We start from the raw sequence: 228700 nt of genomic DNA on the forward strand, positions 1-228700 counted from the left end.
CGCATTCATTTCACTTCGGACAATCGGCCGCATTTCTTATGCGGTGCTCGCCTTCATCTCCGCAAGCTTTGCTCTGACGCTTGCACCTGCGGCCTTTGCCCAATCGGCCCTGCCGAACGGTGCATCCAGCCTGCAGGAGACGTATCAGGACTGGCATGTTGCGTGCAATCAGCGCGATAAGGCACCTTCTTGTGCGCTCTCGCAAGATCAAACTCAGCAGAACGGTCAAAGATTGCTCGCCGTCGAGATGCAGATGCGTCCCGATGGCAGTGCGCTTGCGACGCTGCTGTTGCCGTTCGGAATTGTCCTCGACTCGGGTGTCACGCCGAATATCGACGATCAGCCTCCCTTGAAGCCGGTGCGCTTTCGCACCTGCCTGCCGAACGGCTGCATAGCCTTGCTTCCGATCGACGCTCCGACACTTGCCAAATTGCGAACCGGCTCCCGCTTGAACCTCAAGGTTGTTGCCGATGGCGGCAATGCTTTGGGCTTCCAAGTGTCTCTGCAAGGCTTCTCAGCGGCTGCGGATCGCGTTGTTGCATTGGCCAGCCGGTAAAGTAAATCTCCTGGCAGCGACTTGTTTACTGGAGCTTACTGCGGAAGAAATCGATCAATTGCGCATTCATCAGGCGATGGAATTCCACGCGATCGAAACCGTTCGGGTCGGTACATATGATCGGGGCGAGTTTGGCAAGCGCGGCGCTGCAGGGTGCAAGAAAGTCATAATGCTCTGCACCCGCCACGACGTGCAGTTCAGGCGGAAGAGGTAATGCTATGCCAACATTTTAATTTGAAAGCCATTCGCCTTCATGAGTTCCAAAAGACCGTTGTTCCCGAGTAAGACGGCCAATGGGAGAAGAAGGAAATTCTGCGTCGCCTCAATCTTCAAGACCTGCTTCAGTAGCAGCGCTTTGAATTGTGGTCCCGCAAGAGAGCCGAGCGGATTGACCACGCCCTCCTTGAGGATTTCTTCTCGCAATTGGGTGATTTCGGATACACGCCGCTGCTCGTAAAGTGTTTCCATGTATCCCCCAATAGGTCCCAGTTGGCGACGTTTCTCGAGAAGATAACTGATTTGATGGGCGCCGACCGCTTCCAGCGTGAAGCTATCAGGTGGCGACCATATGGACATCAAGTCCGTATCGCTTATTAACGGCGATATCTGTTTTCCACTGGAACGCACGTGATCCATGATCACACCCTCGACACTTGGCGTCCATGGGTGTTGCCCTTCCCCCATCAACAGAAGGCTTACCACGTATCCAGGAAGTCGATCGACCGGAGCGCCCGCGGCAGCCGACACAATGCGGCGCAGATATTCAGCGTCAGCCGGTGGCAAATATGGAAGAACCGGTGGTATTTGTTTTATGTTCGTCGAATACTTAAGATGTGGAGCATTCGGCCCGATGTCGGTATAAACAGAAATCGCCTGTTCTGATATCCGCTCCCCATCCCGAACGATGTCAGACACGAGTGCGGCATTGACGCGTTCATAACCGAAAATATTGATCGATCGATCGGCCAGGTTCGCTTGCCAAAATACGGCCTTCTCTTCACTTGCCGCAGCACTTTGACCTGCCCGGAGCGTCAAAGCGCAAGCCATAATGGCAAACTGCCTGCGTGTTAGATGCATTATGGTTCTCCATTGAACCGTCTCAGGCAAATCCGAGGCGCGGGTTAATCGGGGCTGTTCCGGATAGTGTCATTGAGAACGCCCTGTTGCCGGACGTCCGCTCCAGGCAACAGTCACGTTGCCGCCAAGCCTTGGGTTGATGAAAGGCCGACGCTGAGCGATCAGGGCCATCAGTTGTGGATCATGAAAGCGAGCCTGATATGGCTCCATCCAGGCGAGGTCGCCGGCAAACGTCCAGGGGAAAAAATGTTGCGGCGTCGAACTGTAGGCTGAGAAACTGCTTGGATCGAGCACCGCCTCGATCACCAGATTGGCCAGACGCCGAATGGCGCCGTTATTTTCGGCATAAAGATCAACATGGCGTGCTTGCGCCAGCTCCGCGGTGAAGACCAGCGGGATGAGCGCAAAATTGTGATAGTGAAGTGCTCGATCGCCACGGTTCAGCTCGCGCTCCAACGTGCCGTTCGGCTGAATATCGTTGATGCCTTCGCGTGCACGGGCAATGCCCGCATCAACCAGGTCGGGCTGCTTCGTCAGCGTTCCTATGGCCGTGAGGTCGAGGCTCGCCCAGTAAACCAGATTGTTGTGCAGATGGTTGATGGCATCCGCATCCCGCGTAGACGTTGCAATCTCGATAAGCCATTTCGAGATTGCCGGTGAAACAGCAGGCGCGGCACTCTTCGATTGGGGAAATAACCTGAGCAGAGCCAAAGCGAAATCTGTGCCTGCCCATGAACGCTCAAAATATCCCTGATAACCGTTGATCGGCCCCATCAAGGCATTTGCACGAGCCCAAGTGTCCAGAAGTGCGACCACGCATGCTTTGTCGCCAATGTCGGCCGCCTTATTCACCTGTTCGATGAAGGCATGCAAAGGCTTTATCGCCCTGCTATAGCCATCCGGATCATCGTAGAATCCGGGTGGATCGAAAGCGGACATTGGCGGCGGGACCTTGCAGGCTTCCGCGCGTGTGGTGATTGGCAGCATACAGGCAATGAACATGGCGAGGAGCATCGCTGAATATACACGCTTCCGGCCCACCGGCATTTCGACTGATGCAACCATTTTCGCTCTCCGTCATCGAGCCACAGTCTGCCTCGATCTCAACCAGCCTTCAGGGCTCTCGCCAGATCTTACGCTGTTTGAACGGACAAGTGAGCTGAACCCGTCGCTCGACTTCTAAGAATTCTTCGCTGCCCAAGGACGAGCCTGGCTCGATCATGCCGGCGCATTCCCGGCGACGTCGTGATTTGAAGCCCGCTTTGGGGGAAGGCGGGTCGTTATTTTCGGGAAAACGCTTATCGCCACGACCTCGTAAGCGTTGACTGGAGGCGACGATCCGGAACTTGCACGAATAATCGGTGTTCAGCGAGATGGCGATGCCCCGATGAAACTTAATGCCAACGATAAGGCCGCCCGATCGTCAATTCAGTTTGGCAAGCGAGCTTCCCTCGTCGTCGAAGATGAGGCTGGCCGCGCCGATCAAGCCGGCATGGCGCCCGAGCTGTGCGGCAACGATCGGCACGTCGCGATAGGCAGGCATGGCGCGCTCGCGAACTGTCATCACCATTTGATCGTGCAGAAGATCGAAGCCATGCGAAATTCCTCCGCCCATAACAAGCACGTCGGGCGAATAGAGGTGAAGCAGGTTCGTAAAGCCGATCCCCAGCAAGCGCGCCTCGTCAGTCAGCAGCGCCAATGCATCAGCGTCGCCCTCTCGCGCGGCTTCAACGACGTGTCGTCCGGTTACATCGGCATCGGCGGCGAGCTTGCGCAGCATCGATCCGTCTGACGGCCTGGTGCGGCCCGTTGCCCGCCTGCCGAGTGCCGTGCCGGAGGCGACGGCTTCGAAGCAGCCGATTGCGCCACAAAAGCAACGCTCGCCCTCGTTCGTGATCGTCATGTGGCCGATCTCGGCAGCCAGACCGCGCCTGCCATGCAGGATACGGCCATCGGCAATCACGCCGCCGCCGATACCGGTCGATACCGTGACGAACACCATAGACGCCGCCCCGCGGCCGGCGCCATATCGCCATTCGCCGAGCGCTGCCGCGTTTGCATCGTTTTCAAGCCGCACAGGCAGCCGGAAGTGGCCGTGGAGAATGTCCGCCAACGGAACCTCATGCCATCCGACGAGCGTCGGCGCGGCAATGACGACACCGGCGTCCGGATCGAGCGGGCCGGGCGCACCGATCCCAATCCCGATCGGCGAAAGACCAGGCGTTTGCGCCAGCACCGTTTCGGCCAGCTGTTCGATCTGGCGGATGACGGCGGCGGGGCCGCCGGCCGCATCCGTCGACAGCGACGAGAACGACAGAAGGCGTCCCGCATCATCGATAAGCGCGGCGCGAAGCTCCGTTCCACCGAGATCGAATGCAAGAGCGACCTTTTTCACGAAACCCGGCTCTCCAGTCCATGCAGCCAGGCGATCCGGTCGCCAAGGTTCTTGTCGCCGAATGCCAGCGATCCGAGAACGACCGTCTGCGCTCCCGCTTGGCGTAACAGCGGCACCGTCTGCTCGCGAATGCCGCCGTCGGCTGCGAGTATGATCTGATCCTCGCGGCCGGCTTTTCTCAGGAGGGAGCGGGCTTCGATCAGCCGGTCGCAGGCTTTTTCGGAAAGGCTTTGTCCCTTGACGCCAATCGAGGTTCCGAGCAGCGTCACGAAGGCGACATGATCGATGAAGGGGTCGATCGCCGATACGGGCGTTTCCAGCCGCAGCACTACGCCGGCTTCGGCATCCAACTCCTTGGCAAGCGCAATTGCGCGCAAGCCTGCATCACCGTTTTCAGCATGGACGCTGATCAAATCCGCGCCCGCTTCTATGAACTGCCGCGTCTGCTCCTCGACGATTTCAGCCTCGACCATGAGATGGACGTGGATCGGCTTGGCGGTCGACTTGGCGATGCGCGCGACAAAATCCGGAAAGAACAGGAAGCCCGGCGTAAAGCGCGCATCGGCGACATCGATGTGATGCAGGTCGACATAAGGCTCTATGCGCTTGAGATCGGTTTCCATATTGGCAAGATCGGCCGACCAGAGCGAGAATTCACCGAGAAGCCTGTTGCGGGGAAGCGCTGCGATGGCCGCCGGGCCGGAAAGGGGTCTGGACGTCATGATGGAATGAAACTCCGGGGTGTTTGGGCTGCTAGAAAATGCGCGATGGCGTCTTGGACCTCAGCAAAATGCCTGTCTTTGTCGATGGCCTTGGCGGTAACTTCGACAAAGCTTGCGCCGGGAATGACGTTGGCGAGCGTCTGCGCGCAGGAGAGCGGATGGATCGCGTCGTGCCGGCTGCCGATGACGAGGGTGGGCACGGCGAGGGCGGCTGCCGCTGCCTGTGGCACATCCGGTCCGTCTGCGGCGATGTCAGCCAGAACGGAGGCAAAGGCGAGAGCATCCGGTCGGTCGAAATAGCCAAGCAGGGAGGAGAAGTTGTCCGGTGCCTCCGAGGCGATCCGTCGTCCGGTCTCAGAGGCGACAAAACGGTTTTTGGCTTCCTCGATCGGGTGCGAACGGATCAGGGCGGCAACGGCCCGGATCGGCGCGAGATTGTCGGGCGATGCCTCGAAGGTCCAGGCGGGACGCACGAGAACGAGGCCGGCGACCCGATTGGCGTGATGATGGGCAAGATGCAGCGCAATGGCCGCGCCCATCGAAATGCCGCCGACGATGAAGCGGTCGAACCCGTATTCGGTGGTTGCGGCCAGAACATCCTTGGCAAACATATGGATCGAAAAGGGTCGCGCATTGCCCAGCGAGGATGCACCATGTCCGCGGCATTCCAGCGTTAGTCGGTGAATGCCTGCCGAAGCGGGGACATTCTGCGCGACCTGCGCCTCATCGCCGCCAAGTCCGTGTTGGAAGATGACCGGAAGCCCCTGTCCATCCTCATAGATGGCCAGTTCCGCATCGCCGCGCTTGAACGATTTCTGTCCCATCAGATCAGCGCCTTGAGAAAGCCGGCGACGCCGGCCGCTTCGGAAGCCGAAAGGCCATGTGTCACGAGCGGTCCGTCGAAATTCACCGAACGCAGCCGCGCGATGAAATCGGCAAAATCCACCACGCCTTGTCCGGCGATCGCGAAACGGCCGTCGCCGTGGCGATCCTTAGCGTGCGCCAGGGCGATATGACCGGCGGAGATTCCGACCGCCTCTGCGACGATCGCTCGCGCTTGCGCCGGCGTTGCTTCTTCGAAGAGATTGGCGGGATCGAGCACGATGCGCAGCCGCCGCGATCCCATCTCGTCGATCAGCCGCCGGGCGTCGCGTGCCGAGGTGACGATATTGGCCTGCTCCGGCTCGATGCCAAGATCGACGCCATGCCGTTCCGCCAGCTCCAGGGCTTTCGATATTTCAGCGGCCATGTCGGCCCAGGCGGAGGGATCGCCGTTGTCGGGATGATGTGCCCATTGGTCGTTCGGGTCGCGCGTTCCGGTGCAAAGCGTCACCAGCGGAATAGAGAGTGCGGCCGCCGTTTCGATGATGACGGCGAGCTGGGCGAGGCCCGATCGGCGAACGGCAATATCGGGGTGAGCCATGTTGTAGGTGCCCGATAGAGCAGCGAGCGAGATACCCGTCGCCTCGACGGCTGCCCGGATCGCAGCGATCGTTTCTTTCGAAACGGTATCGGGCATAGACGGGAGACCGCAGCAGGCGAGATTGAACTGCGCGCATGTGTAACCGCTATCCCGCACGGCCGAGAGAACGCCGAGCGGCTCCGTTCCGGGAAAGGTCTTGGCGAATATGCCGATTTGCATCAGACCGCTCCCGAAACCGATGCGAGTTCGACGCGCTCGCCTCGTTCCACCGATCGGGCGATCGCCACCATCGCGCGGATGGAGGCGAGGCCGTCCTCGACATTCGCGCCGCGCATCGGCGCGCCGTTCAGCGCAGTGTCGGCGAGCCCCTCCAACTGCCGGCGGAAGAAATGGCCGTCGGCGCCCAGCGGCTTCCGGCTTGTCGCATCCTTCTCGTGAAAGATTTCCACTTCGCTCGAGCGGAAATACCAGGGATTGAAGGTCTTTGCGAGAACAGAGCCGTTTTCGCCGTAAAGCTGGAAGCCTTCATGCCAGTCCATGCGCACGGCAACCGTCAGGTCCAGATGACCGAGGGCACCGTTGGCAAATTCGGTTTCCACGAACCAGCAATAGGCACTGGCGCGTTCCAGAAGCCGGGCGCGAACAGCGACGATTTCACCGCAGAAGAAACGGGCGGTATCGACCAGATGCGAGCCATGCGCCAGCATGAAGTATTGCCTGAGATCGGCCTTGGGGTTGCCTGATGGTTTGCGCGCAAGCTTGCTGGTGACGGGCAGGGGCTGCACCGCATCCGTATTGGTATAGCGGTGAGTGGAATCGCAATACCAGGCCTTCATCGCAAAGATCTGGCCTATATCGTCGCGCACGAAATCGCGCGCCGCCTCGAGCGCCGGATCGAAGCGTTTCATATGCCCGACCTGCAGGATCTTTCCGGACCGGCGCACGGCCTCGGCAAGCTGCTGCCCTTCCTCGACCGACACGCCGATCGGCTTTTCGCAGAGCACATGCTTTCCGGCTTCCTGCGCCTTGATCGACATCGGCACGTGATAGGCGTCGGACGTTGCGACGATTACCGCCTCCAGCTCGGGATCGGCCAGCATGGCATCATAATCGTCGTACATCTTCTGCGGCTCATAGGTCGCGCCCATGCGGGCCAGAAGATCGGGGGCCGCATCGCAGATCGCGTAAAGATCGGCATTCCTCGCCTTGACGCAGGATTCCAGATGCGCGAATTGCGCGATCGGCCCGCAGCCGAGGACTCCCACGCGAAGACGGCGACTTTCCTTTTCGATCATGGTCTTCTTCCTTATGCGCCGTAGCCGCGCATGGTTTGGCGATTGGCTTTGACCGCAGCTGCAGGATCGGCGCTGGCCGTCTCGGATTCCTCCTCCAGCACCAGCCAGCCGTTAAAGTGCGGAGCTGCCGAGACGAGGTCGATCACGGCGGGCGTATCGAGGACGCCCTTGCCGAGCATCGCCCATCGGCCGTGCGCATCGACATCTTTCAGATGCAGGTAGCGGATACGGTCCTGATAGGTACGCATCGTATCAAGCATGTCGGCATGCCCCCGCAGGATATGACCGGTATCCGGCACCCAGCCGACCAGATTGGGGTCGAGCAGTGCGAAGATGCGGTCGTAATCGGCACGGTCGAACAGCAGCGTATTGTGATGCGAGCTCGGATGTACGGCGACCTCGACGCCGGCGGCCTTGCCCAGCTCTCCGGCGCGATTGTAGAACTCGCCGGCAATGGTGAACTTGTCGTCTCGCGGACCGTCGGAAACGACGGTCGCCGAGCCGATGGAAACGAGTGCGCCGGGAAAATGCGCTGCATAGTCGATCCAGCGCTTGGCCGTCGCCAGATCATCCTTCATCGCGTCGGCCACCGTAAAGCCGCTCTTCGAGCCGAAGGCGAAGGAGACGAGCGTCAAGCCGCAATCTCGCAACGCATTTGCGAAAGCATGCGGGTCCGCGCCATAGCGGCCGATCATCGTGTCGGTAATTTCGATACCGTAGTAACCGCCTGCGGAAATCGCCGACAGCAGGTCGTCAGCCGTTCCTGTCCAGGCATTGCCGAGCATTTCCCATGTAAACGTCTGGCAGCCGACTTTTATGTCCTTGCGCATTCCCGCTATTCCTTGATTCCGCCTTGGGTCAGGCCTTCGATGATGTGTCGTTGGAAGAAGAGCACCAAAATGATGAGCGGTATGGTGACGACGGCCGATGCGGCTGCGATGTCTCCCCAAGGCACATAATATTGGTTGGTGAAATTGGCGATGCCGACCGGAATCGTCTGGCTGTCGCTGTCCGAGGTGAAGGCCAGCGCGAACAGGAACTCGTTCCAAGCGGTGATGAAGGCAAGCAGGCCGGTCGTGACAAGGCTCGGCAACGACATCGGTAGGATGATATGCCAGAGCAGGCCGAGAGGGCCGACGCCGTCTATGCGGGCTGCCTCGTCGATTTCGCGCGGAAGCGTTTCGAAATAGCCGAACAGTACCCAGGTCACCAGCGGCAATCCGAGCGCAAGATAGGTGATGATTAGCGCGGTATAGGTGTCGAGCAGCCCGAGATCGGAGGCGATGAGATAAAGCGGCCCGACCAGCGCGATCTGCGGAAACATCGATACCGAAAGGATGACCGTCAGGATGCCGAAGCGTCCCTTCACATCGAGGCGCGATAGCGAAAAGGCAGCCAGCGAACCGACGATCAGACAAAGGGCGGTGGTCGCCAGCGAAACGACGAGCGAATTCAGCACATAGTGATGCAGGCCTTTTTCGACGAAGGCGTTGTAGTAGTGCTCCAGAGTGAACGGGTTCGGTATGAGCGAGGGCGTCCCCTCGGTCAGTGCCTTGTCGAGCTGGAGCGATGTCGAAAATTGCCAGATGAACGGGCCTGCGGACCAGATGAGGATGAACAGGGCGCCGAGATAGATGAGGATGTTCTGGAAGACTGAGCGCTCTCCGTTCATGTCGTCCTCCTGATCTGGCGCACGAGGAAGACGCAGAAGCCGATAGCGATCAGCCCCTCGGTGATGAACATGGCGGTCGAGACCGCCGAGCCATAGCCGAACTGAAGCGTCGAAAAGAGCACTTTATAGGACAGCGTCGAAAGGGTCTCGGTGGAATCAGCCGGACCGCCGCCCGTCAGCACGTAGACGAGATCGAAGACGCGGAAGGCATCGAGCGCGCGGAAAAGGCCGGCGATCAGCAGCGTCGGCATCAGGAGCGGTAGGCGGATATGCCAGAAGATCGTCCAGGCTCCGGCACCATCGATGCGTGCCGCCTCGATCAGCGATTTCGGAACCGTTTGCAGCCCGGTCAGCAACAGGAGCGCCATGAATGGCGTGGTCTTCCAAACATCGGCAAGAATGATCGTCGTCAGCGCCGTGTCGGGCGAGCCGTACCAATTGACGTTCTGGTTGATGAGTCCGGCATGCAGGAGGATGAAATTGATGATGCCGTGCTGACCGTCGAAGAGCCAGCCGAACATTTTCGACGTCACCACGGTCGGCATGGCCCAGGGCACGAGCATGGCGGCGCGAACCATGCCCCGGCCGGCGAAGGTCTCGCAAAGGATCAGCGCCATCGCCAGGCCGATGAAGGTCTCGAGCAAGGTCGAAACCAACGTAAACCAGATCGTGTGCCACCAGGCATTCCAGAATGGCGGATCGGCCAGCAGCTGCACATAATTGGCGATACCGACGAAATCATCGTCCTGGGTAATCAGCGAGCGGTTGGTGAAGGATAGATAGACGCCATTGACGATCGGATAGAAGGATACCGATGCGAGCGAGAGAAATGCCGGCAGCAGCAACAGCCAGGGCCAGAGGGCGCTTGAGAGCGCCCCCGACTTGCCCGATGTTTGCCCGGAAACGGCAGCCGTCATCGTTACTGCCATGTCAGCTGACGATCTTAGTGATCTGGGCTGCGGCTGCCTGCAGTTCCGCCTTGACGTTGCCGCTGACCAGTGCCTTGGAGATGCTGGACTGCAGTGCCAGCGTCACCTTGGCATATTGCGGCGTGATCGGCCGCGGCGTGGCTCCGGTGAAGACGTTCTGAAGGCTCGCCATGAACGGCTGCTCTGCCTTCAGCTTCGCATCCTGGAAGATGGCAGGCCGGGACGGCGCAAGACCGAAATTAAGGGCAAGTCGGGTCTGGGTTTCGGGTGAAGACATCCAGGTCAGGAATTCGATCGCCGCTTCCCGCTTCTTGGAGTTGGCATTGACGCCGAGCTGGTAGCCGCCGAGGCATGCCGAGCTCTTGCCGCCGGCAAAATGCGGCAACGGCGCGACGGCGACCTTGTCGACCACATGCGAGGCTTTCGGGTCCTGCGCAATCGGATAGACATAGGACCAGTTGCGCATGAACATCGCCTCACCCGAGGTGAACGGCTGGCGAGATGGCTCCTCGTCCCAGGAGAGCACGTTCTGAGGGCTGATCTTCGTCTTGTTGATGGTGTCATACAGGAACTGGATCGCGGCAACGGCGTCATCGTCGCCGATGACGGAGGATTTTCCGTCGGCGGAAAGGATGGAGCCGCCATTGGATGCAATGATTTCCACCGCATCGCAGACCAGAACCTCGGCCTGCTTGCCCTGCCAGAGATAACCGAATTTGGCATCGCCGGCCTTTTGCGCCTCTGCCGCCATCGTCGCCATGTCGGCCCAGGTTTCCGGCACCTTGCCGCCGTGCTTTTCCACCAGGTCCTTGCGATAGTAGAACATGCCGGAATCGACGAACCATGGCAGTGCGGTCAGCTTGCCGCCGTAGGTGCAGGCAGCCACCGTGCCGGGGAAATAATCGGCGCGCTTGTCCTTCGGGAAATATTCGTCAAGCGGCAGCGCCCAGCCGGCAGACGCAAAACCGGCGATCCAGATGACGTCCTGGCTGAAGACGTCGGGCGTTCCGTTGCGGCGGGCGAGTTGCTGAACGAGGCCCTGATAGACTTCCGTCGACGAACTCGGCGGCGGCAGTTCGATGAACTTGACGGTGATGCGGCTTTGCGACTCGTTGAAAGCCTTGACGAGATCGCCAAGACCTTCCTTGCCGAAGAAGCTGGCGCTGGCAAAGCTGATTTCCGTCCGATCGGCCGCGCGTGCCGGGCGGATGCCCAGGCCTGAGGCAACACCAAGCATTGCCGTACCGATGGCGGTGCCGGCGGCACCCAGCACTAGCTGACGACGATCAAGCATTATCGACTGTCCGGCACTCTTGGCGTGAGCCGGCGTCTTCTTGATATCTGTCATGTTTCCCTCCCAGGAAGACCGGCGACCTCCAAATCTCCGCGCCAGTATTCGCATATGTTTTATAAAAATTTGTCGCGCGTCAAGAAATAAGATGCTTTAAATCGATCCGGGAGTCATCGTCGGATGCGTCGAAACGCAGCGAATAGATGTGGTAGATCAGGGAGGATTGGGTAATATGGCTGGCAATTCAAAAGCTAAACTCGGCATCGGCGTTATCGGCTGCGGTAACATCTCGATGACGTATCTGCGCAATGCGGCGCTGTTTGCCGGCGTCGAATTGCGGGCTTGTGCCGACATATCCGCCGACGCCGCGGCCTTGCGTGCCCGCGAATATGGCACTCGCGCCTCGAGCGTCGACCAATTGCTGGCCGATCCCGAAGTCGATCTCGTGCTGAACCTTACTGTTCCAGCCGTCCATTTCGACGTGACAATGTCGGCCCTGTCGGCTGACAAGCACGTCTTCACCGAAAAGCCGCTTGCGACGTCGGCGGCCGACGGCCGCATTCTTGTGGCGGAAGCGAAGCGGCGCGGACTGCGGCTGGGATCTGCACCCGATACGTTCCTCGGCGCGGCAGGCCGCCGGGCGCGGCGCCTGATGGATGAGGGCGCGATCGGTCGTCCGGTCAGCGGCACCGCCTTCATGATGGGACGCGGCATGGAGCACTGGCACCCCAATCCGCAATTCTACTACCAGCCGGGCGGCGGTCCGGTCTTCGATATGGGGCCTTATTATCTGACGATGATGGTGAACCTGCTTGGTCCGGTCGTGCGGGTCATGGCAATGGCGACGAAAGGCCAGGAAGAGCGCCTGATCACCGCCGACGGCCCGTTCAAGAACACGCGCTTCAAGGTCGGCACGCCTACAAACATTCTATCACTTCTGGAATTCCAATCTGGCGCGACGGTGAATTTCGGTGCCTCCTGGGACGTCTTTCGTCACTCCAATCATCCAATCGAGCTGCACGGCAGCGAAGGTTCACTGCGTTTGCCCGACCCGGACACATTCGGCGGAACGGTGTCACTGTCCGAGCATGGCGCGAACTGGCGCGATTTCGAAAGCGACGGCGAACTTTACGGCGCGAAAAACTGGCCTTTTGACTCTCCGGACCGGGCAAATTACCGCATGCTCGGCGTCGCAGACCTCGCGCGAGGACTTCAGGAGGGCCGGCCATCGCGCGCATCCGGAGAGCTGGCCCTTCATGTCCTTGAGATCATGGAGGCTATCCTACGGTCGGGTGAAAGCCGACAGTCGGTCAGGATCAATACGCAATTCACGCCGCCCCCGCGTCTTGACGAAGACGAAGCACGCAGTTTTCTCGCCTGATCGCTGCAGAGGAGGGATAATCAATGGAGAAGCTGGATGAAAGCGCCCGGCGCGTGCTCGCCATGACCAGCGGATCGAACGATCGGCCGTTTGAAACGGGTACACCTCAAGAGGCTCGTATCGACTACGATGTCGCTTGCCCGATGCTCCAAGGTGCAAAGGAGGCCGTCGCTTCGGTCGAGGATCGCCAGATCACCGGTCCCAATGGTCCGATCGCCTTACGCATCTATCGCGGTATCGGCGCAGCTTTGAAGGATGGTCCGGGCCTCATCTATTTTCACGGCGGCGGCTGGGTAATCGGTAATCTCGAATCGCACGACGAAATTTGCCGATGGTTCGCCAATATTGGCAAGTGTACCGTGATCTGCCCCGACTACCGGCTGGCGCCGGAACACAAATTCCCCGTCGGCGTGAAGGATTGCGCCGCGGCATTGGCATTCGCAGCTCAATTTGCTGCAGATCTCGGTATCGATCCCACGCGGATCGCCGTCGCCGGCGATAGCGCCGGCGGCAATCTGGCCGCCGTTCTGGCATTGATGTCGCGCCGCGGCGAAGCCGCGCCGATAGCGGCCCAGCTGCTCATCTATCCCAACACCGACGCCACCCAGGTGGCTGATAGCTACTATCGCTATGCCGAGGGCTTCGGCTTGACTGCCGCTACGATGAGATGGTTTCGCGATCACTATGTCCGCACCACAGCCGATATCACCAATTGGAGGGTATCGCCGCTACGGGCTGAAACCCTCCTCGCCGGGGTGGCGCCGGCCTTCGTCGCAACAGCCGGGCACGACATTCTGGTTGACGAAGGCATGGCCTATGCCAAGCGGCTGCGGGAAGAAGGCGTGCCTATGGTGCATCGTCATTGGCCGGGACAGATCCATGGCTTCGTGTCGATGGGAAGGTACGTGGCGGAGGCTCGGCGGGCCGTGGAGGCGGCCGTAGCAGCCTGGCACAGCTTCGAGGCTAGCTCTCGGTAGGATGAACAGCAGGCGCGGCTTCAGGCCGACTGCCGCATGACAAGCGTTCCATTCAGGCTGAGCTTGTGCGGGATCGTCTGAACCGGCGCACTCGCGTCTCCGAGCAATGTCAGCAGCGTATTGACGCCGCTTGCCGTCATCGCGGCGAAGTCCTGCGCCATCGTCGTCAGCGGCGGGCAGGTGTATCGGCTCAAGGGATGGTCATCATGCGCTGCTATGCGCAGATGATCACCCTTTTTACGCCCTACTTTGAGCCCATGCGCGAATGCGGCTGACATCACGCCGAAGGCGAGGCGATCATTCGCGCAGAGGATGGTTTTGCGGGGAAGAGACTTTGCCCGGAGCAGGCTATCCATCTGTTCGTAACCGATTCGCTCGAACTCCCAAGTGTAGTCGGCATTGGTGCTGATCACCAGCGGCTCGCCGCCTGCGGCTTCCATGGTGGCGATATAGCTTGCCAGCCTTTCGGGTGAATTGTGATTGACGTGCGGTATATCGAGATAGGCCGGCGCTTCCCCGGACCGGCAGAGATATTCGACGATCGTTGCGACGCTCTGGTAGTTGTCATTGCCGATGAACGGCGTGCTCCCTTCGATATAGGTGTCGAAGTAGACGATCGGCAGGTTCTGCGCGAGTTTTTCAAAGGTGCGCGGGTCGGATTTCTGTCCCAATGGTGCGACAAGCGCACCGGCCACCTTCAACGACAACATCGTATTGACGGCTTCTGCTTCCAGTTCGGGTAATCCGTGCGATGAGAACACGATCGGCCAATAACCCTCGTTGCGTAGCCGCAATTCCAGGCGATTGACCATTTCGGCATAAAAGGGGTCAGTAAGGGCTGGAACCAGGATGCCGATATTGCGGGTTCTTTTGCGATTGAGGTTTCGCGCATACAGATTGGGTTGGTAATCCGACGAACGAAGTGCCGCCTCGATCAGCGCTCGGGTCGCCGGTTTCACGCTGGTCGGATCGTCAAAATACTTGGAAAGGGTAGGGCGGGAGACGCCGCAGGACTTCGCGAAGTCCTCCATCGTCTTGTGCGTCAGTTTTTCCATCGAACCTCGGCCATTCTCCCTGTTACCCATGTCAGACGCCTTATGCGTCTGCAGGGAGGAGAGCGCAACCGGAAACGTAAGATCCAGGCAAGTTCTTTTGCGTTTCGCGCCGTCATAAAAGGTAACGCGCGTAAATTTTATTATTTGGTGTGCTAAATTTAGGCCGAAGACGAAGAAACGAAACTGCAGCGAGCTGCCGGGCGTCTGTGGATTTTACGGCACTATGTCCGGCAAAAGGAAAAAGAGCGTTGCGTGTTCAACGCCGCTCAAGCAGCCCATGCAGGACGAGATCGATATGTGCCTTCACATAGCTTGCCTTGTCCAGGGTTCGCCGCTCGTCGAAAAGCAGCTTGAAGAATAGAAAGGCAATGGCCGGTGCCACGACCGCGTCGCAGAACGCCGCCGGTGCCTGGCGGAACTCGCCAAGCTTTACCCCTTCGTCGATAAGGGACTGCATCTGCCGTTCGAGCGGATCGATAAATATGTCGTGGTGCCTGTCGACGATCTGCGGAAACCGCGAACCTTCGGCGATGACGAACCTCATCAGCTCCCGCAATTTGCGATCCCTGATGATAAGATCGTAGATGAGGTCGATATTTTGCTGAAGCCGCTCCGTGGCGGTCCCTTTCAGTTCATTCGCGCTTGACAAGAGGTTTTCGAGAGGCCCGGAAATGTGCCGGATCATCGCCTCGAAAAGCTGTTCCTTGTTTTCGAAGTAGACATAGACGGTCCCCTTCGTAACGCCGACCCTACTGGCGATATCTTCAACGCGTGTTGCGACATAGCCGCGTTCCACGAACTCCTCAAACGCGGCATCCAGGATTTGTACGGGGCGTCGGGCCTTCTGCTCCGCGCGCGTCAGCTTCTTTAGATCGGTCATGGCCGCACCTTGAGCGTGATTGACGGTTTGGCGTCAAGATAAATTCTATTGACTAATGGGTCAGTCAATAATATTCCTCCCGCCGACGGATGCAAGAGGTCAGATCATGAAAACTATCCTTGTCATCGCATGGCTGGGTGCGAGCGCGGTCGCGCTCTCCTCATGCGAAAAGCAGGCTGAAAGTGAAACAAAGCCGAAGAACGTGGAAACCGTCGTCGCCAAGCTCACGCCGGTCGTGGAAAACAGCGCCATCACCGGCGAAATCAGCGCACGCGTGGAAAGCGACCTTTCCTTCAGGGTCAGCGGGCGCATTGTCGAGCGCTTCGTCGATGTCGGCTCGTCAGTGAAGGCCGGACAGGTGCTTGCACGGATGGACGCCGAGGAGCAGAAGGCCGACCTGGATGTTGCCACCGCCAACCTGCAATCGACGCTAGCCCAGCAAACGCAGGCTCAGCTTGCCTTCGACCGGCAGCAAAACCTCTTCAGGACGCAGGTTACGACCCGTGCCGCCCTTGATCAGGCCCAGGAAACGCTGCTGACCGCCCAGGGAAGCGTGAAATCGGCACAAGCGCAGCTCGACACGGCTCAGGATGCGCTTTCCTATACGGAATTGCGTGCGGATGCCGATGGCGTCATCACCGCCAGGAATGCCGAAGTCGGGCAGGTGGCGCAAGCCGCACAGCTGATCTTTACGCTCGCTCATGACGGTCCCCGCGACGCGGTCTTCAACGTTTTCGAGTCCCTTTATCTGGGCCGCAATCTGGAAAACAAGGTCGCCGTCAGCCTCCTTTCGGCGCCATCGCATAAGGTTGAGGCTTCCGTACGCGAAATCTCCCCCACGATCGATGCGTCGACCGGAACGATCAGGGTCAAGGTGGGGCTCGAAGGGGCGCCTGATATGCAGCTTGGCGCTCCGGTAATCGGCTTGTTCCGGTCAACCGCTCGGGACGCAATCGAATTGCCATGGTCGGCAATGGCCTCCAAAAGCGGAAAACCGGCCGTCTGGGTCGTCGATCCCTCTTCGTCAAGCGTGTCGCTGCGCCAGATCGATGTTTCCAGCTACGAAACCGGCCGTTTCGCAGTACGGACAGGCGTGTCGCCGGGCGAGATCGTCGTCGCCGATGGCGCGAAATTCCTGCGACCGGGCCAGACCGTTGCGTATGACAAGGGAGCCGCAAAATGAACATCCGAGCCACAAGCGGCCTTGCGATCCTCGCGTTGCTGCTCCTGACGTCCTGCCAGAAGCAGGATGAAGCCCATTACGAGCCGCCGCGCCCCGTACTTTCCGTCGTCGCCCAGTCCACCGCTGCCTCCGCCCTGACCCTTCCGGGGACGGTCGAGGCCAGGATCGAGACCCAGCTTGCATTTCGAGTCCTGGGACGGGTCATCGCACGCAAGGTCAGCGTCGGCGATATCGTCAGGAAGGGCGACATCGTTGCCGCCATCGATCCGCTTTCGCTGGAACTTGCCGTCAAGAGTTCGCAGTCCGAGCTTTCGAATGCTCAGGCGCAGTTGGTCAATGCTGCATCCACCGAGGAGCGCCAGCGATCCCTGCTCGAGAGCAGATCGGGAAGTGAAGCGGCGTTTGAAGAAGCGCAGCTTGGGCGCAAGAGTGCGAGTGCTTCCGTTGCCAAGGCGCAGGCCAATCTGGACAAGGCGGAGGAACAGCTGGGCTATGCGCAGCTTCGTGCGGAATTCGATGGCGTCGTGACCGCGACTTCGGCCGAAGTGGGGCAGGTCGTCTCCGCAGGCCAAAGCATCGTCACCGTCGCCCGTCCCGACCAGCGCGATGTCATCATCGACATACCCGTGGCAAGCTTCGATGGCCTTAAGGTGGGATCGCCCTTTGAGATCGCTCTCCAGCTCGATCCGACCATTCGCGCAAGCGGCACCGTGAGAGAGATCGCCCCGGAAGCCGAGGCGACGACCCGCACGCGGCGCACGAAAATCACGCTCATCGATCCGCCGGCGACGTTTCGTCTCGGCTCCGTCGTCACTGCAACCGCTACTGTTGTTGCAGATCCAATGATCCTGCTGCCGTCGTCCTCCGTTCTGATGAAGGATGGAACGCCGAACGTCTGGGTGGTCGATACCGCAGCTCGCAAGGTCTCCATTCGGCCGATCAAGATCGACGGCGATCTCGTCGAGGGCGGCTCCGTGAAGATCACCGAAGGCATCAACCCCGGCGAACGCATCGTTACTGCCGGCGTTCACAAGCTTGCCGACGGCCAGGCCGTCAGGGTAGATTAAGGAAAATTCCCGTGAAGAAATTCAACCTGTCCGACTGGGCGCTCGAACATCGTTCGCTCGTCTGGTATTTCATGATTGTCTTCATTCTGGCCGGCGCGTTTTCCTATGTTGGGCTCGGCCGCGAAGAAGACCCTGACTTTACCATCAAGACGATGATCATTCAGGCGCAATGGCCTGGTGCGTCGGCCGAGGAGGTGACCAAACAGGTCACCGACCGTATTGAAAAGAAGCTCGAGGAGCTGGATTCCCTCGATTATACCAGGAGCGAGACGGTTGCCGGCAAGACGACCATTTTCGTCGAGCTTTTGCCCACGACCAAAGCCAGGGATGTCAATGCCATCTGGATGCGGGTCCGCAACATGATCGGCGACATCAAGGGGGATTTTCCGAGCGGTGTCGTCGGACCGTTTTTCAACGACACTTTCGGCGACGTCTATGGCAATATCTACGCTTTTACCAGCGACGGACTGACGCAGCGACAGCTTCGTGATCTCGTCGAGACTGCGCGCGCAAAGGTGCTGACGGTCGCAAATGTCGGCAAGGTCGACATTATCGGTGCGCAGGACGAGGCCATCTATCTCGAATTTTCTACACGGAAAATCGCAGCCCTCGGTCTTAACCAGCAGTCCGTCATCGACACGCTGCAGGCGCAGAATGCCGTCACCCAGTCAGGTTTCGTCGATGCCGGTCCCGAGCGCATCGCCTTGCGGGTCAGCGGCCAGTTCACGTCGGAGGAAAGCCTTAGATCGATCAATCTTCGCGTCAACGACCGCTTCTTCCCGTTGACCGACGTCGCGACGATCAAACGCGGCTACGTCGATCCTCCCTCGGCGCTGTTCAGATATAACGGCCAGCCGGCGATCGGACTTGCCATCGGCATGAAGACTGGGGCGAATCTCCTTGAATTCGGCAAGGCGCTCGATAAGGAGATCGAGCAGGTCACGGCAGATCTTCCCATCGGCGTGGACGTCCAGCGCGTTTCCGATCAGCCCGCCGTCGTCGACGAGGCCGTGTCGGGCTTCACGCGCGCGCTGTTCGAGGCGATCGTCATCGTGCTTGCGATCAGCTTCATCAGCCTCGGCGTCCGGGCAGGGCTCGTGGTGGCCATCTCCATTCCGCTCGTCCTCGCGATCACCTTCCTCGTGATGGCCTATTGCGATATTTCCATGCAGCGTATTTCGCTCGGCGCGCTGATCATCGCCCTTGGCCTTCTCGTCGATGACGCCATGATCGCGGTGGAAATGATGGTTGCCCGACTGGAAGTGGGCGACGACCTGAGAAAAGCGGCGACATACGTCTATACCTCGACCGCCTTCCCGATGCTGACCGGTACGCTCGTGACCGTCGCAGGCTTCATCCCGGTCGGCCTCAATACCAGCGCCGCCGGTGAATTCACCTTCACCCTCTTCGTGGTCATTGCCGTTTCGCTCCTGGTTTCATGGATCGTTGCAGTCCTGTTCACGCCGTTGCTCGGCGTTTCGATCCTTCCGAAAACCATGAAATCCCATCATGAACAGAAAGGCCGTTTTACCCGTGCCTTTGCATGGCTCTTGCGTGCCGCCCTGCGTTGGCGCTGGGTTACGATCGCCGCAACGGTTGCAGCCTTCGCTCTTTCCATCGGCGGGATGAGCCTTGTGCAGCAGCAGTTTTTCCCGTCCTCCGACAGACCGGAACTGATCGTCGACTGGAACCTGCCGCAGAACAGCTCGATTTCGGAGACGAACAAGCAGATGGCCAGGTTCGAACGCGAGATGCTGGCCGACAACAAGGATATCGATCACTGGACGAGTTATGTCGGCCAAGGCGCTCCCCGTTTCATCCTGTCCTTTGACGTGCAGACTCCCGATGTCTCGTTCGGTCAGACCGTGATCGTCACCAAGGGGCTCGACGTTCGTGACAAGGTCAAAGCCGAACTGCAGGATTATCTGACGAAGACCTTCCCCGGAACCGATGCATTCGTGAAGCTGCTCGACATCGGCCCCCCGGTCGGCAAGCCGGTGCAGTACCGGGTGAGCGGGCCGGATATCCAGAAGGTCAGGGATATTTCCCAGAAATTTGCCGGTATCGTCGGTCAGCATCCTCTATTGTCCAACATGACCTTCGACTGGAACGAACCGTCGCGCGTGGTCAAGGTCGATGTCCTTCAGGACAAGGCACGGCAGCTGGGGGTCTCCTCGCAGGATATTGCAACGGCACTGAACAGCATTGTCGAGGGATCGTCGGCCACGCAGATCCGGGATGATATCTATCTCATCGATGTAATCGGCCGCGCCCAGACCTCCGAGCGAGGTTCGATCGAGACGCTGCAGAACCTCCAGCTTGGCGGTTCCAATGGCAAATCCGTACCGTTGTCCGCAGTTGCGAATTTCCACTACGAGCTGGAGCAGCCGACGATTTGGCGGCGTACCCGCATACCGACCATCACCATCAAGGCTGCCGTGGTCGGACCGACGCAGCCGGCGACGATCGTCAACGAATTGCAGCTGAAGGTCGACGAGTTCCGCAAGACACTCCCAAGCGGCTACCGCATCGTCGATGGCGGCTCGGTCGAGGAGAGCGCCAAAGCGCAGGGGCCGATCGTGGCGGTAGCGCCGCTGATGCTGTTCATCATGGCGACGATCCTGATGATCCAGCTGCAAAGCTTCAGCAGGCTGTTTCTGGTGTTTGCTGTTGCTCCCACAGCGCTTATCGGTGTGGTTGCCGCACTTCTCTTCAGCAATGCGCCCATGGGATTCGTCGCAATCCTTGGCGTACTTGCTCTCATAGGTATCTTGATCCGCAACTCAGTGATCCTTGTCGTACAGATCGAGCACCTTCGAAGCGAGGGTGTGCCGGCCTGGCAAGCGGTCATCGAGGCGACCGAGCATCGAATGCGGCCCATCATGCTGACGGCGGCTGCCGCAACGCTCGCGCTGATCCCGATCTCCAGGGAGATATTCTGGGGCCCCATGGCCTATGCGATGATGGGCGGCATCGTCGTCGGTACGGTTCTGACGCTGCTCTTCCTTCCGGCACTCTATGTTGCCTGGTTCCGAATTCCTCGCGACGACGCGCAACACTGAAGGGGCGTCCGATGCAGAAGGTTGGACGAAGGGACCTCGCCGGCAGCACCCGTTATGCTGCCTGCGCACAGCGCAGCTTGACCTCATTTGCTCTCAAGCGGTCTGGTCTTTCCGTTCTGATCTCCCTGTCGGTCCTGGCAGGCTGCGCGGGGCGGCTGGAGAATGTTCTCCAGCCGGTCGCAACGGCGGGACCAGGCACCAGCACCGTGGACATGATGGTGGCCACGACACGCCAGCCGACCGACAAAGCAGGCGAGCTTTATTCCGGCGAACGTGGAACGGCGATTTCTCTCAACGATATCGTCGTTTCCATTCCTCCCGATCGAAATCGCAAGATCGGCGAAGTGCAATGGCCATCGCATGTACCGGCCAATCCCGAGAAAGAGTTTGCAGTCCTGAAGGTCGGAAAGGTGGCATCCGAGCGCAATATTTTCGAATGGTTCGGCAAGAATCGCAATGCCAAGCGGCAGGTTGTCATCTTCGTGCACGGCTTCAACAATACCTATGCCGACGCCGTCTTCCGCTTCGCGCAGATCATGCATGATTCCGGAACGGATGCCGCGCCGATCCTCTTCACCTGGCCCTCGCGCGGCAACGTTTTCGACTATCTCTACGACAAGGAAAGCACGAATTTCTCGCGACGAGCGCTCGAAGATATGATCCTGCAGGCTGCCAAAAGTCCCGATGTCGGTGAGGTGACGATCCTTGCCCACTCCATGGGATCATGGTTGACGGCGGAGGCGTTGCGCGGCGTTGCCATGCGCAACAAGACAATTCCGTCAAAGGTGAAGAATGTCATCCTTGCATCGCCTGACATCGATATCGACGTATTCCGCCGGCAGATGATCGAGATGGGCGTGCAACGACCGCACTTTACGATTTTTTCCTCCACCAAGGACAAGGCGCTACAGGTTTCGCGGTGGCTCTCCGGTGGCGTCAATCGGGTCGGCGGCTTCGATTCAACACCCTATGCGGCAGACTTGACCAAGCTCGGGATCACGGTCGTCGATACGAGTTCCGTAAAACCGGACGACGCGCTGGGCCACAATACCTTTGCGGACAATCGCGACATGGTCCAACTGCTCGGACGGCGGCTGGCAGGGCAGTCATTGGACGCTGGCCAGGTCTCGCTTGCGGATAGGGTAGGCATTGCGGCCGTGCGAACCGCGGATCTGGCGGGCTCGGCGGCAAAGGTCGCAGTCGCAGCTCCGATGTCGATCATCAGCGACGATGCGAGGCAGGTGTTGAAACAACAGCTTTCCTCGGGATCGTCGCCAATCGTAGATGGGCGAATTTCCTACTGAACGGGCAAGGCCTTTAAACGCCAGGCAACGACGCGAATCGCACTGCGTTCGCAAGAGGTTCGGCCCGGCTGGGCAAGCGAGCTTTTTCCGTCTTTTCCTGATGGAGGAATACCAGCTTGTTCTCGTCGAAGATCCGGAAGAATTCGTACCAGGCGATTTCCTTCAGGTTTTTCTCCGGCGCTCCGAAATCGATCCACAAAAGGCCGCCAGCGCCCCCGGCGTTCTTCACGCGGGATGGGTGTCCGCCTCTTGATTCCACCCATTGGCGGATCAGCTTGTGATCCGTCGTTGTTTTTGATGCAGACATCGCGTCACTCCTTCGATAGTCGCCGGTTCAGCTCTGCGAATGGGCTCCTCCGGGCCTCGATATTTCGGCGAGTGCAGCGCCGGCGGATCCGTCCTCGAAGCAATATTTGACCTCCGCCGACATCACGTCGCCGATCCTGGTTTCCGGTCCTTTTCCTTGCGCGACTGCGCGTACCGCGATGTCGCGGTCCGTGATCATGCCCACGAGCCTGTCATGCTCGCCGACGGGGATAATGCCGGCATCGAGATCGGCCATCATGGTCGCAGCTTCGCGAATGGAATGGTTGGGATTTGCGACGCGCACGTCGCGTGTCATTGCTGCGTTCACTTACATGTCTCTATCCTTCTTGAAGGAAAGACCCCAACTCATGTCGGCACCCAGAGTTCCTTCATTGGAACAATAAGCGGCTGAGAAAATGCGCTGCCGGCCGCTGGGGAGAGCTACCTGCAGGACAAAGAAATTCATTTGCCCATTCAAGGGAAGGCGGCGGAACCTATTCTTTTAATCTACGAAATTTATAGATAATATCTTGGCCATCGGGAAAGCGTGCCAAGCGCACGGCCGTGTCATGAGCGGAAGAAGGTAGGGCGACATTGGATATCTCCCGGCAAGACATCGTCGCATGTTGGATCGAAATCCATCCGCCCTAAATCAGACGAAAGGAATTTATTGGCAATTCCCGCAGCGCCCGAAAGTGAAGAAGGCAAGCCATGATCTATGATGCCGTTGTCGTGGGTTCCGGCTTTTCCGCCATCTCCACCGTCTGCAACCTCGTGGAACTGCTTCCCGAAACCGCATCCATCGCCATCGTCGGAGACGATCCCGGATTTGGCCGCGGAACCGCCTATCGCACCGAGCTCTATCTGCATCGCTTGAACGTGCCCGCCGGCCGTATGAGCCTCTTCCCAGACCGGCCGAATGCATTCGTCGAATGGCTGCGGGAGCATAAGCGACCGTTGGATGCGGGGGATTTCGCCTCCAGGCAGGACTATGGCCTGTATATTCGAGACAGTTTGGCTGCTCTGCTGCGCAACAGGAAACGGCGTTGCCGGGTTGATTTCATCAAGGCCAAGGCGACCGGATGCGTTGAACGCTACGGTTCCGCGCTCGGTTTTATTTTGGACAACGGCAATGAGATCGCCGGGCGAAGCGTCGTGCTTTGTCTGGGAGTGGGGAATGCCCAACTGCCCTTCGATTTGACCGGATTGCCTGCCGGCCTGCGCTCCCACATCATCGAAAATCCATGGCGACTGTCATGGCTGAGGCGCGTCAGTAAGACTGATACTGTCTGTATCCTGGGTTCGGGATTGACGATGATCGATCAGGTTTTGGCACTGTCTGCTCACGGTTTCACCGGCAAGATAATCGTGTTGTCGCGGCGCGGTCGGGTTCCGCAGGATCACGTCAGTCATCCGAAGCCGGCGGTCGAGATCGACGTCGGAGCCTTGCCCACGAGAATGAGTGAACTCCTGCATATTCTCCGTCGCGAAAGCAAAGATGCGGGGGACTGGCGCAGAGTCATGGATGGGTTGCGCCCGAAAACGCAAGCTCTCTGGTCGAGATTGCCGGAGGCCGAGCGCCGCCGCTTTTTGCGCCATGCGTTACCCTGGTGGAACATCCATCGTCATCGGGTTGCCCCGGATGTGTTCCGGAGGTTTGAGAGGATGCTGCAGAACGGCCAGGTTTCGGTCCGCGCCGGCTACCTGCAGAATGTCGAGAAAACCAAGGCTTTGACCGTTCATTACCGGCCTCGCGGCGAGCGCTTTACCGTATCGATTAAGGCGGATTGGATCGTGAATTGCACCGGCATGGAACGGGCAGGCATCGCCCATTCTCCATTGCTGCAGGAGATGCAGCGCCAAGGCCTGATCGAGGCAGACCCGCTTCGTCTTGGACTGGTGGTCGATGCTCGCTCGCGCATCCCTGGTTCGAGCGGCAGCGAAGCGGTCATCTATGCCGTTGGCGCGCTGACTGCGGGCCAATTCTGGGAAATTACCGCCGTGCCGGATATTCGCGTGCAGGCAAGAAAGGTCGCCGAGGCCATTGCGGAGAGATTGCGGTGAAGGGCCGATATGCGCCGACTGACGGCTGGCGGTCAGCTCTGTGCGACACGCACGACCAGTTTACCGCTCCTGGAACTGGCTGATGCAGCAAGATCGAATGCTCGAATAGGCGTAAGGCGAGGTTTATAGTCGCGAACGAGAACTTATTCGATCGCCGGCATTATTCGTGTAGATTTCTCCCGAATTTGAGGCAATATTCCCTCATATAGCTTTAGCATTGATAGTATAGTTAGAGACGAACGGACAGGTCGAAGAGGGCGCGTGCAGATGAAGGCCGCATTATCGACTGAGACGGATCAGGCTTCGCCTGCGTCCCCCAAGAGAATCCTCTATATCCAGCCGGGAACGAGTTCGTTTGCCGGTATCGAGAGAGTTGTCGATACGATATGCTCAGCCCTCTCCGATAAATATCCCGCCGATTTCGATATCGATGTTCTCTACACGTCCGAGCATAAAAATCGGCCGCACGGAACACAGAGCTACAACATAATCGACAGGATCGTGCACAACAGACGCGAGCTCATGTCGGTCTTGCGCGATGTCATCGGCGCAAAAGACTATGACTTGGTCGTTGTTCCGCAGATCGAGCCGACAGTGATCTGCATGATTGCCTGTATCGGCATCCGGCGGAACTTTGCCATGCACCTGCATGGCAACCCGCGGTTGGAGCCGAGCCATCTGAAAGCGAAGATCCTGTTCTTCCTGATGAGGATCTATTTCATTAAGCGGCTGACCTATGTGTTCGGCACGTCGCCAAGGCAGCTTGAATCGTTCAAAGCGATGTTCAGAAGCAACATCCGGCAATATTGGCTGCCCAATCCCGTCAGACGCTTCGATGCCCTTCAAAAGCCCGAGGGAGAAGAGGGGCACGTCACGTTTGTAAATGTTGGTCGCTTCTCCTTCCAGAAGGGGCAGGACATTCTCCTCACGGCATTTGCCGAAGCCTACAAGCTTCGTCCTAATATCAGGCTGAAGGTCGTGGGTTATGGAGACGGCGAGGCTGAACTGCGTAACCAGATACGGGATTTGGGGCTCGCAGCCGTAGTAAGCGTCGAACACCATCCCGACAATCCCTCACCGGCACTGGCGGCGAGTGATGTCTATGTGTCGACATCACGCTGGGAAGGGTGGTCGTTGGCAATATGTGAGGCGTTGCGATTTGGGCTGCCGGTCATCTCGACCGATTGTGAATTTGGCCCGAGCGACATATTGGTCGATAGACGCCTCGGCCTTCTCGTGCCGGTTTCCGGAGGCGAGGAGCTTGTCAGGGCGATGCTTTACTATTGCGACCATATCGAGGAAGAGCGTGCGCATGCCGAATTTCGGCAAAACTTCATTGATATTTACGACACAGAACGCGTCGTGGATGTTCATGCAGATGCCTTGCGGATAGCCGCCATGGGACCTGCACCGCTCATTGCCTGAAAGATGACGGCATCATGAAACCCGGCGCTCGCCGGGTCTTAGGGATATCATGCATAGACCCGCATGTAGTCGACACGCATGTGGGTTTGGCGATCCTGCGGCTGCAAGGGATCGGGGAAGGGGACATCTGAGCGCAGAGCAAGCGTCAGGAGCGGCCAAAAGACATCGTTCTGCGCGTCCATCTCTGCCGCGCGTCCGAGCGTCCACTCGATGAGCCCGCCGGTCTTCGGATCGGCGATTTGCTTGCGTTCGAAATAGAAGCGGCAGCGTGCACCTTCGATGAGCAGGCCATAGCGGAAATAGCCGGTTGTAATATCGACGTCGGTGGGAACGCCCACTCCTTCGTGATGCTCGCCAGGCTTGCCCCATTCATGCAGATAGGCGCCGTATAAATTGCGCTCCCAGCCCTTCTGCTCGACTATGTCGAGTTCGTTGCTCGTTGCTGGGAACAGAATGCTTCTGCCATTCATCAGCCAGAAAGCCGGAAAGCTCAAGGGATGGGCAGGAAACCACATCCGCGCCTCGAAATAGCCTTGTCGCCAACCCCTCAGGATCGTGCCGTCAGGCCTCGCCGTCTGGATATTGCCCGATATCCATTGATATTCGGGAAGATTGTTGCCGTAATAGTTCGGCACCTGCATGGGGCGCCCAATATATTGAGCCGAGATCTGCAGTGCCTTGCCGTTGCTGGCGGATGGATCGTCGACGATCGCATAAGGATCGAACCCTTCCTCACCACCGAAGCGGCTGAAGGCCGATCTGCCATAAAAGCCGCTGTCAAAGGTGGTCGCCTTGGCCCCGGCATGCCAGGTCGTCTGATCAAGCGCTGTAAAGTTTTCATCGAAGATGACGGTACGGCCTGCGGTCGGATCCTGCTGTACCTGCGCCGCCGGATGACGGTTTGCAAGCAGTAGGCCGCCGGCCGCTGCCAACGATGCCGTGCCTATCAGCACGTTGCGCCGGGATGTCAGGCTTGGCATTGCTGCTTCTCCTCGATCGATTGCATCGTCCCTGACGGTTCAAGTCCTACGCGGCGACGGCTGCGTTCTTCGAGCCGGCTGCAAGGGCGCTGCCATAGATATCAAGCGTCTCATGGGCGACGCGACTGATCGTCAGGCGGTCGAGATGAACTTGGCTCTTATCCTTCCACTCCTGCATTCGGGCAGGTTCTCCAAGGAGTTCGCTGAGCACGGCGGCCAAAGCGGGCGGATCGTGCGGCGGCACCAGTATTCCCGCCGCCCCATATTCCAGGAGCTGCGGGATCCCGTCCACATTGCTGCCGATAACCGCGCACCCTGCCTCGCGGGCTTCGGAGAGAACCAGCGGTGCCGGATCGGCATGTGACGGCAGCACAAAAATATCCGCCGCCGCCATCCAGGGGAATGGATCCTCTTTCGCTCCCAGAAAAGCGACAGCCGAAGCGCACTCCATCTTTGCCACCATTTCCATGTAGTTGGTCTGGAAGGGCCCTTCTCCGACGATAACAAGTCTGGCCTCGGGATGCTGTTCGTGCGCCAGGCGAAAGGCCTCAAAGAGATCGGGCAGGCCTTTCCTCGGATGTAGGCCGCCGACGAAAAGGATGCTCGGAGATGGCAGATCGACCGGCGTTCTGCTGCGGCCTTCGGAGCGGACCGAGCCGATCGTCCCGTTAAGGACCACACAAAGCTTCGATGACGGTATCCCCCGCCTGAGCATGGAAGCGCGCACGGCCTCGCTGACTGCGATGACGCGGTTTCCAAGGCCCATCAAGATCGCGCTCTTTTCGAATTCATTGTGAACGGTGGTGACGAGCGGAGTGCCCGACAACCTGCAAATCGGCCACGCCAGAACTGCACTTGTCATCATATGGGCATGGACAATATCGGGCTGCCATGCATGGACGTGCTTGCGCAAGGCGAAGGATGATTTCAAAAGATTGACCGGCTTTCGTTGGTGGTCAACCATTACCGTTGCGACATTATTCTTGTGTAGCAGCGGGTCGAAATCACCGCCGCCGCTTGCAATACATACGTCATGTCCCAATTGGGCCTGTGCACATGCCAGATCGACTGCTGCATGGACATGTCCATTCAGCCTGTTCGTGTGATTCAGTATATGCAAGATCCGCATGAATGCACCTTATATAAGTGTGATAAATATAAACACGATATATCGAGGATGCTGACGTAGTATGCTTTAGCTGTCCTGGCATGGCAATGATAAAGCATCGCGTTTATATTAAAGAATTCGCTGCTATCTCGAATGGTATTTCCAATTATACAGGAGTGCTGTTGTCAATGCCTATGGTATTGGCCTTTGCAGTGCTGCTTCTGCTTCCACTGTTGAAGCCCGTGCTGTTGGCTGATAGTTGAAACCACCCTGGCGGCCTAAGGATTCGAGACCGAACGCAAGGAGTTGTTGCATTGCTTGGGCAGCATGGCCAGCAGCACCCTTGCTATAGATGGGATATGCTTCTGCGAGCATGTCGCTGCCTTCCAATTTGAGATCACCCTCAAAAAGGGCGTTGGCGTGAACATGATCCCTGAAGTCGCTCTCGGCGCGTTCTATCGAGCAGCCAATCTGGTTGCCGATGACCTCGACTGTGAAATATTCGCGATCATCGACCCGACCGTAGAAATCGGAGTACATCGTCAGGCGCTTCCACGCGCCTTGATGCGAGAAATTATAGATGATCGGTTGCGAAAAGCCGCGATTGCCGGAAAAGCTGAAATAGAGCGAGATGAGGGTGATCGTCTCAAGCTTCCGGCCGGAATCGAGGCCACACAGTTTTTCGGCCATATGAATGGGTATGGTCGAGATAACGCGATGTGAAGCCACGACCCTGTCTTGCAGTTGCAGGTGGAGCTGATCGTGAACCTTGCGGATCGTCTGCATGTCCGCTGCCAAATCAAATTCCGCGCCACGCTGCTCCAACCGTTCGACTGCAGCCCGGTAGAGGAATTGAAAACCTTCCTTCGGGCGAGCCATCTGCCGGTTTTTCGGTCCTTTGTGACTGCGTCTGAATGCCCGCGCGATCTGATTTTTCAAGGAGGCATGCTCGCTGATCCAGAGCATCCGCTTGCGAGCGAGATCGATGTCTATGCTTTCGACGGCAGCTCCATAGAAACGCTTCATGTAGGATTCCAGGCCGGAGCGATGCAGCAGGCGGCTCCCGATCCAATAGCGGGCAAATTCTTTCGCGTTGCGCATCTTTCGCTGAAAGAGCCGCGCGAAAATGACCGAGGAGAAAATTCGGACTACTTCAGCGACGCCGGCGCTGAAAATGTCATCGCGTACCGAAATCGGATAGGCAGTGATCATTCCCTGAGGGTTCAAGCGCGCCCATGTCGGTTCGATCGGAACATAGAGCGGCAGCAATTCCGGAAAATGGGCAAGCAACGGGGAGTCGTCCTGAAAGATCAGGCTGCCGATATCGAATGTATATCCTCCATGCGACCAGTCGATGTGATTGCCCCCGACATGGCCGTAGGTGTCGACGATCAGGATGCGCTGATAGCCCTGCTTTTGGAGGACCGAGGCGGAGACCAGCCCAGAGATGCCTGCCCCTAGTACTATGGCATCAAATCTCTCTACTTCGGCGATAACATCGTTGGCGGCATAATGACCCGCATCGTTCATGGAAGCGTCCCCTGCTGCGGCTTTTCATGCACTAGATTAAATTTTGCTTATTGAAAGTTTAAGTCGAAAAGTGCTCGGAACTCACTTCATTAATGGTGTATCACAAATCTGTGTAAGTTCTATATGGAACAAAAATTCGAGTGAATACTCAATATATATTGCAATTTTACTTGATATATCCGTATTTGTGTAGTTAGATCATCGGCGGGTCGGCTCGTCTTCTGATGAGCCGCCAGATTTGATTGCGAATAAATTACGACTGTGTCGATTATTACTATTCCGGTGAACGCCGAGGGAGTTATCTCGTGCTGCGGCCAAGCCTCGACGATGTCTACAAGAATCTTGGCGAAATCGACCTGATTTCCACCGATGTATTCGACACACTGATGTTGCGCCGCGGAACGTCGCAGCGTTCGCGCATTGCCGCCGGCGAAACCCGGTTTGCCCGCCTCCTGAAAGAAAAGGGACTGTTTGTCGAGAAGGCTGAACTGGTCAGGTGTCGTCTTCTCGCGCAGAAGTTCGCCTATCGCGCGCTCAACATGGGCGGAGGGGTTGGCGAAGTGCAACTGAGCGACATTATCCGCAGGCAGCTCCAATTGCTTGGCTTGCCGGACGATCTTGTCGGAGAGCGCATCGCCATAGAGCTTTCGGTCGAGAAGACGGCTCTTCGCGCAAACGCCTGGCTTGCTGCCCTGCTGCGGCAGTTTCGCCAGGCGGGAACCCGTATCGTCGCCGTCAGCGATACAGCGCTTTCTGCTGCAGAGCTTACGGTGCTGATCAATCATTTTCATGGCCCAGGCCTGATCGATCGCGTCTATTCGAGCGCTGACGCCCAGGCAAGCAAGCGCTATGGCGCATTGTTCTCCGTCATGCTCGAGAACGAGTCCGTTGCTCCATCTCGCGTCTTGCACATAGGCGATGACGATATCGCCGATTTTCGAATGCCGGACTCGATGGGATTGCGTACACTTCACCTGCCCAAGAGCCGATTGGAACGCTACGCCTCGCGCGTGGACGGAGCAAAAACCGAGGCGATCAGTCGATTGGGGAAGCAGCCTTGGCGGCACGTCCCTGCGCCACCCACGCTAAGCGACAAAGTCTTGTTTGGCCGAGATGTCTTCGGGCCGATCGTTGCAGAATTTTGTCTCTATATCTGGCTCTATGCTGCGCAGGCCAGACTTGGGCATGACACCGCGCTGCTCTTCTGCGCGCGTGGCGGCATCGGCATCCGCGAGGCGTTCGAACGCCTCGTGCAGAAGCTGGGGCTTCCACTCGATCTCAAGCGTGACAATATCCAGATTTCAAGGCTCGTGGCCGCGCGCTCGGCGGTCGTGCTTCGAAGCCCCGCGGTCCTGGATGAGCTTGGACGCGAATTCCAGGGTGGAAGCTTTGCAGATGTCGCTCGCGCCCTGGGCGGGCGTGCCTATGAATTGCCTGATACCTGGCGCCATATATTCGATCCCGCGCGGTTCTTTGCCCTTCTGGATACGGATGCTGGGCGAGACGTTCTTGATGACATTCGCAAACAGAACGCTCTCTTTGCTCGCCACCTGGAACAGATCTCTGCCGGAGCGCAGCGCATCATACTTTGCGATACCGGCTTTTACGGCAGCACGCAGCGCCTGCTGTCTGCGGGGTTTCCTCAACGGCGCTTCGAGACGATCCAGTTTGCCCGGTGCAACTACAAGGGTCTGAGTGAGGATCATTTTCCCAGGGTCGCCGGCCTTGTCGTCGAGCAGAATCTTTATAACCCTTTCAAGCCGGAAACCGTCATTCTACGGTACTGGCAGATCATCGAAAGCCTGTTCGAGCCGGCACTCTCTTCCGTTCGTCATTTCAGTGAGACAGCTGAGGGTGCCGTCGTCTCCAATGCCGGGGATATCCGGTTCGGCGCGGTGGATCCGTCGGCCGGAAATCCGCTTCTGACTGGCGCGCTGCAATATATCGAACAGGTCGAGACGGGAGGTCAGGTCCTGCGGGATGCCGGGAGTGCATGGCTTCGTCTGAAGCAGGCGATCATCAATCCAAGTCCGAGTGATGTGATCGCGCTCGACGTCGGCGCCCGCTCCGTGGATTTCGGCCGGTCCGATCATGTTCAAGTGCTCAATCATTCGCAGAAAGTCGCCCTGGCCGCGAAGCTGATGTCGGTGAAATCCCATCTTTGGCGTGAGGGCGCCATCGCTCGAGATTTCCCCCGCTTCAAGCCGCCGCTGCTTGCAGCGCTGGAAATGGCGCATGTGCTGCGAGGGGTCTCGGCCCGGCTGTATCGCTGAACAACGGAGGCTGCCAAGGATATGTACATGAGTGATATGGCGCATAACGGTTTCTCTAGGAGAGCGACGGATCCCGGATGGGGCACGGGGATCGTTCCGACTCGCAAAGCCTTGGAGCGGTCGTCAGCGATGAGCTGCTTTCGACATCAGGTCTTTGCGTTGCGCCGTCGCAGCCGCGGGCCGGGTCCCAGACAGACGGAGCGCTAGGGTCGCATGCTTGCGTTCAAAGCCTTCAAGGGAGCCGGTTGGCTCGTCGTTTCACGCTTTATCGGCCGCCTCGTCGATTTCTGCACGCTTCTGCTCTTCGCTCGTATCCTGACACCCGCCGATTTCGGTTTGGCGGCGCTGGCGATGTCGCTTGTCGTGGTGGTCGATACGGTGTTGGAAGTGCCCGTCACGCAGGCGATGGTTCGGCTCGATATGGTCGACAAGAGCCACCTCGATACGGGCTTTACGCTGAGTGTGGTAAGAAGCGGCCTGATTGCGCTCATCGTCCTGGCCGCCGCGTGGCCCTTCTCGTGGATCAATCACAATCCGCAACTCACTCCGCTGATTGCCGTTCTGGCGATCGGGCCGATTGCCAGGGGTTTCTGCAGTCCAGCGATGGTACATTTCGTCCGGGAGCTCGGCTTTCGTCAAACCTTTCTTCTGGAGTTCAGCGGGAAACTATGTGCCTTTGTCATTGCGATGATCACGGTCTTTTCGGGAGGCAGCTATTGGGCAATCGCCGCGAATTTCGTCACCAATTCAGTGGCGGCTGTGGTGGTTTCCTATCTTCTTGCACCATATCGGCCGGCGTTTTCGCTGCGGCGTCTCTCGGATTTCGCCGGATTCGTTGGATGGTTTAGTTCCGCACAATTGATTTCAGCGCTCAACTGGCAGTTCGATCGCTTTCTTATCGGCGCGACGACCGATAGCACGACGCTTGGACGCTATGCAATTGCCAGCGATGTCTCGGTCGTTCCAACACAGTCTCTCATCGGTCCCGCATTGCAGCCGGTCATGGCTGCATTCTCGCTCATAACTTCTGATCGGCAGCGAATGCGTCTGGCCTTTCTAAAGGCGGCTCGGTTTGCGATGCTTATTTCGATCCCCGCTTGCATCGGAATATTTCTGACGGCAGACCTCGTCACGGATCTGCTTCTAGGTGAGAAATGGAAAGACGCCGCTCCTTTGCTTAGCCTTCTATCCCTGTCCGTGATCCCAATACCTTATTTTCAGACGCTGTATTCGGTCAGCCTTGCGCTTGATCGCCCGCATGTGCTTTTCAGGTTGAATAGCATCGATTTGTGCCTGCGGGTCATACTGATATCGATCGGCTTCTATCTTTTCTCGATCACGGGCGTCAGTGCTGCAAGGGTGCTTCTTTCGACCATCATGTTCGCGTTCTATCTGGATGAGGTGCGGCGGCAACTGGGGCTTGGAATATGGGCACAGTTGAAGAATCTCTGGAAAATCGGATTTGCTGCCATTGTCATGGTCTTATGGGTCGTAATACTGCGCGACGAATTGTCAGGTCGTGCCTTGAACCATGTTCTCGAGCTTGTCTTCGTGGCTGGAACCGGTGCAGCGGCCTATGTCGGCACGCTGCTGGCGCTTGGCATGCGCTTGATCGCCGGCCAAGGACGGTTTGAATTGGCCGATCGTCGGTGATGCTTCGATTGTGCCACGCGTGAAGGATGCCTTTGTTACATCAACGCCTGTAGGAGTCCGACGGTCGAACGGTTGCCGCCGTTCAGCCGGTAGGCGAGGCCGCGGCGGGCGTTCCGGTTCGGCAATATCATCGTGAGCAGGCAAAATGCCGCAATCGTCCCCTTGGTCTTCAACGGGTATTGCTGGTGTTGGAGTTTTCGCAGCAGAGAAAGGAAGCACTTGATCGGGGGGCGCCTGCCTTCCGCGATCGCCAGATAGAAATTGCGCTCGATATAATAATAGGCCTCTTCCGGTCGAACGAGCGCGTCTGCGCGTCCGGTTCTCTCCAGAATTCGGCGCAAGTGCTCCATCCTCATAACAAATCGGCGCAGCTCTTGGCGCAACGGGGCTGGATCGACTGCGCGTCCTAGTCCGGAAAAATTTTTGCCGTGGATGCGGTAGCGCCCAAGCCTTTGGGGCAGGCTGACGATATCGCCCATGAAAGGGGCGACGAAGAGCGGCAATCCATCGATCGCTGGATCGTAATCCATTTCTCTCAAATATTCGCAGACGTCGCGTCTGAAGACGTTTCCCGATGTCGGAGGGGTAGTATAAACACCCGTATGCAGCACGCTGTCTGCAATCACGTGGCGATCTCGAAATCCTTCGAGGGTCGTGCCGGCGCCGAGAGTGTCTCCGCGATGATCGATCCGTGTCAGAGAGAATTGAAGTTTGGCAACGTCGTCGTCCAATTCCGAGAGGATCGTCGCAAGGGAGCCCGGCGCCAGCTCGTCATCCGCATCCAGAAACAGCACGAAGGGCGCCTGCGTGCGCTCCAGGCCATAAAGGCCGGCCGCCCTCTGACCGCTGTTTTCAATGCGATAGGCTGTAACGCCTTCGCGTTGGATGACATCCCATGATGTATCGGTGGAACCGTCGTCGATGACGATAAGTTCACATTCATCGCAATCCTGCGATACGACGCTGCGGATCGCATTCGCCACATAGGCTTCATAATTCCAGCAGGTAATGATGACGGCAATTCTTGGCGGTTTCATGGGAATTTATCTTATTGAATGGCAGGTGCCTTGAAGCAAGTACTACCGATTTGATTTGACGTGCATCATGCCTTTGCCAGATCGATGACCGTGCCTATGACATTGGCGCCGGCGCGTCGCAGTTGTAGCAAGGTATCGTTGACCTGGTCGGTCGTTGTCCTGCCGGCGCTGGCAATCACCACCACGGCATCGGCGTGGACTGACAATGCGACCGCATCCGACGAGCTGCCGACGGGAGGTAACGCCAGGAGGACGTCGCCTCTGGCCCTTGCGGTCTCCACGATCCGTCCTGCCCTTCTGTCGCGGAAATCGACATAGAGATTTGTCAGTGCATTGGTGGAATGGATCGGAAAACGGGCGATGCCTTGTCCGTCATTGCGTCCGTTGGAGAGCAGTATCTGCTCGGGCCGCATATCGTCGACGAGGGCATCTGCCAGCGATGTCATCAGCAGATCATCCGACTCGCGATTGCTGTGATTGTGCTGGCCCGCCTCATCATAAAAGAGGGTGACATGCCGGCCGCTTCGACTGAGGAATTGCGCCAGACTGACGCCCATCTTCGAGATGCCTTGACCCGGCTCCCATCCGGTAATCGCGATGATCAGTCCTCGCTCGTTTCGAATGGTCGAGCATGCGATCTCGATGGATGTCCTGAGATTGTGAATGGCCATGGCGTACGCGCTGCCTGGCTGATTGATGGCAACCGAGGACTTTCTGCTGTAGGTCCCACGCAAGGTGCTCGCCCGGCCAGCCGGATCCGGAAGGCTTCCGAGACATGGTACCCCCGTATCCCGCGCCAGATCTTTCGCATTGCGAACCTTGCGATCGAAGGCGAGATTGAGAACGATGATCGAGAAGCCGAAGAGCACGCCGAGAATACCTCCCAAAACGGTAATCAAGGTGGCGCGTGGCCCCGATGGACTGAGCGGTACGAGTGCCGCGCCGATAATTCGTGCATCGCCGTCGGGCGTCGGTACGGCAGGCAAGGCTCCCAGCTTCATGGCATCGGTCGCGGCAGCAACCTGGGCTGCCAGCGCGTCGAGGCGCCACTGAAGAACCTCGGTTCCCGCCCGGGCCATTTCGTCCTTGAAGCTCACGGCCTGTAGGATGTAGGCGGAAACGGTAGCGTTCGCGATGCGTGCCGCAAGCGTCGGATTGGACGAGGAATAGCTGATCTCGATAACATAGGATTGACCGACACGGCGCGCGTCCAGATGCTGTGTGAAATTCGAGAAGGCTGCTTGGTACGCATCGCCAGCCGAGCTATTTGCCGGTGTGCCCGACGTGGTATCGGAACGAGGGGCTTTCCCCGTGTTGGGGCTGCTTATGGCAGACCACACGTAGTTTATTGCACCCGTTATGTTGCCGATGACAAACGCACTTATGCTTGGCGGCTGCGGGCCAAGCTCCGGGTTGTTGCCAAGATTAAGGCTGCTGAATACGGCCGAGAGCAGACGCTCGGAACGGATGATTTGAAGCTCGCCGTCGGCCCTGTTGAGGTCGAAATTCTGGGCGTCCTGGCTTGAAGTCAGAGAGAGGTGGCGAGGTTCGAGCAGGACAGTGGCCGTCGCCGTGTAGGTGCGCGGCAATGAATGGGCATAGGCTGCTGCCAGGCCGACGCCAACTGCCGTGCAAAGAATAAGCTTCGTCTTGTGTCGCAGGGCGAGCATGCACAACGATCGCAGGAGCGCGACCGGCCCTTCGCTGGTCTTGTCCGCGGGCAGTTCGTCCAACCGCCAAAGCCGTGACGACCGTTCCAGTAGAGACGGAGCGTTTTGCGTCATCTAGTCCTCACCTCTGACTTGAGTTGTTCTGCCTTGCTTCGCGTCGGCAATTTTGCCGCCCGTTCGGGTTCAAGGCGCCCATAAAGGAGATCCTTGATTGCAATGAGATTGCCTTTTGCGCGCCCCCATCTGTCGACGAAAGGTTCCGGCCAGACGGCGCGCGAGAAGTTCATGGCCATGTTGCAGAAGATGTGATTGGCGACCATCGGGCCCGTCATTGTCCCCTTGCGCAGCATATAGATGGGGTTGATCACCTGCGAATAGCCAAAGCGGTCCCCGCTGACGCGGCCGCTTTTGACACCCATATGCACTCCGAACGCTTCCGCGCATTTAACGAAGCGACCCCCTTGCTTGCCGAGAGCTGCGGCAAAGTCGCGATCCTCCAGCCAGCCATAAAGAACCAGACGTTCGTCGAAGCGTGTTTCACCGATAGCCTCCGCCCGGAAGGCCATGTTGCATCCGTACGGGCTATAGGGCTCTACCCAGGTCCCGTCGCTCGCCGGCGCGGTCTCGACAAGGCGCAATGCTTCCTCAAGGCCGATTCCCGGACCGCCGACGCCATCGGCCAGCACACGGCCGGTGAAGCCCACGATCTGATTATCATCGCGAAACGCCCTTGCCGCCGCCGCAAGCCAGTTCCCGTCTGCCAGGAAATCATCGTCAAAAAAGGCGACGATCTCGCATTCCTCGGGGATGTTCAACAGCGCGGTATTTCGTTGCTTCGTCAACCCCCCGGGGCCTGTTACGACTGTCACGTCGGGATGACCGATGAGATTACCGGCATCGGCGGCATCGATACAGGAGACGATGACCGTTTTGGGTTTTAGCGTCTGTGTGGCCAGCAGGTGGCGCACGGTCGCGTTTACGGTCGCCGGCCGTCCTCGCGTCGCGACGATCACCGCGATATGGGGAGTTCCGATTCCGGAAGGCTTATAGGTTTTTGGCCGCGCGATGGGCTGCGCCAGCAGCTCCATATAGCCGGCAGCCGTTTGCGACCAGGAGAAATTCTTGATCTGGTCGTATCCTCGTCCCATCAGATCGATGCGCAATCCCGGAGATTCCTTCAGCGTTCTGATTTGTCGAACCCATGCCGCCGGGTCGGTCGGCGAGGCAAGCAGAGCAGCGTCGCCGCAGACTTCCGGTATGCTTGCACAGTAAGAGGCAACGACAGGGCAGCCACGCGCCATCGCCTCCACGATCGGCAGACCGAAGCCTTCCGTTAGGGATGGAAAGGCAAGGCAAAGCGCTCTTTCGAGCAGGTAAGCCAAGTCGTGATCCGAAACACGTCCTATCATATGGACGTTCGGCCGTTCCTTGAGTGCGCCCGGGACGAAAATTCCTGCATCGCCACCGGCAATGACGATATCGATACCTATCTCGTCGAGCCCCGGTGCGGCGTCGACGAGTAGTGCAAGGTTCTTGTGTCGCGCCTTGGATCCGAGTGCCAGGATGAACTGACGATCGCATCGCTCGAAAGTTTCGGCGACGAAGCTCGGCGCAATCTGCGCAAGCGCCGGATCCCAGCCAAAGGCATGTTCGTGACCGTTGGGAAGAACGGCGATGTCTTCGATCCGGATCGGCAGATGCCTAGTGATCTGGCGCGCCGCCGCATGCGACACGGTCACGATGCGAGCCGAGCGCTTTACGAGAAGCGGTTGAAGCGTCTGATAGACGATCCGGAAAGCCCGGCTATAGCTATCCGGCGTGGTGAAGACATTGGCGTCGTGGATGCATACGATCTGATCCGCCTTGGTCGCCGGCGCCGTGTTACAGAGATTGAGAAGGCGGCCATGCCATTGTGCCGGCAAGGTGATCTGTTCCCACGGATGGCCGGAAAGCGCTCCGGATTGCATTAGCGGCATATGACTGAACCCCGGATCCGTTGTCCCGGAAGGGGCAATGATCGCCGCCCGTTCATCGGCGGCGGCAAGCGCCGTGTTGAGCGCGCGCACCACATTCGATGCGTAACGCTGTACGCCCGTTGGATTCTGACCGAGGAAGCGGCCGTTGACCGCAAAAAGGGCGCCAGCGCTCATATGGTGACTACTCCTATAGGGCGACCGGTGCGTGTATGTTGTCTGCTGCGTTCCGGTAGGGCCGACGCCAGTCCGGCAAGCATGCAGAAGAATAGGCCCTGATCGATGACGGGGCTGACGAGCATATCGCCGACAAGGAGGCCGAAGCAGCCGTTGCAGGCCGCCAGCCGCGCATCCGCGGTAAGGCTGCCCGGGGTTCCACGCTTCCTGATCAATGCTCCGAAGGCGAAAAGCAGATAGAAAACCGTACCGGCGATGCCGACATTTGCAAGAAGGGCAAGGGCAAAGCTGGAGGTGCGAGCAGTGCCGAGACCGACGCCTACGCCCATGGTGTCGACGACATTCTGGATTGCGGCCATGTTCCAGGAGCCCCGCTCAACGGCGGAGTCGGACGTGGATTTGCCGAGTGCGATGATGTCGATGTAATTATATACCGTCTTCGACACCTCAGGATCTATCGCGATCAGTAGCGCCGCCGCGGTCGCAATCGTCGGTATGAATACGATCGCCAGGGTACTGAAGCGGCGGGCATTCTTATGCCCTCCGACGGCAATTGCCGTCAGGTAAAGGATCAAACCCATCACGGGTGCGCCGACAAGGCCGGTTGAAGATGTCGACATCACAACCAGGATAAGCGACGTTACGGCGACAAAACCAGTGAGATAAGGACGGCGGCCACAGAGCCAGAGCGTGCCGGTGAAGGCAAAGACACCGAGGGTTGAGCGTGCAAAGGAAGAGGCTTCTGTAAATGATCCAACGATGCGTTTGACGCCGGCAATCTGATCGTCGGTATGGAGAACATACTGGGCATTTCGTATGAAGGCGAGCATGCCTTGTGTGCCCGTGGAATAGGTGGCGACGTCAAGAAATGCAAAGGCAGTGTTGGCAACGGCATAGGCAAGAAGCCCGGTCAAGACCGCATTAAAGCCGCGCCAATTGGAGGCAATCGCAACCGTCAACGCGTAGCAAAGAAGATTGCCAACCATGTAGACGCTTTGCGTAAGATTGCTCGAAACAGGAACAAGTGGAACTGTCGATCGGCTATCGTCAAATATTGTCGTGCCGAGGGGTACGATCTGGGTGACGCCCGACAGAATCCGCGGCGAAAAGTATGCGCTCAGCACGCCATAAAAGACAAGGAGGGCAAACCAGAAGCCAGGTTCGCCGAATTTCAACGCGTGGAGAAATTCGCGTGTTGCACGTTCCCGCGTCATGACACCCAATAGCAGGAAGCCGAGCATAACATGGCCGGGCTGAATATTGGCGGCTCCGACGAACATTGCCGCTGCCGATCCGAATACAGCCGCCACCCCCAGGGCTATGACGGTTGCACTATCGCCGAGGAAGAGGCAGAAGAGCCCGCATAGAATGGCAGCGATACCGATCGGCTCGATACTCATGGCAGAGCCTCGCGGCGACGAGATCGACGCTGGACAGCGTTGCGGTTCGGGGCGCCCCCCGAGGCGGAGACGTCGGGGCGAAGCTGCAAATCTGCCCCATCGCAGGCGCCGGCATGGGTTTGCGCTGATGCCATGGATGACTACTCTGCAAGAACGAGGAGAGAGTAGCCGCCAAGGATTCGCACTGCCAAATCCGGATGAATCGAATAAAGCAGCCTGCGCGGCAGCCGCATCAATGTACTGCTGAAAGCCTGATTGGGTAATTCCAGGCGGCTTGCAGTATACGCATAGTCGATAACGGAGTAGCCGCAGCCCCGCAGGGTAGCAAGCGCCGTATCCTTGAAGAAATAATGTAGATGCCCGACATTATCGCGCAAATTCGCGATCGGCCAAGCACGCAGGACCGACTGCACGGAAAGGTCGAGCGGGATATGGAAGATCTTGTAGCGACCGCAAGAGCGCAGTCCCTTGATGAAGGAAATATAGTCTTCGACATGCTCGATCACGTCGGCAATGACGACGACGTCAAAAGTACTATCCTTCTCTTCAAGTATATCGCCCAGTTGAAAGGAAACGCGGCTGGTTTCCTTCGTCTTTGCTCTTTGATAGGCGTGGGGGGAAATCTCATAGCCGGTAAAATGTGCCTTTGGAAAGGAGCGCGACAGATTTAGGAGGATTTCACCCGTACCGCAGCCGACTTCGCAAAGTGTATCGAAGTTCAGCCGATTTTTGCGAATAATCGCTTCGATCTGATGTGCTTTCCACGGGGAATCCTCCTCGTGCCACGTTGGGTTCAGTTCGGCATATTGGTCGGTGAGATAAATATCGTGCAAAGCTAACCCTTCCCTGCCAGGAGTTTATACCTCCTGTCGACTGCCGCGGAGGTTCTGGAAATCTATACTGGGTCGTTTGGTAGCTGCAGCTTACGAAAATGGAAGCTTACGCAGCTCGTATGCAATCGCATGTAATATGCATCCGAGGCAGCCTGATCAGTAGCTGCCCCGAGACGACAAGACGGCCGGAATGGTCTTGACCATGATCACGACGTCGCCCCATAGGCTCTGTTCAGCAATATAGCGCACATCAAGTGCGATGCGCGTATCATAGCTGGTGTCGCTACGGCCGCTGACCTGCCAAAGGCCTGTCAGGCCGGGCCTGACACGGATATAGTCGGCAAAATGTGCCCCATACAACTCGGCTTCACTTGCGACGATCGGCCGTGGCCCGACAAGGCTCATTTCTCCCCGTATCACGTTGAAAAGCTGGGGAATTTCATCGATGCTGTTTTTGCGCAGCAGCCTGCCGAATTGCGTGACGCGCGGGTCGTCCTTGAGCTTGCGCGTCGCGTTCCACTCGGCCCTGAGGGCAGGATTGGCATCAAGATGCTGGGCTAAAACTTCCTCGCCATTTTTGACCATCGTTCTGAATTTGAGGCAGGGAAACAGGACCCCATTTTTGCCAACGCGTCGATGCGAATGGAAGATCGGTCGCCCCTGCGTTACCAAAAGAATAGCCACGACCATGACAATCATTGGCGCCAATACAACCAATGCTATCCCGGCCAGGGTGGCATCAACGCAACGCTTGGTCGTGCTGGAGGTTGGAGTTCTGTTGTTTGCCCGACGAATGGACGTGCCGCTGCTGCGACGCGTTCCCAGATCGCCCAGTGTATCGAGCTCACGTCTAACGTTAATTTCCCTCATCAGCTTGCCCCGCATTCGGAAGAAACAAAGAAATGTCGTCAGCAATGTTTAGAAAGGCGCTGTCCCGCGCCGAGATCGAATGTAGTTTGAGATTAACAAATAATAAATAATTTGACAATGTCTTTGTTGCTCTGCAATATATGTGCGTTATTTCCGATAAATTCGAGTTATTACACAACTTATTTTTGTATATCTTAATATATGCGGCGGTTATCGTCTCTATATATATTTGGTTGTGTGAATGGTGACCGGAACATAAGTTCGAGTTATTTAATGAGTACTTGTTGGCAGGGAGCTTAGCGATGGCAAATGCGACCGGACGGCCCACAGAGCCCTTGGTTTTGAGTAAGGAAGAGCGAGATTATCTGGAGCTGCAAGTGCATCGGCGTCGGGCGGCAGCGCGCTCTATGGCCGAACGATGCCAGATCATCCTTTACTGCGCAGATGGCATGACCAGCAAGGCCGTGGCGGCGAAGCTTGGAATCCATGAAAACACCGTCGGCAAGTGGCGGCGGCGCTTCTTGAAAAATCGTACAGACGGGCTTCTCGATCAGGAGCGGCCGGGTCGGCCGCGCACGATCGATGACGAACAGATTGCGGCCATTATTGAGCGCACTCTTCAATCCACGCCCGACGCTACCCATTGGTCGATCCGTTCGATGGCGGCGGCGACCGGATTTTCGCATACGACAATTCGGCGCATATGGGCGGCTTTCGGTCTTCAGCCTCATCGCATGCAGACATTCAAGCTCTCAACTGATCCGCTTTTCATCGATAAGGTCATTGATATTCTTGGACTTTACATGTCTCCGCCCAATCGCGCGCTGGTGTTGGGTGTCAACGAGCGCGGCCTTCTTCAGAAGCTTGACGACGAGCGATCCGTGGGGTCGTCAAACCGCTCGGGGGGCGAAGGTCAGGCCCATCCCGCACCTTGGCAAGGGACCGTCTCGCTGGTCGGCGCCCTCGATATTGTTTGCGGTTTTGTAATCGATAGATATCACAAGCAGCATGGCGCCGGCGAGTTTCTGGAATTTCTCAAACAGATTGATGCGGGCGCCCGGCCCGAGATCGATATTCACATCATTTTGGACAATAGCGAGGTGCATAAAAACTCATTGGTTCAGTCCTGGCTGATGCATCGCCCCCGCTATCACCTGCATTTCACACCTACACCGGTTTTCTGGTTGCGTCAGGTCGAGAGCTGGTTCGGGGAAATGAGCCGCAGGCGGTCACCGCCTGGCGCTCAGACATCAGCGAGCCAGTTGGAAGCTGATATGCGGGCTTTCATCGAGCGTCATAGTGAAAGCATAAGCCCGTATAAATGGCTGAATTCCGATACGGCTCAGCCTTCCCGGCACACGCTACGGCAGAAAAGTGCAACGGATGTCAAAGCGCGAAGCCTGAATATGTCGGAGCGGCTGAATAAATCAGTATAACTCCAGACTATACATTGAATATAGTTTAACTGTTCGGTTCATGGGGTACTTCATGCGTGTCGCAATCATACATTACTGGTTGGTTGGAATGCGTGGGGGGGAAAAGGTTCTGGAGGCCCTCTGCCGGATGTACCCCGGTGCCGATATCTTTACGCATGTCTACGATCCCTCGGTCATCTCCGACGTCATCAAGAAACATCGTGTATATACGACCTTCATAGATCGGCTTCCCTATGCGAAGCGGATGTACAAGAGATATCTCCCGTTGATGCCCATGGCGCTCGAGCAGGTGAATCTGAATGAATATGATCTTGTTATCAGCAGCGAATCCGGGCCGGCCAAGGGAATAATACCCAATTCGACGGCTCTGCATGTGTGTTATTGCCATTCACCGATGAGGTATATCTGGAACATGTATAATAGCTATTATGATAGTTCCGGCCTCATGACCCGCCTGATGATGCCGCCGCTCGCGCATTATCTAAGAACATGGGACGTGGCGACCGCCAATCGCGTCGATGATTTTGCTGCAAATTCGCTCACCGTTGCGCGGCGTATCAAGAGCTACTACCGGCGAGATGCCGAAATCATTCACCCGCCGGTCGATACCTCTGCATTTCATCCTGTGCCCCGGTCGGAAGTCGGCGATCATTATCTAATGGTCGGCGAACTCGTCAGCTATAAGCGACCCGACCTTGCCGTAGAGGCATTCAACCGAATGAAGGCGAAGCTTGTCGTCATCGGCGGCGGCGAAATGCTGGAACGATTGCAGAAAATGGCGGGGCCCACGGTAACGATGATGGGGCCGCAGCCGTTTCGGGTTCTGCAAGAGCAATATGCGCGCTGCAGGGCGTTGGTTTTCCCGGGTGAAGAGGATTTTGGGATCGTGCCGGTCGAAGCAATGGCGAGCGGTCGGCCGGTTATTGCGTTCAATCGCGGAGGGGCAACCGAAACGGTCGTTGCCGGAAAGACGGGGATCTTTTTCGAGACCCAGACCGTCGATGCATTGATCGAGGCAGTCGAGCATCTCGAGCGTATGGATCTTCGTCCGGGTGACGCCGTCGCGCGTGCCGCGGAATTCAGAACGGAAATCTTCATGAGAAGATTTGCGTCCTTCGTCAACAGATCGACCGGCGGGCAGCCTAAGGTCGTTCATGGCTAAGTATTGTCGGAGGGCGGCACCAATGAGGCGCCTTCACCCTCGAATAGGAGTGGAAGCCATGGAGCTGAATAAGTCGGTGGCCGGGGAAATTAATCGGCGTTTTGTGTATCGGTTGCCTATTCTGGCTGCGGTCGGCATGGCTTTCGTGCTGGGGATGTCGAGCGCTCGTGCGGATGACTATATTCTCGGCCCGCAGGACAAGTTGCGCATACGCGTATATGAATGGCGCCCGATGGCCGGCTCCGCTGTCGAATGGGAGCCGCTGACCGGCGAATTTGTCATATCGGCATCGGGTAACCTGTCGCTGCCTATCATCGGGACCGTACCGGCAGCCGGCATGACTTCCGAGCAGGTCGCCGAGAGCATCGGCGAGCGGTTGAAGACGCAGGTCGGCATGCAAAAGCGTCCCAACGCCTCGGTGGAGGTGGCGCAATACCGGCCATTCTTCCTGACCGGTCTGGTGGCCAAGCCCGGGCGTTATGATTACAGTCCCGGCCTTACGGTCATTCAAGCCCTCAGCATGGCCGGAGGGACATTCGGTGTCACTGACCCGACGCTTGTCGGTCTGCAGCGAGACGCCGTGGTCGCCCGGGGTGATCTGCGCTCTTTGGATGTCGAGCGGCTCAGCCTTCTGGCGCGGCAGGCGCGTCTGGACGCCGTCATCGACAACAAGCCCTCGATCAGCTTTCCCCCGGAGTTGATGCAGCGTGCAGACGATCCGCTTATCGCCCGCATGATGGACGAAGAGCAGGATTTGTTCGATACGCGACAGCGCTCCTTGCGCACCGAGACCGATGCGCTGAACCAGGCAAAGCTTCTCGCCAGCAATCAGATCGAAGCTCTCACCTCGAAGGCCGCTTCGCTTGCAAAGCAGATAGAACTCGCCAACAAGGATGTCGGAACGGTCAACAAGCTGATCTCCCAGGGGTTGACCGTGTCATCGCGCGAGCTTAACGCCAATCAGAACCTGGCCCAGCTCGAAAGCCAGAATCTTGACGTGGCACTTGCCAATCTCAAGGCACGGCAGGACATCGCGAAGGCGGATGGCGATATTGCCGATGTCAGCAATCGCTATCGTACGCAGGCATTGACCGAGGCGGCAGATGTGCGCGATCGCCTCGCAGCCAACAGGGAGAAGTCAGCAACGACCCAAGCTCTTCTCGACAATATTCAAGCGCGTGCCCCCGCGGCTGCGGCAAGTCTGGCAAGCGAGGATCCGCGGCGCACGCTCAAGACCACGATAGATCGTATCGTCGACGGCAGCTTACATAGCATGCCTGCGAGCGACAATGACCCGGTCGCGCCCGGCGATGTCATTCGCGTCGAAGATGAAAAGCCGCAGGCGCTGACTCAAACGACAGACAATGGGTTAGGCCCGGCATTGTCTCCGTGATGACAAGACGGTTCCGTAGATTCGGGCAAATCCAAAAGGCCTGCAAGCAGAGGATGCTTTTAGAGCGGCTTTCGCATTTTGCGCGTATCGATCGCAGCCAATAATCATCTCAGAGTAGTAATTTCACCCTCATCGTCAGTCTTTCTCTGAAAATTGGGCGTATAACCGCATAAGCTGGAAATATTCGACTTGTCCCAGAGGCACAGATCACGGATACTATGAACAGGTATTATTTTTGATCGAAGATGAACTACTCGGAGCTGGACGTTTGATGGCTTGGGGTCTCATTGTCTCTTTCGTAGTCGGGGCTTTATGTGCCCTAAGAGTACCAATTCTGCTTTTTACGATCATCGTGCTCATTGTGATGGTCGGCTACGCACTTTCCAATATCGGCTCTGGTAGCTCTGCACTCGACATCTTAGCATGGTCTTTCATTCTGGCTGCCGTGCTCGAGGCTGGGTATATTTTCCCGCGGATGTTACTTTACGTCATCTATGTAAAAGTGCTCGGACGAGATATCGGCAGGTCGAACTCGAGGAACGGGTCGGACCTCTTCACCAACAATCTCTTTCAAGCCCATTCGGATGCAAGGCTTTCTGCGAAAGCTGAGCGCGGAGGTGTCGACAAAGCTCGCCCCGGGATGCCGGACTGAAAGAAAAGCCGTGCGATGGTCTGTGCCTTTGTTTTGCAAGGAAGGCCGTGCGTCGCTCAGGATTCAGGCGCTATAATTTGGGGCGTTTCTCCGCTTCTGAGTGTCCGCGAAACATACCAGCCGTCCCATTGCGAGAACTGCGGAAATACGCGCCTGTATCCCTTGCCCTCAAGGAGCATCTGGATCGCCGTTTCGGTCTTGGGATTATTCTCCACGGAAATAAGCTGAAATTCACGGCTGAAACTATAGGCAGAAAGTATGTCCAGCTCACTGCCTTCCGTATCTATCGAAAAGTAGTCGATGACGGTCGGCGCATTGTAGGTATCAAGCAGGTCGTCCAGCGATATGGTCTCTACCTCGATCTGTCTCCCCTGACTGCGAACGCCGGAAAAATGATCTCCCTGAGAAAAATCTGCAATGGAGCTCAATTCCGGGTCAGTTTCATCCGTAACGATGAACTTGACTGTTGCGCCGGAACTCGATGATACGCATCGATGCTCGATGGAGGCGGATCTGTTGGCCGCCAGATCGGAATGCCAGATCGGGTTCGGCTCGGCGAGGATCCCATTCCAGCCGAACTTCTTTTCAAGGAGCCAGCTGTTGCTATTCTTCAAGCCATTGGTCGAGCCGAATTCCACGAAAAATCCGTTTCTTTTCTCTGCCAGCTCGAAACAGACCCAGAGATCCTGCATGATCTGCGCGTGCGACCAGCTTCGCCTGGCCATGCAATAGCTGAGGAACCTGGCATTGTCGTCCAGTATGATGTCGGCTACTTCCGCTCTGTTCAGGCGAATGGCGTTGAAAATAGCTTTTTGCAGAGTTTTATTCTTATGAAACCTGCCAACAGCAGATGATAATCCAGACAACATGAATTTCTTGGCGTCAAACATCTTGGCAATCCAAATATTCTGCAAGGCTAAGTTAGCGCATTATCCGCTCTTAACCAATCGATATTCCTAGTCTTGGGTCCGGTTGTATCGTTTGCCAGGCGATCCGAAGCGGAAGGCGATCATGCATAGACATCATCGGGAGGCAATGCGCATGCTCATCGAGGCCTCGCGTCGAGCTCCGCGACGGTGCATTTCAGCTTCAGATGGCCGGGATCCGTCACGTCGAGTTTGTCCCATGGCACGATGTGACCGCTCTTCAAACCCAAAGGGGCGCGAATAGCCAGGGGAATCATTCGGCTCTGTCGAGCAGGCGAGATTTGGCAAATGTTATCTCGAATGGCGGCCGTGTAGCGAATACAGCGCACCACCCTCACGGAAGAACGAACGGCGCTTCCGTTGCGGTCTCTCGGCAATAAAATGAGAAAATATAGGAGGCGCGCCTCAGTCAGCGAGCGGCGCGGTCGGATCGTCTGCCCAGCAGGGAGGCTCGAATGAGTTCTGCTTTGTTGACTACCGGCGGCGGAGGCGGCTCTTCGCGCTGAGCTGCCGCCTTGGCGTGTGTTTGACGCAGCGCGATCAGGCGCTGCTGCGCGGCAAGCCTGTCCTCTGCCGAAAGCGGCTCGACGGGATTGCCGGCGAGATCGTGCCGCATGGAGTCCAATTGAGCGCAGGCATGATAGTATCGCTTGGAATGCAGAAACGCGCTGGTGGCGCGACGAAGCGACATGACTGGCACATCGGGCTTCAAAAGCGGACGGAATTCATTCCAGAGACCCAGCGCAAAGGGACGAATTGGATCACCGGCCTTGACGGGCAGAATGCCAATGGGGTGAAGCAGGAGCGTGTTGATCGCAGCCGCCTTCTTGATGTCGAGCTCCGTCGCCACGATCGGCTCGCGATTGGTCGTCCAGGGTTCTTCCATCAAATCGTTCCTCTGCGTGCAATTCCATTACGGTTTGATTGTGAAATGATTTTGACGGGACGGCAACGAAATCCGCCGCCGCTTGTTCGCCCTCACGCCAAGCCGACGTCCATATATGAGGTGCGTTGTTCTGCAGCAAGTTTGGTTAACGAGATTTTCATAGTTGGCTGGCTAGTTTTTGCGGCGCCGCGATAGGTAGCGCGTACGCGGCGCATCCTCTCTCAATCTCGAATTCGTAACAAGCGGTCCCGCGAAAATGTCGCAGACTCTGAGCCTGGGGTGACTCTTGCCGCATAGGCGGCGAAGAGGGTCAATCTTTGCAGGCTCGTCTCTGCAAGGTTCAATCCTGGCTTGCAGCGGAATGCAGGGCGCTAAGCTGACGAAAACGGCTTCGATCAGTTTCTTTATCCGCAGGCGGTTGCACCATCAAAATAATTTTCTTCCGCTTGTCGGAATCGCCTTCTGTCGGTCGTCCTTGGAGCATCAACCGCTTCAATCTGGAGGAATATCGTGGAAAATGCTCAATCAATTTGGCAGATTGCCGCCATTCTCGCCGCTCGCCTGATCTTCGCTGTCGTCTTCTTGATGGCTGTCTCGTTCAAATTCATGGATATGGGCGCGACCGCCGGCTATATCGCCGCCGCCGGTTTCCCGTTTCCATTGTTCCTGGCGTGGTGTGCTGCGATCCTTGAAGTGCTGCTCGTCATTGCCTTCTTGACCGGTGCCTTGTTTACCCCGGCGGCACTCGTTGCAGCCGTTTATGTCATCTTCCTCGGATTCTCGTTCCACGGTCCGGCACGCTGGGCCGGCAACCAAGCCGAATTCGGCTTCTTCGTGGACCATTTCGTTTTCCTGGCAGGGCTGCTCTTTGCGGCCGTGCACGGACCAGGGAGCGTTCTCACAATAAAGTGGGCACTCTGGCCGGCCAAATATGACGCAGCTTCATCATAATTTGAAGGCTGCAGGACTATTTGCCCTTTTGACCATAGATCGTGATGCGTCGGCGCCGGAAGAGGTGGTCCGTGAAGACCGCAGCTTGCGGTGCCACTGAATACGTACGAAGCCGAGTCTCGATTTTTGTGAAGGCTCGCAAGCGCCGTTGATTTACCTGGCATGCCCCTTTACTTCTCTCGCTGAAAGAAGAGGTCAGTCAGCCATGGATCATGAAACAAGCCTCCGAAACGAGCGCAAGCGCGGCTCTGGCGTGAAGGTTGTCTACGATATCTTGCGCGACGAGATTCTGGATCTGGAGCTGCTGCCGGGCAGCCCCATCGACGAGGTGCAGCTTTCCGAACGTTTCGGCATGTCGCGCACGCCGATCCGTGAAGCCTTGGTGCGGCTGGCGGGCGAGGGGCTGATCGATACGCTGCCCAATCGCTCGACCATGGTGTCGCAGATCGACTTCCTCAACATGCACAGCTATTTCGATGCGCTGGTGCTGATGTATCGGGTCACGACGCAGCTCGCGGCGAAATATCACCGTCCGGAGGATCTGGAAGCCGTGAGGGCTCTCCAGATTGAATTCGCCAATGCCGTCGAAGCGCAGGATGCGCTTGCCATGATCTCGACCAATGCCGCGCTGCATCTTGCGATCGCAGAGGCCGGCCGCAATCCCTATTTCACCAGCCTCTTCTTGCGTTTGCTGAACGAGGGTCGGCGCCTCCTGCGCCTCTATTATCAATCTTATAATGATCAGCTGCCGCGCCGTTTCGTCGAGGAGCACGATGAAATCATAGCCGCGATCGAGGCGCGGAATACCGAACTTGCCGAGCGTCTGGCGCGCGAACATGCCGAACAGATCGTCAGCCAGATCCAGAAACTGCTGATGCGCGAGGAGCGTCTCGACGTCAGTCTTTAGCCTGCATATTTCTTGTCGACAAATTAAATACAAGGCTGTATGAATGCTGCACAGACGGTGAGGCGTGGCGGCGAATGCGGCTGGGTGCCGATCCACTCGAGCCGAAGCCACAAGAGGATAGACAGATGACCGCAAGCATTTTCTCCGGCGTAATCCCTGCCTTGATGACCCCGTGCAAGGCCGATCGCAGCCCCGATTTCGATGCGCTCGTGCGCAAGGGTAAGCAGCTCATTGCCGAGGGCATGTCGGCTGTTGTCTATTGCGGCTCCATGGGCGATTGGCCGCTGCTGACCGATGCGCAGCGCATGGAAGGGGTAGAACGGCTGGCCCAGGCAGGCGTACCTGTCGTCGTCGGCACCGGTGCCGTGAATACCGCTTCAGCCGTTGCCCATGCTGCGCACGCTCAGAAGGTCGGCGCCAAGGGCCTGATGGTGATCCCTCGCGTGCTGTCGCGCGGCTCGGTGATCGCCGCCCAGAAGGCACATTTCAAGGCGATTCTCTCGGCGGCCCCCGATCTCCCGGCTGTGATCTATAACAGCCCCTATTATGGCTTTGCCACGCGTGCCGATCTGTTCTTTGCGCTACGTGCCGAGCATCCGAACCTCGTGGGCTTCAAGGAATTCGGCGGCCCGGCCGATATGCGCTATGCCGCCGAGAACATTACCAGCCGCGACGATGACGTATCGCTCATGATCGGCGTCGATACGGCGGTCTTCCACGGCTTCGTCAATTGCGGCGCGACCGGCGCAATCACCGGCATCGGCAACGTGCTGCCCAAGGAAGTCATCCATCTCTGCAACCTTGCCCAGGCCGCCGCCAAGGGTGACGTCGACGCACGCCAGCGCGCGCTCGAGCTGGAGCAGGCGCTTGCCGTCCTGTCTTCTTTCGACGAAGGACCGGATCTGGTTCTCTTTTTCAAGTACATGATGGTGCTGAAGGGCGACAAGGAATACGAGCTTCATTTCAATGAAAGCGATGTCTTGAACGAGAGCCAGCGCGGCTATGTCGAGACGCAGTTCAAGCTGTTCAACAGCTGGTACGCCGAGTGGAGCAGTCTTCCCGGCGCCGTGGAAAAGTATAAGGCCTAAGCTGTTACGGTCAGCTTAGGCTCGATATGCGAGAGGCCCCGAGGGGCCTCTTTCTTACTTTGGCCTTCACATGCATTTCAACGTCGCTCAGATCACAGCATCGAGGCCAAGCTCCTCTAGCCGATCGAGCTGGCGCAATTCCTCTGATGTCAGCGGGATACCATCCTTTTCCGCACGAGCGCGAGCGGCGAAACGACGCTGCGAGGGTAGGCGCGCGCCTTGGCCGACGATCGCTTCGAACAGCATTTCGGCACGGGCGAGCGGATTTCCTGGTCGGCCCGCCGCGAAGGCTTCTGGCGAGAAGGCGACGATGAGTTCGCCGTGACGTGGCGCAAACGCGGTCGAGCCGAGATAATCGAGTGCCTCGCGGCTGGTGAAATCGCCGATCATGATGCCAGCCAGAAGTTCGATCATGGTGCCGATCGCCGAACCCTTGTGACCGCCAAACGGCAGCATGGCGCCGGCGAGCGCCGCTTCCGGATCGGTCGTCGGCTGACCATCGGTATCTATCGCCCAACCCTCAGGCAAAGGCTTGCCGGCGCGCCGATGCAATTCGATCTCGCCACGCGCCGCAACCGAAGTCGCGAAGTCGAAGACGTAAGGCGGATTGTCGAGGCGCGGCCAGCCGAAGGCGAACGGGTTGGTTCCAAGCAGCGGCGCAGTACCGCCGGCGGGCGCGACGGTGGAATAGCTCGGGCACATGGCAAAGGCGGCAAGGCCGCGCTCCGTCAGCGCTTCCACCTCCGGCCAGAGTGCTGCGAAATGCGTGCAGTCGTTGATGGCAAGCGCAGCAATACCGAAACGGCGAGCCTGTTCGGCGAGTACAGGTACGCCGAGCTCGAAGGCGGCATTGGAAAAGCCGCTCCTGGCATCGACGCGAACGATGGCCGAGTCGGCCCGGTGCTCCAATTCGGGCACTGCATCCGGGCGAACCTTGCCCGCCTTGACCGTGCGCAGCACGCCTTCGATGCGGTAGATGCCATGCGATTTACAGGCGTCCCGTTCGCCCGCGACGATCGTCCGTGCGATCGCAGCTCCCTGTGGTGCATTGAAGCCGGCTTTGGAAAGGATCAATTCGACGCGGCTTTGCAGTGCAGCGGATGTCAGGGTGGTCACATCGGTCAATTTCGGTTCTCCCTTATTATGCTTGCTTGCATCATAAACATGGAAATTATAAATACAAAAAGAATACAAGAAATCGACAGGTGGATTCGCTGTTTCGTCGCGCATTTCGGTTTGCCATAACGCTTGACGATAATTGCTTAACCTATCGATATCCGCGCTTGATCCCATACCGGGAGGAGGGATGCCCATGATCAGCCTGAGACCTGGAACAGCGTTTGCCCGCGGAGCGACGCAGATTGCGGAAATACAGAGATGAGCAGACCGGATGTTATCGTCATCGGGGCCGGCGTGATTGGTCTTTCCACTGCGATCGCGGCTCAGAAGCGCGGCTTGCAGGTTGTGGTCCTCGATCGCGAAGGACCGGCCGCAGGCGCATCGGCGGGGAATGCCGGCGCTTTCGCCTTCACCGATATCCTGCCGCTTGCCTCCCCGGGTATCCTGAAGAAGGCGCCAAAGTGGCTCCTCGATCCGCTTGGACCGCTCTCCGTTCCTCCCGCCTATGCGCTGCAGATCACGCCCTGGATGTTCCGGTTCTGGCGCGCCTGCCAGCCGTCACGCGTCGCCCATTCCATCGCGGCCCAGACAAGCCTCATGGATCTGTCCAAGGCGGAACTGGAGCCTTTTCTGGCTGCCACCGACACGCTCTCGATGCTGCGCAAGGAGGGCAATCTCCAGGTCTATGAAAGCGAGGCGGAATTCCGTGCTTCGCTGCCCGGTTGGGATGCGCGCCGCAATCACGGCATTGAATTCCAGCACCTGAAAGCCGACGAGATGGCAGCGATTCAGCCGGGGCTGGCGTCACGCTTCACACTCGGCACCTTCACGCCCGGCTGGTATTCCATTGCCGACCCGAAGCTTTATACGCTGGCGCTGGCTGAGCATTTTCGCAGCCACGGCGGTGTCATCGAGGCGGCTGATATCTCCGCGCTCCGTGCGATCCCCGCGGGTGTCGAGGTGGCGGCGGCAGATGGAAAACTGCGCCAGAGCGGCAAGGTCGTCCTGGCTGCTGGTGCCTTCTCGCATCGGATCGCCAAAACGCTGGGTGAGCGCATCCCGCTTGAGACAGAGCGCGGCTATAACACGACGCTTCCATCCGAAGCCTTCGACCTGCGCACCCAGATAACGTTTGGCGGCCATGGCTTCGTCGTCAGCAAGCTTTCCACCGGCATCCGCGTCGGCGGTACGGTGGAGCTGGGCGGATTGGAGTTGCCCGCGAATTTTCGCCGCTCTGAGGCCCTGCTTCAGAAGGCCCGCTCTTTCTTGACCGGTCTCAAACCGGAGGGCGGCGTGCAGTGGATGGGCTTCCGGCCATCGCTGCCGGACAGCCTCCCGGCTATCGGCCAGGCCAGGGTTACGCCGGATGTGATCTATGCCTTCGGCCATGGTCATCTCGGACTGACACAGTCGGTGGGCACGGCGCGTCTGGTCGCCGATCTCCTCACAGGACAGAGATCAGCCATCGATCTGGCACCCTTTTCGCCGCAACGCTTCTGATAGTACCGCAATATCATCGTATTGACCTATTATGGCGGACGGGGAAGCGATCCTTCATTTGCCGGCCGCCGAGGGCTTTGCAGCAAACCGGTCGATGCTACCGAGGCTTAGCCCCGGCATGTGCGCCCGCCTCCCTTGCAAGCAGCCTCAGCCAGGGGCCGCAATGAAACAGGCTCATAAGCAGATACATCGGGACCATCCCGCCGAGCATCGAACCGCCTTGCGCCGAGCAGATCATATCGCCGGCCGCACCGTAGGCAGACAGCCCGGTCATGAGGGCGAAGCTCGGCGCTGCCGCCAGTGCCAGCCATCGGCTGGCGGTAAGGGGCAGGTTGGGGGCGGCGAGATGCACGCCGGCCCCTTCATTGCTTTCGGATAGGCGCAACATCAGTTTGCTCCGTACCGATCGTGATGTTTCCACCACACGCCGGTCTCGTTGCGGCCGAGCGGAGCGCGGTCTAGCCACTGATACATGCCCCAGAGCCCGTCCAGCCCGCGGGCATAGGAGGAATAGGTATGATAGACATCTCCGTCCTGCATGGCGAAGGCGCTTACACCAGGCCGGTCACGCGTGTAAGTCGCGATATCCGTCCCCGTCATTGACGCCATCAGTTCAACCGGGCCTTCGCTGCCGCGCAGCTCCCATTGCTGTATCGTCTTGCCCGCCTGAGCATCGAGCATTGGCGGCTCGCGGCGATAATTATATTCGATTTTGCCGCCGCTCTGTTCTTCCGGTGTGAACCAGACATTGAAATCATGGTTGAAATCACTGTTTGCCGAAGAGGCCCAGTCGAAAGTCCAGCCCATGCGCCGCTTGAACTCCTGCAGCTTTTCGAGCGGTGCCCGGGAAATGGCCGAGAAGGCGACGTCGTGATTTTCAAGATGCACGGCGATGCCGTTGAAGCCGTCCGCGATCGACGAGCAGGACGGGCAACCGGCCGTATAATCCGGCCCGAACATGAAATGATAGACGAGAAGCTGCGAGCGCCCCTTGAAGAGGCCCGAGAGCGGGACGACACCCTGCTCGGTCTCGAGACGATAGTCCTTTTCCACCTTCACCCAGGGCAATTCCCGGCGGCGGGCGGCGATCTCGTCGCTGCGCCGCGTCAGCTCCTTTTCCTGCTCCAGCAGGGAAAGTCGTGCCGCAAGCCACTCTTTGCGTGTTCCAGTCGCATGCATCGTCATGGTTGATCTCCTCTTGTCAGCGACATATGTCCTCGTCGGCGCCGCGTCTTGCCTGCCGATGTGCGATACCTTACGGCTGGAGTGCGAAGGGGTGGGAGTTACAAGTGTGACGGGATTTCGATGGACTCACTGATCGTCGCGGCCGCCCAGGCGCTCGCTGCCGGAGATGTGCTGGGGGCGTTGAAGCGCGTTGCACTGCGCGACGATGCTCCGGCGCTGGCGCTTCGCGGCATCGCCATGGCCCAGCTCGGCGATCTCGCCCGCGCCAAGGCGCTCCTGAAGAGCGCGGCGCGCGCCTTCGGTCCGCGCGAGGCCATCGCCCGCGCCCGTTGCGTCGTTGCCGAGGCGGAGATCGCCCTTGTCTCACGCGACCTGGGCTGGCCGGAAAAGGCGCTGGAGACGGCGCGGGCCGCTCTCGAAAAACATGGCGACCGCATCAACGCCGCTCATGCCCGCAATCTGCAGATACGCCGCCTTCTGCTCATCGGTCATCTGGACGCGGCGGAGCGCTTGCTGGCGAAGCTCGACCCATCGCCGTTGCCTCCCGCCGCAAGGGCAAGCCACGAACTGGCGGTTGCCGGCATTGCCATCCGCCGCCTGCGTATCGAGCCGGCACGTGCCGCCCTGATACGCGCGGCGGAAGCGGCACAGAGGGCAGGAATCTCAGCACTCATCGCCGAGGTGCAGGATGCGGCGCGCATACTCGACGAGCCAGCCGCGCGCCTGGTGGCTAAAGAAGGCGAAAGACCCTTGTCGCTGGATGAGGTCGAGGCGCTTCTGGCGTCCGATGCCTTGGTCGTGGACGCCTGTCGCAACGTCGTGCGCCGCGCCGGAGACATCATATCGCTTGCGAGTCGGCCCGTGCTTTTTGCCCTTGCGCGCCTGCTCGCTGAAGCGGCTCCTGCCGACGCGCCGCGGGCGCTTTTGCTTTCCCGCGCATTCGGCGCCCGCCATGCCGACGAATCCCACAGGGCGCGGCTGCGTGTCGAGGTCGGCAGGCTACGCGCGGCCCTGGAGCCGCTCGCAGAGATCAGGGCGACGGCGGAAGGTTTCGTGCTGACGCCTCGGCTGCCAGGTGATGTCGTCGTGCTGGCACCACCGGTCGAGGTCGAGCATGCCTCCGTGCTTGCCCTGCTTTCGGATGGCGAGGCTTGGTCGAGTTCGGCACTGTCGATTGCCCTGTCGACAAGTCCGCGTACCGTGCAGCGTGCGCTCGACGCGCTTGCGGCGGCAGGGATGGTGCAAAGCGTTGGCAACGGACGGGCCTGTCGCTGGATGATGCCGCCCGTCGTCGGCTTCCCGACAACATTGTTACTCCCCGGACCGCTGCCGAGCGATTAGGCTTCTTATTATCGACACTCAACCGATCCCGACGGGAGGAGGAAGCATGAAAAAGTCCCAAGCGGAAATCATTCGCGAATACGGCCCCTTCGACAACGCGCCGCGCGTAAACGGCGTCACCTTCGACGGCCAGCACGTCTGGTTCGCCTCCGGCGAGAAGCTGCACGCGCTGAACCCCGAAAGCGGCGAGCAAGTGCGCACGATCGACGTTGCCTCGCACGCCGGCACCGCCTTCGATGGCCGCTACCTCTACCAGATCGCCGAAGACCAGATTCATAAGGTCGACCCGAAAACCGGCAAGATACTCTCCACGATACCGGCGCCCGGCCATGGCGGCGATTCAGGCCTTGCCTGGAGCGAGGGCAGCCTGTGGGTCGGGCAGCATCGCGGCCGCAAGATCTATGAAATCGATCCCGAAACGGGCGCCATCCGGCGCACCATCGAATCCAACCGCATCGTTACGGGCGTGACATGGGTGGATGGCGAGTTATGGCACGGCACCTGGGAGGGCGACGAAAGCGACGTCCGCCGTGTTGATCCGGTGACCGGCGAGGTTTTGGAGCTGCTGGAAATGCCCGAGGGTACCGGCGTTTCCGGCCTGGAATCCGATGGCAAGGGCCGCTTCTACGCCGGTGGTGGCGGCAGCGGCAAACTGCGGGCGATCCGCCGTCCGCGTTGAGCGGTTTGCAGTGGAGATATCTTGTGTCCGGGGCCGGACGATCGGCCCCGGACATGTCGTTTTAGGAAGAGCAGACTTACGCCTCTGGCTCAAACGATTGCATCCGGACCACGCTGGATAGCGCAGCTTTAAAACTCATTGAGCATAGGCAGGGCTTCAGGCTGGGTCCTGCGAGCGCCGATATCCCATCTCATGTATGGTGAACCAACAGCAATGCCATGCGTTTCCAACATGGAAGCCATGCCTTGCTGCTTCGCGCGCTCATCGCCATATTTCTCACTTACCAATCGCATTCCAATCATTTCCACGTTGTGAGCCGCGCCGATACCGACCGATGCCGTGGGCAATCGTGCGCGCCAAGGAGAAGCCATGAATGAGATCGCGAAAAGTCTTGGTGAAATGAACCTGCAGGAGCGGGCCGATCTTATGGCAGCCGTTGCGGATGTACTGCAAGCCACTGCCGAAGAGGCCGAGGAGGACGGCGATACGCTTGCCGTCACCAATTCCCTGTTTCTGGCTTGCAATCTTCGCGGCTGTTCGTCCGATCTCGGCCCGAATGATCTGAAAGCAGCCGAACTGCTGCTGGAGCAGGGGATTACTTTCATTCACCTGCTGAGCGGACGCAAGAAAAGCCGCGGGCTGGTGCACTGACGGTTGCGACCGTCGAAGGTCCGTGGACTGCTAAAAGCCTTAGGCGTAACATCACGGATGTCCCGCCCTTCCTGTCTGGTTGTGCTTGTGTCGGCAGAAATCTTTTCGCCGCGCCTGCTATCTCAATCTTCCTGGATGGCGCTGTCTCGGGCCGTATCCCGCATGAAGAGATAGACGATCAGCGAAATGCCGATCATCGCCGTCACGTACCAGTAGAAACCCTGTTCCCAGCCACTGCTCTTGAATTTCAGCGCCACAAATTCGGCTGTGCCGCCGAAGAGCGTATTGGCGAGGGCATAGGGCAACGCGACGCCGAGAGCTCGGATATGGGCAGGAAACAGCTCCGCCTTCACGACCGCATTGATCGATGTGTAACCGGTGACGATGACCAATGCGCCCATGACCAGCAGGCCGGCAATGAGAGGATCTTTCGTGGTTTCGAGCGCCGAGAAGATCGGATAGGTAAACAGCACGCCGCAAAGGCCGAAGCCGATCATCAGCGGCTTGCGGCCGATCTTGTCGGAGAGCCCGCCCGCAATCGGCTGCAGCAGCATGAAGATGAACAGCGTGATTGCGTTGATCTCGCTCGACGTTTCCCGGCTGAACCCGGAGGTGTTGACCAGGAATTTCTGCATGTAGATCGAATAGGCGTAGAAGGCGAGCGTGCCGCCGGCCGTCAGCAGCATGACCAGCGCGGTTTCCTTGGGGTGGCGGGTGATGAGCATCCAGAAGCCGGATTTCTGTGTATCGCTCGCGCGCACATTTTTGAAGCTTTCGGTTTCGGCTAGGCCGCGCCGCAGCCAGAAAACCACGACTGCAAGCGCTGCTCCCATGAAGAAGGGAATGCGCCATCCCCAGGCGTTCAACGCTTCGGTCGTCATCACGGCCTGCAACAGGATCAAGAGCGCGATTGCAAGAAGCTGGCCGGATATCAGCGTGACGTACTGAAAGGATGAGAAGAAGCCGCGGCGCTGGCGGCCGGCCATTTCGGAAAGATAGGTTGCCGAAGCGCCGTACTCGCCACCGACGGAGAGGCCCTGCATCAGGCGAGCGAGGACCAGAAGTGCCGGTGCCACAACGCCGATGGTTTCATATCCCGGCGTTAGCGCGATAATCAGCGACCCCGCGCACATCAGCGTCACCGAAAGGGCGAGGCCGGCTTTGCGGCCTTTGCGGTCGGCATACAGCCCCATGATCCAGGCGCCGATCGGCCGCATGACGAAACCCACTGCAAAAACCGCTGCCGAATTCAACAACTGCGCGGTCTGGTCGCCGGCGGGGAAGAAATGCGGTGCGAAATAGAGCGCGAAGGCCGCATAGACATACCAGTCGAACCATTCGACGAGATTGCCGGTGGAGCCGCCGATGATCGATTTCAGACGTTGACGCCGCGCGGCTGCTTCCGTCGCTGCCGTCGTCGTGATGGGATCCAGTGTATTCAGCATTGTTCCTCTCCTCCCGTTCTTGCTTCGGATCGTCGTTACGCAGCGATGGCTCTGCACACGACGGGTTCGCCAGGGAAGGCCTCGCGCATTCGGGTTGCTGGCGGCCGCTATCAAGGCGGTATCCGCAATGCCATTATCTGGCCAACAGCCGACTGTTGTGCGTATTGAAGGACCACTCTCCCAGTGGCGCTATTGATATGTGAGGAAAGCGCGGCGCACGAGGTTTGAAGCCCACTCAGGATATTCTATTGATATATTTCATTTTTCTCAGAATGAGATCGTCGCTCTTGGAAAAATTCGCGCAAGATTCTGCATGGCTATTTCGCGGTTTGTGCAATATTCTGCACAAATGAACGGAGCAGGTCTGAAGCGAATTGTGCTGCTGGTGGTGGCCGGTTTAGCCGCTGCCGCGGGCATTTGGTACGCGGCGCTTTCACTTTCCCGTCAGGACGCTCTCAGGCGGCTGGATGCGGAGGCGAGCGGCCTTACGGTCCAGCATATCCGCCTGCTCGACAGTGAGCTGGCGCGCTTCCGGCTTCTTCCAATCGTGCTCGGCGAATATCGCGATCTTGGTGAGGCGCTCGCGAGCCCCACAACGGATGCCGCCCGCCGACTTGACGACAAGCTTGGCTTTCTGGCGCGGGAAACTGGCGCCTATATCATCTATCTCGTCGATCAGAAGGGGCTTGTCATTTCCGCGTCGAATGCGGGGACCGAAGACAGTTTTGTCGGCAAGAACTTCAGCTTCCGTCCCTATTTTTCCGAGGCGCTGAAAGACGGCACGGCGGAATATTACGGCGCTGGAGCCATCAGCGGCCGGCCGGGCTTGTTTCTTGCCCGCAGGGTCGGCGATGCCGCCGCTCCGGCGGGAGTCGTCGTGGTCAAATTCGAGTTCGACGCGGTGTCGCGGATCTGGGCGAACGATCGCGGAAAAACGTTTGTCGTCGACGAACATCAGATCATCCTTGCCGCATCCGACCCGTCACAGGTGCTGACGACCCTTGCACCTCTGTCGCCTGAAGTCCGGGCCAGCATCGCCGCAAGCGGCCAATATCGCGACGCCGCCCTTGCGCAGGGGAATTATCACGCCGAGGAGGCCGGTCGCATACGCGATCCGCGAGGCCGGATCATGATCGCTGCGGAGCAGCCGGTGGCCGGGACGCATCTGCGTCTCCTGCATCTTCTCGACACCCGCGCGGCGCTACAGGAGGCGCAGGCGCAGGCCTGGCTGCTGGCTTTGCCCGTCATTGTCGGTTTGGCAGTCATCGTCGCCGCGATCTGGTGGCGGATGACCCGAGCGGCCAGGGCAGCGGACGATCGGCGAGCACTTGAGGAGGCCGTCGCCGCACGCACGGTCGAGCTGCACGACGAGATGGCTGAACGTGCGCGCGCCGAGGATCGATATCGCGATGCCCGTGAGGAACTTGCCCAAGCGAACCGGCTTGCTTCCGTCGGTTCGATCACGGCGGGGTTGATGCATGAGATCAACCAACCTGTCGCGACCATCCGCACTCTCGCCGAGAATGCGCGCCACCATCTCGCGGCCAATCGCCTCGATCGCGTCGGCGCCAATCTGGATGCCGCGGTCGAAGTGACGGCGCGCATCGGCACGATCACGCAGGAGATGCGGCGTTTTTCACGCAGGGGGCGGCGTGCAGCCGGAGCGGAACCGCTCGATGCCATCATCGCCGGTGCCTTACTGCTGGTGGGGAATCGGTTTCGCAAAGCCGGCGTGCGGCTGGAGCTGCCGGGGCAGGGCCAGCCCCATGTGCTTGCCGAGCGGGTGCGGCTGGAGCAAGTCATCGTCAATCTGCTGCAGAACGCTATCGATGCGGTTGCCGGTATCGAGGATCCGCATGTTGCTCTGCTCGTCGACGCTGCCGGAAAGGATATGGTGAAACTGACCGTCGCCGATAATGGTCCCGGTATCGATCCGGCACTGGCAAAGGAAATATTCCGTCCGTTCGTTACCGGCAAGCCCGATGGACTTGGTCTCGGGCTCGGGATTGCCCAGGATATTATGAATGATCTCGGCGGATCATTGACCATCGGCCCTTCGCCGCTCGGTGGCGCGGCTTTCGTAATGACGGTGAGGCGAGCATGACCCTGGAAGCGTCGCAGAAAGTTCTTCTGGTCGAGGATGACGGCCCGTTCAATGCCGCACTTACGGATTCCTTCGCCATAGCGGGCTTCGACGTGGAGACGCATGGTGACGGGCAATCGGCGCTGGCAAGCCTTGCAACCGCACTGCCCGGCGTGATCGTCAGCGATATCCGTCTGCCGCGCATCGATGGGCACGATCTGCTGGAAGCCGTGCTGGCGCGCGATCCGGACTTGCCCGTTATCCTGATGACTGGCCACGGTGATATCGCCATGGCTGTCGGGGCGCTGAAACAGGGCGCTTATGATTTCATTGCCAAGCCCTTTGCTACCGATCATCTGATCGCATCGGTGCGCCGGGCGCTGGAAACGCGCCGCCTGGTGCTGGAAAACCGGCGTTTGCGGCAGGCGGCTGCCGAGGCGGAGGATGCATCGCCGCTTCTCGGCCAGACGACGGTTATGGCACGGTTGCGCGAAACGATCCGCCAGGTCGCAAACGCCGATGTGGATGTTCTGATCGAAGGCGAAACCGGGACCGGCAAGGAGCTCGTGGCCCGGCTCATTCACCGCTGGAGCAGGCGGCGTGCCCGCAGTTTCGTCGCGGTGGATTGTGCCGCCTTGCCGGACGCGATCGCCGACGAGGCTCTGTTCGGAAACCGCGTTCGGCGCGGACGCATTGCCGAGGCAGATCGCGGCACGCTGTTTCTCGACGAGATCGACAGCATGTCGCCCATGCTGCAGGGACGGCTTCTGCGTGTCGCCGAGGAACGCGAGCTGCCTTCGGCAAGCGGCGAGCCGACCCCTGTCGATCTCCGCATTGTCGCTGCCACCAAAAGCGATCTGCACGCTGCAGTCGCCGATGGCCTTTTTCGCGCCGATCTGCTCTATCGGCTGGAAACCGTGAGAATCCGCATTCCGCCGCTGCGGGAGCGCCGCGCCGATATCGGCCTATTGTTCAGCGCCTTCCTCGACGAGGCCGCCCGCCTGCACGGCGTGCCGCGTCCGCCCATCGATGCCGCGATGGAGACACGGTTTCTGACACACGATTGGCCGGGCAATGTCCGGGAGCTGCGTAACTATGCGACCCAAGCGGCGCTAGGCCTCTCCTCCGTTCGCAGTCAGCCCGCGCCGGAGCTTGGCCTCTCCGAGCAGATGGATCACTTCGAGGCAAACATTCTACGGGCCACGCTGGAACGCTTCGAAGGGGATATTGCCGAAGTCGCGCAGGCGCTCAGACTGCCGCGCCGCAGTCTCTATGCACGCCTGCAGCGCCACGGCATCAATCCGTCCGCCTATCGCAAGTAAGTTAGCTTGCGCACCGATGGTTGCCGGCAGTTTCCAGGCCGTTCAAGGCGCTATGGTGAAACTATAGTTCCCGTTGGTCTTGTGGCCATCCGTAGAGAGCACATGCCATTCGACCGTGTACTTCCCTGGCGCAAGCTTGTCGGCTACCGGCACCATGAGCGTGGTGCCGCTATTCATCAGCATGGCCTCACCGGTCTTGATGGTTGCCTTGTCAGGCCCGGTTATCTTAATGCCGCTGAATTTCACATTGAGACCTTCCGAGAAGGTCAGGTCGAGCTCCGACGGGGCGCTCTTGACCAAGCCGTCGGCCGCCGGAACGGCGGATTTCAGATGGGCATGGGCCATAGCCTGGCCGGCAAGGGCGATACTGATTGCAGTTGCAGCGAGAAGCAGTTTCTTGATAGGGGGCATTTGATTTCCTTATCATGTTGGTGATCCGGGGAAAGCCCGCGGATCGTGTGATGGCGATCGGTCGATCACCGATATCCGTTGCCGCAAGGGCCGACGGAATTCCCATTCCCGGAGCCGATTACGCACCCCGGAATTAATTCTGTTGCAGCAGATTTCGGATCTTCTGCAGGGCGACATCGGTATTTTCCTGGTAGGCGATCGTACCCCTGAGATTGCCGTCGGCATCGACGAGCAGTACGGACGCCGTGTGGTCCATGGTGTATCCGCCGTCCGGGCTGGGCACCTTTTTGGCATAGATGCGCCAGCCTTTGATCGCCTTCTGCATTTCACCGGGATCGCCCGTGATGCCGATAATCCGGTCGGTGAAATTGCCGGTGTAGCTATGCATGATCTCCGGCGTATCGCGCTCTGGATCGAGGGTGAAGAAATAGGCCTTCAACCCGTCGGCTTGAGGTCCGAGCGTCTTGAACCAGCCCGCCATATCGTAGAGCGTCGTCGGGCAGACGTCGGGGCAATGCGTATAGCCGAAATAGACAAGCGAGGGATGACCCGACAGGGCTTTTTCGGTGATGGGTTCACCGCGATCGTCCGTCAGCGTGAAGGCTGCACCGAAGCTGCCGGCCGCCCGGACCTTGGGCGTCATGAGGAAGGTTGCGTAGCCGATGGCACCAGCGCCGACGATAAGCGCCAGGGCGACGGCCGTTGCCGCAAAGCGTCGTCTATTTGACATGGGATGCCTCCTTGTTTGCCGCGATCGATCCGACGCGAAAATCGATTTCGGCCGTACCGGCTTTTTCGAATTTGAGCGATGTCCTCACCGTCTGGCCCTGAAGGAAGGGCGTGGCGACCTTCATGAACATGAGGTGGTAGCCGCCGGGTTTGAGCTCGATGGTCTTGCCGGCCGGTATTGCTAGGCCGCCGGCAAGCTCGCGCATGATCATCACGTCATTGTCCATCTTCATCTCGTGAATCTGGACCGTTGCGGCGCGCGGTGAACTCGCTGCCATCAGCCGGTCGTCGGTGCCTCCCGTATTCGTGATGGTCATATAACCGCCGCCGACGGGAGCTCCCGGCACCATGGCGCGAACATAGGGTGCGGAAATGGTGAGGTTGCCGATTTTGACATCGTCGGCGGAAGCGAGAGAGGAAGACAGGAATGCCAGCCCGAAAGCAGCGAGGGCAGAGATGGGTTTCTGCATGATCGATATCCTTGATCCGGAGAAGAGCAGGCGGGCGAAGCCTCTGGCTCCGCCTCACCTCGTCAGGAGAAGAAGCGCCGGAGAGGCGGCACGAAGCGAACCAGGAGCTGGTCGAGGAGAAGCATCGCGACGATGGCGGCGCCCGTCAGCGGGAAAGCCATGCCGAAGACGATGGCAATGAACCAGAGGCCGACATAGACGGACTTCTGCGGCGGCATCGGCGGTACGCCAAGACGGCCCGATGGCCGGCGCTTCCACCACATGGTCGCAGCCGTCACGCAGCAAAGAATGATGGCCAGACAAGCGGCCAGCATCAGAAGCTGGTTGAAGAGCCCCCATTCCTGTCCCTGATGGACGTTGATGCCCCATTCGATCGCCTTGCCGAGTGCCGGATACTGATCGTAGGAAATATCGACGAGCGGCTTGCCGGAATATTGGTCGATATGGACGGTGCGTTCTTTGCCAAGGTCGCCGAAATAATGGCTGGCGGTATAGACGCCGGTCCCATCTGATGGGATCGCAAGATCCGAGCCGGCGACCATGCCCAGCCCATGCATGACGTCGACGGCCTTATCGAGACCGATCGGCTCGGCCGATTGCGCCGCGATATCGGAGAGCGGAACGGGCGCGTTTTCGACGACCCAGCCGGCGCGGCTGACGATATCCTGCGTGACCTTTGTCGATTTCGGAACGTCGTCCCAGACTGCCGCCGGTGTTCCGAAATTGTGAGCGGTCAGCCAGGCATTGACGTTGGCGCCCCAGTAGCCGGACCACGGCATGCCGCTGAAGGCGAGAAAGAAGATCAGGATGCCGGCAAGCGCTCCCGTCACGGCATGTAGGTCGCGCCAGAAGACGCGGCGTGATGGGGTGCCGCGAACGGTGAGCACGCCGCCCGTCTGCTGGCGCGGCCACCACAGATAGATGCCCGTCACCACGAGGACGAGAGCAAAGCCCGCGACGATCTCGATGAGGCGATTGGTCCATTTGCCGAAATATTCTAGGCTGTGGATGCGCTTGACGACCCAGCCGAACTCCTGTTTCGACCCTACTGATCCTAGAATGCTGCCATCGTAAGGATTGACGTAGACGATGGTCGATTGTCCATCCTTGGACAGCGTTATCCAGGCCGAGCGGTTCGGCGCCGACGCTTCGTGATAGGAGGTTGCGCGCGCGCCCGGAAAGGCCGAAAGCGCCGCGTCGGCGATCTGCTGCGGCCGCAGCATGGTGCCGGCTTCGGTGACGAGATAGCGATGCGAATAGAAGGTATCGGCAATCTGGTCCTTGAATAGATACAACGAACCGGTGATCGCCAGATTGAGCATAAAAGGGATGACGAGCAGGCCGGCGAAAAAATGCCAGCGCCAGATCGCGCGATAGAGCGAGATATTGTGGGTTGCTGCGGCTGCAGGCTCTGCAGCGGTAAAGGCAGACATGAAATCCTCCGAAGATCGGCAGGCTGCCGCAAGGGGCGATCTGAGGAGGGGGCGGCGAGATGGTTCGCCGTTTGGCGTGAGCCTGCTTTCCCTGAGCAGCCGACCAATCGGCCTGCTTCGTTCGGCAAGATGCAGCTGTGAACACCAATCCTCAGATGTCGCGACGTGATGGTCGCGCAAGCGGCAGCGTTGACGGCGGGCATCGCGACGAAAGCCGCAATGCCGGTTCAGCCAACGATGTCGGGGAGGGGTGGTGCTCTCGGGCCTGTATTCGGCGGATAAAGCTGGCGGTGGAACGCCTCCGATCGTGCGACGACCGTCTCTCCACGCGGGGAGGCAAGGCGCTCACAAATGTCGGTAGGAGGCGCAGGCAGCATCGCGGCGGACGCAATCCGGCATGCCTCGCATCCGGGTGCGTAGGCTTTCCCGTGCACCTTGCCGTCGGCATCCTTGTAGGTGATGCAAAGAACGGGCAGGGAGCCATCCGGAAGCCGGTACTGGGCAAGCTCGATCGGGGATATTTCGTCCGCGGTTGCGACGATCGGTTGATGGGCGAAGCCGACGAGCAACAGCGCAACGGCGCAAAGAATGCGCGCGCTCCACTGAAATGTTCGCGAAATCGTCTTCCGCATGCTTGTCCCCACCACCGCATTCGCGGATAAGGTTTCAGTCATAGGGCAGGCGCATCACAAGCGCAATGCGTCAATTCGTGCCGCGATGCCGCCGCACTGCCGATCGATGAGAGGCATATAAACTATTTTTAGAGATCGCATGGTATCTCATAAGGACTTCGACCATGCCGCCGCAGCTCATCTATCGCGGCGCGTTGCGAAGACTGGGAATCGCCATGGAAGTCGAAACACATCTGATCTCGCTAATACGTGTCCTCGGCCAGGTGGCGATTATTGTCTATGCCTATTCCTGGGTCATCCGTATCGTCGAGCGCGGCGCTTTGAAATCCGTGGCCGTCGGGCTGTTGTTCGGGCTGGTCGGCATCCTGTCCATGGGCGATCCCATCCAATGGATGCCAGGTGTGATCCAGGATGGCCGGTCGATCCTCCTTGTCCTTACGCCAATCTATGGCGGCCTTTTGGGAACCATTGTCGCTGCGGCGATGATGGCGCTGTTTCGGTACATGGTGGGCGGCATGGGCGCGGTGGTCGGCGTAGCCGGCATCGTAATCGTTGCAATCGCGGGCTATGTACTCACTCTGCTGCCGCGGCAATGGACCGGCACGGGATGGCGGCGATCGGCTCTGTTCGGTCTGGCGACCTGTTCATCCATTGTGGTTGTTTTCCTTTTTCCGTGGACGGTTGCGCGCGCCCTTCTTATCTCGGCGACACTTCCGGTGACGATCGTCAATATCCTCGGCGTCATGCTGTTGTCGGATCTCTTGCAGCGGGAGCAATATCGCATTGGCATCCAGCGCGCGCTGGAGAACGAAGCGAGCCTCGATCCGCTGACAAGGCTTCCCAACCGCCGGGTGCTGCAGCGCGAAGGCGATCGATGCAGCAAGGAAGCGGGTATGCGGCGTATCCCCTTCTCGATCATCATGCTCGATATCGATCACTTCAAGAAGATCAACGATAGCTGGGGCCATTCCTTCGGTGACACCGTTCTGGCGCGGTTGGCCGATGTCATCAGGCAAACCGTCCGCAAGACTGATATTGCCGCCCGTTATGGCGGCGAGGAGATCGTCGTGCTGCTGCCCAACACCGATACGCGAGCCGCCGCTGCCGTCGCGGAGAAAATTCGCAAGGACATCGAGGACACGACCTTGATGTTCGAGCAGGAGGCCGTCCATGTCACGGTCAGCATCGGCATCGCCTGCTCCCTCGAACCGACGACAGATTTCAAACATGTGCTCGAGGCCGCCGACAAGGCGCTCTATCGGGCGAAGGCGGGCGGGAGAAATCGTGTGGAACTGGCAGAGGCCGCATAGGCCCGCCGCCTTTCCTTCCCATGGGCATGGCGTGCTCTGTCTCATTTCTATCCAAGCGTCCTTGACGGAACGAGGCAGTCCGTAATAACTGGACGTGACGGTTCCCCAAGGAAGACTCCGCGGGGATTAATAGGGAACACGGTGAGGATGACCCAAGCGGGACCTAGACCGTGGCTGCCCCCGCAACTGTAAGCGGATTGCCGATCATCCGGGAATGACCAGCCTGCTGGTTCCTTCCTGAGGCTTTGAGCCGCGCCACTGCAAGCATGCTTGCGGGAAGGCCGATGATAGTCAGATATCCGCAAGCCAGGAGACCTGCCGTCGATCACGATCCAATCAGCCGGGCGGGGATGCTCGGAAAGGACAGAGAATGATTGACCTGCGCCTTCGACATTATCCGACACCTATCGGCCTTGATTGGGATCTCCGCAGCCGGCGGCCGTCTTTCTCAGCGCGATCGCGCTGACGCCGCCCCGTTTCCTTAATCCTATCGAGACCTTTCATGCGCCATTTTTTGACGACCATTGCATTTGCACTTGGGCTGACCGGTTTTGCCGGCGCCGGTTTTGCCGCCACCCAATATCCTCTCACCATCGATAATTGCGGTCAGAAGGTCACTTTTGAAAAGGCTCCGGCCAAGATCGTTTCGATCGGCCAGGGCATGAGTGAAATCCTCTTTTCGCTCGGCCTTGCCGACAAGATTGCCGGAACGGCGGTCTGGGTCGGCCCGGTTCTGCCGCAATATGGCGAAGTCAACGGCAAGATCCCGCGGCTCGCCGATAACGATCCGAGCTTCGAATCCGTCGTTGGCAAGGCTCCGGATCTCGTCGCTGCCGAATTCGAATGGCATGTCGGCGCGCAGGGTTCCGTCGGCACACGCCAGCAATTTTCGGAACTCGGGATCAATACCTATGTTGCTCCGACCGATTGTGTCGCCAAGGTCAATACCGATGGCGGCGATGGTGTGCGCAAGGAGCTTTTCACGATGGATCTGGTCTATCAGGAAATCGCCGAGCTCTCGCAGATCTTCGACGTTAGGGATCGCGGCGATGCCCTGATCGCGGATCTGAAAAAGCGCGAGGCGGATGCAGTCGCTTCGATTGCCGCTGCCAAGGCCAAGGATCTTCCGATCGTGTTCTGGTTCTCCAGCAAGGAGGTCAATGGCGATGCCTATATCGCCGGCAAGAACAGCGCGCCGGCCTATATCCTGAAGACGCTCGGCGCCAGAAACGTGGTGACGACGGAAGAAGAATGGCCGATGGTCGGTTGGGAAACCATTTCGCAGGCCAACCCGGCCGTGATCGTCATAGCCACCATGGACCGCCGCCGCTATGCGGCCGACGATCCGAAGGTCAAAGTCGATTTCCTCGAAAAAGATCCAGTCACCAGCCAGCTCGACGCCGTTAAGAACAAGCGTTTCGTCATGATGGATGCGCAGTCGATGAACCCGACCATCCGCACCATCGACGGCATTGAAGTATTGGCCAAGGGCATCAAGTCCTTCGGCCTGGCGCAGTAAGATATGGGTCTCGCCGCAAAACGCAGGACATGGTGGGCGCTCTTGGCGCTCGCCATGGCTGCCGTCATTCTTCTGACCTTCATGATCAGCCTCGCCGTATCGATCGGCGAGATTTCGATCCCGCTGTCGACCACAGTAAAGGCCGTTTCGAACCGGTTGTTCGGAACGAGCTTCGAACTCAGCCGGATCCATCAGGGGATCGTCTGGGACTATCGCCTGAGCCGCGCGCTCGTTGCTGCAAGCACCGGTGCGTCGCTTGCCTTGAGCGGGGTGGTCTTGCAGGCGTTGCTGCGCAATCCGCTCGCCGAACCCTTTGTGCTCGGGATTTCCGCCGGCGCCTCCACCGGAGCGGTCTGCATCATGATCCTCGGTCTTGGCTACGGCATTTTAGGCCTTTCCGGCGGCGCTTTCCTCGGCGCGGTTGCAGCCTTTCTTTTCGTCGGCCTGCTTGCCGCCGGAGTCGGCGGCACGAGCGAGCGCATCATTCTATGCGGCGTCGCCGGTTCGCAGCTTTTCAACGCGCTCACCTCCTATATCGTCACCACCTCGGCCAATGCGGAGCAGGCGAGGGGCGTCATGTTCTGGCTGCTCGGCTCCATGAGCGGCGTGCGCTGGCCGGACGTTTATCTTTCCGGGCCGGTCGCCATCATCGGCTTCGCCGTCTGCATGGCACATGTCCGCGTGCTTGATGCCTTCATCTTCGGCACGGATGCTGCCGCATCGCTTGGCATTGCGGTCAAGCGCGCCCAAGTCGTTCTGCTTGGCGTGACGGCTTTCATGACGGCAGCGGTCGTCAGCATCGTCGGGTCGATTGGTTTCGTCGGGCTCGTCATTCCGCATGCGGCCCGCTTCGTTGTCGGGCCAAGCCATGACCGGCTGCTGCCGGCAGCAGCTTTGGCCGGCGCCATCTTTATGGTCGCCGCCGATATCATCTCGCGGGTCATCATTCCCCAGCAGATTCTGCCGATCGGCGTCGTCACGGCCTTGTTCGGGGCTCCGGCCTTCGCCCTCATTCTCTATCGCACCCGGAGGACGGCATGAGCATTGCTGTGGACACGGTAACCTTTGCAGCCGGCAATAGCCTCATCGTCAACGGCGTCAGCCTGACGGTGGAAAAAGGCAAGGTGCTCGGGCTCCTTGGGCCGAACGGCTCGGGAAAATCCAGCCTGCTCAGGCTGATCTGCCGGCTGCGGAAGGTCAAAAGCGGGGTCATCCGGCTCGGCGGTAGCGATATTGCCTCGATCTCGCGGAGCGATATTGCCCGCCGCATCGCGCTGGTCGAGCAGCAGGCGACGACCGATACGCAGGTCACAGTGATGGACGTCGTCCGTCTCGGCCGTACGCCGCATCGCGGTCCCCTATCGGCCTGGAGCGCTCACGACGATGCGGCGGTTTCCGATGCGCTTGCCCGTGTCGGTATGCAAGGCCGCGCCGGTCAGCCGTGGCAAACTTTATCGGGCGGTGAACGACAGCGCGTCCATATTGCGAGGGCGCTTGCCCAGACTCCAAGCGAACTTCTGCTTGACGAGCCGACGAACCATCTCGATATCCAACATCAGCTCGATATTCTCGGCCTGGTCTCCAAGCTCGATGTCACCTCCATCGTGGCGCTGCACGATCTCAATCTCGCGGCCATGTTTTGCGACAGCCTTGCTGTTTTGCAAAATGGCGAGGTCGTTGCGGCAGGCTCGCCTGAAGAGGTGCTGACGCAGGAGTTAATCGAGCGCGTTTTCAGCGTGCGCGCGCATGTGCAGAAATCTTCAGTGCACGGCCGCTGCAACATTCAATACATGGCGGGTTGAGTGGCATCTGTCGCGATCGCGAAATAAAATGGATCGCCCCGGTCTGAGCAATTCCGACCGGGGCGCATCGTATTACTGGATCGTGCAAGTTCGCCTCAGCCTTCGAAGCCGAACCGCTCGACGTCGAAATCGTCGCCATCATAGCTGATGGCTCCGGCTTGGGCCTCCGCCATGTCGTCGTGCATCGGAATGGGCGCGCTGACGAGGCCTGGCAGCGTCATGTCGACGGCCATGCCTGGCGGACGCAAAGCCCAGGCGACGATCGCCCCCGTCGACATGTCTCCAACACCGGCTGAGACATCTTGCGCGGCCGCCGAGGGAAGGGCAGCGATCGGCTGCATCTTTGCCATGGCGCTCTCGGTCGTATTCTCCACATTGTCAGACACGACGAGCTTTCCAGCGTTGCTGCGTCCCACGACCAGGCTGGCGAGCACGGCAGTGGGAGCCGGTCTTTCCGGCGCGGTCGTGGGGATGACGACGGTGCTGCTGGTCGGCCGCCACGCCGGCAGCGGAACGGCATAGGCCGCGAGGTCGGCAAGGGGTTGGGTCTTGCTTTCCTCAGCCACCCGCTTGCCAAGCTGAGCTTCCAGCCCATCCATGGCCCGGCTTCTGGGGGTGGGCAACATGCTGGTCAAAAGGCTGCGGTCGGGTTCGACGTTGCGAGACGCTGTGAATGATCCGGCATCGTCGCTATCGTCATCAACGGCCGTGATTTTGCTCGCCATCGGGGAAGGGCGCTTTTTGGATTGTGCGACCGCTACGTCGTAACCCGGCAGTGGCCTGCCATCTGCCGGCACGTGAAGCGTCTGTCCATTGGGGAAAAGCCGCGCAAGCTCCTGGCGCGACATTCTCGGCCATGCGCGCACTCCGCCAACATCCAGATGCACGAAGGGCGAGCCGGAATTGGGATAGAAGCCCACGCCGCCGATCTGCATCTGCATGGCGATTGCGCGCAAGCTCGCGAGCTTTACGCCGGGAATGTAAAAATCCATTGCCTTGCCGAGCGTGTGCTGGCTGTGCTTGGCAACGCCGGAGCTGCGCGAGCGGTTGCGCAGCATGCTGTTGGTCGACGGAGAGCGGTAGGCCGAAACCACGTGAATGGCCTCTTTGGCGCCGCTGCGGCGGTAAACCTCCCAGACGAGATCGAGCAATTCCGGATCGATCCTGGTCGGCTCGTTCTTTCGCCAGTCGCGCAAGAAGCGGTTGATTTGAGCAAGGCCGCGCGGGTCATATTTGCCGTTACGCTTGAAGACGATGGTCGACCTTTCCCCCGTATGCGTGAAGAAGAGCTTGAGTGCCCTGTCCTCGGCCGCCGCCGAACCGGCAAAGGCGCCGAGCATCAGCATCGCGATCAGCGCCACCCGGAAAGCGATGAACGAGAAAGTCGTGGCGAAAAATGCCGCCGGAATGGAAAAGATCACGTGATGCACGGATACGACTTTCGCCCTTGCTAAGAGAAACAGAAATCAGAGGCGCCGCGCCTGCGGCATCGCTATACCCTCCAATTATGGTCAACAAATCCCTAACGGACCGTTTAAAGGCAGAAACGGAAAAATTTCATTGGTCCGAGCATATTCATGGGCAGTTGGGGTCGTTTTCTCCCTTGGCATGCCTTATTTCTGAAAGCTTCAACTTTGCCGTTGCAATTTTGTCAGCGATCAACCCTTGCCTGTAAGGCGGTTTCTTCCAAAAGATAGGTAAAACCGGCTTTGCAAACGTTTTCGCGTGGGTTGCAAACTGTCTGCCAAGACATCATCATCCCGCCCCATGAGTGGACAGAATCGATTTGCTCCCCCGTCGAGCGGGCAGCAAACAATCAAACGTAGCGACCTATTGCGGCAGCTCCGGCGCGCCGGGCTGCGCCGTTTGACGACCATTGTCGCACCTGCCGGCTACGGCAAGACCTCGCTTGCCGTCCAATGGTACGAGCTGCTGAAGGCGGATGGGGTCAAGCTCTGCTGGGTGTCGCTCGATTCCGAACACACCAATCAGGAAGCCTTTCTGCTTGCATTGATCGATGCCTTGCAGACGCTGCTTCATGAAGATGGTGCCGACGCCGGCAACCTTCCGGCTGCAGCATTGCTTTCGGTGCTGGCGACCCGCCTGCGCAAGATCGAAGGACCGCTCGTCGTCTTTCTCGACGATTATCATTTCGCGCAGACGGATGCGACCGAGGCGCTGATGGCGAAGATCCTCGCCGACCTCTCGCTCGAACATGTCAAGCTGGTGCTGGTCAGCCGCAGCCCACCACGCTTTCCGCTCTCGGCCTTGCGGCTGCGTGGTGAGTTCAAGCAGTTCGGCGTTGCCGAGCTTGGCTTCAGCGATGCCGAAGCTGGAGAGCTTTTTGCCGGGAAGGGCACTCATCTGACGGAGGAGCAGATCGGTTCTTTCAATCGCCGGACCGAAGGCTGGGCGGTCGCACTGCAGATGGTGAGCCTGCTCGTATCGGAATCGGATGAAAGCGACAGCATCCTTGCCTCTTTCGATGGCGGCGATACGGATATGGGCTCTTATCTATCGGAGCAGGTGTTCGAGCATCTACCCGAGGATATACGCCAGTTTCTCATCGACACGGCCGCCCTTCCTGCTTTCAATCATTCTCTGCTCGAAGCGGTGCTGGACAGCAGAGAGCGTGCCGACCTCTGCGAAAGCCTGGCCGAATACGCGCTTCCGGTGACCTTGCTTGCCGGCCCCGGCAACTGGATGCGGTTTCACCCCGTCTTCAACGAGTTCCTCAAGAAAACCGCCAGTCGCAGAGGTGTAGATGCCAATCGCGCTCTTAATCGTGCGGCACACTGGTTCGAAGCACGGGGCGACATAGACCGAGCGGTTCATCATGCGCTTTCCGCAGGCGATGCCAATCTTGCGGCGCGCATTGTCGAAACCGCCGGCGGATGGCGGCGCGTCTATGCCACCACCCGCGGCGGCGCAACATTGTTTCAGGCCTTGAGCGGACATGCCTCGGAAATCGATCTGGCCCGTTTTCCACTTGCGACCCTCGGCCTTTCGATCTTCAACGCCAAGGCGGCGCAGCTTGCGGCGGCCAATCATTATCTCGCCATCGCCGATCGGGTGGCCGTCGGCGATCCGATCCTGGCAAAGGATGTGCGGGTGGTACGCATCCTCCTGGCGCTTTATACCGACCATTGGGCGAGTGCGGCCGACCTTTCCGCTCTTGAGAACGATCTGCGGCAGCCGGATGGAATGGAGCTCATTCATCGGGCGCTTGCGCTCAACATGCTCTCCTACAATTTTCTGATCCGCAGCGAGCTTGACCGGGCTCTGCATTACGGGCATCTGGCCATTCGCGCCTTTCGCGACGGCGGCGCCGATTTCGGCGCGATGCATCTCTATACCCATATCGGCCAGGCCTTCTTTCTATCCGGCGATTGTGCGAGCGCTCTGTCGGCCTATGAGGAACTGATCTGCGAAGCCCAGACCAATATTGGTCCAGGCAGCGATCTCGATGCCGTCGGCCAGGTATTGAAGGCCGAGGTTCTGTCGATGCGCGGTGAGGCGGAAACCGCGGCGGAGATGCTTGAATGGGCGCTGCCGCATCTCGAGCTTCACGATACCTGGTTCGATCTTCTGGCTGCCGGCTTCATGGCCGAACAGCGGGTCCTGCGCATGCGTGGGGATCTGCTCGCCGCGCATGCAGCCATGGACCGCATCCGCGCTACTGCGAGACGCCGTAGTTTCGAACGGCTCACGCGGCTGATCGATGGGGAGCGCGCCATGCTGCTCATGGCCTCCGGCGATCTCGATCATGCAATCCGCCATGCCGAGGCCAATGGTTTTGGCATGCAGGCAGTCGCTTCGGATCGCGCCAATGCGCTGGCCATTCATTTGCGCGGAGCCACGCCGGCTATCTTCTGGACCCGCACCCATCTGGCCCTTGGCGACAAGGTCAAGGCGCGCGAGATCTTCGATCAATTCATGATGCGCCAGACGCAGCGCCCGCATGTTCCGCGTGCGATCGAGCTTGCGCTCATCGAAATCGAAGTTCTCCTGGCGGAGGGTCAAAGCGAACCTGCCGCCGCCCGCCTATCCGATCTCGTATTGACGACGCCGCTTGCCGATTATCGCAGCCTGCTTCGTTTTGGCCACCCGGCAGCGCTTTCAGAGCTTCGTGCGCTTGTCAAACATCCGACCGTCGCAGCGATTACCCGCCAGCGCCTTCAATCGCTATTTACGGATGCGGACTTATCGGAAGAGCCGGCCGTCGGCAGTGAAGATGGTTCTGTTTTCACAGGCCGGGAGCGCACGGTGCTGGAATTGCTGAGCTCGGGGCTTTCCAACAAGGAAATCGGCCGGATGCTCGCCTTGTCCGACAATACGATCAAGTTTCATCTGCGCAATATCTTTGCGAAGCTCAACGTCTCGACTCGGACCGCGGCCGTGACGGCGGCACGTCAAAAAGGCGTGCTTGATCGATAACCTACCCGTTCGGGTGGGTTTTGGCACCTCCGCCCACCCATCGGAGAGGCTATCGATAGACGAAAAAACACCTAATCTGCACTCGTGCGAATATAGTGATGAGAGGTAGATTCGTGATCGTCGTCGATCCGGTGACACAGGAGATTATCGAGGGCAAGCTGGCAGCCACCGTCGACGAGATGGGCGTGGTCATGGCCAGAACCTCGATGAGCCCTGTGATCTACGAGGTGCTTGATTTTGCCTGTGGTCTTCTCACCCGTGACGGTGAGCTGGTGGCGCAGATGAACGGCATCACCCTCTTTACCGGCACGTTCGGCACGCAGGTCAAATCGCTGATCGCACTTTACGGCGATGATCTCCAGGATGGCGATATTCTGCTTACGAACGATCCTTATTCCGGCGGCACGCATGCCTGCGATTTTGCCATCGTCAAGCCGATCTTCTTCGATGGCCGGATTCTGGCCTATGCCATAAATGTTGCGCACTATCTCGATGTCGGTGGCTCGGTTCCGGGCTCGCTAGCGCCCAATGCGACCTCCGTCTTCCAAGAGGGGTTGAGGTTGCCGGGCGTGAAAGTCATGCGTAGCGATCGCTTTTCGGGCGAGGTCCTGCGCATCATCCGCGAGAATGTCCGTCTGCCCGAAGTCGCGATAGGCGATCTCACGGCGCAGGTTGCGACCGTCCGCGTTGCCGCCAGACGCATGGCCGAGCTTGCGCGCAAATATGGCACCGATGTCGTCGAAGCCGCGTTCGATCACCTTCTGTCGGTGAGCGAGAAGCAGGCGCGCGCCGCCATTGCGACATTGCCGGACGGGACCTATGAGGCGGAAGATATCATCGACGGCGATGGCGTCACCACCGATCCTATTTCGGTCAAGGTTGCCGTCACGATTTCCGGCGATCGCTTGACGGCGGATTTCACCGGTTGCCCGCCCGCGGTCGCGGGCCCGATCAATTGCGCGGCCGGTGCGCTGCAATCGGCGGTGCGTACCATTTTCAAGGCGCTGGTCGCGCCGCAAGCGCCCTCCAATGAGGGCTGGTTCCGGCCGCTCTCCGTTATTGCGCCGACAGGTTCGGTTTTCACTGCCGAGAAGCCTTCTCCGACGGGCTGGTATTACGAGGGCTCGGTGCATGCTTCAGAACTCGTCTGGAAGGCTCTTGCCAAGCTGATGCCCGAGCGGTTCTCCGCCGGTTCCTATACGAGCCTCTGCGTCGTCTATGTTTCCGGCAAGGACGAGGCGGGGCAGCCGTTCATCCATATCGAGCCGCAGCATGGCGGCTGGGGAGCGAGCAGGGACGGCGACGGCGCCAATGCGCTGATCGCGCTCACCGACGGCGATACCTACAATTACTCCGTCGAGGTCATCGAAGCGCGCTTTCCCTTGCTGGTGCGTCGCTATGGGCTCAACGTCGAAGGTGGATCAGGGGCCGGGCGCCGTCGCGGCGGTTTCGGCGTCATTCGCGATTATGAAATCCTCGGAGACGGCGCTTCCGCCTATTGCAGCTTTGGGCGAACCGACACGCCTCCCTGGGGAATAGAAGGCGGCAAGTCCGGCAGCATCAATCTTCTGCAGGTGGAGGAGAACAGCGGGAAAGTCCACAATTTCGGCCGCGAGCCGCATATCGAGCTGAAGCGCGGCGATCTCGTGCGGATCATCACCGGCGGCGGCGGTGGTTGGGGCGATCCGCGTGCTCGCGAACGGGAGCAGGTCCGCCGCGATGTCGAGGACGGCTATATCACCAGCGAGATGGCGCGCAGCCTGTATGGATATGAAGAGGGCATGGCGTCATGATCAGACTGGCGACGGATGTAGGCGGTACCTTTACCGACCTCGTCGGTTATGATGAACGCACGGGCGAAATCTTCACCGCCAAGAGCCTGACGACCCTTCACGATCAGTCCGAAGGCGTCCTTGAGGCGATTGCACTTGCCGAGAAGAAGGATGGGCTTTCGGCGCGCGATGTGATCTTTTTCGCCCATGGCGGAACGACCGTCATCAATGCGATCACGGAACGCAAGGGCGTGAAGACGGCGCTGGTGACGACCGCGGGATTTCGTGATGTGCTGGAAATCGGCCGCGGCAATCGTCCCGATCTCTACAATCTACAGTTTAAGAGCCCGGAAGCCTTCGTGCCGCGCAGCCTGCGCTTCGAGGTGCGCGAGCGTATAGATGCCAAGGGGCGGGTGCTGACACCCATCGAGCTTGGGGATATCGAGCCGATCGTTCGCGAATGCCGCGCTCGCAATGTGGAGGCAGTTGCCGTCGTTTTCCTCCATAGCTATGCCAATCCCGAACATGAGATCGCCTGCGTCAAGGCGATCGCCGAGGCGCTGCCGGATGTCACGGTTTGCGGCAGCCACGAGGTTTCCCGCCAATGGCGGGAATATGAGCGTTCCAATACGGCCGTGCTTAACGCCTATGTGCAGCCGATCATCAAGCGCTATTTTGCGCGGCTCGAAAGCGCGTTGACTGAGCGCGATCTCACCTGCCCCTACTATGCCATGCAGTCGAACGGCGGCATCTCCACCTTCGATCAGGCGCAGATGAGCCCGCTGACGCTGGTGGAATCCGGCCCGGCCGGCGGTGTGGCGGGTGCTGCGCGCATCGGCACGGTGCTTGGCGAATCCGAAGTCCTGTCGCTCGATGTCGGTGGCACGACGGCAAAATGCTCGCTGATCCATGACAGCCGCCCGACGCTCGACAGCGAATACAAGCTCGAACATACCCGCATCGCGCCCGGTTATCCGGTTCAGGTGCCGGTGGTCGATATCGTCGAAATCGGCGCCGGCGGCGGCTCGATCGCCCGCATCGACGAGCGTGGCGCGCTCTGTGTCGGCCCGCAAAGTGCTGGATCGACACCGGGGCCGGCCTGCTATGGCCGGGGCGGCGAGAAGCCTACGCTTTCCGATGCCCTGCTGACGCTCGGCATTTTCGATCCGGCAAGCTTCGCCGGCGGCCAGATGCAGCTCGACAAGTCCAAGGCAGCCGCGGCAATTGCGACGGTTGCTAAGCCGATGGGGTTATCGGTCGAGGATGCGGCGCTCGCAATCGTCGAAATCGCGCATGCGTCGATGATCAATGCGCTGAAGCTGGTGACGGTCCAGCGTGGGCATGATCCGCGCGATGCCGCTTTCGTCATTTCCGGGGGCGCGGGACCTGCGCTTGCTGCGCGTCTCGGGCGCGATCTTGGCGTGAAGATGACTGTCGTGCCGCCGCATCCCGGCATCTTTTCGGCCTGGGGAATGCTGGCGGCCGAACCGCGCGCCGATTTCCGCAGCACGTGGTTCGCTCCCCTTAGTCCGGAAGCCGTCAGCAATCTCAAGCGCCGGTTTGACGAATTGAAGCGTGAGGCGGTCAAATATTTCTCCAAAGGTGATGCGGCGGAAGTACGTTATGTCTGCCGCGTCGAAGCCCGCTATCGCGGGCAAGAGCACGGCGTCTTCGCTTTCTTCGTAATGGAGGATGATGCCGAAAGCTTTGCGGAACGCTTTCATGCCGCGCATGAGCGTGCATACACCTTCTGTCTGCCCGCTTCGCCGGTCGAGATAACGATGATCCATCTCGAAGCGGTGCTCCACGGCCCGGTCATCGCCATCCCGAAACTCGATCGTGTCGGCCGATCGCTGGATGCAGCCTTCAAGGGGCACCGCGAAGTCTATTTCGGCGGCACGACCGGTTGGCTGTCCTGCCCCGTCTACGAGCGCACACGACTGCCGTCTTCCGAGAGGATTGCCGGCCCTCTCATCATCGAAGAGGCAACCGCGACGTCGCTGGTTGTTGTCGGACAGGAACTGGAAGTGAGCGAGGAGGGCTTGCTGCTCATCCGCGAAAGCGATGGGGGAAGCGTCTGATATGGCGATAGCGATCGGTCTCGACCATATCGTCAGAAATTACGGGCCGACGCGTGCCGTCGACGACGTGACGCTCGACATCCGAGCCGGGGAGTTCTTTACATTGCTCGGCTCGTCCGGTTGCGGCAAAAGCTCTTTGCTGAAGTTGATCGGCGGCTTCGACAGGCCGACCTCGGGACGTGTGCTTTTCGACGGAAAGGACATGGCTGATGTTCCTGCCAATCTCCGGCCGGTCAATACCGTTTTCCAGTCGCTCGGGCTCTTCCCGCATATGAATGTCGCTCAGAACGTCGGCTACGGCCTGAAGTTGCGCGGGTTGTCCGGTGCTGCCTTGAAAACGAAGGTCGATGGCGCGTTGGACCTGATCGAACTTTCGGGTTTTGCAGATCGCGACGTCAATCTTCTCTCAGGTGGCCAGCGCCAGCGCGTCGCGCTGGCGCGCGCTCTCGTCATGGAACCGGGTATCTTGCTGCTTGACGAACCTCTGACCGGGCTGGACGAACGGCTGCGCCAGCAAATGCGTGATGAGTTCGGACGGCTTCATAAACGGACCGGCGCGACCTTCATTCTCGTCACCCACAATCAGGACGAGGCACTCAGTCTTTCGGATCGCATGGCGGTCATGCACAAGGGGCGGATCGAGCAGACCGACGTGCCGTCGCGCTTCTTCGAGGCGCCGGCCAATGCCTTCGTTGCCCGTTTCGTCGGTATCGATACGCTCCTCAAGCCCGAAAGCATCTCGATTTCAGGCAGCACGGCTCTCGTTACGATTGCCGGACAGCGCATCAGTGCCAGCTTCTCCGGAGCGGTGCCCCCAGCCGATGCGCTCGTCGCAATCCGCCCGGACCGGGTTGAACTTATCTCAGCTGGCGAGGAAGTGGCCGAAATAATTGAACTTAAGGTTGTCGAAAGCATCTATCGCGGACTCAGCCATGACGTTACGCTCGCTTTCGCCGACGGCCAGCGTGTGGTTTTAACGACCAGCGCGGACGCAATTCCGCCCTCTCCGGGGGAAAGCGTGCGCGTTTGTTTGAAGCCGGGTGCTGCGCTCCTGATCGATCATTCCGGAAGAACGGCCTTGGCTGGAGGCGATGAGTAGAACCCGAATAGCTGAACTAAGCAAAAAATGAGGGAAGGGAATGACACGATGAATAAAAGCAATGATTTCGCCTCCTCCGCCTTGATGAGCAATATGCAGCGCCGTGACATGCTCAAACTGATGGGGGCCGGCGCGGCTGCGCTCTCCTTTGGTGGATTGGCCACAACACCGGCCATGGCCGATGACGCAACGGTAGCATTCTGGGGCACCGCCACGCTTGATATCGGCGACAAGTGGCAGGAATTTACCCGGCAGAGCGGCGTTTCGCCGGAGTTTACCGACAACGGCAATGATGTCGGCCCGGTGGTCGCACGCCTTGCCGCCGGCAATGCCAACGATCTCTTTGATGTCGGCGGCTTCCAGGGTGGCGCCGAACGGGAACTTGCCAAGCAGGGCCTGATTGCTCCTTGGGACGTCTCCAAGATCCCGAATTTCGCGGGCATCTGGCAATGGGCGAAGGATATTCCGACCCTGACCTATGAGGGCAAACAGTACGGCATCCCGACGGTCGTCAACGCCGACTCCATCATCTATCGCCCCGACAAGCTCGGCAAGGTCGATAGCTATGGCGTCATCTTCGATCCGAAGCTCAAGAGCCGGGTCGCGATGGAAGACGCGTGGATCAACAGCGCCATCTTTACGGCCATCTACCTCAAGGAAGCCGAAAACAAGCCGATCAAGGAGCCGGGCAACCTGACGGAATCCGAGCTTGGCCTCGTCATGGAGTTCCTGATCAAGCACAAGAAGGATGGCCAGTTCCGTACCTTCTGGAACGGCTGGGAACAGGGCGTGCAGTTGGTGGCGAACGAGGAAGTCGACGCCATGACCGGCTGGGAGCCGATCGTCTATGAAGGCCGTAAGCGCGGACTTCAGGTGGAGTATGCAGCTCCCGTCGAAGGCTATGAAGGCTGGGGCAACAATACGGTGCTGCTCAAGGGTGCCACGGAACGCGGCAAGGCCGACGTTGCGCACAAGTTTGTCGATGGCTTGCTTGCCGGTCTCTATGGCTGCGAACTCGGCAAGGCGCGTGGCTACCTAGTGCCGACCGACAACAACGTCGCCTACGCCAAGGCCCATCCGGATGAATACAAGGCCGATGACGTCGCCAAGCTTGCCGACCATGTGAAGGCCAAGTTCTCCGGAAAGGTCTACTGGCAGAATTGCCGGCCGGACAATTTCCAACTTTACGAAGAGTGGTGGCAGAAGCTGCGCAACGCCTGATTTAACACGATGGATCGGGGCTGGCACATCTGTCGAGGGACAGGCCGGCCCCGAGCCGATGGGATCAACGCCGAGAGAAGGAGGATTAGACCATGAAGACATCCGTTCTATTGCTGACCGCTCCGCTCGCGGCGATTATCGCGCTTGGCCTTGCGCCACTCGTTCTTGTCGTGGTCTGGAGCTTCTGTGCCTGGGATTCCGCCACCTACTGGATCAAGCCGGAGTTCAGCCTCGCCGCCTATGGCGCCATTCTGGAAGCCGGGCGCTGGAGCGTGTTCCTGTCCACGCTCGGCAAGGCGTTCCTGACGTCAGCTATTTGCCTCGTCATTGCCTATCCCACCGCCTACGCGATGTATTTTTTGGCCGGGCGTACCCTGTCTGTCGTGCTTGCGGCCCTGCTTACGATCCCGTTTTTCACGTCCTATCTCATTCGTTCCTTCTCCTGGCGGCTGCTGCTCGGTCGCACCGGTGTCATCAACACGCTTCTGCAGCAGGTCGGCATCACTGACGAGCCGCTCGACTGGCTGCTGTTCAGCGATTTTGCGGTCATCGTCGGGCTTGTCGCCTCCTACCTGCCGTTCGCAACCTTCCCCATCCTGCTCTCGATGCGCCGTGTCGATCCGATCGCACTGGCGGCATCGCGCGATCTCGGTGCCGATTTCTGGACGATGGTCCGTACCGTGCTGCTGCCGCTGACCTATTCCGGCGTCTTCGCCGGCTTCCTCTTCGTCTTCGTCATGGTTGCCGGCTCCTCGACGGAGGTGCAGATGCTCGGCGGTGCCGGCGCATCGATCGTCTCGGTGATGATCAACGACGTCATGCGCGTCGCCAATTTTCCGCTCGCCTTTGCGATTTCGACGCTGATGCTCGTCATCGTCTTTGGACTGGTGCTGATCGGGGATGCCCTGTTCGGCCTCTCCTCGCTATTCGAGGAGCGAGGCCAATGATCGTCAGGGAAGGAATGGCCCCGCGCATTGTCATCTGGGCGCTGACCATCTTCGGCCTCATCGTGATCTATGCGCCGCCGCTTTATTTGCTCGGTGTCTCGTTTAACCCGGCGCTGCAGCCGGGACTGCCGCATTTCTCCGACATCACCCTGAAATGGTACCTCGCACTCGGCTCGGAAAGCGCGCTCGTCGCCGCGCTCGGCCAGTCGATCGTCATTGCGTTTGCGACGGCTGCCATTGCGACGCTGCTGTCGCTCGGCGCGGTGCTGGCGCACCGTGAGCTTCATCGCGGGCGCAGCCTGTGGTTTTTGACTGTGCTGCTGCCGATGTTCGTCCCAGGCGTTATCCAGGGGCTGGCGCTTTCGACCGTGATCAGCCGCGCCGGCGTGAAGGCATCGGCTTTGACTGTCATTGCCGGCCATCTGCTATGGGCGATGCCTTTCGCCTTCATCGTCATCCTGACGAGCTTTGCCGCGGTCAGGAGGTCCTATTTGATGGCGGCTGATGATCTCGGCGCCGGTCGCTTCCGGCAATTCTGGGATATTATTCTGCCGCTGATCCGGCCCGGTCTCGTCAGTGCCTTCATCTTTTCGTTCCTGCTGTCGCTCAACGAGTTCACGCGCGCGTTCTATCTGGCCGGCCGTCAGAACACGTTGCCGGTCGTGCTCTTCGGCAAGATGAATTCCGGCGCTTCTCCGACGATCTATGCGATGTCGGGCGCAATCTTTCTTGTTTCCAGCGTTTGCGTGGTGGCTGTGGCACTGCGTTCGCTGCTTATGCAACGCCGAATGGGGTGATCAATATGCAAATAGGACTGACCAATCGCAAATTCCGCCCGCCCTTAGACCTCCACCAATGGGAGTACAGAGGATGAAACACGAGTCAAAGCTGATGGCACTGATCCGCGCGGGAAAGAGGCAGGAGGCGCTCGATATGGTCGAGCGGCTAAAGGCGGGAGCACAATCGCTGCCGACCTCCATCAAGGTGGATCGGACGGGCGCCGTCACTTATTACAAGGGAAACTGCCGTTTCGTGAGAAACGTCCAGGGCGGCTGGGATCTGGTGCCGAAGAAAAAGTAGATGTCTGCTGTTGATCCGGGCATCGAAGAGGCTGGTGCCGTCGAACGTGCGGTGCGGGCAGGAAGCAACGTTGGGAAGGGAGCATCGCGCTTCACCCCCATCGTGGGACGCCGTGGAAATTCGATTTGGCGGATGGGCAATACTTGACGTTTGTCGTCGCGAACATTTGCCCATGCACGGTAATTAGGTCGAATATTCAATATCGTTTAAGATGTAATAATATTAGAAGATATCTTATTTAGAAATATAAAATTAACGTCCGAAGCCTAAGCTCTCCTCGACCGTCATCGCAAGACGATGGTCATCAAAGGAGACAGGACCATGTATCGTGTTTCTCATTTCAACAGGGAGAAAGAGGGAGCCGCAGCGGTCGAATTCGCACTCATCGCACCGCTTTTTTTCCTTCTGCTTCTGACGCTGATTGCCTTTGCCATCTATCTCACTGCCGCTCATTCGCTGCAGCAATTGACCGCCGACGCCGCCCGCACGGCAATCGCCGGGCTATCGGCAAACGAGCGAAGCCAGCTGGTTCAGAGCTTCGTCACCAATTCGACCATCAACGATGCTTTCATCGACAAGACCAAGTTGACGGTGACCGTCGCCACAGATCCGACCAATGCCAACCAGTTTACGGTCAGCGCCAGCTATGACGCGTCGGATCTTCCGATCTGGAACCTCTATACCTTCGCGATGCCGGATTCCACCATCCGCCGCTATTCGACCATTCGCTTGGGAGGTCTGTAATGAAACAGCTTCTCGGCCGGTTCGCGTCGCTTAAAGACAAGCGAGGAAACGTCGCGATCACGACCGCGCTCGTCTCGCCTTTGATCCTCTATTGCCTTGGTCTCGGCGTCGACTATGGCATGATGACGCTGCAGCAGCGACGCCTGCAGCAGTTGAGCGACATTGGTGCGATATCGGCCGCTTCCAATATTACAAATGCGCAGACTGCACTTTTGAACAATCTCCAAAGCAACGGCACCACCGCGGCTGTTGCCGCCGGCGCCAACTATATGACAAGCAACGGGCTCGTCAGTGCGGCCGCGGCTACCTCCGGCCAATATGAGACAGTCGCCAATTTCGTGCTCGGTACCTATACGGCGGACACATCGGTCCCGCTGGCAAACCGCTTCTCGTCGACGGGAGCCGCGCCATATGATTCCGTCAAGGTGACACTCACCCAAAAGGCGGTGATGCCTTTCGCTTCCGCCTTTGCTACGCCGCCGACCTTGAGCGCGACGGGCACCGCGTCCAGCGAGCGTCTGGCCGCCTTTTCAGTTGGATCGCGGCTTGCGAGCCTCAATGGCGGTATTCTGAACCAGCTGCTTGGCGCTCTGCTCGGAACTCAGGTCTCCCTGAAGGTTGTCGACTATCAGTCGCTCATCAGTGCGAATGTCAATCTTCTGAGCTTTCTCAATCTGCTGGCAACCGACCTCAAGCTTACCGGCGTAAGCTATAACGAGCTTCTGGCAACCGACGTCACCTACGACAAGATTCTCGGCGCTCTCGGCAAATCGACGAATCTTTCGGCCGGAGTCGTCACCCTCATCAATAATCTGGGCAAAACGCTCGGTACCACGAAACTGACGGTAAAACTGCAGGATATCGTCAATCTCGGTCCGCTGGGGCGCAATATTGTCGGCACATCCCCCAATATGACTGCCAATATCAACGTGCTGGATCTCATTTCCACCACGGCAATGGCTGCCAACCAGCAAAGGCAGATCGCACTTGATCTCGGGGTGGCGCTCCCCGGGGTCGCCACGGCAAAGTTGACGCTGGCGATCGGTGAAATGTCCCAGCAGACGCCGGCCCTGGCCGTGGGTGCACCGGGCACGATCGTTCGCACGCCGCAGGTCCGTGCGGCCCTTGAAGTCGCCGTTACCGGCCTTTCGCTGATCGCCGGGCTGAAGCTCAGGGTTCCCCTTTATATCGAGCTTGCCCCTGCTGAAGCGAAGCTTGCTTCGATCACCTGTGTCGGCGGCTCCATGCCAAACGCCGTCGTTGGCATAGATGCCGTACCCGGTGTTGCCGAGGTGGATCTGGGCGACGTCAACACATCTGCCTTCGTAAATTTCGGTTCCGAACCGCGGGTCACGCCGGCTGCGATTATCGATTCCCTTCTTCTGAAAGTGATCGCGAGCGCGCAGGTCGATATCGCCAATATGAGCCCGACGCGACTGACCTTTCAGCCTCCGGAGATTTCGGCCGGCACGATCAAGACGGTTTCTACCAACAGCGTCCTGACGTCCACGGTCTCCTCGCTCCTGAAAAACGCCACCATCACCATCCAATTGCTCTTCCTGACGCTCGGAACGCCGAAGGACGTGCTCTCGGCCATTGCTGACACGCTGTCGGTCGTGACCGCGCCGCTCGATCAGGTTCTATACGGCACGCTCGGTCTCCTCGGCATCGGTATCGGCCAGGCTGATGTAAGCGTCACCGACGCGAGATGTACGCAGCCCGTGCTGGTGCAGTAATAGTGTCTTGAACCGCATTATGGAGCGGCTTGCTTCTCGCGAGGCCGGCGTGCAGGTCGGCCTCCTGCTGTCCGTCAAAGCCCATGGCGGCTGCTCGTTGTCGCAGCCTTCAAGTCAGATAGGGACCGATGCGCTCCGCTACGGATGCAATATCCCTGACCCGCATCCCGGCCACGTTGATCCGACCGGAATCCGGCATGTAGATGCCATGCTCGGAGCGAAGCTGCCGAACATTTTCCGGAGAGATCGGCAGCAGGGAGAACATGCCTTCCTGCGAACTGATATTGGCGAGCTCCGCGCGGAATTGGCCAAAAGCCTCGGCAGCAGCCTGGCGGATCTCGACGATGCGCGTACGCATTTCGCTGAGTTCATCGGCCCAGGCCCGGTGCAGTGAAGGGTCCTCAAGGGTTGCGGCGACGATGGCTGCTCCGTGCGCGGGCGGCATGGAATAGCTCGTGCGGGCATAGCTTGCGAGATTGCCTATAGCTTTGCTCAAGGATGCCTGCCGATCCCCGAAGAGATAGGCCGCGCCGGTGCGCTCCCTATAGAGCGAGAAGGATTTGGAGCAGGAGACGGCAACCATGGCCTCGGCGACTGTTTCGATGACATCAATCATGCCGGCTGCGTCTTCGACTCGGCCGCGGCCGAGGCCTTGATAGGCATTGTCGAAGAGCGGGATCAATCCCTTGGCAGCGATGATGTCGGCAATATCTCGCCAGTTTTGCCGCGACAACGCGGCGCCTGTCGGATTATGGCAGCTCGTTTGCAGCAGCACGGCATCGCCGGGAGCAGTGTTCCGCAGGGTTGTCAGCATCTCGTCAACGAGAACGGCCTGTTTTTCAATGTCGAAGAAGCGATAGGTTGCGATCTGAAGGCCGACGCAGGCAAAGATTGCCTGGTGATTGACCCAGGTGGGCGTGCCGATCCAGATTTTCCGTCGCTTGTCGAGAGCAAGCAGTTCCGCAGCCAGGCGCAGAGCGCCGGTGCCGCCCGGTGTCTGAATTCCCACGACCGGCTTGCCACCATGGCGCTCGCCGAAGACTTCGGACGCTAATGCTCTAAGGAAAACAGGATCGCCTTCCGGACCGATATAGGATTTGGATTGCTGCGTTTCCCAGAGATGATGCTCGGCTGCCTTGACAGCTTTCATGACCGGCGTTCGGCCGGTTTCATCGCGATAGACGCCAACGCCGAGGTCGATCTTTCCGGGCCTCGGGTCGGCCGCGAACTTGGCAATCAGTTCAAGCAGGGGATCGGGCTTCTGTTCCGTAAGACTGTCGAAAAATGCTGTCTTATTCATTGACCCATCCCTTTCCCTATTGCGGCCAATCCTGCAGAACCCGCACGAATTCCGACAACCACGCGTTCGTCTGGTGACCGTCCAGGGAGCGATGGTCAATCGTCAGGGACACATAGGCCATCGGGCGGATCTGGATCGTAGCGGCCCCATCGACCTCCCGAACGACGACACGCTTCTCCAGCTTGCCGATGCCGAGGATGGCGGATTGCGGTTGGTTGATGATGATGGGAGATGCGACCAGCGAGCCGGAAACGCCATGATTGGAGATCGTGAAGGTTCCGCCTTTCATATCGTCGGCCTTGAGCGCATTGGATCGCGCCCGGTCCGTCAGATCCAGGAGCCTTGCGGCGATCGCCTCAAGTTGGAGATTCTGCGCCTGCCGAATGATCGGCGCGACCAGGCCCTTGTCGCCCAATGCGATGCCGATCCCGATATTGATATCTTCGAAGATCTCGAGATTGTCATCATGCCATTGGCTGTTGACTTCGGGGACGAGTTTCATGGCCGCAACGGATGCCGCCACGAAATAGGCAGTATAGGATAGGTTCACGCCTTCGGCCTTCAGTCGGTCCTTGTGGCTTTCGCGATGACGCATGATCGCCGTGAAATCGGCCTCGAAGATTGCGGTGACCTGCGGCGCTGTCGCCAGGGATTGGGCCATATGCCTTGCGATCGAAAGCCGCATGGCGGAATGGGGAACGATGCGAGATTTGCCGTCAGCTGCGACTGCCGGCGGGGTCTGTGCAGCCTCAGCCCGCTGCGACACCGGCCCAGATGGATGCGGCTTGGCGATTTCCCGCGCATGATCCATATCGGCGCGTGTGACTCGCCCATCCCTGCCGCTGCCTTTCAGACTGGCCGGGTCGATCCCGTATTCCTCGGCGGCCTTGCGAACGGCGGGTGAATAATAAGCGGCGGCGGAGGCCGTGGCAAGTGAGGCCGGCTGTATCTGCAACGGAACCTCGGCCGCTTGCGCTGCAATACCGTTCGCGTTTTCGATGCTCATACGTCCGAGGATCGCCCCCGGCGTGGCGTCATCGCCATCCCCCATCGCAATTTCGCTCAGGATACCGTCGCATGGCGCCGCTATCTCCTGGGTGACCTTGTCGGTTTCCAGTTCGACAAGCGCATCGCCTTCCTTGACATGATCGCCGATCCGCTTCAGCCAGTTTCGCACAACCGCCTTCGTGCCCTCCTGTTCGATTGGAGCCGTGATCTCGATGATACCAGTCATTCCTAGAACTCCAGGACTTCGGCAATGCGCTTGGCGATCCGCTCAGTGGACGGCACAGCCCAGTCGAGAAGCACCGGGTTATGTGGGCTCGGAATATCCGGCATGGCGAGCCGAGAGACCGGCGCATCGAGATCCGTGAAGGCCTTGTCTGCAACGACGGCGGCAATTTCCGCGCCGAAGCCTGCGGCTTCGAGATCTTCGTGAACGATGAGGCAGCGATGGGTTTTGGCGACCGATGCAAGCACGGCCTCGTGATCCCAGGGCATCAGGGTGCGAAGATCAATAATATCCGCGGACAGGCCTTCCGCCGCCTCCTCACAGCGCTGCACCATTGCGCCCCAGGTGACGATGGTGATGGCGCTGCCGGTCCGCGTCAGCTTCGCCTTGCCGAAGGGCAGCGCGAAATCGTCGCCGGGGTAGGGGCGACGCGCCCAAGCGTGATCGAGCATGGCTCTATGCTCGAAGAAGATGACCGGGTCGTTGCCGCGGATCGAGGTGCGCAGCAGGCCGACGGCATCCTCTGCATTCGATGGAACTGCAACCTTCCAGCCTGGCTGGTGGACGAAGGCCACTTCGTTGGTTTGGCTGTGCCAGGGATCGCCGCATTTGAAGAAGCCGCCGGGCATGCGGACCACGATGGGGGCTGCGAAGCGATTGTTGGTACGCCAGCGGATGGTGCCGCAATCGTTCAGCTGTTCGGTCGCCGGTTCGGCATATTTCCGAAACTGGATTTCCGGAATGGGGACGAGCCCGGCGAGCGCCATACCGACAGCACGGCCGATGATGCCCTCTTCGGATAGCGAAGTATCGAAAACCCGCTCGCTGCCGAATTTTTCCTGCATGCCGAGGGTGACGGCATGAACCCCGCCCTTGGGGCCGATATCCTCGCCGAACATGACAACGCGCTCGTTGATCGTCATCTCGTGTTCGAGTGTTCTGCGAATGGCCGTGACCATGTTGATGCGTGGGCCGGAGGTTTCCGGTACATCCGTTGTCGCTGGAGGCTCATATCCGGATGGATGCTGCCCGCCCATCGTCTGCATATCGCCGTCGAAGAATACATGGCGGGTTACGGAGGAGGGGGCGGCGACCGGCCTGTTTTCAGCTTGCGCGCGGGCGTTTTCGGCTATATCGCGCGCTTCGCTTTCGCAAGCATCCCATTCCCGCATCGTCATCACGGCGGGAACGAGGAAATCCTTCAGGCGCGGCAGGGGATCGCGCTCCCATTCGCGCTTCACGGTTTCCTCGCTCTTGTAGGTCTGCGTGTCCTGAAAACTGTGGCCCTCGAGGCGCGGAACAGTGAGCCTGAGAAGCGCCGGCTTGCGTTCGTCACGAACAAACGAGACGGCATCCTGCACCAGATGCGCGGCTTCGGCCGGTTTGCATCCGTCGCCGTCGAAGATTGCGAGATTTTTCCAGCTCGCCAGATTGGCCGCGATATTTCCGCCTGGGGTCTGTGCGGTCGAGGGAACCGAGATGCCAAAGCCATTGTCCTCGATATAGAACAGCATCGGCAGCGCCTGCGTCGTGGCAGCGGTCAATGCAGCCCAGAAGCCATTCGAGGCAACGGAGCCATCGCCGCCAAGCACAACACCGATATCCCGCGCATACTCCTCGCGGCCCAATGTGGTGGCATAATATTTCATCGCCTGCGCCCAGCCGGCCGTCGGCGTGTATTGTGCTCCGACGCCACCGCACATGGGCAAGGCCGAGGCGCCGGCATGGTTCGGATAGTTGAAGACGACACCAATGTCGCGGCCGTCGGAATAGCCGCCGGCGCGGCCCATGGCCGAACCGAGCGCATCGGCCGGATCGACGCCGAGCGAAAGCAGGAGCGGCCGCGAGCGATAATAGCCACAGGTCGCATCGTGCAGGCCGGTCAGCTGCATTCCAAGGAGGATCTGCGCCATATCGTGGCCGCGTGCAGAAAACTGGTAGAGAACTTTCTTTTCCGGAACGAGACGCTTCTCCTCTATCTCGTCGAGAGCCCGGGAGAGGTGAACGAGATAGGCAACCCGGCGCCAGTCGATGCGATCGTCGGGCGAGTTCCGCTCGTGGCTTTTGAAGGCTAGCTGGGCCATGTGATCCTCCTACAGATGGCCCAACTATTTTAATTCAAGCGTTAGCTCTATTCCTTTCAATTTGGCAGGTTTTGCCGTAGCTTTTGAAAGAGATGTTTCATCCATGGCGGGTTTCTGAATGGAAGATTTCGATCTTGATCACGTCGACAGAGCGATTCTCCGCGTGCTGCAGGAGGAGGGCGATATCAGCCAGGCGGCGCTGTCAGAAAAGGTCGGGGCATCGCCCGCGTCCTGCTGGCGAAGGATCAAGGCGCTGGAAAGCGCCGGCGTGCTGGGCCGGACGGTTCGCCTTGTCGATCCCGACAAGATTGGTAAGGGGCTGAACGTCTTCTGCCAGGTCAAGATGAAGACCCATGATCCTGCGACCCGCCGCGATTTCGAACAGTTCATCGCCAGCTATCGCGAGGTGCTGGAATGCTACTCCATGTCGGGGGAGTGGGATTACCTGATCCGTGCCGTCGTCGCCGATGTCAGGGAATATGAAGGGCTTCTGATGCGGGGTATCCTGACCCATGAAGCGGTGCTGAGCTCATCGTCGCACTTCTCGCTGAAATGCGTCAAATACACCACGGCGTTGCCGACGAACGTGTCGCGATAAAGCCTCTGTCCGTACTCGCCTTGAATAGTGCGAGTGTCTCACGCTAATGAATCCTAACGATAAAGATGCGGAGAAGAGCTCTATTGTCGGCTGATAACGTCAAACTCGGAGACGACTTGAGCGAAGCGGTCGCAGCGCTTCTCGTCGATCTGCCCATCAAAGCGGCGAGTTTCATCGTCACGATCTATGGCGATGTCATCGAGCCGCGGGGCGGCGTCGTCTGGATCGGCAACCTTATCGAGACATGCAAGAGCGTTGGGATCAGCGAAACGCTGGTGCGCACGGCCGCGTCGCGGCTGGTTGCAGCGGGCCAGCTTGCAGGAGAGCGGGAAGGGCGCCGCAGTTTCTATCGGCTGACCGAGGCCGCGCAGACCGAATTCGCGGAGGCCGCTACTCTGTTCTATGGACCGCAGCCGGCCGTCCGCTGGCAATTCGTCCTGATCAACGGACCGGCTCCGGAAGAGATCATGCAGGGCCTTGAGCGGGAGGGATTTGCCAGGCTGAACCCGCGCCTGGCGATGGGGACCCATCCCGCGCCGCCTTTGCCTGGGCGTGTCGTCGTTTTCGACGCGCAGCTGGCGACCGAGAACGGCGCTTTGCGGGAATTTGCGGAAGAGGCTTGGAACCTGCCGCGCTTCGCGGAGGCCTATGGCGAATTCATTGCCCGGTTCGGTTCATTTTTCAAACGCGTCGGAAATTGTGCCGCGCTATCGCCGTTCGATTGCCTGATTGCCCGGCTGCTGCTTGTGCATCAGTATCGCCTGATCATGCTGCGCGAGCCGCATCTTCCCAAGTCCGCCCTGCCGGATAATTGGCCGGGCGAGGAGGCGGGGCGCCTGTTTGCCGAGCTTTATTTGCGTCTGTCAAAAAAAGCTGACGGCTATGTCGCTCGCCGTTTCGTGAATGAATCGGGCAAGCTTACAGAGATGACGCCGGCAAGCAAGGCTCGGCTCGATCACCTCAAGGCACGCTGAAGGATCAATCCGCTCAGGTACATAGTAAGGGAAGTTCGGCTTGCCACGTGCTTTCACGGCATTGAATGTCACAGAAAACTCTAAAAATTCATTTGTATTGTGACATATCGCATGCTAATAAATGACCGATCGGTCGGTTAATGCGTTTGCCCCGGATCGCTGTTTCGTGGAGGAGAACGAGAAACAGGCTTATACTGGCGGTGCCGTGGAGTTTCAGCTTGGCTGAAGTCTTCAAGGCGACTGCAGGCTTGCGATCATTCTCGATCGCGCGGGAGGCGCGAAGACGGAGGAAAGATCAATGTATGCACAGATGGTGAAAACCGAAGGCACCCGCATCCGTTCCCTCGACGAGATGGACCCCCAGGAGCGCGCCTTCCAGGAACGCGTCGATGCCGGCCAGAAGATCGAGCCGAAGGAATGGATGCCGGAAGGCTACCGCAAGACGTTGATCCGCCAGATCAGCCAGCACGCTCATTCCGAAATCGTCGGTCAGCTGCCGGAGGGCAACTGGATCACCCGCGCGCCGACGCTGGAACGCAAGGCGATCCTGCTTGCCAAGGTGCAGGACGAAGCCGGTCACGGCCTCTATCTCTACTGTGCCGCCGAGACGCTCGACATCAGCCGCGACGAGATGTATGAGCAGCTGCATTCCGGCAAGGCCAAATATTCCTCGATCTTCAACTATCCGACGCTGACCTGGGCCGATATCGGCGCGATCGGCTGGCTCGTCGATGGCGCTGCTATCATGAACCAGGTTCCGCTGCAGCGCTGTTCCTACGGCCCCTATGCGCGGGCGATGGTGCGCATCTGCAAGGAAGAAAGCTTCCATCAGCGCCAGGGCTTCGACATCCTGATGAAAATGGTGAAGGGCACGCCTGCGCAGAAGGCCATGGTGCAGGATGCGCTAAACCGCTGGTGGTGGCCGTCGCTGATGATGTTCGGCCCTTCGGACGATGCCTCCGTGCATTCGGCCCAGTCGATGGCCTGGAAGATCAAGCAGAATTCCAATGACGAGCTGCGGCAAAAATTCGTCGACCAGACCGTGCCGCAGGCCGAATATCTCGGTCTAACCGTCCCGGATCCAGATCTGAAGTGGAACGAGGAAAAGGGCGGCTACGAATTCGGTGAGCCGGACTGGGAAGAGTTCTTCAACGTGATCGCCGGCAACGGCCCGTGCAATGCGGAGCGGCTCAATGCCCGTAAGCAGGCGTGGGATGATGGCGCATGGTTCCGGGATGGCCTTTCTGCCCATGCAGAAAAGGCAGCGGCTCGCCGCGCTGCCGCAAAGGTCGCCGCCGAATAAGGTGGGCGGAATAGTCAGGGAGTGAGAAACATGTCCAGTGAATGGCCGCTTTGGGAAGTCTTCATACGTGGTCAGCACGGCCTCAACCATCGCCATGTCGGCAGCTTGCATGCGCCCGATGCCGAGATGGCGATCAACAATGCACGCGATGTCTATACGCGCCGCAACGAGGGCGTCAGCATTTGGGTGGTGCGCTCGTCCGAAATCGCTGCAAGCGCCCCTTCGGAGAAGGGACCGCTGTTCGATCCCTCCAATTCGAAGGTCTATCGTCACCCGACCTTTTTCGACATTCCCGATGAAGTGGGGCACATGTGATGGCGATCGCTGCCCTTGAACCGGCGGTCGATCAGGCCGCTCTTGTCGAATTCCTCCTACGCATCGGCGATAATACGCTGATCCTCGGCCACCGCGTTTCCGAATGGTGCGGCCGCGGGCCTGCCCTGGAGGAGGATATCGCGCTTGCCAATACGGCGCTCGATCTCATCGGCCAGACGCAGCTCTGGCTCGCTCTGGCGGGCGAGGTGGAAGGCAAGGGCCGCTCGGCTGATGATCTCGCCTATCTGCGCGATGGTTTCGAGTTCCGCAACATCCTGCTTGTCGAGCGTCCGAACGGCGATTTCGGCAAGACGCTGATGCGGCAATTCCTCTTTGACGCCTGGCACTATCTATTGCTGAAAGCTTTGAAAGGTTCGGCCGATCCGCGCATTGCTGAGATCGCTGAAAAGGCTTTCAAGGAAGTCTCCTATCAACTCGATCGCAGCCGAGATCTGATCATTCGCCTTGGCGACGGCACGGCCGAAAGTCACCGCCGTATGCAGGAGGCTCTCGACGATCTCTGGGCCTTCACGGGCGAAATGTTCGTGAGCGATGCCGCCGATGCGGCACTGGCACAGGCCGGCGTGATCCCGGAACCGCAACGCCTCAAGGCCGGCTGGGACGAGATCGTTTCCGATGCGCTTACCGAAGCGACGCTCGGCCGCCCGATGGATGGCTATATGCACAAGGGCGGCCGGCGCGGCGTTCACACCGAACATCTCGGCTATCTTCTGGCCGAGCTGCAGTTCCTGCAGCGCGCCTATCCGGGCGCGACCTGGTAGGAGGCTGGCATGGCGACTGCGCTGCATCCTTCGGTCGAAGAGGTCTGGCACTGGCTATCGGAGGTGCCGGACCCCGAAATACCGGTGATTTCGTTGACCGATCTCGGCATCATCCGCGACGTCGGCTGGCAGGAGGATACGCTTGTTGTCACGGTGACGCCGACCTATTCGGGCTGTCCCGCCACCACGGTAATCAATCTCGATATCGAGCGGGCATTGGCCGAAAAGGGCCTCGATCGGGTACGCCTCGAGCGGCAGCTGTCGCCCGCCTGGACAACGGATTGGATTAGCGCCGGGGGACGCGAGAAGCTGCGTGCCTATGGCATCGCCCCACCGATCGATGGCACCGCTGCCGATGGCGTGCTGATGAAGCGCATCGATCGGCTTGCGGGCCGCTCCAATCTCACGATTGCCTGTCCGCGCTGCGGATCGGCGAACACGGAAAAGATCAGCCAGTTCGGCTCGACGCCGTGCAAGGCGAGCTATCGCTGCACCGAGTGTCTGGAACCCTTCGATTACTTCAAATGTATTTGACCCCAAAGGACGAGATCCGCATCCATGGCACGTTTCCATCCGCTGACTGTCACCGATGTGCGCCGCGAGACGCGCGATGCTGTTGTCGTCACGCTTGCGCCAGCCGAGGAGGATCGGGCCGTCTTTGATTTCACGCAGGGCCAGTATCTGACGTTTCGCCGCAAGTTCGACGACGAGGAATTGCGCCGCTCCTATTCGATCTGCGCGGGGAAGGACGAAGGCGTGTTGAAGGTCGGCGTCAAGCGCGTGGATGGCGGCTGTTTCTCGACCTGGATCAACGAAAACCTGAAAGCGGGCGATACGCTGGAAGCCATGCCGCCGATGGGGGCATTCTTCACCGCGATCGAGCCGGACGTGGCAAGGCACTATCTAGGCTTTGCCGGCGGCAGCGGCATCACACCGGTTCTGTCGATCATCAAGACGGTGCTGGCCCGCGAGCCGCGCTCGGTCTTTACGCTGGTCTATGCCAACAGGCAGATCAGCTCGATCATGTTCCGCGAAGAGCTGGAGGATCTGAAGAACCTCTATCTCGGCCGCCTCTCGGTGCTGCACATTCTGGAGAGCGAGGCGCAGGAGATCGATCTTTTTACGGGACGGATCGATGCGGAGAAGTGCAAGGCGCTCTTCAAGAGCTGGATCGACATCAAGTCGGTTGCGACAGCCTTTATCTGCGGTCCCGAGCCGATGATGCTGGCGATCGCTGCGGCTTTGCGTGAACACGGCATGCGCGACGAGCAGATCAAGTTCGAGCTCTTCGCCTCCGCGCAGCCGGGCCGCGCGCGGCGCAAGGTGGAGAGTAGTGCCGCCGCCGATCATGAAACCAGCTGCGAGGCAACGGTCACGCTCGATGGCGCGACGCGCATCTTCAAGTTCCCGAAGCACGGCCAGTGCCTGCTCGATGCAGCGCTCGAAAACGCGATGGATGTTCCCTATGCCTGCAAGGCCGGCGTTTGCTCCACCTGCCGGGCCAAGGTTCTCGAAGGCGAGGTCGAGATGGAGGTCAACCACGCGCTCGAGGATTACGAGGTGCGCCAGGGCTATGTGCTGACCTGTCAGTGTTACCCGCTCACCGACCGCATCGTTGTCAGCTACGACCAGTAGGCGCGCGCATCGAAGGGAGGAACAAGATGTCCGAGACGATGCCGATCGAGCAATATCTGCAGGAGGGCGGCATGCTCTCCTCGCCCGACAACGCGCCTCCGCGCTATCGCGGCGAACTCTTGCGTCTGATGGCGAGCTTCGTCGATAGCGAACTGGCGGGTTCCGCCGGCTTTGCTGACATCATCAACGATGCGCCAGGAATTCAGGAGCGCATTTCCGCGGCGCGCATCGTGCTGGAAAAGACCGATCATGCGGGCCAGGTCCTGAAGGTCATGGAGACCTTCGGCGTCGATGGCGGGCGTTATGCCATCCACCATCCCTGGGCGGCACGGCTTTCCCGCGATGCCGATATCGGCGCGGTCAGGCAGGGCAGCGATATGCGGCTTTCCGTGTTCCACTACCCGCTTGAAGGCTGGGTGGATGCAGTCGTCATGAACGTTCTGATGGGGACCGCGAGCGTCGTGCAGTTGAAGGAGCTGGCGCGCGTTTCCTATCAGCCGCTGGCCGAGACCTTCCGCGCCATCCTGCCGCGCGAAAGACGGCATGCCGAACTCGGCGCCGCTGGGCTTGTCCGCATCGCCGCCGATGACGAGGGCCGGGCGAAGGCACGGGCTTCGGCCGCTTATTGGCATCCTCGCGTTGCAGCGAGCTTTGGCCATGCCGGTTCAGCCCGCTTCGAAACATTGTCACGCTTCGGCCTGCGACATACGCCTAACGAAACTTTGCTGGCCGAATGGCAGACCGAGGTTGATGCGCAGCTCTCTGCGCTCGATTTGAATTGATCAGTTCGGGAGATGCCTGGCGGTTTTCCGCTCGGATCACCGGAAAGATGAAGAAAGGAAATGCGGATGAACATCATGGCAAACCAGCCGCGCCGGCTTGAAAGCTATGTCGGGGGCACCTGGGTCGCCGGCGCCAGAGAAGGCGTGCCGCTGCTCGATGCATCGACCGGCGTGCCCGTCGCGTTCATCGATTCCTCCGGTATCGATTTTAAGCAGATCCTGGCCTATGGCCGCGACAAGGGCGGCCCGGCGCTGCGGCGTCTATCCTTCCATGAGCGCGCCGCAATGCTGAAGGCGCTCGGGCAGGCGCTGCTTGAGAGGAAGGAAGAATTCTACGCGCTTTCGACTGCGACCGGCGCCACGCGCGCCGATAGCTGGATCGATATCGAAGGCGGCATCGGAACCTTGCTATCCTACGCTTCCAAGGGGCGGCGCGAGCTGCCGAATGCGCGTGTGCTGCTCGATGGCGACGTGGAGCAGCTCTCCAAGGACCAGAGCTTTTCCGCACAGCATATCCTAAGCCCGCTGCAGGGTGTCGCCGTTCACATCAATGCTTTCAACTTCCCCTGCTGGGGCATGCTGGAAAAAATCGCGCCGACCTTGCTTGCCGGCGTTCCCGCCATCGTGAAGCCGGCGAGCCAGACGGCCTATCTTACCGAGCTGATGGTTCGCCGCATCATCGAAACAGGCCTGCTGCCGGAAGGTGCGCTGCAGCTCGTTTGCGGCTCGGTCGGCGATCTCCTTGATCATGTCGAGGACCAGGATGTGGTGACCTTTACCGGGTCTGCCGCGACTGGCCAGCGCCTCAAGACGCACAGGGCGATTATCGAAAACTCCGTGCGCTTCACCATGGAGGCTGACAGCCTCAACGCGGCCGTCCTCGGCCTCGATGCCGCGCCCGGCACGGAGGAGTTCGATCTCTTCGTCAAGGAGGTCGCCCGTGAGATGACGGTCAAGGCCGGGCAGAAGTGCACGGCCATCCGCCGTGTCATCGTGCCCCGTTCCTACAGTGAAGCGCTTATTGCGGCCTTGAACGATCGTCTCGGCAAGACGGCAATCGGCAATCCGGCCGATGAGACGGTTCGCATGGGGCCGCTTGCAAGTCTCGCTCAGCGCGAGGAGGTGCGGGCGCGCATTCGGGATATCGCCACCGAGGCCGAGATCGTCGGCGGCGATCCCGATAATCCGCATGTCATGTCCGGCGATGCAAGCGCCGGCGCCTTCCTCAATCCGGTCCTGCTCTATTGCGACAAGCCGGGCTCCGCGCCTGCCATTCACGATGTCGAGGCCTTCGGCCCCGTCAGCACCGTCATGCCCTATGACATGGCGGAAGAGGCCGTCGATCTGACGCGGCGCGGCAAGGGCAGTCTCGTTGCCTCCGTCTTCACCAACGATCCGCATTTCGCTGAGGAGGTTGTTCTCGGCCTCGCACCATTCCATGGTCGCGTGATGATCGGCAACCGCTCGAGCGCCAAGAGCTCCACCGGTCATGGTTCACCGCTGCCGGGCCTCGTTCACGGCGGCCCCGGTCGTGCCGGCGGCGGCGAGGAGCTCGGCGGTATCCGCGGCGTGAAGCACTATATGCAGCGGACCGCGATTCAAGGTACACCGACCATGCTGACCGCCGTGACGGGACGATGGATGGATGGTGCGGATACCCGCCGCGACAGCGAGCACCCCTTCCGCAAGTCGCTCGCTGAGCTCAAGATCGGAGATCAGCTCGTCACCGCCACGCGCACGGTCACGCTCGACGATATCGAGCACTTCGCCCATTTCACCGGCGACACATTCTATGCCCATATGGATGAGGAGGCGGCGAAGGCCAATCCGTTCTTCGAGGGACGCGTGGCGCATGGCTATCTCATCGTCTCTTTCGCGGCCGGCCTCTTCGTCGATCCGGCTCCAGGCCCGGTTCTCGCAAATTATGGCGTCGACAATCTGCGCTTCCTGACACCGGTCAATCCGGGTGATACGCTCCAGGTGCAGTTGACCTGCAAAGAGATCAATCCCCGCATCAATGCCGAGCATGGCGAGGTGCGCTGGGATTGCAAGGTAACCAACCAGCTGGATGCCGTCGTCGCGCAATATGACGTTCTGACGATGGTGGCGAAAAGGAGAGAGTGAGCGCATGACGACGACCGAGCAAGACCCGCATCGCCTGGAAATGACAGTGCTGATGACGCCTGACATGGCGAATTTCAGCGGCAAGGTTCATGGCGGCGCACTTTTGAACCTGCTCGACCGCGTCGCCTTCTCTTGTGCGTCGCGCTATTCCAAGCAATATGCGGTAACGCTGTCGGTAGATCAGGTGCTGTTCAAGGAGCCGATCAATGTCGGCGAGCTCGTCACCTTCCGCGCCTCGATCAATGATACGGGCCGTACCTCCATGGAAGTCGGCATCCGGGTGGAGGCGGAGAATATTCGCTCCGGCCAGCGCCGCCACACGAACTCCTGTTATTTCACCATGGTCGCCGTCGATGAAGTCGGCCGCCCGGTTCGCGTGCCGGAACTGGTGCCAGTCACGCCGGTTGATATCCGACGGCACAAGGCCGCCCAGCTTCGCCGCACCTTGCGTCGCGAGTTCGCGCAACGGATGGAAGCGGTGGCCGAAACCGGTCGCGATGTGGAAGGTTTGGGAGCCGACTGAATGGCGCAGATCTATTCCTATGACGGCGTGATCCCGGTCATCGATCCCTCTGCCTTCGTGCATCCGGCCGCGACCGTCATCGGAGACGTTATCATTGGCCCCGCCTGCTATGTCGGGCCGGGCGCGGTGTTGCGCGGCGATTTCGGGCGCATCGTGCTGGAGCGTGGCTCGAATGTACAGGAGACTTGCGTCGTCCACAGTTTCCCGAATCTGGAAGTGACGATCGGCGAGGCGGGGCACATCGGCCATGGCGCTGTGCTGCATGGTTGCCGCATCGGCGCCAATGCCATGGTCGGCATGAATGCCGTCGTCATGGACGAAGCCGTCATCGGCGAAAACGCCATCGTTGCGGCCATGGCCTTCGTCAAGGCCGGAGCCGAAATCCCGGCAAACAGTCTTGCCGTTGGAGCACCGGCTCGCGTGGTTCGTGAGTTGACGCCGGAAGAGATCGCCTGGAAGCGCCAGGGCACCGCCATCTATCAACGGTTGGCGCTGGAGGCGAAGGAGAAGCTGGTGGCCGTCGAGCCGCTGACGGCACCTGAGCCGGATCGCCGCCGCATCCGCGCGCCGGAATATGATCCGCTTGTCCTCGAACGGATGAAGCTCGGCGATTGAACGACCGCGTCAGCGCGTCTCAACGGACGGCCTTGACCCCTTCGAGGATGAGGGTGGTGGCAATGTCGGCATATTCGTCGCGTGTGATTGGCCCGTTGGGCCTGAACCACATATAGACCCAGTTCATCATACCGAAGAGCGACATGGTGACCGGCATCAGCAATGGCTTGTCCTTGTTGAGATCCGGGTTGAGATCCTCGATGACGATGGAGAAACGCCGGACGATGCGCCGCTCGATCGTCCTCAATTCCGCCAGCTGCTCCTGCGACAGGGCATGCGTGCCGTTGAGCTGCACCTTATGTTCGTTGTCGGCGCCCTCATAGTTTTTCAGCACGGCCTTCACCAGCAGACGCAGCCGCTCTTGCGGTGTAACATCGGTGCGATCTGCCGTTTCGATCGCGCTTTCCAGCTCCATCAGATGCGTTTGCACGATGTCGAAGATCAGCGCGTCCTTGCCGGGATAGTAGTGGTAGAGCAGGGCTTTCGAGACGTTGCCATGTGACGCGATCATCGACATGGACGCCTTTTCCATGCCCACCTCGGCGAAAACAGCCGCGGCACTCGCCAGGATGCCACGCTGCTTTTCCTCGAAATCAACTGCGCGCGTGCGTGCCATATGATCCTGCTTTGCTCATTCCCGATTGATCTGATCGTACCTGGTGGCCGATCCTTCCCATATACAATCAAATGCTTGCCAGGCTATCCCACCCGATGCCGATCATTCTTTCGGACGGTTGTCCACGATGCGTTTGGCCTTGCCTTCCGATCGCGCAACGCCGCCTGGAGAGTGCACCATGACCTTCGTGGTGACACCGACGATGTTCTTGATGTGGTGGGTAAGTTCCCTTGCCGAAACATTTCGCGCCGTTTCGTCCACCGCCTCCAGCGTGCACTCCACATGAACGGTCATGTCGTCCATGCGGCCGGAGCGTGTCAGTTCGATCTGGAAGTGCGGCGCGAGCCCGCGGCATTTGAGGATCTGCTCCTCGATCTGCGTCGGAAAGACGTTAACGCCGCGCAGGATCATCATGTCATCGGAGCGGCCCGTTATCTTTTCCATGCGGCGCATGGTGCGGGCGGTGCCGGGCAGCAGCCGTGTCAGGTCGCGCGTGCGGTAACGGATGATCGGCAGGCCTTCCTTGGTCAACGTCGTGAGGACCAGCTCGCCGATCTCGCCATCTGGCAATGCCGCGCCGGTGACCGGATCGATGATCTCCGGATAGAAATGATCTTCCCAGATGTGCAGCCCATCCTTGCTCTCGACGCATTCGCTGGCGACGCCCGGACCCATGACCTCCGAGAGGCCGTAAATGTCGACGGCGTGCATATCGAAGGCGTGCTCGATTTCCTCGCGCATGGCATTGGTCCATGGTTCGGCGCCGAAGATGCCGACGGCGAGCGAACTTTCTCGTGGGTCGAGGCCCTGGCGGCGGAATTCGTCGAGGATCGAGAGCATATAGGAAGGCGTCACCATGATGATGCGCGGCTTGAAATCCTGTATCAGCGCCACCTGCCGTTCTGTCATGCCGCCGGAGACCGGTACGACGGTGCAACCGAGTTTCTCCGCGCCGTAATGCGCGCCGAGGCCGCCGGTGAACAGGCCATAGCCGTAGGCGATATGCACCAGATCACCCGCCCGGCCGCCGGAGGCTCGGATCGAGCGGGCAACGAGGCTTGCCCAGGTATCAACGTCCCTGGCGGTATAGCCGACGACGGTCGGCTTGCCCGTCGTACCGGAGGACGCGTGGATACGGGCAAGCCTTTCGCGCGGCACGGCGAACATGCCGAAAGGATAGGTGTCGCGAAGATCTTTCTTGGTTGTGAAAGGAAATTTGGCGATATCAGACAAAGTCTTGAGATCGGAGGGATGCACGCCCAACTCGTCGAAACTCTTGTGATAGAAGGGTGAGTTCTCATAGGCATGGGTGAGCGTCCATTTCATGCGCTCGAGCTGCAGCACGGAAATCTCCTCGCGGGAGGCGATTTCGATTGCTTCAAGCTCACCCGCACGCGGCGAAAGGTTTTCCATCAATGTCTCCTCCAGAAAAGCCGGTACTTCCGGCGCGCGAATGCTATTCCGGCAAAAGTGCGCCCTTGACCGTTCGCGAGTGGCCGCGGAATTCCGCAATCTGCTCGCCATGCTGATTGGTAATCGCGACATCGTAGATGCCGCCTCGTCCTCGGCGCGACACCTCCCGCGCCGTCGCCGTTAGCCGGTCACCATTAAAAGCCGGCGCAATAAAGCTCACCGAACAGTGCTGGGCGACGGTGCGCTGGTTGTAGCTATTGCAGGCGAACGCGAAGGCGGAGTCGGCGAGCGTGAAGATGTAGCCGCCATGACAGGTGCCGTGACCGTTGGTCATGGTCGCTGCAACGGTCATGGCGATGGTCGCTTCGCCGGGCGCGGCGGACACAAGCTCCATGCCGAGATGGCGCGTGGCGTTGTCTTCGTCCCACATGGCTCTCGCGCAGGCTTCCGCGAGCGCCTGCGGCGAAAGGCTCTCCGCGGCGCTCATTTGCCCTTGAACTCCGGCTTGCGTTTTTCCAGGAAGGCAGTGACGCCCTCGGCATAGTCGGCGCTGCGGCCGGCTTCGCGCTGCAGGTCGCGCTCAAAATCGAGCTGCTGGTCGAGTGAATTCGTCGCCGCCGCCTGAATGGCGCGCTTCGTCAGGCCGAGGCCTTTCGTCGGGCCGGCAGCGAGCCTGGTGGCAAGCGCCGTCGCCTCATCCATCAGCTTATCGTCGTCCACCGCGCGCCAGATCAGGCCCCAGCTGGCGGCTGTTTCCGCATCGAGCGGTTCGGCCGTCAGCGCCAGTGCCTTGGCGCGGGCTTCGCCGATAAGCCGAGGCAGGTTCCAGGTGCCGCCGGAATCCGGCACGAGGCCGATCTTCGCGAAAGCCTGGATGAAGCGGGCCGAACGGGCGGCAAGCGTGATATCGCAGGCAAAGGCGATATTGGCGCCGGCGCCCGCTGCCACACCATTGACAGCGCAGATCACCGGCTTTTCCAGGCTGCGGATGAGGCGGAGCAGCGGATTGTAGAAGATCTCGATCGTATGACCGAGATCGGGGGTGCCGCTGCGCGGGTCGCGATCGCCAAGGTCCTGGCCGGCCGAGAAGCCGCGGCCGGCGCCCGACAACAGAACTGCGCGGACATCTACATCCCGATGCGCGCGCTCGAAGCCGGCGCGCAGCGCAAGATGCATGTCTTCGTTGAAGGAATTGAGTTTGTCGGGTCGATTGAGCGTAAGCGTCAAGACGCCGTCGGCAAACGCCGACAGAACGGTGCCGGATTCAGACATGTTTCCTCCCCGTCGCCCTTCCCATGACGACCGTGCAACTCTTGCATAAACCGACCGGTCAATCAATTATAAAAAGCAAACGATAAGATACTGGCCGGCAGATTGCGACGGAGTGGCTTTACGTCATGCAACGGACGATGCAGCCGGCGAGCGGTCCCAACGTGGTTGGTGGCACGCACTTCCATCAGTTATCTCCTCCGAAACTATAGTTTCGCGGAAAGGTTGATAACGGATGCTCGTGTCTTCCCGCTTGCCCTGCTTTTGATATTTATCGCGATTTGATAGGTATCGCTTCGGTCGACGCCATGATTGCGGGAAGAAAACGGATGACTGACGGGCCTGAAAGCAATGTCGTCGATTTATCGGTTGACGAAGCATTTTTCGAACTTCTGACCGGCAGTTTTCAACGCATTGTCGGCCGTCCACTCGTCAATCCGCAAGCAGGGCCTCCCTGGCTCTATAATGAGGCACCTTTCGTGGTCCTTGCCCACAACACGGATGCCGATCCGCGTTTCGTCTACGCCAACAAGGCTGCTCAGAATTGCTTCGAATATCCCTGGGATGAGTTCGTGACGCTTCCCTCGCGACTTTCAGCGGAGCTTCCCAACCGTGCGGAGCGTCAGCAACTGCTGGATGCGGTGACGCGCAACGGTTTCATCTCCGACTATCGCGGCCTGAGGATTGCAAAATCAGGACGGCGGTTCTGGATTGAGGAGGGTATCGTCTGGCAGCTCGTGGATCGCGAAGGCAATTTGCGCGGGCAGGCTGCGACATTTTCCAAATGGAAAGACGCATGAGCCCGCGACAAGGCCATACTGGCGTCAGGGCATAAGGCCGCATAGCGACGACAGGCGGCGATGTCGTAGCAGCGCGCCATCAATTGCTCCCCAATGTGAGACAGGTTCCTTAATTCGTGGCGTACGGGCACGTTGGCCGCTGCCGTTGTGATGAGCCTTGCAAAAGCAGCATGGCTATCCTGCAGGCATGTGCATTTTATTTAGGCGGGTAAATGCCTATCTCTTGCGCGAAAACAAAGGAGATGGCAAAAATGAAGGTATTAGAGAAGATTAAGCGCTTTAGCGAACAGCGCAGAGCAATGCGCGAGCTTTCCGCCCTGGACGATCATGTTCTTCGTGATCTCGGTATTTCCCGCTCGCATATTCCGTTCGCCGTCAAGGGAGCTCGCGGCAACTAAACCTTCCTTTCGCGCGCATACCCTTGAGGTATGCGCCGCCGCAGGAGCTATGGGCCAGTGCCGTCGCTAGCTTTCTGCGACAAAGTCATAGCCGATAGATGCCGCGCGTAGCGTCATTGGTCGCCTCCAACCTCACGATCAGCACAATTTTCCTGTTGTTATGCTGCCGGATAACATGACGAAGATTTAGGCTGCTTGATCGCAGCTGTCCCTCGTGCCCCGTTTCGCGCAATATTCAAGTTCAATCTCGAGCAGTCTCGTTGCATTGGCAAGCGCTTCCTCTGCCTCTGCGAACGACTGTGGGCTATGGCCCATTCTGGCCTCGCCGTAATTTCTGGCACGCAGCAACACGAGTTCGACCAATTCGATGCAGTCGGACGTCGGCCGGACGAGATTCAGGCAATACCGCAAATTGATCGCAACCTGGAGCGCGAATTCGGCTGCCGAGAAATCCAATATTGCCCCCGGCGGTATGCCCCGAGCCAGATAGATCCTCCAGTGTTGGGTCATCGCATTACCCTCTCTTGTCGGATGATTGCACGGACGACGTCGTGTGGCGTGCCGCTCTTACAGAGACGCTGTTGGCTCTCGACCGGCTTATCTTGTGCCGGCGAGGCTTCGGCGTGCCCGCAGTCATATTGACAAGCTGAAGTCGGTTTCAATAACGCGATCATGCAATTGGGCTTCGGTCCGGCGCTTTCTCCGACCTTGGTCTGACGCTGCCACGGCGAAAGGTCATGACGTGGATTGCTGAAGTCCAAATGCTGTACTTATCCGTGGGATAGGACTTGACCCTTCGCGATGTAGCGGCGATTTGATATGGATCGGACCCTTGCCAATCGGCGATAGCCGAGGCGCTTCGAGCCCATGGAACGTTGGGCGCTCGTCGTTGGAGCCTCAGGAGGCTTTAGGTGTTATTACGTCGAAAGCTTATTGCTGCTTTACCATGCCTGATGCTGACCTTGGTCAACACGGCACTTCCCTACACTGTCAAAATTCACGGTGCTTCCGCGATATTCGCCCAGCAAATGGCCGAGGCCAAAGGTGGCAATGGTAATGGTGGCGGCAACGGCGGCGGAAACGGCAATGGGGGAGGCAACGGTAACGGGGGAGGCAATGGGAACGGCGGTGGCAACAGCGGCAATGGAGGTGGAAGCGGCAGCGGTAACAATGGAAACGGGAATGGCAACAACGGAAACGGCAATGCTAATGGCCGATCGTCCGCAACCAAGAGCGCTACCCAAAGCCAGGTCGATTCCGACCAGTCCACCGATGATGGCGGCGGCTCGATTAGCGTTCAACACAAGGATGGTATGAGCGAAAATATACAGAGCGGACGTTATGTGATGAAGGATTCAAAGGGCCGCACCATCGTCAATCGCAATGCGACAACTGCCGACGAGCAGCGGCTCAAATCACTCCTTCACTGACGCCGCTTTTCGAGTTCATCCCGGAATGCCATCGCAGCTTCCGTTCTATTGCTCACCTCCAGTTTGGCGAAGATTTGGGTCATGTGATGCTTGATGGTCTTTTCATGCAGATCGAGCTTCAGCCCAATATGTTTATTGCTCAATCCAGCAGAAGCCAGTTCCAATACTTCCCGCTCGCGATCCGTCAATGCGCTGAAAGGATTGGCCCGGGAACCGGTTCCGTTTTCGGAAATCAGACGCGCCGATAGCGTCGGTGCGACATAGCTGTCACCGGCAGCGATACCGCGAAGGATATCGGCGAGCGTCCGTGATCCGACGCCTTTCAGAACATAGCCCTTCGCGCCGCTCTTGAGCGCCGTCATCACATCGTCGCTTGCCTCGGAGACTGTCAGCATAACGATTTTCTGATCGGGTATCTGGTCGAGGATAAGGGAGAGGGCATCCAGTCCTCCTCCCGGCATGGAAATGTCGAGCAACAGGATGTCCGGGCGCTGCTGCACCGCTATGCGCAACGCGTCCTCCTTGCTGCTGCCTTCGCCGACGATGCTAAATCCATCCATTTCGGTCAGGCTGCGGATAACGCCCTCCCTGAAGAGGGGGTGGTCGTCTACGACCGCCAAAGTGATTGCTGCTGTCATGTCTGCTCCATTTCCTCGATGTTCAGGGACATGCGGACGATGGTGCCCCGGTCCGACGACAAAAGCTGGAACGTGCCGCCAAGGCTTTCGACCCGATCTCTGAGGCCGGCAAGACCAAGCTTCTGCGCGCCGACCTCTTTCGGATCAAATCCCGGTCCCTCATCGGCAACCTCGATCACGACCTGGCCGTCTTTGAAGGATTGCACGACCCTTTGCCCTATTCCGCCGGCGTGACGATAGCCATTGTTCAAGGCCTCCTGCACAAAGCGATAGACGCATATTTTTGCGGAGGTCGAAAGATCTGTCGGCGCTGCCCCGACGAGAAGCGCGACGGTGACGCCGGTGCGCTGTTCGTGGGCACGGATTGCCCGTTTTAAGAGATCGGTCAAATTGTCCGTCTCGATGTGCGGCAGCATCAGGCCGCTACAGACGCTCCGGATTTCGGCCATGGCGTCATCAAGGCTGGATTTGATTGTCTCCAGCGACGCTTCGCGCTCCTCTGGCGAGACGGTGGGGCTGATGAGGGTCTGGCTGTCCAGCCGCAAGGAGGCATAAGCGACCAATTGGGCGGGACCGTCATGCAGGTCGGCACCGATACGGCGCAAATAGCTCTCGTTCAGCGCGGCGGCGCGCTGGGTCGCGCGTTGAACGCGCGCGCGTAACGCCTCGTTCTGTTGAAGAAGCGCCGACAATTCGCCGATGCGGCCGTTGAGCGCCATGCGCTGACTGTCGATGGTGCGGCTGCCGCGCAGGACGATGATCGATAGAAGAGCAAAGAATGTCAGCGTGAACACGGCAACGACAAGCCAGCTCAGCAGGCGGGCCTGCGTTAGGCTCCCTTCGAAATCATTGGCAACCTCGTAGAATTCGGAGACGGCCACGACCTTGCCCGACCAAGGTTGAAGCACCGGATTGTAGATTTCCAGAAGCGGTTTGCCGCTATTGCGTTCAGCCACGCTCTCCACATCGTCGATCCGGTTGAATTTGGCGACCATTTGGCCCGAAAAGGCCGTCTTGAGACTGTCCGAGAGCGGAAATCGCTTGCCGGAAAGATCCTTGTTATTGGAATAGAGGATTGTCCCGTCGTCGCGCCAAAGCCGGAAGGAAAACAGCCGTGTGCCAAGCGCACCTTGGCCCAGGGTCTCATCAAGGGCGCGCGTCACCGTATCGTCAAGAGCCTGAGTGGTTTGCATATCGGGCAGGAGCGGGGCGATGACGCTGTCGACATAGAGGGCTGTCGTCGCCGCGGAATTACGCGTCACTGCATTCTCGATCAGATTGGCAACGATGGACCCGACAACGAGCATAGCACAAAGAGCGACGAAGCCACCGGCGAGCAGGAACTGCCTGGCCAGGGATTGGGAGTTCCAGCGTTCGATAAGACTTGCTGGAGAGAGTTTGTATTTATGATTCGCTCGCGGCACTGGCATAATCGGCACTGATCTCCCAACCCTCTATAGCTATCCCAGCAGAATGGAGTGTCAACTGTTGGGTCGTCGACACCGGCCGCGTAGTCCCGAGCGGGGTACTGCCGTCTGGCGCCTGCAATTTAAGCGACCAAAGGGTTGGATCAATCAGACTATGGTCCTAACCCTCAAGGCATAGGTCGGAGCGGGATAGAAAGCTGGGATTTCGGCAATATTCTAGTGCGCATGATTTGCTGGATATGGCCGCTGCCATAGGCGACGGGCATGTTACGAAGGAAGTGCACATGAAAATCCATTCCATCATTGGTGCGACAAGCCTCGGCCTGGTGCTTGCCCTTGCGCCCATCGGAGGAGCTACTGTCGGTTTCGTACAGACGGCATTCGCCAAGGGCGGAAACGGCGGCGGTCATGGCGATGGTAACGGCGGCGGCCATGGTGAAGGAAACTCCGGCCATGAAAAGTCCGGGGGCGACGATACAAGCAGCCCTTCGACGAATGCGGCGGCTGCACAGGGCACTTCATCGTCGGTGCTGGGGCATCATGCGGATAAACACTCCAAAGCCCATAGTGCAAGTTCGAAGAGCCATGTCTCAAAGCCCGGTGCAGGTAGCCTGAGCTCGCTCAAGCGGGACTATCGCGCCTACCTGAACTCGAAAGATCCGAAGATGGCGGCGCTTTCCGCTTATGTGAAGGCATATGCGGAATTCGAAATCCAATATGGAACGACGGCAGTGCCGACGGACCCGGCCCTCAGCGACAGCGCCTTGCGTTCGGCGCTGGCGCAGTTGTCTAACAAGCCGGTGACGAACCAGACGCTCGCGGAAGCAAAGAGCATCCTCGGCGTTGGAACAAATACAGGAAAAATCGCGGAAGTTCGTGATGCGCTGGAAAGGAAATCCGAAACCGCAACACAATCTGAGAGCACGCAGCCAACCGACGATTGAGGCGCTGCCTTAGCATTGCTTTGTGAACTTCGGGATCGATAGGCGCGCATTGCGGCGGCCTTTCTGCTTCGATTTATGAGTTTGGCGCCAGCGGGCGCCATTCGCTAGCCGGTCCGCCCACCGGCTCTATCGCCGGGTCGGGTCTTCCGCCCCAGACGCTGCCCGATCCGGCGATAGGCAATTTGCCGCACGATCTGTATGACCAGGTACAGAATATGGTGCGCGACGGGGGTAGGCCGCGGAATGACCGCGTGCGGAAGCCAGTGCCAGGAAGTTCGGGATTTCGGGAAAATCGGAGGCCGGCCACTCTCTCCTTGCGATCAGTATGATATGGCCAAGCCAGGCGGAATGAGGGGTGGAGAGCGGCTTCCCGCTCTCCACGATCGTTAGTTCAGAATCTTGATAACCTTGCGCGAGGAAGGCTCGACAATCACGCGTTCGTGGTTGACGATCGCATAGGCATATTTCGGATTTTGCGGAACGGTTCGCACGACGATCGTTTCCGGCAAGGGTCGGCCGACGACCACACGCTCGCGGACAACAGTTTCTTCTTCGGGCAGGGGCTGTTCGCGTACGTAGGTGACCACCTTCTGCGGCGGCGGATCGATGGCCGTGCCGACAATGGCGCCAGCGACACCGCCCACGGCGGCTCCAACCGGGCCACCAACTACGGCTCCGGTAACCGCGCCACCTGCGGCGCCGGTGACGGTCGAAGATTGGGCAAAAGCACATCCGGCGGTGAGGCCAAGCGCGAGTGCCGCAACACTAAGTACCTTCGTTTTCATCAGAATCTCCTTTCACCTTCTATTCGTCCGTCGTTGACGGAGCTGTCGGTAAAACAGAGCTTCGCCGCAGTCTGTTCCTTTCCTTGGGCTTCAGTCATGTGGATTTGGGACATGGGTCGCAGTGAACATCAGACCAAAGCCCTACGCGCGTGGCTTCGATAAGGGAATATGGGGGATTCGTCGCATTCAGGGCTGGGTGCGGTGATGCAAGGCAGGGATTGAGCCAATACAGCTCTCACCTTCGCAACTGCCAGAAGCCACTACGCGATGAGGCAGGTCGAACCAATAAAGGTTTTCGATCGCTTCGCGTGAGCAGTGGAGCGATCTCAATCTGTCAATGTCGAGCCTGGTTCGAAGAGGCCACCGATGTGTTTCGCTCTGCGGTCCAAGTGCTAGGCAGGTTGGCACATATAATCCCGACCAGGAGGATGACGGATATCAGACCGATCAAAGTCTCCCATGATTGCTGACGAAATGGGAGCGGCCAGCGCGACCGGGATATGTTGGGATCATATCGCATTTATCAGTTCCACACCCATGGGAAAGCCGTCAACGTTCCGGTGGAGATCAAGCCTATGATCGCCGTTATTTTTCCGCTGGGTGTTCATCCGCTAAATCTATGTCCGTCAAAATCCGATTGTCTAGTACCTTGATCGACAATATCTGGTAACGGCGACCCTGGCGATTGTTAGGGCTGCCAAATTAACCGGATTATGGAGAAAATATTTCCGACAATACCGGATGATGCAGTGGTACAGCGACAGGTATGCCCGAACTCAGCCACACTCCGAACCAGACCGGTCGGAAGTTTTTGATTGCGTTCAAGCATCCGCCCAGGCGTCGGGTGTATCAAGTGCCGCTGATATCATGCGACTCTGCTCGTAAAGCCAGTCGCAGAATTCTTTAGGCCCTGATCTCCCGTCATCATCACGGATGAGTGCGAAGTGCCAGTCGGGGCCGTCAAGCGTCTCGTCGAAGGGCGCGATCAGCACGCCTGATTTGACGATGGGCTCGAAGAAGCCGGGCGGCACGAGCGCAACGCCTTCACCCGCGCAGGCGGCATTTACATTTAGCTCATGGTTCGGATATTCCACGCGAGCGAACCTCAACCCCGGCGGAACGCGACCGATTGCGCTCACAAACCATCTTTCCCAGTCTGGATGCGGCAACAGTGGCAGAGTTGCAAGCATCTCCGGTGTGAGAGGTTCCAGCGCTGCGGCAAGCGATGGAGCCAGAAGCGGCGTTAGTTGTACGGGAAATAGTCGAAAGGCCCGCAGACCCGGCCAGTCGCCGGCGCCAGTGCGGATGGCAACGTCGAAATCTGACGGATTACGAATTTCGGTCGAAACATCGAGTTCGATCTCGCAGCGCAGATAGCCGGAAAGGCGCGGCGCAAGCCAGCGGCTTGCGAGGGTGGGAGGCGCGGTCACCCGCAAGGGAGGAGATGCCGCTCCGAAAGCCGCCAATGCGGCGTCGATTTCGTCCAAGCCGCGCCGCACACCCTTCGCAAGCAGCATAGCCTTCGGAGTAGGCACCACACGCGGTCCTCGCCGAATGAAAAGGGGCTCACCTAGTTCCTCCTCAAGGGTGCGAATGCGCAGGCTCACTGCCGTAGGGGTGAGAAACAAACGCTCGGCTGCACGGGCGAAGCTTCCGGAGGCGACACAGATCTCAAGGACTTTCAGAGCGTCGAGTGAAGGGCGCATATGTAGTTTCACTTATGATAATAGTAAGGAATACCCGTTTTGCGCACCGATATTATAGCAGTTTAATGCGCCCCAGAAGTGGAGGCGATCACGCTCTCCATACATGGAGAGCCTCTCATGGAACTGCAATCGCGCCCTCTGTTTACGCTGTATCTCGAACTTCATCCAACGATCGATATAGGACCATGTCCCGCGGGCGTTCGCCGTATCTTTCCGGTCTCTGGCGGCCGTTTTGAAGGAGAGCGTCTCAAGGGCAAGGTCTCACCACTGATCGGATCGGACCTGCTGGTCACTCGGCAGGACGGAACATTCCAGCAGGATGTGCGGGTTCTGCTCGAGGTTGAGGATGGCGCGTACATTCTGATGACCTATCGTGGCGTTCGCCACGCATCGGTCGAAGTTTCCGAGCGCTTGGGACGCGGCGAAGCTGTCGACCCTTCGGAATATTATCTTCGGACAACTCCCTATTTCGAAACCGCTTCGCCTGCACATGATTGGATCAATGCGATCGTTTGTGTTGGAAAGGGTAGCCGCTTTCCGGGTGGCGTAAAATACGACCTGTTCGAGATCCTCTGATAACAGAGAAATGGACGGGATTGGCTTGATTCCACTCGGTTCTTTGTCCCACCGAGCAATCTTGCGGTCGTTCGTTTGACTTGCAGTCCGAAATGCCGCTGAGGTAATATTTCTAAAGTTTTCATTGCAAAATCTGAAATAGAGCCTAGTTTGGACTTATCGACCATTGCTTGTGACGTCGCTCAAGGGCCTGTGCCCTTCCTCGGATTCCCTCTCAAAAAATCGATCTAACCCTGCAAGGTATCGCGGGAGCAACAACGATTGCTATGAAAGGAAATCGTTATGAACACTGGTACAGTTAAGTGGTTTAACTCCACCAAGGGCTTCGGCTTCATTCAACCCGATAATGGCAGCACGGACGTTTTCGTGCATGCTTCGGCCGTCGAGCGAGCCGGGATGCGTTCGCTAACTGATGGACAGAAAATTCGCTATGACATCGTGCAGGACAGCAGGTCCGGCAAGAGCTCAGCCGATAATCTTCAGGCGGCGTAAATTTGTCATTCACGCGCGCTGACCACGGATGTACTGGCAGTGCGCATGGATGATGTTGAGAGGTCGGGGTAACGCCCGGCCTTTTATTTTGGCCATGGGAGAACGGTATGCAGAATCCGCGCTACCAGATTGGTGACACGATCGTTTTAAAGCGTGGCACTTTTGGAAATTTCGGTCCTTCTGGAGCAGGAAGAATTGTGTCGCGCCTGCCTGAAGCCGATGGCGCCACGCAATATCGCGTCCAGTTCGAAGGCGAGAATTTTGAACGCCGCGTAGTCCAGCTGGATATTGACGTTGAAGCGTCCACATCAAAAGCCCGGAATATTGGCTTCGCAGCTGAATCAAAGTCTTCCAGCTGGATCAATGCGACGATGATCACCCTGAGAAAGCGGTAATTGAAGGAGCTACCTTGCAAGTAGACGTCAGGGACAACAACGTCGATCAGGCGCTGCGGGTTCGCGAAAAAGCCGATGCGATCCACCGCAGTCGTAAACTTGCCCGCAAACATGCACAGCGCGAAGGGCTTCTTTCCTCGTCCAAAAAGAAGGTTGCGCGGTCGGGCTGACCGTACCCTCTTATCATTCGTCAGGAGACATCATGGCCGCCACAAAAGAGAAGTTTTTCAAACAGAGTAGGCAAACTCTTCAAGACAAGGCATCGACGACGGATACGGCGGCGAGGCAGATCACCGCCGCCGAAAATGCCGATCGCGAGAAAAAGACCGAGAAGCTCCGCGCGCTTCGATTGGCGCGGCCGGAAGCAGAGCCGATCAAGCCATCGGCGAAACGCGGGCATAAGACGAAATAACAGAAGCACGACCGCCCAAACATAGCACAGCGAGTGAAGCTGCGTTCTTTGGCGCGGTAAAACGTTACTATACAGCTACGCGGTTTGGCCGAAAATCTCGAGCTGCGAAAGGTTAATGGCTTCGCTCGCTGCCGAGGTGTTGCCGATGAATTCGTCGATCAGGAATGCCACGTAGCCCCCAGTCATCTTGACGATGGCGAGTTCGCAGCTCCGTGAGGGCCTGTTGCCCATTTGGGCGGCCAAATCGTAAACCGGCACCAATTCGCCGCGATATGAGGTATGACCGAGGGCGCGGCGTGCATCGTCGCCATCGCGAAGCGGGCGCCAATTATCTGCCCGGGCGACGATCGTTCCGTCAATGAACGTGCATAAGGTGTCGTGCACGCGTACCGCCATTGCTGCGCGGCGGCGAAGAAATACTGGGAGAGGCATTGAGCACTTTGTCCCTTCAGGGACTCCCCGTTCAAAAGTGCAAACGTCTGAGGCGAAACCCGGCTGGGGAGGATGCCTTGGCACTGTCATGGTGCCGCCGAACACGGTTCGGCCGGACAAACCCAAGGTAGAGTGATTGTCTTGAGGACTGCTTTTCGGTTTGCCTAAAATTCTAACGATGCCCCACTTTCAGACTGGCCATAAGGCCCAAATTCGAATGAGATTGAGGCCAAAACGATCGCGTTTTAGCTGTGTCTGCCACGTCGAAAGGGCCGAATGAGAAACTCGGTCAAGTTCTGTGGCTCGCGGATATTGGGTAGGCCGACATCAGGCCATTCCTGGGTTTTCGGATAGTAGGCCGTCCCGAACAGAATGTCCCAGATGGCGGAGCCACTGCCGAAATTCCGGTTGAAATGCCGTCGTTCGATCGAATGATGAATGCGGTGAAACCGGTTGTCGGGAAAGATGTAGCGGACCCAACCCAGGTTCAGACGCGTCGAGCTATGCTCGAAATAACCTTGCCAGCGAAGGAAGAACACCCAGATCCAGGGAACATAGTCCTGCTTGAAATCGAAAAGCAGCGAGACGGGAATGATCAGGAACGGGATCCTGAAGATCTCCTCGCTGAAATGGTGGTTGCTGTTGAAGGCACTCATTTCCTCTAGCGAATGATGCTCGGCGTGGAAACGCCAGAAGAACCTGTTGCTATGCTGGAGCCGGTGGAACCAATAGTAGAAGAACTCGCTGACCTGCAGAACGAGAAAGGAAGCAGCGATGGCACCCAACAGATGCAGCGGCCACGCGTTCGAAAATCTCGAGAGGAATGTCAGGTCGATGGTAAACAACGGCTTTATGCCGATGCCAGCCCAAAACCAGTAGAAGAGGGTCAGGCTTGCCTTGGTTATGAGGATGTTTGTCACGCAGAAGATCATGCCGCGAAGTTTCGATACATAGCTATAGCGAGACTTCGGAAAGATGACCTCGGCGGCGAGCAACAGCAACGCGACCGGAAGAACGCGATCGGTATACTCCTCCATGAATTCAAGCAAACGAAGCAAATTTTCCATTATCAATTTGCTATCCATGGAACGATAGGGGCGATGCTCTTCCTTATCCGAGGATAGGTGTCGCTTCAACTTGATGATTAAAAACTGGTTAAAGGCATGATGGTCGCGGCGAGGTTGATGGTCTGAGAACTCACGCTCCTGGGCAATTAGCCTACCCACGGGCTCTCAAGGCAGCGATCAGCGGCAGCCGGCTGGCGGCCAGTGCCGGAAGCGCGCCACCAAGGAGTCCGATTGAAAGACCAAGCATACCGCCGGTCAGCATGACTTGCGGCGTGACGGTAAGCTGAAAAGCCATGCTGGCATCATTGGCCCCTATGGTGCTGGCGCGCCACCCTTCGAAGACAAGCCGCGATGCCAAGACACCGACAGCTGCACCGGCCGCAGCCAAGAGGGCGGCCTCCAACCAGGTTGCGAGAAAAGCGGATAGGCGGCTGAAGCCGAGTGCACGCATGGTCGCGATCTCGACCGTTCTGTCGGAGATGGAGCTCATCATCGTATTGAGTGCCCCGGCGGTTGCCCCGATCGCCATCAGCAAGGCGATGGGCCAGCCGAACAGGCGTATGAGATCGGCCATGCACCCAGCCTGTGATGCATAAAGTCCAGCCTCGGAAACTGCCGTCAGCGGCGTCTCCGTAATCGTCGCCAGCCTGGCGTTCAACTTGGCAAGGGAGGATGGATTGACAAGCGGCAATCGCAGGCTTTGCACTTCGCCCTGCCGGTCGAAGGCGGCATGCGCCGCATCGATATCGCCCCAGATTTCGGATTCGAATGCGCTGCCATTGGCAGTGAAGTGTCCGACCACGGTCCAGTCCACGGTGCCGAGCCGCACCTTGGCGCCGAGGCTGAAGCCGGGATAATCGCGGGCGATACCTGCTCCGACGACAATCTCTCTGGCGCCGGGCGCGAACAACCTCCCCTGCGAAAGGGCGATACCATTCCGGATCGAAAGACCGCTGCCATCCATGCCACGCAGGGCAAGGGTCCTCGAACTTCCTTTGCTGGTGACATCGACGGGGATCACGAGTTCGCGGGATACAACAAGATTTCCGGCCGAATCCCGAAGAACGCCGATATCGTCGCCACTGGCCTTGAGGTTGCGGATCGCATCGGCTGATATATCGGAGCCGGTCTCCTGGTTCGTGCCGCCGCCGAGCACGACGGCGACCAGCGGTGAGCCTGCGCCGCTCAAGGCCTTCTCGAAGCCGCTCGCCGTTGCTAGGAAGCCTATGAGCACGACGACGACGAGCGATACAGACAATGCCATGGAGAGCGAAATCGCCAGGCGCCGCTTCATGCTGCCGAGCGTGGTTCTTGTCGCAACGATGATCTGTCTGATTTGGATGGACATATCGGTCACCTCGTTCGGAAGGCTTTCATGATGGGGGTTCGCATGGCGTTGACGGCCGGCACGAGGCCGGTTGCAAGTCCAAGAACAAGCACGATCGCCGTTGCATGCAGCAGCACGACCGCAGAGAAGACAAGACCGAGCGATGGGCCGGCAAATATCGCTCCGGCTCTGGCCAAGGCCAGCCCGATGGCTCCGCCGATGATGAACATGAACAGTGTTTCGCCGAGGACGAGGGTGAGGATCGTCATGCGTGAGATGCCCAGCGTTTTCAGGACGGCGATTTCGAATGACCGCTCGCGCACGGCGAAGACCATGGTGTTGATGACGATCATCAGCAGCGTGACGAAGGCAGCCCCTGTGACCAGATCGACGATGAGGCCGATATCGGCATACTGGCGCAGGAAGGCTTCGAGAAACTGCTTTTCGGACTGAGTGCGCGTGGGCGCCGCGGAGTTGACGAAGAGCGCGTCGATATGGGCAGCCAGAACGCCCGGCGAAATGCCGTCGCGCGGCTTGATGATGAAAGCATCCACGGTGTCCTTGTCTTTTGCGCGGGCGGCATTGACGTAATCGTAACGGGCGATGGTGAAGTAGGTGTCGGTGCTGGCGCTTTCGCCCTCGAAGATCCCCGCGATCACGAAGCGCCAGTCGCGGCCGCCGTCCTGCTTCGCCACCTGAAAGGCGGTGACGGTGATGTTTTGGCCAACAGACCAGCCTTCGGCTTCAGCGAGCGCCCGTCCGACCAGGACCCGGTCGCGGCCTTGACCGATCGCCTCGAGCAGATCGGGCGTAAGGCCGAGTTCCCGACCGTTGGTTTCCATCAGCAACGCCGGATCGACGGCGCTGATTGGCACGATATTCTTTTCGACATCGACGAAGCCGCGCAGGCGCGTCACGTAAGCGACCGCTGCGACATCGGGATCGGCCGCAATGCGGGCGCGGTGGGCCATCGGCAATGGCTGCCCGCGCCCGCTGGCACTCATGACGCCGAGAATATTGTCGCTCGCGGCCGACACGCCCTGCGAGCCGGCAAGGAAGCTGGCGGTTAGCCCGTGGATGAGAAAGGCGACGGCGATGCAGACAATGAGCAGAGTAGTGCGCAGCGGCTTTCGCCAAGCATTCTTTCGGGCGAGGTCGAGGAAGGTCATCAGGCTGCCTTTTCCGCTTCGATGAATTGTCCCTTGTCGAGATGCAGCGTCCGTCTGGCCGAGCCTGCGGCTCGCGGGTCGTGGGTCACCAAAATAATGGTCTTTCCCAGTTCGCGATTGAGGAAGTTGAGCATCTGCAGCACATCGTCGGCGGAGGCCCGATCGAGATCGCCGGTCGGCTCGTCGCAGAGCAGCAGGCCGGGATCGGAAACAATGGCGCGCGCAATGCCGACGCGCTGCTGCTGCCCACCCGACATGGAAGAGGGATACTGCTTTTCCCTGCCGGCAAGCCCGACGAGATCGAGGACCTTGCCGACCCGGTCACGCCGCTCCTTTGCGCTCAGGGGCTTCAGGAGGAGCGGCAGCTCGACATTCTCTGCCGCGGTCAGCATCGGCAGCAGATTGTAGAACTGGAAGACGATGCCGATATTGTGCGCTCGCCAGGACGACAGTGCTCGTTCGCCCATCCAGTCGAGCCGATGGTCGCCGATGCTTACACTTCCTGCATCCGGCCTGTCGATGCCGGCCAGCATGTTGAGGAGTGTGGATTTCCCCGATCCGGACGGCCCCATGATGGCGACGAAATCGCCTTGCGGAATGGCAAGGTCGAGCCCCGAGAAGATGGAGATATCCTCCTTGCCGATACGATAGGCCTTTCGCACCTCTTTAAGCTCGATATAGGCGCCCTGGGTCATGGCTTGCTGTCTCCATTCTTGGCGATCGTGTCTGCAAGGGGGATACGGATGCGGGCGGCCATGTTCGGCCGAATGCCTTCCGGCGGATCGATGAGGGAAAGGCGAACCGTGATCGTGCCCTTTTCGACCGAGGCAATGGGCGCGAGCCGCAGCACCTCGACTGCAAAGGCTCGATCGGGAAACCCGTCGAGCACGGCTTCGCCCCGCAGGCCCGGTCTGAGGGACGCGATATTGGTTTCTGCCACGTCGGCGTCGAGCGTCATGCTGGCGGTATCGGTGATGGCAAGCAGGCTCTGGTTTTCGCGCACGCTGTCGGCACGGGCAAGCACGGTGTCGCCGACATGGGCGTTGAGCCGTGTCACCGTGCCGGCAAAGGGCGCGCGGACCATCAGTTCCGTCAGGGGCTCTTCGGCGGATCGAACACCGAGCTCGGCCGTGGCTAAATCCTGCCGGGCTTGCGCCACGGCGTTGGATGCACGGGCAAAGGCCGTTCTCGATTCTTCCAGTTGCTGCCGCGAGGCCGCATCGCGGCTGGCAAGGCTCTCGAGGCGGCCCAGCGATGCACGCGCCTGCACGAGATCGATGTCACGCGCCTTGACCGTCAGATCGGCAGCGGCGCGCGCGGCTTCAGCCTTTTCCAGCGCGATGTGCGCGACCGCATCATCGAGTGTGATAAGAACCTGCCCGGCTTCGACCCGGTCGCCGAGCTCGACGGCGACATCGGTAATTCTGGCCTCATATTTGGAGAAAACAGTCGTGCTGCGCGGAGCAACGACAATCCCGGCACCCGTTATTTCGCCGACTGCGTTGGTCCTTGTATTCAAAGCGTACTGCTTGTGGTCCCGGTCTTTCGTTTCTTCAACGCGGGAGGTTTCCGTCGCGTGTGGCTCGCTCCGCAAGGTCGGTATGGAAGAGAGAGGCGTTCCCGACGGATGGAATATGCTGGGACGATAGATGACGATGATCAGGCTAGTGGCCGCAACCAATGCCAGGCTCAGGAGAGGAATGGTCCGCCGCCTTGTGGCGTGGGGCGGATCCTGTGTTATGTGCCGCCGCTCCAGGGAGAGGGAGGTCAGCGTGGCGGCAAGTCTCTGGTCGTGATCGGTGACGGTGCTCATGAGGAAGAGCATGGCTATCCGACGAGGAAACGGAGACCTCTAACACGTTCCGGGCCGTGCTCGATCGCGATTCAGTCAGCCTCGCATGTGGCCGAAATCAGCTGGAAGGGCTGCGCGACCGGTCGCGCCATTCGAGCGGCGTCGTATCGGTAACGCGCCGGAACTCGCGATTGAAGTTCGATTTGGTCTGAAAACCGACGTCGAACATGATTTCCGTCACCGGCTTTTCCGTTTCGGCGAGCAGCAGGCAGGCCTCGGCGATCCGGTGCTCGTTGACATATTGCGAGACATTCTTGCCGGTCGCCCGGTTGATGGCTGCGGAAATTTGCCGGGCGGGAATCGCAAGCTTGCGCGCCAGCCGATCGAGATTGAGATCGACATCGCGATAGGCGTGCCTGTCTTTCATCAAGGCCTGCACCGCCCCAAGCGTCTGTGCGTCTTCAAGGAATTCGGGCGGGCGAACGTTCTCCATCTTTTCGGCGGGCGCATGGCTGCGGCTGGCGGCTGCAGCAGCCATGGCCAGGATAGCCAGTCCGATGAGATTTCCGAAGCTAATGACCTTTAGCGCATAGGTGCCGTCGGCCCAGGCAAGATCCAGCCAAATGAACGTATCCACCCCTGCCGAGAGCAGAAGCGCGCCTGCGGCAAAGAGGATGGCCCGGTAGGTCGGGCCGGCATTTTCGAAAGGTGCAAGACGAAGGGCGTCCGTGCCCGAGCGCATGAGAAGCAGGATTGCTGCAGCATAGCCGATATCGATAAGGATGATCCCGATATCGATCGCGTCGCGCCATATCGCGACCAGCACGACAATAAGCCCCGCCGGAAGACCATGCAGGCAGATCTGCTGAATTGGCGATAGAGGGCTTTTGCGCGCCAGCCTGGAGATCCCGAGATAAGCAAGTGGCGGCACCATCGCAGCTGCGACCGGCATGGCGTACATGACAGGCAAAACGGCATAACCCCAGCGCAATCCGGACAGTACGGACTGAAAGGCGCTCAGAAGAATGAGCGCCTGGAAAGGAAGATTGGGCGAGGGGCTATCGTCGCGGCTCCGGACGACGCCGAGGAGAATGACGAGCAAAATGGCGACGACGAATGGAAGCGGAATGAAAATCATTGATCGTTCGGAGCAGGACCTGTCTATATCTCCAGCCGATCATGCCGAAAGACGGGCCGCACCGCGACCTCAATCATGTTTCAGGTCGTCAAATTTCTGGGGAGGGAGGCCGGCTGTCGTGGCATGTCACTCCGCTGCGGCGGCAAGACATCCATCGATGATCCCTCTGATTTCCGCGCGGCAGGAGCCGCAATTCGTTCCGGCATTCGTTGTCACACCGACAACCTCGAAGCTGTGACATCCGTTGCGAATGGCGCCGAAGCTAAAGTTTGAGCACTCGCCCAATACATTTGCGCTCTGGCAGCTATCTCCGGCGCACAGGCCAAGTCTGCAAGCGTCGTGGCTTGGCGCGGATCTTTACTCCCTCATCGATCTCTCGCGGCCTCCTTCATCATGGCCATAAACCGGGAGATTCAGGAACCAATTCGATTGCGAGGCAGTTAGAAAACAGAGGCGGGAAAGAAAAAGGAGAACACCATGTCGAATGTTTCGCGAACGGGAACTGACGATGTCAACAATGCAACCAGCCGAACCACCTTCGGGCGATCCGTCGAGAGCAAGGCTCAGTTGCGGGATGCGGCGGCGCTCTCCTCAGCAGCCGACGGTGCGGAGACACTGAATATCTATCGCCTGGAACCCATCGCTGCCCCGGACGATCCACGCTGGGACAATGCTCCCAATCAGGGTACGATCATCGTGGCGGCCAGAAGTTCGGGCGACGCGCGCATCGTGGCGACGGGCAGGGAGCTCGACTTTATGGAGGTCGATGCCGCCCCTGCCGAAGATGTGACCACCAGTAACGCGAGTGCGTTTCGCGATGACAAGCTTTACACCGTGATCGAGATCGCTCGCGGCCGAACCGATTTGAAACGGGGCGTGCTGGAGGGCGAGGTGTCCGTCGACACAATCCTTCCCACGCAAGTCGGCCGCTGATTATCCGCGCTGAAGCCGGAAGGCGGAGCGTTGCGAAAAGGGCACTGCGCTGAGCCCGGCGTGTCTTCCGTCAGCTTCGAGCCACCTTCCAATCAGCGTGCGCGGTATAAAAGATTGAGAGCTTGGCGTTCTTCCTCCGGCATGTCCCGGCTGAAAGAAGCAATGGCCGTTAAAGCGCCGAGCTGATGAAGATTGGTGAAATCGACCACGCCACTACGATAAAGCTTGATAAGCTCCAGGGCAAAGGCCTCGCGGTTGAAATCATTCAAATCGAACCATGGTTGAGCGATCACGACGTCGAAAATCCGTTGCAGCCGATCGATCTCCTCCGGCTGGAGAATGCCTTCGACAAGATGATGGTAGCGGCGCATGCCCTTACTCCCGCCATGAGGAACGGTGTGTTGTCGCGCTACATCGGATCTCAGCAAACGGACTTGCCATTCGCCGTATATAGGGAGATCCGGTGGCGCGATCGAGCTGTTGGAACAAATCTTCCGAATCGCCGTTGCGTCAGGTGGGAGCCTTTTAACCGGCGGCCTGCATTCACTGAGCATATTCCGATTTGATCTGTTGTTAACGGAGCGAAAAATGCCCGAGCAAAATCAGTCACCAGCGGTTCAATCCTTGCGAAAGGAGCAGAAGCAGCAAAGAAGCAGGCCGGCAAACGAACTGGACAAAGCGCTTGAGGATACGTTTCCAGCCTCGGATCCTGCTTCCCTGACGCATACCGCCGTCGCTGGCGGCATCGGCCCTGAGGCGGACCGGTTCGGCCCTCAAGAACAATCGAACAACAAACTTGCAGCCTTTGCAGTCGAGCGGCGAATTCGCGAAAGGCCGATCGCTTCGCTCTTGGCGGCCGCGGCCATCGGATTTGTTTTTGGAGTCACGCGTTGACGACAAGCCAGCCGATCAATAGACGGCCTCGGGTTCTAGACGCGGAGTTGCCTTGAACGAAGACTCGGCTTTCATTGAGTTTGATCGAGAGCATGCGGGGACGTCTGGCCTGGCCTTTGAGGTTCGCCGTCATAAAAGGCTATGCCGCCGATTACCAGCGCACACGCCACCACCACGATCAGGATAATGTACACGGTCAATGCATTGTATTTACCGTTGTCAGACGCTGGCATTGTCGTTCTTCCTCTGCGATCTACGTGTCCGCATCCCAACATCGGCGGCGCCCCAAGGTTCCCGCCTGCGTGAGCGGTCGCGCGATCCACATCATTTCCTGATGTGATCGACAAATTCCGGTGTTCTGGGAACATTGCCGCATGTCGGCTGTTCGGCGCAGGATCCGATATCGGAGAAAATGGGAACAGCGCCATGCCTAAATCGAACAATCCCGGTGAAAGGAGCAGGGGCGATCCTGCTCAAGACGCAAAGGGCCAAACCCGACGGCTGGTGAAAAGCAGCCGCAATAACGGTGTGGCAAGCGCCAAGCCGAAGGTCATTACGGGATCGGACGATGCAACCATGAACAAAAAGCCGCCCGGAAAGACCGAGCCAGAGAAGGATTGGGATCTCAATTACGATACGCGAGACATGAACGAGGGCAAGTATCGCGGCTGAAGCACGTTCGCCGCGGATCGATAAAACGGTATCCGGATGAGGACCTGGCTGCATCTTTGCATCGATATGCAACGCATGTTCTTCGAACAAACGCCCTGGCATGTGCCCTGGATGGCGCGCACCCTGGAGCAGGTGGTCGAGGTCGCCGGGCGATTTCCCGAACGTACGCTCTTTACCCGCTTCATTCCACCGACCCGGGCGGACGCCATGCCGGGGAAATGGCAAGATTACTACGAGAAATGGGAGATGATGACCGCCAGTCGGCTTCCCCACGAGTTGATGCTGCTTATCGATCCGCTGCAGCGTTTCGTTCCGCCGGCCCGCATCTTCGACAAGCTCACTTATTCGCCCTGGACCGATGGCCGCCTTCACCGAAATCTGGCTCAGGAAGGTATCGATACCCTGGTGATCAGCGGCGGTGAAACGGATGTCTGCGTGTTGGCCGCAGCCCTGGGTGCAATCGAGCTTGGATATGGAATCATCGTTTTAAGAGACGCCGTCTGCAGTGGCGATGACGATGCGCATGATGCAGCGCTCACGCTGCTGGAGCGCCGGTTTTCCGTTCAATCCGAGATCATGACGGTCGAGGAATTTCTGTCCGCGCGATGACGGAGGCTCCCCGCTTCTTGATTTGATAGGATGGTCCGCTACATCCTGCTCCATAGGACTCGGAGGAGACTGCCATGCCTCATCGCGCTCCCAAAGGAAGTGAATGCCGAATACTCGCTGAAGCTGTATTGCAATGGTATAGCTTCTATGAGGTGGCGCCAGATGACGAGGCTTCGAGTACTCTCGTCGCAGCGGCTCTCGAATTCTTTCATGACGGTTATCACACGGCAGATGACCTGGCCGTGAGGTTGATCGGAACCTATGTCGGTATCTGGTCGACAAAGATTAATGCGCCTACTTCGGCTGCCATTCACTGATCGTTCTCTCCGACCGCAAGCCAGCCGCCGAAGGCGGCTGATGCCGGTATTTTGCCGTGACATGAGCCTGGCTACAGGCAACGAAGCGGGCTATTCCCGGCGCGTGCGAAAGTGCGGGGAATCGTGCTTGAATTATAGCAAATTCTAAAGCTGGCTCTGGAGGAAGGAAGATCCTCGTCAGGCCGCACAAGGCAAACATATATGTTGCTTCAGCACTTCTTTTTCTGGAAAACGATGAGCCTTGCGGTGAGGATAGCGCCGGACGACTCGCTGCGGCGGTTTGAGAGCAACAGGTGGCGAAAGCAGGATTGCAATGAGTTCAGCACTGGCTCCCGATCAGCTTGGCCCGACGGTCTGCGTCGGGGAAATCCTCGTGGAAATCGTTGCCACGACGGTCGGTGATGGTTTCAGGGAGGCACAGCCGCTCATCGGTCCTTTCGCCAGCGGTGCTCCGGCAATCTTCATCTCCCAATGTGGGCGGCTTGGCGGCAGCGCGGCGATGATCGGCGCCGTCGGTACCGATGATTTCGGCCGCGTGAATCTCGAAAGGCTGAAGGGCGACGGGGTCGATATCTCGGCTATTTCGGTCGATCCCGATTATCCGACGGGCAGCGCCTTCGTCCGCTACCGCAAGGACGGGTCTCGCGACTTCGTCTACAATATCGCGACCTCGGCAGCCGCGCGCTTCGGCTGGAGCGATGATGTCAGCAATCTCATCGGTCGTGCCGGGCATCTGCATGTCATGGGCTCGGCATTGTCGGTTCCGAGTGCGCGCGAGGTGATCGACAAGGCCGTCGACATCGTCAAGGCTCGCGGCGGCACGCTGTCCGTCGATCCCAACATCCGCAAGGAATTGAAACTCGACGACGATACCGAACGCCGGTTTTCTAGGCTTGTTGCCGCGGCCGATCTATTGTTGCCCTCCGGAGAGGAATTGGAGCGTGCGACCGGCGTCGAGGGCGAAGCCAATGCGGTCCGCCGTCTGTTCGAGATCGGCGTCAAGGAGATCGTGCTGAAGCGGGGAGCGAATGGCGCGACCTATTATGGCTGCGACGGCGAGCGCATCGATGCACCGGCCTTTGTCGTCACGGAGGTCGATCCGACCGGTGCCGGCGATTGCTTTGGCGGAGCCTATCTTACCTGCCGCCGCCTGGGCATGCCCGTGAAAGACGCCTTGACCTATGCCGCTGCTGCCGGCGCGCGCAATGTCACCGTCATCGGCCCGATGGAGGGTGCCGGTACCAAGGAACAGCTCGACGCGTTCATCGCAGCCACTGAAAGGCATTCCTGATGCAGATCCATCTCGGCGAACTGGCGAGGCTGAGGGCCGAAGGCCGCCAGGCGGGAATCACCTCCGTGTGCTCGGCCCATCCGCTCGTACTCAGGGCTGCGCTCCGGCATGGCCGGCTGCATTCAAGCACAGTGCTGATCGAGGCAACCTGCAATCAGGTCAATCATCTGGGCGGTTATACCGGCATGACACCGGCCGATTTCGCAGCGCTGGTGCAACATATCGCCGAGGAAGAGGATTGCCCGTCGGAGCTGGTAGTTTTGGGCGGCGACCATCTGGGACCAAATCCCTGGCGGGATCGCCCCTCGGAAGAAGCCATGGCCGAGGCGGAAAAAATGGTAGCCGCCTACATCGAGGCCGGCTTCCGAAAGATACATCTGGATGCCTCGATGGGCTGCAAGGACGAACCGATCGCGCTCGACGACGAGACGACAGCCCGTCGCGCCGCACGCCTTGCCGCTGTGGCGGAGGCTTCGGCTAGAAGAAGTGGTGGGGCCATGCCGGTGTATGTGATCGGCACCGAGGTTCCGCCACCGGGCGGCGCAGATCACGCCCTGACTACAATTGAACCGACCGCGGCTGCCGCCGCCCGCAAGACGATAGACATTCATCGCCGCGTGTTCGAGCAGGCGGGATTGAGGGAGGCGTTTACGCGCGCCATCGGATTGGTCGTCCAGCCCGGCGTCGAGTTCGGCAATCACAATGTCATCTTTTACGATCGCAGCAAGATCGCCGAACTGAAGTCGCTCCTGGCCGACGAACCGCAGTTCGTCTTCGAGGCCCATTCGACCGACTATCAAGGTACTACACCCTTGACCGCTCTCGTCGAGGACGGCTTCCCCATTCTGAAGGTTGGTCCCGAGCTGACATTCGTGTTGCGCGAAGCCCTTTACGGCCTGGATCTCATTGCTTCCGATCTCGTGCCCGACTATGGCGAACGGCCGCTCTACGCGGCCGTGGAAGCGCTGATGCTCGCGCAGCCGAAAAACTGGAGCCAGCATTATTACGGAACGGAGGCGGAGAAGCGCTGGCTGCGGCATTATTCGCTGTCCGATCGCATTCGCTATTACTGGGCGTCATCCGACGCGCAATCCGCTGTCGAGAGATTATGCGACGCGTTGCGCGGTAAGACCGTGCCGCTTCCGTTGTTCTGGCAGCACATGCCGGCTGCACGGCACTTCGCGGATGCGCCATTGGAGCCGGAGCAGGTTTTGATATGGCGTATCACCCGCAGCCTCGCGGATTATCACGCAGCCTGCGGAGCCATCAAACGATAGCTAGCTGATCGAAGGAGGAGATCATGGAGGAACTGAAAGGGAAGATCGCCGCGGTAACCGGCGCGGCATCGGGGATCGGGCTCGCCTCGACTGAGGCCATGATTGCGGCGGGAGCGAAGGTTGTCCTCGTCGATCGAGATGAGAGAGCATTGGCATCGGTGTGCGAGCGCCTGGGCGATCTTGCGATTCCGCTTGTTGTCGATCTGCTTGATTCGGAGCAGTGCGCCGCGCTACTGGAGGGCATCCTTGCCAAGGTCGAGCATCTCGACATTTTTCATGCCAATGCCGGCACCTATATTGGCGGCGATCTGGTGGAGGCCAATCTCGACGCCATCGACAGGATGCTCAACCTGAACGTCAATGTCGTCATCAAGAATGTCCGCACGGTCGCGCCGCATATGATCGGGCGCGGGACGGGCGATATCATCGTCACGAGTTCGGTCGCTGGGCATTCGGCGATCCCGTGGGAACCTGTCTATTCGCCCTCGAAATGGGCAATGACCAGCTTCGTTCAGGCCATGCGGCGCCAGCTTCTGAAGAGCGGTATTCGCGTCGGCTCCGTTTCTCCAGGCCCGGTCATCAGCGCCCTGCTTGCCGACTGGCCGGAGGAAAACCTGCGCAAGGCCAAGGAAGCCGGCGCCCTGATCGAGCCCAAGGAGGTCGCCGACGCCATCATGTTCATGCTGACGCGCCCGCGTAACGTGACGATTCGCGACGTCGTGGTTCTGCCGAGTGCCTTCGACATCTGAGGAGCGAAGCATACGGCATCAGGAAAATTCCGGCGATAGCGAGCGCGCTTGGCATGTGGATGCCCGGGAGGCTCTTATTTGTCGCCGGAAGATGTCTCACAATCACGGAGCCGGCCTACTATATCTGGTCGAGCCTTGATCCCGCGGATGGCGACACCTTTGTAATCGTGATTGAATTCACTCAACCTTGATGTCGCAAATGATCTGGATATTTTACCAGATTAAGTAGTACGCTTTCGACACCGATAGGGATTCTTCGCGACTTCAGGCCAAGAATTCACCGTCGAGGAAACGATAAACAGGTAGTTGTCATGTTTCTAGAAGCAGCTCTTTCCCGTTTGATCAAAATCGGAACGCTTACGGTCACTTTTCCGGACGGTTCCACGCGCAGTTTCGGTACGGGAGCGGAACCGCGTGCAGCGATGAAAATCAATACCACCCGCGCAAAGCGCCGTCTGCTCCTCAATCCTGCCCTGGCGCTGGGTGAGGCCTACATGGACGGCGAAATCGAGCCAGGATCCGGCGATCTCTATGAAATGGTGGACCTGCTTGCCCTCAATTTGATGGAAGGGGGGACCCATCCTTTCGAGAAACTGATGGAAAAGATCCGTTGGCTGCGGCGAAATCTCGATCAATTGAATTTTGCGGATCGTTCCAAGCGCAATGTGGCGCATCACTACGATCTCGATGCGCGGCTCTACTCCTTGATGCTGGACGAGGACAGGCAATATTCCTGTGCCTATTTCCCCATCGGTGACGAGACGCTCGAGGAAGCGCAGCTCAAGAAGAAGCGGCATATCGCCTCGAAACTCATGCTCGATCGTCCGGGCCTGGAGGTTCTGGACATCGGCTGCGGATGGGGCGGCATGGCGCTCTATCTTGCTAAGGAGTTCGGCGCGCGCGTCACGGGCCTGACCCTTTCGGAGGAACAATTGGTGGCCGCAAAAGCCCGCGCGAAGGACGCCGGGCTCGAGCATATGGTCACGTTCGAACTGCTGGATTATCGCTCCTGGACGCGCCCGGTCGATCGCGTCGTCTCGGTCGGCATGTTCGAGCATGTGGGCATCAACCATTATAAGATCTTCTTCGACAAGATCCGCTCCATGCTCAAGGAGGACGGCGTCGCGCTGATCCATGCAATCGGCCGGGCCGATGGTCCCGGCAGCACCAACCCGTGGATCGCGAAATATATCTTCCCCGGCGGCTATTCGCCGGCGGTATCCGAAGTCCTGTCCGTGGTCGAGAAATCCGGTCTCTGGACGACCGACATCGAAATCCTGCGGCTCCATTATGCCAAGACGCTCGAGCAATGGCGTGACCGCTTCATGAAGAACAGGAGCGCCCTCGCAAAACTCTACGACGAGCGGTTCTGTCGCATGTTCGAGTTCTATCTTGTCGGGTCCGAACTTGCCTTCCGTCGCATGGGGCACATGAACTGGCAATTGCAGCTGACGAAGAATGTTTCCGCCCTGCCGCTGGCCCGAGACTACATGGTCGATATCGAGCGGGCCCGGGCGGCCATTGCCGAGCAGGGAAAGATGGGACCGATCGAGGCCGCGAGCGCGCGGGCGAAACGGGATCTGACCTTGCACGACGAGCGCAAATCCCGTCAGCAAAATCAATCCGGCGGGGAGTCCTCGCGGAACCTCTAAAGCCTGCTTGCAGGCAGTTATGAGGGCCTTGGCTGGGCACGATATCTTGCCCGGCCTTTTCTTCCGTAACTATGCGGTACATGCTGCATCTTGGAGGCGATTGTGTTCTGCGTATGCAATCTAAAGTTTAAGTGTCGATGCCTCTGCGGACGCTCGACATGCCCGCGGAAGCGCAAGGCCCTGTGGCTTCTGGCACACACTCGCCGATTGAGTTTGTATGATCATGGTATTGGTAAACTTGTCATCATCGGTCCCGAGTGGCTATGAGGTCATCATCACTTAATGATGAGACATGTCGCCTCTTCGGCCTCATCAATCGAAGAAGCGATATTAATGTGCGGGGCTTGTTAGGATAGGATGCGATCAACCAAGACTGAAAAGACTCTTTCCCGGCGAGCTTTCATGCTGGGGTCGATCTCTGCGACTGCGGCGCTTGCGGGCTGTGCCACCACAGCCTCTGTTCCGACTCCGATTGCAGCCCCGGTTCGCACGCCGCCGGTCGTTCCTGTGGCGTCAGAACCTCAGAGCATCATTACATCGGATCCCGAGTTCGAAGCGCGCTATGCGTCCGTGGTTGATGGCGGCCATGTCATTCCGGCCGTTCCCTATCGAAAGCTGGACCCGAAGTTTTATCGTCAGCGCGTTCCCGATCCGACAGGCGAGGCACCCGGCACAGTCGTCGTCGATACGGCATCGAGATTTCTCTATGTCGTTGAGCGCGGCGGCACGGCGATGCGCTATGGTGTCGGCATCGGCCGCGATGGCTTCGCGTGGCAGGGCGAAGGTATCATTCATTGGCGGCAGCATTGGCCGCGCTGGAAGCCGCCGGGCGACATGATTGCCCGCAAACCGGAACTCGCGAAATATTCCGTCGCCAATGGCGGCATGGACCCGGGCATCAAGAACCCGCTGGGTGCCCGTGCGCTCTATATCTTCCAAAATGGCAAGGATACGCTCTACCGTCTGCATGGCTCGCCGGAATGGCGCTCCATCGGCAAGGCAGCCTCGTCAGGCTGTGTTCGCCTGATCAACCAGGATGTCATCGACCTCTATGAGCGCATCCCCTATCACGCGCGAATCGTCGTTCACCAGTCGCCGCTTCAAAGCAAGGCGATTTCCGCCTGAGCGAAATCGGCTTCCTCGGGGGGCGCCGATGTTTCGGGGCGGTGTAGCGCCGCACGAAATCTTGACATGTGTGCGACTGAGTAGCACTTTAGCGTCTAAAGGAGATTGTCTCGTGAGCGTCAAGTCGTCGATATCGTTGACCGATCAGCAGGATGCGTTCGCCCGTTCGCTTGTCGAGACCGGCCGCTATTCCAGCCTGAGCTCCGTTCTCCACCAAGGTCTGGAACTGCTGCGACAGAAAACGGAAGCCGAAGCGGCCGAGACGGAAGGGCTGCGCAGGCTCATCCAGCGTCGCGTTGATGGACCGAAGATCCCTGCTCAGGAGATGGAAGAGCGGATCGAGAGCATGATCGAGCGCAAACAGCGAGCTCCTCGTGTGGAGCCTTGAATATTCCAAGGATGCCGATCTCGATTTCGAACTGACCTTCGATCATCTGTTTGCATCCTATCTCGATCTTGGAGACTCGGCTGACGAAGCTCTGGAGCGCGCTGCTAACCGTATTCGCGAACTCCATCTGGAAATCAATCGGTTGGTCGAAACCCCATATATCGCAACATTGCAGCCGGATATCTATCCTGGCATCCGCTTCCTGCGGCGTGACAAGGCGGCCGTCTGGTTTCTGCCGATCGAGGAACGCAAAGCGATCATCGTTGCAACGATTTTCTTTGGCGGTCAGTATTATATCAGGCGGATGCTGGCGCGCATGCTGCAGCGATAAGGATCAATTGTCTGTTCGAATGGGGTTTCCGGCTTCGAGCCGACCCATCGTCTTATTGGTGGCGACCCATTGGCATCCTCCTGGTGCCACTTGTGCAATCTGCATGTAATGTAGCCGCAATCTTTGGCTGTCAGTGGGGCGAGGGATGGCGATGGCCGTCCTTTGGGGGAGGGTCATTGCGAATTCTGCTTCTTGAAGATGAGCCAGAAATGGCGCGCGCGCTGCTCGAAGCGCTGCGGCGCCGCGACGTGCTCGCCGATCATGTCCGCACCATTGCGGATGCCGACGTCATGGCGCGTGTCGGGAGCTATGATGTCCTTGTGCTCGACCGCCGGCTGCCTGACGGCGAGGGGCTGGACCTCGTGGCGGCATTGCGCCAACGCAAGCATCCCGTGCCGATCCTGGTGCTGACTGCGCTCGGCAGCGTCGACCATCGCGTCGACGGGCTCGATAGCGGCGCCGACGACTATCTTGCCAAGCCTTTCGCGATCGAGGAGTTGCTTGCCCGGCTGAGAGCACTCCAGAGGAGGGGCCCGACGGTATCCGATCGTTATCTGAATTTCGGTAATCTGAGCGTCGATCCGGCAACCAATGACATTTTCGTCGGCGGCTCGCTGGTCGAATTTCCGCGCCGTGAATATCTGGTGCTGGAGACACTGATGCGCCGCCCAAACCGCATCGTCACGCGGCCGAGCCTTGTCGAGGCCGTGTACGCCTTTGAAGACGAGATCGGCTCGAACGCCCTGGATGCGCATATTTCACGCATTCGAAAGAAACTGCTTCTGGCCGAGGCCACGGTTGAAATAAGAGCCGTGCGCAACATCGGCTATCTGATCCGGGCGAAGGCATGAACGCGGAACGCAGCCGATCGTTGCGCTGGGGGCTTATAAGGCGCCTGATCGCCTTGCAGGCCTTTCTTCTCGTTCTCTTCTTCGTCCTTCTCGTCGGCTGGATATGGATCATCAATCCCGAGCTGGAAGATGCCAATGAAGAGGCCGTCCGGGTCGTCGCTCAGCAGGTAACAAGAGACGATGACGACCAATTGCAGGTGGCGGAAACGCAGGAGGTAGCAGAGCTGAAGCGGCACTATCCTGAACTCTGGTTCATGATCCGGGATCACAAGGGAATACTCTTTCAATATGGAGAGATACCGGCGACCGCTCTCAACGAGAACTTCCCGTGGACGATAGATCGGGCAAGGGTGGAGGCTGGCAATGGAGCCCATGCCACGGTCGAGAACAGGGAGACCTCGGTTGGCAAGCTGCAGATCGTCGCGGCCACCGAACGCGGCTTTGACAATGACGGCTTGAACGTGTGGATCAATATGCGGGTCGACGTTGCCAAAGGTCCTAATGGTGAAATCCATTGGCTCAACGTCTTGCCGGCTCTGGCATTCGTCATCTTCATCGGTGTCTTTCCGATACTGGCGGTGACTGGCGTGGCGACGCTGCTCGTCACGCCACGTGCCGTCGGCCGGTCGCTGAGCGGGCTTGTGGAAACGGCAACGCAGGCGCAAGCGATCGATTTCGACACACGCTCGGCCCGTCTCGATCGATCCAAGGTGCCGACCGAGATTATCCCCCTCGTGGATGCCTTCAACCATGCCCTCTCGAAGCTGGACGAGGGGTATAACAGGCATAATCGCTTTCTTGCCGATGCCGCGCATGAGCTGCGGACGCCGATTGCGATCGCGCGGACGCGAGCGGACCTTCTCCCCGAGGCCGAAGTCAGCCAGCAGGTGCGCGATGATATCGACCGCCTGTCTCGCGTCGCCCATCAACTCCTGGAGATGCAGGCAATCGGGGTGGTCGAACTGCGGGCGGAAAAGAAGGACCTGAATGTGCTGGTCGAAAACATCGCTGCCGACCTTGCGCCGATTGCCATGGATGCGGGCTATGATTTCGATTTCGAGCCAAGCCCGGAGGAGGCGGTCTTCGTGATCCAGACCTCGACGATCGAAACGGCGGTTGTCAACCTGATCCGAAATGCGATCGATCATGCCGGAGGTAAGGGCTCGATCATCGTTCGTGTCGGCGCTGGCGGTACGATCGATGTCTGCGACGAAGGCCCAGGCATTCCGCCGGAGGAGCGCGATCGTGTCTTCGAGCCGTTTCGCCGCATCAACACCAGTTCGTCCGGTGCTGGCCTGGGGTTGAACCTGGTCAAGAAGGCGGCTGAGCTCCACGGCGGACGGGTTTCGTTCCCGGACACCGGTAGCGGTTTTTGCGTGCGCCTGCAGATCGGTTCTATCCCGCCCACTGTCCCAGTTACAGACATGGGCTGGCGGCAGAAGCCGCAAGTGCCGGGCTAAAACGGCGTGTGGCAGCTATTGCCGCGCAAAATCCTGAAACTGTTTTCATTTTCACAAGCGGTCGGGGCTCGGATATTCGATTTTCCGAAGCCGAGTTCCCTGATAGGGTTTTGGGGAGAGACTCCAACGGGATAAGGTCATTCTCGGTGACAGCGGTCCGCGCCATATTGAGATCGTCAGCTTGTTGATCGATGCGGGCGCAGACGTCAATCTAGGGAACAATGATGGCGCAACGCCGCTGCAGCATGCGCGCAGTCGCGGTAACGCTGAGATCGTGAAATTGTTGGAAACGGCGGTGGCGACGTAACGCAGCATTCCGGCTTCCAATGCTATGCAATACGACAGGGAGGTACATGTCTCAGCCTCCCGAAACGATGAGAATGAAGGGCTTCGATAATGGAAAGAAAATACTACTCCTCTTTGGGTGGCCATCCGCCGCAAAGCGACCTACTGACGGGGCGTGCCGTATTCACGGAGGCCTATACGGTCATTCCGAAGGGCGTGATGCAGGACATCGTCACCAGCTATCTGCCCTTTTGGAACGAGACGCGCTGCTGGGTGATCGCCCGGCCGCTTTCGGGTTTTGCCGAGACCTTTTCACAATATGTCATGGAGGTGGCGCCAGGCGGCGGCAGTGACCGTCCGGAGCAGGATGCCGAGGCCGAGGGCGTGCTGTTCGTCGTCGATGGCGAGATCGAGTTGACGCTGCCATCCGGCAAGCATGTTCTTCAGCCGGGCGGCTATGCCTTCCTGCCGCCGGGGTTGAAATGGTCGCTGCACAATCGCTCCGGCGCCCATGCCCGCTTCCATTGGGTTCGCAAGGCCTATGAGGCCGTCGAGGGGCTGGCCCATCCTGAGCCGCTTATCTTGAACGAGAAGGACATTACGCCATCAGCCATGCCGGGTACGGAGGGCCGCTGGGCAACGACCCGCTTCGTCGATCCGTCCGACCTGCGGCACGACATGCACGTGACGATCGTCACCCTGCAGCCGGGTGCCGTCATTCCTTTCGCGGAAACCCATGTCATGGAACATGGCCTCTATGTGCTGGAAGGGAAGGCCGTCTATCGCTTGAACCAGGATTGGGTCGAAGTCGAGGCCGGCGACTTCATGTGGTTGCGCGCCTTCTGCCCGCAGGCTTGTTATGCGGGAGGTCCAGGCCCGTTCCGCTATCTGCTCTACAAGGATGTCAATCGTCATATGGCGCTGCGTCCATTCGGTTCGCGCCGTTGAGCCGATCGCCTCCCCGGAGCGCCTGAGTGCCCTTGGTACTGGGCGTTTCGCGAACGAGCGCTGTAACGTCGGAGATATGCTTTCACTGACCTCTGCCGTCCGGCTTTTGAACATCGTCGCCGGCCGGCAATCCGATCTCGATCAGCGTATGGCTGATTTTCTCGCGCGCTTCGAGATAGGCCGAACCGGTGTTACGAGACGGCAAGCCAACATTGGCGGCCGTCGAACCAGGCCTCAATTGCAGCGCCGTCGCCAAAGCCTGTTTCGCTTCATCGGTCCGACCCAGTCGTTGATAGGCGGTTGCCAGAAGCATATGAGCGCGTCCTGTTCCCGGCGTAATTGCAATAGAACGCTGCAGCCATCTGACGGCGTCTTCATTGCGGTCCAAAAGCAGATCTGCAAAACCTGCTCCCAACAACCATGTCCAGCGCGAGACATCCGGCGTATCGAAGCGATCGGCCTGTTCGAATGTTGCAAGTGCATCCTCGAACCGGCCCAGCTGAACTTGCGTCAAACCGAGGTGAAACAGCGCTGTCCCATCCCACGGATTGAGGCTCAACGCCCTTGCACAAGCCACAAGGCTTTCTGCAAATTGGTTGGTTACGGTCAAAAAGCGGCAATAGGTTCCAAGTACCGGAAGGAAGTTTGGCCGGGCTTTCAAAGCACGTTCCAACAGAGATCTCGCGTTATTTTCCGCAGCCCTGCTTTCGGCGGGATTGTACCAGGCAAGCTGAATTCCGCGCAGGTGCAGCGCCGCCAAAGCAATTTGCAGATCGACATTATCCGGTTGTTCGGCGAGATATTTCTCCAGTATCGACCGAGCCGTCGCAAACCGTTCATGTGTCGTCTGATTGATCGAGGCGGAGGCCTGCTTTATCGCGACACTGGCGGCGCCAGCCTGAGGGGCACTGTCGGTTTGACCGAATTTGTTCAAGCGAACGGCAAGATCATAGCCAGCCCCGGCAGCAAGCCGAGATGCGAGGCGCTGTTGGTCGGGCTCGCTGGCATCCAGCTTGACTTCGGCGACCGATACGACCTCCCGGCTGCTCGCATTGATAAAGCGCGTTTGAAAGATCCATGCTTGCGGACTTCTTTGCAGTTCCCCCTGTAGAAGGAAATCCGCTCCATCGGAGCGATTGAAGGTGGGCTTGCCTGATTTCGCCGGCTCGCGTTCCTTGGGAAGGACGAGGCGGATACCATCGATCCTGGCAAGGCCATTGATCATTTCCGCAGCAACGCTTTGTGCTAGAGCGGCGCTTTGAGCATCACCAACAGTATCGACGATCGGCAGCACTTCGATGACAGATCGGCCGTTCCCTGAAATGCCGCCAAATCCCGAAGAAAAGACAGCGACACCGAAAATCATGGCAAGCATGCAAAGAAGTGCGGCTCCGCCGAGAACCAAGGCTTTAGGCAAGCCTAGCCAATGGCGAGGTGCGATGGGGTAAGTTGCCGGAGCGTCGGCAATCGGCGTATCGCTCAACGCCGGTCGCGGGTCCGGACCTTCCTGTCTCGTGGATACCTCAGCGGTAAACAGATAACCGCGGCCCGACACAAGCTTGATCATGTGCCGTTCCGTATCACCCAATGCCGTGCGTATTTCGCGAATACATTGAAAAAGGCTGTCTTCCCCGACATGAATCCCGGGCCAGACAGTATCCATCAGTTCCTGCTTGCTGACGGCACGCCTATTGTTTGCAACGAGGAATTTCAGCAATTCAAAAGCTTTAGGGCGCAGCTTGATGATCGAGCCGTCAGGTCCGTGAAGCGCGGCGCGATCTGGATCGAGGACGAACCCAGCAAAACAAAACACCTACTCTCACCGATCCTCATCTGAAGTATCGAAAATACCATGAGTATAAAGAGGGCTTAACTCCCCAGTCAACGTGCCGATATCCGCCGAGGCGGAAACAGATTTTCACTTGCATTCATGGGTAATGATCTCGGTCACGAGCAATCAAGTGCCTGGTGAAGTCGATAATTCAGAAAAATTTCAGAAAATATCAGAAGCTCGCCGAGCCTCATCAGGACATCCAATCTCGTTCCAACTACCATCGGGCGATATTTTTTTATATATTTCATCAACCGCTGATAAGCTGAGGCTCAAGATGTGGACAAGACGGGAACGAAGCAATCTCTCGATTGTTAACCGTTTCTCTCCACCGATATCCGCGGCGGCCCCGATTGAGCACCGATGTGCTGGACCTCGCTCAGCCGACACAATGGAAAGAACCGTTTATGGGAAGAGTGCTTGATTTCCCCCCTCATCGACCAGCGCATCCTGCCCGGGCAATGGAGGCACCGTCTCCCGGCAAGCCGAGCGAACTGATCGAAACGGCGCAATTTTCTTCCGCCGTTTTCTTACTGGCACGTAGCTTCGCCGCTGTTTACGAATCCTTGCCTTGGACTGCGGCGCTTTTTGCCACCCAACAACGCCGGCTCTTATGTCACGCCGCATTGAGCGACTACTTTCTGGCCGTTCGCAGGGCCGGGGCGGGATTGACCAGAAACGGTTTTGGAAGTCTCGCCCGGCAGTACGGGATTGCCAGCCGCAATACCGCCTACGCATTTTTCGACGAAGCGCTGCGATACAATATCATTCGTCCGGTCGCAGGTTCCAGAGGTGGTCCTTCGGATGAGGTCGGGCCTACGCACCCAACACTGTCGATGCTGATCCGCTGGTACAGCCTGCATTTCCAGGCGCTCGACCTTATAGACGGAGGAGGCAGGGCGGCTCGGTTCCTTATGGAGCCGCAACGCATGCTGATACTCATCGAACCGCTTGCGGCACATGCCTTGTTAACAAGCCGGGAGGTACGCAGCCCTGGGCCGCTTCATGCCATCTTTGCCATCGGCGATACGGGGGGATTTCTGATGGATCGCCTCATCGCCGGAATAGATCCGGAAACTGTGGTGGGACAGGGACGGCTCCCGACGAATGTCAGCTCGATTTCCTCTCTAGCCTCATCGTTCGGCCTTTCGCGCGCCCATATCAGCGGCAAGCTCGCAGCAGCTGAATCGATCGGTGCCGTCGGTTGGAGCGGCCGGCGAGGGCGTTCATACATCTGGATCTCGTCCGGCTTCTACCAGGAATATGCGCGTGCGCACGCCCGCAAACTACGCATTCTGGATGACGCCTTCACCGAAGCTTGCACTATTTTGGCGTCGTTCCCGATAAAATCGGCGGCTACCTCCGATAGCTGAGATCCTTTGTGCAATGATCGGTTTGCAAATGAAGAACTCGGCTGATCAAAAGGCGGTTGAACGGTAGCAGCAAAGCTCCGTTCTGCAATACAACTTCAGAATAACCTGAAAGTAAGCTTTCCCGAATAAATATAGTTTCCAGGTCTCCGAGGCTCGCCGAGGCTGCTGCGGATTGGAAACGCCATGCCATCAATCGATATCATCGTTCCGAAGTCTGCGCCGCGCCGATGGCAGGAAATCGTGGTCGCGCGTCTGCAGGCAGAAGGGCACGATATCGCTGTCGTACATGAAGCCGGGTCGAATGCGTGGCCGGCCGCCATCAATACAGCCTTGGCTATCGAGCGAAAAATCTTCCGCCGGCGCGATCTGGCGCTTGCCGCTCCTCTGTCGGAGATCCCCGCCCGCAGTCGCGATAGGTCTGCAGTCCTTCGGCTGGATCTTATCGGCCACGCTGTGCCATCGGACGTTCCGACCATCACATTGCGGTTCGACGGGGCGCGGTCGGACCTGTCGGTCGCGAGGTCGGTTGCCGCTGGCGCTTTGCCTGTTATCGATGCCGTCCTGGACGGAAAAACGGTGGTAGGTCGAGCCTGGCCGATGATCGATCGGCGGGAAACCGTGTCGCTTGGCGCGGAGGATGTGCTCGCCCGTGCCGTCACGCTTGCTGTTTCCACGGTTCGTGCCTTTGCCGAAAACCGGCTCGTTATGAACGAACCGGTGTCCACAGTATCTGAGAATCTCGTCAGTGGAGCGCTGGGCTTTGCATCCGCTTGTCTGACCGGCGCCTTGCCACGCCTGGGCCGAGAAGCGATGCGACGCGCGCGCTTTCGCCACGCGCATTGGCGTGTCGGTTATCGTTTTATAGATGGGCCGGGTGTCGCGAGCAGCTGTGAGCTTGGCAATGGCTGGTCCGTGCTGCCGGATGCCGGAGATCGCTTCTATGCCGATCCCTTTCCGTTTCAATGGCAGGATCGCTTCTTCCTGTTCGTGGAAGATTATCCGCATGCGACCGGCAAGGCAGTCATCTCGGTCGTGGCATTCGATGCCACAGGGAAGCCTGGAGAGCCGCGATGCGTGCTGGAAGAGCCTTACCATCTGTCTTACCCGCAGGTCTTCGAGCACGGCGGCGCGATCTGGATGCTTCCTGAGGCAAGTTCAGGCGGAAAACTCATCCTCTATCGCTCGATAGAGTTTCCGGATCGCTGGGCTCCCGAGGCCGTGCTCATCGAAGGCGAGATTTCCGATGCGACACTGCTCGAACATGGCGGGCAACTCTGGTTGTTTGCGACCAATCGCGATGGTCACGGCAGTACGTCCGATACGCTCGTAGTCTTTCACGCACCACGGCTTGCCGGCCCCTGGAGGCCGCATGTGTTGAACCCGGTTCTCATCGATCGTCGCATGGCCCGCCCGGGCGGCGCCTTCGTCCGCAAGGAGAGTAGCATCTATCTGCCGGTCCAGGACGGAACGCTCGGCTATGGCGGCGGGCTCGGCATCTCGCAGCTGCTGGAGCTGGATGAGAGGACGGTTCGGCTGTCGCCGCCCCGACCGATTGCGGCGCGTGGCGACTGGCCCTATCCGAAAATCCATACGCTCAATCGTTCAGGCCGACTGGAGGTGATCGACGGGATTGCAGCCGTGCGGAAGTGAGCGGGACAGAAGCAGGGCTTCGTAGCCAGCGCACATGCGCGCCGGCGAATATTGCGCCTTCAGTTGCCGTCCGGCGGCCGCCAGTCGGGCGGCTAGCTCGGGCCTGGCGATGAGTTCGGTAAGTCCTTCGGCCATTCCCTTCGCATCGGCATCGACGAAGAGTGCGGCTGCTTCGCCCTCATCTGTGGTCAGGACTTCCCGCAGAACATCGAGCTTGCTTGCAACCACCGGCAGCCCGGAAATGGCCGCTTCGACTGCGGCAAGACCAAAGGTTTCCGTCAACGAGGAAAAAGCATAGGCGTCTCCCGCTGCGAGGAACTCGAAAATGCGTGAGGGAGGTACTTCGCCGACGAGATGCAGCCTGTCGGTGACGCCATTGGCTTCGGCAAAAGCGACAATCGCATCCTGCTCGGGGCCGGTGCCGGCGATGGCAATATGAATGTCGGACAGATGGACGAGGGCGCCGACGAGCGCGATCTGGTTTTTCGACGGCGCCATGCGGCCCGAAGAGACGGCGAGCCAGGCGTCTTGAGGAAGACCGAAGGCCGCGCGCGCCGCAGCCTTGTCGGCGGCGGCTGAGGGCGCAAGAACGCCGTGGTCGATGCGTGACATCCGGCGCCGGTAGGCTTTCGGAAAGCTGTCGAACTGCGCTTCCGTCCAACTCGAATTGACGACGTTGGCGTGATAGGCGCCGAAAGTGCCCATCAGCTTGTCTATCTGCGTCAGAATCCCCCTGACGCCTCTGGTCTGCGGCGCACCGCTCTGGTTTGCGATGATCAAGTCCACGCCGGCGAGCCGCGCGCCGATGGTGCCAAAAATATTGCCATAGTGCTGGAAGGTGACGACCGCATCCGGCCGAGCGTTGCGCAGGTAACCCGCAAGTCCGATGGCAGCCCTTATCTGGCCTGGCAAGCCGCGCGGCGGCTTGGTGAGGATGAAATCGGCGTGCGGATCGCGGTCGTAGACCTCGGTCTTCCGATACATGAAGACGGTGCGAACCTCATGGCCGCGCGCGCGCAATCCCTCGCCGACCATATCCGAAATTCGCTGTGCTCCGCCCGCTTCCGCCTGGGTTTGGACCTGAATGATTTTCATGAACGGCCTTTTAGGAAAGAGCGGGCGGCAAGTGCGTCTTCGCCGGCGAGGAAGCCGAGGATTGACGGGTTGATGCCGATGGTGCGGCGTGCGATGAACACGGCGGTCACGCACCAAACCATGATCGTGCCGGCGATGGCGAGCGCCGCACCGATCGGGCCGAGCCAATAGGTTAGCACGGCCGTCGCACAGAGCCCGAAGGTGTTGACGATAACCAGCAGCTTGAAAAGCGCGTGCTGAAGGCCCGTCAGCTGCATCAGGATTTCGGTCGGCCCGCAGGCGGTGCCGATTGTCGCGCCGATGCCGAAGATAATCAGCGTTACCTGCATCGTCGGCGTGGCATAGGCATGATTGAAGATCGACAGGATCAGGTCACCGAAGATCAGGAACGATACCAGCACGCACAAGGCGATGATGAAGCCGCCCAGAGCGGCAAGACTGGTGATACGCTGCACATGTGCCTTGTCCCCGGTGTAGAAGGCAGCCGAGATCTGCGGCGCAAGCGCCTGGTTGATGCCGTTGAGTGCCAATACGACCAGCCGCATCGTGCGATCCGCGACGAAAATCGCGCCGGCGGCCTCGGGGCCGAGAATGGCCGCGACCAGCAAGGTGCTTGCCTGGCTAAGCGCCGGCGGTAGCGCGGTAACGCCCCATAGCCCGAGCGTCACCGTCTTGAATTCGGTCTTCTGTTCTGTCGTCAGCGGGCCACGCTGGGCGCGGATCGTATCGCGAAAGAGGACAAATGTCTGGGGTGCGATCATCGGGAGCAGCAACCCGGCTGTGAGATAGGTTGCGGCAACTGCGCTCATCTTCAGCTGCATGAAATGTGCGAGCACGAAAACCGGGATTGCCACTGCTCGCCAAACGACATCGCGCGGCAGCAGTGCGAAGATCAGCGCATTCTTGGCGCGAAGAGCACAGGCGACGAATTCCGACCAGCCGAGCGCGAAGGCCAGCACCATGGTCGCCATGCAGATCGGGAGCCATTCGGGCATCTGAGCCCCAGCGAATGGCAAGAAGCCGATGATGAGAATGAGCAGGCTGAAGCCTGCAAGCCCCATGAGTGCGACAAGGATGGAGCGGGCCATCATGCCGTTTGCGGAGTTCAGGTCGCTGTTGCCGGCATATTGCGGCCAGAACCTGAGCACGGCGCTTTGCTGGCCGACTATGGCGAAGAAGGAGACCAGGCTCGCTCCGGCATAGGCGGCGCTATAAAGGCCGAACTGCCGTTCATCGGTCGTCATGGCGACGGCGACGAACATCAGGAACGAGAGGCCGGCGCTGGCAAGCTTGATCACACCGGCAACGGCGCCGCTCCTGGCAAGAGCGCCGATCGACAAGCGCAGGTTGCTCGCTGGCGGCGGCGTTTCGGCCGATAAAGTATCGCTGCTGCCAGCTTTCTCACTCAACGACCTGTTCCCGTGTTGATTGCTGTCGACCGAATGGCCCATAGCGCCTGAAATAGAATGTATCTCTAATATCGTAAGTACTCATGCTTGCGCCAGAACGAAGTCGCAACATGGTTACTTGCGATATCTGAAGTTGATCACACGCTCTGGTGTAAATTCAACGGATGATTAACATTATTCACTAATACTGAATTTAGTGATGTGTGATGAGCCGGAGACCCGCGGCCCGCGGAGAGGAACAGGATGAAGCCGTTTAACATTGACGAGCGCTCGCTTCCGCCGCTGTTCGATGTCGGTGCCGTGTGGACTATCCTGTGGCAACGCTGGCTGACTGTGCTGGCAAGCACTTTGGCCGTGCTCCTGCTGGCGCTGGCTTACCTTGTAGTGGCAAAGCCGAGCTATACCGCGACAGCTTCCGTCATGATCGATCCACGCGATCCGCGCGCGACGAATCTCAACAATGTTCTGCCCGGCATCGGCAGTGACAGCGCGGCCATCGCGAGCCAGGTATTCGTGATTGAATCGCGCGACCTGCTGATGAAGGTCTTTGAGAGTGAAAACATCGAAAACGATCCCGAATTTGCAAGCGGCGGTCTGCTGTCGCGTATCGGTCTGGCTTCGCATCCCACGAAGGATTCGATCTTCAGGAGCTTTCAGCGTGCCGTCACCGTGGAGCGTGCCGGGCTTACCTATGTCATTGATGTCAGTTTCGCATCCCGCTATTCCGACAAAGCGGCCCGGATCGCCAATGCGATTGTCAATCGCTACAGGGCCGGTCTGTCGGGGGAGCGAGAAACTGCAAACAGCGACGTAAACTCCCTGCTCGCGAGCCGGATCGGCAATCTCCAGAAGAACGTCAGCGATGCCGAGCAGGAGGTCGGAGATTTCAAGGTCTCGCATCAGATTCTGGATGCTTCCGCCGGAGGCACGCTGCAGTCCCAGATCGACAAGCTTACGGATCAGTTGATCAGCGCGCGAAGCGAGGCGGACCAGGCCAAGGATAAATATGCCCAGGCGGTTGCCGCAGGCACCTCACCGGCGGGTCTTGCCAAGCTTTCGGAAATCCTGTCTTCCGAGGCGACGGTCAAACTCCGCGAAAACTACAATCAGCGGGCGGCCGACCTCGCCAATTACGAGGCCATGTATCAGCCGCGCCATCCGATCATCAAAAGGCTGCGATCCGAACTGGACAGGATGCAGGGCCTCATGACCATCGAGGCGCAGCGGATCACGCGGGAATTGAAGGCAAAGTCCGATCTCGCCGCGCAAAACGTCACAGCACTTCAGGCAAAGCTCGATGATCTCCGCCAGAAGCTGGAAAGCTCAAATGCCGCGCAGGTGCAGTTGCGGCAGCTGGAGGCGAAGACGAAGGCGGCGCGCACTGTCCTTGACGATTTCCTGAAGCGCGCCGAGGAAACATCGCAGATGCAGGGCCTGCAGCTACAGGAGGCGCGGGTAATCAGCGCTGCCGCTCCGCCGGTGCAGCCGACCTGGCCCAAGCCGCTGCTGCTCTTGCCGGTCAGTGCAGCGCTTGGCCTTATTATCGGCTGTGGTCTTGCCCTGGTGCGCGGCCCCAAACATCAGCCGGAGCAAGATCCGACGAGCCCCATAAGAGGCAGCCTCCTCGGCGTCGAGCCTCCTCGGCATGCCGTAAAGGAGACCGTAAAACCGGAGCCGGTCAATCTTGGAGAGTATCGGCTGCCTGGTCTTGCCGGCTCCGGCGCCTATCTCAGCATCCGCGCGATGCGAAGACGCTTTTTCCAGGCCGGAAACGAAGCCTTTTCACGGGATGTGTTGCAGCTCATGCGACGCATCATTCTGCATCTGACCGAGCATCCGAAGCCTTACGTGCTGCTGGTCTCATCGCTTCATACGCCGGTTGCGGCGAGACTGGCGGGGGCAATGGTCGGCATTGGCCTGCAACAGGCCGAACAGAATGTACTTGTGGTCGAGTTTGGCGATCAGCCGGGTCCGGGAGCATCGGCGCGTAACGGCAACGGTGTCTTCGTGAGCGGTGCGAGCGGTCTGCGAACGGTCGTATACAACAGGCCAGTTGCCGAGAATGGGAAGCCACCGGGAGGTCTCGGCCTTGACGACATTTTGGCCACTGCCGGCTCCTTCGATTTCGTGCTTCTGATGGGACCTTCCATCGTTGGCAGCTGGGATCCCGCGCTTTTTGCCGAAGCGGATCTCATGCTTTTTGCGCTCAGCCCGGCCGAGGAAGCGGGGGAAATCACCAGCTTGCTTCGTCAGCGCCTCGATGCCGATCAGACCGGGCGCAGCGCCACGTTGACAATTGCACCGGAGCAGACAGAGACGCAAGGTGGCGAGGTGGTGCGAGCGATCCGATCGGCTGACGACGGAGAGCAGGGCAGCCGAATCTCTGCGAGGGGGTGACCGTGGGGCGCAGCTTGCGATCGACGTTGCTATCACGCCGAAGCGCTCTCAAGCTGGCAGGCGGCTCCATTCTGGCTGCTCTTCCGGCTGCCGGCGCGGCCCGTGCGGCGGCCAAGCCCATCGTGCCTTCATGCGGCATCAATCTGCCGGGATGGTTCGATCGCGGCGATGGCGTGGCGCCAAGCGAGCCTGTGCTCGAAAAGCTTCGTCAATTGGGCTTTCAAACGATCCGTTTGCCGATCAATGGCGATCTCTTGTCGGCAGGTGATACGACCACCCTCCGTCGCATCGAGGCTGGCGTGGCCGATCTCAATCGGCTGGGCTTCTCGGTCCTTGCCGACATGCATCCTTCCGAAAGTCTACATACGGCTCTCCGTCAGGATTTCGAGGCCGGTTCGCAAAGGGTGGCCGAGGCATGGATGGCGCTAGGCAGCGTCCTTGCGAACCTTTCGGATGAGACGGTCTATGCAGAATTGTTGAACGAGCCGCCTCTGCGAAATGACGCGTGGCTTCAACTAAGGCAACGGCTTGCCGAGGTCGTGCGATCGAAATGTCCTAACCATACGCTGATCTGGGGGCCATCACCCTCTCAGGGCATTTGGGAAATAGGCGAGACGCCGCCCCTTGCCGACGATAATCAGATTGCTGCCATTCATTTCTATTCACCCACGGCCTTCACTCATCAATGCGAGACCTGGGATGCGTCGCCGTTGGCGCGGATTTCGAATTTGCCCTTTCCCGCGACCATCGAGACGTCGCGGGTACAGCAGAGCATCGGAAAGCTGCGAGCGGCCGGGGACGAGCAGGCGGCAAGCCTTATCGAGGAACAATTGGCGACACCCTGGACGGAGGCTGCGATCGCCGCCGAATTTATGAAGTTGAGGCGCTGGTCCGAGACATATGACTGCCCTGTCATGATGAACGAATTTGGCGTCCTCAACTTCTGCGTCGATGCCGAAAGCCGTCGGTTCTGGGTTCGGGCCGTGCGGCAGGCGGCCGAGAGCAACAAGATCGGCTGGGCCTATTGGGAGCTTGATCAAGGTTTTGGCATCATCAGGAGCAGAGGCAGCATTGAGGGCTTCGATGACGCCATGATCGCGGCACTTCTGGATGACAGCAATGGCGGCTGAAAAGCGGCGGAATATGGCCATGTGGAACGGCAACTGATGCGGATAAATGGAGATTGGCGATGAGCGTTACCGGAGGTCGCGCCGGCTTCGGGGCGGGAGGCCTGAGCGGACTTCGTTCGGACGCCCTTTTCCATCTTTTCATCGCCATCCTCGCGGTCGTCGCTTCCGTCTCTGCCTTCGCTGTCTGGACGCCGTTCGGGGTTGTCGCGACATTCGCGTTGACGCTGGTTTTGTCGATTGCTCAGCCCGGCTGCATCCCGATCGTCGTTGCCTGCTCTTTTCTCTATCAAAATCTCGTGGTCGCCTGGTTCACGCCTTTCGTGCCCGACCACAATACGTTCGATGCGCTGCGCGGTGCCAATTTCGTCATTCTCATGACTGCATTCGGCGCCTTCGTGATGGCTTCTTTCCAGTATCGGGTGAGAGCTCTGACCGAATTGCGGCCGTGGCTGACATTTAGCTTCGTGCTCTGCGGTATAGTGAGTTTTTATCTTGCGCTCGGCGCTGTTCATGGCGGGCCGAAGGATGCCGTCATCTATTTCCGCAATACGATCACGCCGCTTGCATGTTTCCACATCGCCATTCTCGCAGCCAGCCTCTATCCCGTTGATCTGCGCAAGGGCATCTTTTGGCTCTGCGCCGTTGCCATCATCTACGGTTATCTGGAACAGATTTTCCGGATGGATTTCCTGAGCCTGTTTCATGGCGATCTCTATATTCACCGTGGTCTGAAGGCTCAGATCGAGGCCGGTGTATGGGAAAAGAAGCTGAGAGAGACCGGTTTCGTGCTTCGCGGTATCGAAGACACGATGATGACGACCTTTTTCAACATCAAGCTGTTCAGCGACCTGTTTCCGCCGATCTTCCGCAATGGCGGTCCGAATTTTCACCCGATCAGCTATGCCTACGGCTTGAGCATCATGTCTGCCTGGCTCCTCTTCAAGGGGCGCTGGCTGCTGCCGATTGCGGCCCTGCCGCTATTGCTCGTCATCGGCTCCAAAGGCGCGACATTCATGCTGCTTGTCGCGATCGGCGCCCGGCTGATCTATCGCCCATCGCGCGCGGAACTGACGCTGCTTGCCGTCGTCGCGCTTGCGGTCGTCTGGACGGTCGCCGCCATCCTCTTCGGCGCCACCCATGGCGACTACCATGTTCTCGGCCTGATCGCAGGCGTTCGCGAATTTCTGCACAATCCGTTCGGGCAGGGCCTGGGGATCGGCGGCAATCTTTCGAGTACGAGCCTCAATCTGGATTGGGACCGGGCACAGGATGAGGGCGTCGCCTCCGTCCCGGTTGAAAGCGCTGTTGGCGTCATGCTCTACCAGATGGGCGTGGGCAGTTTCGTCTTCTTCGGCTTTCTTGCCGCATTGGCGCTGTCGGCCCGCAGGCAGCTGCTCGCCACCGGTGAGCCGGATTTCCTGTTTGCCTTCGTCGCGATTATCACGATTGCATCCAATGCGGTATTGCAGGAAGAGGCATTCTTCTCACCGCTCGCGCTCGGCTTCTGTCTTCTGCTTGTCGGTGTTTCCTTTGGAACGCGATGGCGCTTGCTTGGTATTTCGCGAGGCATGTCCAGCCAGCCGGGCGAGCATATGCCGTCGCCCTCGCTTTGAGCCTGTTGATCTTCTGTCTTGCTTGCATGGCGCCGTTCATTCGGTGGAACGAATAGCCAGATTGGACTGTGCACAGTCCTTTGCGGAAGCTGCAAAAAACCGACCTCGGCTCTTTATCAAGAATCAGGAGCCGAAGATGACGAGCTCCGTGAATGTCAGGTCTCCAAGCGAGGGCGGTTTCGGACCTTTGAAATATTTTGTCCCGCTTCCGGCAAAGTAACGTCCGACGAGACCGGGCACCGGCCCGTTCGCGTCGACGACGCAGAGAAATATGCCTTTTCGCAGGAGATGGCGACCAAGTGCGCCGGCACACCGGCTGAGCTCCTCTGGCGTGCGGCTGTAAATCACCTGGGCACTCGGGACAATGCCATGGAAGATGCGGCGTGTCTTGAAAACGAAGGGAAAGGCTTCGTCGCCATCGACACAGATCAACGACAGGCATCCGAGCGCCGCATGCTGGAGAAGAATCTCCCTATCGCCCTCCGAGAGCATCGACATTTCGGTAAGGTCGGGACTTGCTTCGAGCACCCGATAAGGCTGCCTCACAGCACTCAGCATCGGCAGAAACGCCAGTTGCCCGTCCGCATAGCGGCGAAAGCCGAGCGCTTCATTGACCTTTATCGTTCCCGGCGCCGGAGAAACGTTGATGTAGGTGACATTCTTTCGTCTGAGCGCTGCGATAACCATCTTGCCGGCGAAAGCGCGGTATTCCGGATCGACAGACCAGCTTGATAGATTGCAGCGGAGCTCTTCTCCTTCCAATCCTTCATGCCGGAAATAAAGCGCCAACAGGACACCGACGATGCGTCCGGACATGTCCAGAACGAAGCCGTATTTCGGCAGATCGGGCACGAAAGGCCGTTTTTCCATCCGTGTGACGGCGCGCTCCCAATAGCTTCGATCGCGCGTCGGAAAATTTCTGCGGAGACAATCGATGATACCATCCCAATCGCTCTCCTCGATTGGTCGGCAAGTAAGTCCGGGAGGAAATGCGCCTAAAACTGCCATGATAAACTCCGTAATATTATCAATGTAGCGTCGCGTTTTTCGCATTTTGGAGACATACACTATTTCTATTAGTGAATATTTCTCGAAACAGTGTTTCTTGCTTGTCGCCCCAGCTATGCCGCGGGTTTAGAGTCCAGCACGGCGGATCGCAGCGTAGATCTGGTGCGTATCGTCTTGAGCTGATGAAGCTTTGCGGCGAGAGCAGGACTTATGCTTTCGATGCCGTATAGGATGCGTCGCCGCGTGAAATGGAACTGGCGGCGCAGACGCCACCCGACATCGGTTTTCGCGGTCAGATTGAAGTGGCGATCGGCCATTTGCACCGAACCGATATCCATATCAGCCTTTTCCGGGTCGTCGTAATAGGCGGCGATCCTGGTATGATCGATAGCTGTTTCTGTCATCCATTGCGGGACATATGTGCGGCATAGGCGCTCAACATCGGTCAGAAGCCGGCTGACGCCGAGGCCGGTCGCCGGGCAGGAGGTCAAATAGGCGTCTCCGATGAGCACGACACCGTCCTGTCGGCAATTCTCGGCCAGCGTAATTTCGGTGAGCCAGCTGTCGATTCTGCTGGCAATCTCGAAGTCGCCAAAATGATCGACGAGCGATGGGAAGGCGGCGATGAGCGCCTGCTTTGGATCGTCATGCAGTGACCTGACCCAGGAATCTCGTGGATCGCGAAATAGGAAAAGATTGGCACGTGTTGCATCGGCGACCGGAAATAGATCGAGACGATCGATGCCGTCACCGTCTCCATGATAGCGCAGGGCTGTATGGCGAAATCTATTGGATTGCAGCGGACGAATGTTGAAGCCGAATGCAAGAGGGCGCCTCTCGCCGATCGATTTGTGCGAAATGCCAAGATCCCGGTGGAGCATATCCCCCATACCGGTTGCGAGCACCAATAGGCGAGCAGTCAGTTCATCCTTGCCGAGAATTGAAATCCGCTGCTGCTTGGCGCTCGTCCGCAAGCCGGTGACTTGACCGACGACGAAATTCACCGTCTCCGGTAATGCCGCGCGCATCGCGCCAACGAGTCTGTTGTAGAAAAAGCCGTAATGCTGGCCGTGTGTCCGATCCAATATGCGCCCCCTGTGCAGATTGACGATGTCGTCGAAGGGCGCAGCAACCTTGAACAAGGGGGCGAGCAATTGAAGCTGCTCGAGTTTTTCGATCTCTCCACGACCGATTTTCTCAACGCGGAACTCCTGCGGAAAGACGCGATGACGGTCAATGAGCGTCACCCGATATCCCGCTCGGCCGAGCAGGCAGGCGGTAAGCGTGCCGGAAAGCCCGCCACCGACGATGGCTATGTCGGTGTCCGTTTCGGTGGCCGACGGTTCGGGATATCGCCTGTTCATCATTTCGAATACCTCAGGATCGCGTAGATGGCGTAAGGATTGGTCGTCAGGTAGCGCCAGAACAGGCGGCGGGGCTCCATCAGCATGCGCCAGAACCACTCGAAGCCGGCCCGTTGGATCCACATGGGCGCTCTCTTCGTTTTCTCCGCCAGATGATCGAAGAGCCCGCCTGAGGTCTTGATGACGCCGACATTGGCAAGCCGTGCGGCAAAATCGTGCACGAATATCTGCTCGCGCGGAACACCAAGGCCGATCCATAATATGTCGGGAGCAAGTGCGTTGATTTCATCAAGTTTCTGCTCCAGAGCTTCCCCCGCAAGATAGCCGTGGCAATGACCCACGATGCGCAGGCCGGGATAACGGGTTTGCACGGCGGCAACGGCCTGATGGTTTGCGGTCTCGCTCGCTCCCAGGAGATAGAAGCTCACGCCCTTCTTTTCGGCCAGTTCGGCAACATCATGGAACAGGTCGGTCGTTGCCACGCGCTCGGGGAGCTGTACTCGGCAGAGCAGGCGAGAGGCCATGACGAGGGGTTGGCCGTCAGCCAGGATCTGATCGGCTTCCTTGAAGAGCTTGGCGATATTGGCATCGGCATGAACGCGTGCGACGACCTCGCCATTGGCTGATGTAAAGTAATAGGGCCGGCTGTCGCGGCGGCGGCGCGCTACATCGATCATGAAGGAGGCGGCATTGCGCCGATTGACGACGGTGATGGGCAATCCGCCGATCAGCACGCTTGGAAGCACAAGCGGATAATCTTGAGCGGGAATGGCGGCTGCGTGTTCGGGCGCGTCGGCCAGCTGCATTTGGCTCTCCTGATTTGAAATCTGCTTTTCGGAAACAAGATGTGCACGGGTGGCCTCTGCCTCGCTGAGGTCTGATTTCTCGGCGCTATTGTTGATTGAGTAAGCTCTTTCTGAATAATTTTGAGAGTCTGTACCAATATCTTGCACATCCATTACCTCCGATTGCGTAATGGTTAGCTAATATTGGCCGGAAAGTTAAGGCGTTTATTAGTATTCAGTTAATATGTAAATTTCTAAATAAATAATATTCGTATAAACTGAACTTCTTTTCCAAGCCGAACTGCCTAGGAAGGAACGGATATTTCTGAAATAATTTCAGAGGCTTGATCGCCCGCAAGTAATTCCGTTCGCGCAAGGTAATAGGAGTGATGATAGCGTTTCGCGGCTGCGAAGGAGCAGGTCGGCAGAGCTTCCTGTCAAAGTGATGCTGTCGCCGCGTGCCGGATCCAAACGGAATACGACCATGGCGTTAGCGCGTTTTTGGACAGCGATACGACGCAGCTGCTGGAGCTGTCCGGTGAGTGCAATCATTGAGATTGCAGGGTGCATCCTCCAGCATGCGGCAGATGGGATTTGCCGAGCTTAGTGGCCTCTGCAGCCACCTCGATTTTCAGGGGCGCGGCCTCGGCGCCTTGCTCTTCCATTTCATGGCTGGCGAGATTTCGGCGCGCGGTGAGACTGCCTATCTGCATGCCTATATTACGAATGCGCAGGCCATCGCTCTCTATGAAGCGATGGGCTTCGCAGCCGCTCGGAGATGAACTTGTCAGTCGTCAAGCGGCAGCCGGTTTGATTTGTCGGTAGTCGCCGCAAAGGCGGGTTACTGCTGCTGCAGCGCGAGCCTGAAACCCAAAGCCATATAGATCGTGCCGATGACCTTTCCCTGCCATCGGCCGATCGTGCGGTTGCGGCGCAGCCAGCCACCGATCGAGCCGGCGCCGACCGCCAGAAGCGAGGTGACGCTGATGCTGAGGATGACGAAAATCGCTCCCAGCAGCGCAAATTGCCCGATGACGGACCCACTTTCCGGATGAATGAACTGCGGCAGGAAGGCCAGGAAGAAAAGCGCTGTTTTCGGGTTGAGAATCTCGGTGAAGAAACCCTGGCGAAGCGCACGCATAGGAGTGATGGCCTGCGCAGTCGGCAGATCGATGCTGCCGCTTTTCTCGACAAAAGCCTTGAACCCCAGATAGATCAGATAGATGACGCCGGCATATTTGACGATCTCGAAGGCCAGTGCGGACGTGGCGAGCAAGGCCGACAACCCGAAGGTCGCCATCATCGTATGGAAAAGATCGCCGGCAGCGATGCCGATGCCGGTTGCCAATCCCACGCGCTTGCCGCCGCTGACCGCTCTGGCGAGCGTGAGCAATGTAGCAGGCCCGGGAATGACCATCAGGCCCAGCACCACCACCGTATAAGTCGTCAAAACACCGAGGCTGACCATCGATCTCTCTGAAATTGCGTGCCGCGGCAAATCCCTTAGGCAACATAAAAACTTGATATCAGCTATTGTTAGCTGGTTTGAAGATTAATCGATCTGAAGACCCTTGCAACAGCCATGTCGGGTTCGGGTCTCTTTCGGCGCGATGGCTTTCCAGCGGTCGTTCTATTCCTCCGGCATAGCCATCTGGTCTATAGTACGAGGCTGATTTGGTTGTAGCTCGCAATGGAGTTTGAAGTTGAGCACTGCGTTCATGAAGGAAGAAAGCGCTGAGACGGCCGCTGAAACCGTGCTGCCCGACCGGCCCATTTCTCCACATCCGAACCTCGTCACGGAAGCGGGGTTGAAGGCTCTGGAATTTCAGCTTCAGGAGGCACGCAAAGCCTATGAAACGGCAAGCGCCATCGAGGATATCAACGAGCGCCGCCGGCAGACGGCCATTCCCTTGCGCGATGCCCGTTATTTCGCGGAAAGGCTGCGGACAGCCGAAGTCATTGCGACGCCCACCTCAACCGAGATCGTTGCCTTTGGAAGCAAGGTAACCTTCAGCCGTGACGATGGCCGCGTGCAGACGTACCGCATCGTCGGCGAAGATGAAGCCGATCCGAAGGCAGGGTCGATTTCCTATGTGTCGCCCGTTGCACGGTTGTTGATGGGAAAGAGGGTGGGAGACGTCATGAGCCTTGGCAATGACGAGCTGGAAATCACCGCGATCGAATAGCCTCTCCGGTATTTGGGGGCTCTTCAGAGCCTGAATGACGCATCTGTCGCGATATGCTAATATTGCGGTCTATCAGGTGCGCAGCGGGTGATGGCGATGTTGGAGGCAGACAAGATATTCGCCGGCTCGATTCCGGAAAATTACGACCGCTATATGGTGCCGTTGATTTTCGAGCCTTATGCGGCAGACATTGCACAACGCGCCGGATCTCTCAAGCCGCGCACAGTGTTGGAAATTGCCGCAGGCACCGGAGTTGTCACCCGCGCCTTGGCGCCGAAACTATCCTCCGATGCAAGCTATGTCGTCACCGACCTCAACCAGCCGATGCTAGATTATGCCGCTTCGCGACATCAGCCGGACGGGCGCATCACTTGGCGACAAGCGGATGCCATGGCGCTGCCCTTCGAAAATGCGGCCTTCGATCTCGTCGTCTGCCAGTTCGGCGCGATGTTCTTCCCCGATCGCATCTCGGCCTATCGCGAGGCAAAGCGCGTTCTGAAATCAGGCGGACATTTCCTGTTCAACGTATGGGATCGCATCGAGGACAATGTTTTCGCCGACGACGTGACGAAGGCGCTGGCACGGATTTTCCCGAACGATCCGCCACGTTTTCTGGCGCGCACGCCGCATGGCTATCACGATGTGGACCGGATCCGCAGCGATCTCGAGGATGCCGGTTTCTCTGAAATCGTGATCGAAACGAGGGCAGAGCAGAGCCGCGCGTCCTCACCGCGCATTCCGGCCATCGCCTATTGTCAGGGAACCCTGCTTCGCAACGAAATCGAGGCCAGGGAAGCGGGGAAGCTGCAGGCCGCGACCGACTATGCAGCCGCCGCGATCGAAGCAAGACATGGTAGTGGCGAAGTTGCGGCCAAAATTCAAGCGCATGTAATTTTAGCCACTGCCCAAAGTGCCTGGAGCATGAGGCCGAAAGTGTAGACGCTTCCAGAGGATATCATGCTCCATCTGTTCGATTCCCATAGCGGATTCAGATTTTGGATCGTTCGACCGAAAATCATCTAGCGCTAAGGGAATATCAGTCGGTCAGGGCGGCAAGCCCGTCCGCGTTCGGCCTTTCACAGTCCTGCTCCTGACGCTCACGACGAACAAGGCTACTCCCTCAGCCGCAATGATCGCCATGGCGGCCCACAAGCCGATCTGTGTTACGTCTCTTCCGCTGCTGCGCAGGGCATAGCCGAGACACAGGAAGGGCCCATTCCACATCAAGCATCCCAGCGAGGTCGCCGCCAGGAAGGTTCTAGGGTCAAGCCGCAAAGCGCCCGCCGGCAGCGCCAGATAGATCCTAACCGCGGGAATGATCTGACCAGACAGCGTTACCCAGAAATGGTTGCGGCGGTAGGTACCGGCCAGCCGATCGTAGAAGGATAGCTTTAGCAACAGGTATCCGCCATAGCGAGCCACAACCCGACGCACTCTTCGCGGCCCGAATACCCAACCAATACCATACCAGCCAAGCCCGCCGATGACGGAACCAGCCGTCACCGCGCCAATGGACAAGGCAAGCGCAAGAAGGTCCGGCATCGTCAAGCCGAGAAGCATGAGAAGGATATAGGATGGAAAAAGTGGGACAAATTTCTCCATGACGGCGAGACAGAAAATGCCAGCCAGGCCAAAGCTCGTGAATAGCGTGACGGTGCCGGGAGCTAGCGTCACCAGTTCCTGAGCCGTCACGCGGGTTGCAACCCAGTCGGCTCGGGATGTTTCGGGACTTTGCAATCCGCCGCCCTGGAGATCCGGTAGACGGAAGCCGGCGGCAGGTTCCAGATCGTTCCGCCGATGCGTGCTTCCCTGAGTTTCAAGTGACCCAGAACCTGATCCGGAACTGGACAGTGTCGGCCGTAGGTAATTTGATGAAATGCGCCACCGGGTCTGAGATTTTTGAAGGCCTCGCCCAGAATAGCGCGGATTTCGCGCGACCGCATGGCACGAAAACCCAATCCGCTGACGACCGCACCGAATGAGGTGCCTTTAAACAGATCCGTCATGCCGATCCGCGTTGCGTCCAAACGAAGCACGCGCGCCTTGGGGAAGCGCTTTTGCAAAAGTTCGGCAAAATCGGCGTTAAGCTCAACTAACGTGAGATCGCTCTCACGCACGCCGCGCTCTAGGAGCGAATAAGTGAAAGAGCCGGTGCCAGGCCCCAGTTCCATAACCGGGCCGGTGGTTGTCCCAATACCTTGGGTTATTAAAGCCGAGATGCGCCGGCCTGATGGGGTAATCGCCGAAATGGCGCGCGGGTCACGAAGCCAGGCAAGAAGGAACGAGGTGGCATTAGTGATATACATGACGAACGTCCTCGATTGGGGAATGACGACCGGCCGCTAGGCGGTTAGGGATAACGAGGATTGGTTCGTCCTCTGGAGATGAGCAAGCGAGGTCTTACACACCCAGATTGAGAGAACCTGTCATGTTGATGGACTTCAAAAAAACCGCACGTGCTTTTCAACGCCGGAAACGAGGGCGATCTTTGCAAGGTTATCTCAACGCAACGATGCTAGCATTTGCCCTATCGATGCGGCGAGGATGGAGTTTATTGAATGCGTGTGCTTTTGGTCGAAGACGAGCGCCCAATGGCTCTTGTTCTGCGCAACGGGTTGGTTCGCCATGGCATGGTTGTGGACGACGTAGCGAGCCTGTCGGAGGCAGAAGCCGCCCTTCACGGCGATATCTATGACGTCGTTGTGCTGGACCGTCGGCTGCCGGATGGAGATGGCCTTTCGCTGGTCAAGTTGCTGCGCGTCAGGGGCAACGTCGTGCCTGTACTGGTGCTGACCGCGAAGAGTGACCTGGCTGACCGGATCGCCGGACTGGACAGCGGCGCGGACGACTATCTCGGCAAACCCTTTGCCTTCGACGAGCTTCTGGCCCGTTTGCGGGCAATCTTGCGCCGTCCAGTTCATCTGCAACCCGACATCATCAGTCTCGGTCGCATGTCATTCGATTTCGTCCATCGTGAAGCAAATGTACAAGGCGCCCACCTGCGCATGCCGCGCCGGGAATTGCTGGTGCTTGAAGCGCTGATGCGGCGTATGGGTCGCATGGTACTGCGGGAAACTTTGATGGAAGCCGTCTTCGGCATGAACGACGAAATCGAGTCAAATGCACTTGATACCCATATTTCACGCGTTCGTCGCAAACTCGCCGATGCACAGGCCGGCATCACCATCGACGGCATCCGCGGCGTCGGCTATCTCATTCGCGAGACGGCATGATGCGACAGCCTTCGCTGAAATGGTTGCTCGTCAGCAGGCTGGTGACACTGCAGGCGGGCATGATTGCGGTTGTCCTTCTCATGGTTATTGCAACGGTCTGGAGTACCGGCTACCTGATTAACGACTATGAAGGCGGCAGCCTCGATGTGTTGGCCGAAGCGACAGAGCGCGACGCAGCTGGTGGATTGGTGCTGCGAGAAACGCCGGATCTCGTTCATCTTCGCGCCAACGCACCGGATCTGTGGTTCACGATCCGCGACCCGGAGGGGCACCGGCTGCAAGCAGGCAACATTCCTATCGCCTATTTACCGCTGGTCGCAGTGCTCGGCCAACTCAGCGACGCCCGGCTGAGCGACCGGCCGGAATTGGCCGGAAAACCTGATGCGGTGATCAAATGGGTCGAAAGCCCTGCCGGGAGGGTCCAGATTCTGACGGGTACGAAAGGGAGGATGTCCGCGCGGCGGCTTGCAAAGGGTATTTCAGGCGGGTTCATCTTGGTGATACTGCCAATCATCGTGTTGATGGCGCTAGCGACGTCGCTGGCCACTCCACTGGTGGTCCGCCGGGCGCTCACCGGTCTAGCTCGGACTGCAGCGCAAGCCATCCACATCGAATTCGACAAGCGTGGCGTCCGGCTGCAGGAGAGCGATGTGCCCATCGAAATCAGCGGACTTGTCTGTGCGGTCAACGATGCGCTACGCCGCCTTGATGCGGGCTACGAGCGTCATCAGCATTTTCTAGCCCAGGCAGCCCATGAACTGCGAACGCCAATTGCCATCCTGAACGCGCGTGTTTCCGCACTCCCCGCCGGCACTGACAAACGCGACCTACTGGAAGACGCGGCCCGGCTGACGACACTCGCCGGTCAACTTCTCGACCTCCAGCGCCTCGACCAGAAGCGGAACCATTTCCTGCCGGTGAATCTGGTCGCGATGGCCAAGCAAGTGCTGTTCGACCTTGGCCCGCTGGCACTTGGTGCCGGTTATGAGGTCGCCTTCGAGCGGGAATGCGATGAGATAGTAGTGACGGGCGATCAGACATCATTGGAACGAGCACTGACGAATCTAGTTCAAAACGCCATAGACCATGGTGGACGCCAAGGAACGATTACCGTGCGTGTCGCCAAAGGCGGCTCCATCGAAGTCTGTGACGAGGGCAACGGCATTGCGAGGGACGAACATGAGCATATTTTTGAACCGTTCAATCGCCTCTCACCTGATGGCCGTGGCGCCGGACTGGGACTCAATCTGGTTCAGGAGATTATGCAGATCCATGGCGGCAGCATCGCGGTAATTAATGCCGGCTCCAAAGGTGCCTGCTTGAGAATGTCGTTTCCCTCGGATCGGGTTGCCGATCGCGTTGCGCGACCGGCCTGAGGGTTGGTCAGCAAATGATTTACGATCAAGCCTCTCTAAAGGCACAACCAATAGCATCGACGCCCCCTTCTTCCGGGAGGATCGGGTAAGGTCAGGAAACATGGCTGGTTCGGCACCGGCGCCAGCGTCTGCAAGCTTAACTGAAGAATAACTATAATTTAAAGCAGCGCTGCGCAATTATGCAGGCGGCGACGAGTTGTTATATCGTTTTGGATAGAAAATGCGGGATCCAAGACGATATTTGCCGAGATTTCCGGTGAGGTTTTATAGAAAAATACTTGAGAGTGAGGATGCGGGCCGAGCTGCCAGCAAATCCACCCACACGCTCGTGAATCTCCAGGTATTGCGTGCGCTCGCCGCCTCTTCCGTGGTTGTTGCCCATGGCTTGCACGAGACGGGCATGCTGGCGGCAGCAACAGGACGTGCAGTGGTCGATGGCTCCGCATGGAATCTCGGTTTCGGCGTCGATATATTCTTCGTCCTCTCCGGCTTCATCATGACCCACACGACCGCGTCGGAATTCGGCAAGAGCGGCGCTTCGCTCCGCTTCTTCCTGCGGCGCTGCGCACGTGTGATCCCGCTTTATTGGCTGCTGACGAGCGTCATGTTGCTTGGCGCGCTTGCAGCCCCCTCGCTTCTTGCCGTTCCTATCGGTTCCCTATCCCATGTCCTGGCATCCTATTTCTTCATTCCATCCGGGCGCGGCGTCGATGAGATCAGGCCGGTGCTCGCCCTCGGCTGGACGCTGAACTACGAGATGCTGTTTTACGTCTTTTTCGCCGCCGCACTTCTGCTGCCGATACGATTGGGCGTCTTATGGCTGTCGGTTCTCATGTTCGGAATGGCGCTCGTCGGAAGGCTCATCGATCCCCAGCATGTGCAGATAGTGTTCTGGACGAACCCGATCATTCTGGAGTTCCTCTTCGGAGTCTATGTCGCGCTGATTTTCCGCAGTGGAGCAAGGATCGGCGGCGGCTGGGCACTTGGGCTGGCAGCCATCGGGCTCCTTGGCTTCGTGCATGTCTCGACTCTTTGGAACGATGCGGACCTGCCGCAATTCCTGCGAAGCGGTGTGCCTGCGGCTTTGTTCGTTCTGGCGGCCGCGATCGGCCCCGTCCTGCCTCAAAGGCGGCCCGTCCTTTGGGGTGTCGCGCTCGGGGACGCCTCCTATAGTCTCTACCTTGTCCATCCCTTCATCCTACGGCCGCTGCGCGCGATATGGGAGAAAGTGATCGGGGCAGGGCTTCCTCTCGGACTGTTCGTCGTTTTTGCGACGCTTGTCGCCGCCATGTTTGCCAAGGCGCTTTTCAGATATGTCGAGAGGCCGCTTACGAGCCGCGTTCAGGGCCTCGCGCTTCGCTCTCCACGGAGCAAGCAGACAGCGGCCGCTCCTCTTTCGCGAGCTGATACTGAGAGCGCCTGATCTTTTTAGCGGGTGCTATTGCCAAATTGCCTCGGCATTTTGTGCATCGCGGCTAGGTCGATCTTCGCTCTGTAGTATCGGTCGACTGGCGGGTGCGGCGGCGCTTAATCGGCCCATTCCGGATCGGTCGTAAATGCAATCGTCAGCCAGCGGTCCGGGCCTTCGCCACCGATCGCTTCGCCGATCTCGTCACGGATATGGTCCCATTCCTCCAGCTTCTTCGCTGGTCCATCCGGCGGCACGATGAAGTAAAGCTCGATCTGCCTGCCGCGGCCGACGCGCGCGACATAGGAGCGGTAGGACAGGAAATTGTAGCGTTGAACGATCTCAGCCGCTACGCGGTCGACATGGTCCCGCAGATCCGCGGGCGTCACGAGCAGGATATCGGCGAATGCCTGCTTGATCGTTCCGACCGGCATGGGAATGACGATGAGGCAGACGAGAGCCAAGGCGACCGGATCGACATAGGGCGACATCCACTGCAGCTTCGTTCCTTGGATGAAGAAGCCGAAGATGAAGGCGAGGAGCAATGCGGCGCTGAGGCTGCCGGTCATAACCCAGGCCTTGGCATCCAGTGCAATGAAGTTGGATCCGATGGTCTTGTTCGCTCGCGTGGCATAGGCGGCCATCAAGAAGGCGATGATCATGGTCAGGACGGCATAGATGATGGCCTGATCGAAAGAAAGATGCCGTCCGCCGCTCATGATGCTGCCGACGGCGTTGATCAAGGCATAGACGGCTGCTCCCGTCAGCAGCACGCCATTGAGGCCGAGCACCATGGGCTCGAGATGCCAGAAACCCATGGTGAAATGCTTGGCGAATTTGCCGGCGGCGGTCGTGTTTGTCGCCGAAGATACGATCAGATTGGAAACGACCAGCGCAACGATCGTCATGCTCGCATCCGTCAGTGCGTAGATGCCGTCGAAGACGATTGCGTAGGAGCCGGAGAGAAGGCCGAAGACAATGCCAGCGACGGCGAGAACGAACGTCACGATAATGGAAATGCGCAGAACGCTTTGTTCGGTCGTCATTTTTAATCCCTGGCTAGGGCGCGGCGTTCGTTTCGGAAAGACGCGGGTGTGAGCTGTCGCAACTCTTAGCCTGTCATATGCGCCGCGCCAATCGGGTTAACTATGTCGAGGAGCCTTTGGCTCAGAAACCGAGAGGTATTTGATCTCTCATGCCTCTATGGCCTCGCGCTCCGGCCCTGCCGCCTGAACTCGCTGGGAGTGACGCCGACCAGCTTCTTGAAGTCGCGGGCAAAGTGAAAGGGGTCGGGATAACCGCATCGGGCGGCTATCCGGCTGATCTGCTCGTCCGTTGCGACCAGCAACGGCTTCGCAGCATTCACACGCTCATGGCGCAGCCAATCCAGAGGCGTCGTTCCCATCCTCTGGCGAAAGCGGCGGAACAATTGCGCCTGACTTAGATTGGCGGCGGTCGCGAGGTCTTCTATCGCCCAGGGGCGTGTCAGGTCGGCGCGAACCATTTCCATGACCCGTTGCAATCGTTGTGCGGAGGCGCTGAGTTCGCTGCTTTCGGCGCGCTCGGATATAAGGAATGAAATCAACTGTGCCAGCAGGGCAAAGCATCTGTTGTCAGCAAGAAAGCTGCCCGTCTCTACTTCCCGCAGGATGCCTTCGAACAGCGCCTTTGGATCGCGGGTGTTGGCCGTGTCGAAGATCGGATTGCCGATCACGCCGAGACTGTCGAACAAGATATCGAGCCCATATCCTGTGAAACCCAGCCATAGGTAGGACCAGTGCGAATGGTGCGGCTCGCAGCGATGCGAATAGAGCATCGAGGAATCGAGCCAAGCGATCGTCCTCTCATGCAGCAAGCTCGAAGCCTCATTGACCTGCAGCAGGCCTTTTCCGCTGAGAGTAAGGATCAGGGTGTGATGGTTGAAGCGATGGGCGATCGGCATTTCAGCAGGCGTGCAAACCCGGCGCCCGGCGGCGAGAAGCGTGTAAGGGAACGCCCGAGACAACTTGCCCGGAGTTTGAAAGAAGACGTCGTCGAGAGGGAGGGTCTCTGGTAAAATCGCTTCATGGGTCATGGCGACTTAATTCTATTTCGGAATGAGAGTTTTATCCATATGGCTGCGGCTCGCATCCATGTCCTTTCGTCGTTTGACGCTGTATTCTATGGCCGATGAACCAGATTGGATGAGGTCCTCATCATGCCGATGGCAACTCCAGCATTCGATCCGCTCTCGCAGGCGTTTACGGACGATCCCTATGCGTCTTACCGCGTGCTGCGCGCCAGCCCGGGTCCGGTCTACTATGAGCAGTTCGACATATGGCTGCTGTCGCGCTATCAGGATGTGGCTGCCGCTGCCGCCGACAAGACGCTCGTGCGGTCTCTCGAATTCTTTCTCTCACCGGAGGAAATACGGGAGCAGAAGGTTCGGCAGAACTGGCATGACATGCCGAACCATTCCCGTTTCGTGCAATTCAGCCTGCTGGATTCCGATGGCGAAACCCACGACCGTCTGCGCCGCAAGGTCTTTCGTGAATTTACTCCTGCGCTCGTCGCGCGCCAGCGCGGCATGATACAGGATTTCGTCGACCGTCTGCTCGACCGTCTCCTGCAGGCAGGTACGATCGATTTCGTCGAGGATCTTGCTTCGCAGGTTCCGGGCCACATTATCGGTTCGGTGCTGGGCGTGCCGGAGGAATATGCCGGCCAACTGCGCAAGTGGTCGGAAGACGTCGTACAATATTTCGACGTCGATCGCAGCGCGGAGCGCAAGGCGATCGCCGAACGTGCGACGACGGAGTTTTACGAACTTCTCAAGGAACTCATTACCGAGCGCTTAAGCTCGCCGTGCGACGATCTTCTCTGTCGGCTGACCGAGGCGCATGCCGCCGGAGAGCTTACCGAAGACGAACTCGTTTCCACTTGCATGCTAATCCTCATGGCCGGGCATGGCTCGACGATCGATGTGCTGGGCAGCGGCATGCATGCTTTGCTGCAATATCCCCATGCTTTGAAGATGTTGCGTGAAGCGCCGACGGTGATGTCGACCGCCATTCAGGAAATGTTCCGTTTCGAGTCGCCGCTGCCATTCTTCCATCGCTATCTGACCGAGGAAAGGACGATTGCCGGCAAGCTGTTGCCAAAGGGTACGAAGATCGGTCTGCTCTATGGCGCGGCCAATCGCGATCCCGAACAATTCGAGTCGCCCGACGAGTTCGACGTCGGGCGCACGCCCAATCGCCATCTGGCGTTTGGAGGCGGCGCGCATTTCTGTCTGGGCAATCATCTGGCCCGGCTGGATATGGAGATCATTTTCTCGACGCTTCTGCAGCGCACTCGCTCGATCGAACTGCTGGACGACAATCCCGCCTACAAGCGCGGGCTGTCGGTGCGCGGACCGAAACGCCTGGACATTCGCCTCATCGCCGCATGAGCGGATTTGCCGAAAATATGGAGAATGCAATGTGTGAAATCGTGTTCATCGATTCCGCCGGCCGCGAGACGCGCGTCCAGGCACAGGAGGGCGAGACGCTGATGGCCATCGCCGTCAGGAGCGGCATCGACGGCATCGTGGCGCAATGCGGCGGCGCCTTGGCCTGCGGCACTTGTCACTGCTACATCGAGCAGCCTCATCTCGATCGTCTGCCATCGCCTTCCGAGGAGGAAGCGATGATGATCGAATTCGTGATGGAGCCGATGCCGAACAGCCGCTTGAGCTGTCAAATCCTCGCAAGCAGTGTCGTCGACGGCATGCGGGTCATCGTGCCCGATAGCCAGCACTAGGAACTAGCTTCGAGAGGAGGTGGCCGATATAGCGACCTCGCCTCGATCTTGATGGATCCGGCCTAAACCGACTGTTCCGATGCCAAGAGATCGGCATAGTGAGCGCGGGCCACATCCGGATGGGAGCGTAGTCGGCTCTTCAGCTGGTTCTGGCCGACTTCGCGGAAGATCGGGTTCAGGGGATCAAGCGAGATGCCGCGCTCCGATCGCTTCAACTCTTCCGGCAGTTCGATGACGGGGATCGTCGCATCAGGCCGGGAGCCAAGAAAGAAGGCGACGGAGAAGCGCTCGACACCGGCAGGCGGTGCGACGACGTCATGCACATCGGCGCGCACGAAGCCGTTTGTCGCAAGCTCGAGCAATTCGCCGGTATTGATGACGAAGGTGCCCGGAACCGGTGGCGCATCGATCCAGACGCCGTCTTCCGTGCGCACCCGCAGACCGGGCACGGTGTCCTGCAACAGTACGGTGACGAAGCCGCCATCCTTGTGAGCGCCGACGCCCTGATCCGTTTCGGCGACATCGCGGCCGGGATAGCGGATGATCTTCAGAAGCTGCGAGGCCTGCGGCTCATAGATATCGGCAAAAACGTTTTCCGCTTGGCCGATAGCCGCTGCGATCGCCTTCAGAATATCGATGCCAATGCGCGTCACCTCTGCCTGATAGGCAAGCAGCAGCGGCTTGAGTTCCGGCAAAGCTTCCGGCCACTGGTTCGGCCCCTGCAGCCGCCGCCATGCCGGCGTATCAGGGCCGATTTCGAAGGGTGCGCTTTCGGTGTTGATGTCGAGCTGCTCGCGCCAATCCTGTTCGCCGCGGGTACGCTCTTGTCCGGCGCGGTTGTAGCCACGGAAGTGGGGCGACTTCACCATCTCGATCTTGAGCTTTTCTTCAAGCGGCAATGCAAAGAAGCGCTTCGCCGTCGCGACGACATCGGCAATGAGCTTGGGGTCGACGCCGTGGCCGGTTAGATAGAAGAAACCATGGTCGTAGAGCACTTTGCGAAGCTCCGCGACGAATGCCCGGCGTTCCGAGGACGAGGCGTAGAAGCGCTGGAGATCGAGCGTGGGCAGTGATGTATCGGAGCCGGTCGGCGCGGTATGGGAGGTCAATGAGGTTTCCTCTTTCAAGCTCGTCTTTGTTCTCGGGTCGTGATGCCATCGCCTGCCGTGTCCGAGCCGTGATGACGCAAATCGCCCTTATGGGTTGAGACGAGGCTAGAAGCCCTTCGTTACTAAGGCAAAGAAGATAATCTCAAAGATCGCTGATCTTTTGGAATGGTTTTTACAGCCGTCGTTCTCGCGAGGATATGGTCGTTGGAGCGGATCAATACGCCGGCACGCAATTGAAAGCGGGATATTCCTGAATCCATAACGATCATGGTTCGTGCGGCTTCTGCCATGGATGGCCTCCGATTATGCGGCGAATGGAAAATCATGTGCCGGATATCGGCATCCGGTTCCGGGATATAGCAAAGCAGTTTAAAGGTTGTTTCTTCCTGCCCCATTTTCTAATCCAATCGGGTCCTGGCGATGCGTTTCGTAAATCCAATCCCCTTTGTCAGTGATATCGGGCGCTCGAAGGCGTTCTATGGCGATCTGCTGGGCCTCAGGATCCTGCACGACTTCGGCAACTTCGTGCTGTTCGAGACCGGCTTTGCGATCCATGACGGAAAGTCGCTGGAGAAAACGGTCTGGGGCGCGAACGGCGAAGCATCCGGGCCCTATGGGCGGCGAAATATCCTTCTCTATTTCGAACATGAGGACGTCGATGCGGCATTCGAAGCGATAGCGCCGCATGTCGATCTCATTCATCCGATCGAGAGGCAGGAATGGGGGCAGCGCGTATTCCGTTTCTACGATCCGGACGGCCATGCAGTGGAGATCGGCGAGCCGCAGTTGGACATGATGGGCGGTTGATCTTTGCTACCGTTAGCTGATGCAAGAGGGGAACGCGATCGCAGCATGTTCTGCCATTGAGCCGTTTTAGCTGCGCGTGAAACCAAGACAATGTATGGTCTATGCACATCATAATGAAACGGATCTTATGCTTATCGCCCAAATCAGCGACATTCATGCTAGCCCCACGAATGATAGCATAGCGCGACTCGACCGTGTTATGTCATGGTTAGCGGTCCTTCAACCGGATTTGCTGGTGGTATCGGGTGATCTGATCGACGGGAATTGGCCCGAGGGCTATGGCCTCATATCGGCTTCGCTACATCGTCTTGCCTGTCGATCATTGATCCTGCCAGGCAACTCGGATGATCGAGCCGTCATGCGGGCGATCATGCCGCAGGCAGAACATTGGCATGACCGATCGGCAATGCATTTTATCGAACCCTACGGCGGGGCTCTCATAATCGGGCTCGACACCTGCGTGGATGGCGAAGCCTATGGTGACGTCACACAACATCTTTCCTGGTTGCGGCAGGCGCTGGCGGGTAGCTCGGACAGCACGTCGTTGCTTTTCACTCATCATCATGTGTTCCCTTGTGGTATTTCCGTGTTGGATGCGGTCATGTGCAAGGGCACCCGCGCCTTGGCGGATCTGCTGGCAAGCGGCATCAAACCGCCGGCCGCGATTTGCAGTGGTCATGTTCATCGCAGCATGTCGAGCCTGTTTGCTGGCATTCCGGCTCATATATGCGGTTCCGTGTGCCCCGCCAATCCTCTCATGCTCGATGCATCCCGCACGCCGCCAGCAATGGACCCACCCGCCTTGATGATACACGATTTGAGGCATGGTCGTCTTGTCAGTAGCCATGTTTCCGTCTGAAATGGCCGCAAAGACAGTGATGAATGTCCTTTTGCATCATCGAAGGGGATGACAAAACCGCTTGCTCTCCTATTCTCATTGGCCAGATCACGTCTTGAGCGTCGGTGGCCGCCGGCGTTCGATCTCGGCCATTGGGAGGATATCATGACGCGCACGGTGATTATCGGTGCAACGGGCCATGTCGGCACTTATCTGGTGCCGCGGCTGGTCGAAGCCGGGCATGAGGTGGTGGCGATCAGCCGCGGCCAGGCCAAGCCCTATTCGCCGAACAGGGCATGGAGCGAAGTGGAAATGCTGGCGATGGATCGCGCTGCCATGGAGAAGGATGGCAGCTTCGGCCCGGCCATTCGTGCCTTGAAGCCGGATATCGTCATCGACATGATCTGCTTCACGCTCGACAGCGCAAGGCATCTGACCGAGGCGCTCACCGATCATGTCGGCCATTTCCTGCATACGGGCACGATCTGGACGCATGGATTTTCGACCGTGGTTCCGACCCCGGAAGAGGCGCCGAAGCGGCCCTTCGGCGATTATGGCATCCAGAAAGCTGCGATCGAAGCGCATCTGCTTGAGGAAGCGCGGCGCAGGGGATTCCCCGCAACCCTGATCCATCCCGGTCATATCGTCGGTCCCGGGTGGGAACCTCTCAATCCCGCCGGGCATTTCAACCTGTCGGCGTTTTCGACATTGGCGCGCGGTGAAACCCTCGTCCTGCCGAATTTCGGCTTGGAGACGGTTCATCATGTCCATGCCGATGATGTCGCGCAGATGTTCATGGGTGCTATCGCCAATTGGCGCGTTTCGACGGGAGAGGCTTTCCACGCGGTTTCAAGCGGTGCGCTGACGCTCAAAGGCTATGCAGAGGCCATGTCGCGCTGGTTCGGACATGAGCCGAAGCTGGAATTTCTGCCTTACGAAAAATGGGCGGAAAGCCAATCGGCGGAGGATGCGCAGGCGACCTGGGAACATGTGGCCCGAAGCCCGAATTGCTCGATCGCCAAGGCCGAACGGCTACTCGGATACCGGCCGCGCTATACGTCGCTACAGGCCGTTCAGGAAGCGGTCGCCTGGCTCATGGAGAACGGCCGGCTCGGCTGAAAGGCCGGGCTTTAAGCCTCAGCGGTTCTTGAGCCAGGCATCCATGCCTTTTGCCGCTGCATGCCCGGTCGCAAAGCAGGCCGTCAGAAGATAGCCGCCGGTCGGCGCTTCCCAATCGATCATTTCTCCGGCGGCGAACATGCCGGGGAGCTTCTTCAACATATAGCGCTCATCGAGCTCATCCCATCGGATGCCGCCGGCGGACGAGATGGCCTCGGCGATGGGTCTCGGCCTCAGCAACGGAATCGGCAAAGCCTTGATCAGGCGGGCAAGGGGTTCCGCATGCGAGAGAACTGCGGGTTCGGCAAGCTCGCGCAGAAGGCCCGCCTTGACGCCCTCGATGCCGGCGCCCTTGCGCAGGCGATTGGAGAAACTGGCCTTGGGATCCTGCCGTCCCAGATCGCGCGCCAAACGTTCCTCGTTGCGTCCGGGCGCCAGATCGACAATGAGCGAGGCCTCGCCCGTTTTTGCCGACCGATCGCGCAATGAGGCGGCATGGGCGTAGACCAGACTGCCCTCGATCCCCGTTTTCGAGATGACGAATTCGCCAGGGAAAGTCCCTGCCTGCGATGTCGCCGTCACCGCCTTCAGTGGTTCCCCGGCAAAGCGTTCGCTGAACGTCGCACTCCAAGTGACGTCGAAACCGCAATTGGCCGGTTGAAACGCGACGATGTCGATGCCTTTGGCCCGAAGCCAGCTGACCCATGCCGCATCCGAGCCCAGCCGGGCATAGCTTGCACCGCCGAGCGCGAGCAGAACAGCGTCATGACGCATAAGTTCGCGCCCCTTTGGCGTCTCGAAGACCAGACTGCCATTCTCGAAGCCGCACCAGCGATGCCGCGTCATGATGCTGACATCGAGTGCTTCCAGCCTTGCCAGCCACGCCCGCAGCAGCGGCGATGCCTTCATGACTTTCGGGAAGACGCGGCCTGATGAGCCGACGAAAGTTTCCGTTCCCAGGCCTTCCGCCCAGGCTCTGATATCATCGGGCCGGAAATCGTCCAGTGCCGCGCGCAATCGGGACGAGGCAGCGCCGAAGCGGGTGGCAAAAACACTGTAGTCTTCCGAATGCGTGATGTTGAGACCGGATTTTCCGGCGAGCAGAAACTTGCGCGCAACCGTTGGCATTCTGTCATAGACCACAATGCGATGGCCAAGCCCCGATAAGGTCTCTGCCGCCATCAATCCCGCAGGGCCGCCGCCAATGATTGCGATTTGTTTTTTTGTCATGCTGACCCGGTGCCGCTTGCCTATTGTTCTCTAGGGCCGGATGGGGGCAGAACGCAAGATCGTCGCCGTGTCCGGGCCAATTTCATCGTCGTTCAGATGGTTACGGCAGCGGCGGAAATTCCACGTTTCTTCTCCGTATCCTTCGTCATATCCGCATTTAAATCGATATAACCATATGGTTACTATCGCCTCTGATTCACCGGGGGCTGTCAACTTATGCGATGATCGGTTACTTATCGGCGTGAGGATGGGCCGCATAAGCCTTACGAAATGCCGCCGGGAGCCATGATGTCGGAAGCCAAGACCGTGAAGCGCAGCGCAAAGAGTGCAGACCTTGCGAATGCAGAGCAAACCCCCTCGCGCACAGCTTCGGAACGGCCCCGTCTCAGGGATGCGGAACGCACCAGCAAGGCTATTCTGGCGGCCGCAACCAAGGAGTTTGCCGAGCGGGGCTATGGCGGAGCCCGCGTCGATGCCATCGCCGAACGGGCGAAAATCAACAAGCGAATGCTCTATCACTATTTCGGCGGCAAGGATGCGCTCTACGTCGCCGTTTTGGAAGGCAGCTATATCGCTATTCGCTCGGCAGAGGCGCGGCTCGATCTCTCGCATCGCTCGCCCGCCGACGGCATGCGGGAGCTGGTCGTCTTCACCTGGCAATATTTCCTGGATCATCCCGAGTTTCTGGGGATTCTCAGCACGGAAAACATGCATAAGGCCCGCTTCCTGAAGCGTTCGGCACGCATTTTCGAGCTGCACTCGCCGCTGGTCTCCGAGATCTCCGGCCTGCTCGATCGCGGCGCGGTGACAGGCGTATTCCGCAGCGATTGCGATCCGGTGAAAATCTATATGAGCATTGCGGCCCTCGGTTCATTTTTCCTGACCAACCGCTGGACGCTTTCCACGATCTTCCGCCGCAACCTCTCGGACAAGAGCGAAATTGATGCCTGGGGCGAGCATATCGTCGACGTGATTTTCGCCTATCTGCGTCCCTAAAATCCTTAAGGTAACAAGCTCCGCAACGATGGATGATTGCCGCTGCGGCCATTGACGATGGCCGTTGACAGCATGGCTTCGCCGTGTCAGTTATGTAACTATATAGTTATTTACGGGAGGAAGAAACTCATGGCAACGAAGCCGATCGGCATCATCATGCACGGCATTACCGGCCGCATGGGCTATAACCAGCATCTCGTGCGTTCCATCCTCGCGATCCGCGAACAGGGGGGCGTTCTTCTGTCGAACGGCGACCGCCTGATGCCCGAGCCCTTGCTTGTCGGCCGCAATGCCGAAAAGATCGAGGCGATCGCCCGCAAGCACGGTCTGTCGAAGACGACGACGGATCTTGATGCCGCTCTTGCCGATCCCAGCAATACGATCTTCTTCGATGCCGGTTCGACGCAGATGCGCGTCGAGCTTCTGGAGAAGGCGATTGCCGTCGGAAAGCATGTCTATTGCGAAAAACCGATTTCCGAGACGCTGGAGGAGGCGCTCTCGGTTGCAGCCTCTGCCGAACGCCGTGGCGTCAAGAACGGTGTTGTTCAGGACAAGCTGTTCCTGCCTGGGCTGCGCAAGATCGCCATGCTGCGCGACAGCGGCTTCTTCGGCAAGATTCTCTCCGTGCGCGGCGAGTTCGGCTATTGGGTTTTCGAAGGTGACTGGGGTGTAAAGGCGCAGCGTCCGTCCTGGAACTACCGCAAAAAGGACGGCGGCGGCATGATCCTCGATATGCTGCCGCATTGGCGCTATGTGCTCGACAACCTGTTCGGCGAAGTAAAATCCGTCAGCTGCCTCGGCGCGACGCATATTCCCAGCCGCGTCGACGAGAACGGCAACACCTATGTCGCCGATGCCGACGATGCCGCCTATGCCACCTTCGAGCTCGAAGGTGGCGTCATCGCCCACATCAATTCCTCCTGGGCGGTCAGGGTTCGTCGTGACGATCTCGTCACTTTCCAGGTCGACGGCACCCATGGATCGGCCGTCTGTGGGCTGATGCGCTGCTGGACGCAGCATCGCGTCAACACGCCGAAGCCGGTCTGGAACCCCGATCAGCCGCAGCCGATCAACTTTTTCGATACATGGGAAGAAGTGCCGGACACACAGGCCTTCGACAATGGCTTCAAGGCGCAGTGGGAACAGTTCCTGTGGCATGTGGCCGAGGACGCGCCGTGGAAGTTCACGCTTCGCGAGGGCGCCAAGGGCGTGCAGCTGGCGGAGCTGGCACAGAAGAGCTGGGCGGAGCGTCGCTGGGTCGACGTGCCTTCTCTTTCTGCTCGCTAGGAGGCTGGCCGCATGGAGAGAAGTCTTCACTTGCCCAGGGCAGATGGTGCGATTGCCGCCTTCACGCCCGTCAATGAGCCGTTGATCGCGCCGGTGAAGCCGGCGGGCGGTCATCACTTCAATCGCGTGGCCTATGCGGCGGCGCATGTCGTGGTCGATGCGCTTGCGGACAACGATCCCTGGCTTGACCGTAATATCGACTGGGAGCGCACGATTGCCTTTCGCGAATATCTCTGGGGCCTCGGCCTCGGCGTGGCGGAAGCGATGGATACCGCACAGCGCGGCATGGGGCTCGACTGGAGCGGCGCAAAAGAACTGATTGCGCACGCACAGTCGGCCGCCCGTGGCCGGTCGGATGCGGTGATCGCCTATGGCGCCGGCACCGATCATCTGCAGCCCGGCGCCGATGTCACGATCGATGACGTTATTCGCGCCTATGAGGAACAGATCGCCTATGTGGAAGGGCAGGGCGGCCGTGTCATCCTGATGGCGAGCCGGGCACTTGCCGCCGCCGCCAAGAGCCCGGATGATTATATCCGTGTCTACGACCGCATCCTTGGTCAGGTCAAAGAGCCCGTCATCATTCACTGGCTCGGCTCGATGTTCGATCCGGCGCTGGCAGGCTATTGGGGCTCCGCCGATGACATGAGGGCCATGGAAACCGCGACCGCGATCATCAACCAGAATGCGGCCAAGGTGGATGGCGTGAAGATTTCGCTACTGTCGGCAGAGAAGGAAATCGTCATGCGCCGGCGGCTGGATCCGTCGGTCAAGATGTATACCGGCGACGATTTCAACTACGCCGAACTGATCGCGGGCGACGACCAGGGCTATTCGCATGCCTTGCTTGGTATCTTCGATGCCGTCGCGCCGGCCGCAAGTGCGGCGCTCGCAAAGCTCGCTCAGAACGACCTCGACGCCTTCCACGAGATCCTGGCGCCGACTGTCCCGCTATCGCGCCATATCTTCAAGGCGCCGACGCGCTTCTACAAGACGGGCGTCGTCTTTCTTGCTTACCTCAATGGTTTCCAGGACCATTTTCAGATGCTCGGCGGGCAGCAGAGCGCCCGATCGATCCAGCATCTTTCGGAGCTTTTCCGTTTGGCGGATGCGGCGCGCGTGCTGCGCGACCCGGATTTGGCGACCTATCGCATGAAGACGATCCTTGCCACCGTCGGCATCGAATAGCGGAAAAGGGACCGGAGGAGGAGATCGCCATGGCCATTGAGGGTCTGTCCGTCAATTTGGCGACGGTGCGCCAGCAATATGATATGCGCCAGGCGGTCGAGGCCTGCCTGAAGCAGGATATCGTCGCGATCGCGCCCTGGCGCGATCAGGTGCATAAGATCGGGCTTTCCGAAGCCGCCCGCATCGTTGCCGATAACAGGCTGAAAGTCACCGGGCTTTGCCGCGGCGGCATGTTTCCTGCCGCAAGCGCCGAGGGCAGAGCGGCTGCAATCGACGACAACAAGCGGGCGATCGACGAAGCGGCGGCACTGAATGCCGATTGCCTGGTTCTCGTCGTCGGAGGCGTACCAGAGGGATCGAAGGATATCGTTCACGCCCGCGAGATGGTGGCCGATGGTATCGCCGCGATCCTGCCGTATGCGCGCAGCTCCGGCATTCCGCTCGCGATCGAGCCGCTGCATCCAATGTATGCGGCCGACCGCGCCTGCGTGAACACGCTGGAGCAGGCGCTCGACATCTGCGATCTTCTGGGCGAAGGCATCGGTGTCGCGATCGATGTCTACCATGTCTGGTGGGACCCGAAGCTTTATGAACAGATCGCGCGCGCCGGCGCTGGCGGCCGCATCCTGGCGCATCACATCTGTGATTGGCTGGTGCCGACCACGGACCTGCTGCTTGATCGCGGCATGATGGGTGACGGCGTCATCGACTTGAAGCGCATCCGCGCCGAGATCGAGAAGGCCGGCTTTTTCGGCCTGCAGGAGGTGGAAATATTCTCTCAGAATAATTGGTGGAAGCGGCCGGGTGAGGAGGTTCTCTCCACCTGCATCGAGCGCTTCCGCACCGTTTGTTGAGCCGCAGTCCCCCAGGATCGACAACAAAAAACCGGGCCAGCAGGCGGCCCGGTTCCATTCCAAAGCGATGACGTGACGGCTTACTCGGCCGAAACGATCTTGCCGCCTTCCCACTTGTAGAGCGAGAAGCTCTGCGATGTCAGGTCGCCGGTTTCGCCGTAGGTGACCTTGCCGATGGCGGTATCGATCGGTTCGCCCTTCTTGAGCGCAGCGCCGACAGCTTCGGCATCATCCGCCTTGCCGGCCTTCTCGATGCCGGCCTTCAGCACCTGCACGGCGGCATAGGCGTTCAGCGTGAAGGCTTCGGCCGGGATATTGCGGGCCTTGAGGGCAGCGACGGCGCTCTGCGAATCCGGGTTCTTCAGTGCATCAGACGCATTCGTGAAGAGCGTGCCGGCCGCGGAATCATTGGCGATTGCCCAATATTCGGTGTTCGAAAGGCCGTCGCCGCCGATAATCTGCGCCTTGACGGAGATGTCGTGCAACTGGCGGGCCAGAAGGCCTGCTTCCGGATGATAACCGCCGAAATAGATGACTTCGACGCCAGCCTGTTTCAGCTTCGCCGTCAGGGAGCTGTAGTCCTTTTCGCCCGGGGTCAAGGAATCGTTCAGGACCTCGGTGATACCGCCCTTGTTGATCGCTGCCTTGAAGGCATCCGCGAGGCCCTTGCCGTAAGCGCCCTTGTCGTTGAGGATCGCGATCTTCTTATCCTTGAAGTTCTTCACGACATACTCGCCGGCAACGACGGCCTGCTGGTCGTCACGGCCGCAGGTACGCAGGACGTTGGTCAGGCCGCGATTGGTCAGGCCTGGGGCGGTCGCAGTCGGCGTGACCATCAGGATGCCGTTTTCGGCAAGCGCGTCGGAAACCGGAATGGCGACGCCCGAAGTGACCGGGCCGACGACGAAGCGGATGCTGTCGCCGACAAAGCCGTTGGCGACCGATACGCCCTGCTTCGGATCGCCGGCATCATCGCCGAGCTTCAGAACGAGCTTCTGGCCGAGAACGCCGCCGTTCTTGTTGATTTCTTCGATAGCGGTCTGCGCGCCGTTCTTGACCTGGTCACCGTAAGCTGCGACCGGGCCGGTCAGCGGCGCAATGAGGCCGATGGTGATGTCCGCATGTGCGAGAGGTGCGAAGGCCAGCGAAGCGACGAAGGTCGCGGCCGTCAATGTCTTCAGACTCATGTTAGCTCTCCTTGGATAGGCGCGGCAGCGCCCTTTGAACCCGCCCGCAATCGCCTGTCTCGACGCGCAAACTGCCGTAAGGCGTTCTTTTGGAAAAGACAGAGCTGATATCGAGGCCGATGGGCCCTTTCGGACATTTTTTGATCTCGAAAGCGCTCATAAGGGTATTTTCTGTAGGAATATTGGGCCGATTCCGCAAGAAAATAACCGTCGCCAAGACAATTTTAGCGTTTTCCCGAAAATTTTGACGAGGGATAGTTGTTGCCTGCCTGCCGCAAGGGCCTACGTAATAGGGCGGCAAGGCGAGGCGGATCTGAAGGTGGAAATCTTCATGCCGCGGATCCACATAAGCCGCGGCGCCTATCATAGCGCGGCCCGCGCCAAGGAGATCGGTATAGCGTGAACGAGAATGACGATTCGAAGGTCTATTTTGACATCTGGCGGCTGATCCCCGACGGCGCTCCGATCGTGACGCATTCCAGCCGGCTCTTTCCCGTGCGTCGTGACGGCGAGCCAGCGATGCTGAAGATCGCGGACGCGCCGGAGGAGAAATCGGGTGCCGAGCTCCTGGTCTGGTGGAATGGCAGTGGTGCTGCGCGCGTTCTCGAACATCAGGACGATGCTATCCTGCTCGAACGGGCGACAGGCAGCCGCTCACTTGCCGAGATGGCAAGGAACGGCGAGGACGACGATGCAACCCGGATCATCTGCAAAGCCGTCGCTGGGCTTCATGCCTCTCGCGGAGGCGCCCTGCCGCAATTGATTCCGCTTGTCCACCGGTTTCGTTCGCTCGAAGCGATGGCTCATTGTGAAGGCGGTATTTTCGTCCAGTCCGCAGTTGTCGCCCGCGCGCTGTTGTCGGAGCCTCGCGATATCGTAGCCCTGCATGGAGACATTCATCACGGCAATATTCTGGACTTTGCCGAGCGCGGCTGGCTCGCGATCGACCCGAAGGGGCTCGTGGGCGAACGCGGCTTCGATTACGCCAATCTCTTCTGCAATCCGGACAATGCCGTCGCCACATCTCCCGGCCGTCTTGCCCGGCAAGTGACGGTCGTTGCCGAGGCGGCGGGAATGGAGCGCGGACGCCTGTTGCGGTGGGTCATTGCCTGGGCCGGCCTCTCGGCTGCCTGGCTGATCGAAGATGGCGAGGACGAGCACGTCCAGCCAACGCTGCATGTTGCCGAAATCGCGGCTGCCGAACTATCCGGGACCGGGGCTTAAGCGATCAAAGCGTCGCGCCAGGCTTGTCGATAGCGGGTCAACCCGGCCAGTTCGGCGCGAACCGGCGAGTTTTCCGTTGTTGTCGCAGGGCGGATGCCCGTCAGTAACGCTGCCCCCTGGCTGGTGCCCGTCGAGCCCGCTAGTGCAATAACGTCGCTATTCGTCAAGGCGGACAGGGCTTTGAGGTAGGCATGGTTGAGAGCAAAAGGACCCTCGACGAAGATCGGTCCTTTAGCGCCGATCAGACCGAGACAGGCTTCCGTCATCAGCGCGAGATAGAGGCTGACGGCGGCAAGGCGTTCGGCATTGCTCGCGGCATGATCCGCAATCCAGCGCCGCCTGCGGCCGGGAAAGGGACCCGATCCTTCAACGACGTTGGGCAGCAGCATGAGGCCCCTCCCGATTACCGCCTCGATAGTGGCTTCGACCGCATCGGGTGATGCCGTGCCGATTTCGGCAGCCAGAATCTCGAATTCGCGGCCACCCATGAAGCGGGCTGATGGCACGGTGCGGCCAAAGGCATCGACATTCGCAAGAGTATCGTGGGCGGGATCGAGATGGTCGAGATCGCCGCCGACGCCGAAACTGATCACCCAGGTTCCCGTCGAGACAACGGCAAAGGGGGCTTCGTTCTCAACCAGATGGGGCAGAAGCGAAGCGTTGGAATCATGGATGCCGCAATAGACGGGCACCGGTTTCGTAAGACCCATATCCGCAGCGAGTGCCGGCAAGACCGGTCCAAGCGCGTCGAAAGCCGAACGGATCGGCGCCATCAGCCCGCGAATGCCAAGCGCGTCGACGAGAGACGAATAGCTTTGCGTCGTCGGGTTCCAGAGATCGGTGTGGCAGCCGAGCGACGTCACTTCGTTGGAGGCAACGCCGGTCAGGCGAAACGCCCAATATTGCGGATAGGTCAGGATCGTCGCGACATGGGCGAAATCAGCCGGAAAGGTGCTTTTCATATAGTGGATTTGGGCGCCAACATTGAGGCCAACCGACAATCCGGGTGAAAACGTCTCGGCAAACTTGGGGCGCAACTGCCTGTAGGCGTTCTGAATGGCTTGCGGATAGCCATGCTCATAGTCGAGAACCGGCATAGCGAGGCTGCCATTGGCTGAAAGCATTACAGCGGATGCGCCATGGGTGGTGATCGATATGGCGTCGAAGCCTGGCGCGCGGACAAAGCCCTTCAGTGCCGAGATGATGAAGTCCCATAACCCGTCAGTATCGTAATGCGGATAAGGACCCGACTTCAGAACGCTGTTTGCGGTCCTGACGGTGGCGATCTCGGCACCTGTCCCGGCATCCAGCACAACGACCTTGGCGTTGGTCTTGCCGATGTCGATGACGGCGATGTGGCGGTAGGCTGTCTCGGTGTTCATGGCAGATGGAAGACCGTGATGAGATCGCTCTGAATGGGCGAATTATCGGGATTGGTCGCCATGATATCGGCCATGTGCGCCCACCATTTCTTCATGACCGGATGTTCGGGCAGGCTGGCCATGGAATGATCCTTCGGCCGCGTCAACACGCCGAAAAGCGTGTTCGTGTTGCGATCGAGATGGATAGAATAATCGCTGACGCCGGCCTGATGCAGCAGATCCACCAGCTGGGGCCAGATTTCATCATGGCGCTTCCGGTATTCTGCTTCCATGCCTGGATTGAGCGTCATCTTGAAGGCGTGGCGTTCGAGAGCAGCGGTCATTTGGAACTCATGGTCCTGATGCGGCGGGCGACGATCGGCAGCGCGATGGTGATGATGAGGAGGAGGCCGATGAAAATCGACATGACGATGCCCGGCACGTTGAGCAGGCCGAGGCCGAAGGTGACCAGGCCCATGACGAAAGCGGCGATGACGACACCGCCGATCGTGCCGGAGCCGCCGAGGATCGATACGCCGCCGAGCACAACCATGGTGACCACTTCCAACTCCCAGCCGAGCGCGATCGACGGACGCGTGGAGCCAAGGCGCGAGGTGAGGCAGACGGCTGCGATGCCGCTCATGATGCCGGTGAGCAGAAATAGGATGAACTTGACCCGCTCGACCGGAATGCCGGAGAAGCGCGCGGCAAAATCATTGTTGCCGATCGTATAGACCTGCCGGCCGAAATTCGTCGCATGTAGCAGAATTGCAAAAGCGATCGCGAGCACGATGAAGAGCACGAATTCGAAGGAGAAGACCCAGACGACATAGCCCTGGCCAAAATAGGCGAAACTATCCGGATAGTTGCCATAGGCCTGGTCCCCGAGAACGATATAGGAAATGCCGCGAAACAGGCTCATCGTGCCAATGGTAACGACGATCGACGGCAGCTTCAGCACAGAAACCAAAAAGCCGTTGAAGATCCCGCAGACTAGGCCCACGCCGATACCGATCGCGACGAGGCCGGGCGTATCGACGCCCAGTTGCGCGGCGGCCCCCATGGCCGTCGAGGCGAGCGCGATGATGGCTGCGACCGAAAGGTCGATTTCGCCAGCGATGACGAGCAGCGCCATGGCAAAGGCGATCATCGCCTTTTCGGTGAAATTGAAGGTCGCGTCCGAGAGGTTGAAGGGATCCAGGAAATAGGGCGAGGCCAGTGAATTGAAGATGAAGATCGCGACAGCGACGCCAAAAAGCAGCGTTTCCCAGCTCGCCAAGATGCGCTTGAAGGGCGTGCCGAGGCGATCCGGAATGGCGCGCTTTTCCGCGGTTGCCGCTTGCGAACCGTTGCTCATGCGTGTGCTCCCTGGCTGGCGGCGTCCTTTGCGGCCTGATCGCGCAGGATGATGCGGCCGCGGTTGCGTTCTCGCCGGGCGTTGAAGACGACGGCAAGTATGATGACGGTGCCTGATATCGCCATCTGCGTGAATGGCGAGATGCCGATGACCGGAAGGGCGTTCTTGATGACGCCGAGGAAGAGGGCGCCGAGCACCGCGCCGGCGACCGAGCCAACGCCGCCGGCAATCGAAATGCCACCGATGACGCAGGCGGCGACGCTATCGAGTTCGAAACCGTTGGCGATATCGACATAGGCGACCGCGTAGCGCGATACCCAAAGGTAGCCGCTGAGCCCGGCGAGCGCGCCGGAGAGAACGAAGGCGAGGAACCGGGTCCAGCCGACATCAATGCCGGCATAGACGGCGGCGACCGGATTGCCGCCGCTCGCATAGGCCGAGCGGCCGAACTGCGTGTAGCGCAGCACCAGATACATCATCAGCACGATTGCGATGCCGATCCAGGCTAGCACCGGCAGGCCGAGAAGCGGCGTGCGCGGGACGTTCAAAAAGATCGGCGTGAATTGGTGGGCATTGACCCAGGCACCGCCCGACAGCACGAAGGCCATGCCGCGATAGATCGTGAGGGTGCCGAGCGTGACGACGATCGGCGGGATTTCCAAAGCCCAGACGAGATAGCCGTTGATGGCGCCGAGAGCCGCGCCCATCAGGATTGCCATCACGATGAGTGCGACCAGCGGAATATCGGGATAGGCGGCGTTCAGCATCGCAACCGCCATACCGGTCAGTGCCAGGTTGGCCGCGACGGATAGATCGATCGATTTCGTCAGGATCACAGTCATCTGGGCAAGGGCCAGGATGATGAGGATCGACGTATCGTTGAAGATATTGGCGAGATTGGCGGGCTCGGCAAAGCCGGCCGCACGGGTTGCAAAACCGGCGATCATCACAATGATGATGATGGCGAGCAGTGTTTCGCGCTTTTTAAGGATGCGTGGCATCCTGTCCCTCCTTAAGCATTTCCCGTGGCGGCGCGCACCAGGGTCTCCGGCGTTAGCCCTTCGCGCTCGAACAGGCCTGCGGACAGGCCTTCCTTCATGACCAGGACGCGATCCGACATGCCGAGGATCTCGGGAAGTTCGGAAGAGATCATGATGATGCTGAGGCCTTCGGCCGCCAGCTCGCTGATGAAGCCATGGACGGCCGCCTTCGAGCCGATATCGATGCCCTTGGTAGGCTCGTCCAGAATGATGATCTTCGGCTGCGTCGCCAGCCACTTGCCGATGACCACCTTCTGCTGGTTTCCGCCGGAGAGCGTTCCCACAGGCACGGATAGGGCGGCGGCGCGCAGATCGAGCCTTTCGGCATATTTACGGGCGAGAGCGAACTCATTGGCCGCCTTCAGAAACCCTTTGCGGGAGGTGCGTCCGAGCGACGGGAGCGACATGTTCTGATAGATCGGCATCGGCAGCGCCAGGCCATGGCGGCCGCGCTCTTCCGGCACATAGACGATGCCGGCAGCAATGGCGTCCTGCGGCGAGTGCACCTTGATTTCCTGCCCGTCGAGCGTCAGACGCCCGGACAGCGGTTTGGTGATGCCGAAGAGTGATTGGCAAAGCTCGGAGCGTCCGGCGCCGATCAGGCCGTAGACGCCGAGGATCTCGCCGCGCCGAAGCTTGAAGGAAATGTCGCGGAATTCGGTGCGGTGACAGTAGTTGTCGACTTCGAGAACGGTGACCCCGATTGTGACAGGCACTTTCGGAAAGGCGTCCTTAACGTCGCGGCCGACCATCATGCGGACGATCTCGTCCTGCGGAGTCGTCTTCAGCTCGCCATGGCCAACGGCGCGGCCGTCTCGAAAGACGACGAAATTATCGGCGATTTCATAAAGTTCGTCGAACTTGTGGCTGATGAAGAGGATCGCCTTACCCTTCGCCTTCAATCCCTCGACGATGCGAAAGAGATCGTCGATCTCCTTGCGCGAAAGAGCTGCTGTGGGTTCATCCATGATGACGATGCGGGCCTCGATCGACAGAGCGCGCGCGATTGCTACGAGATGGCGCTGAGCAATGGAGAGGTCTTTCAATCGGGTCGTGGGATCGATGGCGCTTTCTAGCGATTGGAGAAGCTCTTTCGATCGGCTGTTCATCGTCTTCCAATCGATGGTGCGCCAGGATGTGCGCGGCGCATGACCGAGAAAGATGTTTTCGGCAACAGTCAGCTCGTCGAAGAGCACCGTTTCCTGATGAATGGCCGTGACGCCGGCATCGATGGCCGCCTGCGCACTGGCGAAAGCCGTTGGTTTGCCGTCGACAAGGATCTCGCCTTCGTTCGGACGATAGATACCTGTTAGGATTTTAACGAGTGTCGATTTGCCGGCGCCGTTCTCGCCGATGAGGGCGGTGACCTTACCCGGGTAAAGCGAAATGCTGACGCCATCCAGCGCTTTGACGCCGGGAAAGATCTGGGAAATGCCGCGCATCTCCAAGATAGCCTGATTGTTCGCGGCTGGTGCGTCCGCGAGGGAACGTTGAAGGACTGTGGTCATCAGCAATGTACCGGATCAGTGAAACCAGGTCCGGCGGCTGATGCCGCCGGAGAGCTGCGAGTTCGATTTTCGATCAGAAAACCTTGGAGAACTGATCGATGTTCGAGGCGTTGTAGACGAACGGATCGGCCATGGCGGCTTCGCCGTTTTCGCCGACCTTGATCTTGCCCATGCGGCCGGCATTGATCTCGCTGCCCGGCTTGCCGTCGGTCTCGCCCTTGACGAGGCGATAGGCGATCTGCGTTGCGGAATAGCCGAGATCGATCGGGTTCCAGATCGCGAATTCCTTCGTCGCGCCGGACTTGATGGCACCGGCCATTTCGGATGGCAGGCCGAGACCGGTCACATAGACCTTACCGATCTTGCCGGCGTCCTTGACGGCCTGCGAAGCGGCAAGCACGCCGACGGTCGTCGGGGCGACGATGACCTTGACTTCCGGATGCGAGGTCAGGAGGCCCTGGGCTTCACGATAGCTCTTGTCCGAGAGGTCGTCGCCATAGACTGTTGTCACCAGATTGAGGCCCGGGAAATCCTTGAGCTGCTTCTTCATCTCGCCGATCCAGATATTCTGGTTGGTCGAGGTGGTCGTTGCCGACAGGATGGCGAAGTCGCCCTTGCCGCCGTCGAGGTGATCCTTGGCGAGTGTCAGGCACATCTTGCCGATCAGCTCGTTGGACGAGGGGTTCAGCTGCAGGATGCGACCGGCCTTGGCGACACCGGAATCCCAGGAGATGACCTTAATGCCGCGCTGTGCCGCCTTCTTCAGTGCCGGGACGACTGCGTCGGGATCGTTTGCGGAAATTGCGATGGCATCGACGCCCTGCGCGATCAGCGAGTTGATCACTTCGATCTGGCCCTCGGCCGTGGTTGAGGTCGGGCCGGTGTAGATCACCTGCACGCCTCCGAGATCTTTGGCTGCTTCCTGGGCGCCCTTGTTGGCGGCCTCGAAGAAGCCGTTGCCCAGCGACTTCACGACGAGACCGATCTTGACGTCCTTTGCACTTGCCGCGCCGGCCATCAGTGTCGCGGCGAGCGCGACGCCGATCGCCAGTTTCTTTGCTATATTCATGTCACTTCCTCCCAAAGTTAATAGGCATGCTCACCCCATTTCGGCCGCGCGTCTCACGCGACCGACGGGGAATCCTCCTCCTCGGCCTGAGCCGAAACATTTGCAATAATGAGCGAAATACCCGCATCCTCGATCATGCGCACGGTTTCGGCGGTTACGCCGTCATCGGTAATGATGGTTGAGACCTGTTCGAGCGGACAAAGGATCAGGCTGGAGCGCTGGCGGAACTTGCTCGAATCCACCATGACGACGAGCTCGTCGGCCTGGCGCATGAGCTTCTGCTCGCTCTGGATGACCAGCGCGTCGGCTTCCATGACGCCGAGCGGGCCTACGCCCTGTGCACCAACGAACATGCGCCGCGCATAGAAATTTCGGATCGTGTCGTTGTCGAAGGGCGAGAGGATCAGGCTCTGCTCGCGATAGATCGCGCCGCCCGGCACCGTCACGTTGTTCTTCGAATGCTTGACCAGATGTTCGGCGATGGCGAAGGAGTTTGTCATCACCTGCAGCCGGAAGGCCGAGATATAGTGCACCAGCTGGAACGTAGTCGTGCCGCCGTTGATAATGATGGCGTCGCCGGGATTGCAGAGTTCGGCAGCCTTGCGCGCAATTGCGCGTTTCCTATCGATGTTGACGGCTTCGGATACACGGAACGGTCGCGCTGCCAGATTGCCGAGCTGTGGGGGATGGATCGATTCCGCGCCGCCGCGCACGCGCCGGATCTTTCCCTGCACGTGCAGGGCAGCGATATCACGGCGTATCGTCGCTTCCGAAGCCTCGGTCAGCTCGGAAATATCCTGAATCGTCACGACAGACTTTTCCTGTACGGCGCTCAGGATAATGCGATGGCGTTCGCGTTCGTGCATTGGCTCCTCCTTGTCGGCGGTTATTTCGCAAATATGACAATGTGTCAATCATAAACGATCATAAACTTTCATATTGCATCGCAGCATTATCGAATTTGATCGTTTTCGATTGACAAGGTGACTGTACGTGAGCGATACCCTGCTCACAAAGGGCGGCTGCATATGATCTGGTCCGCCTGAAAGACTTGATTTCAAGGGAGGATGACATGGCGGCTGGCGTTCAGCTTCTGAAGAACCGTTGGGATGATGCGTATGCGGCAGGCTTGGATGAGCCGGGCAAGCTGCTTTATCGGTCGAATCTGCTCGGTGCCGACAAGCGTATCACCAACTACGGCGGCGGCAACACGTCGGCCAAGGTCATGGAAACCGATCCGCTCTCCGGCGAGAAGGTCAAAGTATTGTGGGTCAAGGGTTCTGGCGGCGATGTCGGCACCATCAAGCTCGATGGTTTCGCCACACTTTATCAGGACAAGCTCGACAGCCTGAAGAATATCTATCAGGGCGTTGCCGACGAGGATCGCATGGTCGGCTTCCTGCCGCATTGCACCTTCAATCTCAATGCCCGCGCCGCTTCGATCGATACGCCGCTGCATGGTTTCGTGCCGTTCACCCACGTCGATCACATGCATCCCGACGCCATCATCGCCATTGCCGCCTCCAAGAACTCGCGCGAACTGACACGCGAGATCTTCGGCGACGAGATTGGCTGGCTCCCCTGGCGCCGCCCCGGCTTCCAGCTCGGTCTTGATCTCGAAGCCTTCGTCAAGGCGCATCCGAATGCCAAGGGCGTCGTACTCGAAAGTCATGGCCTCTTCACCTGGGCCAATGATGCCAAGGAATGCTACGAGCTGACGCTCGCCATCATCAACAAGGCAATCGAATGGTTCGCCGCCAAGACGGAAGGCAAAACCATTTTCGGCGGCACTGCTGTCGAGAGCCTGCCGCAAGCGGAGCGTCGTGCCATCGCCGCCCGGCTGATGCCTGAGATCCGCGGTCGCATCGGCAAGGCCGAACGCAAGCTCGGCGATTTCGACGATCAGGATGCGGTGCTCGAATTCGTCAATTCGAAGAATCTTCGCCCGCTCGGCGCGCTCGGCACCAGCTGCCCGGATCATTTCCTGCGCACCAAGATCCGCCCGCTGATCGTCGATTTCGATCCGGCTAAGCCCGATGTCGATGCAGTGATCGCCGGTCTCGACAAGGCGCTGGAAGATTACCGCGCCGACTACGCGCGCTACTATAACGATTGCAAGCACGACAATTCGCCTGCCATGCGCGATCCGAACCCGGTGATCTTCCTCGTTCCCGGCGTCGGCATGCTGTCCTTTGCCCGCGACAAGGCGACCGCCCGTATTGCCGGCGAGTTCTATGTCAACGCCATCAATGTCATGCGCGGCGCCTCGACCGTCTCCGAATATCAGGGCCTGCCCGAACAGGAAGCCTTCGATATCGAATATTGGCTGCTGGAAGAGGCGAAACTGCAGCGCATGCCGAAGCCGAAGAGCCTTGCTGGTCGTGTTGCTTTCGTCACCGGCGGCGCCGGCGGCATCGGCCGCGCCACGGCGGCGCGCCTTGTGGGCGAGGGTGCCTGCGTGGTTCTGGCTGACATCGACCAGGCGGCACTTGAGGGCACCCAGGCGGATTTCGCCAAGATGTTCGGCGCCGACGCGGTGCGTAGCGTCAAGCTCGACGTGACGAAGGAAGATGCCGTCATTACCGCCTTTGCCGAGGCTTGCGTCGAATTCGGCGGGGTCGACATTCTGGTATCGAATGCCGGCATCGCTTCGTCCGCGCCGATCGAGAGCACCGAGCTTTCGATGTGGAACCGCAATATCGATATTCTCGCGACCGGCTATTTCCTCGTCTCGCGCGAAGCCTTCCGGCTGTTCCGCCGCCAGAATCTCGGTGGTAACGTCGTCTTCGTCGCATCGAAGAACGGTTTGGCCTCCTCGCCGAATGCGGCCGCCTATTGCACGGCCAAAGCCGCCGAAATCCATCTGGCCCGCTGCCTGGCGCTCGAGGGTGCTGAAGCCGGCATCCGCGTGAATACGGTCAATCCCGACGCCGTCCTGCGCGGCTCGAAGATCTGGAACGGCGAATGGCGCGAGCAGCGTGCCGCCTCCTCGAAGATCGAGGTGGACGAGCTGGAGGAACATTACCGCAAGCGCTCGATGCTGAAGCTCAATGTTTTCCCCGAGGACATTGCCGAGGCGATCTACTTCCTGGCTTCGGATCTTTCCGCCAAGTCGACGGGTAATATCATCAACGTTGATGCCGGCAACGCGCAGAGCTTCACGCGCTAGTTGGCTACATTTTTCCTTCTCCCCAGCGGGAGAAGGTGGCCCGAAGGGTCGGATGAGGGGGCTGCAAATGTGGTTCTATCTTTCGCTTACGCTCAAGATGTGAGTCGCTATGCTCCTCACTCCCCCTCATCTGCCCCTTGGGCATCCTCTCCCCGGTGGGGAGAAGATGGAACAGCCAGTCGAGAGGCTGTAATGTTTCGAATGACGCATTTGGGAGGAAAGAATGGCCGAGTTTAGAATTGCGCCCGATCTGGTTGCTGCAGAAAACGACAAGCGCGCCGCTGCGCTGAAATCCGACTATGAGGCGCTTGGCGCCACGCTCGCCCGCCGCAGCGTCGATATCGAAGCCGTGACCCGGAAGGTCTCCGAATTCTTCGTTGCGGTCCCGTCCTGGGGCGTCGGCACCGGCGGCACGCGCTTTGCCCGCTTCCCAGGCACCGGCGAGCCGCGCGGCATCTTCGACAAGCTCGACGATTGCGCCGTCATCCAGCAGCTGACGCGGGCAACGCCGAAGGTTTCGCTGCATATCCCCTGGGATAAGGCCGATCCGCGCGAACTGAAGGCGAAAGGCGATGCGCTCGGCCTCAGCTTTGACGCCATGAACTCCAATACGTTCTCCGACGCGCCCGGCCAGGCGCATTCATACAAGTTCGGTTCGCTGAGCCATGTCAATGCGGCAACCCGCGCCCAGGCCGTCGAGCACAACATCGAATGCATCGAGATCGGCAAGGCCATTGGCTCTAAGGCGCTGACGGTGTGGATCGGCGACGGCTCGAATTTCCCCGGCCAGACCAATTTCACCATGGCCTTCGAGCGCTATCTTTCCGCCATAGCCGATATCTACAAGGCGCTTCCAGATGATTGGCGGCTGTTTTCCGAGCATAAGATGTATGAGCCGGCCTTCTATTCCACGGTCGTTCAGGATTGGGGCACCAACTATCTGATCGCGCAGACACTCGGCCCCAAGGCGCAGTGCCTGGTCGATCTCGGTCACCACGCGCCGAATACCAATATCGAGATGATCGTGGCGCGCCTTATCCAGTTCGGCAAGCTCGGCGGTTTCCACTTCAACGATTCCAAGTATGGCGACGACGATCTCGATGCCGGCGCCATCGAGCCCTACCGCCTCTTCCTCGTCTTCAACGAGTTGGTCGATGCCGAACGGCGCGGGGTCAATGACTTCAATCCAGCGCATATGATCGACCAGTCGCACAATGTCACGGACCCGATCGAAAGCCTGATCTCCAGCGCCAACGAAATCCGTCGTGCCTATGCGCAGGCGCTGATTGTCGATCGAAATGCACTTGGCGAGTATCAGGATGCGAACGACGCGCTGATGGCATCGGAAACGCTGAAGCGCGCCTATCGCGCCGATGTCGAGCCGATCCTCGCTGAAGCTCGCCGCCGTGCGGGCGGCGCGATCGATCCGGTCGCGACTTACAGGGCGAGCGGCTATCGCCGCAAGGTTGCCGCCGAACGGCCAGCCTCTGTAGCCGGTGGCGGCGGAATCATCTGAGATTAGCGGGTGCCGGCACAAATGACGCCAGCACCCGATGCCTATCGCGCCCGCCCTAATTGCTGGAGTTCGGCCTCTCGCCAGGCGGCCCAGCGACGCCGCAATTCGCCTGGCCTCAGGCCATAGTTTTCGTCGAGCATGTCGGCCGCGAGAATCCGTTCCGTGCGGAAATGCCGGAAGCCCTGGCGCAGCTCGCACCATGCCACCAGAATGCGGCTCGTGTCGGAATAGCCGAGGATAACGGGCCAGACGATCCTTGTGCTTTCCGCACCCGCATCGGACCGATAGCGCAACCGAAGTTTTCGTCCTTCGCGGATTGTCGTCCGCAACAACGGTAGATCGATGTTTTCCTCTTGGCCTCCCTGAAGAAGCGGTTTGGCGCCGACGCTCGGCTCAAGGATGAAGGGACGCAGGTGCCCGGGCACGATCGCGGTGATCTTGGCAACCACGTCGCGTGCGGCATTGGCAAGGGCCTTCTCGGCACGACCCGCAACCCATTGCGCCCCGAGGACGACGGCCTCGATCTCCTCGGGCGTCAGCATCAGCGGCGGCATTTCGTAGTCGGGCGACAGGAGATATCCGAGGCCTGCCTCGCCCTCGATCGGAACCCGCTGTCCCATCAGATCGGCGACGTCGCGATAGACCGTGCGCTTGGAGACTTCGAGCTCATCCGCCAGCGCGGCGGCGGTGACCGGCCGGCTCGACCGGCGCAATATCTGTATGATCTGAAACAAACGATCGGCGCGACGCATGCCTGCTGACTCCTGCTGCCATTATGGTGGCAACAGCCTTATGCAACAAGAGCCTTCGAGCCGCCAACAACAGAGTTGGCGCCATTTTGAAGGAGTACGCAATGAAACTGGCATCGACACGTCTGATCGTTGCCGACATCAAGAAGATGGTCGGGTTTTATGAGATGGTCACCGGTCAGGCTGCGGAGTGGCTAGCGCCGGTCTTTGCCGAGATCGTCACCCCCGCGGCAACACTTGCGATTGGAAGTGCCGAGACTGTCGCCCTGTTTCGCGAGGGCAGTGCCGAACCCGGCGTCAACCGATCGCTTGTTATCGAATTCCAGGTCGACGATGTCGATGCCGAATTCGCAAGGTTGAAGGACAAGGTGGAGGTCGTGCACGAACCGAAGCTGATGCCGTGGGGAAACCGGGCAGGGCAAATCCGCGATCCCGAGGGAACGCTCATCAGCCTTTACACGCCTGTCACGGATTTTGCGAAGCAGCGCTTTGCCGGGCGTTGAGCGGTAACGAGCCGCCGAGATCCTATGATCGGGCGATGCCTTCCGCCTGGCGGCATCGCTCGTCTTAAGTCACGCCTTGGTCGCCTTGTGGGCACGGCTAACCGATCCAGATAGCTGCAAATTTGTCATGGTCGTCTGGCAGATTTGAAATCATCTTCCTGCACGGCGGCCGACCACGGTCGGAGCCGTGGTTTGTCGATTTGTGTCCGTCGCCTACGCACTTTCGAGTGGCTCGGCAATGGGAATTGAGTATTGTCGCTTGCAACGGCTCGCCGTGATTTGGCGGTCGATGCTGGCAAAAAAGACAGAGCCCTGCTGTTGATAGGTGAGGAAAAACGATGACGATTGACATGAACGGTTTTGCCGGACGCCTGAAACGCCGCGAGAATGGCGGCATGATCTCCGGCTGGGTCGGCATACCCGATCCGATGCTCGTCAATCATCTGGCGCAGGAAGACTTCGATACCATCGTGCTCGATATGCAGCATGGCATGTGGAACATGGAGTCCGCCGCCAACGGCATCGCCCATGTGCGCTTGGCGGGCAAGCCGGCGATTGCCCGTATTCCCGTCGGCGATTTCGCCTCCGCCTCGCGGCTTCTCGATGCCGGTGCCTCTGCCATCATCGCACCGATGATCAATTCCGCCGATGATGCGCGCGCCTTGGTGCAGGCGACGAAGTATCCGCCGCTCGGCGAGCGCAGCTGGGGGCCGTCGCTGGCCCTCAATCATTTCGGCCTGCCGGCTGAGGATTATCTGCAGAGCGCCAACAGCCTGACCGTCACCATTGCCATGGTCGAAACTCGCATGGCGCTCGACGCCATCGACGAGATCCTGGCTGTTGACGGCATCGACGGCATCTTTGTCGGGCCGTCCGATCTTTCGATCGCGCTTTCAAACGGCGCACGCCTTGCGCCCGATAGCGCCGCGATCGATCAGGCGCTTGCAACCGCACTCGCGCGGTGCCGCGCCCATGGCAAGGTGATTTGTGCCTTTGGCGGCGATGGTGCCCGTGCCGGAGAATATCTGAAGCTCGGCCTGGATCTGGTCATCGCCGGCACGGAAACGGCTCAACTGCGCAACGGTGCCCGCACAGCCATCCAGGCTGCGCGCAAGATCGCTGAATCATAATCAGTTCGTTTGAGATTGGGGTATGTCCGGAAGAAGTTCCGGGCATACCGATGTGCCGTGTGTTGAACTCCGTCAGTTTACGAGCTTCACAAAGCAGGGATTATACATATTCCAGCCGCAGCCGCCACCGACGGCTTGCGCCGGCGTAATCGTGTTTTGGATGGCGAGTGCCGCGAGCGCGACGGCGATGATTGTCAAAACAGTTTTGGTATATTTGTCCATGAGTTTCCCCTAATAATAGAATGGCTGACGATATGCATCTTAAGATTGCCTTTCTGAATGCCGGCTGAATATCCATGCTTAAGGTTGTGTCCTGATGTCATACGACCACATCGGATCGACAGCCCAAACACGCACCCCTCGTCGACTTTGATCGTAGCCCGCGCTTCATCGTTACCCGCCTGCGGGCATTCTAGCGTCGACATGGCGGAGCGGAATGATTTGTCGAAGGTGCAGGGATTGGCGGTAGGACGCGGCTTGCGTCGCGAAGTAGGTCAGCGCGTCACTGGCGAGCTCGGTTATCGCCCCGATCTTGGCGGCATCAACCTTCGCACCGGCAAGACCTACGCCATTGGCATCGTGTTATCCTTCGGAGGCGAGGGCGAGATGAATATCGTCGTCGCCTCGCTGATCGACGGCGCCTCGCGCTACATGAAGGCGCAAGGAGAGTGAGCGGAATCGCGAATGCCGTGCAGTTCGATCTTTCCCCATTATTCGCGCCAGAAAACGGCTGCAAAACCCCAACCAAAAGCCAACCAGCTCAAAACGGCTCAATCACACGGATGGTGAAAAGCTGAAGTTAAAATATTGCTCGACCGGTTCCCGGCGCGCGATCTTCCAGTAATAACCGCCTTAATCGGTTTATTCGGCGAGTTGGCGCGGAAAGAACCGTTTTGGTGAGCTGTCACACCCAAAACTCCGCAGTTAGAGGTCATTGATTTCTCGAAAATGCTGTGCATTTCGACTGGATAACAATCGGAATTCCGTTAGGTTTCTCAGATATCGGTCGATTGCATGGCCGGACCAGGGGTGAAATCGTTCGCCAAGGTCGATATTTGCAACCGGTCGGAAATGCCTAAGGCTTGTCCGGCCCAGAAAGTCCGTATGCGCCGCGCGGCGTTACGCAATAGGGAGAATAGTATGGCTGACGAAAAGATGATGTCGCGGATGTCGGGCAAGGGTGGCTTCATCGCTGCCCTCGATCAAAGCGGAGGCTCGACCCCGGGCGCTCTGCGTCTCTATGGGATCGCCGATTCCGACTATAATGGCGATGAGGAAATGTTCCGCCTGATGCATGAAATGCGCGTGCGCATCATGACGGCTCCCTCATTTTCCGGAGATAAGGTGATTGGCGCCATTCTTTTCGAGAAGACCATGGATGGTGAGGCGAAGGGCAAGCCGGTTCCTACCTATCTCTGGGCCGATCGCGGTGTCGTCCCTTTCCTCAAGGTCGATAAGGGTCTGGCGGCCGAGGAGAACGGTGCACAGGTGATGAAGCCGATGCCGGATCTCGACGTTCTGCTTGCCCGTGCGGCGAAGAAGGGGATCTTCGGGACCAAGATGCGTTCGGTCATTGCCAACGCCGACAAGACCGGCATTGCCGCGGTGGTCAAGCAACAGTTTGAGATAGGACATCAGATCCTCGGCCATGGTCTCGTGCCGATCATCGAACCGGAAGTCTCCATCAAGAGCCCGACCAAGCAGGAGGCCGAGGCTATTCTGCGGGACGAGATCGCTCAGAGGCTCGATGCAGTGCCGGCCGGCCAGAAGGTCATGCTCAAGCTGACGATCCCGACTGTTCCGGATTTCTACAAGCCTCTCGTCGATCACAAGGCGGTGGCGCGCGTCGTGGCGCTTTCGGGCGGCTACAGCCGTGCGGATGCCTGCGAAAAGCTCAGCCACAATCATGGAATGATCGCCAGCTTCTCCCGAGCTTTGACCGAGGATCTGCGCGTGACGATGAGCGATGCTGAATTCGACGCCAGCCTCGCAAAAACCATCGACGAGATCTATCAGGCGAGCGTCGTGAAGGCCTAATCACCCGAAAGGCGCCGGGCCTAACGCGGCCCGGCCTCCTCTAGCCGGTCATGCCCTGACTTCGAAGACCATGTTGAACGGCGTTTCAGTTGCCTTGCGGAAATGCGAATAGCCCGCATCCATGGCCACCTTGCGCAGCTTCAGCTCGCCGGCTTGGGCGCCGAGGCCCAGCCCTACTTCCTGCGACAGCGAAGCCGGTGTGCAGATCATCGTCGAAGCGCCGTAGAAGACCCTACCGACGGGATTGAGATTGTCCTTCAGGCAGTCATGCGCAAAGGGTTCGACGATCATCCAGGTGCCGTCGTCGGCAAGGCTTTCCTTGACGTGTTTACCGGCGCCGACCGGATCGCCCATGTCGTGCAGGCAATCGAACATGGCGACAAGATCGTAACCGACAGCTGGGAAATCCTTGGCGCTTGCCTGCTCGAACGTGATGCGGGTATCGACGCCCGCCTGCTTGGCGGCAGCGCGCGCCCGCTCGATCGATGGCAGGTGGTAGTCGAAGCCGAAGAAGGTCGAGTTCGGATAGGCCTGCGCCATCAGGATGGTCGAGGCACCGTGGCCGCAGCCGACATCGGCGACAGCCGCGCCGGCTTGAAGCTTTTCATGCATGCCGTTCAGCGCCGGTATCCATTCCGTAATGAGATGGCTGTTGTAACCTGGACGGAAAAACCGCTCCGTGCCGCGGAACAGGCAGGCGCTGTGCTCATGCCAGCCGAAACCGCTGCCGGTTTTGAAGGCATTGGCGATCTTCGGCTCGTCGAGCCACATGGATTGGACGACATCGAAGGCGCCGGTGAAGAAGGCGGGGCTGTTTTCCTCCGCAAACACCATGGCCTGTTCCGGCGTCAGATAGAAGCGCTCGGTCTCGTCGTCATAGCTGACATAGTCGGCGGCAGCTTGAGCCGACAGCCACTCGCGCACATAACGCTCTTTCACGCCAATCTTGTCGGCCAGTTCGGCCGACGTCATCGGCGTTCCATCCGCCATGGCCCTGAAGAGGCCTAGATGGTCTCCAAGCGTGACCAGCACACCGGAGACCGCTGCACCGAGATCGCCGACCAGCCGACCGACCAGGGCATCAAGTTTCTGCATATCAGGTTCACGCATGACATCTTCCTCCCAGATTGATGTGGCGTTTCTTCGGATATATTCGAAGACTTGAAAATACTCCTGAGCGTAGTCGTAAGCAACGACATAGCAGGGCGAAGTAATACTCGCCCTGCTTGCAAAAATAGACCTTATTATTCTGAATTAATTCGGCTTTTATCCGATTTGCCGCGGACTTCAGCCAGCGCGAGCCAGTTCTTTTTCCAGAACGGAGAGCAGGCGCGGATCGTCCGCAGTTACATCAGGTGCAAAGCGGGCAACAACGTCGCCGTCGCGACCGATCAGGAACTTTTCGAAATTCCAGACGATGCCACCGTTCTGCCCGGTCTCGAGGCCATGTTTGGCGAGCCGTTCGCGCATCGGCCCGTCTCCCACCGTCTCGACGCCGGAGGCGATCAGGCTGTCATAAAGCGGATGGCGGTTTTCACCCGTGACGGCGATCTTGGAAAACATGGGAAACTGCACATCATAGGTCAGCGTGCAGAACTCCAGAATCTCTTTATCACTGCCCGGTTCCTGGCCCTTGAAATCGTTGGCCGGAAAGCCGGCGATGACAAGACCTTCGTCCCGCTTTTCCTCATAGAGCTTTTCCAGCCCTTCATACTGCACCGTCAGTCCGCATTTGGACGCGACATTGACGACCATGATGACCTTGCCGCGATAGTCGGCAAGCGTCGTATCGCTGCCGTCGATCTTCTTTACCGAAATATCGAGCACGTTATCGGTCATATCATTCGCTCCAGATGAGATGGAAACAGGATGGCGATATTTGCCCGGAATTCGGCGGCGTCAAGGTCAGAATGCGCCTCAGGCGGCCTCTTCCATTCGAACCAGATGGCCTTGCGAGACTTCGCGATACGCGCGGGCTGGCGGCTGATATCCGACGGGGCGCACCGGGCTCTTCAACTCGTCGACTGCGAGGTTGCGCCGGATGCCGCGTCGGGACGGATCCGGCACCGGGACGGCCGCCATCAGCTTCCTCGTGTAGGGATGCTGCGGATTTTCGAACACCGACGCGCGCGGTCCGATTTCGACGATCTCGCCGAGATACATGACGGCGACGCGATGGCTGACGCGCTCGACCACGGCCATGTCGTGCGAGATGAAGAGATAGGACAGGTTGAGGCTCTGCTGCAGATCCATCAGCAGATTGCAGACCTGCGCCTTGATCGATACGTCCAGCGCCGACACGCTTTCGTCCGCGACGATCACTTTCGGATCAAGGGCGAGCGCGCGGGCGATGCAGATGCGCTGGCGCTGGCCGCCTGAGAATTCATGCGGATAGCGGCTCATCATGTCGGCTTTCAGCCCGACACGTTCCAGAAGATCGGCGGCCTTCTCCCGGGCTTCGGCGCGCGAACCAAGGCGATGCTCGATAATGGGTTCCGCGACCGCGGCACCGATCGTCATGCGCGGATTGAGACTTGCGAAAGGGTCCTGGAAGATCATCTGGATGCTGCGGCGCATCCGGCGCAGTTCGAGCGCGTCCAGCTTCATCACATCATAGCCGTCGAGCCGAACTTCGCCGGACTTCGGCGTGATGAGGCGCATGATGGAGCGCCCCGTCGTCGACTTGCCGCAGCCGGATTCTCCGACCAGCGACAGGGTTTCCCCCTGAGCGAGATCGAAGGAAACATTTTCGACGGCGTGGATAGCGCCTGTCGGACGGGCAAGCAGGCCACCGCGAAGATCGAAGCGGGTGACGAGGTTCTTAACCTCGAGAACCGGCGTCTTGCGGTGATCGACGGTGTCTGTGAGCGCCTTTGGCTCGCTGCGCTCGCCAGTGCTTGCGTCAACGATCGGGAAGCGCAGCGGCTGCGGCTGGTCCTTCATCGAACCCAAACGCGGCACGGCTGACAGCAGGGCTCGAGTATAGGGATGCTGGCCGCGATGGAAGATATCGTCGGTCTTGCCGGTCTCGACTGCCTCGCCACGATACATGACGATGGTGCGGTCGGAAATCTCGGCCACGACGCCCATGTCGTGGGTAATGAAGAGGACGGACATGCCTTCCTCTTCCTGCAGCACCTTGATGAGATCGAGGATCTGGCCCTGGATGGTGACGTCGAGCGCGGTCGTCGGCTCATCGGCGATCAGCAGTTTCGGGCGGCTGGCAAGCGCCATGGCGATCATCACGCGCTGGCGCATACCACCGGAAAACTGGTGCGGATATTCATCGAAGCGCGAGGACGCGTTGGGGATGCGCACCTTTTCCAGAAGGCGGATCGTTTCCGCCTTCGCTTCAGCCTTGGAAATATTGCCATGGCAGGTCAGCGCCTCGGAAATCTGCCGGCCGATGGTGAAGATCGGATTGAGAGAAGTCATCGGCTCCTGAAAGATCATCGCGACATCCTTGCCGCGCACCTTGCGCATCTCGGCCTCCGGCAAAGTCAGAAGATCGTGGCCGTTGAGCCTGACTTCACCCTCGATGCGGCTGCTGGCTCTGGCGAGCAGCCGCATGATCGAGAGCGAGGTCACGCTCTTGCCGGAACCGCTTTCGCCGACGATCGCGACCGTTTCACCTGGCATGACGTCGAAGGAAATGCCCTTCACGACCAGGCGCCACTCGCCATCGACGAGAAATGAGGTGGAGAGACTGGAGACGGAGAGAACAGGCTGGGTGCCTGGGTTGGTCGTTCGAGCTGCAATGGTCGGCATGGAGTTCCCTTTTATGATTTTACCATTGGTCAGGCTTCAATTGAGGTTGCTCACGACGGAGCTGCCATCGTTGCACGGGAAGCCGAGGGTCGGCCTTCGGCCACCCTTTTGGCCTCAAGCGCGGCAATCCTCTCGTCGATCTCGCGTCGGTCGATCACGCCGCTGGGATTCTGGCGCGTCGGCATGGTCTCGGCGACATGAAGATAACGCTCTTGAGCGACGGCATAGAGCCGCTCCAGTTCGGCAAGCGGATCGGCACTGTCGTCGACACGGATGTTCAGCCAGGCGTAATCCTGGTCGCGGTGGATGACGAGTGCTGCCGATTGCTTGCCACGCTTATCGCCGCCTGCATCTTCGCCCGCCCGCATGGCTTCGAGCAGTCGCTCGGCGAGCGGCTTGCCGACAGTGTTCTTGAAGGTCGCAAGCGTTTCAGAAATCACCTGCGGCCCGGCCAGCATGTTGCCGGCGACCGAGACATTGTCATCGACCAGATGTCCCGCCCAATCGATGCATTTGGCGCCGGTAAAGGCGGCATTGTTGCCCTTGCTGTCGATCAGGTGAAACTGCCGCTGCTCGCGGCCTTCGTCGCGAGCGCTCAGCGTTTCTAGGATCTCGCTCGGCGCATGACCGGATGCCAGCATCGCAAGTCCGTCGATGCCGTAGAGCGGGCTGGCAAAGGCCTGCGTCGCAACCGCGCCGATGCCGCCGCGAATATGCGGCACGATGCTGCCGACGGCAAAGAAGCGCGTGGCGACGGCGATGGCAAAGTTTCCGGTTTCCGGCTCGCGGGCGACAATGGACCAGGTCATCCGTTCTATCTCCCAATCGCGTAGGCTTGCATCAAACGCGGTGTTGCCGCAGCGCGCAAGAGGCCGTCGGCGTCACGCCGAGCTGCGGTGAGGCGGCCCACGGTCCACTCCGGCGCGACGGTCAGCTGATGGCCTTTCTTGCGGAGCGTATCCAGTACGTCGGCACTGAAATTCGCCTCTGCCGTCAGGCCGCCGGGTTCGCGCGTGCGCGGATAGAAGGAACTGGGGAAATGCGTGCTGTGGAATAGCGGCTTGTCGATCGCTTCCTGTAGGTTCAGCCCGTGATGGACATAGCGCAGGAAAAAGGAGAGCTGCCACTGTTCCTGCTGATCGCCGCCGGGCGTGCCGAATGCGAGCGTCGGGCGTCCTTCATGCAGCGCCATCGTCGGCGTCAGCGTCGTACGCGGCCGCTTGCCCGGTGCCAGCGAGGAGGGCAGGCCTGGCTGCAGCCAAAACATCTGCGCGCGCGAATTCAGGCAGAAACCAAGGCCGGGAATGATCGGCGAGGATTGTAGCCAGCCGCCGGATGGCGTCACCGACACCATATTGCCTTCGCGGTCGATGACATCGATATGCACCGTATCGCCGCGCTTCTCGGTGAGATGCGACATTGTGGGCTCATAGACCGCACCGCCCTTGGCTTCCGGCGCATCGAGCATCTGCATAGTGAGATCGTACTGGTCTTCGAAACCGGCAAGCTTGCCGGGGCGCAAGGCAAGCGATGCCTCCGGCGAAATCAGCCGGCGACGCTCATCGGCATAGGCGTCCGACAGCAGGCTTTCGAGCGGCACTTTCGTGAAATTGGGGTCGCCGTAATAGACCTCGCGATCGGCAAAGGCGAGTTTCATCGCTTCCGTGACCGTATGGACGAAGTCGGCGCCTGCCGGGTCCATTCCGGCCAGATCGAAACCCTTGAGCAGCGCCAGCGTCTGCAGGAAGACGGGGCCTTGACCCCAGGGGCCGATCTTGGCGACCGTCCAGCCGTGATAATCGTAGGTCAGCGGCGCCTCGATCGTCGCCCGCCAGTTCGCCATATCGTCGGCGGTCAAGACGCCCTTGTGGCGTTCGCCGCTCGCATCCATAACCTCCGTTTTGCTGACATAGGTGTCGATCGCCTCTGCGACGAAGCCGCGGTAATAGGCATCGCGTGCGGCTTCGATCTGCGCTTCGCGATCGCTCTTGCTTTCCGTCTCGGCAACGACACGCTTCCAGGTTTCGGCAAGAACCGGGTTCTTGAAGTTGGACCAGGGTTCGGGAGCGGCACCGCCGGGAAGCCAGGTGTCATAGGAGGTCGGCCATTCCTTGCGATAGAAATCGGCAAGTCCTGCAATGGTCGCGGAAACGCGTGGCAGGACGGGGTGACCCTTTTCGGCATAATGGATCGCCGGCTCCAGCACGTCGCGGACCGTCAGCCGGCCGTAGTCACGCAGCATCAGCATCCAGCCGTCGAAGGCGCCGGGAATGACGGTCGCGAGCAGGCCATCGCCAGGAATGAGCTTCAGCCCCTCGCGCGTGTAATGTTCGATCGTTGCGCCGGCTGGCGCTGGCGCCTGGGCACAGATGACCTCGACCTTATTGTTCTTCTTCGAATAGAGGATGGCCGGCATGTCGCCGCCCGGCCCGCAGAGATGCGGCTCGACGATCTGCAGCACGAAGCCGGTGGCAACCGCGGCGTCGAAGGCATTGCCGCCCTTTTCGAGAATACTCATGCCGACGGCGGAGGCGATCCAGTGCGTAGACGTGACGACGCCGAAGGTGCCGAGGATTTCGGGGCGGGTGGTGAATGCGGTCATTGGGGCATCCTTTTGAGTTTATTCATGCTTCGCGCGGGTCGAGCGCATCGCGCAGGCCGTCGCCGAGGAGATTGAAGCCGATCACGACGAGAAAAATGGCGGCACCCGGCCACATGGCCATCCAGGGCGCCTGTTCGAGATAATTCTTGGCGACATTGAGCATCGAACCCCAGCTCGGGGCAGGGGGCTGCTGGCCGAGGCCGAGGAAGGAGAGGCTGGCCTCGGCGATGATCGCCGTCGCGATGGTGAGCGTTGCCTGCACGAGGATCGGAGCAAAGACGTTCGGCAGGATGTAACGGGTGATGATGCTGGTATGGCGCAGACCGATCGAGCGGGCGCCTTCGACATAATCCTCCGTCTTGACCGCCAGCACCTGGCCGCGCGTCAGCCGCACGAAAACGGGCGTTGCCGAAAGCCCGATCGCGATCATCGCATTGGTGAGGCTCGGGCCGAGGAAGGCGGCAAGCGCAATGGCGGTGATGAGGAAAGGCATCGCCAGGAAGGCTTCGGTGACGCGCGAGATGATCTGATCGATCCAGCCGCCATAGTAGCCCGAGATCAGGCCCAAAGGCACGCCGATCGCAACGGCGATGGCAACCGAGAAGACGCCGGCCATCAAGGACGCTCGCGCGCCCCAGATCATGCGGGAGAGAATGTCCCGGCCGAGATCGTCGGTGCCGAGCCAGTGCGCGGCCGATGGCGCCTTGCGGATTGCCGACCAGCTGGTAGCGACCGGATCCGGGATCGGCAGGAGCGGTGCAACCGCAGCGAGCACGGTAAAGAACAGGATGATCGCAAGCCCGACCAGTGCCCCCTTGTTGGCTCGCAGCTTGCGCCAGGCGCGGTTGGGAGCACGCTTGACCGAGGCGCTTGCGGCAGTCACCTGAACGATTGTGCTCATAGGGCCGCCCTCATGCGTGGATTGAGGACGACATAGAGAATATCCGCAATGAGGTTCATGGCGATGAAGCCGACGGCCGTGCAGAGCACCACGCCCTGGACGACGGCGTAATCCCGGTTGAAAACCGCATCGACGATCAGTTTGCCAAAGCCCGGGATGGTAAAGATCTGTTCGGTCAGCACTGCCCCGGCCAGCAGTTCTCCGAACAGCAGGGCGCTGACGGTGACGACAGGCAGGATGGCGTTGCGGAAGCTGTGCTGCAGCACGACGGCCGCCTCCGGCAAGCCCTTGGCGCGGGCTGTGCGGATATAGTCGGCACTGAGCACGCTGAGCATCGAAGACCGCGTATGGCGCATCAAGGTGGCTGCCAGTGCATTGCCGAGCACGAAGGACGGCATCAGCATCGTCTGGATCGAACGCCAGGGGGCCTCGAAGAACGGCTGGTATCCCGAGGCCGGCAGCCAATGCAGCTTCACCGAGACCAGCAGGATCAGCATGATACCAAGCCAGAAATTTGGCACCGACAGGCCGCACAGGGCGACGATATTGGCGAGAAAATCGATGAAGGTATTCTTCTTCACCGCCGCCAAAATGCCCATGGGGATGCCGATGGCGAAGGCAAAGATCATCGACATCACAGCGAGCTGAATGGTGACTGGCAGCTTTTCGGCAACGAGGGTCAGAACCGGCTGATTGGTGCGCAGCGAAACGCCGAGATCGCCCCTGGCAACGCCCTGCAGCCAGTAGCCATATTGATAGATGACCGGATCGTTCAGCCGGTATTTCTCGCGAAGCAGCTCCAGGACCTGCGGATCGCGCTCCTCGCCGGCCATGGCAAGCACCGGATCACCCGGCAGCAGCTTCTGCAGCGAGAAGACGAAGATCGAAATGATCAGCAGCGTCGGTATGGCGACCAGCAGCCTCTTTCCGATATAGCTATACATGGGCAGATCCTTGCCGCGATGTCGAATGAGAAAGCGCCATGCGGGAAGAGCCCGCATGGCTTTGGTTGCTCAACTGCCCTTCTTGACGCCCACGAGACGGATCATGCCGTCCGGGGAGGGCACGAAGCCGGATACCTTTTTGTTGTAGGCCCAGATCCAGGCCTGATGTCCGAGGAAGATGATCGGCAGATCCTGGCTGAGGATCGCCTCGGCCGCATCGTACTTCTGCTTGCGCACCGCATTGTCCTGCGACTGGCGTGCCTCCAGCAGCAGCTTGTCGACTTCCGGATTGCTGTATTTGGAATCGTTGAGGCCGGCACCGGTCGTCACGAACTGCTGGATGTTGCCGTCCGGATCGGAGCGGCCGGACCAGTCGGAGCGGCTCAGCTGGTAGTTGCCGCTCGACTGCGCGTCGAGCAGGGTCGCGAACTCCGTCGTCTTCAGCGTTACGTCGAAGCCTGCTTCGGCAACCATCGACTGGATGATCTGCATCATCTGCATCGAGACGGGATTGTTGGCGACGGCGAGCTCGACCGGGATGCGGTCGAAGCCGGCTTCTTTTACGAGCGCCTTGGCCTTGTCGACGTCGCGGGCAGGCACCGGAATATCCTTGTCGAACCAGGGGCTGTTAGGTGCAAACGGCTGATTGCCGGCAAGTCCGGTGCCGTCGAAGACGATCTGCATGGCGGCTTCGCGGTCGATCGCCAGCGAGAAAGCCTGGCGCAGGCGCTTGTCCTTGCCCATCGGATTGTCGGCGCGCGCACCATTGCCGACATTGGCGTAGACGCCAAGCCAGCCGGTGCCGATCGCATCGGCATAGACGAGATTGGGGTCGCCTTTGACCGTACCGACATCGGATGCCGCCACGCGCTCGATCATATCGAGATCGCCGGAGCGCAGGTTAGCGAGGCGCACCGTCGTGTCGGGGATCGGCAGGTAGGTCACCTTGTCGATGAAGATCTTATCCTTGTTCCAGTAATCCTGGAATTTTTCGAGCACGATGCGGTCCTGCTGCACGCGCTCGACGAATTTGAACGGACCGGAGCAAACGGGATGATCGCCGAACTTCGCGCCGGCAGCCTTTGCCGCGGTCGGCGAGACCATCATGCCGGAGCGGTCGGAAAGCTGGGCGAGCAGCGTGACGTCAGGCGCCTTCAGGGTGAAGGTGGCTTCGTATTCGCCGGTCGCGTCGACCTTGGCCACGGAGGAAAGCTCGCTCTTGCGGCGCGACTCCGGCAATGTCTGATAGCGCTGGATGTTGTCGACAACGGCTTGCGCATTGAACGGCGTCCCGTCCTGGAATTTCACGCCCTGGCGCAGCTCCATGACGAGCTGCTTGCCGTCGGCGGACCATTTCCAGGATGTGGCAAGCTGCGGCACGAACTGCAGGTCCGGTGTTACGTCGACGAGCTTGTCGCAAAGTGCGGTATAGACGATGCGGCCGACGAAGGTGCGCGATTGCGCAGGGTCCAGCGCGTCGGCATCGTCCTGCAGGCCGATCTTGAGTTCGACGGCTAGGGACGGCAGCGCGATCAGGGCGCCGGCGGCAAGCGATACCATGAATTTGGCGATCTTCATTCTGTTCTCCTGTTTATCGTTTTCGTTATGTGCAGATCCCGACCGGTTTCCTCTCCGGTCGTGGTTGAGCGTGGCGGGACTTTTGGTCAGTCCACCTCCTCAGTCAGCGGTTCCTCGGCTAGGCGTGCATCCAGCGAGGTGATGCGGATCAGGCTTTCCTGCAGCATCAGCAAATGTTCGCGCATGGCTTCGGCCGCCTTCATCGGATTGCGTGCAGCAATCGCATCGATGATCGTCCTATGCTGTGCATAGGAGACAGGGCGGGTCTTGTTGATGCTGCGGGCCAATTCGCGAATGGTTTGCCAGGCTTCATCCTGACGGACATGATTGATGACGTCGAAAATGGTGAGGAAGAACTGGTTGCCGGCGCTTTGTGCAATCAGCCGGTGCAATGCGCCATCCCAAAGCTCTCGGCTGTCGGCATCGTCGCTGGCGGTGATCTTCTTCGCTAGTTCGTACATGCGGTCGATGTCGTCGGGTTTGGCGCGCATGGCGGCGAGCTGAGCCAATTGCGGCTCGATGCGCAGCCGAACTTCCATGACCTCCATGAGATCCGTGCCGGCCACCAGCGTGCTGACATGCTGGCTCCAATCGGCCGGGCGCTGCCCGACATAGGTTCCCGAGCCCTGCCGGCGCCAGACGCGGCCTTCCGCTTCCAGCACTTCGAGTGCTCGCCGGATCGCACGCCGGCTGACGCCGAGGTTTTCCGAAAGAGCCCGCTCCGTCGGCAGCTTTCCGTCAGCCGGGAGATCTGCCGAATTCAAAAGCCCACGGAGCCTTTCCAGGGCATGGACCGAATTTTCCGGAAGGCTGTCGATTGCCATATTGAGAGGTGAACCAATTTGAAATTGGTTCGATAGAAGTTGAACTCGTTCGCCTCGTCAAGCGCTTTTTTGTGCAATTTCGGCAATGCACAATCTTTGTGCGTGATGCGGAAGGGCAACTCGCAAAAAGAGTCGCTTTCTTGAGGCGACGGATCAACGATGTCCACTCTTGCGGTTCTGGGACCAGAGCTTCAGCGGCCTATGGCGCGCGCGGAAATCGCTGTCTCAGGCGTAAAGTCGAAATCCTTGTCGAAGGGATAGGTTAGCTTCGTCTTGCGCAGCCGCGGCAGGCGTTCGACGAACTGATCGACGACACCGGGGGACAGAGCCATCAGGTTCGGGTTGGCGATCGGCGCCAGCTCAGGCGAAAGGTAGCCGGATTTGACGACAATGATCTTCGCTTTGTGCGGAGCGAGGCCGAGGCGGGTGAAATCGGCGATATTATGATAGGGGCGGCGCGTGGCCGACAACACAAGGTCGATGCCGTCGATGGAAACCACGGCCTGCCTGTCGGTCGCTTCTTTAGTCTCCAGCAGATACTTGACGATGAAGCTGCCCGTCACCGGCTTACTGCCCTTGGTGTCGAGCGATGCGCCGACGGAAAGATTGAGAGTGGCGCCGAGGCCTGCGGCATAGCAGGCTTCCGTCGCGGCCCTGTCAGCGATGCCGGCAAAGATGACGCCTTGTGCTCCCTTGGCAATCAGTTCCGCCAGCACGTCGGCGCGATCACCGACGCCGCCACCCGTTGGATTATCGCCGGATTCCGCCAGAACCACGGGCGCAGTCGTGCTGGCGATTGCCTTGGCGACACATTCTTCGAGCGAGCCGGTCTCCGAGCCGAAAACGAAATCCTTTCGCACATCCCAATAGGCCTGCGCCAGTCGTTTCGCTTCGCGTTCGAGCACGGCGCGATCCGTGCCGGTCATGATGGCGGCGGCCGTTGCGCGCGGTTCGTCCGCCCAGACGTAACCGACCATGAGCGATGCATCCCAGACGCCGTCGATGGCATCGATTCCGGGCAGCATATCGTAAAGGCTCTTGGCCGGTTCATCGACGGTGCTGGTGCGTTCGCCCGGCAGTACCACGGGGATCGGCGCCCAGAGCAGGATGGGTTTTACACCGGTCTTCAGGCTTTCCGTCAGCATCTTGACGGCGCGGCGCATGGTTTCCCCGACATCAATATGCGGCGCGGTGCGATAGGTGGAGTACATATCGAGCGCATCGATGATGCGCTGGGTGACATTGCCGTGCAGGTCGTAGCTTGCCGAGACCATGCAATCGTCGCCGACGATGGCGCGAGCCGCACTGATCCAGTCGCCTTCGGCGTCTTCCATGCCTTCGACATACATCGCGCCATGCATGGCGAGATAAAGCCCATCGAGCGGCAGTAATGATTTCAATCCTTCCAGAAACTCTGTCTTGAAGGCTTCGTATGTATGACGGGCGACCGGACCGCCGGCGATCGCTCTGGCATGAATGGTCGGCAGGAATTCGCCGTCATAATCCCTAAGGAAAGCGAAGTAGGGCGAGGCAGTCAGCTCTGGGCCGCGTAAAACGCGAAAATCCTTCTCTTCGTTCAGGACGGGATTGTAGGTGCTGCATTCGATGTGAATGCCTCCGACGGCGATGCGCATGGGAACCTCAATAGGGGTTGGGACCAATCAGGAAATTATGAACGGCAATGCTGGCGGCGTCCCGTGCCCAGACATCGGCATCATCTTTCTGCGGGTACATTGTTGACCGGGAAGTTGCGTTCGTAAACTCTTACAATGTCAAAGCTCCCGTCAAGTAGCTTTCGGTTGGCGAGATAGTTGCAGGAATTAGCGCCTCTTGCGCCAGCTACAAGAACCACCGCTTTCCACCGCAGATCATTGCCGTGCGGTCTGGCTGTATTTGGGTCCCCTTTGAGCCTGCGGCTGGTCGAGGAAATGCCGAAGCGTGTTATCACCGACAAACTGCGCTCATACGGCGCTGCAAACGAGATGTCATGCCCGCCGTCGAACATCGGTCCCACAAGGGCCTGAAGAAACGTGCGGAGATCCCGATTACGCGAGATGCCGGTCGCGGGCCGTCGGCGCCCAAGGCGGATGCACCGGAAGCCATGGCCCATTAGCGCGAGGCCAGGGCACCGGGGCAGGGCGTGATCTGTCAGAAGCCGTAGTCGCGCGCGAGCCAGGCTTCCAGCAGGTTTCGCGATGCCTTGATTGCGGCGTTCGTGTCCTGTGCGAGAATGGCGTCGAGGATCGCCTTGTGGAGGGGCAGGGCGCGCTTTTGTCCTTCGGCTATGTCCTCATGGCCCGAAAGCGTGCGGTTGGCGTAGATCCCGACCGCGATCAGATCAATCAGCTGCGAATAGATCATATTGTGCGTAGCGGCGAAGATCGCCGTATGGAAGCGCAGGTCGGCATCGGCATTGCTGTTGACGTCGCCGATGGTGGACGCCATCTCTTCGTAGGCGGATTTGATGGCCGTAATGTCGCTTTCGGTGCGGCGGAGTGCTGCGCGCGCCGTCGCCTCCGGTTCGAGCGCCAATCGCAGATCCTTGATCGATCGCATGATTTCGACCGATGGGCCGGTCTCGTAATACCAGACCATGACGTCCGTATCGAGATGATGCCAGTTGGAGCGTTCCTTGACGCGCGTGCCGACGCGGGTCTTGATCTCGACCAATCCCTTGCCGGCCAGGCATTTCATCGCTTCGCGGATGACCGTGCGGCTGATACCGAATTGTTCGACGAGATCTGGCTCATTCGGCAGTGTCGTGCCGACCGGATAATCTCCGCCGACGATGCGGCGACCGAGTTCGTGGACGAAATAGCCGAAGACGCCGCGCCGCGGGATCGTACCGTATTTTCGCACAAAGGCATCGAAGGGCGACTGCGTTACGATCAGTTTCGATTCCGGGGTAGCCCTGGAGGTCATTGCGTCCTGGCCATGTTTCATTATGCGGGGCTCTCGTTCCTTATTGATGCGCCGTTCGTGAGAACAATCGTCAGCCTACGTCGATTTGTGAGGCTTCCTGTTGGTATCTCGGCCAGTTTGGGGCTGTTCCATATTGATGTTGTATCGATCCCATTGTTCTTCCCGCGGCATTTTCCAGCGAAAACCCTAGCATGTCTTGCGTACGCATGCCTACTGGCCCCGAATTGATCGATCTGTTCAGCAATTTGAACATGCTGGTGCGTTTCGTCACGGGCCTATCGGGATCGGCAGCGGTAATTGGCGTGGAAATCAAATTGCGCACCAACCGCTAAGCGAAACGTGATCGCTCAATCGATTGATGGGGCGATTTCGACTTTCGTAAACGTTGCCGAACCGGTTAAATGCAGGCGGGATGCGAGGCGGATTCGGAGTTGCTGATCCATGAATGATATGTCCACACCTGGGCACAGGGAGGAGGTGCGGGAGGCGGGCTCGCGTTCGCTGTTGATAGCACTGCTCGTGGCTGGCGCCTTCTTCATGGAGAATCTCGACGGTACGGTCATCGCGACCGCATTGCCGCAGATGGCCATTTCCTTCGGCGCCCGCCCCGTCGATCTCAATATCGGCATGAGCGCCTATCTGCTGACGCTTGGCGTCTTCATTCCGATCAGCGGCTGGATCAGTGATCGCTTCGGCGCGCGACTGGTGTTCACGACAGCCGTCGTCATTTTCACGCTCGCCTCCGTCCTCTGCGGTTTTGCCAATGGCGCCGGCTCCTTTGTTGCCATGCGCATCCTGCAAGGCATCGGCGGCGCGATGATGGTGCCGGTGGGCCGTCTTGTCGTCTTGAACAATACGCCGAAGGACAAGCTGATCTCGGCCATTGCGACGATCACCTGGCCGGCGTTGGTGGCGCCGATCCTCGGGCCACCGCTCGGCGGCTTCATCACCGACCATGCAAGCTGGCGTTGGATATTCTTCCTCAATCTGCCGCTCGGCATATTGGCTTTCATTTTTGCGCTCATGCTCATTCCGGAAACGAAAAGCACGGCGCGCCCGCCATTCGATTGGATCGGCTTCGTCGTCAGCGGCATCGGGCTTGCGAGCCTGATGTATGGGCTGGAACTGATCGGCCGCCCTGATCCCGTCTGGCTGGAGGCCTGGGCCTATGTGATCGTCGGCTTCGTCCTGCTGGCCATCGCCGTTTTCCATTTTCTCCGCACGAAGCATCCGCTCATCGATCTCTCCGGGCTAAAGCTGCCGACGTTCGCCATCACCATCTCAGGCGGATCGTTGTTCCGCACCGCTATCGGTGCCGTGCCACTCCTGCTGCCGCTGATGTTTCAGGTCGGCTTCGGGCTCAGCGCCTTTCATGCGGGCATGCTGACGCTCGCCGTTTTCGCCGGCAATCTGGCGATGAAGCCGGCAACGACGCCCATTCTGCGCCGCTTCGGCTTCAAGCCGGTACTGATCGTCAATGGTCTTCTGAACGCCATCTTCATTGCCGCCTGTGCGCTGTTTTCGCCCGATACGCCGCTCTGGTTCATTGCGCCGGTGCTGTTCATCGGCGGCATGTGCCGGTCGATGCACTTTACGGCACTCAACACGATCGCTTTTGCTGATATCCCACCGGGGCAGATGACGGGTGCCAACACGCTGTTCAGTACAGTCTTTCAGCTGACGATGGGCATGGGCATCGCGGTTGGCGCTATCGGCATACGTATCGGCCAGGCAATCAGTGCGCCATTGGGGGTCGATGGTGTCGTCGCCATCGAGTTCCGTCTGGCCTTCGTGCTGCTCGGCATCATCGCGCTTCTGGCCGTGCTGGATTGTTTGCCGCTTGACCGCAAGGCAGGTGACAACGTTTCGCGCAAGCCAAAGCAGAACGCAAGGAAGGCGGCGTAGCGATGTCAATATTCGAAGTGGTTAGTATGGGAATTGGATGAGATTATAATGCAGCAATATTGCTGGAATCGCCATCAGGATGATCAGAAGCATTGCGACGCTTGCCGCGCGCATCATCTTCCTCCGGCGGGCGCGCTGACCGGTCCAATCATATACTGCCATAATGAGCCCCTCCTTCTCATTAGTGATTAGAAAGACAAGAAATGGAACGCCAGTCAATATCGGCAATAGCGAGCTAAATAATAAGTATTCTCTAATATGTTGAGGATGAGGCATACTTTGATGGCCGAAGAGAGCCGTCGAACTTCATCTGCAAGAGCCTAAAGAGCGTTTTATGATGCTGGCTCAGACGATATAACGAACAAGGATTTCGTGCCCCGTGTCAGCGGGACATTGGTTGCTTTGGAAGAGGAAAAGGCAAATGAGCAAGATGCGCGCCCTGGTTTTGGAACGTCAGCATGAGCTGGCGATCCGCGATATCGATCTGCCGCAGCAGGTCGGGCCTGGGCAGGTGAAAATCAAGATCCACACTGTCGGCGTCTGCGGATCGGATGTGCACTATTACACCCACGGAAAAATCGGCCCCTTCATCGTCAACGAGCCGATGGTTCTTGGTCACGAAGCGGCGGGAACGGTGGTGGAAGTCGGCGCAGGCGTGACGCATCTGAAGATCGGCGACCGTGTCTGCATGGAGCCCGGCATTCCCGATGCCAATTCCAAGGCCAGCCGTCTCGGCATGTACAATGTCGATCCCGCCGTCACCTTCTGGGCGACACCGCCGATCCATGGCGTGCTGACCCCCTTCGTCGTGCACCCGGCCAACTACACCTTCAAACTGCCCGATAATGTCAGCTTTGCGGAAGGGGCGATGGTCGAGCCCTTCGCCGTCGGCATGCAGGCAGCCACCAAGGCGCGCATCACGCCTGGCGATACCGCCGTCGTACTCGGCGCCGGCCCGATCGGTATCATGGTTGCGGTTGCAGCCCTTGCCGGCGGCTGCGCGCGGGCGATCGTCGCCGATCTCGCCCAGCCGAAACTCGATATCGCCGCGCAGTATCAGGGCGTCATTCCCGTCAATATTCGCGAGAAGAATCTCGTCGAAGAGGTCGATCGCTTGACCGATGGCTGGGGTGCGGATGTCATCTTCGAATGCTCGGGCTCGCCGAAGGCGTGGGAAACGGTGATGGCGCTGCCGCGCCCCGGCGGTGTCATCGTTGCCGTCGGCCTGCCGGTCAATCCGGTCGGCTTCGACGTCTCGACGGCGTCGACCAAGGAGATCCGCATCGAAACGGTTTTCCGCTACGCGCATCAGTATGAGCGTTCGATCGCGCTGATCGCCTCCGGTCGAGTCGATCTGAAGCCCTTGATATCCGAGACATTTGACTTCGAGGACTCGATCAAGGCTTTCGATCGCGCTGTTGAGGCACGTCCGACCGACGTCAAATTGCAGATCGTCCTCGACCAATAGGGTTTCGCTGTCACATCGCCTTGCCTCAAGTCCTTTGCGGGCTTCACGCATCGGCAAGGCGATGTTTTCTTAGGTTTCATATCTCCCGTAGACGGCCCGGCAAAAGCGATGCTAGGTAGCCTCTCAAAGAGGGAAACAGGCTTTAACGCCGTGAAACGGGAAGGACAGCCGTGCCGCACGACGTTGCATTGATCGCATTGATTGCCGCGGGCTTCGTATTCGCGGCCATTTTCGGCTATCTGGCCGACAGGCTGCATCTGCCGCCGCTGGTCGGTTATCTGGTGGCTGGCGTCATCATAGGTTCGTCGACCCCTGGTTTTGTCGCCGATGTTTCCCTCGCATCGCAATTGGCCGAGATTGGTGTCATCCTGCTGATGTTCGGCGTCGGCCTGCATTTCTCGGCCGCTGATTTGCTGGCGGTACGCGGCGTCGCCATTCCCGGAGCCATCGGCCAGATTGCGATTGCGACACTGCTGGGTGTGGGTTTGACCTCGCTATGGGGCTGGAGCGTCGGCGCAGGCGTGGTCTTTGGCCTCAGTCTTGCCGTTGCCAGTACCGTCGTGCTGCTGAAGGCGCTGGAAGAGCGCAATCTCGTGAGTTCGACCAATGGCCGTGTCGCCGTCGGCTGGCTGATTGTCGAAGATCTGGCCATGGTGCTTGCGCTCGTGCTCTTGCCGGCCTTTGCCGGTGTTTTGGGCGGTCATGCGGATGCCGGTGGTCATGCCGCTTCCGGTTCGATCTGGCTGACGATCGGCATGACGCTGCTCAAGGTCGCAGCCTTCGCGGCTGTCGCGATCTTCATTGGCCCGCGTGTGGTGCCATGGCTCCTGACCTCGGTTGCGCGCACGGGTTCGCGCGAACTTTTCACGCTGTCGGTGTTGGCAATTGCGCTCGGCATTGCCTTCGGTGCAGCAGAAATCTTCGGCGTATCCTTTGCGCTCGGCGCCTTCTTTGCCGGCCTTGTGATGAGTGAATCGCATCTCAGCCACAGGGCGGCGGCCGACTCCCTGCCATTGCAGAATGCCTTTTCGGTGCTGTTCTTCGTGTCCGTCGGCATGCTCTTCGATCCGTCGGTTTTGATCCGCGAACCGCTGATGATTATCGGCGTGCTTGCTTTGATCATGCTCGGCAAGGCGTTGATCGCTTTCTGTGTCGTGCTGCTGCTGCGCTATCCCGCCAGCATCGGCTTTGCAGTTGCCGCCGGACTTGCGCAGATCGGTGAGTTCTCCTTCATTCTGGCCGGGCTCGGCGTCTCGCTCGGGCTGCTGACGCGGGAAGGACAGGATCTCATCCTTGCCGGTGCGATCCTGTCGATCACGCTCAATCCGCTGGCTTTCTACGCCACGGAAAAGCTGGAAAACTGGGCCTTTGCGCGCTGGCCCTTCCTGGCGAACAAATATGGCATGGCCAAGCAGGAGGCTCTTCGCCGCCAGTTGGCCGTCATCAACAAGCAGCGCGAGGAGCGTGATCGCCAGCATCATCTCGAGATCGAGCAGCTCATCGAAACTTTCCCGATGTTTGCCGAACTTGATGATAACGAGCATGAGGAGCTGCTGCTGCTCTTCCGCCCGAGATCGGCGTCGCCCGGCGACCGGGTGATCCGAACCGGCGATCGTGGCGACAGCATGTTCTTCATCGCTTCGGGCGCTGTTGAGGTACAGCTGGAGGATGACGAGATCCGGCTCGGCGCCGGGGCCTTTTTCGGCGAAATGGCGCTGCTGACGGGCGCGCGCCGCACGGCCGATGTCGTCGCCGTCGATTTCTGTCAGCTCTTCGTGCTGGACCGCCGCGACTTCAATCTGTTCATGTCGCGGCATCCACAGCTGCGTGCCGCCGTCAGCCGCATGGCGCGGGAGCGGCAGGAAAGCAACGTGTCGCGCCAGCGGCGCGACCTTTCCCAGGATGCGAGCTGATATTTTATCGGCGTTTCAGCCAGGATTTCGAGAGCCGGCAGGCCATGGTGTAGGCAGGGTCGAAGACGTTGCCGACATCGTAGCGCACGACCTGACCGAGCAGGTGGCTAGCCGCAGTCTTGTCGAGACCGTAATCTGAGCCGAGCCAGCGCAGCATTTCGCTGGTGGCGTGTTGCAGGGCCTGATCGAGCGGCCGGGCATTGCCTATGGTGAAAATATCCTCTGCCGTCTCTCCGCGCGGCCAGACGATCGTCTTCTTCTTTTCCACGCTCAGGCGCACCGTCACCTCGAATGTGGTCTCAATGCCGGTGCCAACGATCTCGCCGTCCCCTTGCACCGCATGGCAATCGCCGAGGAAGAAAAGCGCGCCCGGCGCCGCGACCGGAAACCAGACGGTCGTGCCAGGCCCAAGCAGGCGATAATCCATGTTGCCGCCGAATTCGCCGCTGGTGGCGGTCGATATGGCCTGACCGAGAGACGGCGCGACCCCGAAGCAGCCGATCATCGGAGCGAGCGGCAGGGTAAGTGTCTCGAGACCCGCGACCGGTTCGGCCAGTCGTGTCGTAAGATTCTGGCGGTCGATCTGCCAGATCGCCCTCTCGGCTGCCGGCAGCGCGCGGACATCCTGTGGATCGATAACATTGGCGGCGACCACGCTGCGGGTAAAGCCTGTATCGCGCGTCGGCACCATTGCGAGAATCTCGACCTTGAGAGAATCTCCCGGCTCAGCGCCGTCGATGAAGATCGGCCCGTTCATCGGATTGGGGCCGGATATCTGGCGAATATCGTTTTTGTCGTAGCCGGCGGCATCGAGCGTTTCGGTAACGACCGTATCGCCATCGGCAACATGCAAGGCCGGTGGCAGCGAGCCGATGACATTGTGATAGGTGTTGGGAACGAAACGGTGCATTGCCATCTTGCTTAAGCCTTGTGTGGATTCCGGTCGCGGCAGCCTATGACGACTCTGAACGTCTGGGAAAGGGCGCAGCGACCATATTTATGCAGAAAGGCCCACTTTGCTGAAGTGCGGGACAAATGTTTGCCGACGCAGTCAGGCCTCATCCAAAATGATCGCGAAATGCCTGCGGCGTCGTGCCGAATTTCCGCATGAAATTGCGCCGCATGGTTTCTTCCGAACTGAAGCCGCAGCGCATGCGTGCCTGATGCACGCTCAGGCCTTCTTCCAGAAGGCGGCGGGCCGCTTCGATGCGGATTTCCTCCACCGCGCGTGCAGGTGTCCGCCCGGTCGCTTTCAGATAGTGGCGCGAGAAGCTGCGTGCGCTCATATTTGCCTGCTCGGCGAGCGCCGGCAGGGAAAGATCGGCGCGCAGATTGTCCATGATCCAGCCATGCAGACGATCGAAGCGTTGGCCGCTTTCCTGAAGCCTCAGCGCCGCGCTGAACTGCGCCTGGCCCCCCGGACGCTTGAGGAAGACGACGAGTTCGCGAGCCACGGAAAGTGCCAACGAGCGACCAAGATCGGCCTCGACCAAAGCAAGCGAAAGATCGATCCCGGCAGTCACGCCGGCGGAACTCCAGATCTGCCCGTCCTGGACGAAGATCGGATCGGGCTCGAGCTTCACTTGCGGAAAGCGCTTGGCAAATTCTTCGCAACGATTCCAATGGGTCGCTGCCCGCCGCCCATCCAGAAGACCGGCTTCCGCAAGCAGAAAGGCGCCGCTGCAGACGGAGGCTATCCGACGAGCATTCGCGGCTTGCCGGCGCACCCATTCGATCAGGCCGAGGTTCTCACAGGCTTTATTGACGCCCCAGCCGCCGGCGATGATCAAGGTGTCGAGCGGAATATCGCTACTGCCGAGTGGGGCGGTCATCAGCGCGAGACCAGAGCTGGTTCGGGTCTGTGGGTTTTCCGCGACAACGATGGCTTCGTAGGGTTTCGGCTGATCGAGCTCATGCGCCGCCTCGTTGGCGCTGGTGAAAACCTGCAGCGGACCCGTGATGTCAAGCAGTTGGGCGTTGTCGAAGGCAAGAATTTCGATAAGGCGCATGATTGGCAAAAAATGACGGTGGTTTGGCAAACATGCCAGAGCATTGTCGCATAGGCTCGGAAAAGTCAATCGTCGGAGACATGTCATGACCATTCGCTTCGGCCTGCTTGCGTTTCCAGGCGTCCAGCAACTCGACCTGACCGCACCCTACGAGGTATTCGCCTCGATGGATGATGCGGAGGTGCATCTCTTGTGGAAGGACACGTCGCCCATCGTGTCGGCAACGAAGCTGGTGTTGCAGCCAACAACGACGTTTGCCGAATGCCCGCCGCTTGACGTCATCTGCGTGCCCGGCGGTGTCGGCGTCAATGCATTGCTGGAGGATGCGGACGTTCTGAGCTTCGTCCGGAAACAGGCGGCCCAAGCCCGCTTCGTGACATCGGTATGCACCGGTTCTCTCGTCCTTGGAGCGGCCGGCCTGCTCAAGGGCAAGAAGGCCACGACCCATTGGAATGCGCTTGATTTCCTCGAGAATTTCGGAGCCGTTGCCACGTCGGGGCGGGTCGTGCGGGATGGCAATCTCTTCACCGCGGGCGGTGTTACGGCCGGTATCGATTTCGGACTGACGACCGTTGCCGCCTTGCGCGGTCGAGAGGAAGCCGAAGCGATCCAGTTGTCGCTGGAATACGCGCCCGAGCCGCCGTTTCATTCCGGATTGCCCGAGAAGGCCAGCGTTGAGGTGCTGGCTAAAACCAGGCAACGCCTTGCGGGCTCGAGAATGGCACGGCAGGCGATCATCGCTCGCCTCGCGGCGGCCAGACATGGCGCTGAATGAAAAGGACTTGTCCACCGGCACTGTCACCTCAATGAAACGGAGCACCGATAGGGAAGCGATTATCGGTTGATCATGTCGAGGCGATGAATGACGGGCAGGCGGATGAATGGAATTCGTGTCCCATCTTGCCCACCATACTTGACACAAATAGCTTTTCTGCGACCGTGGCATCACGATGGCGTCCACGGCCTTGCGGGGAAAAGGCTTATTTGATGAACGAGTTCCGATCATTACGCTGGATATGTTGCTTCGTCATGGCAATGGCCGTTCTGATAGGCGCAGGCCCAGGGTTGATATCGCAAGCTGCAGCCGCCGAAACCTCCGAGATCGCCCCGCAGACAAAGACTTCAAGCGAGCAGATCGAGAAGCTGATCGGCACTTTGCGCGATAGCGGTGCGGTGTCCGGAGCCGATCTGTCGCAGCGCCGCTCCGCTTTCGAGAAGCTCATGGCATCGACGCCAGGCCCGGCGCGTGTCCAGATACGGCGTGTCGACGCGAACGGTGTGGATGGTGATCTCATCTGGCCGGCTCGGTTGCATCATCCAATCGGCCGGCGTGCCATTCTTTATCTGCATGGCGGCGGTTTCTATAGCGGCTCGCTTCGGACGCACGCCAACATAGCCGGTTCGCTCGCCAAGGCGGCCTCGGCCGATGTGCTGTTGGTCGACTATCGCCTCGCGCCCGAAAATCGCTTCCCCGCGCAAAGAGATGATGCCATTGCGGCTTATCGCTGGCTTCTGACATCGGGATACAAGGCCGGCAACATCGTTATCGCCGGCGAGTCGGTTGGTGCAACTCTGGCCATCGAAGTCGTTTTGAACCAGCTTAGGCTGAGTGGTCCGCTTCCCGCTGCTGTGGTCGCGATGAGCCCGATCACCGACTTCGCCGCAACGGGGGCGTCCCTGGCCGCCAACGCTGCCAGTGACCCTTTCATGAACAAGGCCGAGCTCACCCTCATCCACGATGCGTTTGCGCGTGATCGTCCAGCAGTCGATCCCGACATGTCGCCGTTCTATGGCAATGTCTCGGGGTTTCCCCCACTGTTGATCCAGGTCGGCGCGCGTGAGGCACTGCTCGATGACACCTGGCGGTTCGCAGATAAGGTACGCCAGGCAGGCGGCAATGTGAGCTTAGAAGTCTGGCCAGGGATGATCCATCAATGGCAGATTTTCCCGTTCTGGCTCGATGATGCGAGGAAGTCGAATGAACGCGTCGCGCAATTCGCGATTGCGCATTTTGTCGATAAGCCCATGCAATAATTATCGCGCAATTATCAACAGTTAAGCAGCGCCTGATTTCGAAACTTTCGTTCAAGAGACCGATGTGACTTCGCAAGTCCACGAAATTAAATAATTGCCTTTCAATTGATTATCGCAATAAATAATCGCTAGATAATTTTGTGTGGACATGAAAATCGAAATACGCTAATCATATAGATGACGCGATAATAAGTCGCGCGATAAATTTAAGTGGAGATTGAAATGAGCCAGTCGATCCCTCAAGCTACCCGTCGGGGCGTTATGACAGCCGGGCTCGGCCTTGCCGCCGCTGCAGCCGTCGCCCCCTTCGCTCAACCTGCACAAGCCTCTACAAAGCAGCCAACTTCGAAAGGTAAGGACACAATGAGCAGCAGCACGATCACCACCAAGGACGGCACGCAGATCTTTTATAAGGACTGGGGAACAGGCCAGCCGATCGTCTTCCATCACGGATGGCCCCTGAGCTCAGACGATTGGGACGCCCAGATGCTATTCTTCCTTCACCAGGGCTACCGCGTCATCGCCCACGACCGTCGCGGCCACGGCCGCTCCAGCCAGACGGCGACCGGAAATGAAATGGATACCTATGCCGCCGATGTGGCGGCTCTGGCCGAGCATCTTGATCTCAAGGGCGCCATCCATGTCGGCCATTCGACAGGCGGCGGCGAAGTTGCGCGCTATGTCGCCCAGTACGGCGGCCATGGTCGCGTCTCGAAGGCCGTGCTGATCGGCGCCGTACCGCCGATCATGGTCAAGTCCGACAAGAACCCCGGCGGCCTGCCGCTCGAAGTCTTTGATGGCTTCCGTGCAGCACTTGCGGCCAACCGCGCTCAATTCTTCCGCGATGTTCCGGCGGGGCCGTTCTATGGCTTCAATCGTCCCGGCGCCGCTGTTTCGCAGGGCGTCATCGACAATTGGTGGCGTCAGGGCATGATGGGCGGCACAAAGGCCCATTATGATTGCATCAAGGCTTTCTCTGAAACGGACTTCACCGAAGACTTGAAGAAGATCGAAGTGCCGACGCTCGTCATGCATGGCGACGACGACCAGATCGTGCCGATCGCGGACTCGGCCCTTCTGTCCTCGAAGCTGCTGAAGAACGGCACGCTCAAGGTCTACAAGGGCCTCCCGCACGGCATGGCCACGACGCATGCGGACGTGATCAACGCGGACCTGCTCGCCTTCTTCAAGGCCTAAGCAATAAGAAGATCATGCGCCCGCCGAAAGGCGGGCGCTTCACAGCCTGCCGGGTGCTGTTACCACCCTCACCATTTCAGCTGTCGAGTTTCAACGAAAGCTGAACGGCGCGCGGCAAGGGCGGTAACGGCCGGCTGATTTCGACACGGCGCGTCCATGTGGCGCGCCGTTCCTGTTCGCGCTCCCGAAGGGCCTTCGAGACAGCGACAAAGGTCATTGCACGTTCGATGACTTGCTGGGCTTTGGTCATGGATATCTCCATATGTTCACTTTATGTTCTCATATTGATCGCATAAAGTCAAGCTTCGGGCTTTGTGCCGGTAGGTCTCCGATATTCTACCCGCGCGTTTCATGATGGCTGGAAAGCCGGAGCGGCACCTTCTATCGCGGCCGAAGGCCAACCTTATTGGCCGCCCAAGCTTGAAATTTCTCTCGTCTTCCGCCACCTGTTCGGCGCGACTTTCAACATTCCCAGGAGACTAGACGCATATGACAACCACCACCGCAGAGATGACCGCCGAGAGCCACGTCTTCGAGGCCGACGTTGCCCGCCTTCTGCATATGATGGTTCACTCGGTTTATTCGGATAAGGATGTCTTCCTGCGCGAGCTGATCTCGAACGCGGCCGATGCCTGCGAAAAGCTGCGTTACGAGGCGATTGCGCAACCCGGCCTGCTCGCGAACGATCCCGACAGCCGCATCCTGCTGACGCTCGACGCCGATGGCGGCAGGCTCATCGTGGAAGACAACGGCATCGGCATGAGCCGCGACGAGATGATCGAGGCGCTCGGCACGATCGCCCGCTCCGGCACACGCGCTTTCATGGAGCGCATCGAGGCCAACAAGCAGGGCGAGGGAGCGCAACTCATCGGCCAGTTCGGCGTCGGCTTCTATTCCTGTTTCATGGTGGCCGATAGCGTCGACGTCATCTCCCGTCGGGCCGGCGCCGAGGATGCCTGGCTTTGGTCTTCGGACGGCAAGGGTGGCTACAGCGTTGCGCCCGTCGAGGTGAGCGAGGCTCCCGCGCGCGGCACCCGCATCACGCTGCATCTGATGGAGGATGCCAAGAGCTATGCATCGCGCTGGACCGTTGAGCGCATCGTAAAGGAACAGTCCGGTCATGTGCCGGTGCCGATCAAGATAGCCGAGAAGCCCGGCGAGGAGGCAACGCAGCTCACCGACGGTACAGCGCTGTGGACCAAGTCGAAGAACGACATCACGACCGAGGAATATACCGATTTTTATCGCGGCGTTTCCGGCCAGTATGACGAGCCGGCACTGACCGTGCATTTCCGCGCCGAGGGTCGCCATGAATATTCGGCGCTCGCATTCGTGCCCGGTTCGCAGCCGTTCGATCTTTTCGATCCGGATCGCAAGGGGCGCATGAAGCTTTATGTGAAACGCGTCTTCATCACCGATGAAGCCGAATTGCTGCCGCGCTATCTACGCTTCGTGCGCGGTCTCGTCGACACGTCGGACCTGCCGCTCAACGTCTCGCGTGAGATGATTCAGGAAAGCCCGATCCTGACGGCGATCCGCAAGGGTGTCACCAACCGCATCATTACGGCGATCGAGAAGCAGGCGGAGAGCGATCACGACGCCTTCCTGAAGATCTGGGAGAATTTCGGCAGTCTTATCAAGGAAGGCATCTACGAGGACTTCGAGCGTCGCTCACAGCTTCTGGCGCTTTCGCGCTTCCGCACCACGACCTCGGGCGACGGCTATCGCTCGCTTGCCGACTACATTAGGGATGCCAAGGAAGGTCAGCAGTCGATCTACTATCTCGTCGGTGGCAGCCTGGAGCAGCTGAAAGCTTCGCCGCAGCTCGAAGGCTTCCGTGCCCGCGGCATCGAAGTTCTGTTGCTCACCGATTCCGTCGATAGCTTTTGGGTGACCAATGCCCCGGAATTCGAGGGCAAGAGCTTCAAGTCGATCACGCAAGGCTCTGCCGATCTCGCCCAATTCAAGAAACAGGATGATGAGGATAAGCCGGAAAGCGAAAGCGCACCCGCCGAAGTCCAGGCCTTCCTCGACTATGCCAAGCAGAAGCTTGCCGATGAGGTATCGGATGTTCGCGCATCCGATCGCCTGATCGAAAGCGCCGTCTGCCTCGTCGCGTCCGAGCAGGGTTATGACCGCCAGCTTGAGAAGATCTTGCAGGGGGCTGGCCGTCTGCAGTCCGGCGCCAAGCCGATCCTTGAAATCAACATGGATCATCCGGTCGTCAAGGCGATTGCCGCCAAGGCGGATGCGCCGTCCCTGCGCGACGATGCGGCCTTCCTGCTGCTCGATCAGGCCCGCGTTCTCGATGGCGACAAGCCGGCCGATCCGCGCGCTTTTGCCGAGCGCCTGGCGCGACTGATGGAGAAGGCGCTGCAGTAATCAATCAGGTCGGCACGGCTTTGAAAAGTCGTGCCGACCTGCTTGGCAGAGCTGGCGTCCGCGTGGGCGGTTGATGCAAAAAACTTGTCTCTAATTATCATCTTTTCGTTGCGCAAGGGGACGTCGTCTTTTATAGAGGACGTGCACACTGGCCGGATCGCTTGGCCACGTAAGCGTTAACGTCACTCAACGCGTATGATCGAACGGCTCTGCGGCTTCGGTCTGCGCGGCTATGTCCTGCGGATCGAGATCGAAGCGCCTCGAAAGGACACCCATGGATACCCCCCATAATTCCAACACGGCCATCTCCGCCCCGAAGATCGAGCGCGTGCGCCATGAACTGAAGCGGCGCTTCCTAACAGTAACAGGCATTTACAGGATCACTCCCGGCATGCTGCGCATTCGGCTGGCCGGCGAAGATCTCGCCGATTTCGTCAGCCTTGCGCCCGACGACCACATCAAGGTGATGGTGCCGGGTGCCGGCGCGGAAATGGAGCGGCGTGACTATACACCTCGCCAATACGACACCGAGGCGCGAACGCTCGTCCTCGATTTTGCCGTCCACGAGGCAGGCCCCGCTACGCAATGGGCGCTCGACGCTTGCGTCGGCGACAGGCTGGAGATCGGCGGCCCCCGCGGCTCGGCCGTTGTGTCCGCGAATATCGAGAATTGGCTGCTGATCGGCGACGAGACGGCGCTGCCGACCATCGGTCGCCGGATTGAAGAGGCGCGAGCGGGTGCGCGTATAACGGCGATCGTCGCGGTTGCCGATGCGCGCGAACATCAGGAATTTCAGACTGATGCGCAGCTGGATATGCGCTGGGCATATCGGCCTCTCTCGGAGGCAGCGGATCCGTCCTCGCTTCTGAAGACACTTCAGTCGATCGATGTGGCCCCGGGTACTTTCGTCTGGATCGCCGCCGAAGCCTCCGTCACGCGTGCCTTGCGCTCCTACCTAGTCGAAGAACGCGGCTATCCACTGAGCTGGATCAAGGCGTCCGGCTATTGGGTCAAGGGCAAGGCCGATACGACGGAGAAATTCGACTGAATGCGGGCACGCGGGCGGCGGGATGTCGCCCGCTTCGACCGATGTGAGCTCAAGGCATCTTGCCGGAACTGGCGGCTGCCCCATTTCATGGCGCAATTGTCCCGCAAATGGACAGGGTGTCCTATGATAAGATTGGGTTCACCGAAACTGCATTTCGAGCAGATTTCGACTTCCTAAATTATGTGGGATCACCGAAGGTTAAGTACGAAGCGAGAGTGGCGGCTGATGCCGTTGGCGATCGCATCATAGGTTTATGGTGCCGAACGGGAGGCGGCGTCATGAACTTGATTAGAAGCCCTGCCGCACGCGACGGCCAATGTTGAGGATCGACGCAAGGTGCTTGCCGTCCCGAAAGACCCGCCGCAAACATTCGCCGTGCTGATGTTGTCGGCGCTTCGCAAGGCTTTCATCGGCATCGCTCTGGCGAGCGCTGCCATCAATGTGCTGGCGCTAACCGGCTCCTTTTTCATGCTGCAGGTTTATGATCGGGTCATTCCGAGCCATAGCTTACCGACATTGTCCGGTCTCGTCATCATCGTCGTGACCCTCTACCTGTTTCAGGGCGTAATCGAATTCCTGCGCTCCATGCTGCTTGTGCGCATCGGCATGTCGCTCGACGAACGCTTGAACAGGAAGGTTTTCGGCGCGCTTCTGTTCCTGCCGAGCAAAAAACAGACGTCGGACGACGGCCTGCAATCGGTGCGCGACCTCGAGCAGATCCGCTCTTTCCTTTCCGGCAGCGGTTCGACGGCGCTGTTCGACCTGCCCTGGGTGCCGTTCTATCTGCTACTTTGTTTTCTGTTCCACTTCTGGATCGGGTTCACCGCTCTTTGCGGTGCCTTGTTGCTCGTCGGCATTACCGTGGCTGCCGAAATGCTGTCGCGTCGACCGGCCCTGGAGGCGGCCAGGTCTTCCGCGGCGCGTCTCGGCTTCGCCCAGGCCGCGCGGCGGAACTGGGAGGCTGCCATTGCCATGGGGTTTTCCGGCCGCCTCACCGATAAATGGGTCGCCATGAATGAGGATTACCTCACGCACCAGGCGATAGCGAGCACCCGCGTCGGCGCGCTGACCATCGCCGCAAAGATCGCGCGCATGATGCTGCAATCCGGTGTCCTTGCCGTCGGCGCGATCCTCGTCATCCGCCAGGAAGCAACGGGAGGCATCATCATTGCGAGTTCGATCCTGGTCACGCGGGCGCTGGCGCCCGTCGAGCTTGCGATCGGCCAATGGAAGGGTTTTGTGGCTGCACGCCAGGGCTGGGCGCGGCTTGCCGCACTCCTCGACGCCGCGCCGCCCGCGCCGCAGGCCTTCACCTTGCCCACGCCGTCACGGGAACTCAGCGTCGAGAATATCACCGTGACGTCGCCCGGCAGCCGCGATTTTATCCTGCGCAATGTCTCGTTCAAGATATCGGCGGGAACCATACTGGGCGTCATCGGCCCGAGTGCATCGGGCAAGTCTTCGCTGGCACGTGCGATTGCTGGCTTGTGGCCGGTTGCAATCGGCTCCGTGCGGCTCGATCGTGCCGCACTTTCGCAATGGGATACCGACGAGCTTGGGCAGCATATCGGCTATCTGCCGCAGGATGTAGACCTCTTCGATGGCACGATCGCCGAGAATATTTCGCGTTTTGCCGAGGACATGCCGACGGAGCCGATCATCGCGGCGGCGAAGGCGGCCGGTGTCTACGACATGATCGTCAAGCTCCCGGACGGCTTCGATACGAAGATCGGCGAAGGCGGATCGCGCCTTTCGGCTGGGCAAAGGCAGCGTATCGCCTTGGCGAGAGCGCTTTACGGCGATCCATTTCTAGTGGTTCTCGACGAGCCGAATTCCAATCTGGATGCGGAAGGCGAGGCTGCACTGACGGCGGCGCTTGCAGTTGTGAAGGAAAGAGGCGGCATTGCAATCGTCATTGCCCACAGGCCAAGCGCTCTCGCCGCTGCCGATACGGTGTTGATCATTGCCGGCGGTCAGGTTCAGGCATTCGGACCAAAGAAGGATATCCTTGGTCCATCGCCCAAGCAGCTCGGAACAACGCATCTGGCCATTGCCGGTGGGGAAACGCACGGATGATCGGCAAGGCCTCGTCATCGAACGAACGTATGATCCGCCGCCTGTCACTGCTGGTGGTAGCGGTCATCCTTCTATTGTTTGGTGTCATGGGCGGCCTTGCCGCCGCCACCAAGATCGCCGGCGCGGTGATTGCGTCTGGCACGCTTGTCGTCGACAGCTATGTAAAGCCGATAAAGCATCTGAAGGGCGGCATTGTCCGTGCAATCCTCGTGAAGAACGGCGAGCATGTCGCCGCGGGCCAGGTGCTCGTCCGGCTGGACGACACCCAGACCCGAGCCAATCTTTCCATCATCCGCAAGCGGCTCAACGAGCTTTCGGCCCGCACGGCGCGCCTTATAGCTGAGCGCGACGGCAAACAGGAGATCGCCTTTCCAGCAGATCTCCTTTCATCCGCCGGAAACGCGGATGTCGCGGCCATTCTGGCCGGCGAGCGGCGGCTCTTTTTCGATCGGCAGGCATCGCGCGAAGGGCAGAAATCGCAGCTGCATGAGCGCATTCAACAGCTTAACCGGGAGATCGAAGGGCTGATAGCACAGGAAGAGGGCAAACGGCGGGAAATCGCTCTCATTGCGAAAGAGCTCGGAAGTCTCGAAGGCCTGCTCAACCAGGGCATCATCTCGGCGACGAAGGTCTACTCCCTGCAGCGGGAAAGCGCTTCGCTGAACGGCGATCTCGGAAACCTCGTCTCGTCCATCGCCCAGACCCGGGGCAAGATCGCGGAAACCGAACTACAGATCCTGCAGATCGATGCAGACCGCAGTTCGGAAGTGTCCGAGCAATTGCGTCAGGCCGAGAGCGATAGCGGCCAGTTTTCCGAGCGTCTGGTTGCGGCTGAAGATGACTTGAAGCGGATCGACATCAAGGCACCTCAGACTGGCATCGTCGACCAGCTAAGCATCCATGCCGCAGGGGCCGTCATCTCGCCTGCAGAAGCGATCCTGCAGATAGTCCCCGATAAGGATGCGCTGGTGGCGGAGCTTAAACTTGCGCCGCAGGATATCGACCAGATTACCGTAGGCCACGCGGTATCCCTGCGCTTTCCCGCCTTCAATCAGCGGATCACCCCGGAGCTGAACGGGCATGTCGATACGATCTCGGCGGATCTGACGACGGATCAGCGTTCGGGACAAGGCTACTATGTCGTGCGGGTCAAGGTTGCAAAGCCTGAATGGGAAAGGCTCGGAGCCTTGACGCCATTGCCGGGCATGCCGGTGGAAGCCTTTCTGCAGACGGGTGAGAGAAGCGTTCTCGCCTATCTGACAAAGCCGATGACCGACCAGATCCGGCGGGCGTTCAGGGAGGATTAGGGTGGTCTCGACTGAGCTGCGGCATTTACCCAGCGGCCGCCCGATTTGCGTCGAACGGCTGCTGCGGAATGGATCAAGTTCCGAGACCGGTCAGATATGCCAGTCCGTCGTATGGGCGGATTGCGCCGAGGTGGCAAGCTGGGTGGTGTGATCGTCCAGCGAATAGGCCTTGATATAGTCGATCTTCATCTCGGATCCGTTCGGGAGTCCATCCGTCGGAGTGCCCGCTACGCCGCCCACTGCGAGATCGACCAGCATGTACATCGGACCATGCATATCGGCCGGCGTATCGGCATGGGCGACGGCGACGTCGTCGAAATACCAGACGATCTGATCCTTGTCCCAGAGCACGCCATAATTATGGAAGCCGTTCGTACTCGGCACTTCCACCGGGATGGACGTCTTCGTGTGCTCGCCGGTGGCATTCGAATGGACTGTGACATTCACCGTGGTGGGGTTCTGCCCGCGCATCTCCACTACATCGAGTTCCGGTGGCCAGGAGCCATCCTCCGGCAGCAGCCAGAAGGCAGGCCAGACGCCCTGATTGTGCGGCATCTCCGCCCGCATTTCGAAATATCCATAGGTCTGCGAGAAGGTGGAGTGGGTGGTCAGAAGCCCGGATGTGTAATCATGGTTCTCGACGATCGATTTCAACGCATCCGGCGTCTGCTTTGCTGTGATCGTCAGAACGCCGTTGGAGACGGAAAACGGGTTTACCGAGGCGGTCGGCGCGTAAGAGGGGTTGATGTACCATTGCAGCTCATCGTTCAGGCTGCTGCCCTTGTCCGGCGCCCAGGAATATTTAGCATCCCAGGTGCCCTGCGTTCCCTCGTGCAGCGAGAGCGTGTTGAAATCATCCGAAAAGGTCTGCGTCAGCGACGATCTGTCAAGCCCGAGCTGAAACTGGTCTTCATGCAGGTCGGAGATGGTCTTGTTGGCGAAGACCAGGCTTTCGCCATTGCCGAGATCGAGCCGGACATTGGCGCCTTCCTGCGTGGAATGGCTGACAACCTGATCGAAGGACGACAGGCCATACTGATTGAGCCTGACCTTGTCGTCATCGCTGAAATCGGTGATGAGATCGCTGCCGTTGCCCTTGCTGATGATGAAGGTATCGGCCCCGCCGCCGCCAATGAGCACATCGTTGCCGCCGCGTCCATCGATGGTCTGGCTGCCGCTGCCGCCGGTGATGATGTTGTCGGCGTCGTTGCCATAGGCATGGCGATTGTCGCCCGTAACGGTAAGATTTTCGACATTGGCGGGCAGCGTGTAATCCATCCAGGTGTTGATGGTATCGACGCCGGCATTGGGGCCTTCAGAGACCCGATTGTTGCTCGAGTAGATATAATAGATGTCGTCGCCTGTGCCGCCCATCAGCGTCACGTTGACGGTGTTGTCGCCCCATATGGAATCATTGCCCGCGGTGCCGTAAAGCACCGGGCCGGAGCCGGTGGCGGAAAAGAAGGCTGTCGACGTGTCGCTATAGTAAAGCGGCTGTCCCAGGGCATTCAAAACTGAATTGGGCATCAGAATCCTCTTCCTTTGTGCCGGACGACCTCCTCCACAGAGCTAATATTTCTCCCCGCTCATATGCATCACATAGCGTGCATTGTTTTTCTGCCCACCCCCGCAGCCAAGTTTTTTTGCCGAGCGTGGCTGCGCCTCATTCCTTCGTAGGTGAAGGGCTTTTGACGCGCCGTGCAATCTGCATGCAGTGGTATTTCTCTCAATAGAATTCAAGTTGAAGTAAATTTTATTGTAGGAATATATAGATATATATTACATGAGGCTTATTAATGTATTTCGTATAATGCGTGAGTTCTTTCCACAGTAAATACGCGACATAATCGTTGAATATGGCCAAAAAGATTCTTAGAGTTACACCAAATGGAGGATGCGTTGGCGTAAAATTGCCAATATGAGATCGCAAGAACTCAGTCGCTGAGGGACGGAAGTTGAGATGCGACATGCGATATTGCGGCGATACGCCAGGTAAGGGGATCGGAGATGGACGAGATAACGCCATTCAAGGTGATAGTGGGCGTCGTGGGGGACTGGTCAACATCGATATATCGGCCGGATAGTGGATTGTGATGGCTGGCAAGGCGACCATCGGCGCTTCAAGTTCAGGCGCGTTGCAGGAGCGTTACGGCGACTGGATCCTTACCATCGTCAATCAGGGTACTGCCGATCTTGCCCGGCTATCTTACGCTATTTCATACACGCTGTATGATCTGCAGACGAACACGCCGGTACTGTCGATTGAACTTACTCCAGGGGGCGGGAGTCTCCGGGGCATGTTGGCTCTACCGCAGGGACTCTATCTGCGGAGCGTCGGGCTACCACCAGGCGGCAAAGCCGCTCCCGGTCTGGCCTCGCCATTCGCCACCGCTTTCCCACGTGGCTGTCTTGTCGAGCTGAACCTAAATAGAGCCATGCTTGCCAGTCTGCGGCGCCGGCGCAATCTCGCTGTGACGTTGGCTGCAGCCGATACCGACCGCGAGGTGAGTTATGTCATCTCGCTTCACGGGTTTACCGAGGCTCTAAACCGGGCGCTCTCCATCGTCGATCCTTACGCAGCAAGAGCAGACACCGGGCCAGGCATGACCCTTCAGTAGGCCGGGTCTGACAGCACGCTCGAATTCTCAAGTCTGGCTTCTCGGGTGATGCTTGCAAGCAATGTCCGGCGCGCCTCGCTAAGATGTGCCGTACACGTCTGGCTGATTTTCTTCTGATCCCTTGAGAGGATCGCGTCGATATAATCCAAATGCTGATATACCGCCGCTTCGTTACGGCTGCGCTCGTCTTTCTTGTTCCATTGATAATGATAGAAGAAAATCAGCGAGATGACGTGATAAAATTCGGTGACGAAGCGGTTGCTGGAAGCGCTGTTGATCAAACGATGCAACTGCTCGTCCAGAAGCGAGAAGCGGTGATAGTCGGTATCGATCGTTTCCAGCAATTTGAGATGCTCGCCCCGCAGTCTGCGCAGTTCGTTCCAGCTCGGATCGCCGTCATCGAGTTCCGCAAAGCGCATGACGGACCGCAGTTCGAAAATTTCGCGGATATCGGAAAGCTCGTTGGCGAATTCCAGCGTCATGCCGCGGAAGACCCATTTGCCGCCGGCCTCGCGCTCCATCAGGCCAAAATGCCGGAAACTCTGCAGAAATTCGCGGATCGTTGTCGACGATACGCCGAATTGCCGTGCGAGCTGAAGCGCGTTGATAGTCTGACCCGGCCCGCTATCGGATTGGAGAATCCATGTCAGGAAGGCGCGTTCGACCATCAATGTCGGCGGGATGGTTTCGGCTTCGCAATAGAGCTCTGATGGTTCTACCTGCCGCAGGACTGCTCCGTCCCTGGAAATCAGGCCGCTCTCCCTAGCCGCAGCAAGGCACTTGCGGACAGTCGTTCGGCTGGTGCCAAGCGTTCGACCGATCTCGCGCTCCGAGCCAAGCGGGTGTCCATGGCCGACCGATTGCACGTGGCGCAGGAATTCGTTGAACTGCCGTTTGAAGAGATTTTCAGAACGCATGCCGCCCAATCTTGCTGGTTTTTTTAACATAAAATACCACTTTAAATCGCTTATCTCAACCGTGTAAATTCAGCGCAAGCAGGCGGTGAACGAGCGCAATCCAGTGTCGAAGTTCGAGGTGAAGATGGTGCTCAAGTTATTCCTGTACGCCATCGGCGTGCGCAAGGGCGAAGCTGCCCTGAAGCCGGTTCGATCTACCGGTCGACATCACCGCCCTGAACTGATCTATGTTTAGTAAACCGGGCGCAAGCGTCCGGTTTACTCCCCAATCCAGGAAAGGTTTCGTCACGTGAAAGCCCTGTTGATCGAAAGTGAAGGCATCAGCCGTTTTACCGATGTCGCTCGCCCGCAGCTTGGGGAAGGCGATGTCCGTATTTCCATCCGCCATGTCGGCATCTGCGGGAGTGATCTCAACACGTTTCGAGGCCTCAATCCCCTGGTGCAATTGCCGCGCATTCCTGGGCACGAGATTGGCGGCGAGATTGTCGAGACCGGGGCGGGTGTTCCGCCGACCTATCGACCCGGGCAGCGCGTTATCGTACTTCCCTATACCAGTTGCGGCACGTGCTCCTCCTGCCGCAAGGGGCGCGTGAATGCCTGCCGCTACAATCGTACGCTCGGTGTCCAGCAGGATGGCGGGCTTGCCGAAGAGATCGTTCTTCCGGCGGAGAAGCTGATCCTCAATGATACCCTTGAGCCGCGCTTTCTCGCCTTGGTCGAGCCGCTGTCGGTAGGCTTCCACGCAGTGGCGCGCGGCCGCATGTCGGCGAGTGATCGCATCGTTGTGCTGGGCTGCGGGATGATCGGCATGGGCGTCGTGATCGGAGCCGTTGCTCGCGGAGCCGAGGTGATTGCCGTCGACCTGAGCCCGGAAAAGACCGCGCTGGCAAAACAGTTCGGAGCCCGTCACACAATCGATGCCGGCACGGAAGATGTCGTTGCGCGCATTGTCGAGCTGACGGATGATCAGGGCGTCGATGTGGCCTTCGAGGCAGTCGGTCTTCCGGAAACTTTTCGTCAGGCCATCGACTTGGCCGGCTTTTGCGGCCGCGTCGTCTACGTCGGCTACGCCAAGGCGCCCGTTAGCTATCAGACGCAAATGTTCAATCTCAAGGAGCTTGATATCATGGGGTCACGCAACGCGACCAAGTCTGATTTCGATGCGGTCATCGCCTATCTGGAGACGATCGGCGATCGTGCCGCTTCCCTTATTTCCAAGGTCATACCCTTTACCGATGCCGAGAGCGCGTTACCCTTTTGGGACAAGAACCGAGACGTTTTGAAGGTCATCGTCGAAAGATGAATATGTAGCAAAGCATGCAATCTCCAGTCGCGCTTCCCGGCTTGTTGGGGAGCGTGCCGGCAGCCGGCGAGGCGGCGGAATGGGCCTCGCGATCGCGCATTGCCTTGTAGTCTCCGCGACTAAGCCAGTGCGCAGGCTGGTCGCGCGTTGCTTCTCAATGAGAAAGCCACCGCGTCGACCTCTGGAGAAAGTCAGGCCGTTGAAGACGCGAGCTGACGTCTGCCCTTTCCTTCGGGGCATTTGTGCGATCCACCCAGCTGGCTGCAGCATAGAAAGAGATTTTCCCATTTCCATACCTTCAGAGATCGCTGTTCCTTTTAATCTACAATTTTTATGGACAATATTTGCATTATCGAAAATGCATGCGATCGTCGGAAGGGATAAGAATGAGTGCGCCTAAACTTGTGGGCATCGCCGGCAGCTTCAACAGGCCATCGAAGACCTATTCACTGGTCCAGACTGTCGCGAATCTGGCAAGCGGGCGATATGGCTTCTCAAGCAGGATCTACGATTTGCATGATGTTGGCCCGTCTCTCGGCGCGGCCCAGCGGCGCGAGGATCTCGACGATCAGGCGAAAGGCGTGATCGATGAAATCGTCTCGGCAGATGCATTGGTTATCGGCTCGCCGACGTTCAAGGGCTCCTATCCCGGGCTGTTCAAGCATCTGATCGACCTTATCGATCCACACGAGCTGCGCGCCAAACCGATCATCATCACGGGGACCGGCGGAGGCGACCGGCATGCGCTGATGGTGGAGCATCAGCTGCGGCCGCTCTTCGGCTTCTTCATGGCACATACCCTGCCAACCGCAGTCTATGCGTCGGATCGTGATTTTACCGATTACAGGGTTTCCTCGGAGCCGCTCGCCAACCGCATCCATGAAGTCGTCGGTGAGCTCTCCGCCTTCTTCCCGCATCCGGTAACGGTGCTTGCCGCGGCCGAATGATGGGCTGAGGACGATTTGCAGCAGCCCCTGGGATTTTATCAATCAAATGGAGGGTTACATGAAATGGAATGTCATTAGCCGCCTGAAGACGATTTTCGCTGGGCGCGCGTTGCGGGACGAGGATGGACGCATCCGGTCCGTCGATCGGCCCGAGCCCGGCGAGCGAGAGCTCTCCGCGCGCGACTACGAGATCTACTATTGGTGTACATCCCCCGCGCCTTGGCATTGAAGGGATGCATTCTTGGTTTCCTGTCGCAAGCTTTGCATTCGATCGCTTTTCCTCGTGAGGCTTCCATGACCAGAATACTGATCGTGCCCGGCCTTTTCGGCTCCGCCGAGGGCCATTGGCAGCGCTATTGGCTGCAGGATCATTCCGACGTTCGGCTCGTCGAGCAGGATGACTGGGACTTTCCCAATCTCGGCAGCTGGATGGAGAAATTGGAAGCCGCGCTGGAAGAGGCCGGAGAAGCCTATGTCGTCGCCCATAGCCTTGGCTGCGTATTGACAGCGAGATTGGCTGGCCGCCAGGCCGCACGAAGGGTCAAAGGCGCGCTGCTCGTAGCGCCCTGCGATATTCCGGTGACGGAAACCCTGCATGCGGGACATCTATCCTTCGGCACCATGCCGACGGACGCGCTGCCTTTCCCAAGCATGACGATCGGGAGCTTGAATGACATCTATATGAGCCTCGACCGGCTCGGCATGTTCGGACGGCTTTGGAATTCGGATGTTCGCAATATCGGCCTTGCCGGGCATATCAACATAGCAAGCGGTTACGGGCGCTGGGCGAGCGGCTATCGCTTTCTGGACATGTTGAAGGCGCGTAGCAGGCATCGCAGGCCGCTAGGGATTTCAGCGGCAATCGCGGCGTCCATTTAAAAGAAGGGCTTTTCATATCCGACATTCGACGCCATTGTGCGACGAATTTTTTTTCTCGTTCCCTGGCTGTCGTAAATGCGCGCCGGGATAGGTTTGGAGGCAAGACAATGAGTTTGCGCATCAACGATATCGCGCCGGATTTTACGGCCGAGACGACACAGGGCGAGATTAAGTTCCATGACTGGATCGGTAACGGCTGGGCCGTGCTCTTCTCGCATCCGAAGAACTTCACGCCGGTCTGCACGACGGAACTCGGCGCAATGGCCGGCCTCGAAGGCGAATTCCGCAAGCGGGGCGTCAAGATCATCGGCATCTCGGTCGATCCGGTCGAGAGCCATGGTCGTTGGAAGAACGATATCAAGACGGCCACCGGTTTCGATGTCGACTATCCGCTGATCGGCGACAAGGACCTCAAGGTCGCCAAGCTCTATGACATGCTGCCGGCAGGCGCCGGCGAAAGCTCGGAAGGCCGCACGCCTGCCGACAATGCCACCGTCCGTTCCGTTTTCGTCATTGGCCCCGATAAGAAGATCAAGCTGATCCTCACCTATCCGATGACGACAGGCCGCAACTTCGGCGAAATCCTGCGTGCGATCGACTCGATCCAGCTGACATCAAAGCATCAGGTCGCAACGCCGGCAAACTGGCAGCAGGGTGAGGACGTCATCATCACCGCCGCTGTCTCCAATGAAGATGCCATTACCCGCTTCGGCTCGTTCGATACGGTCTTGCCCTATCTGCGTAAGACCCGCCAGCCATCAGCCTGATCGGCGTGGTGATTAAGAGTTTTAGCTGACACGATGCGGCCCTGACGGCCGCGTCGCTTTTACAGGTGAACGTTTTCGCGTAAGAAATCCAGCAAGGCGCGTACGCGCGCGGGTAGAGGACCGCCCTGGCCGATATAGACGGCGTGGAATTCCTCGATATCTCCGGGATTGAATTCTTCCAGCACAGGCTGTAGCCGCTTAGCCGCGATATCCGATTTCACGGTGAAGGCGGCAAGCCGTGCCAGGCCGGCACCGGCAAGCGCCAGATGCCGCATGGCTTCGCCGTCGCCCACCTGCAGGCTGCGGGCAGCGGGGATCGTTGCAACCTCGCCATTATCTAGCAAAGGCCAGCCTTCGATCGCTCGGGAATAGCTAAAGCTGATGCGGCAATGTTTTGTCAGTTCGACCGCGGAGCGCGGTATCCCATGCCTGCGCAGATAGTCCGGCGAGGCGACGATCATGTTTCGTGTCGTTCCGAGCTTGCGGGCCGTCAGGCTGGAGCTCTTCAGCGGTCCGGCGCGGATTGCAACATCGGCGCGCTCCTCCATCAGGTCGATGACCCGGTCCGTATGGAAGATCTCGAGCGAGACATTCGGGTGCAACGCCATGAAGCGTGGAACGAGCGGAGCCAGCACATGATTGCCGAAGGAGCCGCTAGTGTTGACGCGGATATGGCCAGCCACCTGCTCTCCCGCCGATGCATGGCGTTCGGCTTCGGCTATATCGGCAAGAATGGCGACGCTGCGCTCGAAGAAGGCGCAGCCCTCGGGTGTGAGCTGCAATCGCCGCGTCGAGCGGTGGATGAGCCGCGCGCCGAGGCGCTTTTCAAGTCTCGTGACGAGTTTGCTGACGGCTGAAGGCGTCATCCGGCAGGCTATGGCTGCAGCGGTGAAGCCGCCGAGTTCCACGGCGCGCACGAAGACTTCCATTTCACCGGAACGGTTGATCTCTTGGCGGCTCATGATGAATTTAAGTCATAAATGAGTTTCTTTTCGGCAATCTATATCATCTCTCTCGCCGCGTCTATCTATCTGAAGAACCAACAGGAGATAGACAATGGAATACAGAAATCTCGGTGCTTCGGGCTTGCGCGTTCCCGTGCTCAGTTTCGGCGCCGGCACCTTTGCCGGCAACGGACCGCTCTTCAGCGCCTGGGGCTCGACGGATGCGACAGAAGCGCGCCGTCTGGTCGACATCTGCCTGGAGGCGGGCGTCAATCTCTTCGACACGGCAGATGTCTATTCGGCAGGCGCATCGGAGGAGGTGCTTGGCCAGGCGATCCGGGGCAGGCGGGATGCTGTGCTGATCTCGACCAAGACAGCACTGCCGATGGGCGATGGACCGGCCGATTGGGGCAGCTCGCGCTCGCGCTTGATCAAATCCGTCGATGCCGCCTTGCAGCGTCTCGGCACCGATTACATCGACCTCTTGCAACTGCACGCTTTCGACGCCTCGACGCCGATCGAAGAAGTGCTCTCCACTCT

The 228700-nt window shown here is 59.1% G+C and carries 216 protein-coding genes, 3 pseudogenes and 1 riboswitch (2 of these 220 cut by a window edge); of the genes and pseudogenes, 119 read left to right on the forward strand and 100 right to left on the reverse strand.

Features of this window, described 5'->3' with window-relative positions; genetic code table 11:
- Positions 1 to 556: the 3' portion of an invasion associated locus B family protein gene (locus FHT73_RS13060; RefSeq protein ID WP_183712160.1), read on the forward strand. 11 nt of this gene lie to the left of the window's left edge; 556 of the gene's 567 nt are visible here — the last part of the coding sequence; its start codon lies off the left edge, out of view; its stop codon occupies positions 554 to 556.
- A 216-nt stretch (positions 557 to 772) separates the two neighbouring features.
- Here the strand turns inward: FHT73_RS13060 and FHT73_RS13065 are convergent, their stop codons facing one another.
- The 11 genes from FHT73_RS13065 to FHT73_RS13115 form a co-directional block, all read right to left on the reverse strand.
- Positions 773 to 1633, reverse strand: coding sequence for a hypothetical protein (locus FHT73_RS13065; RefSeq protein WP_112603098.1), 861 nt, complete (start codon positions 1631 to 1633; stop codon positions 773 to 775).
- A gap of 69 nt (positions 1634 to 1702) precedes the next feature.
- Positions 1703 to 2698 (reverse strand): alginate lyase family protein, encoded by a 996-nt coding sequence (locus tag FHT73_RS13070; protein ID WP_210290343.1) that lies wholly within the window; start codon positions 2696 to 2698, stop codon positions 1703 to 1705.
- A gap of 358 nt (positions 2699 to 3056) precedes the next feature.
- Positions 3057 to 4028: an ROK family protein gene (locus FHT73_RS13075; RefSeq protein WP_183712162.1), complete on the reverse strand. Its 972-nt coding sequence runs from the start codon at positions 4026 to 4028 to the stop codon at positions 3057 to 3059.
- On the reverse strand, positions 4025 to 4750 hold the full coding sequence (locus tag FHT73_RS13080) for a ribulose-phosphate 3-epimerase (RefSeq protein ID WP_183712164.1): 726 nt from the start codon (positions 4748 to 4750) through the stop codon (positions 4025 to 4027). The genes FHT73_RS13075 and FHT73_RS13080 overlap by 4 nt, the downstream gene beginning before the upstream one ends.
- Positions 4747 to 5574: an alpha/beta hydrolase gene (locus tag FHT73_RS13085; protein WP_112603104.1), complete on the reverse strand. Its 828-nt coding sequence runs from the start codon at positions 5572 to 5574 to the stop codon at positions 4747 to 4749. Before FHT73_RS13085 ends, FHT73_RS13080 begins: the two co-directional genes overlap by 4 nt.
- Entirely contained in the window at positions 5574 to 6392 is an 819-nt protein-coding gene (locus FHT73_RS13090) for a sugar phosphate isomerase/epimerase family protein (RefSeq protein WP_183712166.1), read from the reverse strand. Before FHT73_RS13090 ends, FHT73_RS13085 begins: the two co-directional genes overlap by 1 nt.
- On the reverse strand, positions 6392 to 7468 hold the full coding sequence (locus FHT73_RS13095) for a Gfo/Idh/MocA family oxidoreductase (RefSeq protein WP_183712168.1): 1077 nt from the start codon (positions 7466 to 7468) through the stop codon (positions 6392 to 6394). Before FHT73_RS13095 ends, FHT73_RS13090 begins: the two co-directional genes overlap by 1 nt.
- An 11-nt stretch (positions 7469 to 7479) precedes the next feature.
- Positions 7480 to 8298, reverse strand: coding sequence for a sugar phosphate isomerase/epimerase (locus FHT73_RS13100; protein ID WP_183712170.1), 819 nt, complete (start codon positions 8296 to 8298; stop codon positions 7480 to 7482).
- 5 nt (positions 8299 to 8303) lie between these two features.
- Complete coding sequence (locus FHT73_RS13105) at positions 8304 to 9140, reverse strand: carbohydrate ABC transporter permease (protein ID WP_112603111.1); 837 nt, start codon at positions 9138 to 9140, stop codon at positions 8304 to 8306.
- Complete coding sequence (locus tag FHT73_RS13110; protein ID WP_246712109.1) at positions 9137 to 10069, reverse strand: sugar ABC transporter permease; 933 nt, start codon at positions 10067 to 10069, stop codon at positions 9137 to 9139. The genes FHT73_RS13105 and FHT73_RS13110 overlap by 4 nt, the downstream gene beginning before the upstream one ends.
- A 1-nt stretch (position 10070) precedes the next feature.
- On the reverse strand, positions 10071 to 11417 hold the full coding sequence (locus FHT73_RS13115) for an ABC transporter substrate-binding protein (protein WP_183712172.1): 1347 nt from the start codon (positions 11415 to 11417) through the stop codon (positions 10071 to 10073).
- A gap of 175 nt (positions 11418 to 11592) precedes the next feature.
- On the opposite strand from FHT73_RS13115, the gene FHT73_RS13120 reads away from it, so the two are divergent.
- Together FHT73_RS13120 and FHT73_RS13125 are read left to right on the forward strand one after the other, a co-directional pair.
- Entirely contained in the window at positions 11593 to 12741 is a 1149-nt protein-coding gene (locus FHT73_RS13120) for a Gfo/Idh/MocA family oxidoreductase (protein ID WP_183712174.1), read from the forward strand.
- A 23-nt stretch (positions 12742 to 12764) separates the two neighbouring features.
- On the forward strand, positions 12765 to 13718 hold the full coding sequence (locus FHT73_RS13125; RefSeq protein WP_183712176.1) for an alpha/beta hydrolase: 954 nt from the start codon (positions 12765 to 12767) through the stop codon (positions 13716 to 13718).
- 20 nt (positions 13719 to 13738) lie between these two features.
- On the opposite strand, the gene FHT73_RS13130 is transcribed toward FHT73_RS13125, so the two are convergent.
- On the reverse strand, positions 13739 to 14773 hold the full coding sequence (locus tag FHT73_RS13130; protein ID WP_112337088.1) for a LacI family DNA-binding transcriptional regulator: 1035 nt from the start codon (positions 14771 to 14773) through the stop codon (positions 13739 to 13741).
- A gap of 256 nt (positions 14774 to 15029) precedes the next feature.
- Positions 15030 to 15653, reverse strand: a complete 624-nt coding sequence (locus tag FHT73_RS13135; RefSeq protein ID WP_112603121.1) for a TetR/AcrR family transcriptional regulator — start codon at positions 15651 to 15653, stop codon at positions 15030 to 15032.
- A 106-nt stretch (positions 15654 to 15759) separates the two neighbouring features.
- On the opposite strand from FHT73_RS13135, the gene FHT73_RS13140 reads away from it, so the two are divergent.
- From FHT73_RS13140 to FHT73_RS13155, 4 genes are read left to right on the forward strand one after another with little or no spacing between them, the layout of a single operon-like run.
- Entirely contained in the window at positions 15760 to 16836 is a 1077-nt protein-coding gene (locus tag FHT73_RS13140) for an efflux RND transporter periplasmic adaptor subunit (protein WP_112400867.1), read from the forward strand.
- Complete coding sequence (locus FHT73_RS13145) at positions 16833 to 17903, forward strand: efflux RND transporter periplasmic adaptor subunit (protein WP_183712178.1); 1071 nt, start codon at positions 16833 to 16835, stop codon at positions 17901 to 17903. The genes FHT73_RS13140 and FHT73_RS13145 overlap by 4 nt, the downstream gene beginning before the upstream one ends.
- Before the next feature lie 11 nt (positions 17904 to 17914).
- Positions 17915 to 20965, forward strand: coding sequence for an efflux RND transporter permease subunit (locus FHT73_RS13150; protein WP_183712180.1), 3051 nt, complete (start codon positions 17915 to 17917; stop codon positions 20963 to 20965).
- 11 nt (positions 20966 to 20976) lie between these two features.
- Positions 20977 to 22269, forward strand: coding sequence for an alpha/beta hydrolase (locus FHT73_RS13155; RefSeq protein WP_246712110.1), 1293 nt, complete (start codon positions 20977 to 20979; stop codon positions 22267 to 22269).
- A 13-nt stretch (positions 22270 to 22282) separates the two neighbouring features.
- On the opposite strand, the gene FHT73_RS13160 is transcribed toward FHT73_RS13155, so the two are convergent.
- From FHT73_RS13160 to FHT73_RS29795, 3 genes are all read right to left on the reverse strand, one after another.
- On the reverse strand, positions 22283 to 22576 hold the full coding sequence (locus tag FHT73_RS13160; RefSeq protein WP_183712182.1) for a hypothetical protein: 294 nt from the start codon (positions 22574 to 22576) through the stop codon (positions 22283 to 22285).
- A gap of 27 nt (positions 22577 to 22603) precedes the next feature.
- The gene (locus FHT73_RS13165; protein ID WP_112414369.1) at positions 22604 to 22891 is read right to left on the reverse strand and encodes a CBS domain-containing protein; all 288 of its coding nucleotides are present in this window, start codon (positions 22889 to 22891) and stop codon (positions 22604 to 22606) included.
- A gap of 251 nt (positions 22892 to 23142) precedes the next feature.
- Complete coding sequence (locus tag FHT73_RS29795; RefSeq protein ID WP_348648369.1) at positions 23143 to 23445, reverse strand: hypothetical protein; 303 nt, start codon at positions 23443 to 23445, stop codon at positions 23143 to 23145.
- Between FHT73_RS29795 and FHT73_RS13170 the strand changes: the two genes are divergently transcribed.
- Positions 23329 to 24639: an FAD/NAD(P)-binding protein gene (locus tag FHT73_RS13170; protein WP_348648368.1), complete on the forward strand. Its 1311-nt coding sequence runs from the start codon at positions 23329 to 23331 to the stop codon at positions 24637 to 24639. The genes FHT73_RS29795 and FHT73_RS13170 overlap by 117 nt on opposite strands.
- Before the next feature lie 267 nt (positions 24640 to 24906).
- Complete coding sequence (locus FHT73_RS13175) at positions 24907 to 26064, forward strand: glycosyltransferase (RefSeq protein ID WP_183712459.1); 1158 nt, start codon at positions 24907 to 24909, stop codon at positions 26062 to 26064.
- 47 nt (positions 26065 to 26111) lie between these two features.
- Here FHT73_RS13175 and FHT73_RS13180 read toward each other — a convergent pair whose 3' ends face one another.
- The 3 genes from FHT73_RS13180 to FHT73_RS13190 form a co-directional block, all read right to left on the reverse strand.
- Positions 26112 to 27044, reverse strand: coding sequence for a 1,3-beta-glucanase (locus FHT73_RS13180; protein WP_112603133.1), 933 nt, complete (start codon positions 27042 to 27044; stop codon positions 26112 to 26114).
- 46 nt (positions 27045 to 27090) lie between these two features.
- Positions 27091 to 28173: a glycosyltransferase family 4 protein gene (locus FHT73_RS13185; RefSeq protein ID WP_112603135.1), complete on the reverse strand. Its 1083-nt coding sequence runs from the start codon at positions 28171 to 28173 to the stop codon at positions 27091 to 27093.
- A gap of 171 nt (positions 28174 to 28344) precedes the next feature.
- Complete coding sequence (locus FHT73_RS13190) at positions 28345 to 29682, reverse strand: NAD(P)/FAD-dependent oxidoreductase (RefSeq protein ID WP_112603137.1); 1338 nt, start codon at positions 29680 to 29682, stop codon at positions 28345 to 28347.
- A 305-nt stretch (positions 29683 to 29987) separates the two neighbouring features.
- On the opposite strand from FHT73_RS13190, the gene FHT73_RS13195 reads away from it, so the two are divergent.
- The gene (locus FHT73_RS13195) at positions 29988 to 31955 is read left to right on the forward strand and encodes a hydrolase (protein ID WP_112603139.1); all 1968 of its coding nucleotides are present in this window, start codon (positions 29988 to 29990) and stop codon (positions 31953 to 31955) included.
- Between the two features lie 213 nt (positions 31956 to 32168).
- Positions 32169 to 33608 carry a lipopolysaccharide biosynthesis protein gene (locus FHT73_RS13200; RefSeq protein WP_112603141.1) on the forward strand — a complete coding sequence of 480 codons (1440 nt, stop codon included), beginning with the start codon at positions 32169 to 32171 and terminating at the stop codon, positions 33606 to 33608.
- A 35-nt stretch (positions 33609 to 33643) separates the two neighbouring features.
- On the opposite strand, the gene FHT73_RS13205 is transcribed toward FHT73_RS13200, so the two are convergent.
- From FHT73_RS13205 to FHT73_RS13230, 6 genes are all read right to left on the reverse strand, one after another.
- Positions 33644 to 34645, reverse strand: a complete 1002-nt coding sequence (locus FHT73_RS13205; protein WP_112603143.1) for a glycosyltransferase — start codon at positions 34643 to 34645, stop codon at positions 33644 to 33646.
- Positions 34646 to 34710: 65 nt separating this feature from the next.
- Positions 34711 to 36429, reverse strand: a complete 1719-nt coding sequence (locus FHT73_RS13210) for a Wzz/FepE/Etk N-terminal domain-containing protein (RefSeq protein ID WP_112603145.1) — start codon at positions 36427 to 36429, stop codon at positions 34711 to 34713.
- On the reverse strand, positions 36426 to 38465 hold the full coding sequence (locus tag FHT73_RS13215; protein ID WP_183712186.1) for a glycosyltransferase: 2040 nt from the start codon (positions 38463 to 38465) through the stop codon (positions 36426 to 36428). The genes FHT73_RS13210 and FHT73_RS13215 overlap by 4 nt, the downstream gene beginning before the upstream one ends.
- Positions 38462 to 39865: a hypothetical protein gene (locus FHT73_RS13220; RefSeq protein WP_112337056.1), complete on the reverse strand. Its 1404-nt coding sequence runs from the start codon at positions 39863 to 39865 to the stop codon at positions 38462 to 38464. The genes FHT73_RS13215 and FHT73_RS13220 overlap by 4 nt, the downstream gene beginning before the upstream one ends.
- 140 nt (positions 39866 to 40005) lie before the next feature.
- The gene (locus FHT73_RS13225) at positions 40006 to 40698 is read right to left on the reverse strand and encodes a class I SAM-dependent methyltransferase (RefSeq protein WP_183712188.1); all 693 of its coding nucleotides are present in this window, start codon (positions 40696 to 40698) and stop codon (positions 40006 to 40008) included.
- Positions 40699 to 40854: 156 nt separating this feature from the next.
- Positions 40855 to 41568, reverse strand: coding sequence for a sugar transferase (locus FHT73_RS13230; RefSeq protein ID WP_112603151.1), 714 nt, complete (start codon positions 41566 to 41568; stop codon positions 40855 to 40857).
- Positions 41569 to 41870: 302 nt separating this feature from the next.
- Here FHT73_RS13230 and FHT73_RS13235 point away from each other — a divergent pair, with 302 nt between their 5' ends.
- The 4 genes from FHT73_RS13235 to FHT73_RS13250 all read left to right on the forward strand — a co-directional run bounded on the left by FHT73_RS13235 (position 41871) and on the right by FHT73_RS13250 (position 46211).
- Positions 41871 to 43004 carry an IS630 family transposase gene (locus tag FHT73_RS13235; RefSeq protein WP_183712190.1) on the forward strand — a complete coding sequence of 378 codons (1134 nt, stop codon included), beginning with the start codon at positions 41871 to 41873 and terminating at the stop codon, positions 43002 to 43004.
- Between the two features lie 52 nt (positions 43005 to 43056).
- Positions 43057 to 44166 (forward strand): glycosyltransferase, encoded by a 1110-nt coding sequence (locus FHT73_RS13240; protein WP_246698964.1) that lies wholly within the window; start codon positions 43057 to 43059, stop codon positions 44164 to 44166.
- Between the two features lie 58 nt (positions 44167 to 44224).
- A complete protein-coding gene (locus FHT73_RS13245; protein WP_246698965.1) occupies positions 44225 to 45559 on the forward strand; it encodes a polysaccharide biosynthesis/export family protein in 1335 nt (444 codons plus the stop codon).
- A 271-nt stretch (positions 45560 to 45830) separates the two neighbouring features.
- A complete protein-coding gene (locus tag FHT73_RS13250) occupies positions 45831 to 46211 on the forward strand; it encodes a hypothetical protein (protein ID WP_112410785.1) in 381 nt (126 codons plus the stop codon).
- A gap of 56 nt (positions 46212 to 46267) precedes the next feature.
- Here FHT73_RS13250 and FHT73_RS13255 read toward each other — a convergent pair whose 3' ends face one another.
- The gene (locus FHT73_RS13255) at positions 46268 to 47101 is read right to left on the reverse strand and encodes an FkbM family methyltransferase (RefSeq protein WP_183712192.1); all 834 of its coding nucleotides are present in this window, start codon (positions 47099 to 47101) and stop codon (positions 46268 to 46270) included.
- Positions 47102 to 47546: 445 nt separating this feature from the next.
- Positions 47547 to 48023, reverse strand: a complete 477-nt coding sequence (locus FHT73_RS13260) for a ProQ/FINO family protein (protein ID WP_112337051.1) — start codon at positions 48021 to 48023, stop codon at positions 47547 to 47549.
- Positions 48024 to 48533: 510 nt separating this feature from the next.
- Here FHT73_RS13260 and FHT73_RS13265 point away from each other — a divergent pair.
- The 3 genes from FHT73_RS13265 (at position 48534) to FHT73_RS13275 (ending at position 50969) form a co-directional block, all read left to right on the forward strand.
- Positions 48534 to 48974: a DoxX family protein gene (locus FHT73_RS13265; RefSeq protein ID WP_183712193.1), complete on the forward strand. Its 441-nt coding sequence runs from the start codon at positions 48534 to 48536 to the stop codon at positions 48972 to 48974.
- A 205-nt stretch (positions 48975 to 49179) separates the two neighbouring features.
- Complete coding sequence (locus tag FHT73_RS13270) at positions 49180 to 49881, forward strand: GntR family transcriptional regulator (protein WP_183712194.1); 702 nt, start codon at positions 49180 to 49182, stop codon at positions 49879 to 49881.
- Between the two features lie 125 nt (positions 49882 to 50006).
- Positions 50007 to 50969: a dihydrodipicolinate synthase family protein gene (locus FHT73_RS13275; RefSeq protein ID WP_112337048.1), complete on the forward strand. Its 963-nt coding sequence runs from the start codon at positions 50007 to 50009 to the stop codon at positions 50967 to 50969.
- Between the two features lie 87 nt (positions 50970 to 51056).
- Here FHT73_RS13275 and FHT73_RS13280 read toward each other — a convergent pair whose 3' ends face one another.
- Positions 51057 to 52094, reverse strand: coding sequence for an Ldh family oxidoreductase (locus FHT73_RS13280; RefSeq protein WP_112337141.1), 1038 nt, complete (start codon positions 52092 to 52094; stop codon positions 51057 to 51059).
- Positions 52095 to 52346: 252 nt separating this feature from the next.
- Here FHT73_RS13280 and FHT73_RS13285 point away from each other — a divergent pair, with 252 nt between their 5' ends.
- On the forward strand, positions 52347 to 53588 hold the full coding sequence (locus FHT73_RS13285) for an FAD-dependent oxidoreductase (RefSeq protein WP_112337047.1): 1242 nt from the start codon (positions 52347 to 52349) through the stop codon (positions 53586 to 53588).
- Between the two features lie 97 nt (positions 53589 to 53685).
- On the opposite strand, the gene FHT73_RS13290 is transcribed toward FHT73_RS13285, so the two are convergent.
- Both FHT73_RS13290 and FHT73_RS13295 read right to left on the reverse strand, forming a co-directional pair.
- Positions 53686 to 53976: a hypothetical protein gene (locus tag FHT73_RS13290; RefSeq protein ID WP_183712195.1), complete on the reverse strand. Its 291-nt coding sequence runs from the start codon at positions 53974 to 53976 to the stop codon at positions 53686 to 53688.
- Positions 53976 to 54773: a thioredoxin family protein gene (locus tag FHT73_RS13295; RefSeq protein WP_112603165.1), complete on the reverse strand. Its 798-nt coding sequence runs from the start codon at positions 54771 to 54773 to the stop codon at positions 53976 to 53978. Before FHT73_RS13295 ends, FHT73_RS13290 begins: the two co-directional genes overlap by 1 nt.
- A 120-nt stretch (positions 54774 to 54893) precedes the next feature.
- Here FHT73_RS13295 and FHT73_RS13300 point away from each other — a divergent pair, with 120 nt between their 5' ends.
- Positions 54894 to 56114 carry a helix-turn-helix domain-containing protein gene (locus tag FHT73_RS13300; protein WP_183712196.1) on the forward strand — a complete coding sequence of 407 codons (1221 nt, stop codon included), beginning with the start codon at positions 54894 to 54896 and terminating at the stop codon, positions 56112 to 56114.
- Positions 56115 to 56160: 46 nt separating this feature from the next.
- Complete coding sequence (locus FHT73_RS13305) at positions 56161 to 56793, forward strand: PQQ-binding-like beta-propeller repeat protein (protein ID WP_183712197.1); 633 nt, start codon at positions 56161 to 56163, stop codon at positions 56791 to 56793.
- A gap of 128 nt (positions 56794 to 56921) precedes the next feature.
- On the opposite strand, the gene FHT73_RS13310 is transcribed toward FHT73_RS13305, so the two are convergent.
- A complete protein-coding gene (locus tag FHT73_RS13310) occupies positions 56922 to 57164 on the reverse strand; it encodes a hypothetical protein (protein ID WP_162707988.1) in 243 nt (80 codons plus the stop codon).
- Between FHT73_RS13310 and FHT73_RS13315 the strand changes: the two genes are divergently transcribed.
- Positions 57163 to 57444 carry a hypothetical protein gene (locus tag FHT73_RS13315; protein WP_112603171.1) on the forward strand — a complete coding sequence of 94 codons (282 nt, stop codon included), beginning with the start codon at positions 57163 to 57165 and terminating at the stop codon, positions 57442 to 57444. The two genes, FHT73_RS13310 and FHT73_RS13315, sit on opposite strands and share 2 nt — an antisense overlap.
- Before the next feature lie 122 nt (positions 57445 to 57566).
- On the opposite strand, the gene FHT73_RS13320 is transcribed toward FHT73_RS13315, so the two are convergent.
- A complete protein-coding gene (locus FHT73_RS13320) occupies positions 57567 to 58889 on the reverse strand; it encodes an MFS transporter (RefSeq protein ID WP_162707989.1) in 1323 nt (440 codons plus the stop codon).
- 349 nt (positions 58890 to 59238) lie between these two features.
- Between FHT73_RS13320 and FHT73_RS13325 the strand changes: the two genes are divergently transcribed.
- A complete protein-coding gene (locus FHT73_RS13325) occupies positions 59239 to 60993 on the forward strand; it encodes an ATP-binding protein (protein ID WP_246712111.1) in 1755 nt (584 codons plus the stop codon).
- On the forward strand, positions 60990 to 62294 hold the full coding sequence (locus FHT73_RS13330) for a sigma-54 dependent transcriptional regulator (RefSeq protein WP_112603175.1): 1305 nt from the start codon (positions 60990 to 60992) through the stop codon (positions 62292 to 62294). Before FHT73_RS13325 ends, FHT73_RS13330 begins: the two co-directional genes overlap by 4 nt.
- A gap of 42 nt (positions 62295 to 62336) precedes the next feature.
- Here FHT73_RS13330 and copC read toward each other — a convergent pair whose 3' ends face one another.
- From copC to FHT73_RS13355, 5 genes are all read right to left on the reverse strand, one after another.
- Positions 62337 to 62705: a copper homeostasis periplasmic binding protein CopC gene (gene copC / locus FHT73_RS13335; RefSeq protein ID WP_112603177.1), complete on the reverse strand. Its 369-nt coding sequence runs from the start codon at positions 62703 to 62705 to the stop codon at positions 62337 to 62339.
- A gap of 133 nt (positions 62706 to 62838) precedes the next feature.
- Positions 62839 to 63435: an SCO family protein gene (locus tag FHT73_RS13340; RefSeq protein WP_112603179.1), complete on the reverse strand. Its 597-nt coding sequence runs from the start codon at positions 63433 to 63435 to the stop codon at positions 62839 to 62841.
- A complete protein-coding gene (locus tag FHT73_RS13345) occupies positions 63425 to 63904 on the reverse strand; it encodes a copper chaperone PCu(A)C (RefSeq protein WP_112603181.1) in 480 nt (159 codons plus the stop codon). The genes FHT73_RS13340 and FHT73_RS13345 overlap by 11 nt, the downstream gene beginning before the upstream one ends.
- A gap of 62 nt (positions 63905 to 63966) precedes the next feature.
- Complete coding sequence (locus FHT73_RS13350; protein WP_112603183.1) at positions 63967 to 65337, reverse strand: PepSY domain-containing protein; 1371 nt, start codon at positions 65335 to 65337, stop codon at positions 63967 to 63969.
- A gap of 227 nt (positions 65338 to 65564) precedes the next feature.
- Positions 65565 to 65969: a hypothetical protein gene (locus FHT73_RS13355; protein WP_112399816.1), complete on the reverse strand. Its 405-nt coding sequence runs from the start codon at positions 65967 to 65969 to the stop codon at positions 65565 to 65567.
- Positions 65970 to 66133: 164 nt separating this feature from the next.
- On the opposite strand from FHT73_RS13355, the gene FHT73_RS13360 reads away from it, so the two are divergent.
- The 4 genes from FHT73_RS13360 to FHT73_RS13375 all read left to right on the forward strand — a co-directional run bounded on the left by FHT73_RS13360 (position 66134) and on the right by FHT73_RS13375 (position 70600).
- Positions 66134 to 67279 carry a diguanylate cyclase gene (locus FHT73_RS13360; protein WP_246712112.1) on the forward strand — a complete coding sequence of 382 codons (1146 nt, stop codon included), beginning with the start codon at positions 66134 to 66136 and terminating at the stop codon, positions 67277 to 67279.
- 81 nt (positions 67280 to 67360) lie between these two features.
- Positions 67361 to 67617: riboswitch (cobalamin riboswitch) on the forward strand.
- Between the two features lie 164 nt (positions 67618 to 67781).
- Positions 67782 to 68798, forward strand: a complete 1017-nt coding sequence (locus FHT73_RS13365; protein WP_183712199.1) for an ABC transporter substrate-binding protein — start codon at positions 67782 to 67784, stop codon at positions 68796 to 68798.
- Between the two features lie 3 nt (positions 68799 to 68801).
- Positions 68802 to 69839 (forward strand): iron ABC transporter permease, encoded by a 1038-nt coding sequence (locus FHT73_RS13370; protein ID WP_183712200.1) that lies wholly within the window; start codon positions 68802 to 68804, stop codon positions 69837 to 69839.
- A complete protein-coding gene (locus tag FHT73_RS13375) occupies positions 69836 to 70600 on the forward strand; it encodes an ABC transporter ATP-binding protein (RefSeq protein ID WP_183712201.1) in 765 nt (254 codons plus the stop codon). The genes FHT73_RS13370 and FHT73_RS13375 overlap by 4 nt, the downstream gene beginning before the upstream one ends.
- A gap of 95 nt (positions 70601 to 70695) precedes the next feature.
- Here the strand turns inward: FHT73_RS13375 and FHT73_RS13380 are convergent, their stop codons facing one another.
- The gene (locus tag FHT73_RS13380) at positions 70696 to 72030 is read right to left on the reverse strand and encodes a DUF882 domain-containing protein (protein WP_183712203.1); all 1335 of its coding nucleotides are present in this window, start codon (positions 72028 to 72030) and stop codon (positions 70696 to 70698) included.
- Between the two features lie 436 nt (positions 72031 to 72466).
- Here FHT73_RS13380 and FHT73_RS13385 point away from each other — a divergent pair, with 436 nt between their 5' ends.
- From FHT73_RS13385 to FHT73_RS13430, 10 genes are all read left to right on the forward strand, one after another.
- Positions 72467 to 75037: a LuxR C-terminal-related transcriptional regulator gene (locus FHT73_RS13385; RefSeq protein ID WP_246712113.1), complete on the forward strand. Its 2571-nt coding sequence runs from the start codon at positions 72467 to 72469 to the stop codon at positions 75035 to 75037.
- Between the two features lie 98 nt (positions 75038 to 75135).
- A complete protein-coding gene (locus FHT73_RS13390) occupies positions 75136 to 76830 on the forward strand; it encodes a hydantoinase B/oxoprolinase family protein (protein WP_112603189.1) in 1695 nt (564 codons plus the stop codon).
- Entirely contained in the window at positions 76827 to 78890 is a 2064-nt protein-coding gene (locus FHT73_RS13395) for a hydantoinase/oxoprolinase family protein (RefSeq protein ID WP_183712207.1), read from the forward strand. Before FHT73_RS13390 ends, FHT73_RS13395 begins: the two co-directional genes overlap by 4 nt.
- A 1-nt stretch (position 78891) precedes the next feature.
- Complete coding sequence (locus tag FHT73_RS13400) at positions 78892 to 79989, forward strand: ABC transporter ATP-binding protein (protein WP_112603194.1); 1098 nt, start codon at positions 78892 to 78894, stop codon at positions 79987 to 79989.
- A gap of 48 nt (positions 79990 to 80037) precedes the next feature.
- Positions 80038 to 81210 (forward strand): substrate-binding domain-containing protein, encoded by a 1173-nt coding sequence (locus FHT73_RS13405; RefSeq protein WP_183712209.1) that lies wholly within the window; start codon positions 80038 to 80040, stop codon positions 81208 to 81210.
- A 92-nt stretch (positions 81211 to 81302) separates the two neighbouring features.
- A complete protein-coding gene (locus FHT73_RS13410) occupies positions 81303 to 82157 on the forward strand; it encodes an ABC transporter permease (RefSeq protein ID WP_183712211.1) in 855 nt (284 codons plus the stop codon).
- Positions 82154 to 82954 (forward strand): ABC transporter permease subunit, encoded by an 801-nt coding sequence (locus FHT73_RS13415; RefSeq protein WP_112603200.1) that lies wholly within the window; start codon positions 82154 to 82156, stop codon positions 82952 to 82954. Before FHT73_RS13410 ends, FHT73_RS13415 begins: the two co-directional genes overlap by 4 nt.
- A 73-nt stretch (positions 82955 to 83027) precedes the next feature.
- Positions 83028 to 83237, forward strand: a complete 210-nt coding sequence (locus tag FHT73_RS13420; RefSeq protein ID WP_112603202.1) for a hypothetical protein — start codon at positions 83028 to 83030, stop codon at positions 83235 to 83237.
- Between the two features lie 321 nt (positions 83238 to 83558).
- Positions 83559 to 83981 (forward strand): TadE/TadG family type IV pilus assembly protein, encoded by a 423-nt coding sequence (locus tag FHT73_RS13425; protein WP_112603204.1) that lies wholly within the window; start codon positions 83559 to 83561, stop codon positions 83979 to 83981.
- Positions 83981 to 85717 carry a pilus assembly protein TadG-related protein gene (locus FHT73_RS13430; RefSeq protein ID WP_183712213.1) on the forward strand — a complete coding sequence of 579 codons (1737 nt, stop codon included), beginning with the start codon at positions 83981 to 83983 and terminating at the stop codon, positions 85715 to 85717. The genes FHT73_RS13425 and FHT73_RS13430 overlap by 1 nt, the downstream gene beginning before the upstream one ends.
- Positions 85718 to 85826: 109 nt before the next feature.
- On the opposite strand, the gene FHT73_RS13435 is transcribed toward FHT73_RS13430, so the two are convergent.
- Genes FHT73_RS13435 through FHT73_RS13445 form a run of 3 tightly spaced genes read right to left on the reverse strand, consistent with a single transcriptional unit; the run spans position 85827 to position 90332 of the window.
- Entirely contained in the window at positions 85827 to 87017 is a 1191-nt protein-coding gene (locus tag FHT73_RS13435) for an aromatic amino acid transaminase (RefSeq protein ID WP_183712215.1), read from the reverse strand.
- 16 nt (positions 87018 to 87033) lie between these two features.
- Entirely contained in the window at positions 87034 to 88251 is a 1218-nt protein-coding gene (locus tag FHT73_RS13440) for a 2-oxo acid dehydrogenase subunit E2 (protein ID WP_183712217.1), read from the reverse strand.
- Positions 88252 to 88253: 2 nt separating this feature from the next.
- Positions 88254 to 90332 (reverse strand): transketolase C-terminal domain-containing protein, encoded by a 2079-nt coding sequence (locus FHT73_RS13445; RefSeq protein WP_183712219.1) that lies wholly within the window; start codon positions 90330 to 90332, stop codon positions 88254 to 88256.
- Positions 90333 to 90450: 118 nt separating this feature from the next.
- Between FHT73_RS13445 and FHT73_RS13450 the strand changes: the two genes are divergently transcribed.
- The 11 genes from FHT73_RS13450 to FHT73_RS13500 all read left to right on the forward strand — a co-directional run bounded on the left by FHT73_RS13450 (position 90451) and on the right by FHT73_RS13500 (position 99983).
- Positions 90451 to 90930: an Lrp/AsnC family transcriptional regulator gene (locus tag FHT73_RS13450; protein WP_015342504.1), complete on the forward strand. Its 480-nt coding sequence runs from the start codon at positions 90451 to 90453 to the stop codon at positions 90928 to 90930.
- 83 nt (positions 90931 to 91013) lie between these two features.
- Positions 91014 to 91904, forward strand: coding sequence for a PaaX family transcriptional regulator C-terminal domain-containing protein (locus FHT73_RS13455; RefSeq protein ID WP_183712221.1), 891 nt, complete (start codon positions 91014 to 91016; stop codon positions 91902 to 91904).
- 298 nt (positions 91905 to 92202) lie between these two features.
- The gene (gene paaA / locus FHT73_RS13460; protein WP_183712223.1) at positions 92203 to 93207 is read left to right on the forward strand and encodes a 1,2-phenylacetyl-CoA epoxidase subunit PaaA; all 1005 of its coding nucleotides are present in this window, start codon (positions 92203 to 92205) and stop codon (positions 93205 to 93207) included.
- 30 nt (positions 93208 to 93237) lie between these two features.
- Positions 93238 to 93522 carry a 1,2-phenylacetyl-CoA epoxidase subunit PaaB gene (paaB, locus tag FHT73_RS13465; RefSeq protein ID WP_112603218.1) on the forward strand — a complete coding sequence of 95 codons (285 nt, stop codon included), beginning with the start codon at positions 93238 to 93240 and terminating at the stop codon, positions 93520 to 93522.
- A complete protein-coding gene (gene paaC, locus FHT73_RS13470; RefSeq protein ID WP_183712224.1) occupies positions 93522 to 94304 on the forward strand; it encodes a 1,2-phenylacetyl-CoA epoxidase subunit PaaC in 783 nt (260 codons plus the stop codon). Before paaB ends, paaC begins: the two co-directional genes overlap by 1 nt.
- Before the next feature lie 9 nt (positions 94305 to 94313).
- The gene (gene paaD, locus FHT73_RS13475) at positions 94314 to 94838 is read left to right on the forward strand and encodes a 1,2-phenylacetyl-CoA epoxidase subunit PaaD (RefSeq protein ID WP_183712226.1); all 525 of its coding nucleotides are present in this window, start codon (positions 94314 to 94316) and stop codon (positions 94836 to 94838) included.
- Between the two features lie 24 nt (positions 94839 to 94862).
- The gene (gene paaE, locus FHT73_RS13480; protein WP_112603224.1) at positions 94863 to 95939 is read left to right on the forward strand and encodes a 1,2-phenylacetyl-CoA epoxidase subunit PaaE; all 1077 of its coding nucleotides are present in this window, start codon (positions 94863 to 94865) and stop codon (positions 95937 to 95939) included.
- 26 nt (positions 95940 to 95965) lie between these two features.
- Complete coding sequence (locus FHT73_RS13485; RefSeq protein ID WP_183712228.1) at positions 95966 to 96721, forward strand: Phenylacetic acid catabolic protein; 756 nt, start codon at positions 95966 to 95968, stop codon at positions 96719 to 96721.
- Positions 96722 to 96787: 66 nt separating this feature from the next.
- Positions 96788 to 98845: a phenylacetic acid degradation bifunctional protein PaaZ gene (gene paaZ / locus FHT73_RS13490; RefSeq protein WP_183712230.1), complete on the forward strand. Its 2058-nt coding sequence runs from the start codon at positions 96788 to 96790 to the stop codon at positions 98843 to 98845.
- Between the two features lie 4 nt (positions 98846 to 98849).
- Entirely contained in the window at positions 98850 to 99368 is a 519-nt protein-coding gene (locus tag FHT73_RS13495) for an acyl-CoA thioesterase (protein ID WP_162700966.1), read from the forward strand.
- Positions 99369 to 99983: a transferase hexapeptide repeat family protein gene (locus FHT73_RS13500; RefSeq protein WP_183712232.1), complete on the forward strand. Its 615-nt coding sequence runs from the start codon at positions 99369 to 99371 to the stop codon at positions 99981 to 99983.
- 19 nt (positions 99984 to 100002) lie between these two features.
- Here FHT73_RS13500 and FHT73_RS13505 read toward each other — a convergent pair whose 3' ends face one another.
- From FHT73_RS13505 to paaG, 4 genes are all read right to left on the reverse strand, one after another.
- Positions 100003 to 100599, reverse strand: coding sequence for a TetR/AcrR family transcriptional regulator (locus FHT73_RS13505; protein ID WP_183712234.1), 597 nt, complete (start codon positions 100597 to 100599; stop codon positions 100003 to 100005).
- A gap of 102 nt (positions 100600 to 100701) precedes the next feature.
- Positions 100702 to 102012: a phenylacetate--CoA ligase PaaK gene (paaK, locus tag FHT73_RS13510; protein WP_183712236.1), complete on the reverse strand. Its 1311-nt coding sequence runs from the start codon at positions 102010 to 102012 to the stop codon at positions 100702 to 100704.
- A gap of 43 nt (positions 102013 to 102055) precedes the next feature.
- Positions 102056 to 102499, reverse strand: a complete 444-nt coding sequence (gene paaI, locus FHT73_RS13515; RefSeq protein WP_183712238.1) for a hydroxyphenylacetyl-CoA thioesterase PaaI — start codon at positions 102497 to 102499, stop codon at positions 102056 to 102058.
- On the reverse strand, positions 102496 to 103284 hold the full coding sequence (gene paaG / locus FHT73_RS13520) for a 2-(1,2-epoxy-1,2-dihydrophenyl)acetyl-CoA isomerase PaaG (RefSeq protein ID WP_183712240.1): 789 nt from the start codon (positions 103282 to 103284) through the stop codon (positions 102496 to 102498). Before paaG ends, paaI begins: the two co-directional genes overlap by 4 nt.
- A 326-nt stretch (positions 103285 to 103610) precedes the next feature.
- Between paaG and FHT73_RS13525 the strand changes: the two genes are divergently transcribed.
- The 3 genes from FHT73_RS13525 to FHT73_RS13535 all read left to right on the forward strand — a co-directional run bounded on the left by FHT73_RS13525 (position 103611) and on the right by FHT73_RS13535 (position 105909).
- Positions 103611 to 104081: an MEKHLA domain-containing protein gene (locus FHT73_RS13525; protein WP_183712242.1), complete on the forward strand. Its 471-nt coding sequence runs from the start codon at positions 103611 to 103613 to the stop codon at positions 104079 to 104081.
- A 251-nt stretch (positions 104082 to 104332) separates the two neighbouring features.
- Positions 104333 to 104479 carry a DUF1127 domain-containing protein gene (locus tag FHT73_RS13530; protein ID WP_112337003.1) on the forward strand — a complete coding sequence of 49 codons (147 nt, stop codon included), beginning with the start codon at positions 104333 to 104335 and terminating at the stop codon, positions 104477 to 104479.
- A 953-nt stretch (positions 104480 to 105432) separates the two neighbouring features.
- Positions 105433 to 105909, forward strand: a complete 477-nt coding sequence (locus FHT73_RS13535) for a hypothetical protein (RefSeq protein WP_183712463.1) — start codon at positions 105433 to 105435, stop codon at positions 105907 to 105909.
- On the opposite strand, the gene FHT73_RS13540 is transcribed toward FHT73_RS13535, so the two are convergent.
- On the reverse strand, positions 105903 to 106547 hold the full coding sequence (locus tag FHT73_RS13540; protein ID WP_183712244.1) for a response regulator transcription factor: 645 nt from the start codon (positions 106545 to 106547) through the stop codon (positions 105903 to 105905). The two genes, FHT73_RS13535 and FHT73_RS13540, sit on opposite strands and share 7 nt — an antisense overlap.
- Positions 106544 to 107977, reverse strand: coding sequence for a sensor histidine kinase (locus FHT73_RS13545; RefSeq protein WP_183712246.1), 1434 nt, complete (start codon positions 107975 to 107977; stop codon positions 106544 to 106546). Before FHT73_RS13545 ends, FHT73_RS13540 begins: the two co-directional genes overlap by 4 nt.
- Before the next feature lie 281 nt (positions 107978 to 108258).
- Here FHT73_RS13545 and FHT73_RS13550 point away from each other — a divergent pair, with 281 nt between their 5' ends.
- The gene (locus tag FHT73_RS13550) at positions 108259 to 108918 is read left to right on the forward strand and encodes a hypothetical protein (protein ID WP_246712114.1); all 660 of its coding nucleotides are present in this window, start codon (positions 108259 to 108261) and stop codon (positions 108916 to 108918) included.
- Positions 108919 to 109304: 386 nt separating this feature from the next.
- Here FHT73_RS13550 and FHT73_RS13555 read toward each other — a convergent pair whose 3' ends face one another.
- Together FHT73_RS13555 and FHT73_RS13560 are read right to left on the reverse strand one after the other, a co-directional pair.
- Positions 109305 to 109703, reverse strand: a complete 399-nt coding sequence (locus tag FHT73_RS13555; protein ID WP_015342528.1) for a DUF1236 domain-containing protein — start codon at positions 109701 to 109703, stop codon at positions 109305 to 109307.
- A gap of 821 nt (positions 109704 to 110524) precedes the next feature.
- Positions 110525 to 111409, reverse strand: coding sequence for a LysR substrate-binding domain-containing protein (locus FHT73_RS13560; protein ID WP_183712250.1), 885 nt, complete (start codon positions 111407 to 111409; stop codon positions 110525 to 110527).
- 117 nt (positions 111410 to 111526) lie between these two features.
- Here FHT73_RS13560 and FHT73_RS13565 point away from each other — a divergent pair, with 117 nt between their 5' ends.
- From FHT73_RS13565 to FHT73_RS13585, 5 genes are all read left to right on the forward strand, one after another.
- Entirely contained in the window at positions 111527 to 111985 is a 459-nt protein-coding gene (locus tag FHT73_RS13565; RefSeq protein ID WP_112336995.1) for a DUF3237 domain-containing protein, read from the forward strand.
- A gap of 282 nt (positions 111986 to 112267) precedes the next feature.
- Positions 112268 to 112477, forward strand: coding sequence for a cold-shock protein (locus tag FHT73_RS13570; RefSeq protein ID WP_112336994.1), 210 nt, complete (start codon positions 112268 to 112270; stop codon positions 112475 to 112477).
- 107 nt (positions 112478 to 112584) lie between these two features.
- Positions 112585 to 112872, forward strand: coding sequence for a cold-shock protein (locus FHT73_RS13575; RefSeq protein WP_183712252.1), 288 nt, complete (start codon positions 112585 to 112587; stop codon positions 112870 to 112872).
- Between the two features lie 14 nt (positions 112873 to 112886).
- Positions 112887 to 113042 (forward strand): hypothetical protein, encoded by a 156-nt coding sequence (locus FHT73_RS13580; RefSeq protein WP_183712254.1) that lies wholly within the window; start codon positions 112887 to 112889, stop codon positions 113040 to 113042.
- A gap of 32 nt (positions 113043 to 113074) precedes the next feature.
- Positions 113075 to 113284, forward strand: coding sequence for a hypothetical protein (locus FHT73_RS13585; RefSeq protein ID WP_112336992.1), 210 nt, complete (start codon positions 113075 to 113077; stop codon positions 113282 to 113284).
- Between the two features lie 75 nt (positions 113285 to 113359).
- Here the strand turns inward: FHT73_RS13585 and FHT73_RS13590 are convergent, their stop codons facing one another.
- The 8 genes and pseudogenes from FHT73_RS13590 to FHT73_RS13625 all read right to left on the reverse strand — a co-directional run.
- A complete protein-coding gene (locus FHT73_RS13590; RefSeq protein WP_312861342.1) occupies positions 113360 to 113668 on the reverse strand; it encodes a chemotaxis protein CheW in 309 nt (102 codons plus the stop codon).
- A 293-nt stretch (positions 113669 to 113961) separates the two neighbouring features.
- The gene (locus FHT73_RS13595) at positions 113962 to 114783 is read right to left on the reverse strand and encodes a sterol desaturase family protein (RefSeq protein ID WP_183712256.1); all 822 of its coding nucleotides are present in this window, start codon (positions 114781 to 114783) and stop codon (positions 113962 to 113964) included.
- Positions 114784 to 114934: 151 nt separating this feature from the next.
- Positions 114935 to 116131: an ABC transporter permease gene (locus FHT73_RS13600; protein WP_183712258.1), complete on the reverse strand. Its 1197-nt coding sequence runs from the start codon at positions 116129 to 116131 to the stop codon at positions 114935 to 114937.
- 5 nt (positions 116132 to 116136) lie between these two features.
- Positions 116137 to 117279 carry an ABC transporter permease gene (locus FHT73_RS13605; RefSeq protein WP_183712259.1) on the reverse strand — a complete coding sequence of 381 codons (1143 nt, stop codon included), beginning with the start codon at positions 117277 to 117279 and terminating at the stop codon, positions 116137 to 116139.
- Positions 117279 to 117974 (reverse strand): ABC transporter ATP-binding protein, encoded by a 696-nt coding sequence (locus FHT73_RS13610; RefSeq protein WP_183712261.1) that lies wholly within the window; start codon positions 117972 to 117974, stop codon positions 117279 to 117281. Before FHT73_RS13610 ends, FHT73_RS13605 begins: the two co-directional genes overlap by 1 nt.
- Positions 117971 to 119092, reverse strand: a complete 1122-nt coding sequence (locus FHT73_RS13615) for an efflux RND transporter periplasmic adaptor subunit (protein WP_183712263.1) — start codon at positions 119090 to 119092, stop codon at positions 117971 to 117973. The genes FHT73_RS13610 and FHT73_RS13615 overlap by 4 nt, the downstream gene beginning before the upstream one ends.
- A 97-nt stretch (positions 119093 to 119189) precedes the next feature.
- The gene (locus FHT73_RS13620; RefSeq protein ID WP_183712265.1) at positions 119190 to 120209 is read right to left on the reverse strand and encodes an AraC family transcriptional regulator; all 1020 of its coding nucleotides are present in this window, start codon (positions 120207 to 120209) and stop codon (positions 119190 to 119192) included.
- 126 nt (positions 120210 to 120335) lie between these two features.
- Positions 120336 to 120464, reverse strand: a pseudogene (locus FHT73_RS13625) ((2Fe-2S)-binding protein); the annotation flags it as partial.
- A gap of 222 nt (positions 120465 to 120686) precedes the next feature.
- Between FHT73_RS13625 and FHT73_RS13630 the strand changes: the two are divergent.
- A complete protein-coding gene (locus FHT73_RS13630; RefSeq protein WP_183712267.1) occupies positions 120687 to 121142 on the forward strand; it encodes a hypothetical protein in 456 nt (151 codons plus the stop codon).
- A gap of 92 nt (positions 121143 to 121234) precedes the next feature.
- Here the strand turns inward: FHT73_RS13630 and FHT73_RS13635 are convergent, their stop codons facing one another.
- Positions 121235 to 121513 carry a hypothetical protein gene (locus FHT73_RS13635; protein ID WP_112603270.1) on the reverse strand — a complete coding sequence of 93 codons (279 nt, stop codon included), beginning with the start codon at positions 121511 to 121513 and terminating at the stop codon, positions 121235 to 121237.
- Positions 121514 to 121730: 217 nt separating this feature from the next.
- Between FHT73_RS13635 and FHT73_RS13640 the strand changes: the two genes are divergently transcribed.
- From FHT73_RS13640 to FHT73_RS13710, 15 genes are all read left to right on the forward strand, one after another.
- Positions 121731 to 122036: a hypothetical protein gene (locus tag FHT73_RS13640; protein WP_112603272.1), complete on the forward strand. Its 306-nt coding sequence runs from the start codon at positions 121731 to 121733 to the stop codon at positions 122034 to 122036.
- Positions 122037 to 122462: 426 nt separating this feature from the next.
- Complete coding sequence (locus FHT73_RS13645; protein ID WP_112603274.1) at positions 122463 to 122708, forward strand: hypothetical protein; 246 nt, start codon at positions 122463 to 122465, stop codon at positions 122706 to 122708.
- A gap of 36 nt (positions 122709 to 122744) precedes the next feature.
- A complete protein-coding gene (locus FHT73_RS13650; RefSeq protein ID WP_112603276.1) occupies positions 122745 to 123317 on the forward strand; it encodes a cysteine hydrolase in 573 nt (190 codons plus the stop codon).
- Positions 123318 to 123391: 74 nt separating this feature from the next.
- Positions 123392 to 123634, forward strand: coding sequence for a hypothetical protein (locus FHT73_RS13655; protein WP_210290344.1), 243 nt, complete (start codon positions 123392 to 123394; stop codon positions 123632 to 123634).
- Between the two features lie 313 nt (positions 123635 to 123947).
- Positions 123948 to 124925 (forward strand): sugar kinase, encoded by a 978-nt coding sequence (locus tag FHT73_RS13660; RefSeq protein ID WP_112603278.1) that lies wholly within the window; start codon positions 123948 to 123950, stop codon positions 124923 to 124925.
- Positions 124925 to 126202, forward strand: coding sequence for a D-tagatose-bisphosphate aldolase, class II, non-catalytic subunit (locus FHT73_RS13665; protein ID WP_112603280.1), 1278 nt, complete (start codon positions 124925 to 124927; stop codon positions 126200 to 126202). The genes FHT73_RS13660 and FHT73_RS13665 overlap by 1 nt, the downstream gene beginning before the upstream one ends.
- 23 nt (positions 126203 to 126225) lie before the next feature.
- Entirely contained in the window at positions 126226 to 126951 is a 726-nt protein-coding gene (locus tag FHT73_RS13670; protein WP_112603282.1) for an SDR family oxidoreductase, read from the forward strand.
- A gap of 311 nt (positions 126952 to 127262) precedes the next feature.
- The gene (locus FHT73_RS13675; RefSeq protein ID WP_112603284.1) at positions 127263 to 128603 is read left to right on the forward strand and encodes a cyclopropane-fatty-acyl-phospholipid synthase family protein; all 1341 of its coding nucleotides are present in this window, start codon (positions 127263 to 127265) and stop codon (positions 128601 to 128603) included.
- Positions 128604 to 128960: 357 nt separating this feature from the next.
- Entirely contained in the window at positions 128961 to 129728 is a 768-nt protein-coding gene (locus FHT73_RS13680; protein ID WP_112603286.1) for a L,D-transpeptidase, read from the forward strand.
- 112 nt (positions 129729 to 129840) lie between these two features.
- The gene (locus FHT73_RS13685; protein ID WP_112603288.1) at positions 129841 to 130116 is read left to right on the forward strand and encodes a type II toxin-antitoxin system ParD family antitoxin; all 276 of its coding nucleotides are present in this window, start codon (positions 129841 to 129843) and stop codon (positions 130114 to 130116) included.
- The gene (locus FHT73_RS13690) at positions 130103 to 130447 is read left to right on the forward strand and encodes a type II toxin-antitoxin system RelE/ParE family toxin (RefSeq protein ID WP_112603290.1); all 345 of its coding nucleotides are present in this window, start codon (positions 130103 to 130105) and stop codon (positions 130445 to 130447) included. The genes FHT73_RS13685 and FHT73_RS13690 overlap by 14 nt, the downstream gene beginning before the upstream one ends.
- 176 nt (positions 130448 to 130623) lie before the next feature.
- Positions 130624 to 131298: a response regulator transcription factor gene (locus FHT73_RS13695; protein ID WP_112336974.1), complete on the forward strand. Its 675-nt coding sequence runs from the start codon at positions 130624 to 130626 to the stop codon at positions 131296 to 131298.
- On the forward strand, positions 131295 to 132758 hold the full coding sequence (locus FHT73_RS13700) for a HAMP domain-containing sensor histidine kinase (protein WP_183712269.1): 1464 nt from the start codon (positions 131295 to 131297) through the stop codon (positions 132756 to 132758). Before FHT73_RS13695 ends, FHT73_RS13700 begins: the two co-directional genes overlap by 4 nt.
- A gap of 166 nt (positions 132759 to 132924) precedes the next feature.
- Complete coding sequence (locus tag FHT73_RS13705) at positions 132925 to 133065, forward strand: ankyrin repeat domain-containing protein (protein ID WP_348648141.1); 141 nt, start codon at positions 132925 to 132927, stop codon at positions 133063 to 133065.
- An 89-nt stretch (positions 133066 to 133154) separates the two neighbouring features.
- On the forward strand, positions 133155 to 133991 hold the full coding sequence (locus FHT73_RS13710) for a bifunctional allantoicase/(S)-ureidoglycine aminohydrolase (protein ID WP_183712271.1): 837 nt from the start codon (positions 133155 to 133157) through the stop codon (positions 133989 to 133991).
- Between the two features lie 82 nt (positions 133992 to 134073).
- Here FHT73_RS13710 and FHT73_RS13715 read toward each other — a convergent pair whose 3' ends face one another.
- The gene (locus FHT73_RS13715; RefSeq protein ID WP_183712273.1) at positions 134074 to 135804 is read right to left on the reverse strand and encodes a tetratricopeptide repeat protein; all 1731 of its coding nucleotides are present in this window, start codon (positions 135802 to 135804) and stop codon (positions 134074 to 134076) included.
- Positions 135805 to 136175: 371 nt separating this feature from the next.
- Here FHT73_RS13715 and FHT73_RS13720 point away from each other — a divergent pair, with 371 nt between their 5' ends.
- Both FHT73_RS13720 and FHT73_RS13725 read left to right on the forward strand, forming a co-directional pair.
- Entirely contained in the window at positions 136176 to 137195 is a 1020-nt protein-coding gene (locus FHT73_RS13720) for a hypothetical protein (protein ID WP_246712116.1), read from the forward strand.
- A 183-nt stretch (positions 137196 to 137378) separates the two neighbouring features.
- On the forward strand, positions 137379 to 138845 hold the full coding sequence (locus FHT73_RS13725; RefSeq protein WP_183712275.1) for a hypothetical protein: 1467 nt from the start codon (positions 137379 to 137381) through the stop codon (positions 138843 to 138845).
- Here the strand turns inward: FHT73_RS13725 and FHT73_RS13730 are convergent.
- On the reverse strand, positions 138798 to 139940 hold the full coding sequence (locus tag FHT73_RS13730) for a glycosyltransferase family 4 protein (RefSeq protein WP_183712277.1): 1143 nt from the start codon (positions 139938 to 139940) through the stop codon (positions 138798 to 138800). The two genes, FHT73_RS13725 and FHT73_RS13730, sit on opposite strands and share 48 nt — an antisense overlap.
- On the reverse strand, positions 139937 to 141349 hold the full coding sequence (locus FHT73_RS13735) for a lipopolysaccharide biosynthesis protein (RefSeq protein WP_246712117.1): 1413 nt from the start codon (positions 141347 to 141349) through the stop codon (positions 139937 to 139939). Before FHT73_RS13735 ends, FHT73_RS13730 begins: the two co-directional genes overlap by 4 nt.
- Positions 141350 to 141592: 243 nt before the next feature.
- Between FHT73_RS13735 and FHT73_RS13740 the strand changes: the two genes are divergently transcribed.
- From FHT73_RS13740 to FHT73_RS13750, 3 genes are read left to right on the forward strand one after another with little or no spacing between them, the layout of a single operon-like run.
- On the forward strand, positions 141593 to 143746 hold the full coding sequence (locus FHT73_RS13740) for a GumC family protein (RefSeq protein ID WP_112414296.1): 2154 nt from the start codon (positions 141593 to 141595) through the stop codon (positions 143744 to 143746).
- A 2-nt stretch (positions 143747 to 143748) separates the two neighbouring features.
- A complete protein-coding gene (locus FHT73_RS13745; RefSeq protein ID WP_183712282.1) occupies positions 143749 to 144876 on the forward strand; it encodes a cellulase family glycosylhydrolase in 1128 nt (375 codons plus the stop codon).
- Positions 144877 to 144935: 59 nt separating this feature from the next.
- Positions 144936 to 146489 (forward strand): hypothetical protein, encoded by a 1554-nt coding sequence (locus tag FHT73_RS13750; RefSeq protein ID WP_183712284.1) that lies wholly within the window; start codon positions 144936 to 144938, stop codon positions 146487 to 146489.
- Positions 146490 to 146612: 123 nt separating this feature from the next.
- Here FHT73_RS13750 and FHT73_RS13755 read toward each other — a convergent pair whose 3' ends face one another.
- From FHT73_RS13755 to FHT73_RS13765, 3 genes are all read right to left on the reverse strand, one after another.
- A complete protein-coding gene (locus FHT73_RS13755) occupies positions 146613 to 147497 on the reverse strand; it encodes a GNAT family N-acetyltransferase (protein ID WP_246778826.1) in 885 nt (294 codons plus the stop codon).
- 113 nt (positions 147498 to 147610) lie between these two features.
- The gene (locus FHT73_RS13760) at positions 147611 to 148864 is read right to left on the reverse strand and encodes an NAD(P)/FAD-dependent oxidoreductase (RefSeq protein ID WP_112336961.1); all 1254 of its coding nucleotides are present in this window, start codon (positions 148862 to 148864) and stop codon (positions 147611 to 147613) included.
- The gene (locus tag FHT73_RS13765) at positions 148861 to 149667 is read right to left on the reverse strand and encodes a WecB/TagA/CpsF family glycosyltransferase (RefSeq protein ID WP_246698973.1); all 807 of its coding nucleotides are present in this window, start codon (positions 149665 to 149667) and stop codon (positions 148861 to 148863) included. Before FHT73_RS13765 ends, FHT73_RS13760 begins: the two co-directional genes overlap by 4 nt.
- A gap of 557 nt (positions 149668 to 150224) precedes the next feature.
- Between FHT73_RS13765 and FHT73_RS13770 the strand changes: the two are divergent.
- Positions 150225 to 150460: pseudogene (locus FHT73_RS13770) on the forward strand (GNAT family N-acetyltransferase); the annotation flags it as partial.
- A 27-nt stretch (positions 150461 to 150487) separates the two neighbouring features.
- On the opposite strand, the gene FHT73_RS13775 reads toward FHT73_RS13770, so the two are convergent.
- Positions 150488 to 151114, reverse strand: coding sequence for a LysE family translocator (locus tag FHT73_RS13775; RefSeq protein WP_183712286.1), 627 nt, complete (start codon positions 151112 to 151114; stop codon positions 150488 to 150490).
- 235 nt (positions 151115 to 151349) lie between these two features.
- On the opposite strand from FHT73_RS13775, the gene greA reads away from it, so the two are divergent.
- Positions 151350 to 151832 carry a transcription elongation factor GreA gene (gene greA, locus FHT73_RS13780; protein ID WP_112603320.1) on the forward strand — a complete coding sequence of 161 codons (483 nt, stop codon included), beginning with the start codon at positions 151350 to 151352 and terminating at the stop codon, positions 151830 to 151832.
- A gap of 96 nt (positions 151833 to 151928) precedes the next feature.
- Positions 151929 to 152771, forward strand: a complete 843-nt coding sequence (locus tag FHT73_RS13785; RefSeq protein ID WP_183712288.1) for a class I SAM-dependent methyltransferase — start codon at positions 151929 to 151931, stop codon at positions 152769 to 152771.
- 105 nt (positions 152772 to 152876) lie between these two features.
- On the opposite strand, the gene FHT73_RS13790 is transcribed toward FHT73_RS13785, so the two are convergent.
- Complete coding sequence (locus FHT73_RS13790) at positions 152877 to 153569, reverse strand: VTT domain-containing protein (RefSeq protein ID WP_246778827.1); 693 nt, start codon at positions 153567 to 153569, stop codon at positions 152877 to 152879.
- On the reverse strand, positions 153521 to 154138 hold the full coding sequence (locus FHT73_RS13795) for a methyltransferase domain-containing protein (protein ID WP_112603322.1): 618 nt from the start codon (positions 154136 to 154138) through the stop codon (positions 153521 to 153523). Before FHT73_RS13795 ends, FHT73_RS13790 begins: the two co-directional genes overlap by 49 nt.
- A 252-nt stretch (positions 154139 to 154390) precedes the next feature.
- On the opposite strand from FHT73_RS13795, the gene FHT73_RS13800 reads away from it, so the two are divergent.
- From FHT73_RS13800 to FHT73_RS13810, 3 genes are all read left to right on the forward strand, one after another.
- A complete protein-coding gene (locus FHT73_RS13800; protein WP_112603324.1) occupies positions 154391 to 155065 on the forward strand; it encodes a response regulator transcription factor in 675 nt (224 codons plus the stop codon).
- Complete coding sequence (locus tag FHT73_RS13805; RefSeq protein WP_112603524.1) at positions 155065 to 156441, forward strand: HAMP domain-containing sensor histidine kinase; 1377 nt, start codon at positions 155065 to 155067, stop codon at positions 156439 to 156441. Before FHT73_RS13800 ends, FHT73_RS13805 begins: the two co-directional genes overlap by 1 nt.
- Positions 156442 to 156697: 256 nt before the next feature.
- Positions 156698 to 157864 carry an acyltransferase gene (locus FHT73_RS13810; RefSeq protein ID WP_348648138.1) on the forward strand — a complete coding sequence of 389 codons (1167 nt, stop codon included), beginning with the start codon at positions 156698 to 156700 and terminating at the stop codon, positions 157862 to 157864.
- Between the two features lie 104 nt (positions 157865 to 157968).
- Here FHT73_RS13810 and FHT73_RS13815 read toward each other — a convergent pair whose 3' ends face one another.
- Together FHT73_RS13815 and FHT73_RS13820 are read right to left on the reverse strand one after the other, a co-directional pair.
- On the reverse strand, positions 157969 to 158895 hold the full coding sequence (locus tag FHT73_RS13815; RefSeq protein ID WP_132717867.1) for a cation transporter: 927 nt from the start codon (positions 158893 to 158895) through the stop codon (positions 157969 to 157971).
- 155 nt (positions 158896 to 159050) lie between these two features.
- Complete coding sequence (locus FHT73_RS13820; protein ID WP_246712118.1) at positions 159051 to 159923, reverse strand: AraC family transcriptional regulator; 873 nt, start codon at positions 159921 to 159923, stop codon at positions 159051 to 159053.
- A 123-nt stretch (positions 159924 to 160046) separates the two neighbouring features.
- Between FHT73_RS13820 and FHT73_RS13825 the strand changes: the two genes are divergently transcribed.
- Together FHT73_RS13825 and FHT73_RS13830 are read left to right on the forward strand one after the other, a co-directional pair.
- Complete coding sequence (locus FHT73_RS13825; protein ID WP_183712290.1) at positions 160047 to 161279, forward strand: cytochrome P450; 1233 nt, start codon at positions 160047 to 160049, stop codon at positions 161277 to 161279.
- 29 nt (positions 161280 to 161308) lie between these two features.
- A complete protein-coding gene (locus FHT73_RS13830; RefSeq protein WP_183712292.1) occupies positions 161309 to 161629 on the forward strand; it encodes a 2Fe-2S iron-sulfur cluster-binding protein in 321 nt (106 codons plus the stop codon).
- Between the two features lie 62 nt (positions 161630 to 161691).
- Here FHT73_RS13830 and FHT73_RS13835 read toward each other — a convergent pair whose 3' ends face one another.
- Together FHT73_RS13835 and FHT73_RS29800 are read right to left on the reverse strand one after the other, a co-directional pair.
- Positions 161692 to 162738 carry an isopenicillin N synthase family oxygenase gene (locus FHT73_RS13835; RefSeq protein WP_183712294.1) on the reverse strand — a complete coding sequence of 349 codons (1047 nt, stop codon included), beginning with the start codon at positions 162736 to 162738 and terminating at the stop codon, positions 161692 to 161694.
- A gap of 122 nt (positions 162739 to 162860) precedes the next feature.
- On the reverse strand, positions 162861 to 163133 hold the full coding sequence (locus FHT73_RS29800) for a hypothetical protein (protein WP_348648139.1): 273 nt from the start codon (positions 163131 to 163133) through the stop codon (positions 162861 to 162863).
- 25 nt (positions 163134 to 163158) lie between these two features.
- Here FHT73_RS29800 and FHT73_RS13845 point away from each other — a divergent pair, with 25 nt between their 5' ends.
- The 3 genes from FHT73_RS13845 (at position 163159) to FHT73_RS13855 (ending at position 165502) form a co-directional block, all read left to right on the forward strand.
- The gene (locus FHT73_RS13845) at positions 163159 to 163545 is read left to right on the forward strand and encodes a VOC family protein (RefSeq protein WP_112603332.1); all 387 of its coding nucleotides are present in this window, start codon (positions 163159 to 163161) and stop codon (positions 163543 to 163545) included.
- Between the two features lie 94 nt (positions 163546 to 163639).
- Positions 163640 to 164404 carry a phosphodiesterase gene (locus tag FHT73_RS13850; RefSeq protein ID WP_210290346.1) on the forward strand — a complete coding sequence of 255 codons (765 nt, stop codon included), beginning with the start codon at positions 163640 to 163642 and terminating at the stop codon, positions 164402 to 164404.
- A gap of 144 nt (positions 164405 to 164548) precedes the next feature.
- Entirely contained in the window at positions 164549 to 165502 is a 954-nt protein-coding gene (locus FHT73_RS13855) for an NAD(P)-dependent oxidoreductase (RefSeq protein ID WP_112603334.1), read from the forward strand.
- An 18-nt stretch (positions 165503 to 165520) separates the two neighbouring features.
- Here the strand turns inward: FHT73_RS13855 and FHT73_RS13860 are convergent, their stop codons facing one another.
- Positions 165521 to 166732 carry a TIGR03862 family flavoprotein gene (locus FHT73_RS13860; RefSeq protein ID WP_183712296.1) on the reverse strand — a complete coding sequence of 404 codons (1212 nt, stop codon included), beginning with the start codon at positions 166730 to 166732 and terminating at the stop codon, positions 165521 to 165523.
- Between the two features lie 288 nt (positions 166733 to 167020).
- Between FHT73_RS13860 and FHT73_RS13865 the strand changes: the two genes are divergently transcribed.
- From FHT73_RS13865 to FHT73_RS13880, 4 genes are all read left to right on the forward strand, one after another.
- Positions 167021 to 167728 carry a TetR/AcrR family transcriptional regulator gene (locus FHT73_RS13865; protein ID WP_112414510.1) on the forward strand — a complete coding sequence of 236 codons (708 nt, stop codon included), beginning with the start codon at positions 167021 to 167023 and terminating at the stop codon, positions 167726 to 167728.
- A 129-nt stretch (positions 167729 to 167857) separates the two neighbouring features.
- Positions 167858 to 169015: a Gfo/Idh/MocA family oxidoreductase gene (locus tag FHT73_RS13870; RefSeq protein ID WP_183712298.1), complete on the forward strand. Its 1158-nt coding sequence runs from the start codon at positions 167858 to 167860 to the stop codon at positions 169013 to 169015.
- Positions 169016 to 169027: 12 nt separating this feature from the next.
- Positions 169028 to 170203 carry a dihydrodipicolinate synthase family protein gene (locus tag FHT73_RS13875; protein WP_112414285.1) on the forward strand — a complete coding sequence of 392 codons (1176 nt, stop codon included), beginning with the start codon at positions 169028 to 169030 and terminating at the stop codon, positions 170201 to 170203.
- A 29-nt stretch (positions 170204 to 170232) separates the two neighbouring features.
- Complete coding sequence (locus tag FHT73_RS13880) at positions 170233 to 171057, forward strand: sugar phosphate isomerase/epimerase (RefSeq protein WP_183712300.1); 825 nt, start codon at positions 170233 to 170235, stop codon at positions 171055 to 171057.
- 80 nt (positions 171058 to 171137) lie between these two features.
- Here FHT73_RS13880 and FHT73_RS13885 read toward each other — a convergent pair whose 3' ends face one another.
- Positions 171138 to 172244, reverse strand: coding sequence for a branched-chain amino acid ABC transporter substrate-binding protein (locus FHT73_RS13885; RefSeq protein ID WP_112603344.1), 1107 nt, complete (start codon positions 172242 to 172244; stop codon positions 171138 to 171140).
- Positions 172245 to 172643: 399 nt separating this feature from the next.
- On the opposite strand from FHT73_RS13885, the gene FHT73_RS13890 reads away from it, so the two are divergent.
- Complete coding sequence (locus tag FHT73_RS13890; protein WP_183712302.1) at positions 172644 to 173468, forward strand: aminoglycoside phosphotransferase family protein; 825 nt, start codon at positions 172644 to 172646, stop codon at positions 173466 to 173468.
- Here the strand turns inward: FHT73_RS13890 and FHT73_RS13895 are convergent.
- The 7 genes from FHT73_RS13895 to FHT73_RS13925 all read right to left on the reverse strand — a co-directional run bounded on the left by FHT73_RS13895 (position 173465) and on the right by FHT73_RS13925 (position 180669).
- On the reverse strand, positions 173465 to 174850 hold the full coding sequence (locus tag FHT73_RS13895; RefSeq protein WP_183712304.1) for an FGGY-family carbohydrate kinase: 1386 nt from the start codon (positions 174848 to 174850) through the stop codon (positions 173465 to 173467). The genes FHT73_RS13890 and FHT73_RS13895 overlap by 4 nt on opposite strands.
- Positions 174847 to 175173, reverse strand: a complete 327-nt coding sequence (gene rhaM / locus FHT73_RS13900; protein WP_112603352.1) for an L-rhamnose mutarotase — start codon at positions 175171 to 175173, stop codon at positions 174847 to 174849. Before rhaM ends, FHT73_RS13895 begins: the two co-directional genes overlap by 4 nt.
- Positions 175170 to 176186, reverse strand: a complete 1017-nt coding sequence (locus FHT73_RS13905; protein ID WP_112603354.1) for an ABC transporter permease — start codon at positions 176184 to 176186, stop codon at positions 175170 to 175172. Before FHT73_RS13905 ends, rhaM begins: the two co-directional genes overlap by 4 nt.
- On the reverse strand, positions 176183 to 177187 hold the full coding sequence (locus FHT73_RS13910) for an ABC transporter permease (RefSeq protein ID WP_112603356.1): 1005 nt from the start codon (positions 177185 to 177187) through the stop codon (positions 176183 to 176185). Before FHT73_RS13910 ends, FHT73_RS13905 begins: the two co-directional genes overlap by 4 nt.
- Positions 177188 to 177198: 11 nt before the next feature.
- Positions 177199 to 178734 (reverse strand): sugar ABC transporter ATP-binding protein, encoded by a 1536-nt coding sequence (locus FHT73_RS13915; protein WP_183712306.1) that lies wholly within the window; start codon positions 178732 to 178734, stop codon positions 177199 to 177201.
- A gap of 73 nt (positions 178735 to 178807) precedes the next feature.
- A complete protein-coding gene (rhaS, locus tag FHT73_RS13920) occupies positions 178808 to 179803 on the reverse strand; it encodes a rhamnose ABC transporter substrate-binding protein (RefSeq protein WP_112410823.1) in 996 nt (331 codons plus the stop codon).
- Between the two features lie 53 nt (positions 179804 to 179856).
- A complete protein-coding gene (locus FHT73_RS13925) occupies positions 179857 to 180669 on the reverse strand; it encodes a DeoR/GlpR family DNA-binding transcription regulator (protein WP_112603360.1) in 813 nt (270 codons plus the stop codon).
- A gap of 206 nt (positions 180670 to 180875) precedes the next feature.
- Here FHT73_RS13925 and FHT73_RS13930 point away from each other — a divergent pair, with 206 nt between their 5' ends.
- Positions 180876 to 182972, forward strand: coding sequence for a bifunctional rhamnulose-1-phosphate aldolase/short-chain dehydrogenase (locus FHT73_RS13930; RefSeq protein WP_183712308.1), 2097 nt, complete (start codon positions 180876 to 180878; stop codon positions 182970 to 182972).
- Between the two features lie 223 nt (positions 182973 to 183195).
- Positions 183196 to 184488, forward strand: a complete 1293-nt coding sequence (gene rhaI, locus FHT73_RS13935; protein ID WP_183712310.1) for an L-rhamnose catabolism isomerase — start codon at positions 183196 to 183198, stop codon at positions 184486 to 184488.
- A gap of 41 nt (positions 184489 to 184529) precedes the next feature.
- On the opposite strand, the gene FHT73_RS13940 is transcribed toward rhaI, so the two are convergent.
- Entirely contained in the window at positions 184530 to 185240 is a 711-nt protein-coding gene (locus FHT73_RS13940) for a YafY family protein (RefSeq protein ID WP_112603366.1), read from the reverse strand.
- 101 nt (positions 185241 to 185341) lie between these two features.
- Between FHT73_RS13940 and FHT73_RS13945 the strand changes: the two genes are divergently transcribed.
- Both FHT73_RS13945 and FHT73_RS13950 read left to right on the forward strand, forming a co-directional pair.
- Complete coding sequence (locus tag FHT73_RS13945; RefSeq protein ID WP_112410827.1) at positions 185342 to 185740, forward strand: VOC family protein; 399 nt, start codon at positions 185342 to 185344, stop codon at positions 185738 to 185740.
- A gap of 338 nt (positions 185741 to 186078) precedes the next feature.
- Positions 186079 to 186870, forward strand: a complete 792-nt coding sequence (locus tag FHT73_RS13950) for an aldolase/citrate lyase family protein (protein ID WP_112603368.1) — start codon at positions 186079 to 186081, stop codon at positions 186868 to 186870.
- A 72-nt stretch (positions 186871 to 186942) separates the two neighbouring features.
- Here FHT73_RS13950 and FHT73_RS13955 read toward each other — a convergent pair whose 3' ends face one another.
- Positions 186943 to 187092, reverse strand: coding sequence for a hypothetical protein (locus FHT73_RS13955; RefSeq protein ID WP_183712312.1), 150 nt, complete (start codon positions 187090 to 187092; stop codon positions 186943 to 186945).
- A 255-nt stretch (positions 187093 to 187347) separates the two neighbouring features.
- On the opposite strand from FHT73_RS13955, the gene FHT73_RS13960 reads away from it, so the two are divergent.
- On the forward strand, positions 187348 to 187542 hold the full coding sequence (locus FHT73_RS13960; protein ID WP_162707990.1) for a LacI family transcriptional regulator: 195 nt from the start codon (positions 187348 to 187350) through the stop codon (positions 187540 to 187542).
- A gap of 468 nt (positions 187543 to 188010) precedes the next feature.
- Complete coding sequence (locus FHT73_RS13965) at positions 188011 to 188907, forward strand: fructose bisphosphate aldolase (RefSeq protein WP_112603372.1); 897 nt, start codon at positions 188011 to 188013, stop codon at positions 188905 to 188907.
- A gap of 48 nt (positions 188908 to 188955) precedes the next feature.
- Here FHT73_RS13965 and FHT73_RS13970 read toward each other — a convergent pair whose 3' ends face one another.
- From FHT73_RS13970 to FHT73_RS14015, 10 genes are all read right to left on the reverse strand, one after another.
- Positions 188956 to 190017: a class I SAM-dependent methyltransferase gene (locus tag FHT73_RS13970; protein WP_112410831.1), complete on the reverse strand. Its 1062-nt coding sequence runs from the start codon at positions 190015 to 190017 to the stop codon at positions 188956 to 188958.
- Between the two features lie 177 nt (positions 190018 to 190194).
- Positions 190195 to 190746 carry a glutathione peroxidase gene (locus FHT73_RS13975; protein ID WP_112603374.1) on the reverse strand — a complete coding sequence of 184 codons (552 nt, stop codon included), beginning with the start codon at positions 190744 to 190746 and terminating at the stop codon, positions 190195 to 190197.
- Positions 190747 to 190824: 78 nt separating this feature from the next.
- Positions 190825 to 192675, reverse strand: coding sequence for an ABC transporter ATP-binding protein (locus FHT73_RS13980; protein WP_112603376.1), 1851 nt, complete (start codon positions 192673 to 192675; stop codon positions 190825 to 190827).
- Between the two features lie 50 nt (positions 192676 to 192725).
- The gene (locus FHT73_RS13985) at positions 192726 to 193484 is read right to left on the reverse strand and encodes a DUF1028 domain-containing protein (protein WP_112603378.1); all 759 of its coding nucleotides are present in this window, start codon (positions 193482 to 193484) and stop codon (positions 192726 to 192728) included.
- 5 nt (positions 193485 to 193489) lie between these two features.
- Entirely contained in the window at positions 193490 to 195277 is a 1788-nt protein-coding gene (locus tag FHT73_RS13990) for a gamma-glutamyltransferase family protein (RefSeq protein WP_183712314.1), read from the reverse strand.
- A gap of 22 nt (positions 195278 to 195299) precedes the next feature.
- A complete protein-coding gene (locus FHT73_RS13995) occupies positions 195300 to 196178 on the reverse strand; it encodes an ABC transporter permease (protein WP_183712316.1) in 879 nt (292 codons plus the stop codon).
- Positions 196175 to 197122: an ABC transporter permease gene (locus FHT73_RS14000; RefSeq protein WP_183712318.1), complete on the reverse strand. Its 948-nt coding sequence runs from the start codon at positions 197120 to 197122 to the stop codon at positions 196175 to 196177. The genes FHT73_RS13995 and FHT73_RS14000 overlap by 4 nt, the downstream gene beginning before the upstream one ends.
- 69 nt (positions 197123 to 197191) lie before the next feature.
- On the reverse strand, positions 197192 to 198700 hold the full coding sequence (locus FHT73_RS14005; RefSeq protein ID WP_183712320.1) for an ABC transporter substrate-binding protein: 1509 nt from the start codon (positions 198698 to 198700) through the stop codon (positions 197192 to 197194).
- An 86-nt stretch (positions 198701 to 198786) separates the two neighbouring features.
- Positions 198787 to 199524: a FadR/GntR family transcriptional regulator gene (locus tag FHT73_RS14010; protein WP_112603388.1), complete on the reverse strand. Its 738-nt coding sequence runs from the start codon at positions 199522 to 199524 to the stop codon at positions 198787 to 198789.
- 191 nt (positions 199525 to 199715) lie between these two features.
- Entirely contained in the window at positions 199716 to 201158 is a 1443-nt protein-coding gene (locus FHT73_RS14015) for a M81 family metallopeptidase (protein WP_183712322.1), read from the reverse strand.
- A gap of 270 nt (positions 201159 to 201428) precedes the next feature.
- On the opposite strand from FHT73_RS14015, the pseudogene FHT73_RS14020 reads away from it, so the two are divergent.
- Positions 201429 to 201577 (forward strand): annotated as a pseudogene (locus FHT73_RS14020) (IS6 family transposase); the annotation flags it as partial.
- A gap of 95 nt (positions 201578 to 201672) precedes the next feature.
- On the opposite strand, the gene FHT73_RS14025 reads toward FHT73_RS14020, so the two are convergent.
- Positions 201673 to 202446, reverse strand: coding sequence for a FadR/GntR family transcriptional regulator (locus FHT73_RS14025; RefSeq protein WP_246712119.1), 774 nt, complete (start codon positions 202444 to 202446; stop codon positions 201673 to 201675).
- A 441-nt stretch (positions 202447 to 202887) separates the two neighbouring features.
- Here FHT73_RS14025 and FHT73_RS14030 point away from each other — a divergent pair, with 441 nt between their 5' ends.
- The gene (locus FHT73_RS14030) at positions 202888 to 204351 is read left to right on the forward strand and encodes a DHA2 family efflux MFS transporter permease subunit (RefSeq protein WP_210290347.1); all 1464 of its coding nucleotides are present in this window, start codon (positions 202888 to 202890) and stop codon (positions 204349 to 204351) included.
- A gap of 21 nt (positions 204352 to 204372) precedes the next feature.
- Here FHT73_RS14030 and FHT73_RS14035 read toward each other — a convergent pair whose 3' ends face one another.
- Positions 204373 to 204513, reverse strand: a complete 141-nt coding sequence (locus FHT73_RS14035) for a hypothetical protein (RefSeq protein WP_162700965.1) — start codon at positions 204511 to 204513, stop codon at positions 204373 to 204375.
- A gap of 259 nt (positions 204514 to 204772) precedes the next feature.
- On the opposite strand from FHT73_RS14035, the gene FHT73_RS14040 reads away from it, so the two are divergent.
- Both FHT73_RS14040 and FHT73_RS14045 read left to right on the forward strand, forming a co-directional pair.
- Positions 204773 to 205819: an NAD(P)-dependent alcohol dehydrogenase gene (locus FHT73_RS14040; protein ID WP_112410838.1), complete on the forward strand. Its 1047-nt coding sequence runs from the start codon at positions 204773 to 204775 to the stop codon at positions 205817 to 205819.
- 170 nt (positions 205820 to 205989) lie between these two features.
- A complete protein-coding gene (locus FHT73_RS14045) occupies positions 205990 to 207732 on the forward strand; it encodes a cation:proton antiporter (protein WP_112603396.1) in 1743 nt (580 codons plus the stop codon).
- 4 nt (positions 207733 to 207736) lie between these two features.
- On the opposite strand, the gene FHT73_RS14050 is transcribed toward FHT73_RS14045, so the two are convergent.
- A complete protein-coding gene (locus tag FHT73_RS14050; protein ID WP_183712324.1) occupies positions 207737 to 208648 on the reverse strand; it encodes an acetamidase/formamidase family protein in 912 nt (303 codons plus the stop codon).
- Between the two features lie 142 nt (positions 208649 to 208790).
- Complete coding sequence (locus tag FHT73_RS14055; protein WP_183712326.1) at positions 208791 to 209741, reverse strand: GlxA family transcriptional regulator; 951 nt, start codon at positions 209739 to 209741, stop codon at positions 208791 to 208793.
- 85 nt (positions 209742 to 209826) lie between these two features.
- Between FHT73_RS14055 and FHT73_RS14060 the strand changes: the two genes are divergently transcribed.
- From FHT73_RS14060 to FHT73_RS14070, 3 genes are all read left to right on the forward strand, one after another.
- The gene (locus FHT73_RS14060; protein ID WP_183712328.1) at positions 209827 to 210516 is read left to right on the forward strand and encodes a DJ-1/PfpI family protein; all 690 of its coding nucleotides are present in this window, start codon (positions 209827 to 209829) and stop codon (positions 210514 to 210516) included.
- Positions 210517 to 210776: 260 nt separating this feature from the next.
- Positions 210777 to 211775 (forward strand): alpha/beta hydrolase, encoded by a 999-nt coding sequence (locus FHT73_RS14065; protein WP_112603538.1) that lies wholly within the window; start codon positions 210777 to 210779, stop codon positions 211773 to 211775.
- Positions 211776 to 212138: 363 nt separating this feature from the next.
- Positions 212139 to 212972 carry an alpha/beta hydrolase gene (locus tag FHT73_RS14070; protein ID WP_112603404.1) on the forward strand — a complete coding sequence of 278 codons (834 nt, stop codon included), beginning with the start codon at positions 212139 to 212141 and terminating at the stop codon, positions 212970 to 212972.
- 76 nt (positions 212973 to 213048) lie between these two features.
- Here the strand turns inward: FHT73_RS14070 and FHT73_RS14075 are convergent, their stop codons facing one another.
- Entirely contained in the window at positions 213049 to 213222 is a 174-nt protein-coding gene (locus tag FHT73_RS14075) for a hypothetical protein (RefSeq protein ID WP_183712330.1), read from the reverse strand.
- A gap of 239 nt (positions 213223 to 213461) precedes the next feature.
- Here FHT73_RS14075 and htpG point away from each other — a divergent pair, with 239 nt between their 5' ends.
- From htpG to FHT73_RS14095, 4 genes are all read left to right on the forward strand, one after another.
- The gene (htpG, locus tag FHT73_RS14080) at positions 213462 to 215354 is read left to right on the forward strand and encodes a molecular chaperone HtpG (protein ID WP_183712332.1); all 1893 of its coding nucleotides are present in this window, start codon (positions 213462 to 213464) and stop codon (positions 215352 to 215354) included.
- Positions 215355 to 215628: 274 nt separating this feature from the next.
- Positions 215629 to 216402 carry a siderophore-interacting protein gene (locus tag FHT73_RS14085; protein WP_183712334.1) on the forward strand — a complete coding sequence of 258 codons (774 nt, stop codon included), beginning with the start codon at positions 215629 to 215631 and terminating at the stop codon, positions 216400 to 216402.
- Between the two features lie 336 nt (positions 216403 to 216738).
- On the forward strand, positions 216739 to 218478 hold the full coding sequence (locus tag FHT73_RS14090; protein ID WP_183712336.1) for a type I secretion system permease/ATPase: 1740 nt from the start codon (positions 216739 to 216741) through the stop codon (positions 218476 to 218478).
- The gene (locus tag FHT73_RS14095) at positions 218475 to 219785 is read left to right on the forward strand and encodes an HlyD family type I secretion periplasmic adaptor subunit (RefSeq protein ID WP_183712338.1); all 1311 of its coding nucleotides are present in this window, start codon (positions 218475 to 218477) and stop codon (positions 219783 to 219785) included. Before FHT73_RS14090 ends, FHT73_RS14095 begins: the two co-directional genes overlap by 4 nt.
- A 90-nt stretch (positions 219786 to 219875) precedes the next feature.
- Here the strand turns inward: FHT73_RS14095 and FHT73_RS14100 are convergent, their stop codons facing one another.
- The gene (locus FHT73_RS14100) at positions 219876 to 221312 is read right to left on the reverse strand and encodes a family 16 glycosylhydrolase (protein ID WP_183712340.1); all 1437 of its coding nucleotides are present in this window, start codon (positions 221310 to 221312) and stop codon (positions 219876 to 219878) included.
- Between the two features lie 566 nt (positions 221313 to 221878).
- Between FHT73_RS14100 and FHT73_RS14105 the strand changes: the two genes are divergently transcribed.
- Positions 221879 to 222403 (forward strand): invasion associated locus B family protein, encoded by a 525-nt coding sequence (locus tag FHT73_RS14105; RefSeq protein ID WP_112603415.1) that lies wholly within the window; start codon positions 221879 to 221881, stop codon positions 222401 to 222403.
- Here the strand turns inward: FHT73_RS14105 and FHT73_RS14110 are convergent.
- On the reverse strand, positions 222397 to 223320 hold the full coding sequence (locus FHT73_RS14110; RefSeq protein WP_112603417.1) for a GntR family transcriptional regulator: 924 nt from the start codon (positions 223318 to 223320) through the stop codon (positions 222397 to 222399). The two genes, FHT73_RS14105 and FHT73_RS14110, sit on opposite strands and share 7 nt — an antisense overlap.
- Before the next feature lie 289 nt (positions 223321 to 223609).
- Here FHT73_RS14110 and FHT73_RS14115 point away from each other — a divergent pair, with 289 nt between their 5' ends.
- The 5 genes from FHT73_RS14115 (at position 223610) to FHT73_RS14135 (ending at position 227216) form a co-directional block, all read left to right on the forward strand.
- Positions 223610 to 224623: a zinc-binding alcohol dehydrogenase family protein gene (locus FHT73_RS14115; RefSeq protein ID WP_183712342.1), complete on the forward strand. Its 1014-nt coding sequence runs from the start codon at positions 223610 to 223612 to the stop codon at positions 224621 to 224623.
- Between the two features lie 386 nt (positions 224624 to 225009).
- Complete coding sequence (gene msuE / locus FHT73_RS14120; protein ID WP_183712344.1) at positions 225010 to 225570, forward strand: FMN reductase; 561 nt, start codon at positions 225010 to 225012, stop codon at positions 225568 to 225570.
- 58 nt (positions 225571 to 225628) lie between these two features.
- On the forward strand, positions 225629 to 225799 hold the full coding sequence (locus FHT73_RS14125; RefSeq protein WP_154660809.1) for a hypothetical protein: 171 nt from the start codon (positions 225629 to 225631) through the stop codon (positions 225797 to 225799).
- Between the two features lie 65 nt (positions 225800 to 225864).
- Positions 225865 to 226449 (forward strand): alpha/beta hydrolase, encoded by a 585-nt coding sequence (locus tag FHT73_RS14130; protein WP_183712346.1) that lies wholly within the window; start codon positions 225865 to 225867, stop codon positions 226447 to 226449.
- A 107-nt stretch (positions 226450 to 226556) separates the two neighbouring features.
- The gene (locus tag FHT73_RS14135) at positions 226557 to 227216 is read left to right on the forward strand and encodes a peroxiredoxin (RefSeq protein WP_069614590.1); all 660 of its coding nucleotides are present in this window, start codon (positions 226557 to 226559) and stop codon (positions 227214 to 227216) included.
- 59 nt (positions 227217 to 227275) lie between these two features.
- Here FHT73_RS14135 and FHT73_RS14140 read toward each other — a convergent pair whose 3' ends face one another.
- Positions 227276 to 228178, reverse strand: coding sequence for a LysR family transcriptional regulator (locus FHT73_RS14140; RefSeq protein WP_183712348.1), 903 nt, complete (start codon positions 228176 to 228178; stop codon positions 227276 to 227278).
- A gap of 94 nt (positions 228179 to 228272) precedes the next feature.
- Between FHT73_RS14140 and FHT73_RS14145 the strand changes: the two genes are divergently transcribed.
- Positions 228273 to 228700, forward strand: partial view of an aldo/keto reductase gene (locus FHT73_RS14145; protein WP_183712350.1) — the beginning only. It continues 607 nt past the right edge of the window; only the first 428 of its 1035 coding nucleotides appear in the window; its start codon is at positions 228273 to 228275; the stop codon falls past the right edge of the window.

It is taken from the genome of Rhizobium sp. BK098 (assembly GCF_014193155.1).
In the GTDB taxonomy this organism is placed as follows: domain Bacteria; phylum Pseudomonadota; class Alphaproteobacteria; order Rhizobiales; family Rhizobiaceae; genus Rhizobium.

Bases quoted from the DNA above. Each gene is read 5' to 3' on its own strand.
- FHT73_RS13955 (WP_183712312.1), bottom strand. From the start codon at position 187,092: ATGGACAAATATACCAAAACTGTTTTGACAATCATCGCCGTCGCGCTC.
- FHT73_RS13660 (WP_112603278.1), top strand. From the start codon at position 123,948: ATGAGTTCAGCACTGGCTCCCGATCAGCTTGGCCCGACGGTCTGCGTC.
- FHT73_RS13505 (WP_183712234.1), bottom strand. From the start codon at position 100,599: ATGGCACGCACGCGCGCAGTTGATTTCGAGGAAAAGCAGCGTGGCATC.
- FHT73_RS13320 (WP_162707989.1), bottom strand. From the start codon at position 58,889: ATGCTGAATACACTGGATCCCATCACGACGACGGCAGCGACGGAAGCA.
- FHT73_RS14070 (WP_112603404.1), top strand. From the start codon at position 212,139: ATGAGCAGCAGCACGATCACCACCAAGGACGGCACGCAGATCTTTTAT.
- FHT73_RS13405 (WP_183712209.1), top strand. From the start codon at position 80,038: ATGAATAAAAGCAATGATTTCGCCTCCTCCGCCTTGATGAGCAATATG.
- FHT73_RS13255 (WP_183712192.1), bottom strand. From the start codon at position 47,101: ATGTTTGACGCCAAGAAATTCATGTTGTCTGGATTATCATCTGCTGTT.
- FHT73_RS13765 (WP_246698973.1), bottom strand. From the start codon at position 149,667: ATGCAGCTGGCCGACGCGCCCGAACACGCAGCCGCCATTCCCGCTCAA.
- FHT73_RS13880 (WP_183712300.1), top strand. From the start codon at position 170,233: ATGGCCATTGAGGGTCTGTCCGTCAATTTGGCGACGGTGCGCCAGCAA.
- FHT73_RS13925 (WP_112603360.1), bottom strand. From the start codon at position 180,669: ATGCACGAACGCGAACGCCATCGCATTATCCTGAGCGCCGTACAGGAA.
- FHT73_RS14025 (WP_246712119.1), bottom strand. From the start codon at position 202,446: ATGACCTCCAGGGCTACCCCGGAATCGAAACTGATCGTAACGCAGTCG.
- FHT73_RS13260 (WP_112337051.1), bottom strand. From the start codon at position 48,023: ATGGAAGAACCCTGGACGACCAATCGCGAGCCGATCGTGGCGACGGAG.
- FHT73_RS13860 (WP_183712296.1), bottom strand. From the start codon at position 166,732: ATGACAAAAAAACAAATCGCAATCATTGGCGGCGGCCCTGCGGGATTG.
- FHT73_RS13865 (WP_112414510.1), top strand. From the start codon at position 167,021: ATGTCGGAAGCCAAGACCGTGAAGCGCAGCGCAAAGAGTGCAGACCTT.
- FHT73_RS13215 (WP_183712186.1), bottom strand. From the start codon at position 38,465: ATGAGCGCTGGCGCCCTTTTTGCGGTCAACGGCCGCTTCCTCGGTCAG.
- FHT73_RS13850 (WP_210290346.1), top strand. From the start codon at position 163,640: ATGGTCTATGCACATCATAATGAAACGGATCTTATGCTTATCGCCCAA.
- FHT73_RS14060 (WP_183712328.1), top strand. From the start codon at position 209,827: ATGACCATTCGCTTCGGCCTGCTTGCGTTTCCAGGCGTCCAGCAACTC.
- FHT73_RS13285 (WP_112337047.1), top strand. From the start codon at position 52,347: ATGAGCAGACCGGATGTTATCGTCATCGGGGCCGGCGTGATTGGTCTT.
- FHT73_RS14140 (WP_183712348.1), bottom strand. From the start codon at position 228,178: ATGAGCCGCCAAGAGATCAACCGTTCCGGTGAAATGGAAGTCTTCGTG.
- FHT73_RS14105 (WP_112603415.1), top strand. From the start codon at position 221,879: ATGGCTGGCAAGGCGACCATCGGCGCTTCAAGTTCAGGCGCGTTGCAG.
- FHT73_RS13245 (WP_246698965.1), top strand. From the start codon at position 44,225: ATGGAGCTGAATAAGTCGGTGGCCGGGGAAATTAATCGGCGTTTTGTG.
- FHT73_RS13430 (WP_183712213.1), top strand. From the start codon at position 83,981: ATGAAACAGCTTCTCGGCCGGTTCGCGTCGCTTAAAGACAAGCGAGGA.
- FHT73_RS13110 (WP_246712109.1), bottom strand. From the start codon at position 10,069: ATGGCAGTAACGATGACGGCTGCCGTTTCCGGGCAAACATCGGGCAAG.
- FHT73_RS13240 (WP_246698964.1), top strand. From the start codon at position 43,057: ATGCGTGTCGCAATCATACATTACTGGTTGGTTGGAATGCGTGGGGGG.
- FHT73_RS13575 (WP_183712252.1), top strand. From the start codon at position 112,585: ATGCAGAATCCGCGCTACCAGATTGGTGACACGATCGTTTTAAAGCGT.
- paaG (WP_183712240.1), bottom strand. From the start codon at position 103,284: ATGTCTGAATCCGGCACCGTTCTGTCGGCGTTTGCCGACGGCGTCTTG.
- FHT73_RS13270 (WP_183712194.1), top strand. From the start codon at position 49,180: ATGGATCATGAAACAAGCCTCCGAAACGAGCGCAAGCGCGGCTCTGGC.
- FHT73_RS13345 (WP_112603181.1), bottom strand. From the start codon at position 63,904: ATGCAGAAACCCATCTCTGCCCTCGCTGCTTTCGGGCTGGCATTCCTG.
- FHT73_RS13595 (WP_183712256.1), bottom strand. From the start codon at position 114,783: ATGGAAAATTTGCTTCGTTTGCTTGAATTCATGGAGGAGTATACCGAT.
- FHT73_RS14005 (WP_183712320.1), bottom strand. From the start codon at position 198,700: ATGAAGATCGCCAAATTCATGGTATCGCTTGCCGCCGGCGCCCTGATC.
- paaZ (WP_183712230.1), top strand. From the start codon at position 96,788: ATGAACATCATGGCAAACCAGCCGCGCCGGCTTGAAAGCTATGTCGGG.
- paaA (WP_183712223.1), top strand. From the start codon at position 92,203: ATGTATGCACAGATGGTGAAAACCGAAGGCACCCGCATCCGTTCCCTC.
- FHT73_RS13655 (WP_210290344.1), top strand. From the start codon at position 123,392: ATGCCTCATCGCGCTCCCAAAGGAAGTGAATGCCGAATACTCGCTGAA.
- FHT73_RS13100 (WP_183712170.1), bottom strand. From the start codon at position 8,298: ATGCGCAAGGACATAAAAGTCGGCTGCCAGACGTTTACATGGGAAATG.
- FHT73_RS13605 (WP_183712259.1), bottom strand. From the start codon at position 117,279: ATGACCTTCCTCGACCTCGCCCGAAAGAATGCTTGGCGAAAGCCGCTG.
- htpG (WP_183712332.1), top strand. From the start codon at position 213,462: ATGACAACCACCACCGCAGAGATGACCGCCGAGAGCCACGTCTTCGAG.
- FHT73_RS13985 (WP_112603378.1), bottom strand. From the start codon at position 193,484: ATGACCTGGTCCATTGTCGCCCGCGAGCCGGAAACCGGAAACTTTGCC.
- FHT73_RS13185 (WP_112603135.1), bottom strand. From the start codon at position 28,173: ATGCGGATCTTGCATATACTGAATCACACGAACAGGCTGAATGGACAT.
- paaE (WP_112603224.1), top strand. From the start codon at position 94,863: ATGGCACGTTTCCATCCGCTGACTGTCACCGATGTGCGCCGCGAGACG.
- FHT73_RS14050 (WP_183712324.1), bottom strand. From the start codon at position 208,648: ATGGCAATGCACCGTTTCGTTCCCAACACCTATCACAATGTCATCGGC.
- FHT73_RS13830 (WP_183712292.1), top strand. From the start codon at position 161,309: ATGTGTGAAATCGTGTTCATCGATTCCGCCGGCCGCGAGACGCGCGTC.
- FHT73_RS13525 (WP_183712242.1), top strand. From the start codon at position 103,611: ATGACTGACGGGCCTGAAAGCAATGTCGTCGATTTATCGGTTGACGAA.
- paaC (WP_183712224.1), top strand. From the start codon at position 93,522: ATGGCGATCGCTGCCCTTGAACCGGCGGTCGATCAGGCCGCTCTTGTC.
- FHT73_RS14000 (WP_183712318.1), bottom strand. From the start codon at position 197,122: ATGTATAGCTATATCGGAAAGAGGCTGCTGGTCGCCATACCGACGCTG.
- FHT73_RS14095 (WP_183712338.1), top strand. From the start codon at position 218,475: ATGATCGGCAAGGCCTCGTCATCGAACGAACGTATGATCCGCCGCCTG.
- FHT73_RS13635 (WP_112603270.1), bottom strand. From the start codon at position 121,513: ATGCGCCGCTACCATCATCTTGTCGAAGGCATTCTCCAGCCGGAGGAG.
- FHT73_RS14085 (WP_183712334.1), top strand. From the start codon at position 215,629: ATGGATACCCCCCATAATTCCAACACGGCCATCTCCGCCCCGAAGATC.
- FHT73_RS14010 (WP_112603388.1), bottom strand. From the start codon at position 199,524: ATGGCAATCGACAGCCTTCCGGAAAATTCGGTCCATGCCCTGGAAAGG.
- FHT73_RS14130 (WP_183712346.1), top strand. From the start codon at position 225,865: ATGACCAGAATACTGATCGTGCCCGGCCTTTTCGGCTCCGCCGAGGGC.
- FHT73_RS13220 (WP_112337056.1), bottom strand. From the start codon at position 39,865: ATGAGTATCGAGCCGATCGGTATCGCTGCCATTCTATGCGGGCTCTTC.
- FHT73_RS13500 (WP_183712232.1), top strand. From the start codon at position 99,369: ATGGCGCAGATCTATTCCTATGACGGCGTGATCCCGGTCATCGATCCC.
- FHT73_RS13120 (WP_183712174.1), top strand. From the start codon at position 11,593: ATGGCTGGCAATTCAAAAGCTAAACTCGGCATCGGCGTTATCGGCTGC.
- FHT73_RS13540 (WP_183712244.1), bottom strand. From the start codon at position 106,547: ATGACAGCAGCAATCACTTTGGCGGTCGTAGACGACCACCCCCTCTTC.
- FHT73_RS13905 (WP_112603354.1), bottom strand. From the start codon at position 176,186: ATGAGCAACGGTTCGCAAGCGGCAACCGCGGAAAAGCGCGCCATTCCG.
- FHT73_RS13555 (WP_015342528.1), bottom strand. From the start codon at position 109,703: ATGAAAACGAAGGTACTTAGTGTTGCGGCACTCGCGCTTGGCCTCACC.
- FHT73_RS13535 (WP_183712463.1), top strand. From the start codon at position 105,433: ATGCTGACCTTGGTCAACACGGCACTTCCCTACACTGTCAAAATTCAC.
- FHT73_RS13065 (WP_112603098.1), bottom strand. From the start codon at position 1,633: ATGCATCTAACACGCAGGCAGTTTGCCATTATGGCTTGCGCTTTGACG.
- FHT73_RS13785 (WP_183712288.1), top strand. From the start codon at position 151,929: ATGTTGGAGGCAGACAAGATATTCGCCGGCTCGATTCCGGAAAATTAC.
- paaI (WP_183712238.1), bottom strand. From the start codon at position 102,499: ATGAGCGCCGCGGAGAGCCTTTCGCCGCAGGCGCTCGCGGAAGCCTGC.
- FHT73_RS13665 (WP_112603280.1), top strand. From the start codon at position 124,925: ATGCAGATCCATCTCGGCGAACTGGCGAGGCTGAGGGCCGAAGGCCGC.
- FHT73_RS13180 (WP_112603133.1), bottom strand. From the start codon at position 27,044: ATGCCAAGCCTGACATCCCGGCGCAACGTGCTGATAGGCACGGCATCG.
- FHT73_RS13200 (WP_112603141.1), top strand. From the start codon at position 32,169: ATGCTTGCGTTCAAAGCCTTCAAGGGAGCCGGTTGGCTCGTCGTTTCA.
- FHT73_RS13800 (WP_112603324.1), top strand. From the start codon at position 154,391: ATGCGTGTGCTTTTGGTCGAAGACGAGCGCCCAATGGCTCTTGTTCTG.
- FHT73_RS13355 (WP_112399816.1), bottom strand. From the start codon at position 65,969: ATGCGGAAGACGATTTCGCGAACATTTCAGTGGAGCGCGCGCATTCTT.
- FHT73_RS13910 (WP_112603356.1), bottom strand. From the start codon at position 177,187: ATGCCACGCATCCTTAAAAAGCGCGAAACACTGCTCGCCATCATCATC.
- copC (WP_112603177.1), bottom strand. From the start codon at position 62,705: ATGCCCCCTATCAAGAAACTGCTTCTCGCTGCAACTGCAATCAGTATC.
- FHT73_RS14110 (WP_112603417.1), bottom strand. From the start codon at position 223,320: ATGCGTTCTGAAAATCTCTTCAAACGGCAGTTCAACGAATTCCTGCGC.
- FHT73_RS29795 (WP_348648369.1), bottom strand. From the start codon at position 23,445: ATGCAGATAGAGCTCGGTGCGATAGGCGGTTCCGCGGCCAAATCCGGG.
- FHT73_RS13080 (WP_183712164.1), bottom strand. From the start codon at position 4,750: ATGACGTCCAGACCCCTTTCCGGCCCGGCGGCCATCGCAGCGCTTCCC.
- FHT73_RS14030 (WP_210290347.1), top strand. From the start codon at position 202,888: ATGAATGATATGTCCACACCTGGGCACAGGGAGGAGGTGCGGGAGGCG.
- FHT73_RS13995 (WP_183712316.1), bottom strand. From the start codon at position 196,178: ATGAGCACAATCGTTCAGGTGACTGCCGCAAGCGCCTCGGTCAAGCGT.
- FHT73_RS13410 (WP_183712211.1), top strand. From the start codon at position 81,303: ATGAAGACATCCGTTCTATTGCTGACCGCTCCGCTCGCGGCGATTATC.
- FHT73_RS13820 (WP_246712118.1), bottom strand. From the start codon at position 159,923: ATGACCCATGAAGCGATTTTACCAGAGACCCTCCCTCTCGACGACGTC.
- FHT73_RS13395 (WP_183712207.1), top strand. From the start codon at position 76,827: ATGATCAGACTGGCGACGGATGTAGGCGGTACCTTTACCGACCTCGTC.
- FHT73_RS13365 (WP_183712199.1), top strand. From the start codon at position 67,782: ATGCGCCATTTTTTGACGACCATTGCATTTGCACTTGGGCTGACCGGT.
- FHT73_RS13700 (WP_183712269.1), top strand. From the start codon at position 131,295: ATGAACGCGGAACGCAGCCGATCGTTGCGCTGGGGGCTTATAAGGCGC.
- FHT73_RS13725 (WP_183712275.1), top strand. From the start codon at position 137,379: ATGCCATCAATCGATATCATCGTTCCGAAGTCTGCGCCGCGCCGATGG.
- FHT73_RS13135 (WP_112603121.1), bottom strand. From the start codon at position 15,653: ATGACCGATCTAAAGAAGCTGACGCGCGCGGAGCAGAAGGCCCGACGC.
- rhaM (WP_112603352.1), bottom strand. From the start codon at position 175,173: ATGACCGCTGCTCTCGAACGCCACGCCTTCAAGATGACGCTCAATCCA.
- FHT73_RS13670 (WP_112603282.1), top strand. From the start codon at position 126,226: ATGGAGGAACTGAAAGGGAAGATCGCCGCGGTAACCGGCGCGGCATCG.
- FHT73_RS13310 (WP_162707988.1), bottom strand. From the start codon at position 57,164: ATGGCTTCTCCTTGGCGCGCACGATTGCCCACGGCATCGGTCGGTATC.
- FHT73_RS13305 (WP_183712197.1), top strand. From the start codon at position 56,161: ATGAAAAAGTCCCAAGCGGAAATCATTCGCGAATACGGCCCCTTCGAC.
- FHT73_RS13295 (WP_112603165.1), bottom strand. From the start codon at position 54,773: ATGACGATGCATGCGACTGGAACACGCAAAGAGTGGCTTGCGGCACGA.
- FHT73_RS13440 (WP_183712217.1), bottom strand. From the start codon at position 88,251: ATGACTGGTATCATCGAGATCACGGCTCCAATCGAACAGGAGGGCACG.
- FHT73_RS13340 (WP_112603179.1), bottom strand. From the start codon at position 63,435: ATGTCAAATAGACGACGCTTTGCGGCAACGGCCGTCGCCCTGGCGCTT.
- rhaS (WP_112410823.1), bottom strand. From the start codon at position 179,803: ATGAATATAGCAAAGAAACTGGCGATCGGCGTCGCGCTCGCCGCGACA.
- FHT73_RS13450 (WP_015342504.1), top strand. From the start codon at position 90,451: ATGGAAGATTTCGATCTTGATCACGTCGACAGAGCGATTCTCCGCGTG.
- FHT73_RS13815 (WP_132717867.1), bottom strand. From the start codon at position 158,895: ATGACGACCGAACAAAGCGTTCTGCGCATTTCCATTATCGTGACGTTC.
- FHT73_RS14040 (WP_112410838.1), top strand. From the start codon at position 204,773: ATGAGCAAGATGCGCGCCCTGGTTTTGGAACGTCAGCATGAGCTGGCG.
- FHT73_RS13610 (WP_183712261.1), bottom strand. From the start codon at position 117,974: ATGACCCAGGGCGCCTATATCGAGCTTAAAGAGGTGCGAAAGGCCTAT.
- FHT73_RS13950 (WP_112603368.1), top strand. From the start codon at position 186,079: ATGACGATTGACATGAACGGTTTTGCCGGACGCCTGAAACGCCGCGAG.
- FHT73_RS13895 (WP_183712304.1), bottom strand. From the start codon at position 174,850: ATGAACACCGAGACAGCCTACCGCCACATCGCCGTCATCGACATCGGC.
- rhaI (WP_183712310.1), top strand. From the start codon at position 183,196: ATGGCCGAGTTTAGAATTGCGCCCGATCTGGTTGCTGCAGAAAACGAC.
- FHT73_RS13125 (WP_183712176.1), top strand. From the start codon at position 12,765: ATGGAGAAGCTGGATGAAAGCGCCCGGCGCGTGCTCGCCATGACCAGC.
- FHT73_RS13980 (WP_112603376.1), bottom strand. From the start codon at position 192,675: ATGCCGACCATTGCAGCTCGAACGACCAACCCAGGCACCCAGCCTGTT.
- FHT73_RS13645 (WP_112603274.1), top strand. From the start codon at position 122,463: ATGCCTAAATCGAACAATCCCGGTGAAAGGAGCAGGGGCGATCCTGCT.
- FHT73_RS13875 (WP_112414285.1), top strand. From the start codon at position 169,028: ATGGAGAGAAGTCTTCACTTGCCCAGGGCAGATGGTGCGATTGCCGCC.
- FHT73_RS13140 (WP_112400867.1), top strand. From the start codon at position 15,760: ATGAAAACTATCCTTGTCATCGCATGGCTGGGTGCGAGCGCGGTCGCG.
- FHT73_RS13965 (WP_112603372.1), top strand. From the start codon at position 188,011: ATGGCTGACGAAAAGATGATGTCGCGGATGTCGGGCAAGGGTGGCTTC.
- FHT73_RS13390 (WP_112603189.1), top strand. From the start codon at position 75,136: ATGAGAGGTAGATTCGTGATCGTCGTCGATCCGGTGACACAGGAGATT.
- FHT73_RS13190 (WP_112603137.1), bottom strand. From the start codon at position 29,682: ATGAACGATGCGGGTCATTATGCCGCCAACGATGTTATCGCCGAAGTA.
- FHT73_RS13680 (WP_112603286.1), top strand. From the start codon at position 128,961: ATGCGATCAACCAAGACTGAAAAGACTCTTTCCCGGCGAGCTTTCATG.
- FHT73_RS14015 (WP_183712322.1), bottom strand. From the start codon at position 201,158: ATGCGCATCGCCGTCGGAGGCATTCACATCGAATGCAGCACCTACAAT.
- FHT73_RS13090 (WP_183712166.1), bottom strand. From the start codon at position 6,392: ATGCAAATCGGCATATTCGCCAAGACCTTTCCCGGAACGGAGCCGCTC.
- FHT73_RS13230 (WP_112603151.1), bottom strand. From the start codon at position 41,568: ATGAGGGAAATTAACGTTAGACGTGAGCTCGATACACTGGGCGATCTG.
- paaD (WP_183712226.1), top strand. From the start codon at position 94,314: ATGGCGACTGCGCTGCATCCTTCGGTCGAAGAGGTCTGGCACTGGCTA.
- FHT73_RS13205 (WP_112603143.1), bottom strand. From the start codon at position 34,645: ATGAAACCGCCAAGAATTGCCGTCATCATTACCTGCTGGAATTATGAA.
- FHT73_RS13630 (WP_183712267.1), top strand. From the start codon at position 120,687: ATGTCGAATGTTTCGCGAACGGGAACTGACGATGTCAACAATGCAACC.
- FHT73_RS13885 (WP_112603344.1), bottom strand. From the start codon at position 172,244: ATGAGTCTGAAGACATTGACGGCCGCGACCTTCGTCGCTTCGCTGGCC.
- FHT73_RS13375 (WP_183712201.1), top strand. From the start codon at position 69,836: ATGAGCATTGCTGTGGACACGGTAACCTTTGCAGCCGGCAATAGCCTC.
- FHT73_RS13485 (WP_183712228.1), top strand. From the start codon at position 95,966: ATGTCCGAGACGATGCCGATCGAGCAATATCTGCAGGAGGGCGGCATG.
- FHT73_RS13155 (WP_246712110.1), top strand. From the start codon at position 20,977: ATGCAGAAGGTTGGACGAAGGGACCTCGCCGGCAGCACCCGTTATGCT.
- FHT73_RS13620 (WP_183712265.1), bottom strand. From the start codon at position 120,209: ATGATTTTCATTCCGCTTCCATTCGTCGTCGCCATTTTGCTCGTCATT.
- FHT73_RS14055 (WP_183712326.1), bottom strand. From the start codon at position 209,741: ATGCGCCTTATCGAAATTCTTGCCTTCGACAACGCCCAACTGCTTGAC.
- FHT73_RS13070 (WP_210290343.1), bottom strand. From the start codon at position 2,698: ATGGTTGCATCAGTCGAAATGCCGGTGGGCCGGAAGCGTGTATATTCA.
- FHT73_RS13300 (WP_183712196.1), top strand. From the start codon at position 54,894: ATGGACTCACTGATCGTCGCGGCCGCCCAGGCGCTCGCTGCCGGAGAT.
- FHT73_RS13615 (WP_183712263.1), bottom strand. From the start codon at position 119,092: ATGAGCACCGTCACCGATCACGACCAGAGACTTGCCGCCACGCTGACC.
- FHT73_RS14100 (WP_183712340.1), bottom strand. From the start codon at position 221,312: ATGCCCAATTCAGTTTTGAATGCCCTGGGACAGCCGCTTTACTATAGC.
- FHT73_RS13990 (WP_183712314.1), bottom strand. From the start codon at position 195,277: ATGACCGCATTCACCACCCGCCCCGAAATCCTCGGCACCTTCGGCGTC.
- FHT73_RS13560 (WP_183712250.1), bottom strand. From the start codon at position 111,409: ATGCGCCCTTCACTCGACGCTCTGAAAGTCCTTGAGATCTGTGTCGCC.
- FHT73_RS13545 (WP_183712246.1), bottom strand. From the start codon at position 107,977: ATGCCAGTGCCGCGAGCGAATCATAAATACAAACTCTCTCCAGCAAGT.
- FHT73_RS13425 (WP_112603204.1), top strand. From the start codon at position 83,559: ATGTATCGTGTTTCTCATTTCAACAGGGAGAAAGAGGGAGCCGCAGCG.
- msuE (WP_183712344.1), top strand. From the start codon at position 225,010: ATGAGTGCGCCTAAACTTGTGGGCATCGCCGGCAGCTTCAACAGGCCA.
- FHT73_RS13565 (WP_112336995.1), top strand. From the start codon at position 111,527: ATGGAACTGCAATCGCGCCCTCTGTTTACGCTGTATCTCGAACTTCAT.
- FHT73_RS13235 (WP_183712190.1), top strand. From the start codon at position 41,871: ATGGCAAATGCGACCGGACGGCCCACAGAGCCCTTGGTTTTGAGTAAG.
- FHT73_RS13760 (WP_112336961.1), bottom strand. From the start codon at position 148,864: ATGATGAACAGGCGATATCCCGAACCGTCGGCCACCGAAACGGACACC.
- FHT73_RS13730 (WP_183712277.1), bottom strand. From the start codon at position 139,940: ATGAAAATCATTCAGGTCCAAACCCAGGCGGAAGCGGGCGGAGCACAG.
- FHT73_RS13350 (WP_112603183.1), bottom strand. From the start codon at position 65,337: ATGTCTGCCTTTACCGCTGCAGAGCCTGCAGCCGCAGCAACCCACAAT.
- FHT73_RS13915 (WP_183712306.1), bottom strand. From the start codon at position 178,734: ATGACCACAGTCCTTCAACGTTCCCTCGCGGACGCACCAGCCGCGAAC.
- FHT73_RS13550 (WP_246712114.1), top strand. From the start codon at position 108,259: ATGAAAATCCATTCCATCATTGGTGCGACAAGCCTCGGCCTGGTGCTT.
- FHT73_RS13845 (WP_112603332.1), top strand. From the start codon at position 163,159: ATGCGTTTCGTAAATCCAATCCCCTTTGTCAGTGATATCGGGCGCTCG.
- FHT73_RS13600 (WP_183712258.1), bottom strand. From the start codon at position 116,131: ATGTCCATCCAAATCAGACAGATCATCGTTGCGACAAGAACCACGCTC.
- FHT73_RS13945 (WP_112410827.1), top strand. From the start codon at position 185,342: ATGAAACTGGCATCGACACGTCTGATCGTTGCCGACATCAAGAAGATG.
- FHT73_RS13145 (WP_183712178.1), top strand. From the start codon at position 16,833: ATGAACATCCGAGCCACAAGCGGCCTTGCGATCCTCGCGTTGCTGCTC.
- FHT73_RS13530 (WP_112337003.1), top strand. From the start codon at position 104,333: ATGAAGGTATTAGAGAAGATTAAGCGCTTTAGCGAACAGCGCAGAGCA.
- FHT73_RS13445 (WP_183712219.1), bottom strand. From the start codon at position 90,332: ATGGCCCAGCTAGCCTTCAAAAGCCACGAGCGGAACTCGCCCGACGAT.
- paaK (WP_183712236.1), bottom strand. From the start codon at position 102,012: ATGGAAAACCTTTCGCCGCGTGCGGGTGAGCTTGAAGCAATCGAAATC.
- FHT73_RS13650 (WP_112603276.1), top strand. From the start codon at position 122,745: ATGAGGACCTGGCTGCATCTTTGCATCGATATGCAACGCATGTTCTTC.
- FHT73_RS13400 (WP_112603194.1), top strand. From the start codon at position 78,892: ATGGCGATAGCGATCGGTCTCGACCATATCGTCAGAAATTACGGGCCG.
- FHT73_RS14065 (WP_112603538.1), top strand. From the start codon at position 210,777: ATGGCCGTTCTGATAGGCGCAGGCCCAGGGTTGATATCGCAAGCTGCA.
- FHT73_RS13360 (WP_246712112.1), top strand. From the start codon at position 66,134: ATGCCGCCGCAGCTCATCTATCGCGGCGCGTTGCGAAGACTGGGAATC.
- FHT73_RS14075 (WP_183712330.1), bottom strand. From the start codon at position 213,222: ATGACCAAAGCCCAGCAAGTCATCGAACGTGCAATGACCTTTGTCGCT.
- FHT73_RS13275 (WP_112337048.1), top strand. From the start codon at position 50,007: ATGACCGCAAGCATTTTCTCCGGCGTAATCCCTGCCTTGATGACCCCG.
- FHT73_RS14135 (WP_069614590.1), top strand. From the start codon at position 226,557: ATGAGTTTGCGCATCAACGATATCGCGCCGGATTTTACGGCCGAGACG.
- FHT73_RS13970 (WP_112410831.1), bottom strand. From the start codon at position 190,017: ATGCGTGAACCTGATATGCAGAAACTTGATGCCCTGGTCGGTCGGCTG.
- FHT73_RS13570 (WP_112336994.1), top strand. From the start codon at position 112,268: ATGAACACTGGTACAGTTAAGTGGTTTAACTCCACCAAGGGCTTCGGC.
- FHT73_RS13250 (WP_112410785.1), top strand. From the start codon at position 45,831: ATGGCTTGGGGTCTCATTGTCTCTTTCGTAGTCGGGGCTTTATGTGCC.
- FHT73_RS13420 (WP_112603202.1), top strand. From the start codon at position 83,028: ATGAAACACGAGTCAAAGCTGATGGCACTGATCCGCGCGGGAAAGAGG.
- FHT73_RS13710 (WP_183712271.1), top strand. From the start codon at position 133,155: ATGGAAAGAAAATACTACTCCTCTTTGGGTGGCCATCCGCCGCAAAGC.
- FHT73_RS13290 (WP_183712195.1), bottom strand. From the start codon at position 53,976: ATGTTGCGCCTATCCGAAAGCAATGAAGGGGCCGGCGTGCATCTCGCC.
- FHT73_RS13750 (WP_183712284.1), top strand. From the start codon at position 144,936: ATGAGCGTTACCGGAGGTCGCGCCGGCTTCGGGGCGGGAGGCCTGAGC.
- paaB (WP_112603218.1), top strand. From the start codon at position 93,238: ATGTCCAGTGAATGGCCGCTTTGGGAAGTCTTCATACGTGGTCAGCAC.
- FHT73_RS13115 (WP_183712172.1), bottom strand. From the start codon at position 11,417: ATGACAGATATCAAGAAGACGCCGGCTCACGCCAAGAGTGCCGGACAG.
- FHT73_RS13740 (WP_112414296.1), top strand. From the start codon at position 141,593: ATGAAGCCGTTTAACATTGACGAGCGCTCGCTTCCGCCGCTGTTCGAT.
- FHT73_RS13870 (WP_183712298.1), top strand. From the start codon at position 167,858: ATGGCAACGAAGCCGATCGGCATCATCATGCACGGCATTACCGGCCGC.
- FHT73_RS13640 (WP_112603272.1), top strand. From the start codon at position 121,731: ATGCCCGAGCAAAATCAGTCACCAGCGGTTCAATCCTTGCGAAAGGAG.
- FHT73_RS13415 (WP_112603200.1), top strand. From the start codon at position 82,154: ATGATCGTCAGGGAAGGAATGGCCCCGCGCATTGTCATCTGGGCGCTG.
- FHT73_RS13160 (WP_183712182.1), bottom strand. From the start codon at position 22,576: ATGTCTGCATCAAAAACAACGACGGATCACAAGCTGATCCGCCAATGG.
- FHT73_RS13825 (WP_183712290.1), top strand. From the start codon at position 160,047: ATGCCGATGGCAACTCCAGCATTCGATCCGCTCTCGCAGGCGTTTACG.
- FHT73_RS13130 (WP_112337088.1), bottom strand. From the start codon at position 14,773: ATGGAAAAACTGACGCACAAGACGATGGAGGACTTCGCGAAGTCCTGC.
- FHT73_RS13095 (WP_183712168.1), bottom strand. From the start codon at position 7,468: ATGATCGAAAAGGAAAGTCGCCGTCTTCGCGTGGGAGTCCTCGGCTGC.
- FHT73_RS14125 (WP_154660809.1), top strand. From the start codon at position 225,629: ATGAAATGGAATGTCATTAGCCGCCTGAAGACGATTTTCGCTGGGCGC.
- FHT73_RS13175 (WP_183712459.1), top strand. From the start codon at position 24,907: ATGAAGGCCGCATTATCGACTGAGACGGATCAGGCTTCGCCTGCGTCC.
- FHT73_RS13105 (WP_112603111.1), bottom strand. From the start codon at position 9,140: ATGAACGGAGAGCGCTCAGTCTTCCAGAACATCCTCATCTATCTCGGC.
- FHT73_RS13370 (WP_183712200.1), top strand. From the start codon at position 68,802: ATGGGTCTCGCCGCAAAACGCAGGACATGGTGGGCGCTCTTGGCGCTC.
- FHT73_RS13855 (WP_112603334.1), top strand. From the start codon at position 164,549: ATGACGCGCACGGTGATTATCGGTGCAACGGGCCATGTCGGCACTTAT.
- FHT73_RS13930 (WP_183712308.1), top strand. From the start codon at position 180,876: ATGGCGGCTGGCGTTCAGCTTCTGAAGAACCGTTGGGATGATGCGTAT.
- FHT73_RS29800 (WP_348648139.1), bottom strand. From the start codon at position 163,133: ATGGGGCAGGAAGAAACAACCTTTAAACTGCTTTGCTATATCCCGGAA.
- FHT73_RS13795 (WP_112603322.1), bottom strand. From the start codon at position 154,138: ATGTATATCACTAATGCCACCTCGTTCCTTCTTGCCTGGCTTCGTGAC.
- FHT73_RS13210 (WP_112603145.1), bottom strand. From the start codon at position 36,429: ATGACGCAAAACGCTCCGTCTCTACTGGAACGGTCGTCACGGCTTTGG.
- FHT73_RS13940 (WP_112603366.1), bottom strand. From the start codon at position 185,240: ATGCGTCGCGCCGATCGTTTGTTTCAGATCATACAGATATTGCGCCGG.
- FHT73_RS13085 (WP_112603104.1), bottom strand. From the start codon at position 5,574: ATGGGACAGAAATCGTTCAAGCGCGGCGATGCGGAACTGGCCATCTAT.
- FHT73_RS13165 (WP_112414369.1), bottom strand. From the start codon at position 22,891: ATGACACGCGACGTGCGCGTCGCAAATCCCAACCATTCCATTCGCGAA.
- FHT73_RS13325 (WP_246712111.1), top strand. From the start codon at position 59,239: ATGAACGGAGCAGGTCTGAAGCGAATTGTGCTGCTGGTGGTGGCCGGT.
- FHT73_RS13775 (WP_183712286.1), bottom strand. From the start codon at position 151,114: ATGGTCAGCCTCGGTGTTTTGACGACTTATACGGTGGTGGTGCTGGGC.
- FHT73_RS14035 (WP_162700965.1), bottom strand. From the start codon at position 204,513: ATGGCAGTATATGATTGGACCGGTCAGCGCGCCCGCCGGAGGAAGATG.
- FHT73_RS13495 (WP_162700966.1), top strand. From the start codon at position 98,850: ATGACGACGACCGAGCAAGACCCGCATCGCCTGGAAATGACAGTGCTG.
- FHT73_RS13435 (WP_183712215.1), bottom strand. From the start codon at position 87,017: ATGAATAAGACAGCATTTTTCGACAGTCTTACGGAACAGAAGCCCGAT.
- FHT73_RS13330 (WP_112603175.1), top strand. From the start codon at position 60,990: ATGACCCTGGAAGCGTCGCAGAAAGTTCTTCTGGTCGAGGATGACGGC.
- FHT73_RS13585 (WP_112336992.1), top strand. From the start codon at position 113,075: ATGGCCGCCACAAAAGAGAAGTTTTTCAAACAGAGTAGGCAAACTCTT.
- FHT73_RS13675 (WP_112603284.1), top strand. From the start codon at position 127,263: ATGTTTCTAGAAGCAGCTCTTTCCCGTTTGATCAAAATCGGAACGCTT.
- FHT73_RS13805 (WP_112603524.1), top strand. From the start codon at position 155,065: ATGCGACAGCCTTCGCTGAAATGGTTGCTCGTCAGCAGGCTGGTGACA.
- FHT73_RS13755 (WP_246778826.1), bottom strand. From the start codon at position 147,497: ATGGCAGTTTTAGGCGCATTTCCTCCCGGACTTACTTGCCGACCAATC.
- FHT73_RS13315 (WP_112603171.1), top strand. From the start codon at position 57,163: ATGAATGAGATCGCGAAAAGTCTTGGTGAAATGAACCTGCAGGAGCGG.
- FHT73_RS13975 (WP_112603374.1), bottom strand. From the start codon at position 190,746: ATGACCGATAACGTGCTCGATATTTCGGTAAAGAAGATCGACGGCAGC.